General features: G+C 54.3%; 155 protein-coding genes, 6 tRNA genes, 1 other RNA gene and 1 CRISPR repeat array (1 of these 163 cut by a window edge). Of the genes, 122 read left to right on the plus strand and 40 right to left on the minus strand.

The genetic code is table 11. From position 1 onward, the window contains the following. From AC1EKE_RS01705 to AC1EKE_RS01775, 15 genes are all read left to right on the plus strand, one after another. A protein-coding gene (locus AC1EKE_RS01705) for a V-type ATP synthase subunit B (protein ID WP_296161762.1) crosses the window boundary here: on the plus strand, window positions 1-799 show its 3' portion. It extends 557 nt beyond the left edge of the window; the window shows 799 of its 1,356 coding nt (coding positions 558-1,356); its start codon lies beyond the left edge, outside the window; it ends in the stop codon at window positions 797-799. Window positions 800-821: 22 nt separating this feature from the next. Next, a complete protein-coding gene (locus AC1EKE_RS01710) occupies window positions 822-1,466 on the plus strand; it encodes a V-type ATP synthase subunit D (protein ID WP_288965379.1) in 645 nt (214 codons plus the stop codon). A gap of 8 nt (window positions 1,467-1,474) precedes the next feature. Then, window positions 1,475-3,319: a V-type ATP synthase subunit I gene (locus tag AC1EKE_RS01715; protein WP_480307797.1), complete on the plus strand. Its 1,845-nt coding sequence runs from the start codon at window positions 1,475-1,477 to the stop codon at window positions 3,317-3,319. 49 nt (window positions 3,320-3,368) lie between these two features. Further along, window positions 3,369-3,818: an ATPase gene (locus tag AC1EKE_RS01720; protein WP_297126528.1), complete on the plus strand. Its 450-nt coding sequence runs from the start codon at window positions 3,369-3,371 to the stop codon at window positions 3,816-3,818. 691 nt (window positions 3,819-4,509) lie between these two features. After that, window positions 4,510-6,609, plus strand: coding sequence for a glycogen debranching enzyme N-terminal domain-containing protein (locus AC1EKE_RS01725; RefSeq protein WP_480307799.1), 2,100 nt, complete (start codon window positions 4,510-4,512; stop codon window positions 6,607-6,609). 28 nt (window positions 6,610-6,637) lie between these two features. Next, complete coding sequence (locus tag AC1EKE_RS01730; RefSeq protein WP_480307800.1) at window positions 6,638-7,900, plus strand: glycosyltransferase family 4 protein; 1,263 nt, start codon at window positions 6,638-6,640, stop codon at window positions 7,898-7,900. A 53-nt stretch (window positions 7,901-7,953) separates the two neighbouring features. Continuing rightward, window positions 7,954-9,288 (plus strand): glycoside hydrolase family 57 protein, encoded by a 1,335-nt coding sequence (locus tag AC1EKE_RS01735; protein ID WP_480307802.1) that lies wholly within the window; start codon window positions 7,954-7,956, stop codon window positions 9,286-9,288. Between the two features lie 18 nt (window positions 9,289-9,306). After that, window positions 9,307-10,347 (plus strand): branched-chain amino acid aminotransferase, encoded by a 1,041-nt coding sequence (locus AC1EKE_RS01740; protein WP_480307804.1) that lies wholly within the window; start codon window positions 9,307-9,309, stop codon window positions 10,345-10,347. Window positions 10,348-10,607: 260 nt separating this feature from the next. Then, window positions 10,608-11,438: an orotidine-5'-phosphate decarboxylase gene (gene pyrF, locus AC1EKE_RS01745; RefSeq protein WP_480307806.1), complete on the plus strand. Its 831-nt coding sequence runs from the start codon at window positions 10,608-10,610 to the stop codon at window positions 11,436-11,438. A 12-nt stretch (window positions 11,439-11,450) separates the two neighbouring features. Beyond that, window positions 11,451-12,527 carry a UDP-3-O-(3-hydroxymyristoyl)glucosamine N-acyltransferase gene (lpxD, locus tag AC1EKE_RS01750; protein ID WP_480307808.1) on the plus strand — a complete coding sequence of 359 codons (1,077 nt, stop codon included), beginning with the start codon at window positions 11,451-11,453 and terminating at the stop codon, window positions 12,525-12,527. A 5-nt stretch (window positions 12,528-12,532) separates the two neighbouring features. After that, window positions 12,533-13,927, plus strand: a complete 1,395-nt coding sequence (locus AC1EKE_RS01755; protein ID WP_480307809.1) for a bifunctional UDP-3-O-[3-hydroxymyristoyl] N-acetylglucosamine deacetylase/3-hydroxyacyl-ACP dehydratase — start codon at window positions 12,533-12,535, stop codon at window positions 13,925-13,927. 7 nt (window positions 13,928-13,934) lie between these two features. After that, window positions 13,935-14,726, plus strand: a complete 792-nt coding sequence (gene lpxA / locus AC1EKE_RS01760; protein WP_296163090.1) for an acyl-ACP--UDP-N-acetylglucosamine O-acyltransferase — start codon at window positions 13,935-13,937, stop codon at window positions 14,724-14,726. Window positions 14,727-14,736: 10 nt separating this feature from the next. Further along, window positions 14,737-15,360, plus strand: a complete 624-nt coding sequence (locus AC1EKE_RS01765) for a hypothetical protein (RefSeq protein ID WP_296163092.1) — start codon at window positions 14,737-14,739, stop codon at window positions 15,358-15,360. Next, complete coding sequence (gene miaA / locus AC1EKE_RS01770) at window positions 15,357-16,235, plus strand: tRNA (adenosine(37)-N6)-dimethylallyltransferase MiaA (RefSeq protein ID WP_480307811.1); 879 nt, start codon at window positions 15,357-15,359, stop codon at window positions 16,233-16,235. Before AC1EKE_RS01765 ends, miaA begins: the two co-directional genes overlap by 4 nt. 18 nt (window positions 16,236-16,253) lie before the next feature. After that, window positions 16,254-17,174 carry a dimethylarginine dimethylaminohydrolase family protein gene (locus AC1EKE_RS01775; protein ID WP_480307812.1) on the plus strand — a complete coding sequence of 307 codons (921 nt, stop codon included), beginning with the start codon at window positions 16,254-16,256 and terminating at the stop codon, window positions 17,172-17,174. A 10-nt stretch (window positions 17,175-17,184) separates the two neighbouring features. Here the strand turns inward: AC1EKE_RS01775 and AC1EKE_RS01780 are convergent, their stop codons facing one another. The 4 genes from AC1EKE_RS01780 to dapB are packed head-to-tail and all read right to left on the minus strand — an operon-like array spanning window position 17,185 to window position 21,233. Continuing rightward, window positions 17,185-18,471, minus strand: coding sequence for a M64 family metallopeptidase (locus tag AC1EKE_RS01780; RefSeq protein ID WP_480307813.1), 1,287 nt, complete (start codon window positions 18,469-18,471; stop codon window positions 17,185-17,187). After that, window positions 18,468-19,070, minus strand: a complete 603-nt coding sequence (locus tag AC1EKE_RS01785) for a WbqC family protein (protein WP_480307814.1) — start codon at window positions 19,068-19,070, stop codon at window positions 18,468-18,470. Before AC1EKE_RS01785 ends, AC1EKE_RS01780 begins: the two co-directional genes overlap by 4 nt. Before the next feature lie 11 nt (window positions 19,071-19,081). Continuing rightward, a complete protein-coding gene (lepB, locus tag AC1EKE_RS01790; protein WP_480307816.1) occupies window positions 19,082-20,500 on the minus strand; it encodes a signal peptidase I in 1,419 nt (472 codons plus the stop codon). Window position 20,501: 1 nt separating this feature from the next. After that, complete coding sequence (gene dapB / locus AC1EKE_RS01795) at window positions 20,502-21,233, minus strand: 4-hydroxy-tetrahydrodipicolinate reductase (protein ID WP_480307817.1); 732 nt, start codon at window positions 21,231-21,233, stop codon at window positions 20,502-20,504. Between the two features lie 684 nt (window positions 21,234-21,917). On the opposite strand from dapB, the gene AC1EKE_RS01800 reads away from it, so the two are divergent. From AC1EKE_RS01800 to AC1EKE_RS01820, 5 genes are all read left to right on the plus strand, one after another. Then, complete coding sequence (locus tag AC1EKE_RS01800) at window positions 21,918-22,637, plus strand: cytidylate kinase-like family protein (RefSeq protein WP_480307819.1); 720 nt, start codon at window positions 21,918-21,920, stop codon at window positions 22,635-22,637. 17 nt (window positions 22,638-22,654) lie between these two features. Then, window positions 22,655-24,805: an ATP-dependent Clp protease ATP-binding subunit gene (locus AC1EKE_RS01805; protein ID WP_480307820.1), complete on the plus strand. Its 2,151-nt coding sequence runs from the start codon at window positions 22,655-22,657 to the stop codon at window positions 24,803-24,805. Between the two features lie 148 nt (window positions 24,806-24,953). Then, complete coding sequence (tsaD, locus tag AC1EKE_RS01810) at window positions 24,954-25,994, plus strand: tRNA (adenosine(37)-N6)-threonylcarbamoyltransferase complex transferase subunit TsaD (RefSeq protein ID WP_480307821.1); 1,041 nt, start codon at window positions 24,954-24,956, stop codon at window positions 25,992-25,994. 14 nt (window positions 25,995-26,008) lie between these two features. After that, on the plus strand, window positions 26,009-26,539 hold the full coding sequence (locus AC1EKE_RS01815) for a CinA family protein (protein WP_297126507.1): 531 nt from the start codon (window positions 26,009-26,011) through the stop codon (window positions 26,537-26,539). After that, the gene (locus tag AC1EKE_RS01820; RefSeq protein WP_480307823.1) at window positions 26,536-28,074 is read left to right on the plus strand and encodes a RecQ family ATP-dependent DNA helicase; all 1,539 of its coding nucleotides are present in this window, start codon (window positions 26,536-26,538) and stop codon (window positions 28,072-28,074) included. The genes AC1EKE_RS01815 and AC1EKE_RS01820 overlap by 4 nt, the downstream gene beginning before the upstream one ends. A gap of 100 nt (window positions 28,075-28,174) precedes the next feature. Here the strand turns inward: AC1EKE_RS01820 and xseB are convergent, their stop codons facing one another. The 7 genes from xseB to AC1EKE_RS01855 form a co-directional block, all read right to left on the minus strand. Continuing rightward, window positions 28,175-28,411: an exodeoxyribonuclease VII small subunit gene (gene xseB / locus AC1EKE_RS01825; protein WP_297126501.1), complete on the minus strand. Its 237-nt coding sequence runs from the start codon at window positions 28,409-28,411 to the stop codon at window positions 28,175-28,177. Between the two features lie 5 nt (window positions 28,412-28,416). Beyond that, a complete protein-coding gene (gene xseA, locus AC1EKE_RS01830) occupies window positions 28,417-29,862 on the minus strand; it encodes an exodeoxyribonuclease VII large subunit (protein ID WP_480307826.1) in 1,446 nt (481 codons plus the stop codon). Window positions 29,863-29,875: 13 nt separating this feature from the next. Next, a complete protein-coding gene (rdgB, locus tag AC1EKE_RS01835) occupies window positions 29,876-30,472 on the minus strand; it encodes an RdgB/HAM1 family non-canonical purine NTP pyrophosphatase (protein ID WP_480307828.1) in 597 nt (198 codons plus the stop codon). 1 nt (window position 30,473) lies between these two features. Next, window positions 30,474-31,436 carry a YitT family protein gene (locus AC1EKE_RS01840; RefSeq protein ID WP_480307829.1) on the minus strand — a complete coding sequence of 321 codons (963 nt, stop codon included), beginning with the start codon at window positions 31,434-31,436 and terminating at the stop codon, window positions 30,474-30,476. 40 nt (window positions 31,437-31,476) lie between these two features. Beyond that, window positions 31,477-34,266: a leucine--tRNA ligase gene (gene leuS, locus AC1EKE_RS01845; RefSeq protein ID WP_480307830.1), complete on the minus strand. Its 2,790-nt coding sequence runs from the start codon at window positions 34,264-34,266 to the stop codon at window positions 31,477-31,479. Between the two features lie 421 nt (window positions 34,267-34,687). Further along, the gene (locus AC1EKE_RS01850) at window positions 34,688-35,602 is read right to left on the minus strand and encodes a dihydroorotate dehydrogenase (protein WP_480307832.1); all 915 of its coding nucleotides are present in this window, start codon (window positions 35,600-35,602) and stop codon (window positions 34,688-34,690) included. Window positions 35,603-35,607: 5 nt separating this feature from the next. Continuing rightward, entirely contained in the window at window positions 35,608-36,369 is a 762-nt protein-coding gene (locus AC1EKE_RS01855; RefSeq protein ID WP_480307834.1) for a dihydroorotate dehydrogenase electron transfer subunit, read from the minus strand. Window positions 36,370-36,953: 584 nt separating this feature from the next. Between AC1EKE_RS01855 and AC1EKE_RS01860 the strand changes: the two genes are divergently transcribed. From AC1EKE_RS01860 to AC1EKE_RS01890, 7 genes are all read left to right on the plus strand, one after another. Beyond that, window positions 36,954-37,439, plus strand: a complete 486-nt coding sequence (locus AC1EKE_RS01860) for a helix-turn-helix transcriptional regulator (RefSeq protein ID WP_480307836.1) — start codon at window positions 36,954-36,956, stop codon at window positions 37,437-37,439. 229 nt (window positions 37,440-37,668) lie between these two features. Beyond that, entirely contained in the window at window positions 37,669-38,682 is a 1,014-nt protein-coding gene (locus tag AC1EKE_RS01865) for a beta-ketoacyl-ACP synthase III (RefSeq protein ID WP_480307838.1), read from the plus strand. Between the two features lie 11 nt (window positions 38,683-38,693). Then, complete coding sequence (gene era / locus AC1EKE_RS01870; RefSeq protein WP_480307840.1) at window positions 38,694-39,596, plus strand: GTPase Era; 903 nt, start codon at window positions 38,694-38,696, stop codon at window positions 39,594-39,596. Between the two features lie 44 nt (window positions 39,597-39,640). Then, window positions 39,641-40,963, plus strand: coding sequence for a ribosome biogenesis GTPase Der (der, locus tag AC1EKE_RS01875; RefSeq protein WP_296161212.1), 1,323 nt, complete (start codon window positions 39,641-39,643; stop codon window positions 40,961-40,963). Between the two features lie 6 nt (window positions 40,964-40,969). After that, window positions 40,970-41,608, plus strand: a complete 639-nt coding sequence (locus AC1EKE_RS01880; RefSeq protein WP_480307842.1) for a TetR/AcrR family transcriptional regulator — start codon at window positions 40,970-40,972, stop codon at window positions 41,606-41,608. A 13-nt stretch (window positions 41,609-41,621) separates the two neighbouring features. After that, window positions 41,622-42,371: a 3-oxoacyl-[acyl-carrier-protein] reductase gene (fabG, locus tag AC1EKE_RS01885; protein WP_480307844.1), complete on the plus strand. Its 750-nt coding sequence runs from the start codon at window positions 41,622-41,624 to the stop codon at window positions 42,369-42,371. Between the two features lie 4 nt (window positions 42,372-42,375). Beyond that, window positions 42,376-43,053, plus strand: coding sequence for an RluA family pseudouridine synthase (locus AC1EKE_RS01890; RefSeq protein ID WP_480307846.1), 678 nt, complete (start codon window positions 42,376-42,378; stop codon window positions 43,051-43,053). 59 nt (window positions 43,054-43,112) lie between these two features. Here the strand turns inward: AC1EKE_RS01890 and AC1EKE_RS01895 are convergent, their stop codons facing one another. After that, window positions 43,113-45,197 carry a S9 family peptidase gene (locus AC1EKE_RS01895; protein WP_480307848.1) on the minus strand — a complete coding sequence of 695 codons (2,085 nt, stop codon included), beginning with the start codon at window positions 45,195-45,197 and terminating at the stop codon, window positions 43,113-43,115. A gap of 170 nt (window positions 45,198-45,367) precedes the next feature. On the opposite strand from AC1EKE_RS01895, the gene AC1EKE_RS01900 reads away from it, so the two are divergent. The 22 genes from AC1EKE_RS01900 (at window position 45,368) to AC1EKE_RS02005 (ending at window position 70,194) form a co-directional block, all read left to right on the plus strand. Then, window positions 45,368-45,931: a transposase gene (locus tag AC1EKE_RS01900; protein ID WP_480307850.1), complete on the plus strand. Its 564-nt coding sequence runs from the start codon at window positions 45,368-45,370 to the stop codon at window positions 45,929-45,931. Between the two features lie 8 nt (window positions 45,932-45,939). Further along, complete coding sequence (locus AC1EKE_RS01905) at window positions 45,940-46,944, plus strand: IS3 family transposase (RefSeq protein ID WP_480307852.1); 1,005 nt, start codon at window positions 45,940-45,942, stop codon at window positions 46,942-46,944. A 538-nt stretch (window positions 46,945-47,482) separates the two neighbouring features. Then, window positions 47,483-47,803, plus strand: a complete 321-nt coding sequence (locus AC1EKE_RS01910) for an FtsB family cell division protein (protein ID WP_480307853.1) — start codon at window positions 47,483-47,485, stop codon at window positions 47,801-47,803. Further along, entirely contained in the window at window positions 47,803-48,183 is a 381-nt protein-coding gene (locus tag AC1EKE_RS01915; protein ID WP_480307855.1) for a hypothetical protein, read from the plus strand. The genes AC1EKE_RS01910 and AC1EKE_RS01915 overlap by 1 nt, the downstream gene beginning before the upstream one ends. Further along, window positions 48,180-48,962 carry a polyprenol monophosphomannose synthase gene (locus tag AC1EKE_RS01920; RefSeq protein WP_480307857.1) on the plus strand — a complete coding sequence of 261 codons (783 nt, stop codon included), beginning with the start codon at window positions 48,180-48,182 and terminating at the stop codon, window positions 48,960-48,962. Before AC1EKE_RS01915 ends, AC1EKE_RS01920 begins: the two co-directional genes overlap by 4 nt. Then, window positions 48,922-50,301, plus strand: coding sequence for a dihydroorotase (locus tag AC1EKE_RS01925; RefSeq protein WP_480307859.1), 1,380 nt, complete (start codon window positions 48,922-48,924; stop codon window positions 50,299-50,301). The genes AC1EKE_RS01920 and AC1EKE_RS01925 overlap by 41 nt, the downstream gene beginning before the upstream one ends. Continuing rightward, entirely contained in the window at window positions 50,298-52,538 is a 2,241-nt protein-coding gene (locus AC1EKE_RS01930) for a putative porin (protein WP_480307861.1), read from the plus strand. The genes AC1EKE_RS01925 and AC1EKE_RS01930 overlap by 4 nt, the downstream gene beginning before the upstream one ends. A 9-nt stretch (window positions 52,539-52,547) precedes the next feature. Continuing rightward, window positions 52,548-53,345: a type 2 periplasmic-binding domain-containing protein gene (locus tag AC1EKE_RS01935; protein WP_480307863.1), complete on the plus strand. Its 798-nt coding sequence runs from the start codon at window positions 52,548-52,550 to the stop codon at window positions 53,343-53,345. Window positions 53,346-53,364: 19 nt separating this feature from the next. Then, window positions 53,365-54,636, plus strand: a complete 1,272-nt coding sequence (locus AC1EKE_RS01940) for a DEAD/DEAH box helicase (RefSeq protein ID WP_480307865.1) — start codon at window positions 53,365-53,367, stop codon at window positions 54,634-54,636. Window positions 54,637-54,642: 6 nt separating this feature from the next. Beyond that, window positions 54,643-55,656, plus strand: coding sequence for a DHH family phosphoesterase (locus tag AC1EKE_RS01945; protein ID WP_296162864.1), 1,014 nt, complete (start codon window positions 54,643-54,645; stop codon window positions 55,654-55,656). Beyond that, window positions 55,656-56,726, plus strand: a complete 1,071-nt coding sequence (locus tag AC1EKE_RS01950) for a chorismate mutase (RefSeq protein ID WP_480307867.1) — start codon at window positions 55,656-55,658, stop codon at window positions 56,724-56,726. Before AC1EKE_RS01945 ends, AC1EKE_RS01950 begins: the two co-directional genes overlap by 1 nt. Beyond that, window positions 56,701-57,078, plus strand: coding sequence for a dihydroneopterin aldolase (gene folB / locus AC1EKE_RS01955; RefSeq protein WP_297126437.1), 378 nt, complete (start codon window positions 56,701-56,703; stop codon window positions 57,076-57,078). Before AC1EKE_RS01950 ends, folB begins: the two co-directional genes overlap by 26 nt. A 2-nt stretch (window positions 57,079-57,080) precedes the next feature. Further along, window positions 57,081-58,064, plus strand: coding sequence for a glycosyltransferase (locus AC1EKE_RS01960; protein WP_480307869.1), 984 nt, complete (start codon window positions 57,081-57,083; stop codon window positions 58,062-58,064). 14 nt (window positions 58,065-58,078) lie between these two features. Further along, window positions 58,079-59,197: a DNA replication/repair protein RecF gene (gene recF, locus AC1EKE_RS01965; protein WP_480307871.1), complete on the plus strand. Its 1,119-nt coding sequence runs from the start codon at window positions 58,079-58,081 to the stop codon at window positions 59,195-59,197. A gap of 7 nt (window positions 59,198-59,204) precedes the next feature. After that, window positions 59,205-59,531: a hypothetical protein gene (locus tag AC1EKE_RS01970; protein WP_480307873.1), complete on the plus strand. Its 327-nt coding sequence runs from the start codon at window positions 59,205-59,207 to the stop codon at window positions 59,529-59,531. A 271-nt stretch (window positions 59,532-59,802) separates the two neighbouring features. Further along, complete coding sequence (locus AC1EKE_RS01975; protein WP_480307874.1) at window positions 59,803-60,696, plus strand: DMT family transporter; 894 nt, start codon at window positions 59,803-59,805, stop codon at window positions 60,694-60,696. 59 nt (window positions 60,697-60,755) lie between these two features. Then, window positions 60,756-63,713, plus strand: coding sequence for a putative LPS assembly protein LptD (locus tag AC1EKE_RS01980; protein WP_480307876.1), 2,958 nt, complete (start codon window positions 60,756-60,758; stop codon window positions 63,711-63,713). Window positions 63,714-63,943: 230 nt separating this feature from the next. Further along, window positions 63,944-65,989 carry a DNA primase gene (gene dnaG / locus AC1EKE_RS01985; protein ID WP_480307878.1) on the plus strand — a complete coding sequence of 682 codons (2,046 nt, stop codon included), beginning with the start codon at window positions 63,944-63,946 and terminating at the stop codon, window positions 65,987-65,989. A gap of 17 nt (window positions 65,990-66,006) precedes the next feature. Continuing rightward, window positions 66,007-66,990, plus strand: a complete 984-nt coding sequence (locus tag AC1EKE_RS01990) for an ABC transporter ATP-binding protein (RefSeq protein ID WP_297126417.1) — start codon at window positions 66,007-66,009, stop codon at window positions 66,988-66,990. Continuing rightward, entirely contained in the window at window positions 66,983-68,305 is a 1,323-nt protein-coding gene (locus AC1EKE_RS01995; protein ID WP_480307880.1) for an ABC transporter permease, read from the plus strand. Before AC1EKE_RS01990 ends, AC1EKE_RS01995 begins: the two co-directional genes overlap by 8 nt. A gap of 323 nt (window positions 68,306-68,628) precedes the next feature. Continuing rightward, the gene (gene dnaA, locus AC1EKE_RS02000) at window positions 68,629-70,041 is read left to right on the plus strand and encodes a chromosomal replication initiator protein DnaA (RefSeq protein ID WP_297126412.1); all 1,413 of its coding nucleotides are present in this window, start codon (window positions 68,629-68,631) and stop codon (window positions 70,039-70,041) included. Between the two features lie 80 nt (window positions 70,042-70,121). After that, window positions 70,122-70,194 (plus strand) — tRNA-Gly (locus AC1EKE_RS02005). A gap of 103 nt (window positions 70,195-70,297) precedes the next feature. Here the strand turns inward: AC1EKE_RS02005 and tilS are convergent. From tilS to mltG, 4 genes are all read right to left on the minus strand, one after another. Further along, entirely contained in the window at window positions 70,298-71,545 is a 1,248-nt protein-coding gene (tilS, locus tag AC1EKE_RS02010) for a tRNA lysidine(34) synthetase TilS (protein WP_480307881.1), read from the minus strand. Window positions 71,546-71,614: 69 nt separating this feature from the next. Next, window positions 71,615-72,397, minus strand: a complete 783-nt coding sequence (locus AC1EKE_RS02015; protein ID WP_480307883.1) for a zinc ribbon domain-containing protein — start codon at window positions 72,395-72,397, stop codon at window positions 71,615-71,617. Then, window positions 72,384-73,499, minus strand: a complete 1,116-nt coding sequence (locus AC1EKE_RS02020; RefSeq protein WP_480307885.1) for a Nif3-like dinuclear metal center hexameric protein — start codon at window positions 73,497-73,499, stop codon at window positions 72,384-72,386. The genes AC1EKE_RS02015 and AC1EKE_RS02020 overlap by 14 nt, the downstream gene beginning before the upstream one ends. A 12-nt stretch (window positions 73,500-73,511) precedes the next feature. Beyond that, window positions 73,512-74,549 carry an endolytic transglycosylase MltG gene (gene mltG / locus AC1EKE_RS02025; RefSeq protein WP_480307886.1) on the minus strand — a complete coding sequence of 346 codons (1,038 nt, stop codon included), beginning with the start codon at window positions 74,547-74,549 and terminating at the stop codon, window positions 73,512-73,514. 68 nt (window positions 74,550-74,617) lie between these two features. On the opposite strand from mltG, the gene AC1EKE_RS02030 reads away from it, so the two are divergent. Continuing rightward, window positions 74,618-74,689: transfer RNA gene (locus tag AC1EKE_RS02030), tRNA-Arg, on the plus strand. A gap of 249 nt (window positions 74,690-74,938) precedes the next feature. Here AC1EKE_RS02030 and ssrA read toward each other — a convergent pair. After that, window positions 74,939-75,337: a transfer-messenger RNA gene (gene ssrA, locus AC1EKE_RS02035) on the minus strand. A 166-nt stretch (window positions 75,338-75,503) separates the two neighbouring features. Here ssrA and pheS point away from each other — a divergent pair. The 3 genes from pheS to AC1EKE_RS02050 are packed head-to-tail and all read left to right on the plus strand — an operon-like array spanning window position 75,504 to window position 77,897. After that, window positions 75,504-76,535, plus strand: coding sequence for a phenylalanine--tRNA ligase subunit alpha (gene pheS / locus AC1EKE_RS02040; RefSeq protein ID WP_296163584.1), 1,032 nt, complete (start codon window positions 75,504-75,506; stop codon window positions 76,533-76,535). Then, window positions 76,535-77,200: an endonuclease III gene (nth, locus tag AC1EKE_RS02045; protein ID WP_296163587.1), complete on the plus strand. Its 666-nt coding sequence runs from the start codon at window positions 76,535-76,537 to the stop codon at window positions 77,198-77,200. The genes pheS and nth overlap by 1 nt, the downstream gene beginning before the upstream one ends. Before the next feature lie 28 nt (window positions 77,201-77,228). After that, the gene (locus tag AC1EKE_RS02050; RefSeq protein ID WP_480307889.1) at window positions 77,229-77,897 is read left to right on the plus strand and encodes a carbohydrate-binding family 9-like protein; all 669 of its coding nucleotides are present in this window, start codon (window positions 77,229-77,231) and stop codon (window positions 77,895-77,897) included. Between the two features lie 80 nt (window positions 77,898-77,977). Here the strand turns inward: AC1EKE_RS02050 and AC1EKE_RS02055 are convergent. Continuing rightward, window positions 77,978-78,064, minus strand: a tRNA-Ser gene (locus AC1EKE_RS02055). A gap of 527 nt (window positions 78,065-78,591) precedes the next feature. Between AC1EKE_RS02055 and AC1EKE_RS02060 the strand changes: the two genes are divergently transcribed. The 7 genes from AC1EKE_RS02060 to hutH all read left to right on the plus strand — a co-directional run bounded on the left by AC1EKE_RS02060 (window position 78,592) and on the right by hutH (window position 85,522). Beyond that, a tRNA-Leu gene (locus tag AC1EKE_RS02060) sits at window positions 78,592-78,678 on the plus strand. A gap of 21 nt (window positions 78,679-78,699) precedes the next feature. Beyond that, window positions 78,700-78,783: transfer RNA gene (locus AC1EKE_RS02065), tRNA-Leu, on the plus strand. A gap of 236 nt (window positions 78,784-79,019) precedes the next feature. Further along, on the plus strand, window positions 79,020-81,026 hold the full coding sequence (locus AC1EKE_RS02070; protein ID WP_297126394.1) for a urocanate hydratase: 2,007 nt from the start codon (window positions 79,020-79,022) through the stop codon (window positions 81,024-81,026). Between the two features lie 49 nt (window positions 81,027-81,075). Next, window positions 81,076-82,053 carry a glutamate formimidoyltransferase gene (gene ftcD / locus AC1EKE_RS02075; RefSeq protein ID WP_296165407.1) on the plus strand — a complete coding sequence of 326 codons (978 nt, stop codon included), beginning with the start codon at window positions 81,076-81,078 and terminating at the stop codon, window positions 82,051-82,053. 4 nt (window positions 82,054-82,057) lie between these two features. Continuing rightward, window positions 82,058-83,320, plus strand: a complete 1,263-nt coding sequence (hutI, locus tag AC1EKE_RS02080) for an imidazolonepropionase (RefSeq protein ID WP_480307891.1) — start codon at window positions 82,058-82,060, stop codon at window positions 83,318-83,320. Between the two features lie 15 nt (window positions 83,321-83,335). Further along, window positions 83,336-83,962 (plus strand): cyclodeaminase/cyclohydrolase family protein, encoded by a 627-nt coding sequence (locus AC1EKE_RS02085; protein ID WP_296164940.1) that lies wholly within the window; start codon window positions 83,336-83,338, stop codon window positions 83,960-83,962. Between the two features lie 15 nt (window positions 83,963-83,977). Continuing rightward, entirely contained in the window at window positions 83,978-85,522 is a 1,545-nt protein-coding gene (gene hutH, locus AC1EKE_RS02090) for a histidine ammonia-lyase (RefSeq protein ID WP_480307893.1), read from the plus strand. Window positions 85,523-85,697: 175 nt separating this feature from the next. On the opposite strand, the gene AC1EKE_RS02095 is transcribed toward hutH, so the two are convergent. Both AC1EKE_RS02095 and AC1EKE_RS02100 read right to left on the minus strand, forming a co-directional pair. After that, window positions 85,698-88,295, minus strand: coding sequence for a hypothetical protein (locus tag AC1EKE_RS02095; RefSeq protein ID WP_480307895.1), 2,598 nt, complete (start codon window positions 88,293-88,295; stop codon window positions 85,698-85,700). Next, window positions 88,295-89,206, minus strand: a complete 912-nt coding sequence (locus tag AC1EKE_RS02100; protein WP_480307897.1) for a GLPGLI family protein — start codon at window positions 89,204-89,206, stop codon at window positions 88,295-88,297. Before AC1EKE_RS02100 ends, AC1EKE_RS02095 begins: the two co-directional genes overlap by 1 nt. A 263-nt stretch (window positions 89,207-89,469) precedes the next feature. Here AC1EKE_RS02100 and AC1EKE_RS02105 point away from each other — a divergent pair, with 263 nt between their 5' ends. Genes AC1EKE_RS02105 through ribH form a run of 6 tightly spaced genes read left to right on the plus strand, consistent with a single transcriptional unit; the run spans window position 89,470 to window position 96,978 of the window. Continuing rightward, window positions 89,470-90,846 (plus strand): dipeptidase, encoded by a 1,377-nt coding sequence (locus AC1EKE_RS02105; RefSeq protein WP_480307899.1) that lies wholly within the window; start codon window positions 89,470-89,472, stop codon window positions 90,844-90,846. A gap of 3 nt (window positions 90,847-90,849) precedes the next feature. After that, complete coding sequence (locus AC1EKE_RS02110) at window positions 90,850-92,139, plus strand: amidohydrolase (RefSeq protein WP_480307901.1); 1,290 nt, start codon at window positions 90,850-90,852, stop codon at window positions 92,137-92,139. An 18-nt stretch (window positions 92,140-92,157) separates the two neighbouring features. After that, window positions 92,158-92,979 (plus strand): purine nucleoside phosphorylase I, inosine and guanosine-specific, encoded by an 822-nt coding sequence (locus AC1EKE_RS02115; protein ID WP_480307903.1) that lies wholly within the window; start codon window positions 92,158-92,160, stop codon window positions 92,977-92,979. Continuing rightward, window positions 92,972-95,212, plus strand: a complete 2,241-nt coding sequence (locus AC1EKE_RS02120) for a GH92 family glycosyl hydrolase (protein WP_480307905.1) — start codon at window positions 92,972-92,974, stop codon at window positions 95,210-95,212. The genes AC1EKE_RS02115 and AC1EKE_RS02120 overlap by 8 nt, the downstream gene beginning before the upstream one ends. A 3-nt stretch (window positions 95,213-95,215) precedes the next feature. Beyond that, complete coding sequence (locus tag AC1EKE_RS02125) at window positions 95,216-96,469, plus strand: ABC transporter permease (protein WP_480307906.1); 1,254 nt, start codon at window positions 95,216-95,218, stop codon at window positions 96,467-96,469. A 23-nt stretch (window positions 96,470-96,492) separates the two neighbouring features. Then, the gene (gene ribH, locus AC1EKE_RS02130) at window positions 96,493-96,978 is read left to right on the plus strand and encodes a 6,7-dimethyl-8-ribityllumazine synthase (RefSeq protein WP_480307908.1); all 486 of its coding nucleotides are present in this window, start codon (window positions 96,493-96,495) and stop codon (window positions 96,976-96,978) included. A 53-nt stretch (window positions 96,979-97,031) separates the two neighbouring features. On the opposite strand, the gene AC1EKE_RS02135 is transcribed toward ribH, so the two are convergent. Genes AC1EKE_RS02135 through AC1EKE_RS02155 form a run of 5 tightly spaced genes read right to left on the minus strand, consistent with a single transcriptional unit; the run spans window position 97,032 to window position 102,457 of the window. Further along, the gene (locus AC1EKE_RS02135; RefSeq protein ID WP_296158694.1) at window positions 97,032-97,562 is read right to left on the minus strand and encodes a chromate transporter; all 531 of its coding nucleotides are present in this window, start codon (window positions 97,560-97,562) and stop codon (window positions 97,032-97,034) included. Continuing rightward, the gene (locus AC1EKE_RS02140; protein WP_480307910.1) at window positions 97,559-98,167 is read right to left on the minus strand and encodes a chromate transporter; all 609 of its coding nucleotides are present in this window, start codon (window positions 98,165-98,167) and stop codon (window positions 97,559-97,561) included. The genes AC1EKE_RS02135 and AC1EKE_RS02140 overlap by 4 nt, the downstream gene beginning before the upstream one ends. Window positions 98,168-98,173: 6 nt before the next feature. Then, window positions 98,174-99,325: a lactonase family protein gene (locus AC1EKE_RS02145; protein WP_480307912.1), complete on the minus strand. Its 1,152-nt coding sequence runs from the start codon at window positions 99,323-99,325 to the stop codon at window positions 98,174-98,176. A gap of 16 nt (window positions 99,326-99,341) precedes the next feature. Continuing rightward, on the minus strand, window positions 99,342-100,262 hold the full coding sequence (gene lipA, locus AC1EKE_RS02150; RefSeq protein ID WP_480308000.1) for a lipoyl synthase: 921 nt from the start codon (window positions 100,260-100,262) through the stop codon (window positions 99,342-99,344). Continuing rightward, window positions 100,262-102,457, minus strand: a complete 2,196-nt coding sequence (locus AC1EKE_RS02155; RefSeq protein ID WP_480307914.1) for a S9 family peptidase — start codon at window positions 102,455-102,457, stop codon at window positions 100,262-100,264. The genes lipA and AC1EKE_RS02155 overlap by 1 nt, the downstream gene beginning before the upstream one ends. A 332-nt stretch (window positions 102,458-102,789) precedes the next feature. On the opposite strand from AC1EKE_RS02155, the gene AC1EKE_RS02160 reads away from it, so the two are divergent. After that, window positions 102,790-104,778 (plus strand): fimbrillin family protein, encoded by a 1,989-nt coding sequence (locus tag AC1EKE_RS02160; RefSeq protein ID WP_480307916.1) that lies wholly within the window; start codon window positions 102,790-102,792, stop codon window positions 104,776-104,778. An 81-nt stretch (window positions 104,779-104,859) separates the two neighbouring features. On the opposite strand, the gene AC1EKE_RS02165 is transcribed toward AC1EKE_RS02160, so the two are convergent. From AC1EKE_RS02165 to AC1EKE_RS02185, 5 genes are read right to left on the minus strand one after another with little or no spacing between them, the layout of a single operon-like run. Then, window positions 104,860-105,834, minus strand: coding sequence for a ribonuclease Z (locus tag AC1EKE_RS02165; RefSeq protein ID WP_480307918.1), 975 nt, complete (start codon window positions 105,832-105,834; stop codon window positions 104,860-104,862). Further along, window positions 105,827-106,234 carry a MerR family transcriptional regulator gene (locus AC1EKE_RS02170; protein ID WP_480307920.1) on the minus strand — a complete coding sequence of 136 codons (408 nt, stop codon included), beginning with the start codon at window positions 106,232-106,234 and terminating at the stop codon, window positions 105,827-105,829. Before AC1EKE_RS02170 ends, AC1EKE_RS02165 begins: the two co-directional genes overlap by 8 nt. Before the next feature lie 6 nt (window positions 106,235-106,240). Beyond that, complete coding sequence (locus tag AC1EKE_RS02175; protein ID WP_480307922.1) at window positions 106,241-107,254, minus strand: FAD:protein FMN transferase; 1,014 nt, start codon at window positions 107,252-107,254, stop codon at window positions 106,241-106,243. Then, window positions 107,244-108,191, minus strand: a complete 948-nt coding sequence (locus AC1EKE_RS02180) for a glycosyltransferase family 2 protein (protein WP_480308002.1) — start codon at window positions 108,189-108,191, stop codon at window positions 107,244-107,246. The genes AC1EKE_RS02175 and AC1EKE_RS02180 overlap by 11 nt, the downstream gene beginning before the upstream one ends. Before the next feature lie 59 nt (window positions 108,192-108,250). Further along, window positions 108,251-108,787 (minus strand): hypothetical protein, encoded by a 537-nt coding sequence (locus tag AC1EKE_RS02185; RefSeq protein ID WP_480307924.1) that lies wholly within the window; start codon window positions 108,785-108,787, stop codon window positions 108,251-108,253. Window positions 108,788-109,288: 501 nt separating this feature from the next. Between AC1EKE_RS02185 and glmS the strand changes: the two genes are divergently transcribed. The 9 genes from glmS (at window position 109,289) to AC1EKE_RS02230 (ending at window position 118,218) form a co-directional block, all read left to right on the plus strand. Further along, window positions 109,289-109,735: a methylaspartate mutase subunit S gene (gene glmS / locus AC1EKE_RS02190; RefSeq protein WP_050560097.1), complete on the plus strand. Its 447-nt coding sequence runs from the start codon at window positions 109,289-109,291 to the stop codon at window positions 109,733-109,735. A gap of 60 nt (window positions 109,736-109,795) precedes the next feature. After that, window positions 109,796-111,199 carry a methylaspartate mutase accessory protein GlmL gene (gene glmL, locus AC1EKE_RS02195; RefSeq protein ID WP_296119999.1) on the plus strand — a complete coding sequence of 468 codons (1,404 nt, stop codon included), beginning with the start codon at window positions 109,796-109,798 and terminating at the stop codon, window positions 111,197-111,199. 73 nt (window positions 111,200-111,272) lie between these two features. Next, window positions 111,273-112,730, plus strand: coding sequence for a methylaspartate mutase subunit E (locus AC1EKE_RS02200; protein WP_480307926.1), 1,458 nt, complete (start codon window positions 111,273-111,275; stop codon window positions 112,728-112,730). 52 nt (window positions 112,731-112,782) lie between these two features. Beyond that, on the plus strand, window positions 112,783-114,024 hold the full coding sequence (locus tag AC1EKE_RS02205; protein WP_070464597.1) for a methylaspartate ammonia-lyase: 1,242 nt from the start codon (window positions 112,783-112,785) through the stop codon (window positions 114,022-114,024). Between the two features lie 34 nt (window positions 114,025-114,058). Continuing rightward, the gene (locus tag AC1EKE_RS02210) at window positions 114,059-115,444 is read left to right on the plus strand and encodes an acyclic terpene utilization AtuA family protein (protein ID WP_297126330.1); all 1,386 of its coding nucleotides are present in this window, start codon (window positions 114,059-114,061) and stop codon (window positions 115,442-115,444) included. A 9-nt stretch (window positions 115,445-115,453) separates the two neighbouring features. Continuing rightward, window positions 115,454-115,774, plus strand: coding sequence for a DUF4387 domain-containing protein (locus AC1EKE_RS02215; protein WP_296164424.1), 321 nt, complete (start codon window positions 115,454-115,456; stop codon window positions 115,772-115,774). Then, complete coding sequence (locus tag AC1EKE_RS02220) at window positions 115,767-116,759, plus strand: alanine-tRNA synthetase second additional domain-containing protein (RefSeq protein WP_297126329.1); 993 nt, start codon at window positions 115,767-115,769, stop codon at window positions 116,757-116,759. Before AC1EKE_RS02215 ends, AC1EKE_RS02220 begins: the two co-directional genes overlap by 8 nt. Window positions 116,760-116,776: 17 nt before the next feature. Next, window positions 116,777-117,619 carry a fumarate hydratase gene (locus AC1EKE_RS02225; protein WP_297126327.1) on the plus strand — a complete coding sequence of 281 codons (843 nt, stop codon included), beginning with the start codon at window positions 116,777-116,779 and terminating at the stop codon, window positions 117,617-117,619. 38 nt (window positions 117,620-117,657) lie between these two features. Then, entirely contained in the window at window positions 117,658-118,218 is a 561-nt protein-coding gene (locus AC1EKE_RS02230; protein ID WP_480307929.1) for a Fe-S-containing hydro-lyase, read from the plus strand. Window positions 118,219-118,404: 186 nt separating this feature from the next. Here AC1EKE_RS02230 and AC1EKE_RS02235 read toward each other — a convergent pair whose 3' ends face one another. Further along, window positions 118,405-118,899, minus strand: coding sequence for a hypothetical protein (locus AC1EKE_RS02235; protein WP_297126323.1), 495 nt, complete (start codon window positions 118,897-118,899; stop codon window positions 118,405-118,407). A gap of 398 nt (window positions 118,900-119,297) precedes the next feature. On the opposite strand from AC1EKE_RS02235, the gene AC1EKE_RS02240 reads away from it, so the two are divergent. The 7 genes from AC1EKE_RS02240 to AC1EKE_RS02270 all read left to right on the plus strand — a co-directional run bounded on the left by AC1EKE_RS02240 (window position 119,298) and on the right by AC1EKE_RS02270 (window position 128,758). Then, complete coding sequence (locus tag AC1EKE_RS02240) at window positions 119,298-119,570, plus strand: co-chaperone GroES (protein WP_070464627.1); 273 nt, start codon at window positions 119,298-119,300, stop codon at window positions 119,568-119,570. Between the two features lie 45 nt (window positions 119,571-119,615). Next, window positions 119,616-121,241: a chaperonin GroEL gene (groL, locus tag AC1EKE_RS02245; RefSeq protein WP_070464628.1), complete on the plus strand. Its 1,626-nt coding sequence runs from the start codon at window positions 119,616-119,618 to the stop codon at window positions 121,239-121,241. Between the two features lie 756 nt (window positions 121,242-121,997). Beyond that, complete coding sequence (pfkA, locus tag AC1EKE_RS02250; protein ID WP_296162730.1) at window positions 121,998-122,999, plus strand: 6-phosphofructokinase; 1,002 nt, start codon at window positions 121,998-122,000, stop codon at window positions 122,997-122,999. Between the two features lie 14 nt (window positions 123,000-123,013). Beyond that, window positions 123,014-124,312 (plus strand): Cof-type HAD-IIB family hydrolase, encoded by a 1,299-nt coding sequence (locus tag AC1EKE_RS02255; protein WP_480307931.1) that lies wholly within the window; start codon window positions 123,014-123,016, stop codon window positions 124,310-124,312. 195 nt (window positions 124,313-124,507) lie between these two features. After that, window positions 124,508-124,816 carry a LysO family transporter gene (locus AC1EKE_RS02260; protein ID WP_296162761.1) on the plus strand — a complete coding sequence of 103 codons (309 nt, stop codon included), beginning with the start codon at window positions 124,508-124,510 and terminating at the stop codon, window positions 124,814-124,816. Beyond that, a complete protein-coding gene (locus AC1EKE_RS02265) occupies window positions 124,813-125,433 on the plus strand; it encodes a LysO family transporter (RefSeq protein WP_480307933.1) in 621 nt (206 codons plus the stop codon). The genes AC1EKE_RS02260 and AC1EKE_RS02265 overlap by 4 nt, the downstream gene beginning before the upstream one ends. Before the next feature lie 58 nt (window positions 125,434-125,491). Then, the gene (locus AC1EKE_RS02270; protein WP_480308004.1) at window positions 125,492-128,758 is read left to right on the plus strand and encodes a S41 family peptidase; all 3,267 of its coding nucleotides are present in this window, start codon (window positions 125,492-125,494) and stop codon (window positions 128,756-128,758) included. A 111-nt stretch (window positions 128,759-128,869) separates the two neighbouring features. Here the strand turns inward: AC1EKE_RS02270 and AC1EKE_RS02275 are convergent. After that, window positions 128,870-128,942, minus strand: a tRNA-His gene (locus AC1EKE_RS02275). A gap of 373 nt (window positions 128,943-129,315) precedes the next feature. Here AC1EKE_RS02275 and AC1EKE_RS02280 point away from each other — a divergent pair. The 16 genes from AC1EKE_RS02280 to AC1EKE_RS02355 all read left to right on the plus strand — a co-directional run bounded on the left by AC1EKE_RS02280 (window position 129,316) and on the right by AC1EKE_RS02355 (window position 152,460). After that, window positions 129,316-129,585: an HU family DNA-binding protein gene (locus AC1EKE_RS02280; RefSeq protein WP_070464644.1), complete on the plus strand. Its 270-nt coding sequence runs from the start codon at window positions 129,316-129,318 to the stop codon at window positions 129,583-129,585. Between the two features lie 273 nt (window positions 129,586-129,858). Continuing rightward, entirely contained in the window at window positions 129,859-131,790 is a 1,932-nt protein-coding gene (dnaK, locus tag AC1EKE_RS02285) for a molecular chaperone DnaK (protein ID WP_297126314.1), read from the plus strand. A 295-nt stretch (window positions 131,791-132,085) separates the two neighbouring features. Further along, on the plus strand, window positions 132,086-132,868 hold the full coding sequence (gene trmB, locus AC1EKE_RS02290; protein WP_296165176.1) for a tRNA (guanosine(46)-N7)-methyltransferase TrmB: 783 nt from the start codon (window positions 132,086-132,088) through the stop codon (window positions 132,866-132,868). A 15-nt stretch (window positions 132,869-132,883) separates the two neighbouring features. Further along, entirely contained in the window at window positions 132,884-133,993 is a 1,110-nt protein-coding gene (locus AC1EKE_RS02295; RefSeq protein WP_480307936.1) for an Mrp/NBP35 family ATP-binding protein, read from the plus strand. A gap of 28 nt (window positions 133,994-134,021) precedes the next feature. Continuing rightward, window positions 134,022-135,464, plus strand: a complete 1,443-nt coding sequence (gene nhaA, locus AC1EKE_RS02300; RefSeq protein ID WP_480307937.1) for a Na+/H+ antiporter NhaA — start codon at window positions 134,022-134,024, stop codon at window positions 135,462-135,464. A 7-nt stretch (window positions 135,465-135,471) separates the two neighbouring features. Continuing rightward, the gene (locus tag AC1EKE_RS02305; protein ID WP_480307939.1) at window positions 135,472-137,022 is read left to right on the plus strand and encodes an SGNH/GDSL hydrolase family protein; all 1,551 of its coding nucleotides are present in this window, start codon (window positions 135,472-135,474) and stop codon (window positions 137,020-137,022) included. Window positions 137,023-137,027: 5 nt separating this feature from the next. Beyond that, entirely contained in the window at window positions 137,028-138,260 is a 1,233-nt protein-coding gene (locus AC1EKE_RS02310) for a GDSL-type esterase/lipase family protein (RefSeq protein ID WP_480307941.1), read from the plus strand. Between the two features lie 8 nt (window positions 138,261-138,268). After that, window positions 138,269-139,750, plus strand: coding sequence for an MBOAT family O-acyltransferase (locus tag AC1EKE_RS02315; protein WP_480307942.1), 1,482 nt, complete (start codon window positions 138,269-138,271; stop codon window positions 139,748-139,750). A 244-nt stretch (window positions 139,751-139,994) separates the two neighbouring features. After that, window positions 139,995-141,068: a 3-phosphoserine/phosphohydroxythreonine transaminase gene (serC, locus tag AC1EKE_RS02320; RefSeq protein WP_296159825.1), complete on the plus strand. Its 1,074-nt coding sequence runs from the start codon at window positions 139,995-139,997 to the stop codon at window positions 141,066-141,068. Window positions 141,069-141,090: 22 nt separating this feature from the next. Then, the gene (locus AC1EKE_RS02325) at window positions 141,091-142,029 is read left to right on the plus strand and encodes an NAD(P)-dependent oxidoreductase (protein WP_480307944.1); all 939 of its coding nucleotides are present in this window, start codon (window positions 141,091-141,093) and stop codon (window positions 142,027-142,029) included. 20 nt (window positions 142,030-142,049) lie between these two features. After that, window positions 142,050-143,306, plus strand: a complete 1,257-nt coding sequence (locus tag AC1EKE_RS02330; RefSeq protein ID WP_480307946.1) for a DUF1015 domain-containing protein — start codon at window positions 142,050-142,052, stop codon at window positions 143,304-143,306. A gap of 357 nt (window positions 143,307-143,663) precedes the next feature. Further along, window positions 143,664-145,097: an aspartate ammonia-lyase gene (locus tag AC1EKE_RS02335; protein WP_480307948.1), complete on the plus strand. Its 1,434-nt coding sequence runs from the start codon at window positions 143,664-143,666 to the stop codon at window positions 145,095-145,097. 264 nt (window positions 145,098-145,361) lie between these two features. Further along, window positions 145,362-147,095 carry a single-stranded-DNA-specific exonuclease RecJ gene (gene recJ, locus AC1EKE_RS02340; protein WP_480307949.1) on the plus strand — a complete coding sequence of 578 codons (1,734 nt, stop codon included), beginning with the start codon at window positions 145,362-145,364 and terminating at the stop codon, window positions 147,093-147,095. A gap of 15 nt (window positions 147,096-147,110) precedes the next feature. Continuing rightward, a complete protein-coding gene (locus AC1EKE_RS02345) occupies window positions 147,111-149,054 on the plus strand; it encodes a RecQ family ATP-dependent DNA helicase (protein WP_480307950.1) in 1,944 nt (647 codons plus the stop codon). Between the two features lie 28 nt (window positions 149,055-149,082). Further along, window positions 149,083-150,648 carry a fimbria major subunit gene (locus AC1EKE_RS02350; RefSeq protein ID WP_480307951.1) on the plus strand — a complete coding sequence of 522 codons (1,566 nt, stop codon included), beginning with the start codon at window positions 149,083-149,085 and terminating at the stop codon, window positions 150,646-150,648. Between the two features lie 144 nt (window positions 150,649-150,792). Then, entirely contained in the window at window positions 150,793-152,460 is a 1,668-nt protein-coding gene (locus AC1EKE_RS02355) for a dipeptidase (protein WP_480307953.1), read from the plus strand. 206 nt (window positions 152,461-152,666) lie between these two features. Here the strand turns inward: AC1EKE_RS02355 and tsf are convergent, their stop codons facing one another. The 4 genes from tsf to rplM form a co-directional block, all read right to left on the minus strand. After that, complete coding sequence (gene tsf, locus AC1EKE_RS02360; RefSeq protein WP_070464690.1) at window positions 152,667-153,491, minus strand: translation elongation factor Ts; 825 nt, start codon at window positions 153,489-153,491, stop codon at window positions 152,667-152,669. Between the two features lie 178 nt (window positions 153,492-153,669). Then, window positions 153,670-154,554: a 30S ribosomal protein S2 gene (gene rpsB, locus AC1EKE_RS02365; protein ID WP_297126279.1), complete on the minus strand. Its 885-nt coding sequence runs from the start codon at window positions 154,552-154,554 to the stop codon at window positions 153,670-153,672. Between the two features lie 120 nt (window positions 154,555-154,674). Continuing rightward, window positions 154,675-155,061: a 30S ribosomal protein S9 gene (gene rpsI, locus AC1EKE_RS02370; protein ID WP_070464696.1), complete on the minus strand. Its 387-nt coding sequence runs from the start codon at window positions 155,059-155,061 to the stop codon at window positions 154,675-154,677. Continuing rightward, complete coding sequence (gene rplM, locus AC1EKE_RS02375; RefSeq protein ID WP_480307956.1) at window positions 155,052-155,537, minus strand: 50S ribosomal protein L13; 486 nt, start codon at window positions 155,535-155,537, stop codon at window positions 155,052-155,054. Before rplM ends, rpsI begins: the two co-directional genes overlap by 10 nt. A gap of 321 nt (window positions 155,538-155,858) precedes the next feature. Here rplM and AC1EKE_RS02380 point away from each other — a divergent pair, with 321 nt between their 5' ends. The 13 genes from AC1EKE_RS02380 to bioD all read left to right on the plus strand — a co-directional run bounded on the left by AC1EKE_RS02380 (window position 155,859) and on the right by bioD (window position 173,263). Continuing rightward, a complete protein-coding gene (locus AC1EKE_RS02380) occupies window positions 155,859-157,904 on the plus strand; it encodes a M13 family metallopeptidase (RefSeq protein ID WP_480307957.1) in 2,046 nt (681 codons plus the stop codon). Window positions 157,905-158,132: 228 nt separating this feature from the next. Further along, window positions 158,133-160,415: a CRISPR-associated helicase Cas3' gene (gene cas3, locus AC1EKE_RS02385; RefSeq protein ID WP_480307959.1), complete on the plus strand. Its 2,283-nt coding sequence runs from the start codon at window positions 158,133-158,135 to the stop codon at window positions 160,413-160,415. 31 nt (window positions 160,416-160,446) lie between these two features. After that, window positions 160,447-161,148, plus strand: coding sequence for a type I-C CRISPR-associated protein Cas5c (cas5c, locus tag AC1EKE_RS02390; RefSeq protein WP_480307961.1), 702 nt, complete (start codon window positions 160,447-160,449; stop codon window positions 161,146-161,148). Beyond that, the gene (gene cas8c / locus AC1EKE_RS02395; protein WP_480307962.1) at window positions 161,145-162,998 is read left to right on the plus strand and encodes a type I-C CRISPR-associated protein Cas8c/Csd1; all 1,854 of its coding nucleotides are present in this window, start codon (window positions 161,145-161,147) and stop codon (window positions 162,996-162,998) included. Before cas5c ends, cas8c begins: the two co-directional genes overlap by 4 nt. Window positions 162,999-163,003: 5 nt before the next feature. Continuing rightward, a complete protein-coding gene (cas7c, locus tag AC1EKE_RS02400; protein ID WP_480307964.1) occupies window positions 163,004-163,906 on the plus strand; it encodes a type I-C CRISPR-associated protein Cas7/Csd2 in 903 nt (300 codons plus the stop codon). A 241-nt stretch (window positions 163,907-164,147) separates the two neighbouring features. Next, window positions 164,148-164,831 (plus strand): CRISPR-associated protein Cas4, encoded by a 684-nt coding sequence (gene cas4, locus AC1EKE_RS02405; RefSeq protein WP_480307966.1) that lies wholly within the window; start codon window positions 164,148-164,150, stop codon window positions 164,829-164,831. Further along, on the plus strand, window positions 164,828-165,856 hold the full coding sequence (gene cas1c / locus AC1EKE_RS02410) for a type I-C CRISPR-associated endonuclease Cas1c (RefSeq protein ID WP_480307968.1): 1,029 nt from the start codon (window positions 164,828-164,830) through the stop codon (window positions 165,854-165,856). The genes cas4 and cas1c overlap by 4 nt, the downstream gene beginning before the upstream one ends. Window positions 165,857-165,860: 4 nt before the next feature. Next, on the plus strand, window positions 165,861-166,151 hold the full coding sequence (cas2, locus tag AC1EKE_RS02415; protein WP_480307970.1) for a CRISPR-associated endonuclease Cas2: 291 nt from the start codon (window positions 165,861-165,863) through the stop codon (window positions 166,149-166,151). A 188-nt stretch (window positions 166,152-166,339) separates the two neighbouring features. Continuing rightward, window positions 166,340-168,357: a CRISPR direct-repeat array (repeat unit 32 nt; unit sequence GTCGCACCCCTCGCGGGTGCGTGAATTGAAAC). A 406-nt stretch (window positions 168,358-168,763) separates the two neighbouring features. Then, window positions 168,764-170,056, plus strand: a complete 1,293-nt coding sequence (gene bioA, locus AC1EKE_RS02420; RefSeq protein ID WP_480307972.1) for an adenosylmethionine--8-amino-7-oxononanoate transaminase — start codon at window positions 168,764-168,766, stop codon at window positions 170,054-170,056. After that, complete coding sequence (locus AC1EKE_RS02425) at window positions 170,053-171,186, plus strand: aminotransferase class I/II-fold pyridoxal phosphate-dependent enzyme (RefSeq protein WP_480307974.1); 1,134 nt, start codon at window positions 170,053-170,055, stop codon at window positions 171,184-171,186. Before bioA ends, AC1EKE_RS02425 begins: the two co-directional genes overlap by 4 nt. Continuing rightward, window positions 171,177-171,845, plus strand: a complete 669-nt coding sequence (locus AC1EKE_RS02430) for a pimeloyl-ACP methyl esterase BioG family protein (RefSeq protein ID WP_480307976.1) — start codon at window positions 171,177-171,179, stop codon at window positions 171,843-171,845. The genes AC1EKE_RS02425 and AC1EKE_RS02430 overlap by 10 nt, the downstream gene beginning before the upstream one ends. After that, complete coding sequence (locus AC1EKE_RS02435; protein ID WP_480307978.1) at window positions 171,821-172,603, plus strand: methyltransferase domain-containing protein; 783 nt, start codon at window positions 171,821-171,823, stop codon at window positions 172,601-172,603. Before AC1EKE_RS02430 ends, AC1EKE_RS02435 begins: the two co-directional genes overlap by 25 nt. A gap of 3 nt (window positions 172,604-172,606) precedes the next feature. After that, on the plus strand, window positions 172,607-173,263 hold the full coding sequence (bioD, locus tag AC1EKE_RS02440) for a dethiobiotin synthase (RefSeq protein WP_297126243.1): 657 nt from the start codon (window positions 172,607-172,609) through the stop codon (window positions 173,261-173,263). A gap of 21 nt (window positions 173,264-173,284) precedes the next feature. Here bioD and AC1EKE_RS02445 read toward each other — a convergent pair whose 3' ends face one another. Continuing rightward, the gene (locus AC1EKE_RS02445; RefSeq protein ID WP_480307979.1) at window positions 173,285-174,043 is read right to left on the minus strand and encodes an ADP-ribosylglycohydrolase family protein; all 759 of its coding nucleotides are present in this window, start codon (window positions 174,041-174,043) and stop codon (window positions 173,285-173,287) included. A 206-nt stretch (window positions 174,044-174,249) separates the two neighbouring features. Between AC1EKE_RS02445 and folP the strand changes: the two genes are divergently transcribed. The 10 genes from folP (at window position 174,250) to AC1EKE_RS02495 (ending at window position 188,052) form a co-directional block, all read left to right on the plus strand. Further along, window positions 174,250-175,137, plus strand: coding sequence for a dihydropteroate synthase (folP, locus tag AC1EKE_RS02450; protein WP_297126237.1), 888 nt, complete (start codon window positions 174,250-174,252; stop codon window positions 175,135-175,137). Between the two features lie 20 nt (window positions 175,138-175,157). After that, complete coding sequence (gene cdaA, locus AC1EKE_RS02455; RefSeq protein ID WP_296158653.1) at window positions 175,158-175,976, plus strand: diadenylate cyclase CdaA; 819 nt, start codon at window positions 175,158-175,160, stop codon at window positions 175,974-175,976. Between the two features lie 33 nt (window positions 175,977-176,009). Continuing rightward, window positions 176,010-176,624: a nitroreductase family protein gene (locus tag AC1EKE_RS02460; RefSeq protein ID WP_480307981.1), complete on the plus strand. Its 615-nt coding sequence runs from the start codon at window positions 176,010-176,012 to the stop codon at window positions 176,622-176,624. Between the two features lie 28 nt (window positions 176,625-176,652). Next, on the plus strand, window positions 176,653-179,082 hold the full coding sequence (locus AC1EKE_RS02465; RefSeq protein ID WP_480307982.1) for a DUF5686 family protein: 2,430 nt from the start codon (window positions 176,653-176,655) through the stop codon (window positions 179,080-179,082). A gap of 20 nt (window positions 179,083-179,102) precedes the next feature. Continuing rightward, entirely contained in the window at window positions 179,103-181,277 is a 2,175-nt protein-coding gene (locus AC1EKE_RS02470) for a TonB-dependent receptor (protein ID WP_480307984.1), read from the plus strand. 4 nt (window positions 181,278-181,281) lie between these two features. Beyond that, window positions 181,282-182,427: a hypothetical protein gene (locus AC1EKE_RS02475; protein WP_480307986.1), complete on the plus strand. Its 1,146-nt coding sequence runs from the start codon at window positions 181,282-181,284 to the stop codon at window positions 182,425-182,427. 194 nt (window positions 182,428-182,621) lie between these two features. Beyond that, on the plus strand, window positions 182,622-184,142 hold the full coding sequence (locus AC1EKE_RS02480; RefSeq protein ID WP_480307987.1) for a zinc-dependent metalloproteinase lipoprotein: 1,521 nt from the start codon (window positions 182,622-182,624) through the stop codon (window positions 184,140-184,142). Between the two features lie 4 nt (window positions 184,143-184,146). Continuing rightward, the gene (locus AC1EKE_RS02485; RefSeq protein ID WP_480307988.1) at window positions 184,147-185,517 is read left to right on the plus strand and encodes a hypothetical protein; all 1,371 of its coding nucleotides are present in this window, start codon (window positions 184,147-184,149) and stop codon (window positions 185,515-185,517) included. Between the two features lie 4 nt (window positions 185,518-185,521). Continuing rightward, window positions 185,522-187,444 (plus strand): hypothetical protein, encoded by a 1,923-nt coding sequence (locus AC1EKE_RS02490; protein ID WP_480307990.1) that lies wholly within the window; start codon window positions 185,522-185,524, stop codon window positions 187,442-187,444. A gap of 107 nt (window positions 187,445-187,551) precedes the next feature. Next, a complete protein-coding gene (locus AC1EKE_RS02495) occupies window positions 187,552-188,052 on the plus strand; it encodes a flavodoxin (RefSeq protein ID WP_296164377.1) in 501 nt (166 codons plus the stop codon). A 94-nt stretch (window positions 188,053-188,146) separates the two neighbouring features. On the opposite strand, the gene mscL is transcribed toward AC1EKE_RS02495, so the two are convergent. The 3 genes from mscL to lepA all read right to left on the minus strand — a co-directional run bounded on the left by mscL (window position 188,147) and on the right by lepA (window position 192,006). After that, a complete protein-coding gene (gene mscL, locus AC1EKE_RS02500; protein WP_480307992.1) occupies window positions 188,147-188,566 on the minus strand; it encodes a large-conductance mechanosensitive channel protein MscL in 420 nt (139 codons plus the stop codon). A gap of 66 nt (window positions 188,567-188,632) precedes the next feature. Next, window positions 188,633-190,195: a replicative DNA helicase gene (gene dnaB / locus AC1EKE_RS02505; RefSeq protein ID WP_480307993.1), complete on the minus strand. Its 1,563-nt coding sequence runs from the start codon at window positions 190,193-190,195 to the stop codon at window positions 188,633-188,635. A 20-nt stretch (window positions 190,196-190,215) separates the two neighbouring features. Next, window positions 190,216-192,006, minus strand: a complete 1,791-nt coding sequence (lepA, locus tag AC1EKE_RS02510) for a translation elongation factor 4 (RefSeq protein ID WP_480307995.1) — start codon at window positions 192,004-192,006, stop codon at window positions 190,216-190,218. Window positions 192,007-192,242: the final 236 nt, after the last annotated feature.

Genomic DNA, 192,242 nt, shown 5'->3' on the forward strand with positions numbered 1-192,242 from the left:
CAATACCTTTGCCGAGGCAGGAGCGCTCGATCGCATCGTCTCCTTTATCAATACCACCGAGGACTCGTCTATTGAGCGTGTGCTGATCCCTCATATGGCCCTCACAGCAGCAGAGTACTTTGCAGTGGAGAAGAATGAGAAGGTACTCGTCCTCCTGACGGATATGACCAACTATGCTGATGCGCTGGCTATCGTCTCCAATAAGATGGACCAGATCCCCTCCAAGGACTCTATGCCCGGCTCCCTCTATTCCGACCTAGCAAAGGTCTATGAGAAAGCAGCCCAATTCCCGTCTGGTGGCTCCATTACCATCATCGCTGTGACAACGCTGTCGGGGGGAGACATCACTCACGCAGTTCCGGATAACACCGGATACATTACAGAAGGGCAGCTCTATCTCCGTACCGACAGCACTATCGGCAAGGTCATCGTCGATCCCTTCCGCTCCCTATCACGACTGAAGCAGCAGGTGATCGGGAAGAAGACACGTGAAGATCACCCTCAAGTGATGAATGCCGGCGTCCGCCTCTTCGCTGATGCCTCCAATGCTCAGACGAAGCTGGAGAATGGATTTGACCTCACTGACTATGACGAGCGTACGCTCGACTTCGCCAAGGAGTACGCCAATGACCTCCTCGCCATTGACGTCAATATCAATACCACAGAGATGCTCGATACGGCATGGCGGCTCTTCGCTCGGCACTTCACCCCTGCTGAGGTGGCGATCAAGCAATCTCTTGTCGATAAGTACTGGCCACAGGATGTGGAGATGGTCGGTCACTCTCAGGAGGAGGCGTAATCCCGGTGAGTACGACTGAGGTATGGCTGTAAAATTTCAATACAACAAAACCTCTCTCCAGAGGCAGAAGAAGGATCTCCAGCTCCGAGAGCGAATCCTCCCTACGATCAAGAGTAAGGAGAGTGCACTTCGTCTCGAGGTGCGGCGGGTCAAGAAGGAGGTCGAGGATCTCGAGGCTCAGGTAGAGCAGAGCATCGAGAATTTCGACACCATGACTGCCCTCTGGAGTGAGTTTGATCCCTCTCTTGTCCGAGTGGAGGATGTCCATCTCGAGACACGCAAGGTGGCCGGCATCCCGGTACCAGTGCTGGGTGAGGTAGACTTTGAGGTTCGCCCTTTTAGTCTCCTTAATACCCCCTCCTGGTATATGGAGGGCACGCAGCTGATCAAGGATCTCGCCACCGTTGGCATCCAAGCAGAAGTCGGACGCCTGGAGCTGGACATCCTGCAACATGCCAGACGTAAGACGACGCAGAAGGTCAACCTCTTCGAGAAAGTTCAGATCCCCGGTCTCAAGGAGGCGATCCTGAAGATCAAGCGCTACCTCGAGGACGAAGAGTCGCTCTCCAAGGCGTCTCAAAAGATTATGCGCGCTCACCTCGATGAGGAGAAGGAGAAGCGTCGCAACGCCATGGAGGCAGAATCAGAAATGGAAGCAATAGTATGATAGAGACGATGAATAAGTACTCGTTCCTGGTTTTCGAGCCGGAGTACGAGGCGTTCCTACAGAAATTGCGCTCCTTAGGCGTGATCCATGTCCGACAGAATAAGGATCCAAACGAGCTCGACCGCATCAGAGAGGTAAAGGCTCGGCAGGACGAGCTGACCGATCTGCGTAAGAGCCTCGGCTTCCTCAAGGACCAGCATCCCCTGCAGAAGGAGCAGACTCCCGAGAGCATCCGGCACATAGACTTTCCTGAGGAGACCCTGACGGACTATGACACTTACTTAAGTCAGATCAGTGACCTTGACGCCCGTATCAGGGAGAAGTCGAGGATCCTCTCTGACCTCAAGTCCCAGGAGCATGAGCTCTCATACTGGGGCGACTTTGACCCGACGCTGATCTCTAAGCTTAGGGCCAAAGGGGTCAATATGACCTTCTGGACCGTCCTCTCTCAGAGGTACAATAAGGAGTGGGAGGAGCTCTACCACGCTCAGATCATTCAGACTGCCGGTCGCTCCACCTACTTCGTCACCATCACCTCTGAGGACGAGCCGGAGCCGGAGCTTGAGTTTGCCGAGCGGGTCCGTCTACCCGACCGATCCATTAGCTCTCTGAGGGTAGAGAGACAGAGTCTGGAGGAGGACCTAAGGCTCCTGACGGACTCAAAGCTCTACTTAGCACATCACGATCAGATACTCGATAAGCAAGAGGCCCGCCTCGCCGATACCTATCAGATGGACAATGCCTACTATCAGGCTGATCGCCTCTATGACGATCGCCTGATGGTGCTGGAGGGCTATGTCCCCGCCAAGCAGGATGCCGCCATGCAGGCAGCACTCTCAGAGGAGGGTATCGCCTACGTCCAGGAGGAAATTGTCTATGGGGAGGATGTGCCCATCAAGCTCTCCAATAGTCGCTTTGGCAGGGCCTTTGAGCCTCTGGTAAAGATGTTCTCCCTTCCTAATTACTGGGAGTTTGACCCGACACCCTTCATTGCGCCCTTCTTCATGCTCTTCTTTGGTATGTGCTCGGGAGATGCAGGATACGGGTTGGTAGTGCTGATACTGGCGACGATCTTTAAGCGCAAGGTGGGTGAGAGTGCCAAGATGTACCTAGAGCTCTTCCAGTGGCTCGGTGGAGCTGGCGTGGTGATGGGATTCCTTGCTGGCACCTTCTTCGGCATCTCACTCATCGAGGTCCCCTTCCTCAGTTCGATCAAGGACTTCTTCCTCTCGTCGGATAACCTGATGGTGATCTCCCTAGCGCTGGGACTCGTCCAGATCCTATTTGCGAAGTATGTGGCTGCCTTCAAGGTTAGGCACCAGAGCGGCACCCGCGCTTCGCTCGCCAGCTTCGCTTGGCCAACATTGGTGATCTTCATCGGGCTTGTGGTCGGGTTACCCGCCCTCAGCATTCAGCTGCCACAGTGGCTTGAGTACACCCTCTGGGGCGTTGTAGGGCTCTGCGTCTTAGCAGTCTTCTTCCTCAACTCTCCCGGCAAGAGCGTCTTTGTCAATCTTGGCAAAGGGCTGTGGGACACCTACAATACTGCCTCGGGGCTTCTGGGAGATACCCTATCCTATATCCGCCTCTTCGCCATCGGTCTGACGGGAGGTATCCTCGGTGGGGTCTTCAATACCCTCACGGAGACTGTTACCTCCTCTATGCCCATCTGGGCAGCGATACCGGTAGGACTGCTGATCCTCGCTTTTGGCCATGGGCTCAATTTCTGTCTTACTATGATCAGCTCGCTCGTCCATCCGGTCCGACTGACCTATGTAGAGTATTTCAATAACTCCGAGTACGAGGGAGGGGGGACACCTTACACTCCTATTGAGGAGAAAGTCTCCAAGTGATACATTATTCTTGACAAAACAATAACAAACTCAATAAGTAAATCAATTTATGTCTACTACACTTCTAATGGCCTACCTGGGTATCGCACTGATGGTCGGTCTCGCCGGTATCGGTAGCTGCTATGGTCTCTCCTTCTGCGGTATCACCGCTATCGGGGCGATGCGCAAGGATCCCTCCAAGATGGGTCAGTACATAGGTCTCTCAGCGCTTCCCTCCTCCCAGGGTCTCTATGGATTTGTGGGCTGGTACTTCGCCAGCCAGCATATCGCAGCAGATATGTCAGTACTCGCTGCCACTGCCATCCTGCTTTGCGGTCTGCTCCTCGGATCGGTAGGTCTCCTATCAGCTATGAAGCAGGGTAAGGTCCTTGCTCATGGTATTGCTGCCACCGCTGATGGTCACAATGTATTTGCCATCTCCATGGTCGAGGCGGTCTTCCCCGAGCTGTACGCGATCCTCGCGCTCCTCGTTACCCTCCTGACCATGTTCTCTCTTTGATAAGTAGAGCCTAATCAATTCTCAGTAAGGGATGTGTCCTGTAGCGGGATGCATCCCTTTTTTATCTACAAAAGGGTCCATAGAGGGTGGCATCCTGAATAGAGAGGAAACGAGATGGGACTCTCGGAACAATAGTCTCGTGGGATATACAGGTGGGGTGAGCTGTCAAGGGCCTCAGGTTCGTCCTTATCAAACACACCAAGTAGCCAAACTGCTTAGCACGGGCCTAGATCAGAGATCGCAGCTATTTTCCGACTCCGAGTGTCCGACATCATCGGATAGAGAAAATCCCCCCCTTAATCTAATACCGATATTAGAGAAGACTAATACCGATATTAGGCGTTACTAATATCGGTATTAGAGTTTTTCCAGAAACAGGGCTTTTAATGGCGGACGCCTTACATGGTAACTATGGGTAGAAAAACCACCATATCCCTATCTAAAATTATTGCGAGAGTGTGTGGAGTAGCTATCATGTATCCGATAAGAGAAGTAAGAGCCGAGTCTATTGATTGCCCAATAGCCGTTTGTCCCGTTATAAATAGCGAGGAAATCTAAATTGTTTGTATATTTGAAGGGAGGAGGGAGCAAGGCACCGATCACGTCCTAAGGAATCACAGATATGCTGGGGGAAGGAGGTACCTTACTGATATGCCGGATGTCAGACCACGTCACGAAAGTAGCAGAGTATATGAGTTATCAGAAGTTTGATCGTCGTATCATGACCAACTTGGGGACTGCGCTACCCCTCGAGCTTCTTCATGCCAATAGTCGTGGTGCTTACCACTGCTCATCGGTCGTGGGATGCAATACGCGTAAGTACCATGGGCTACTGGTGGTGCCGTCGGAGAGCGGTCCCGATCCCGATGTGCTCCTCTCATCTATGGACGAGACGGTGATCCAGCACGGGGCAGAGTTTCACCTCGCCGTGCATAAATATCATGACGGGACCCTGTGTCCAAACGGGCATAAGTATATCCGTGAATTCTCCGTTGAGGAGTGCCCCCGGACGATTTATCGCGTTGGTGGGGTAGTTCTCTCTAAGGAGATCGTCTTCTCGTCCAAGATCAATCAGCTCCTGATCCGCTACCGCCTCTTGGAGGCGCACTCTGAGACGACCCTGAGGCTCATGCCGATGCTAGCTTTCCGTACCGTGAGGGAGCTGACACATATCAATGACAAAATCGACTGGAGCTACACCAGCGAGGATCATGGGGTATCCCTTTGCCTCTATAAGGGGATGCCTCGTCTCTATATGCAGCTCTCCAAGTATGATGCGGTATGGCACCAGGAGCCGACATGGTATAGAGATTTCTTTTACGACAGAGAGGCGGAGCGGGGCAATGCATGCGTCGAGGACCTGCCAGTCCCTGGTTTCTTCTCCCTTAATATCCGCCGTGGTGAGGATATCATCCTATCTGCATCTGATCGCGCCATTGACCCGGAGACTCTAGAGGAGACGTTTGAGGAGGCCCTCCGGAGCTATGGTGTGGCCGATACCTTTGCTACTTGTCTCAGACGCTCAGCCCGGCAATTTTACTACGAGCCTCGACCGGGAAAGTCTTACCTCAAGGCTGGATACCCCTGGTATGGGGTCCGCCTGAGGGACGAGATGGTGGGGCTCACAGCGTGCAGCTTCGGTATCGGTGAGCCTGAGCTCTATCAAAAAGTAATGGACACGGCTCTGCCTGCGATCTGGTCTTATCTCGATGAGGGAGAGGAGGATTCGGTGATCGAGGACATCTGGCAGCCGGACAGCCTCCTCTGGGTAGCCAATGCGATCCAGGACTACTATCGATGGGCAGGTAAGGAGGAGACGAAAAAGAGATATGGTGCGACACTCAGACGAGCGATCCGCTACATCAGGGAGGGTCGTGTCCCCTTGCTGGAGATACGGCGAAATGGCCTGCTATACGCCGATCCGGGAGAGGATCGGCGGCCGATCACCTGGATGGGAACGATCATCGACGGGGCAGCAGTTGTGGATCGGCGTGGCTATATCGTGGAGTATAATGCTCTGTGGTATAATGCCCTCTGCTTCTATCGCTTCCTATATGACCTGCAAGAGGACGAGGAGGTGACGGAGCTGATCGATCAAGTACGCGAGAGCTTCATCCGGACCTTTGTCAATGAGCATGGCTACCTGCTCGACTACGTGGCTGATGGTCGTCCGCTCGACTGGAGCGTCCGTCCGAGTCAGATCATCGCTGTGGGACTAACGTACTCACCTATGTCTCGCAAGCTGCAGCGATCGGTCCTCGACTATGTGACCAAGGAGCTACTGACCCCTAAGGGGCTGCGCTCGCTCTCACCGGTCAGTCCACTCTACAAAGGCTACGCGGGGGGAAATCAGAGAGAGCGCTACTACGCATATGTACAGGGTGGTGCGTGGCCCTGGACCCTTTACTATTACCTCAGTGCGTATCTGAAGCTCTTCAAGCGGACCGGCCTCTTCTTCGTAGACCGAATGCTTATCCCCTTTGAGGAAGAGCTTAGCCTCAATGGCATCGGCACCATCTCGGAGATCTATGACGGGACTCCGCCCTACAGAGGGCGGAGTGACCTCTCCTTCATGATGAGCGTCTCGGCCATACTCCGCATCGTTAATCGTATGGTGGAGTACAAGAGTATCTGGGATGAGGAGGGAGACCTCTATGACTCCTTCCTCAGTATGACCTCTCACCACTCCTCCTCACCTGACCAAGGTCGTGGAGGCGCTGATGAGGAGGCAGCAGTGACGGAGGAGTCTGAGCGGGGAGATAAGGCTCTCGACACAGAGCGTAAGGAATAAGCACCATTAGCAAGACAGGAGTAATCGTATGAAAGCACTTATGCTTGGCTGGGAGTTTCCCCCTCACATCTCCGGAGGTCTCGGGACTGCTACCTATGGCATCACCAAGGGACTTTCCTCGCAGGAGGATATGGACATTACACTCATGCTGCCTGCACCATCCGGAGATGAGGACAGCTCGTATATGAGTATCATCGGAGCCAGCGAGGTGCCGATCGTCTATCAGGATCCCTCAAGAGAGTACCTCGAGGAGCGGATCGGTCGCGTTATGAGCCCGGAGATGTACTATCACTTGAGGGATCACATCTACGCAGACTTTAGGTACATGCTGACGGACGATATAGGGTGCATCCAATTCTCCGGAAAGTATGGGGACAACCTTATTGATGAGATCAATAACTACTCTATCGTAGCAGGTGTCGTTGCCCGTGCCGATCACTATGACCTTGTACACGCTCACGACTGGGTGACCTATCCTGCCGGGATTCACGCTAAGCAGATCCTCGGAGTACCACTCGTAATCCATGTACACGCCACAGACTTTGATCGAAGTCGTGGCAATGTCAATCCTACTGTCTATGCCATCGAGAAGGATGGTATGGACCATGCCGATCATATCATGTGTGTGAGCGAGCTGACCCGTCGGACAGTGATCGAGAAGTATCATCAGGATCCCGCCAAGGTGACCGCCGTGCACAACGCCGTGATCCCTCTCGAGGAGTCAATCCTCAATATCCCGGATAAGCGAGGTGTTAAGGATAAAGTGATAACCTTCCTCGGTCGACTGACAATGCAGAAGGGACCTGAGTACTTCGTGGAGGCGGCAGCACGTGTGCTTGCCAAGAAGAGAGATGTGCGTTTCGTGATGGCCGGGAGCGGTGATAAGATGGATGAGATGATCCGCCTGGTAGCGGAGAAGCGCATCTCGGACCGCTTCCACTTCACAGGCTTTATGAAGGGTCGTCAGGTGTATGAGGTGTACCATGCCAGCGATGTCTACGTGATGCCCTCTGTATCGGAGCCCTTTGGGATTACCCCTCTCGAGGCGATGCAGTGCGGTGTCCCCTGTATCATCTCTAAGCAGTCAGGATGCTCCGAGATACTCACCTACGCGATCAAGCTCGACTACTGGGATGTAGATGCTATGGCGGACGCGATGTACGCTCTCGTCACCTATCCTGCTCTTCACGATCTCCTCTCTCAGAGGGGTCTGGATGAGGTAGCCGGGATCACTTGGGATAAAGTGGCGCTCAAGATACGTGGTCTCTACGATCAGGTCCTTGGACGGTGATGTACCCCCTGATACCTTTTTTGAATAACCTGCCAGATAGATAAACTCTCACTATGGATAAGAAAAAACTCTGCCTCGTCTTTCAGCTGCATCAGCCTTTCCGCCTGAAGCGCTACCGATTTTTCGACATAGGTAATGACCACTACTACTTCGATGACTTTCTCAACGAGCAGTATATGAGGTCTGCTGCCGAGCGATCCTATTTGCCGGCTAATAAGATGATCTACGACCTGATCCAGGAGTCAAAGGGTAGGGTGAAGGTCGCTTTCGCTATCTCCGGAACTGCTTTGGATCAGATAGAGATGTACACGCCGGAGCTAATCGACAGCTTCCGTAAGCTCACTGAGACCGGATGCGTGGAGCTACTGGCAGAGCCTTACGCCCATAGTCTATCCTCTCTTGCACCGTCCAAGGCGGAGTTTAAGGGTCAGGTGGGGATGCATGTCACGGCTCTCAAGGCGATATTCAATTACGAGCCAAAGGTGCTACGCAACACCGAGCTCCTCTATGATGACGACATTGCTCTTGCAGTCTCGGAGATGGGATTCCACGGAATGCTTACCGAGGGTGCTAAGCATGTGCTGGGATGGAAGAGTCCCGACTTCGTCTACCAAAGTGCAGTAGTGCCTGAGCTTCATCTCCTGATGAGGCATGCCGCTCTGTCGGAGGACCTCTCTCGACGCTTCTGCGATCAGAGCTGGGACGAGTATCCGCTGACAGCCGACAAGTACGCCTCTTGGCTCGCTGATCGGGGCAAGGGGGAACAGGTGACCTACCTCGATATGAGCTACGATGTGCTTGGTAATCTATGTCCTGCCTCATCGGGGATCTTCGACTTCTTCCGAGCACTACCGGAGTACATCGAGCGAGCCGGGCTGGAGATGGCGACACCATCCGAGGTCTTTGCTCAGCTCCAGCCGGAGGATGAGATCAGCGTCCTGGACACCATCTCTTGGTCCGAGGAGGAGAAGACAACAAAGTCCTGGCTCGGCAACATCCTCCAGCAGGAGGCCTTCGGCAAACTGGTGGAGTGGACGGAGCGGACCCGTATGAGTGGCAATAGGCGAATCAAGCAAGACTGGGCCTACCTCCAGAGCAGCGACCACTTCCTCTACATGTCCACAGCTATGGAGAATAAGGACACAGGTCTCTATAGTCCATACGGCAGTCCCTACGACGCCTTTAATAACTATATGAATGTGCTGAGCGACTTCCATCTCCGGGTAGAGGAGGAGTACCCCAGCTCGATCGAGAATGAAGAGCTCAATGCACTCCTCAAGACGATCGAGAACCAGGGCGAGGAGATCACAGCACTACAGGAGGAGCTCCATAAGCTGAGAGCGGGAAAGCCAGTCAAGCGTACCGGTACCACCAAAAAAGCAAAGTAAGAGCAAGAGAGCTAAGCAATGCCACAAGAAGAGACCGACTGGGAGTCACTGACTTTCGGTTACTATCCTACGGACTATAACGTTCGGAGCTATTACTCTAGGGGGGTGTGGAGCAGGCCTGAGCTGTGTGCCGACCCAACGGTGGCGGTTCATCTCGCAGCCACGGGGCTTAATTATGGCCAGCAGGCCTTTGAGGGACTCAAGGCCTTTCGCTGTCAGGATGGTCGGGTTTGCTTATTCAGACCAGAGGAGAATGCTCGACGCCTACAGAGCTCTTGTGCCGGTATTATGATGCCAGAGGTACCGGAGGATCTTTTCTTAGAGGCATGCCAATTGGTTGTCAAGCATAATTGCCGCTTCGTGCCTCCGTACGGCTCAAGTGCTGCCCTCTACTTAAGACCTCTCGTGATAGGTATGGGACCTCATGTCGGTGTGAGCGAGAGCATCGAGTACCTCTTCTCGATCTATGCTTGCCCGGTGGGGCCATATTTCAAGCGTGGTGTCACCTCTGTCCCGGTAGTGATCCAGCGATCGTATGACCGGGCGGCTCCGCGAGGCACCGGGAGGTTTAAGGTGGGCGGCAACTACGCTGCCTCTTTCCGTGCGATGCATGATGCGTATGAGGATGGCTATAGAGGGGGATGCCTTTTCTTAGATCCTCAAGAGAAGAAGTTCATCGATGAGTGCGGATCGGCCAATTTCTTTGGAATAAGGGGGGGAACGTATATTACCCCTCGGTCCGAGTCGATCCTGGCCTCTGTGACCAACGATAGTCTAATGACTATCGCCAGCGATCTAGGCTTGTCGGTGGAGCGGCGTCCCATCCCTGTGGAGGAGCTTAGCACCCTTGATGAAGCTGCCGCCTGTGGCACTGCCGCTGTGATCTGTCCCATCAGCAAGATAGTCGACCTCGATACAGGTAGGATATACGACTATGGCGATGAGCCGGGCCCCGTCTGCCGTGAGCTCTACGACCACCTCACCGGCATACAATCCGGCAGACTTCCCGACCGTCACGGCTGGCTGACTGAGGTCGATCTGCAGCCCGGGGCAGAGTGAAATCCATCACCAAGATTATTTCAATGGCCCGTCTTTAACTCTGTACGGAATTGTCTTGACCTTATCGTAGTGCATCTCGCTTTGCATTCGCTTCATAGCTCTTTTCTGTGTCTCTGAATAGCCCCTCTATGTGGTCCGTACTACTTTACATCCAGTTACTGCAGATTTAGCCCAATCGGTGGTACTAGGGGACGAAAGCTGCGCAGCAGATTTGGGCAAAAATCATTACCTTTGCCCGAATGCAATACGGATACTGAGAAATGAATAAGCAGCAACTTATTGACCAGATCAGACGTAAGAAGTCCTTCCTCTGTGTCGGTCTGGATAGTGACTCCACTCTACTTCCTCCTCATCTCCCTCAGATTGCTGAGGGAGTCTTGACTTTCAATAAAGCGATCATCGATGCTACGGCAGACATTGTCGTGGCATATAAGCCCAATGAGGCATTCTATGAGCCATTAGGCGCTGAGGGCTTGGAGGTACTCGGGAAGACTATTGAGTATATTCATAATAAGTATCCTGAGATTTTGGTGATCCTCGATGCCAAGCGAGGGGATATCGGTAATACCTCGGCCCAGTATGCGCGAGCTGCCTTCGAGGAGCTGGGAGCGGATGCCGTCACCACTGCTCCCTATATGGGTCGAGACAGCATCTCTCCTTTCCTAGAGTATAAGGACCGCTGGACGGTGCTCCTTGCCCTTACATCCAATGCCGGCTCGGCAGACTTCCAGCACTTGAGATTGGAGGGTGGACGGCTGCTCTATCAGGCTGTCCTAGAGACCGCGACCTCGTGGGCCAGTGATGAGCAGCTGATGTTTGTCGCCGGGGCAACACAGGCGACGCTCTTCGGTCAGATCCGCGAGATCGCTCCTGAGTATTTCCTCCTCGTACCCGGTGTGGGTAAGCAGGGCGGATCACTCGAGGAGGTGTGCAGCTATGGCATGACTAGTGAGTGTGGTCTTATAGTAAACTCATCCCGCGGTATTATCTTTGCCTCCAAAGGGGAGGACTTTGCTGAGGCGGCGCGAGCAAAGAGTCTTGCCCTGCAGGCGGAGATGGAGTGCGAGCTTAGGAGGCATCACGTTATTTGAGAAGACAAGCTTATGAGATATACAGCTCAGGAGGTGGCCGACTTCCTTCATGGGGTGGTCGATGGAGACCCTAATGTGGAGCTTCATGACTTTGGCGGGATAGAGAATGGGAAGGCAGGGACACTGACTTTCCTCGCTAATCCTGCCTATGAGCATTACCTCTATACGACTAAGTGTAGTGCGGTGCTGGTGCAGGCTGACTATCAGCCGACCTCTGAAGTGAAGGCGACCCTGATCCGTGTAGCAGACCCTTATGACAGCTTGGCAAAGTTGTTGAGCGTGATCCGCGATGGGTCCGAGCCGGAGGCGGGGATCTCGCAATTTGCCATTGTGGATCCGTCTGCTGATGTGGATCCGACAGCTTCTGTGGGACCTTTTGTCTATATAGGTAGGAACAGTAAGGTGGGTCCCCGTACGATCGTCCGTGCTCAGGTATACATAGGTGAGGACTGCCTCGTGGGGGCGGACTGTAAGATCTATCAGCAGGTGACGATCAGCAACCGAACGATCGTCGGAGACCGATGCATCCTTCACTCGGGAGCGGTCTTAGGGGCAGATGGATTTGGATTTGCCCCCACTGCTGAGGGATGGGACAAGATCCCCCAGACCGGTAAGGTAATCCTTGAGGATGATGTGGAGATAGGGGCTAATGCCTGCATTGATCGTGCGGTCCTTGACGCAACGATCATACGGCGTGGGGTAAAGATCGACAACCTCGTCCAGATCGCCCATAATTGCGAGGTGAAGGAGCATACTGCTATTGCTGCTCAGTCCGGCGTTGCCGGCTCGACAACCATCGGCCAGTGGAATCGACTGGGGGGACAGGTGGGTATAGCCGGTCATCTTAAGACTGCCGATCGTGTGACCTTTGGGGCTAAGACAGGCATTATGGCGAGCATTGAGGAGGAGTGTAGCAGCTGGTTTGGCTACCCCGGGAGACCTTACGTCAAGGCGATGCGAAGCGCTGCTGTGGTCGATCGTCTTCCTCAGTTAGATAAGCAGATCTACGACCTCTCCAGGGAGGTGAAGCGCCTGAGAGAAGAGCTGGATAAGCTAAGAGAGATTAGTAAGACAAAAGACGGAGAGTGATCGAAATGGCGTACCAACACACCCTGGGAGGATCGTTTGAGCTGGAGGGTAAGGGCCTACACACCGGGCGGTATATCCACCTCAGAGCCTTGCCAGCGGAGGAGAATCACGGCATCCGTATCTGTAGGACCGACCTGCCGGGTAAGCCTATCTTGCCCGCCCTCGTCCGGTATGCCACTCAGTCCGATCGCTGCACAACGCTGAGAGATGGGGACTTCTCTGTCTGTACCATCGAGCATATGATGGCAGCGCTGTCGGCTATGGGGGTGGACAATTGCCTCATAGAGCTTGACGGACCTGAGGCACCGATCTTGGACGGAAGCGCTAAGCCTTACGTTGATAAGATCAGCGAAGTAGGTCTCGCGGAGCAGAGCGCTAAAGCAAGAGTCTACAAAGTGCAGCGTAAGATCGAGGTCTCTGATGAGACATCGGGTGCAAGGCTGACACTCCTTCCGGATGATACTTTCGCTGTTGATGCGCTGATCTCTTACGACTCTCCCATCCTGACTCATCAGTACGCGTCCTATGAGTTAGGGGATGACTTTGTTGGTGAGATAGCCCCGGCTAGGACTTTTGTCTTTGTGAGAGAGGTGCAGGCTCTGGTTGCTAACAATCTGATCAAAGGTGGGGATCTGGACAATGCTCTGGTGATCTACGACCGTCAGCTCGCTCAGGCCGATCTCGACAAGCTCTCAGATGAGCTTGGGGTGGATCATAGTGACGCCACTACGCTTGGTTACATCAGCCACAGACCACTCGCGTACCCAAATGAACCTGCGCGACACAAGCTCCTTGACGTGCTGGGAGATCTGGCACTTGCGGGCTGTCGGATCATGGGACGTGTGATTGCCACAAAGCCGGGTCACACCATCAATGGCAGGCTCTGTATGAAGCTCTTTGAGGAGATTGAGGGGGAGGAGTCCCTCCCCCCCGCTGTCGACCTAAGTGCAAAGCCACGACTCGACACCCGTGAGATTATGCGGATACTGCCTCACCGCTACCCGATGCTCATGGTGGATAGGATGTTAGATCTCACTGTCGATCAGGCTATAGGACTAAAGAATTACTCTGCAGGAGATCCTTTCTTCGCGGGACACTTCCCCAGTGAACCCATTGTCCCCGGAGTGCTACTCGTGGAGTCGATTGCTCAGATTGCTGGGCTCCTCGTACTCTACATAATGGATGAGCCAGGGCCACACTCGACCTACTTGGCACGCATTGAGAATGCCCGATTCAGACAAAAAGTAATGCCTGGGGATACGGTGATATATCGTGTCAAGCCTCTGGCACCCGTACGTCATGGATTTGCTCGAGTACGTGGTGTGGGCTACGTAGGGGACAATATCGTCTGCGAGGCAGAGGTGGTGGCCAAGGTGGTGGCTAATAACGAGGGTGAATGATAGGAAAATGACAGAAGAGAAGAATACATCTATCAGCCAGCTGGCACTTGTCAATGCCGGAGCGGTACTGGGAGAGGGTGTCCGGATCGATGCTTTTGCAATTGTCGAGGACAATGTGGAGATAGGTGCCGGGACGCATATCCATGCCGGGGCCATAGTCAGGTCTGGTGCCAGGATCGGCTGCCACTGTGAGATCCATCCCTACGCAGTGATCGCCGGGGTGCCTCAGGACCTGAAGTTTAGGGGCGAGGAAACGACCGCTTACATAGGTGATAGGACGGTGATTCGTGAGTATGTCACCGTGAGTCGTGGTACCGCCTCACGTGACAAGACCGTCATCGGTAGCGACTGCCTCATTATGGCCTATGCACATGTGGCACACGACTGCGTACTTGGAGATCACGTGATTATCGGTAACGCATCGCAGATCGCCGGTGAAGTGGAGATAGACGACTGGGCAATCCTAAGCGGTTCGGTCTTAGTACATCAGTTTACCCGCATCGGACGTCATAGTATGACGCAGGGAGGCAGTAAGGTGACTAAGGATATACCTCCCTATGCTGTAGTAGCACGTGAGCCGATTGCCTTCTGTGGGATCAATCTGGTCGGTCTCCGTCGGAGGGATTTTACTGAGGGCGAGATCAGCCTCATCGGCGATGCCTACCGCATCCTCTATGCTCAGGGACTTAATGTGAGCGATGCCTTAGAGGAGATTAAGTCGTCTCTGGATGACACCCCTGAGCGACGCAGAATACTGGACTTTATTCGTAACTCCAAGCGCGGAATAGTGAAGGGCTGAGGCTCTGAGTATGATCTATCGTTTTGTCATCGTTTCTCCGGAAGCTCGATCCTTCCGTCGAGACCTCAGGATCGGCAGTGAGGCCACCTTTGGCGATCTGCGCAACGCACTCTACGATGAGATCGGCTACTCTCCTGTGGAGCCAAGTCTGATCCATATTACTGACCATACTTGGAGTCAAAAGGTGACGATCTATGAGGTGGAGCCACCCCACAGCCGCTCTGATGAGGATGTGTTCCTTATGGAGCGCACGCGTCTCTCTGAGCTCCTTGACACTGAGCGACAGCGACTAATGCTATTCTATGACCCTGATCGGTCGAGGGCATTTTACATAGAGCTACGCGAGATCAGCTCCGGTAGTCTCCCTTCTTCCTATGTCCTTTCTCGATCAGAGGGAGAGCCGCCACTCCAGAGATTGCCGGAGGAGGTCAAGAAAAAGGAGGAGCCGAAGGTCAAGTCCGTCGACGCTGAGGTTGTCGAGACAGGAAAGAAGAAGCTGAATGAGGAGTCTACTCCCGATGAGTATGGGAGCGATGCCTTCGACAGCACAGAGATCGATCCTGAGGGCTTTGGCACCTCAGATGAGTCGGGGGAATTTGACAACGAGGTCCCCACTGAGGACTTTCCCCTTTGACGAAAGATAAGCGGCTGATCATCCTGACCGGACCTACCGGAGTGGGTAAGTCCGCTTATGCCGTAGAGCTGGCTCGTTCGCTCTCCATACCTATCATATCGGCTGACTCCAGGCAGCTCTACAGAGGGATGAGCATCGGGACCGATGCCCCCTCTCCTGAGGCTATGAGTGAGATCCGTCACTACTTCGTGACTACGCGTGAGGTCACCGAGCCCTACAATGCATACGACTACGCAGCAGATGCCCTCGCAGTCGTTGATGAGGTACTCACGACTCATGATACCGCTCTTGTCGTTGGCGGATCGATGATGTACATTCAGGCGCTCCTCTACCGGATGGATCCTATCCCTGAGCCGGATCCTGAGGTAAGGCGACAACTGTGGGAGTGCTTTGAGGCTCATGGGATCGGTCCCATCAAGTCCCGACTGGCGGAGGTGGACCCTCAGTACCTCGCCTCCGTGGATGGCAATAACCACAAGCGGATGATCCGTGCGCTTGAGGTCTGGCTTACCACCCACCGTCCCTTTTCCTCTTGGCACACCCATACTCCACGCATCTTTCCATACGAGCATGAGGTATGGGGTCTATTTCGTCCCCGTCCTATCCTCTATGAGAGGATCAATCGGCGGGTGGACCGGATGTTTCAGAGCGGGCTTGTCGAGGAGGTTCGTAGTCTACTCCCACATCGGGACTGCAATGCGCTTAATACCATCGGGTACAAGGAGGTGATCCAATATCTAGATGGCCAATGCTCGCTAGACGAAGCGATCCATAGGGTGAAGAAAAATAGCCGAGTGTACGCTAGGAAGCAGATCACATTCTTTGAAAAAATACCGGGCATCAGGCTGCTAAACTTGGAGGAGAAGGAGAATTAATCCTATATTTGCCTTACTATGATTGACTTAAAGATATTAGACGAAGTAGGAGAGCTGGATACGGTCGTGGCCGGTGTCGCCTTCCATAATGGTGAGCCTCCGGCACTGGAGGAAGCTTACGACGCCAAGACGTACCACACCATCCTTCACGACCAATATCCTCTGGATGAGGATCTCAATCGCGAAGTGGAGGCATTTGTCTCACTGATGGAGAGGGAGGGCGTGACTGTCTTGCGCCCCGGTCGACATAGGGGTATGCAACAGATCTTTGCTCGGGATGTGGGGTTTGTCATCGGAGATACGTTTGTCCGTGCCAATATCATTGCTGATAGAGAGCAGGAGATGAAGGCGTACGATGCGATCTGGTCTCAGATCGAGCCGCATAAGATAGTGACGGCACCCGATTACGTCTCAGTGGAGGGTGGCGATGTGACGCTACTTAGAGATGGACGGATACTCTTGGGATGCCACCTGACAACCGACTTCGACCGCTACAGCACCGCACGAACCAACAAGTATGCCATAGGCTTCCTCAAGGGTCTTTTCCCTGGACGAGAGATCATCCCACTGCAGTTGATCAAGGATGACCACGACCCCTATCGGGGCGTCTTGCACCTTGACTGTGCCTTCCAGCCGGTAGGGGAGGACTTGGCAATCATCTTCCCGGGTGCATTCCGCCACTACTCTGACTATGAGTTCCTTGTATCACTCTTCGGTCCGGAGAATGTCTTCTCCATTACACGTGAGGAGTTCTTCGAGATGAATACAAATATCTTCAGTCTCTCCCCGCGAAAGGTGATCATAGACAGCTCCTTCGCAAGACTGAAAGATTGGCTTGAAGCTCGAGGACTGGAAGTGCTGACGACTCCATACAGGGAGGTGAGCAAGCTGGGAGGCTTGCTCCGGTGCACTACTCAGCCCTTGGTCAGGCGGTACTGATCGGTGCTTGTTAGTCTGTGTAGAAGTCAATCACTTCGCGGATTGCCCTTTGGCAAACCGGGCAAAACTCAGGATTGGTATTGGTCCTCATACGACAGTCCTTAGAGGGTCTGTAGACACCCTTAAGGCTATAGCCGGCTCCTTCGTACACCCCCACGGGATAGTTGCACTCCTCTGGAGTCGGTATGGCGGACACCTCTGCGGGTAGCAGGTCGACCCACTTGGCACTAAATTCCTTCAGCGTAGTGATATTCTGCTCCCACGGCTCCACATCGGTCGGATACATCGGTATCTGCTCTGCCTCGTAAGCATACTCGTCCGCCAGTCCGGCAAAGCTGTGTCCAAACTCATGCGTCACCACTGGGACAAATGCCGGATGCTTGGTCATCGAGAGGTTGTACGAGTTGAGTATCCCACCTCCGCCATAGTGGGGCGTATTGACCAGTACGATGATATGCTCGTAGGGCGTACCGGCGAGGAGGTCGTGCAGCTTGCGGAGGTGCAGTGTCGTGAGGTAGCGCTCACTATAGAAGGTGTCAAAATGCGAGCCGAGCGCAGTGTCCCGCCAGATCCCCTTGGAGGGAATGGAAGCACCGCTCTCCGCTGAGGGAGAGCGAACCGCTATGATGGAGAAGCGATCACGCAAAGACTTGAAGGGCTCGTGCCCAAAGATTGACGCTACAGCCTTACGGGCGTCCGCCAAGTAATCCTCCATTTCATCCTCCGTATAGCCCTCAGCTACAAATGCTATATGGATCGCTCGGGAGCTGTCCTTGGGGGCTTGAAGAGTGGTGTAGGGCAGGATACCCTGGTTGCCGAGTGGGGTCATCAGAATATCGTGCGGGTCTATGCGCTGTGTCATAGAGGCAATGACAGCGTGACGGCTATTTCGGAGCTCGAGACTAACCTCCACCGGTTGCTTCGGCATAGGGATCAGAGAGACATTCTCAAAGGCTCTCCTGCCACTCTCCTGTGCTTGTGGGTAACTCAGCCACTCCTGAAAGAGCGACGAGAAAGGATGCTTGTAGATCACCCTCCCGGTGGCAAGGTCTCTGACTGTGATCGTGCCATTCCCCTTCATCGGCGTCTCGGCTAAGCGATGCCTCTTGCCATACCAGCCTGGAATCTTGTAGTAAGCCAGCAGGGAGATGTCTTGAGTACTGGCATTTCCGGAGAAGATATAGTCCAGGCGAAGGGTCTGGTCAATAAAGTAGTCTCCAAAGTCCTGGGCGATAAGGCGACAGGGCAGGAGAAGGAGTACAGTCAGCAGCAAAGCCGCTCGAGAGATCGTATTCATAATCTATTGAGATAAAGTCGGCCCTCCAGACCTAAGTGAAAGAGTAGGTCGAGTGCTGACAGGTTGGGTACAAATCCACTTTGATCCTCAAAGACCTGCCAGTACCTCGGTAGGACCGCCCTACCTTCACGCAGCTGAGAGGGTAGGGCGATGTCAGACCTGTGCTCTCCATCTCTCACCTCCTCAGATACTATCGGGGGTGTAGGGATACACCACTCTCCGAGGATAAAGGTGAGCCAATGCTGATTGAAGTCAATGAGCCTACCTCCCACCTCACAATGACAGAGAGAGATCACTTGATCCTCATAAAACTGCCAGTAGGGCGTGGAGCAGTACGAGGAGCGCAGTGCCTCCTCCAGCCGATGTCTCCAGTGATCGTGCTCGGCAAGATAGATCTCTGACGTGGGCGGAGAGGGATAGGCAAAGTGCTCCACCGGTATCGTAAAAGGTGTAGCACCCTGTGGGGTAAGGAAATAGGTCCGATTGCGGAGCGTCTGCTTCTGATACTGCTCACTCACATTGATCACCGCATTAGGATGATCCATCATCAGTTTGACCTGCAGGATTGCAGGAGCAAAGAGGGTGGGCAGAGAGAGCATACCACTTTTTCTTACTTCAGCACAGTTCCAAATCTCCGCCACCGGATCTTACCGTGGAGGAGATCCCTGTCCTTATCCAGCGATAGCCAGACGAAGAGTGGCTTACCAACGATGTGATCCTCAGGGACGAAGCCCCAAGCTCGGGAGTCGGCAGAGTTGTGCCTATTATCACCCATCATGAAGTAGTAGTCCATCTCAAAGGTGTAGGACGAGACCGGCTTACCGTCTATCAGTACACCCGATGTGGTCTTCTCTATCGTGTGATGCTCAAAGTTCCGGATGCACCGCTCGTAGAGAGCCAGATTTTCCGCTGTTAGGTGGATTGTCTCGCCCTTAGCCGGGATGTGGATCGGGCCATAGTTATCCCTCGTCCAGTCAAATAAGTCACTGAGAGGGTATGTCGTGAAGACTGACTGTCCGGGATCAGGCTCCACCTCGATATGGAGGACCCCGCTGTGTTTCTGCAGCATCTCCCGCATAGACTTGGTGAGGGGCAGATGGTAGATCAGCCCGAAGCCCTTAGTCATATCTCCGGTAAAGCCGAGCTGCTCATAGAGAGGATAGTAAGACTGGTCTAGCCCATCCAGTAGGGCGATATCGTCTCGAGCCACCCCCAGCTCATACAGCTCATCCTCCGACAGCATCGTGCCATCGGTCTGTACGAAGTAATTGAGCTGAGCGTGAGGCGGTGTATCAACCTCCTTCGCATTGATATAAAGGGCGTTGTGTCGCACCTCAAGATCATCTCCCGGAAGCCCCACGCAGCGCTTGACATAGTGATCTCTCATGTCCACGGGACGTGCGACCACCTTGCCAAACGTGCGCGGATCACTCCAGATCCGATCCCTCCCATAGAGGTGACAGAGGGTGTAGTAGTCAGGATTGGTCACCTTAAGTGGGACAGTGTCTCCGGCGGGGAAATTGAAGACTACCAGCTCATTTCGCTTAAGACGACCAAGACCGCTGATGCGCTTATAGGGGAGCTGAGGCTTATCGATGTAGGCTTTCTTCCCATTCCAGGGGAATTGGTTGTGCACCAAAGGAAAAGCGAGCGGGGTCATCGGTAATCTCGGTCCAAAACTCAGCTTAGAGACAAAGAGGTGATCGCCCACAAGGGAGGTCTTCTCAAGTGAGGAAGAGGGGATCTTGAAGTTTTGGAAGAAAAAGATATTGAGTACCTGTACCGCGATCAGGACGACAACGATGTCCTCTACGAGTCGCATCGTGCTGCGCAGAGTCTTACTCGAGGAGCTCTGCCACCACCGCCAGGGGATAATGTGGGTGATATAATTGTCAAAAATCAGCAGGGTAGGGACCACAAAGAGCCACACACTGCCCACCCAAATGGCAAATAAGAGTAGGGCGATCGCCCAAGCGCCAAACTTGATCCAATCCCGCTTGGGGACAGCCTTGAAGTCTATCTTTTTCATATCACTTATCGAAGTGCAGCATATCCTCCATGCCGTACCATCCCTTCTTACCTTGCAAAAACTCTGCAGCCATCACGGCCCCCATTGCAAAGCCCTCTCTCCCAAAGGCTTCATGCTCCAGCCTGATCACATCCTGAGGACTGCCAAAGGCTACTCGGTGGATGCCGGGCACCTCTCCCTCACGAAGAGAGTGTATAAGTATCTGGTCCTCAGCTATGGTAGGCTTCTCTGCATTGCCGAGATAGGCCTTTGCGTCTCTGTATCGATCCATCTCCGAGATAATGTCACCGGCAACAGTCAGGGCAGTGCCACTGGGGTAGTCGAGCTTATGGATGTGGTGTACCTCCTCCATCTGAACCTCTGAGTACTGGGAGAGATTATTTATCAGCTTAGCAGCCTCTCTCACTAAGTGACGGAAGAGGAAGACCCCGATGCTGAAGTTGGACGAGTAAAAGAAAGCCCCATCACGCTCTCTGACCTGCGCCCGGATCTCCTCCATACGATCGGTCCACCCGGTAGTACCACTGACTACGGGAAAGCCACTCGCGATCGCTCTACGAATATTACTATAAGCGCTGTCAGGAGTGGAGAAGTCGATGACGACATCAGTCTCGGAGGGGATAGATGCTTGATCGTCCTTGTCAATGCGTCCAACGATCTCGTGCCCCCGGCTATGGGCCACCTGCTCAATGGCATGACCCATACGTCCATATCCTATCAGAGTTATTTTCATTGCAACTATATATATGTGATTTGCTCGGTGTAAACTTCCGTAGCTGACAGAAGTGGTCACAAATGTAATCAATTATCAACATAGCCTCACATCTTGAGCAATTGAGCTCAGGGACTTTGCGGACCAGTCAAAAGCTTACTCGATCTGACGGTGTGCTAATATCGGTATTAGTGAATTCTTTTACCGATATTAGCCTTGTCTAATATCGGTATTAGTCGCGACTAATACCGATAAAAGAAATGACTATGGTTTGCGGGGAGTTTTGCTCTGTTTTCACGCCACCTCTTGATAGGTCACGACTGCGGTGACTCTACAGCACCTGCTCAGCATTATTTGCAGCAAAGGTGCTGTACAGATTTTGTTCAAACCTATTTTTAGCCATAATAGCGATTATGTTAAGTAGGCGGTTGGAAGGGTATATATGCTGAGTAAAAATAATCAATAATACCACCCTATCTTCACCGAGTCACCGAAGTCTCACCAGCTACCAGTCTTAAGATATTACACTCAGTTACGTAATACGTCTGCTCCCTGTATCTACGCACTCACAATCATCGTAAGGCATAAGAGCATACCTCACCTCCAATATGCCACAACTATGGTTGGTCTGGGTCGTTATAGCGATATGAAGGGGTTTGCTTAACTTTGTCCTAAGAGTATATAACTAATAGAAACTATTATGCCATGAAGGAGTCTGACAAAATCCACCAAGATGAGGAGCTTGCTCTACCGCGCGATAAATTTGCTATCTGCATCTCGAGGTCCCAGTGCAGTGGTGGCGTCACCTTTGCTCATCGACTGGGGGAAAAGCTTGGTGTGCCGGTCTACGAGGACAATATATTTGACTTAGCCGCTAAGGATCACAATATACGGAAGGATCTCTTTGTGCAGAATGAGGACAATACAGACTTCTCAGTCCCAATATTCTATGGTTCTGAGTACGCCTCATCGGGGTCTATGATCACCTACTCTGACAACTTTCTATCCAATAAGAATATCCACTCGATGCAGGCTGAGACGATACTCAGGCTGGCAAGAGTGAGCTCTGCCATATTCCTAGGGCACACAGCCGACTTTACTCTACGAAATCACCCCAACCTCTTGACTATCTACATATCTGAGCCGATGGAGATACGGGTCAAGAATCTCCAGCGGGATTATGAGGGAGTAAGCGAGGAAGAGGCCATTGACCGACTCCTTAAGCTGGATAAGAATAGACGGCAATACTACAATTACTACACCGGTAAGCGCTGGGGACGCTGTGAGAGCTACGACTTAGCCATCCAGCCCTCCTTCTTTGGCATAGATTATGCAACTACTTTAGTGATGGACGTACTTCGCTCCAAGGGGTTCCCACTCCAGGGTACTTCTATGGAGGACGCAAAGGAGGGTCCCAATCCATAACTAAGTAAGTTGCATAGATGTTAGATAAGCATATAATTGATCATAAGGAGATATATGGCGAGCTGGCTGAGACTCTGATAGCTGATCAGAGTGACTTTGACACGCTCTTTGACCAGCCCTCCTCTCACGATGGTGACGACTCCCCGGATGGGCCTGAGTCGAACGGAGATAAGGGTAAGGAGGGTAAGACTGAGACCCCGACACTAGATTCCTTCGGTACCTGGCTCAGTGACCAAGTGAAGAAAGGAAAGCTGGATCCTGTCTATGGGCGCGAGAAGGAGCTTCAGCGCATCACCCAGATCCTCGCCAGAAAAAAGAAGAATAACCCCCTACTCCTCGGTGAACCAGGCGTAGGCAAGACAGCTATCGTAGAGGCACTAGCACAGAGGATCGTAGCGGGTGAGGTCCCGCCCTACCTCCTCAATAAGCGGATCATATCATTAGATATGGCCTCCGTGGTTGCGGGATCGATGTATCGGGGGCAATTTGAGGAGCGGATGAAGAAGATCATCCACGAGCTTAAGGCCAATCCTGACATCATCCTCTACATAGACGAAATACATGCCCTCATGGGTAGTGGAAACTCGCAGGGAGGTATTGACGCTGCCAGTATGCTCAAGCCTGCGCTTGCTCGTGGCGAGGTCCGCTGCATCGGTGCCACAACGCTCGAGGAGTACCGCAAGAGCATAGAGAAAGATGGGGCAATGGATCGGCGATTCCAGAAAGTCATAGTGAATGCTCCCGATGAGGAGGAGACGCTACTGATCCTTAAGAAGCTCCAGCCGATCTATGAGAAGCATCACCACGTGACTTATACCGATAAGGCACTTGAGTCGGCAGTTCACCTGACGGAGCGCTACGTGACGGATCGTCAGTTCCCGGACAAAGCAATCGATGCCATGGATGAGGCGGGGGCTTACTCCTTCATCAAGAATCAGAAGCCGGTAGACCTGACACCCTATCAAGATAAGATCGATGAGATACGTAAGCTTAAGCTTCAGTATGTCAATCAGGGACGCTACGACCTTGCCTCACAAGCGCGAGATAAAGAGAAGCAGTACCACGAGGATCTCAAGGCGCTTAAGCGAAGCTTAGAGCGTGGAGACCTCATTGGGGACCCTACCCTCGTCGATACTCAAGAGGTGGAGTATGTGGTCTCCCTCGGCAGTGGTGTGCCGGTGCAGTCCTTCTCCGCCAATGACCTCGGTACTCTGGGCAAGCTGGAGAGTAAGCTTAAGTCTAAGGTGATCGGACAAGACCACGTCGTCCGGGACATCGCGACGGCCATCCAGCGTAATAAGGTGGGGCTACGGGACCCTGGCAAGCCGATCGGCTCATTCCTTTTCCTTGGGTCGTCCGGTGTGGGTAAGACTTACCTCTCTAAGATGCTCGCCAAAGAGCTCTTTGGCACTGAGGAGGCTATGATCCGCGTGGATATGAGCGAGTTTATGGAGAAGTACTCCGTATCACGCCTGATCGGTGCCCCACCCGGATACGTCGGCTACGACCAGGGCGGTGAACTGACGGTGAAAGTGAAGCGTCGCCCATACTCGGTCATCCTCTTCGACGAGATCGAGAAGGCTCACCCCGATGTGCAGAACCTTTTGCTACAGATCCTTGACGATGGTGTACTCACAGATAGTACCGGGGATAAGGTCAATTTCAAGAATACCATCATCATCATGACCTCGAATGTCGGTACCAGACAGTTGAGCGAATTTGGGACCGGTATAGGCTTTAAGGACTTATCTGTCGACAGTAGTGAGGCAGCGGATCAGGTGATCCGTAAGGCGCTTAATAAGCACTTTGCACCCGAATTCCTCAATCGTATCGACAAGATCGTAACCTTCAATCAGCTTAATAAGAAGGATATCCGCCGCATCACCGACCTCGAGCTGAGCAAGCTGGACAAGCGACTACAGGATATCAATATCCTGGTGGAGTACTCCGATGCGGCTCGTGACTTCGTGGCTGAGAAGGGCTTTGATCCCAAGCTGGGTGCTAGACCCCTCAAGCGCGCTATTGCTCAGTATATTGAGGAGATGATTACCGATGCCATCATCAGTGGTGAGGTCAGGCCCGGCGAGCACTACCTTCTCGACACGACAGGTAGAGGGAAGGATGTGAAGCTGAGGATCAGAGTCCCTGAGCCGACTCTTGTCTCCTGATAGCCACTTGTACGGAGAAGGACATCATAGAGCAATCTATGGTGTCCTTTGCTATTTCTGATACAGAGGATCATAGGTGAGATCACTATCAGCGATGCTAAGGTCCTACACAATTGAGTATCTTTGTAGGTGAGTAATCAAGTATTGTATGACACAGTTTTCTATAGATCCCGATAAGGTCATCATAGGCATCGAGTCCTCCTGTGATGACACCTCAGCAGCTGTGCTGAGGGGACAGACCTTGTTGTCCAACGTTATTGCCAGCCAGAAAGTGCACGAGCAATATGGTGGTGTCGTCCCCGAGCTCGCGAGTCGGGCTCACCTGCAGAATGTAGTCCCCGTCGTAAGCGAAGCCATCCGTCAGGCTGGGATCTCTCGGGATGACTTGGATGTGATTGCATATACGAGAGGTCCGGGACTACTTGGGTCACTCCTGGTCGGGGTCAACTTCGCCAAGGGGATGAGTCAGGCTCTGGGGATCCCGATGGTCGATGTCAACCACCTGCAGGGACATGTGATGGCGCACTTTGTACAGCAACCCGGGGAGGATCGACCGGTCCCGCACTTCCCCTTTCTCTGTCTCTTGGTGTCGGGAGGAAACTCTCAGATCATCCTGGTACATAGTCCGCTTGAGATGGAGATCATCGGCAAGACAATAGATGATGCTGCTGGGGAGGCCTTTGACAAGTGTGCCAAGGTGATGGGGCTGGGCTATCCCGGTGGACCTATTGTAGACAGACTAGCGAAGGAGGGGAACCCACATGCCTTCCACTTCGCTAAGCCTAGGATCAGTGGCTACGACTATAGCTTTAGTGGCTTGAAGACCTCTTTTCTCTATACACTGAGGGACAATCTCGAGAGAGATCCGGACTTTATTGATAAGAATAAGGAGGATCTCTGTGCCTCGCTACAGGAGACCGTGGTCGAGCTCCTTATGGAGAAGCTGGAGCGGGCTGCCAAGGATCTCAATATCGATCAGGTAGGCGTGGCAGGCGGTGTCTCTGCCAATAGTCGCTTAAGACGAGCGTTCGTAGACTATGGTGAGCGGAGCGGGAAGGCTGTCTTCATCCCCCCCTTCAGCTACACGACAGATAATGCCGCTATGATTGCTATGGCTGGAGCATGTCTCTATGCCGCCGGTCATCGTAGCGAGATGAGTGACGCCCCCTACTCAAGGATAACGATCTAATCATACTTGGACATATGGAGTACGACAAATCATTACACAAGTATCTGTCAGACTTAGGACACCTATCGGAGGAGGTCTCCGACCTTCTCCTCTCCATCGGGGCTCATCTCTCAGTCGCTGAGAGCTGTACCGGTGGTCTGATCGCTGCCACCCTTACAAGTATCAGCGGGGCCTCTGACTGGTTTGATACCGGGGTGACGACCTATACACGACATAGTAAGCAGCAGGTACTCGGACTCTTGGATCGGGAGATTCGGGATGGGCTGGTCTCGGAGGCGACAGCAATGGCGATGTGCGAGCACGTTGCAAAACTCTCCGGAGCTGCATTTTCGCTATCCACGACAGGTGTCGCCGGTCCGGCTGAGAGTGAGGGGTACAAGGCATGTGCCGCTTGGATTGCCGTCCACTCGCCTATGGGAACGGTCTCTCGCTGGCTCGAGCATGAGGATGAGGGACGTAATACCAACCGCGCTTACATCGCCCAGCAAGCGCTCTCTCTACTGCTCGAGGAATTACAGAAGTACGTCAAGATCCAGAAAGGATGACGCTTCAGGAGGCGCTGAAGAGGGCGTTTGGGTACGATGGCTTCAGACCCAATCAGGAAGAAGCCTGCCGAAACCTCCTCCTGGGTCGTGATCAGTTGGTCATTTTGCCCACAGGAGGCGGTAAGTCCATCTGCTACCAGCTTCCCGCCCTCCTGCGTGATGGATGCGCCATTGTGGTCTCGCCGCTCATTGCCCTGATGAGAGATCAGATCGATGCACTCAATCGTCGTCACATCCCCTCTGCCACCATCAATAGCTCTATGCCTGATGCTGCCCGGCGTCAGGTGCTTCTGCTTTTACTCAAGGGAAAGTTGAAGCTGCTCTACATCAGCCCTGAGACCTTGATGTCCCAGACCGGGGAGTACATCCTGCGGAGTGCTAAGATCTCATTCTTTGCCATTGACGAGGCACACTGCATCAGTCAGTGGGGACACGACTTCAGGCCTGAGTACTCGCAGCTCGGTTTTCTTAAGCAGAGATATCCCGATCACCCTATCATCGCACTCACTGCGACAGCGGATCCTGCAACCCGTAAGGACATAGTGAATAAGCTGCAGCTGGCTGATCCCCTCGAGATTGTTGGGGACTTTGATCGACCCAACATTCACATAACCGTACGAAGAGGGGTAAGGAAGAGGGAAAAGCTGAGGGAGATAGCAGACTTTATCGATGAGCATGGCTCACTCTCCAGTGGGATCATCTACTGCACCAAGCGGAAGGATACCGAGATGCTGTCCGACTACCTCAATGGTCAGAATATCCATGCACTCCCTTACCACGCATCGATGTCTCCCGAGTCTCGACTCATCGTACACCGAGCGTTCCTCTCCGGTCAGGTGCAGGTCGTCTGTGCTACAGTTGCCTTCGGTATGGGGATCGATAAGCCCGATGTCAGATGGGTGATCCACTACAGTATGCCCATGAATATAGAGCAGTACTATCAGGAGATCGGGCGTGTAGGAAGGGATGGTCAGCCGGCAGAGGCAGTGATGTACTACTCCTATGGTGACCTTAAGATCCTCGAGCTGCTTATGAAAGACTCCTCCAACGAGGATCTCAATAGAGCCAAGATGGAGTATATGAAGCGCTTCTGTGAGGCTACCGTATGCCGACGTAAGATCTTGCTCGGATATTTCGGGCAGGAGACAGCAGAGGTCTGCAACAATTGCGACATCTGTCTCTTACCACCGGAAGCAACCTTTGATGGTACGATATATGCTCAGAAGGTAATGAGTACTATCGTTAGGGCACAGGAGACGGTCACCATAGAGGATGTAGCAAATATCCTGATAGGATCGCAGCGGAGGGAGCTATGGGATAGAGGTCTCAGCAGGCTGACCACCTTTGGGATCGGAAGGGACGAGACCTGGCTGGCATGGCGAGAGTATGTATACCAAATGGCTCAGAATGGTCTCATCGCCATCGACTACAGTAAGGGCTGTAGCCTCACGATGACCAAGCTCGGCTGGGAAGTGCTACGGGGAGAGAGAACGCTGACGCTAACAAAGTTCACCCCCTATCGTAAGAAAGCGTGACACGACTTGCCCTCTGCTACAATGGTAGTATGGCAATCGGTGGTCATGCAGTCATTTCCACAGTGACCGATGATGGCCCTGTACAAGGGTGCTTAAGACCTTACTCCTTATCGGGAGTAGGATCCAAGTCGTCCAATATACGATCGACCTCTTTCCCTACCTGGGCAATTTTTGTCCGGCAATGTGTGATCAGTGCCACTGCATAGCGACTTTGGCTAAGTACCTCATCGATCGGCAGGTTACCCTCCTCCAAATGTGAGAGCACACGCTCCGTCTCAGCAATAGCCTCATCGTAGGTCAGAGCGTCTACTTTTTCCTTGATCTCTTCTTTAGTCATAGGTCTTATTGTGTCTTGTCCTTAAGTATGCGGGAGACTTGCCCCTCGATGGAGCCGTCGATCATCAGGATCTGAATGTCAGTATCGCTATCCACCTCTTCGACCGAGGAGAGCTGACGTCCTCCCTGCAGCACCGGCAGGAACCCCCGCCTCATAATCTTCTCTGGATTATAGAGCTCTGCTAGCTTGGCATAGTTGTCCAGTCGCTCCTGCTCCTGCGGGACAATCCTCGTCAGGATCGTGGATAGACGCTGGCGCCTGCTCTCAAGGCCGACGGACTGAGAGCCGACGTACAACCTACGATCATAGAGTAGCGCAGTAGCGCGCTTTGTGAGGGTCTCAACCCAATCACGAAGAGCATCCTGGTGACTATGCAGAGCATTGGTCAGTAGCCTCTCTGAGCGGCGCATACGATCGCTCTCTCGATGCTCGAGCGCGGACAGCACCTTCCCCAGTCGAGAGGGGTGATCGACCTGTAGCTGTTGCATTCGATGATAGCGATCGAGAAGCAGAGTACTCAAATGATCACCGGCATTGACGACCCTATTTACCTGATCCTCCAAGCGATGGATCAGAAACTCTGCAGCTGCCGTGGGCGTCTTGACAGAGGTATTGGCCACATGGTCAGCCACAGAGAAGTCACGCTCATGCCCGATAGCGGTAATGACCGGCAGACAGAAGTTCGCTATATACTCGCAGAGCCTATAGTCATCAAATGCGGACAGATCGATGGGACTGCCCCCACCTCTTAAGATCACCACAGCATCATACGACTCCGCATGATCATATATCCGATCCAAAGCACGTATCACTGTCTGAGTGGTGGTAGCGCCTTGCATCGTAGCTGCGTAGAGATCAAAGTGAAAGAGTCCGGCAAGATTGCTCTTCCGCATCTGATCACTGAAGTCACCCCACCCTGCAGCGGTCGCAGAGGAGATGACGGCTATCCGCTGTGTGAGTGTCGGGAGAGTACACTGCTCCTTATTGAGATCAATAATGCCATCCTTTCTTAGCCTCTCAATCGTCTCACGACGGATGCGCTCCAGATTGCCCAGAGTGTGATTAGGATCAATATCCAGGATATTGAGGGAGAAACCATACAGCTCATGAAAGGAGACACTCACAGTCATCAAGAGCTCCATTCCAGCACGCGGATAGTCCCCAGTCACGTCACAGAAGCGCTGCATCACCCGAGTAGCATTCCCTGCCCAGATAGTAGCTCGTGAGGAAGCAACTTTTCGCCCACTCGTATCCGACTCAGTCAGCTCTAGGTAGTAGTGTCCTGAGGAAGCATTAGAATTAATGCTCGCCACCTCAGCCACGATCCTATAGTATCCCTTGAAGCTCGCATCGAGAGCACGACGTACGCTGCCGAGCAACTCACTCAGCTTAAACGCCTTAACCTCCTCTTCGTCCTCAAAGAGACTGATCCTCGATGCTCCCACGCTCATAGGCAGATAGTGACTACAGTGACCTTAAGAAACGGATCAGTGCCTCTGTGGCTCTCCCTCTGTGGCTGATGCGATTCTTCTCCTCCTCACTCATCTCCGCAAAGGTACGATCAAAGCCCTCGGGACGGAAGACCGGGTCGTAGCCAAATCCACCCTCCCCCTGAGGCGATTTCGTAATCACTCCGCGGACCTCACCCTCGAAGCAGTGCTCCCGATCATCCAAGATCAGAGTGATGACCGTCCGGAAGACTGCGCTCCGGTCCGCTACTCCATCCAGCTCGTGGAGGAGCTTTCGAATGTTGTCGGCCGGACGGCACTCCGGGCCAGCATAGCGAGCTGTATAGACTCCTGGGCGACCATCAAGTGCCGACACCTCGAGACCAGTGTCATCAGCGAAGCAGTCCATATGGTGACGCTGATGACAGGTCTGAGCCTTGATCATAGAGTTCTCGCGGATCGTCGTTCCCGTCTCCTCTATCTCCTCATCATCGCCCATCTCATGGAGGGACACCACGTCATAAGGCAGTCCCTCAAGGAGGATGAGATCTCTTATTTCCTGAGTTTTGTGCTCATTGTGAGTCGCTAGGAGCAGCCGATGCCTCTCACTCATATTACTCTGGTGAGTCCTCACCATGACTCGTCGATGAAGTCACTTCTTCAAGTCCCTCTTTCTGTTTCTTCGTAGGCTTGACGTAGTTGACGTCAAAGCCCTCGCCATAGACTCCCCTTACAGGTGCCTCGGTGATGAAAGCTCGCTCGTCAATGTCCTTCACAATCCTCATGATCGTGGCTGTCTGAGCGCGTCGGGCGATGACCATCATCACCTTCATATCAGATCCGGAGAAAGCTCCTACACCCTTGAGCAGGGTCACACCGCGTCCTGCCTCCTTGATGATCAGCTGACTGATTTCATCGTACTTAGAGGAGATGATGAAGAACTGCACGCACTGACGGTAGCCATTGAGGAAGAAGTCGACCGAGAGATTGCAGGTGATGATCTGGATAAAGGAGTATACCAGCTTATCCGGATCCTGAAAGATAAACCATGAGAGTCCCACGGTGATCACATCGATCGCTAAGAGAGCACGGCCAATGGCCATATGCTTATACTTATTGATGATCGACGCGATAATATCGGTACCACCCGTCGAGCCACCCCTTGCGAAGATCATTGCAAGGCTGAATCCGATACCAATAGATCCGATGATCACAGCCATAGCCGGATCGTCGGGCAGCATCGGGGTATCAAAGAATTGTCCCGATGCCGGTATCGAAATACCGAGGACAATCACGCTAAATACAGTGCGGATGGAGAACTTCCATCCCAGTATGATCACCGACAGGATCACTAAGATACCATTGATGATATTGTAAGGCCAACCTACGTCGAAGGTCATACCGGCCTTATCACAGGCCCAAGTGATGACCGAAGCGATACCGGAGAGTCCACCCGAGGTGATCTCGTGCGAAAAGATAAACCCTCTCCAGAAGAAGGTGTACAGGAGCAGAGTAAGGAAGATCAGGATATAATCCTCTACCTCGCGCCAGATCTTAGCTGATTTGCTTATGCCCATGATTTATAAGTTAAATAAAACTATTCGTGAAAGCGTCCTTTTACTTTCCAAGGACAATATTGACAATCTTATGAGGTACCACTATGACCCTCTGAGGCTCTTTACCCTCAAGGTATCGCAGAGTGTCCTCAGACCGAAGCACCTCCTCCTCAATCTCTGCCTTACTCATCTCAGCAGGTAGATCCATAGTGAAGCGCACCTTACCATTGAAGGATATCGGATAGGTAATCGTGGACTCCTTGAGGAAGTCCTCATTTAGCTCCGGCCACTTGGCATCCACGACACTATCAGAGTGTCCCAGTGCATGCCACACCTCCTCAGCGAGGTGCGGAGCAAAGGGAGAGAGCATTACGATAAGGTCTTGGAGCAATGACATTGAGGTGCACTTTTGGCTGGCAAGGTCATTGGCACAGACCATCATAGCACTCACACATGTGTTGAAGGAGTAAGACTCAATGCCCTCGGTTACCTTCTTAAGAGCAGTGTGCAGGGACTTCAGAGAGTCCTTCGATGGTTTATCGTCCGTCACCTTCAGCGCCCCTTCGTCATCAAAGAAGAATCCATAGATGCGACGAAGGAAACGGAAGGCTCCATCGATTCCATTCGTATCCCAAGGCTTGGATTGCTCTATCGGGCCGAGGAACATCTCATAGACCCTCAGAGTATCAGCGCCATACTGCTCGATGATATCGTCCGGGTTGACCACATTGAGGTACGACTTGCTCATCTTCTCCACTGCACTACCGCAGATATAGGAGCCATCGTCCTCGAGGATAAAGTCTGCATCACTAAGCTCTCGCTGAGAGGCCTTGAAGGCATCTAGATCCAGTCGGTCATTATGGACGATCCCGACCGACACATGGATCGGCTGGACCTCATACGCATCTTTCTTACCCAGCGAGACGAAAGTATTGGTCCCAATGACACGATAGGCAAAGCTTGACTTTCCCTGGATCATACCTTGGTTGATCAGCTTACGGAAGGGTTCATCCTCGCAGACATAGCCGAGGTCGTAAAGGAACTTATTCCAGAAACGACTATAGATCAGGTGGCCGGTCGCATGCTCCGTTCCCCCCACATAGACATCCACACTTCTCCAATACTCATTAGCCTCCTTGCTGACAAGTGCCTGTCTATTGTGCGGATCCATATAGCGCAGGTAGTAGGCTGAGCTGCCGGCAAATCCGGGCATCGTGCACAGCTCAAGGGGGTAGCCCTCCTTAGTACACCAGTCCTTGGCCCGACCAAGAGGTGGTTCGCCTGACTCTGTGGGGAGATACTTATCCACCTCAGGGAGCTCCAGAGGAAGCTCCGACTCATCCAGAGTGTAGGGTATGCCGTCCTTGTAGTAGACGGGGATCGGCTCTCCCCAGTATCTCTGTCGGCTGAATATCGCATCCCTCAGTCGGTAATTGACACGCTTGCGACCAAGCTTGTGCTTGTCTACGTAGTCTCTCATCGCTCCGATCGCCTCATCGACACTCATCCCATCGAGGAAACCGGAGTGGATCATCGTCCCCTCGTGGCTATCGAGAGACTCATCCCAAGATGCCGGATCGCTCACCTCAGTGCCTTTCCCCTTGACCACTTGAATGATAGGGAGAGAGAAGTGCTTTGCGAAGGCAAAGTCTCTTGAGTCGTGAGCGGGTACTGCCATCACGGCGCCGGTACCATAGCCGATGAGCACATAGTCGCTGATCCAGATCGGGATCTCCTCGCCCGTTATCGGGTGGATGGCGTAGCTGCCGGAGAAGACTCCGGAGACCGAGTGGTCCATCATACGCTCCCTCTCGGACCGCCTCTTCGTCCGATCGAGATAGGCATCGACCGCCACCCTCTGCTCGTCCGTGGTCACCTCCTCCACCAGAGAACTCTCCGGAGCCAGCACCATAAAGGTCACCCCGTAGAGCGTATCGGCCCGAGTGGTGAAGACCGTAATCGACTCGTCACTATCCTTGAGGTGAAAAGTAATCTCAGCCCCCTCAGAGCGACCAATCCAATTGCGCTGGGTCTCCTTGATCGAGGGCGTCCAGTCTATATGGTCCAGCCCCGACAGAAGTCGCTCCGCATAAGCTGACACGCGAAGGCACCACTGCTTCATAACCTTCTGCTCCACAGGATGCCCACCGCGTACGGATAAGCCTTCGCTCACCTCATCATTAGCAAGCACAGTACCAAGGGCGGGACACCAATTGACCATCGTCTCACCTCTATAAGCGAGCCGGTAATTCATCAGCACCTCCTGTTGCTTCTTCTCATCCCATCCATTCCACTCGTCAGCGCTGAACGAGAGCTCCTCGGACCCCTCAGCACTCAGTCCCTCAGTTCCCCTCTTGGATAGGTGATCCACAAGCGTGGAGATCGGCTGTGCCTTATCCTCCTTAGTATCATAGTAGGAGTGAAACATCTGGATAAACGCCCACTGCGTCCACTTATAGTACTCCGGATCACAGGTCATTACCATTCGGCTCCAGTCGTAGGAGAAGCCTATATTGTCCAGCTGCTTCCTATACCGGTCTGTATTGATCTTGGTGGTGACGGCAGGATGCTGACCGGTCTGGATCGCATACTGCTCTGCCGGCAGACCATAGGCATCATATCCCATAGGGTGCAGGACATTGAAGCCGCAGAGCCGCTTGTACCTACTTAGTATGTCTGAGGCAATGTAGCCAAGCGGATGCCCCACATGGAGACCGGCTCCAGAGGGGTAAGGGAACATATCCAGGCAGTAAAACTTCCTCTTAGATGGCTCCTCCGTGACCTTGTATATATTGTGGTCTCGCCACCAGGCTTGCCACTTTTTCTCTATCTCTGTGAAATTGTAGGACATAAAGCTACTCTCTTGGTCTGTCAGACTATTCTATCGCGTGCAAAAATACCAAAAAATTGACAACTCTGCTTCACAGAATGACCGCTTTTCCGTGACAATCGCCTCAGTGTTCGCCGTCTCAAGCCTAAGCCTCACGGTCCAAGCAGAGGGAGCAATTTTAATCGGATCACTACAGACTGATTATCAATAGGCAACGGGTTACATTAGGTCTATAGCAAAACCAAGCGTACCTCCGTCAAATGAACCCTCAGTCTAATATCGGTATTAGCGAATTCTTTTACCGGTATTAGTCGTCACTAATACCGGTAAAAGAATCGAGTGTGTCCGTGCTCCCTCTCGTCCGTCACAAGCTATGGTATCTAATGGATGGACATAAGCTAAAAAAAAAGAGGTGTCCGCCCAGGTAAAAACGGAAGTCGTCTTAGTCGGTGACCAGCGCCCCAACCATTTCCGTAACGGACGAGAAGTGGTGTCGGGTCATATAGTCGTCGATCCCTGCTATCACACCGAGAGGAGCCAGAGGATCGACGAAATTCTGAGTGCCGATCTGAACTGCCGAGGCACCACATAGGATGAACTCGATCGCATCCCTCCAGTCGCAGATCCCACCAATACCTATCAGCGGCACATCGACGACCTGAGACACCTGCCATACCATCCTTAGTGCCACAGGCTTGACTGCAGGACCAGAGAGACCACCGGTGATGGTGGAGATCTTTGGTCTCCTATGCTCCGCATCGACTGCCATAGCCATAATGGTATTGATCAGCGATAGTGCATCAGCGCCCTCGTCTACAGCAGCCTGAGCAATGTCGGTTATGCTGGTCACATTGGGCGTAAGCTTGACGATAAGCGCCTTATCGAAGACCTTCCGCACCGCCTTTACGATCTCGGCAGTGCCCTCACAAGAGACCCCATAGAGCATACCCCCATCCCTCACGTTTGGACAAGAGATATTCAGCTCGATCGCATGTACCAGATCGAGATCATTAAGAGCCTCTGCCACCTGTACGTAGGAGGCTATCGTGGAGCCGCTTACGTTGGGGATGATCTCGGTCCCGAGCCGATTGGCCTCAGGATAGATGTGATCAATCCAATAGTCGAGCCCCTTATTTTGCAGCCCGACAGCATTGATCATCCCTGAGGGGGTCTCCGCCATTCGAGGCTTTGGATTTCCCTGACGAGGCTCCAGCGTCACCGCTTTTGCAAAGATCCCACCCAGCTGAGAGACATCGTACACCTGATTCATCAGCACACCATCACCAAAGGTTCCGGAGGCTGTAGTGACAGGATTTTTCAGCACGAGACTGCCTATCTTAGTCGTTAAGTCGTTCATCTGCTTCATTGCCACAATAGATCCTCGATATTAAATACTGGTCCCTCCGTACAGACGCACACATTACCACGCACCGTTGGCTCTACACAGCAGAGACAGATCCCGATGCCGCAGGCCATCATATTCTCCAGGGACACTTCGCAACGGATCTTATTCCTACGGGCGATATCTGCAACCGCCTTCATCATAGGAGTGGGACCACAGCAGTATATATCAGAAAATGTCCTCTTGCCCCAGACAGTGTGCTCAGTCACGAAGCCTTGCTCGCCAAGGCTCCCATCCTCAGTAGTGATGAGAAGCTCGCCCACTTCCTCAAAGGGGGTGAGATCGGGAAAGGCACTGTCAGCGCGAGCTCCGAGGAGAAAAGTCGGCTCGTATCCTTGACTGAGTAGGTGGCGACCCATCGTCAGGAGAGGTGCAATGCCCACTCCGCCACCTACTAATAGAGGACTCTCTCCGATAGGAGCGCTGAAGTGATTACCGAGGGGTCCAAGCACTTCCACACTCGTCCCTATGGGAGCGTCTCTTAAGTAGCGTGTCGCTTTACCGGCCACTTGGATAAGTAGATCCAAGTGATCCTCACCCCCTCCGTAGATAGAGATAGGACGTCTCAGTAGCACCTCCGGTGCATGGATGCGTAGCTGCACGAATTGTCCAGGAGCAAAGGGAGGCACCTTCACTGCCCTGTCAATAGGCTCCACGCGTATGCCATAGAGCGTATCGCTGAAGTGTCGTATGTCGCACACGGACATACTAAGGTCTTTCATCTGTCGCATATATTTCACAATGCCCCCCCACTCGTCTTCTATGATCCCTATTCAAGGTTCATCTTATACTCCCAAATTTACGATTATTACCTTATCTCTCCACACTCCCGCTATAGAAATCACCCGGATATCCACATAAGTAAACTAATATATACATGCATACAAACAACTGCACCTATACATTTAGATATTTGGTCTGGACAGATCTCAATATCGGGCGATCGAATGCATGTGATCGTGGAACAGTTGGATCCCTAATATCAACAGAGAACAGTCGCATGCTCTTGTGACGCATAACTATGAATACCATTAAATTACAGATGAATGTTTAGAATTAATTTAGCCTACACGAATTACGCAGCCATCGGAGTGACTATGCTGCATGTTTCTATGAAGTATAGAATCTTGAAAACCATTAATTTAATCACATAACCATTGACACTATTTTAAGTGACTGCACACATACATTGATGCTTGTGATCGTTAATCCACCCATACAAGTGGGATTGTATCGATATTTACATATATATTTGCATAGTGGACGTGGATATATATGACCCCGGACGTAAGCTATACATTTATATATGGATATAAGGGACAGAATTAAGCTAATGATAGAGACCGAGGGAGTCACCCAAGCCGCCTTCGCAGAGTCTACCGGCATCAATACATCGACGCTGAATCACGTACTTACAGGGAGAAATAATCCCAGTATGGAGGTAATCACGAAGATACTCAGCACGTACCCCCAGTACGAGTCCGACTGGCTCATACATGGCAATGGCGCTATGTGGACTGAGGCCTATAGTGAGGAGCGAGCGAGGAGCTCCACGATCCCCCTTTTTCCAGGTGTTACAGTAGCGACGGACTCCACTACAGGACCAACTTCCGAGACCCAGACGGGCTCTGAAAAAGCACCTACTGAGAGAAGGAGGAGTCTTCCTTCACTCGGTCCTTTTGCGAAGGTGTCTGTCAGGCGGGTACAGAGGGTCATCATCTACTATGACGACAATACCTACGAGACACTCTACCCCTCACGCCCAGGCGATCTCCCGATCGACCCTCAGTGACGCTATCGCTGGATGCTCTTTGCAAAGCTAAGTACGACAGTGAGCGTCTTTTGATCGATTCTTGTCCTCTATACATACTCATCGGGACGTGGTGTGGGGAAGCAAATTGCACACTCATCAGATAAGATGAGAAATTTGTACCTTTGGCGTTGTAAAGGGGAAGGTTTTGCCATTTGCACACTTGTGCCTTTCTCTTCCTACGGCACAGACGTACACACTATAGCATTATATGACAAAGCACCTCAGAGCTGCTATTACTGCCATTGGACACTATCTGCCCAAGGATGTATTGACCAATGACGACATTGCCATGATGGTCGACACCTCGGACGAGTGGATCACGACGCGGGTCGGCATCCATCAGCGTCACATACTGAGAGACCGGACCGAGGGAGCCTCTGTGCTGGGCGTAGAGGCAATTCGCGACTTGGTGAGACGCCACCCAATGGATCTATCGACGATAGATATGGTGATCTGCTCAACCAACTCGCCAGACTACATCTTCCCATCAACTGCATCCATCATAGCTGCCGAGGCGGGGATCCCGGATGGCGTGCCTTGCTACGACTTTCAGGCTGCATGTAGCGGATTTATCTTCGGGTTGCAGATTGCTCGAGGCTTAGTCGAGAGTGGGCTGTATCGTAAGATCCTTCTGGTGACAGCAGAGAAGAATAGCTACTTTGCCAACCCCTCTGATCGCTCGACCCTCCCCCTCTTCGGCGATGGTGGTGCAGCGACACTTATCGAGCCAACGGAGGACGAGGTGGGGGTGATAGACGTCCTGATCGGGAATAAGAATATCGGTCACCGCGATGACTTGATCATCCCTGCAGGAGGCTCCGCCCGACCCGCCTCGCATGAGACGATTGAGAATGGGGAGCACTTCATCAAGATGAATGGGAGAGTGATCTTCAAGTGCGCTGTCTCGACTATGGGTGAGACGTCGCAGGAGGTACTCGTGCGAAATGGTCTCACCAAGGATCAAGTGGCATGGGTGGTTCCTCACCAAGCCAATCTCAGGATTATGAGTGCTGTAGCTGAGCGCCTTGAGCTGCCGATGGATCGACTGTTAGTCAATATCGGGCACTGTGGCAACACCTCATCCTCATCTATACCCATTGTACTCAGTGAGTGTGAGAAGCAGATACGAAGAGGAGATAATATAGTAATGACCGCCTTTGGCGCTGGTCTCACCTATGGAACGGCCTTACTTAAGTGGGCTTACGACACACCGGAGGTGTAAGAGTGATAGAGATGGATAAGATAGAAAACTTCAAGAGCGGCTTCGTCAACATCGTTGGCAATCCCAATGTCGGCAAGTCTACCCTAATGAATCAGCTGGTAGGGGACCGACTCAGCATCATCACCAATAAGTCGCAGACGACGAGGCACCGCATTATCGGCATCGTCAATAGCGATCGTATGCAGATCGTCTATAGTGACACTCCGGGGGTGCTTAAGCCCAAGTATCGTATGCAGGAGGATATGCTCTCCTTCTCACGCAGTGCCCTTGAGGATGCCGATATCCTTCTTTATGTCACTGATACCATTGAGCAGGCGGACAAGAATGCGGACTTCGTCGCTCAAGTGGCTAAGCTTGACATCCCCGTCCTCGTCCTGATCAATAAGGCGGATCTTATGAGTCAGGATGAGCTGGCAGCACTTATAGAGAGCTGGAGAGACAGGCTTCCCAATGCCACTGAGATCCTCCCTCTCGCTGCTCTGCATGGGGCCGGTATCCCTTATCTCAAGGAGCGCATCCCCGAGCTGCTCCCAGTGGCGCCCCCTTACTTTGACGAGGACGCACTGACGGACCGACCGGCGCGCTTTTTTGTCTCGGAAATTATCCGCGAAAAGATCTTCCTCTACTACAGGGAGGAGGTTCCCTACTCCTGCGAGGTTGCGATAGAGTCCTTCAAGGAGTCCGATGACCTGATACGCATCACAGGGACAATCTTTGTCGAGCGAGAGTCCCAGAAGGGGATCATCATCGGCAAGGGTGGCATAGCGCTTAAGAAAGTCTCTACCCTTGCTCGGCGCGACTTAGAGAGGTTCTTCGGGAAGAAGATCTTCCTCCGCCTCGAAGTGGGGGTCTCCGATGACTGGCGCAACAGCGATCGGGCACTCCGATCCTTCGGTTACGAGTCCAAGAGCTGAGTAACCTATTTCACTACCGATAACACAATAGACAGATACACCCTATGGCCAATAGCAAACTGGTAGCACTTGTCGGCCGACCCAATGTCGGCAAGTCCACCCTCTTCAATCGCCTCACCGAGTCCCGGACAGCGATCGTCTCCGACACCCCCGGCACTACCCGAGACCGTCAGTATGGTCGCTGCGAGTGGCAGGGGCGCTCCTTCAGCATAGTCGACACTGGTGGCTGGGTCGGTCAGAGTGATGAGACCTTTGAGTCCGCCATCAATAAGCAGGTAGAGATGGGTCTTGCAGAGGCTGATCTGATCGTCTTCCTCGTCGATGTGAAGGAGGGACTCACTCCACTGGATATGGAGATTGCGAATATGCTTCGTCGCACAGACAAGCCACTTATGGTAGTGGCAAACAAGGCTGACAACTTTACTATGGATGCCTACGCTGCGGAGTTTTACGCCCTCTCACTCGGGGACCCCTACCCAATCTCTGCCACCAATGGCGCCGGCACGGGTGACTTCCTCGACGCCCTGGTCTCGATGCTTCCGGAAGATAGCGTCGAGGAGGAGAAGGTACCGGATATGCTTCGTCTCGCCATCGTTGGCCGTCCCAATGCCGGTAAGTCCACCTTAGTTAATACACTATTGGATGAGGATCGCCACATTGTGACCGATGTCTCCGGCACCACGAGGGACTCCATCTACACTCATTATGATCGCTTTGGACACAACCTCCTCCTCGTGGACACCGCTGGTGTGAGGGAGAAGAGGAAGGTGAGCGAGGACATCGAGTACTACTCGGTACTCCGTAGCATCACAGCGATAGAGAATTCTGACGTCTGCGTCCTGATGCTTGACGCCACCCAAGGCATTGAGGCCGTGGATGTCAATGTCTACTCCATCGTCCGGAAGAATAACAAGGGACTCATCGTCTGTGTCAATAAGTGGGACCTGATCGAGGAGAAAGGGAAGGAAGTAATGGAGACCTACAAGGCAGCCATCTGCGCCCGACTGGCTCCATTCACCGACTTCCCGATCCTTTTCATCTCCGCCCTGACGAGGCAAAGGGTACTTAAGATCCTTGACCTCGCTGAGGAGATCTATGCCAAGCGGAAGACCCGCATCTCCACCGGTCAGCTCAATAAGGTACTCCTCCCTATCATAGGCGCCACCCCGCCCCCAATGATCAAGGGAAAGATGATCAAGATCAAGTACATCACCATGCTACCCGGTGTTACTGTCCCGAGCTTTGTCTTCTTCTGCAACCTGCCACAGTGGATCAAAGAGCCTTACAAGCGCTTCCTTGAGAATAAGATACGGGCCAACTGGGACTTCAGTGGCACCCCGATCAACATCTTCTTCCGAGAGAAGTGACCAACAATGGCTGAGGTAAAGAAACGGAAACGTCGTACAGCAACGGCGGAGCGGACTCGACAGCACTTCGTCAAGGTAGCTCGAGACCTTTTCGCCTCGCTGGGATTCCGTGACACGACGATGAATGGCATCGCCAAGAGTGCCGGCAAGAGTCGTCGAACCCTTTACACTTACTTCAGCACCAAGGAGGACATTTACTTAGAGGTGATCAAGGAGGAGTTTGACTTCCTCTACAGCGAGCTGGAGAAGTTTGTCAATCTGCCCGTCCCCACACCGGAGAAACTTATGCGCTACATAGGTCGCCGTGAGGAGATGATCAATAACGTAGTGATGTGGAATGGGACACTGGAGGCTGAGTTCTTCAATGACATAGCCACCCTCGAGCGGGCCAGAGTGCGCTTTGATGTACTCGAGCGACGCCTCATCCGCCAGATGCTTCAGGAAGGGATAGTCGGGGGCTACTTTCGCCCCACCCTTGACCCGACCCGCACCACGATGCTCCTGCACGCCTGCCTTAAGGGGCTCGAGGTACCCTACATCCGGGGACAGCTGGGACGCTCACGCGAGTCGCTCATGCGCACCTACTTCATCGTCTACGACCTTATCCTCAAGGGGATAGGTAATGAGACAGAGGACAAAGAATAATCCAATACACGATATGACTACTACTCAGACTCACAAGACCGCCATCGTCACCGGTGGGAGCCGTGGCATCGGTCGCGCCATCTGTCTCGAGCTCGCCTCGAGAGGCGTCCAAATAGCCTTCTGTGGCAGATCTCTCAATGCCAATACTACCTCTCTCGAGGAGCAGCTCCGTGGAATGGGTGTGGAGGCCAAGGCCTACGCTCTTGATGCTGCAGACCACGAGGCAGCCAAGGTCTTTGTCGCTGACGTGCTCAGGGACTTCGGCACCATTGATTACTTAGTCAACAATGCCGGTATCACTCGCGATGGACTCCTGATGCGCATGGACGAGGAGCAGTGGGACAGCGTTATCGGTGCAAATCTGAAGAGTGTCTTCAATGTCACCTCTGCCCTACTCCCCACTATGATCCGCGCTCGCAGCGGATCCATCGTCAGCCTCTCATCGGTTGTAGGTCTCCATGGCAACGCTGGTCAGACCAATTACTCTGCCTCCAAGGCCGGGATCATCGGCTTTACGAAGTCTCTCGCTAAGGAGGTGGGCAGTCGCGGCATCCGTGTGAATGCGGTCGCTCCCGGATTTATCCTGACTGATATGACCTCTCAGCTAAGCGAGGAGCAGACGAAGTCGTGGACCGCAGAGATCCCTCTCCGTCGTGCAGGCACGCCTGAGGATGTCGCCCGAGCAGTCGTTTTCCTCCTCTCTGATGATGCCTCCTACATCACCGGACAGGTGCTGCAGGTCTGTGGCGGTATGGCACTCTGATCCTATGGAGGTACTCTACGAGGACAACCACCTGCTCGCTGTCTCCAAGGCTCCCGGTGAGATCGTACAAGGGGACCGTACCGGGGATGAACCACTTGTAGAGACCTGCAAAGCCTATATAAAGGAGAAGTACAGTAAGCCCGGAGCTGTCTTCCTCGGGGTGGCACACCGACTTGACCGACCGGTGAGCGGGGTGGTACTCTTTGCTCGCACCAGCAAGGCACTCACCCGACTCAATGACGCCTTTCGCCGTAGGGACGACCTTGAGAAGGTCTACCTCGCCCTTGTCGAGGGACGCCCGGAGCGTCCTGTTGCCACTCTGACCCACCATCTCCTTCGCAATAGGGATCAAAATAAGAGCTACCCAGTCCGCAAGGGGACGAAGGAGGCGAAGGAGGCGGTGCTGGATTATCGAGTGGTGGCTCAGTCTACCGAAGGGCAGACGCTACTGGAGATCCACCTCCACACCGGACGGCATCACCAGATCCGTGCCCAGCTGGCAGCCATAGGCTGCCCGATCGTCGGTGATGTCAAGTATGGCGCCTCTCACCCCCTCCCAGATGCGTCCATAGCTCTCCACGCCCGCTCACTCACGCTGATCCACCCGGTCCGACGGGAGCCGATCACCTTCACTGCCCCACTTCCCTCCACCCCCGTCTGGGATCCTGTCCGAGACCTATAATACAAGAGAGGCTGTCCGAGATGATCGGGCAGCCTCTCTTTTGCTTTGTAGGGCTCGTGTTACTTCTTATTGAGCCACTTATTCATCCAGTCGATCCAGGTGCGATAGAAGAGGACGCTATTCTGCGGCTTCAGGATCCAGTGGCTCTCGTCGGGGAAGTAAAGCATACGAGAGGGGATGCCTCGCAGCTGAGCAGCGTTGAAGGCCTGCATACCCTGAGAGTAGAGGATGCGGAAGTCATACCCACCGGCGATGCAGAGGATCGGCGTGTCCCACTTGTCGACAAAATGGTGGGGTGAGAAGGAGTAAGAGTTGCGTACCCGCTCTTTATCTTTCTCCCAGAAGGGACCACCGAGGTCCCAGTTGGTAAACCAGAGCTCCTCTGTCTCCAGGTATTGTGCATCGAGATTGAACATCCCGGCATGGGCAGCGAACGCCTTGAAGCGTCCCTCATGGTGCCCGGCGAGATAGTAGACAGAGAATCCTCCATAGCTGGCACCGGTGGCACCGAGCCGATCCTTATCCACATAGGGCAGTGTGGCAGCGTAGTCGATCGCGGAGAGATAGTCCTTGATATTCTGACCACCATAGTCACCGGAGATCTGCTCCGTCCACTCCTTACCATTACCGATGGTGCCGCGACGATTAGGCGCTACCATGATGAAACCAGCGGAGGCAAAGGTGCGGAAGTTCCAGCGGTAGCTCCAAAATTGTGTCACCGGGCTCTGTGGACCTCCCTCGCAGAAGAGGACGGTGGGATACTTCTTACTGGGGTCAAAGTTGGGCGGCAGGATGAACCAAGTGATCATATCCTTGCCATCGGTCGTCTTAACGATGTGACGCTGTACAGTCACATTGGGATAGTCAGCAAGGAAGGCATCATTGTCAGGGGTCAGCTTCGTCGCCTCCCCCCTTGCTACATCGTAAGCAAAGGCGGAGGTCGGCTCAGCCATCGACTGTATGGTGAGGAGCATCTCCTTACCCTCGCCTGCGAAACCCGTCACATCGGCGAGATCGTACTTTGTCATCTGCTCAGCCTTCCCGGTCTCGATATTGATGCTAAAGAGATTGGACGTGCCGTGATCCGGGGTGACGAAGCGGAGCTTCTTACCACAAGAGCACCAGCCCAGCTGCTGTGGGTAGTACTCATAGTCCTTGGAGACAAAGGTCTTCTTCCCGCTCTTCATATCCATCACGAAGATCCTCGGGAGGTCCGACTCACAGCCGTCATGCTCCATACTGAGCCACGCGAGCTTAGTCCCGTCGGGAGAGAAGGTGGGATTGGTATCGTAGCCCATCATCCCCTCAGTCAGGTTGGTCGTCTTGCCACTCTGGAGGTCAAAGAGATAAATATCCGTATTGGTCGAGACAGCGTATTCCTTGCCCACCTTCTTACGGCACGAGTAGGCGATCTGCTTGCTGTCCTTGGTCCAGCTCAGCTGCTCTGTACCGCCAAAGGGCTTGGTCGGCAACTCAAAGAGCTCGCCCTCATTGAGGATTGAGCGAAGCTCCTTGGACACCTTGCCATCGGTGCCTACCGTGGCGATGAAGGACTGAGGCACGGAGACATTCCACTCATCCCAGTGCTTGTACATCAAGTCGTCGTAGATATGCCCGGTCTGCTTCCCGAGATCAGGGTTCTCCTCCTTGGAGATCTCCGGGAGCATCACCTCGCGGATGACGACCACCTTCTTCCGATCGGGAGAGTAAAGGAAGTCGATCACATCGAAGTCATAGTCCGACACCATGCGGAGGTTACTGCCGTCTAAGTTGCAGAGAGCGATCTGAGCTTTATCGCCCTTTGTAGAGACAAAAGCAATCGTCTGATCATCGAGGAAAACCGGAGAGTGACCGGCATTCTTGCCGAGGATGGCTCGTCCGCTACCAGGCTTACCAGTCTCACCGACCATGATCTCGGAGTAGAAGTTATTCTGCTCGAGCTGAGCCATAGAGCGGGTGTAGATGAAGTGCTTCCCGTCCGGAGAGAGTTGGATGCCCCCGATGCGATAAAGCTTGTGCATCGCCTCAGCGGTGAAGACTTTACCCTCGCCGGCGGTCTCACTTGCCGTTGTTGCGCTCACCGGAGAGCATAGCATAAGTGCTCCGGTCGCTGCAAGGGTCATAAGGGATAAGAATTTTGACATGTGTACGTGTTATGATTAAAAAGGTATTTGTGCTTCGTACTTCACAATTGCGAAAGTACACAATTATTACGACACCTCCCGACCATAGCGGTCAGAAAAATTAGTCAGAGAGAGCGACGAATGGGGCATATACCCCTCATAGGAGCGGACAGATAGACACTAAAAGCAGCATGGATGACTTATTCCGGCACTACAAAGCGCCTGCGATAGTCCTCGAGGCCTATCACCACCATCCGGCTCCTGATCAGAGACCGGACATACTCTTTTTGTCTACCGACAGATGTGGTGTCCTAGAAAAGTACACACATAGAGGAGCAGAAATGAACAACAAGAAAGAAGCGAAAAAGTCGGGAGAGACCTCTCGGAAGAGCCAAAAAACGGGTCTGAAACAGAGGAGCTACGACGAGAAGTTTAAATTAAAAGTCATGCGCGAAATGGTATGTACGGGCGAGACTCTTGCGTCACTAAGTAAGCGTCACGATGTGCCGATTACAACGATATCCCGCTGGATCAGTACCTTTGGGGTCACAACCCCAAAACAAATCAGAGAGCAGGTTATGAGTAAGAATATCAGCGATATCGAGCGCAAGCTTATCGAGAAAGAGCGTGAGTGTGAAGAGCTTAAAGTAAGACTTCGAGAGGCACAAATTGAGTGCGAGATCAAAAAAGCGTCCTTGGACTACCTGTCTTCCAAGTACCACATTGATCTAAAAAAAAAGAACGATTTAGACTAGTGGGTGAGATGAAAGATAAGAACATCAGTGGTCGCTCAATCGGTGTAAGCAAGTGTTGCAAATACCTCTGCGTCAGCAGAAAAGGCTACTACAATAGAGTGAGGGCTCAGGCTGCTCGTCTCTCCACCGAGGGCTACGATGAGTCCACCAAGGCGAGCGCAGTACTCTACTTTTGCAGACGACAGCGAGAGCAGCTGCCAAGGGCGGGTGTGACCGTACTCCACAAGCTGTCAAATGAATACTTCCGTGACATCTTCACCGTAGGGCGAGACTGGCTGTCCAAACTCCTGGATGCCAACAATATGCTCTTGAGAGAGGCCAAGAAGAAGCGCCCCCCTCGGACGACAAGAGGGGTTGTGAATCATGGCTTTGAGGATCATGTCAATACGATCCCAAAGTACATCGCCCCTGACAATTGCCGTCTCTTGGTCTCCGACATCACCTACGTAAAGACATTAGAAGGCTTTGTCTATCTGTCACTTACGATGGATGCCTACAGCAGGATCATCACCGGATTTGACCTCCGCAAAACCCTCTCGACAGAAGGGCCCCTCAATGCTCTAAAGCAATCCATACTCTTCTTTACAAAGCACGGATATCCACTTGAGGGACTGATCTTCCACAGCGACCGCGGATGTCAGTATATCTCAAAGGAAATGACCGAGTTAGAGGCGAAGTACGGTATCATAACCAGCGTGACCCAGACCGGAGATCCTCTCCACAATGCCATGGCAGAGCGGCTGAATGGAACACTGAAGAACGACTTCTTGTACGACACCGAAAAACTTGATTTTGAGCATACTAAGTCAGCAGTAAAGACGAGTGTTATGACCTACAATACAGCTCGTCCTCATCGGGCAATAGGGATGAAAACGCCTATGCAAATGCTACTGCCCGACTACCCTAATCCCCTATTGTCCAATGGGAAGGAGGCGGGAGAGGCCCCTCACCCCCAAAGAGGGGGTGGGGGTGGGGCCTTTCCCGCCTCCAACGGAGAAGTCCTGCGACCATAAAGGACTTGCAAAATAAGTGTGTACTCATTAGCAATAAATGGGTATATTTGTATACGAGTTGACACCTAACCCCTTCCGGGTGTGTACACTCTCAGGTCTTAATCCAATGACCGGTATACAGTCCTAGTAATATTCAGTCAACTGTGTACTTTTTCCAGGAATCGCATAAGATGTTAGAAAAATCGCCCCGACTGCAGGCTCAATTCTTTTACCGATATTAGTCTTGTCTAATACCGGTATTAGTCTTCTCTAATATCGGTATTAGATAGACGCCTCCATGGGCGGTTAGGATGGACGATTGACTCGGGCTTTTTCGCTCCGCATAGATTGCATCCCTGTAGGCAATCATCAGGTCGGAAAGAAGTGTGGACTTATAATATGCGTACCTACTCATCAAGATCCACCCCCTATGAGCACACGACTGCTTTCTGCAATATTGCTTCTCCATCCACCAGAGGCGGATTATTTGCTACCTTTGTAGTCAGATAGTAGTAACGTTCGACTAACTCTTCATCGGCTCTTTATATAGACTTCCATTATGTCAGCTAAGGGATATTGGCATAGGGTGAAAGACTTCTTCTACAACGTCAATCCACTCTTCCTGATGACCGGACTACTTGCCGTTATGCTTGTGGTCCCTGGTCAGCATAGTATTTGGTCTCAGATCAAGACCTCCCGACAGCTCAAGGAGAAGCAGGAGGAGTATCAGTACTACAAGGATGAGATCAAGAAGTCTCAGAGACACCTTGATGAGATCAAGTACAAGCGTGATATGCTCGAGAAGTATGCGAGAGAGCGCTATCTAATGAAGGAGGAGGACGAAGATCTCTACTTGCTCACAGACCCGGACAAGAAGTAATGACAGACCTACAGAGTGGTGGTCAGAAGAGACCACACATGACCATCAGGAGCACTCTCTACCCGACAGGCTTGATAGCCTGCGCCCTCGGGGCCATTCTCCATATCTGGCTTCCCCAGGTGGGCGGATGGACCCTCTTTGCAGGCGGGCTCTTGATCATCATCAGCCATATTTCCGATGCCCGTCGGGTGAGTACTCTCGGGGTACGTGCCAAGCGACTGATGCGGATGAACTTCCTCGGTGCTGCTATGTACATGATTGCCGGGGGCTCTGCTGTAGAGGGCAGGAGTATGTGGATCCTCTTCTTCGTGATCGGTACGGTCTTCGTTGCCTACACTTTTTTTGCCCTCAGTCACACAGAAAAGGAAAATAAACTATGACGCGACAGCTTGTCATCATACCTACCTATAATGAGATAGAGAATATCCGTGCCATCATGGCCGCTGTGCTGGAGCTGAGCGATCCCTCCTTTGACATCCTTGTCGTGGACGACGGTTCGCCCGACGGCACCGGTGCCGAGGTGACCAAGATCGCTGAGGAGCTACCGGGACGGGTCTTCCTGCTCAGTCGCAGTGGCAAGCAGGGGCTGGGGACTGCCTATATTGCTGGATTCAAGTGGGCTCTCGAGCACGAGTACGACTACATCTTGGAGATGGATGCTGACTTTAGCCACGATCCCAAGTCTCTACCCAAGCTCTACGAGGCGTGTCACAGTGGCGGAGCTGACGTGGCGGTGGGGTCGAGATACCTGACCGGTATCAATGTGGTCAATTGGCCTCTTGGTCGCGTGCTGATGAGCTACTTTGCCTCCCTCTACGTCCGTACGATCACGGGGATGAAGGTCTATGACGCCACGGCAGGCTTTGTCTGCTACCGAGCCGAGGTGCTTCGGACGATCGACCTGGATAAGATCCACTTCAAGGGGTACGCCTTCCAGATCGAGATGAAGTACACAGCGACGCTCTGTGACTTCAGGATACAGGAGGTGCCGATTATCTTTGTGAATAGGCGACTGGGAGTCAGCAAGATGAGCTCAGGTATCTTTGGCGAAGCTTTCTTCGGTGTGCTTAAGATGCGTTACTGGTCACTCACCCACAAGATACCCAAGACAACAGGATATGAGAAGAGACGAGAAGAGACTACTGATCCACGACGCTGAGATCGTCAATGAGGGCGAGTCATTCCGTGGCTCGATCCTGATCACCGGGGAGCGTATCACGGAGATCATCCGCGACGAGGAGCCCCTACCCTCAGCTGATGAGGTCCTCGAGGCAGAGGGACTGCTCTGCCTACCGGGGGTGATCGATATGCATGTCCACTTCCGGGAGCCGGGGCTGACCGCCAAGGGCTCGATCACCTCGGAGAGTGGCGCTGCCCTGCTGGGAGGAGTCACCTCCTATGCCGAGATGCCCAATACCCTCCCTCAGACCACCACACTTGAGACGTGGGAGGACAAGATGAGACGCGCTGAGGAGGAGTCGATGGGGAATTATTCCTTTATGTTCGGCGCTACGAATGAGAATGTCGACCTGCTCTCAAGGCTTGATCTGAAGCACACCCCAGGGGTAAAGGTCTTTATGGGCTCCAGCACCGGCAATATGCTGGTCGACTCTCCGGAGACGCTCCGTCGGATCTTTACGGAGTGTCCCACACTGATCTGCATCCATAGTGAGGATGAGGAGATCATCCGGGCCAATAAGGCGAAGTATACTGCACTGTACGGAGATGATCCGGAGGTAAAGTTTCATCCCCTTATCAGGAGTCGAGAGGCGTGCTATGAGTGCAGCAGACGAGCAGTCGCCATGGCGGAGGAGACAGGGGCAAGACTTCACATTCTCCACCTATCCACGGAGGACGAGCTGTCACTGCTGAAGCCTCGCACAGCAGAGGGATTTAGCAGCAAGAGGATCACCGGGGAGGTCTGCGTGCACTACCTCTGGTTTACCGATAAGGACTACGAGCGACTTGGGGCAAGGGTAAAGTGGAATCCCGCCATCAAGACTGAGCGCGACCGAGATGCTCTGAGAGCTGCCATCAATAGTGACCTTGTCGATGTCGTTTCGACAGACCACTCGCCCCACCTGCCGGAAGAGAAGGTGGGTGGTGCACTCGGAGCAAAGAGCGGAGGACCGCTGGTGCAGTTTTCCCTCCCCCTCATGCTGGAGCTGGTCCGTGAGGGGATATTTCCGATCGAGCGGGTAGTGGAGTATATGGCACACAATCCCGCCCTACTCTACGGCATCGAGGAGCGAGGATTTATCCGTAAGGGCTACTACGCTGACTTGGTGCTGGTAGACCCTCATAAGAGTACTACCGTGACAAAGGAGGTGATCCGAAGCAAGTGTGGCTGGAGTCCCTTTGAGGGAGAGACCTTCCGTAGCAGCGTCGTCGGGACGATACTTAATGGAGCTCCTGTAGTGCGAGGAGGAGTGCTCGATGAGGCACTTGCTCTCCGTTCGAAGAGAGCTCTCACCTTTGGCAATCGACTTCCGAGATGAGCAGGAGTGGCCTTTTTCCTATCCTTGCTACCTGCTGCCTTATGCTCCTCGGTGGAGGAAGGGCACTGGGACAGATCGACATCGACAAGCAACTTCGGGATCGTATCATCGCCCCCGACTCGCTACTCAATGACGACACCGATGCCGATCGGCACGGGACGCTCGAGAGCTACTACCTGACCGGTCGCACGGGAGACCTGCGACCGGCTCCCATTGATACCCTCAAGCTCAATTCCTTCAGGCGAGAGCACATCGAGGGCAGGAGCGTCGCGGAGAGCTACTTAGGCACCTATGCAGGTCCCTATCAGTCCAAGGTCTACTTTGACCAGCCGATCGACCAGTGGGGAGACTTTTACTACCTGGCGCCCTACTTCCACCTTCTCAGGAGAGGGACTATGGCGAGGTACTTTGACACCAAGGTACCCTACACCTACCTTAGCGTGCAGAAGCTGGGCGGATCCAACGAGCTTGAGCAGCTCCTACATGCCCTCTTTACCACAAACCTGGGTCCCAATGTCAATCTCGGCGGGGAAGCAGAGATTGACAAGGCCAATGGCGTGTACAATAATACTGCCTCGCAAGCGCTCACCTATCGAATCTTTGGCTCCTACACCAAGGGGCGGTATGAGCTCTTTGCCGAGGTGGGGAATACCAACGTCATCAACCAGGAGAATGGCGGTATCACCGATATGAGGTATATCTCCAATGTGGAGGAGATAGCGGGCGGACGACGCACGCTGCTACCTCGCGACATCCCGACCCGATATAAGTCCACCTGGAACTCCGCCTCCTATGGTCGCGGACGGCTTCACCACAGGTATCGCCTCGGACGCTACCGAGAGTACGATAAGGATGGGAAGTTGGTCGCCCCCCCCAAGACTCCACTAAAGGACGAAGTAGCCAAGCAGGACTCACTACCAGCAGCACCGGTAGTGGCTACTGAGCCCGACTCCCTTGCAGCACCGACAGGAGCACCTAAGGAGCAGAAGATACTTAGGAGGAGTGCGCCACCGAAGGATAAGGGAGACGAAGACAACAACGAGGAGAAAGACGAAGTAGTGAAGAAGGTCTTCGTCCCCGTCACCTCGATCTTCCATGACCTGACGATAGAGCGAGGCAGCCACGAGTTTGTCTCTCAGGATCCTGCCTTGCTTGATCGATTTAAGGAGAAATTCATTCCCAAGCAGGAGGGGATGAAGTACTATCCTTACGACCGCTTCAGCAGCGCTACCATATCGAATACCGTGGGCGTAGAGCTGATGGAGGGCTTCCATAAGTGGGCGAAGATGGGCATCAGCGCTTTTGCCTCCTTTGACTACCAGATCAATAAGCAGCCACTCATCCTGCCTGAGGATGCTGAGCGACTGGATCTCCCTTACGAAGAGCAGGGGTCCAAGCTACACTCCACCCTCGTCGGTGGGAGGATCAAGAGCGACTCCTTCAAGCACCTGAAGTGGTATGTGCAGGGACAGGTAGGTGTCGAGGGCTATCGCGCCGGTGAGATCGATGTGAGGGGTAACGTGGATCTGAGGATGAAGCTCTTTAAGAGGGACGTGATCCTGAGTGGGAATGGACTTTTCCTCAATACGGTGCCACCCTACTTCTTGGAGCACTTCAAGAGTACATTCCACGCCTGGGATAGAGACCTAAAGAATACTCAGCGGCTGAGACTCGGAGCTGACCTTACTATCCCTGCGACAGAGTCTCATCTCTTTGTACGTGCGGAGACGATCCAGCATCCCTATCAGGTCGACTCTGTGTCCTATCAGCCGATCCAGCATGAGGGCAACGTCAGAGTGATCAGTGCTGGCTTTGACCAAGCAGTGAGGTGGAGGTTTGTCAATCTTGAGACCTCCTTCGTCTGGCAGAGTAGTAGCGACAGCTACGTGATCCCGATGCCGGAGTTTGCAGCGTATGCCAATCTCTACTTCAGCGGACTCATCGCCAAGGTGATGACCCTGCAGGTGGGTGTGGATGCCAAGTGGCACAGCAGCTATACGGCACCCTACTATGAGCCTACGACACAGATGTTTACCCCTCAGGATAAGATCCTTATCGGTGGGGACGCTCCTATGATGACAGCGTATGCCAATTTTCATCTCAAGCGAGCACGCGTCTTCGTGAGATACTACAATGTCGGCTCGCAGATATTTAAACCTAACCACTTCACTATGCCCTACTACCCCACTTACCCACCTCAGGTGCAGTTTGGTGTAGTTGTGGACCTAAAGAATTGATACCCGAGTATGAAGGTCAGTAGATCCTATGCATCCTTGATTGGGGCACTCGTGGTGATCCTTGGGGTACTCCTTTTTATCGTACTTCGCCGAGGCACTTCCCAGCGAGAGACTCTTGGTCCGATAGAGAGGATGGCACAAGTCCCCACAGGAGATAGTCTTCATCCACTACGGATAGCGGTGGTAATGGAGCCGGGGCTCTTTGAGATCGATGATAAGGGGGAGATCTCCGGAAGCTTGCCTGCGGTAGCAGACAGGCTGCTGACCGGCATAAGCTATATATGGGTGCCGGTATCTGAGAAGAGCCTTGGGACAGACTTGCTGAGGGAGAAGAGGGTCGATATACTAGCCACTCAGCAAGCCTCCACAGATCTATCGGAGAGCTCCGACCTCCTCACGACAGACCCCATCAGTAGCTCGCACTATGCACTGATGAGTCTGCAGGACAGTCTCTCCTGGGGTGATGTACTGAGTGGTCCCAGTCCCGTGGAGGTCTACTACTCTGCTGAGGACAAGGAGGTGCGCCTGATCCTCCAAAACCTCCACGACATCTCCTATACGGCCATCCGACCAAGCGAGATCAATCTGCCGCCTCTCGAGATGATGCTGGAGATGGTAAAGGGGAAGATCTACTTCGCAGTGGTGAAGCATAACCTCGCCAAAGAGATGGCTGAGCGCTTTCCACAGATCCGAGTGGTTACTGACATATCGCTGGAGGCACCCCAGGTATGGCTCATCAGGTCTGATGCAGAGAGCCTGAGAGACACCCTCAATCAGAGGATCCGCAAGACAGATACGACAGAATAATAGTACGTAAGATAGAAATATGACCAAGCAAGAGTCACAGATAGACTCCTTTTATGACTTTGGTCTCCACCCTGATGTTGAGGATGCGGTGGAGACAATGAACTATGGCAAGCCCTCTCCGGTACAGGCAGCAACGATTCCCCTAATTATGGACGGCGAGGATATCATCGCCTGTGCCCAGACCGGTACCGGCAAGACTGCTGCCTATCTACTCCCGGTCCTAAGCGAATTAGCCTACGGGGATTACCCAAAGGATCACGTCAATTGCGTCATTATGGCGCCGACGAGAGAGCTGGCGCAGCAGATCGACCGTCAGATCGATGGCTTTGCCTATTACGTCAAGGTCAATGCTCAGCCGATCTACGGAGGTACCGACGGCATAGAGTACGAGCAGCAACGCAGAGCGCTGGCCAAGGGTGCCGACATTATCGTAGCCACCCCCGGGCGCCTGCTGTCCCATATTGATATGAACTCAGTCGACCTCTCTCAGGTGAGTTTCTTCATCCTGGATGAGGCAGACCGGATGCTGGATATGGGCTTCTCGGAGGATATACTCAAGATCCAGTCCCTCTTGCCAAAGAAAGGCGTGCAGACCGTGATGTTCTCTGCCACCATGCCGGAGCAGATCCGAACCTTTGCCCGCAAGATTATGCGTCGGCCAAAGGAGGTCAATATCGCTATCTCGCGTCCCCCTGAGAGCATCAGCCAGTCCGCTTTCGTTGTGTCCGATGACGATAAGCTGTCGCTACTGGTATCGCTACTCAATGAGCAGCGACCGGAGAGGTGCATCGTCTTCCTCGCAGCTAAGAAGAGGGTCAAGGAGGCTGCTCGTATGTTGCGTATGCAAGGGCACTCGGTCGAGCAGATGCACTCCGACTTGAGCCAGGAGGAGCGCAATGAGGTGATGCACCGCTTCCGAAATGGACATGCCAGCGTCATCGTGGCTACCGATATCCTCTCACGCGGCATCGACATCGATAATATCGAGCTGATCATCAACTTCGACGTGCCTTCCGACCCGGAGGACTATGTCCACCGCATTGGTCGCACATCGCGCGGAGACAACCTGGGTGGCTCAGCAGTCACCTTTGTATCCCCGAGGGATAAGGACTCATTTGCCAGGATCGAGAAATTCCTCGGCTACAAGCTGCAGCGACCGGACTTCCCGGCAGACTTTAAGCCCGGCAAGCCACGCTCCTCAGAGGATAGAGGAAAGGGTCGCTCCGGTAGACGAGGAGGATCCTCTCGTGGTAGAGGTGGGAGAAGACCCGGTAACCGATCTAAGAAATAAGACCAAATGAAGATAGACTTTGCTAAAGAAGACCTTGCCAAGCTACAGGACTTCCTCTCCGTACCACGCCGTATCACACTCTTGGGACACGTCTCACCGGATGGTGACGCTGTAGGCTCCACACTCGGCTTTGCCTCACTTCTTCGAACCTTAGGACACTCCGCCACGGTTGTCTACCCGACGGCTTACTCGGAAAGCTTTGCCTTCCTGCCCGGGGCATCGGAGGCACTGATTGCTAAGGATAAGCCCGAGGAGGCTCTCCAGGCAATACGTGAGGCGGAGGGGCTCTTCTGCCTTGACTTCAATGAGACAAAGAGGGTCGAGCAACTGACCGCCCCGCTGGAGGAGTCAGAGGCGCTTAAGCTTCTGATCGATCACCATCCCTACCCCTCCGACTTTGCAGACCTCTCTTTCTCCTATCCCGACAGATCCTCCACTTGCCTGATTGTCTATGAGCTGATCCGTGCGATGGAATGGAGAGACCTGCTGTCCACGGAAGCAGCCACAGCTATATATACCGGTATGATGACTGATACGGGGAACTTTGCCTACAACTCTGAGGACCCCGAGATCTATCAGGTCATCTCAGAGCTGCTCGAGCTGGGGGTGCGAAAGGATGCCGTCTACGACGCAATCAATAGGAGCTTTACCATCGATAAGCTGCGCCTCACAGCGCACTTGATGGCTGACAAGATCACCTTTTTCCCTCAGTTCAAGACTGCCATCATCACCCTAAGTATGGCAGATAAGGGAAAGTACAATTACCAGACCGGTGACGTAGAGGGATTGGTGAATGATCCCCTCGCAGCTAAGGACATCGAATTCTCAATCCTGATCCATGAGATGCCGAAGTACACCAAGATCTCTATGCGAAGCAAGGGGAGCTTTGCCGTAAATGAATTTGCCACCAAGTTCTTCAACGGCGGTGGGCATACCAATGCGGCAGGAGCTGAAGTCTGCGACACCCTATCCAATACCTATAAGCTGGTCGAGACAGCAGTACGAATACTCCATCCCTGATGATCCCTTCGCTCTTCCCCGGGGAGATATGGCCTGAGGGCGATCTCCCGATCATCGCTGGTCCCTGCAGTATCGAGTCTCAGGAGCAGATCTATGAGACCATGCGCCGACTCAAGGAGTGTGGGATCGGGGTGGTCCGTGCCGGCGCTTGGAAGCCCCGGACACGACCGGGTGCCTTCGAGGGTGTCGGGGAGATCGGACTACGCTGGATGCGCGAGGCTGCTGACGAGTTGGGGCTCAAAGTGGGGACTGAGGTTTGCCTACCGGAGCATGCACGGATAGCACTCAGGTACAAGTGTGACTTCGTCTGGCTCGGTGCCCGCACTACAGGATCCCCCTTCGTGGTGGAGGAGATAGCAAAGGTCCTCGATGGTAGTGATCTGACCATACTGGTCAAGAATCCCATAGCGCCAGACTTCCAGCTGTGGCAGGGGGCGATCGAGCGACTACAGCGCCATCACCTGATAAGGATAGGACTGATCCTGAGAGGATTCACCACTGTGGCGGGTGGACTCCTCCGTAATGATCCCTTGTGGGAGGCGGTAGATGACTTTAAGTCTCACAATCCGGAGCTCCCGATCCTCTGTGACCCCAGCCACATCACTGGAGACCGTCGTCTACTGAGAGAGATCGTCGAGGAGGCGCAGCGTAGAGACTACGATGGGCTCTTTATCGAGAGTCACTACCACCCGGAGACGGCCCTGACAGATGCAGCTCAGCAGATCATCCCGGAGGAGATAAGCACTCTCCTTCACGGCGAGTCCACCCATGGTGACTGCGCCCTTACCGCCTACAGGGAGCAGGTAGATAAGGTCGACAGTGACCTCATACATCTCCTCTCTTTGAGATCCGAATTGACCACAGAGATAGGTGCGTGGAAGGCAACTCATCACCTCACGCCCCTACAGTCAGCACGGCTTGAGAGTATGATCCATCACCACAGGCGTCAGGCAGAGCTCTACGGGATCTCGCCTGATCTGGTGGAGGATCTCTTCCGCAGCATCCACGACTACTCACTCACCGATCAGATCAAGCGACTAAAGAATGAAAATCACTCAGACAAGGATTGATCTCACTAATCTCCTCTTCCGTGCCGGTCATGGTGTGGAGGAGAGGGAAAAAGTGGCAGGTAATACCTACAGCGTCTCCCTCTCTGTCTGGCCTACAGAGCACTCCGCCATGATGAGTGACAACGTGGGAGAGACGATCAGCTACGCTGATCTCTACGATCTAGTACGACGTGTGATGACTGAGGAGCGTCCCTCTGACCTCTTAGAGCATGTGGCCTATAGGATCCTGCAGGAGCTGGAGACAGCGTCACTCTCAATCAATCGGGCCTCCGTCTCGATCACCAAGGTCCAGCCCCCGATCAAGGGTTTCCGTGGGGATGGAGCGACCTTCTCTGCCGAAGCGACCTTCTGACAATGCCTCGCGTCTCCATTATCATCCCGGTATACAATACTTCTCGATTTCTCGAGGAGTGCATCAGGAGTGTCGTGCATCAGAACTTCACTGACTGGCACGCCATCCTCGTCGACGATGGCTCCACCGATGGTAGCGGGACGATCTGCGACCAATTCGCAGCGAACGATCCTCGGATAGAGGTGCTGCACCAGCCCAATCAGGGGCTGAGCGTTGCGCGAAATAATGGTCTGGCAAGAGCTCAGGGGGAGTTTGTCCTCTTCTTAGACAGCGACGACTTCTGGCTACGGCAGGATACGCTCACCACGCTTCTTGACGCTATGGATAGCCATTCGAAGTGCGACTTTATCGGGTTCAATTGGGTCTACTATTTCTCAAAGGAAAGGCAGAGACGCTGGAGAGACTTCGGCAACTACGTCCCGGAGGTAGTCAGTGGCGAGGAGGCGCTGAGGAGCATCCTCCGGTCAGGAGACACCCCCATGAGTGCCTGCATCAAGATTCTCCGCCGAGACTTCCTCATCAAGAGTGAGCTATCCTTCATCCCGGGGATCACCTCAGAGGACATCCCGTGGTTTATGCGCCTTCTCTGTCATGCAGAGGGCAGTCTTTTCCTCCACGACTACCTCTATGGCTACCGGCAGGAGGTGGACGGCTCGATCACAAGGGAGTACTCCCCGAGACGCTTCCACGACCTAGTCTTCATCATCGAGGACGGGCTTCAGCTCGCTGACAGCCAACCTTCGCCTGGGATGAGAGAGGCACTCCTCTCCTTCTACGCTACAGAGTACTGCATCCTGCTCAGCCATATGGATGTACTCACTAAGGAGGAAAGGCAGAGCATAGAGCCCTGGATGCGGGAGCACCAGTACCTCCTAAGTTATAACCAAAGCCCAAAGGTGCGACTCGCTAACAGAGCTTGGCGACTCACCGGACTGAAGGGTCTCGAGCTGCTCCTTCGTCTCCGAAATACGCTGATCCGTCAGTAATAGCACATCACGAGATGATCCTGAAACACCTTTCGCTCACCAACTTCAAGAATATCGAGAGCTGCGACCTGACCTTCTCCGATAAGCTCAATTGCATCATCGGCAATAACGGCATGGGGAAGACAAACCTCATGGACAGCATCTACTACCTCTCCTTCACCAAGTCGCACCTCCATGTGCCTGACCAGATGGTGATCCGGAAGGGTGAGACCTACGCCATCCTCCAAGGCGGCTACCGAGTGGGTGAGGACGAGGTGGCGATCAATATCGGTATCACCACGGAGAAGCCCAAAGTGATCAAGCGAAATAGGAAGCGATACGACCGCATCACCGATCACATAGGGCAGCTACCGGTCGTCATGATCGCTCCCTCCGACATAGACCTGATACGAGGCGGCAGCGTGGAGCGGCGAAAGTTTATGAACCAGCTCATCGCCCAGGAGTCCAATCCCTACCTCACGTCAGTGATGCACTACGACAGGCTCCTCGGGCAACGTAATGCTCTCCTAAAGAATAAAGGCTTCCTCGACCTCCCTACCCTCAATATCCTAGACCACCAGATGGCTGGTGAGGCTGAGACAATCGTCAGGCACAGAGCCGACTGGACTGAGCGGATGAAGCCTATCTTCCTCTCCTACTACAGCTACATCACGGAGTCAAGGGATATGGTGGACATCCGGTATCAGCCCTCACTCGCGACAGATCACCTGCCCTTAGCCGAGGACTTTATGGAGGCTTGGCAGTCGACCCGACAGGCGGATCTCTACATGGGCTATACCACTGTCGGTCCGCACAAGGACGACCTGGAAATGCTCCTGGAGGAGACACTGATCCGGAAGATCGGCTCCCAGGGTCAGTGCAAGAGCTATATGATCGCACTCAAGTTTGCACAGTTCAAGATCCTCTCGACACTCTACCCCAATAATAGTCCGATCCTGCTACTGGACGATGTCTTCGACAAGCTTGACGAGGAGCGAGTCGATAGGATCGTCCACCTCGTGGCCGGGGAGGACTTTGGGCAGATCTTTATGACCGATACCAATAGGAAATACCTAGATCAGATCATCGCCCAGCTACCGGACACAGAGTATACCATCGTCCGGGTGGAGGACGGGGTCTCTACAGTACTCTGAGAGGGTTATGCGCATCTATAGGTCGGAGACACTGGGTAAGATACTGCAGGAGATGAGAGAGGGGAATAAGCCCTCCCTCTTCACAGACCTTGAGCGACATCGGGCATTCCTCGAGCAGTGGCAATCTCTGCCGGGGATCAGGCTGCGACGGATCCGACCTGTCTTTACCTTTGACGAGAGCAAGTCCACCTTAGTCATCCACTGCTCCTCCAGTGTAGCACTTAATCTCCTCCGCCGAGAGCGCCCCACCATAGAGCAGCACCTCAGACCGCTGATGAATCGGTACAAGCTTGACACCCTCTCGATAGTACTCCAGGACAGCGGCCAACAGTAACGAGAGACAATCTATACAAGTCTCTATTACTCAGACCATAGCTGATCACTGGGGTGGGACAAGCAAGGCTCAGGGGAGGATGGAGTAGCGCCCCATCCCTCTAGCGTATTTCTTTTACCGATATTAGTGACGACTAATACCGATAAAAGGATTCTCTAATACCGGTAAAAGGTTGCGTGCTGACTCTGATGCGATTGCCCAATAACGACTGACCCATGGGCGCTCTTTGTAGCGGAAATGAGCTACCTTTGCGACCAAATCAGCATATCGAATGACAGAGATCGCAAAGAAAAGACATCAGACAGCAGAGGGCTACACTGCCGCCCTTCTCTCAGCTTTTACATTCGGACTCATCCCTCTCTTCAGCGTCCCGCTCCTCGCAGATGGGATGCCCACCTCCACGGTCCTTATGTACCGCTTCCTCTTTGCCACCTTGGCGATGAGCATATACGTTTTGGTCCGTAAGTCCTCCCTCCGCATCACGAGGAAGCAATTTGTCAGGCTCCTTTTCCTCAGTTTCCTTTACTTTGCCACGGCACACCTGCTCCTCACCGGATACGAGTACATCTCCTCCGGTATGGCCACGGTTCTACACTTCACCTATCCTATATTCGTCGCCCTCCTTATGCTGCTGATCTTCCGTGTCCGGCTCAGCAAGAGAGGCATGATGGCGATCATGGCAGCTGTGGCCGGGGTCTCTCTCGTCAGTGGGGTCACCTCCTCAGAGCCCATCAATCCCGAGGGACCTGCTCTGGTAATCACAAGTGGATTCCTATACGCCGTCTACATCATCACGGTCAATAAGAGTGTGGCCCGGACGCTGAGCCACGAGGCGCTGACCTTCTACATCCTACTGATCACCACTGTCTTCCTATCCCTCTACTGCATTGCGGACGACAAGATGGTGCTACCTGCCTCGGCGATGGACTGGACCAACTTAGTGCTGCTGGGTGTCCTATCCACCACGATCTCCAATATCACGCTGGTCAAGGCAATAGATCTCATAGGTTCCACACCGACTGCAGTGATGGGTGCGCTGGAGCCTATGACGGCAGTCATGGTCGGGGTGATTGCCTTTGGCGAAGTGCTGACACCTATCCGCATCCTCGGGATACTGATGATCCTCGTGGCAGTGGTGCTCCTGACCACAGATAAGAGCAAGTAAAATAGTACCTTTGCCCGAAGCTGTCACCGAAGGGATGACTGGCTCACTATTAGGACTGCATGAAGGCTAACGGTCACCACTTTCTCTCCTATCCCTACCGCACGTGGATCACACTGTTGATCCTCGTGGGGTTTCTCGTCACCGGGTGCGGTGTCCATCGGCGGAGCATCACCGCTGAGGAGGTGGCAAAGGTGGCAGCAGCAAGGGACTCCCTCCCGGCAAGGGAAGAGACCCCCACAGTAGTCACAGACTCCCTACCGACAGGCTCAGTAGAGACGGTAAAAGCACTGAGAGACAGCCTCGACCAAAGTATAGCAACATCCGACTCACTCTCGAGGGAGGGGCGTAGAGCGGAGCCAGGGGATAGCATCCCTGCGGATAGCCTTCGGAAGGATAGTATCGTGCCGGACAGTCTACTGAGTGAGCTCAAGGCTCCGATGGACTTCACCTCCAATGACTCCATTGCGATCTACCCCAAGCGCAATATCGTGCGTATGTACGGTGAGGGGACGATCAACTATGGAGACAATAAGATCACGGGAGACTTTATGGAGATGAAGACCGACTCGGGGACTATCTTCTCCACCTACATCGACTATCCCGACTCCCTCAAGAAAGAGCGTCACTACGCCAAGATCACCACAGGTCAGGACGAGTACGAGGCGAAGTCAATGCGCTACAATGTCAAGACTCAGCGTGGCTACATCACTGACGTAATCACGAAGCAAGGCGAAGGCTATGTCGTGGCGCAGAAGACCAAGCGTATGGAGAACTCTGACCTCTATATGAAGGACGGCAAATACTCCACCTGTGAGAACCACGAGCATCCCCACTACTACATCGCCATGACGGAGGCTAAGGTCCGCCCCGCCAAGGATCTGGTCTCCGGACCGGTCTATCTCGTAGTGGCTGACGTGCCACTGCCGATAGGCTTGCCCTTCGCTTTCTTCCCCTTCACTACGAAGCGATCATCCGGACTCCTGATGCCCACCTACGGAGAGGAGGGCGACAGAGGATTTTACCTCCGCAATGGGGGCTACTACCTGGCACTCAATGATCATGTAGACCTCGAGGTGACCGGAGATCTCTATACCAAGGGCTCCTGGGGGCTCACAGGACGCTCTACCTATCGTCGGCGCTACCGGCACAGCGGGTCCGTCAACGCCTCCTACCTCAAGACGAAGCGCGGAGACCGCATCGCCGGCGATTACTCCGAGAGTACCGACTTCCGCATCGCCTGGTCCCACCAGCAAGATCCTAAGGCTGATCCCTACAGGACCTTCTCTGCCAACGTCAATTTCTCCACCTCTTCCTACAACCACAACGACCTCAACGCGCTCTATAATCAGGCGATGATGGGTCAGAATACCAAGAGCTCCTCGATCAGCTTCTCGAGACGTTTCCCCAATAGCCCCTGGTCCATCACCGGATCGGTGGACATCACACAGCGCTCCCAGGATAGTACGGTAGCTGTGACGCTACCCAACCTCTCTTGGTCGGCAAGCAGGATCTTCCCCTTTAAGCGAAAAAAAGCTGTCGGTAAGGAGAGATGGTACGAGAAGATCTCTCTCTCCTACTCCGGTCAGTTGCGAAACTCAATCACCACGAAGGAGAATCGACTCTTTAGGACCAACCTCATCAAGGACTGGCGCAATGGCGTGAGCCACTCCATCCCTGTGAGTGCCTCCTTCGACCTCTTTAATTATTTTAAGGTAACCCCCTCTGTAAGCTACAACGAGCGATGGTACAGCTCCCGGGTGACTCGCGCTTACGATCCCGAGAAGAACGATATCATTCCCGTGGACACCACCTATGGCTTCAATCGAGTGTACGACTTCCGTGCCTCGCTCGCCCTCTCGACGACCATCTACGGATTCTTTAAGCCCATGTCATGGGTCCCTTGGGCCGGAAAAAATGTGGAGATGATTCGCCACCGTATGGAGCCCTCGATCTCACTCAATTACCAGCCTGACTTCGCCGACCCAAGGTTTGGCTACTGGGAGCATCTGCAATACATCAGTAGGGACGGACGTCAGCTGGATAAGTGGTATAGTCCCTACGATGGACAGCTATTTGGTGTCCCCGGCAGAGGCAAAAGCGGTAGCGTTAGCCTCTCCGTAAGCAATAATGTCGAGGCAAAGTTGGCTGCGAAGAGCGATAGTGTCAAGGCGCGAAAGATCAGTCTGATAGACAATCTCTCCTTCTCCACCTCCTACAACTTTGCCGCCGACTCCTTCCGATGGAGTGACTTCCAAGCCAATATATCCCTCCGTTTTACCAAGGACTTTACGCTGAGGCTGGGTGGCTCCTTTGACCCCTACATCTGGGACTACTACGAGTATGACGGAAAGATAGTACCCTACCGTGTCGACAAGCTACGCATCACCGCTGGGAAGGGGATCGGCTGGTTTAGAGGCACCTCGACAAGCTTCTCCTACAACCTTAACCCAAAGACCCTCAGTGAGCTGCTTGCCAAGGTGGGGCTGAGGCGCAAGGACGAGAAGGATGAGGGTGATGACACAGCCAATCCTCCCGGCACCGAGCAGCGACCACGCGGAGGATCCGGCAACTCTCCGGATGGCGGTGGCGGAGGCTCCCTCTTCTCCTCCGGACAGAGCGATCTCGAGTACGATCCATACGGGTACAGCAAGAATGTGATTGACTGGAATCTGGGCTTCAACTATAGTCTCACGATGGGTCAGGGTCCTTTTGATCCTCGGATCCGGGAATTCACCTACAAGTTCTCTCAGGATCTTAGCTTCAATGGCAGCCTGAGCGTGACGAAGAATTGGCACTTCAACTTCTCCGCCAACTATAATTTCCAGCTCAATAAGATCACCAATATGTCGTGCAACCTGCAGCGTGACCTCCACTGCTGGTCAATGCGTGCCAGCTTCATCCCGGTGGGACCCTACAAGTCATACAACTTCTCCATTGCAGTCGATGCCTCTCTCCTCCAGGACCTGAAGTATCAAGAGAGCAGCCATCCCCAGCGGACCAATCCATGGTACTACTGATCCATCGAGACAGCGTAGCCTGCACTCACTTTCCCCACACAAGAGCGGGTCTGACATCTTCTGTCGGACCCGCTCTTAGTTGTATCTAAGCCCTGCTAGGGCACTGTCAAGACTTAGATGAGCAACCTTAGAAGTTTTCTCATCAGGAAAGGATAAATAGTTGTACTAAGCTATACCTTTTTCCACGCTCTAAGTCGGTAAATGTGTACCTTTACGTCCGAGATTTTCGTATGATAGATCGCAATACCATTGACCGCATCATGGACCGCGCCGACATCGTCGACGTGGTGGGGGACTTCGTGGCACTGAAGAAGCATGGCAAGGACTACATCGGGTTGTGCCCTTTCCACGACGACTCAAGACCCTCCTTTAACGTCTCCACGAGCAAAAACATCTGTAAGTGCTTTGCTTGTGGCGTGGGAGGAACACCTGTCTCATTCTTAGAGAAATACCTGCACCTTACCTTCCCCGATGCCATCAAGTATCTTGGGAAGAAGTATGGCATCCCTGTCGTCGAGACACAACTCTCTGCCGAGGAGCAGGAGGCGCGCACGGAGCGGGACAAGCTGCTATCTGCCAATGCCTTTGCGAGAGATGCCTTCACCAACGAACTCCATAACGGCAACGAGGGGCGACTCGTAGGGCTAAAGTACTTCCGCGACCGAGAGCTGAGTGATGAGACCATCAAGCAATTTGAGCTCGGATACTCACCGAGAGACCGCCACTTCCTCTACTCACTCGCAAAGGAGAAAGGCGTCTCTCCTGATACCTTGGAGCAGGTCGGGCTACTCTTCCGGACCGGTGACGGACAGTACATCGACCGATACCGCGATCGTGTCATCTACCCCATCCACTCGATTAGCGGCTCGATCGTAGGCTTTGGGGGCAGGATCTTGGTCAAGAAGGAGAATACGGGGAAGTACATCAATTCGCCCGCCTCCTCGATCTACGACAAGAGCCGTGAGCTCTATGGGCTCTACTTTGCCAAGCAGGCGATCGCTAAGAAGGACAAGTGCATCGTCGTGGAGGGCTATATGGATGTGCTGTCAATGCATCAGCGAGGGATAACCAATGTGGTCGCTAGCTCCGGGACCGCCCTCACGACGCAGCAAGTGCAGAAGATCAAGCGCTTTACCTCCAATCTCACCTTTATCTTCGACTCCGATGCCGCCGGCATCAAGGCGGCCATGAGGGGACTGGACGTGGGGCTGGAGCGCGGGATGAGTCTCCATACGGTGCTGCTACCCGAGGGCGAGGATCCGGACTCCTTCGCTAAGACCCATACAGCAGAGGAAATCGAGCTGTACATCAACGAGCATGAGGAGGATAGCCTGCGCTTCAATGCCCGAGTCCTCTCGGAGCAAAATGGGACTGATACCCCTCAGGGCATAGCGGATACCGTGGCGGTCATTGCTGAGTCGATGGCACATATCCAGGATAAGCTCATACTAGATATCTACGTCAAGGATATGGCACCTCGCCTAGGTGTCGAGCCGGAGCACCTACTGGAGCGGATCCAAAAGCTGCAGCAGCAACAGAGGAATACCACCCGGCGGGAGTGGCAAAACACACAGCGCCGCCAGGAGCAACAGAAGCGAGAAGAGGAGGAGGCAGGTCCTTCCATCACTTCCGGTTCCTCAGAGTCCAAGGGTCAATCAAACCCGACTGACGAGAGGCTCAATCCCTTTGAGATCACGCTTCTGGGCGAGATCATGAAGAATGGGCTTATGGAGATACCCGACTACGAGATAGAGCCCGGGAGACATGGCTGTAGCCTGATCCAGGTGGTACAGAAGGAAACGAAGGACCTGCGGGAGAATGGCACCCTGACCACACACTTCTGCACCATACTCGATGAGGTGGAGCGACTATATGAGGAGGAGCCCAATCCCGACATTACCAAGTACCTCTCCTGGCACGAGGATCCGGTAATCCTGCACACGGTGGCAGATATGCTGATGAATGAGGAGGAGCTGAGCGAGATGCACTCCACCTACGTCAGCGAGGCCTCCACACCGACAGAGGTGGTCAGCCGGGTCATGAGGACAATACTGAGCTACAAGTACGACTTTGTCCTTAGGCAGATCTCGGACCTGCTGCAGCAACTTCAGTCTATCCCCACAGATCATCAGGATAGTGGTGATGAGCTGGATGAGAAGTCAAGGGAGCTGCTCTCTGAGCTGGCGAACCTAAACCAGATGAAAGTAGATATGAGTCGGATGCTGGGGGATCGTATACTTACTCCGACACTTAAGCTACAACCACGACAACATTAGAAATAACGCATATATAGATGGAAAACTACTTACTTGAGGCGAGAGATATCGTCAAGGATTTCTCCGCACATCGAGCTCTCGATCACGCAAGTCTGAGGGTCGAGCGTGGTAAGATCCATGGTCTCCTTGGACCTAATGGCGCTGGGAAGACTACCCTTATCCGCGTCCTTACCCGCCTCACCGTGCCGGACGAAGGTGAGATCACCTTTGCAGGACATCCCTTCACCAGCAAAGACCTGAGGCATATCGGTTATCTTCCGGAGGAGCGCGGTCTTTACCCCAAGATGAAGGTGGGCAAGCAGGCTCTCTACTTTGCTCAGCTCAAGGGACTGGAGCGTAAGGAGGCCGAGAGGAGACTTCGCGAGTGGTTTGAGCGACTGGACATCATCGACTGGTGGGACAAGAAAGTGGGAGAGTTGAGTAAGGGAATGGCTCAAAAGGTGCAATTTATCTGCACCATTATCCACCAGCCGGACTTGCTGATATTTGACGAGCCGTTTAGCGGATTTGACCCGATCAATGCGGAGATCCTGAAGCGGGAGATGCTTCGCTTGAGAGATGAGGGTCACTCTATCATCTTCTCCACCCACGATATGTACAGCGTGGAGGAGCTGTGCGACAACATCACACTCATCAACCACTCTCACGTGGTCCTCGATGGAGACATCCATGAGGTGCGTAACGACTATAGGGGAAATCTCTATCGGATCGTCTACGACTCCGAGATTGAGCTCCCCGAGGAGGTAAAGGAGAAATTTGTCTTCCGCACCGATGAGACCAACCTGTATGGTCAGCACACACTGGTGCTTGAGAATACCCCGGGGATGAGCTCACGAGAGCTACTGGCGACCTTTGGACCCATTGGGGAGGTAGTGAGCTACGAGGAGATCATCCCGAGTATGAATGATATATTCATTGATGTGGTCAAGAAGAGCGGTGCCCCGACAGAGCTGCAGAGTATTACGGACAAGCAAAGAGAGATCGAAGAGAGCCATGAATAATTTCCTCATCGTACTCCAGAAGGAGTATATGACCATCGTAGGGAAAAAGTCATTCATCATCATGACCTTCCTCACCCCAGTCCTGATGATCCTCCTAGGAGCTGTGCCGGCACTACTCGGAGTCTTCGCAAAGGATACCAGCGACAAGGAGGTGATCATCGTGGACCAGACCGGCAAATACTATGATGCCATTAAGGATGGCGAGGCGGAGGGCTTCCACTTTATGGATGGCTCTGCCGACATCTCGGAGTACAAGAGTCAGGCACTCTCCTCTGACAGCCTCTACGCTGTCGTGGTCATCACGAAGGATTTGCTCGAGGACCCCCGAGCCATCACGATCTACTCCACCGCTACGATCCCTCCGGCACTGCAGGATAATCTATCCAAGACGCTCTCAAGAGAATTGCAGCAGGAGAAGATCGCATCCTACCAGATCCCGGAGCTGGACAAGATCATAGCTGACTCCAAGGTCTCAGTCAATATATCGACCGTACAGTGGAGTGCTGACGGGGAGGAGGTGGCAGCCTCAGCTACAGTGGGGATGATCACGGGACAGATTTTCAATTTCGCCCTCTACTTCTTTGTCATCATGTACGGATCGATGGTGATGGAGAGCGTGCGGGTAGAGAAGAAGAATAGGATCATGGAGATCCTTGCCACAAGCGTCAAGCCTACCACCCTACTCTGGGCAAAGATCGTGGGCATCGGGCTCGTTGGGATCACTCAGCTACTGATGTGGGGACTCTTCTTCGTCATCGTCTTCGTAGCTCTGCAGTCGCTTCTGCTGAGCTCGGTGACCTTTGATATGAACCAATTCAAGGACGCTGTCATGGCTGCACAGGAGGGGGGCTACGATGCTGAGCTGGCTGGTAGTCTGGAGGCACTCGCGAATATCAATTACGGGCAGATCATCATCTGCTTCCTCTGCTACTTCATCACCTCCTACGTGTCCTTCGCTGCGCTCTACGCAGCCTCAGGGGCTGTCACGGACGCTGAGGAAGGAGTCAATCAGATCACCCTTCCGATCACCATCCTTCTTGTCTTCGGATTTATCTTCGGCTTCTACTCGGCAGAGAATCCAAATACCAACATCTCCCTCATCACCTCCTTCATCCCCTTCATGGCACCTAATGTCATGATGGTGCGATTGCCCTTCAATCCACCTGCTTGGCAGGTATGGCTATCGATATCAATTATGATCGCCTTTACTTGTTTCTTCGTGTGGTTTGCGGCCAAGATCTTCCGCGTAGGGATGCTGATGTACGGCAAGAAACCAACTATGAAAGAGCTTTGGCGCTGGATCAAGTATGAGTAATAGCTCGTACGTTAACCTGCATTAACTATTGACACTCCCTCTCTTTAGGTAGCTAACAACCAAACGCTTACCATCGTAATGGGAATGTAACACCTTACATTAGAGAGTACTACGCCTAAGAGGTTGAGACCTATGGGGATCGGAATAAGCAAGAGAAAAGGACTTTTTTTGTTTCAGTAGGTTTCATAACCTTTGCATTGCAAGGCATCCAAATAAGGCCTTCTCTCCATTGGAGCCAATGGGAGGAGTCCTTATTTTTAGCCCAGGATCTATCTAATCTCCCGGACAGAGTTGCATCAAGGTCGGAGAAATTTTAGAGTATCATGATTAGCAGTACACTTATCAATGCTTGGGATCACTTCCTAAGTAATGTCAGGACCAGTCTTCACTCACCTCAGGACTACCACATGTGGTTTGAGCCAATCAAGCCTATTAAGTGGGAGGACGGGGTGCTGACGGTACGTGTACCATCTCGCGACTACTACTCACGGATCGAGTCTCAGTACCTCGAGGTACTCAAGGAGTCCCTCGGGATCGCCTTTGGTGACAATGTGAAGCTCAATTATCAGATCCCTGACGAGACCCTTCGACGGACACTGGAGAGTATGCCTCGGCAGAGCCTGAGAGGGACAGACATCACTACGATCCAAGACATCGAGCCATCGACCGATCTGTCTCAGGCTGCTCCTGATGCTCAGAGTGCACCCTTCCAGACGCACTTGGACATCAGGATGAAGTTTGACAACTTCTATGAGAGTCTCTGCAATCGGCTCGCCTACACTGCCGCTAGGTCGATCATCAAGAAGCCTGGAAATAATGCCTTCAACCCCCTCTTTATCCATGGCGCATCCGGTGTCGGCAAGACGCACATCATGCACGCCATAGGTAATCAGCTGGTGGCGGATAATCCCTCTATGAGAGTGATCTACATACCGGCTCAGACGTTTATGCGTCAGTATGTCTATGCGACGATAAAGGCAAAGCAGCCGGAGCTCTTCTTTGACTACTACCACAATATTGATGTGCTACTGATGGACGATATCCAGGAGATCGCCAGCGCTAGCAGCACACAGAATGCCTTTTTCCAGATCTTCAATAACCTAAAGCTTCTCGGCAAGCAGATCATCATCACCTGCGATCGTCCGCCAGTGGAGCTCAAGGGATTTGAGGACCGACTCTACACTAGACTAAAGTGGGGGCTTACCGTGGAGATAGAGCGCCCTGACGTACGGCTAAGGAGGATGATCCTGCAGTCTAAGGTCAAGGAAGCCGGCGTTACTCTGTCCAATGATGTCTTTGACTTCATCGTGGAGCACGCTAAGGACAACGTGCGAGACATTGAGGGCTCGCTGACATCGCTTATGGCGTACTCGCTCTATAATGATGTACCCCTTGACATCCACTTGGCCCATCGCGTTATGTCGCAGACAGTGGGCATACAGGAGCACAAGGCAGATCTCAGCGAGATCATCGACACCACCTGCCAATTCTATGGAGTCTCTCAGGAGGACATTGAGAGCAAGCGTCGCAAGCGTGCGATTGCCCTCGCTAGACAGACAGTCATGTATCTCTGCAAGGAGTATACCGAGACCCCACTTAAGGTAATCGGCCAGACTTTAGGCAATAGGCACCACTCCACCGTGATCTATGGCTACAATACCATACGAGATCTTATGCAGAGTGACCAGAAAGTGGCGAAGGATGTGAAGGAGCTCGCTACGATGCTTGGCTTCTAAAAACTCAAAGAGGATCTTGCAGATATCGCATAATTGTCCTACCTTTGCAGAGCAATGAACCCAAGAAGGGATTGCTAAATGCGGAAATAGCTCAGTTGGTAGAGCGCAACCTTGCCAAGGTTGAGGTCGCGAGTTCGAGCCTCGTTTTCCGCTCAGGTTTTGAGGAGAGTAAGAGCCATCTTACCCTCCTCTTTTCTTTTGCCCTAACGTAAGGATTGTGAGTCGAATGTAGTATTTCCGTAGGAAGTGAGACCTATTACTTGGCCCCCCTTACCAGCAGATGAGCAAAGTAGCCGGCCCCCTCTACCGGGGTAATGCGGAAAGGCTGATCACCTCTGTGACGACAGAGTACAAGCTTCACCTGATCGGACTCATCCACCAACATGGGACAGAGCGGCCGATAGGACGATGGGATGCCACACTCCTTGAGAAACTGAAAGACAGACTTATGCCCCCTGCTCATACCCGGCAACACAAAAGTATCAGAAGGACGAGCAGTACGAATGTAATCACCCTCCTCAAGTGGCTGGACAAATGCAATCCTAAGGATCTGAGACCAGACCATCTCTGCCCTAGCCTGCTCTGCAGAGACTGTAGGGAGTATCACCCTGTAGAGCCTCTTCCTAAAGAGCTCGTACCGATCACCTGACACAGTCTCAAATAGCGCCCCACCCTCTGTCGTAGGCGAGAGGATATCGTTCACCTGAGTTACGGTGAGATCCATATCGCTCATAATCCGGTAGAGTGCAAAGGGATCTCCACTTAAGTCCAGGCACCCACAGTCTTCATCCCAGAGGGCCAACATAGTTTGCGCCACCTGTCGACCTAGATACTCTTGCTCCTCTCGGAGATGAGACATAGTTTGGATGACACCGGAGGTAAAGGAAGGGTTTATCTCTTGAAACAATGGTATCAGCTTATGCCGAATGAGATTTCTCGTGATAGAGGGGTCCTCATTGGTGGAGTCCTCCACATGGGGCAACTGTTGCTCTGAGAGATAGTGAAGTATCTCGTCGTGCGTTACAGACAGCAGCGGACGCCAGATCCCAGTCCGTTTATCCAGAGTCCGCATCCCGCAGAGACCTCTTCCACCGGTACCTCTCGCAAGATTAAGAAGGAGCGTTTCCACCTGATCTCCAGCGTGATGAGCCACAGCGATGGCAGCAGCATCGTAGCTGTCCACGAGGTCTCTAAACCAGGCGTACCTCAGTTCCCGAGCAGCCATCTCCATAGAGAGTCTCTGCTCACGAGCGTATCCGATGGTATCGAATGATCGGACCACGAGCTTGGCCTTAGGATAGCGCTCGCGGCATAGCTCTCGCACAAAGGCCTCGTCTCTATCACTCTCGCCCCCCCGTAGGTGGAAATTGACATGCGCAGCCACAGCTACGTAGCCAGCCTTGTAGAGCAAATCCATCAGGCAGACCGAGTCCGCCCCTCCACTCAGGCCGACAATGATTGTCGACCCTTTCGGAAACGTATGACCTTCGAGACTTAGCGACATAACATAGCAGAGAGTGCCTCAGGGCTCTAAAGCTCTGAAGCACTCCTAAAACATCAGTGGGTCACCCTATTACTGCAGATCAATCTCACGCGCTGACTCCTCCGCCAGCTCAGGATCGACCAAGACACGACCGCAATACTCACAGGCGGTGATCTTCTTACGAGACTGGATATCAATGATCCTCTGTGGGGGGATCTTATTGAAGCAGCCCTTGCAGGCACCTCGATCGATCGTCACGACAGCCAGACCATTGCGGTAAGAGTCACGGGTCCTATGGAATGCACGGAGCAAGCGTTCATCGATCTTAGCCTCCAGCTCCTTAGTCTCATCGTGTAGCTTATCCTCCTGCTCCTTAGTCTCAGAGATGATGGTGTCGAGCTCGGTCCTCTTGAGCTCCAGATCCTTCTCTCGATCCTGAGTCTCTTGGCTCAGCTCTTGCATAGCCTCCTCCAGCCGGGCGATACGCTCCTTGGCGATACGGGTATCCTTCTCGAATCCTTGGATCTCGAGATTCTGATACTCTATCTCCTTGACCAAGAGGTCATACTCTCTATTATTGCTGATATTATGGAGCTGCTCATTGTACTTCTTGATCAGTTCATTGGAGTTAGTCGTACTCTCCTTATACTCACCGATCAAGCGATTGAGCTCGGCGATCTCATCCTGATCCTTCTGGTAGCGAGTATGGCGTCCCTCGATCTCGTCCTCAAGGTCACGTACCTCCTCAGGCAGCTCACCACGGATGATACGGATGCGATCGATCTCACTGGTAACCAGCTGCAGCTTATACAGCGCCTTGAGCTTATCCTGTACGGAGAGCTCCTCTAGATCTTTTGAATTATTTTTTACCATTACTTCTCTCGAGATAATTTACCGGATTTGCACTATTTACAGAGTAGTGGAGTGCAAATGTACCTATTTTCTCTGACAAGATCTCCCCTAATATATTCTGTGTCATCAGCTCTGACTCGTAGTGACCATAGGTCGCTAAGACTGTATAGTCAGTTGTGTCATAGAAGTCGTTGTACTTCGCCTCTCCGGTTAAAAAGAGCTCAGCACCCATACTGCCAGCTTTCTGATAAAGGAAGGCGCCGGAGCCACTGCAAAAAGCTATCCTCCGCACAGCTCTGCCATCGTATCTACTATGACAGACCTGCTCCACCGGCTGAAAAGCCGACATCTTATCAATGATCTCCTCCAGTGTCATCGGCTGAGGGAGATCCCCGATTATGCCTGAGCCAAGCTCTGACGAGCGGTAGCTGACCGGTAACACATCGATCGCTGGCTCCTCGTAAGGATGGGCTTTCCTCAGGGCAGATAGCACGGGTCCCAGCCGACCCTTATCGACCAAAACAGAGATGCAGCTCTCCGGCTCCACATGACTACGGCAGGGAGTCCCACAGTGCGGATGGGCCTCTGCAGAAGGGGTAAAGCGTCCTTCACCTTCGACAGAAAAGCTACACCCACTATACTCACCCTGCCTACCTGCTCCCGCCTCTGAGAGAGCAGCTCTTATGACATCTGCATACTGACGAGGGGCGTAGGTGACCACCTTGCAGTAGAAGTCCGGCTTAGGATCTAAGACCATCACCTCACGGAGACTCATCTTGGATGCCCAGTAGGCATTGGGTCCCAGTGGGCTATTGTCTAAGCAGGTATGAGAGCTATAGATGACGAGATCGTGCTTGAGAGCAAAAGCGACGCACCGCTCTATATATGTCTCGGTCGTGATGCGCCTTAGGCTGTGGAAGAGCAACGGATGATGGGTAAAGACCGCATTGCACCCCAGCTCAACTGCCTCACGCAGCACCTCTTCCGTAATATCTATCGCCAGCAATACTCCCCTACACTCCTGATCAGGATCACCCAGCTGGAGTCCGGAGTTATCGTACGACTCCTGCAAGCTCACTGGCACTTGCGTCTCAAGATAAGAGATCAATTCGGATACTTTCATATGGACAGTGGATCAATGAATGTTTCGCTCATTAAGGGCTGTGGCATAGGCCCTCGCATTTCGCATATGCTCAGTGTAAGAGGCTGCGAAATTGTGATACCCGCTAAAGTCTTCCTTGGCACACATATAGATGTAGTCGTGCTTGGCGGGAGAGAGTACCGCATCGATGGCGTCTGCCGATGGGATGCGGATAGGACCAGGCGGGAGTCCCTTGTACAAGTAGGTATTGTAGGGCGACACAACCTCCAGATGCTTATGTAGCACTCGCCTGATCGACCGATCCCCGATCGCAAAGAGAACCGTAGGGTCAGACTGCAGAGGGATCCCTCGCTTAAGCCTATTGAGGTAGAGCCCCGCTATGACCGGGTACTCATCTCTCTTAGCACTCTCTTCATTGATGATCGACGCCAGCGTAGTCACCTCCATAGGCGTCATCTCAAGCGCCGAAGCCTTGGCGAGACGCTCCTCGCTCCAGAAAGCCTTGCTCTCTCGAGCCAGTCGACGGACGATAGACCTTGCCGAGTCCGTCCAGTAGACCTCGTAGGTATTGGGGATAAGGTGAAAGGCAAGTGTGGAGTCCTGTATATCCAAGGAGTCCAGCAGAGCCCTATCGGTCATCGCTGCCGCTATAGCTGCGCTATCACACATCAACTGATCCGACAGACGTCTCCACAGCTGCCCCACCTCGCGAGTGGTGGTAAAAGTGATCCTAACCGGTGATTGAAGCCCCCTCGCCACCATCCGATAAAGCCCAAGGGTCATCTCGTTAGGCCGTACCCGGTAATGACCTGCGCGAGGCTTATCCCCGAGCAAACCGATAAGGGCAAGATCTCTCTCATGCCTCACGGAGGTGGTCTCCCCGAGCCTGCTTGCGACCGCCCCCCAATCATCGCCGGGATAGACGTAAAGCGAGATAGGCGCGCCTCCATCCACATTGTAAGAAGTCATCCCGGTGATACGATAGAAGCACCAGGAGAGAGCAGCTAAGATGCAGATGATCAGGATGGTGATCCATATCCACACCCGCTTAGAGACCTTACTATGATTCATTTCGGAAAAGAAATCTATAGGGAATACCCCTTTTTATCGTACCTTTGCACGCAAAGATAAGCAAAATAGGCCCTGTAGTTCAACGGATAGAACGGAAGTTTCCTAAACTTTAAATGGGAGTTCGATTCTCCCCGGGGTCACTCAGCTGATGCCACTTGGGCTGCAATGGGCGAGTGACGAGGCAGCAACCATTCATCCTTCAGACATACATTCCTCTGATCCTGATTCACTCAGGACCAGAGGAATGCTTATTAAGTCACCCCCACTAATGCTCCTCTTCTGTCAAAGTAATAGCCCACAGGCATATCCGACAGAGTGCAACCCCCGGTATTATTTGGACGCATAAAAGCCCGCTCATACAGGCGTAACCTTGTATGAGCGGGCTTTAGTGGTGGAGATGGAGGGATTCGAACCCTCGTCCAAACATGGAACCAAACTGCTTTCTACACGTTTAGCTCTGATCGGATTTTCGACGCGGGAGGAAGGACAGAGCAACCGACTCCAACGCTTAGTCTCTTAAATGTCGTTGTCGATGAGAGACGCACCGACAACCCTTCCCGATACTTCAGCACCACCTGATCAAGCCACCTCGGGATCACGGGCCTTGGGTGATGTCTCGCCGCGAGCAATTGCTCAAGCGAAAAAGCAGTAAACCCTAAGGCTTACGCTGCGAGAGCGTAGTTATTTTCGCCAGTTAAAAAGTTTGCTACCCGAGTTAGAGTGCCGGATAACCTACACTACGTGCTTACACAGGTCGACTCTACATGCTGTCAAATCCTGTCATCCCCTCTGGAATATATGTTTACAAAGGTACGACATCTGCTCTAATCCTGCAAGGTATCGTCCTGTAGCCTTAGTTATTCTAATATTTATAGGTAATTTTGCTACTGAATCGTTATTAATGAGGGTATCGGTCCTAAATACGATAGAGCTCACCCTCAATTGACAGAACGTATGTTACAAGATAAGATCAAGCAGCTGAGGGAGGAGATCCAAGCCCTGCCTCAGCCTACAACGGAGGAAGAGTATGAGTCCCTCCGACTCAAGTATATCAGTCGTAAGGGAGCCCTCAACGAGGTGATCTCAGACTTCAAGTCCGTACCCAAGGAGGACAAGCGTGAGATCGGCATCCTGATTAATGAGCTGAAGCAGGTCACGGAGGAGAAGTTTCAGACCTTCCGGGCATCTCTCGATCAGGCGAGCGAGTCGTCCAGGCTCTTAGACCTCGACCTATCGCGCTCAGCTGCCCAGATACCCACAGGAGGTCGCCACCCGCTCAATCTCGTTCGCGATGAGATCATCCGGATCTTCGGTCACCTCGGATTCAGTATCGCTGTAGGGCCCGAGGTGGAGGACGACTGGCACGTCTTTGAGGCACTCAATTTCCCTCCCGATCACCCGGCACGTGACATGCAGGACACATTCTTTGTCAGCCACGACCCACAGGTCCTACTAAGGACTCATACATCGTCCGTACAGACACGAGTAATGGGTGAGCAGGAGCCACCTATCCGCATCATCTGCCCGGGCAGAGTGTACCGCAACGAGGCGGTATCAGCGCGGGCGCACTGCTTCTTCCACCAAGTGGAGGCGCTCTATATTGATGAGCACGTGACCTTTACTGACCTGCGTAAGGTTCTTCTCCATTTCGCCCACGAGATGTTTGGACCCGAGACGCAGATCCGCTTGAGACCCTCCTACTTCCCCTTTACGGAGCCGAGTGCGGAGATGGATATATCGTGCAACCTCTGTGGGGGCAAGGGTTGCTCCTTCTGCAAGCACACCGGCTGGGTAGAGATCCTCGGATGCGGTATGGTCCACCCCAATGTCCTCGAAGCCTGTGGGATAGACTCACATCGCTACACCGGCTTTGCCCTCGGGATGGGCATTGAGCGGATCACCAACCTGAAGTACACCGTCGACGACCTGAGACTCTTCTCTGAGAACGACCTGCGATTCCTCCGCCAATTCCAGAGCGAGAAGTGATGACGATCAAGGAGCGAGTAGATGGAGTGATTGAGCGATTTGAGACAGCCAATCCTCACCCACAAACGGCACTGCACTACGGCACACCATACCAGTTTTTGGTCGCGGTGCTGCTCTCTGCTCAGTGCACCGATGAGCGGATCAATATGGTCACACCCGCTCTCTTTGCCGCCTACCCTACGCCCCTTGAGATGTCCCGAGCGTCAGAGGAGGAGATCCTAAGCTATATCCGGAGCGTCACCTACCCCAATAGCAAGGCACGCTACCTCAAGCAGTCCGCAGAGTCGATCGTGCAGGAATACAGTGGCGAAGTACCCGAGACGCTGAGGGAGCTGATGAGTCTCCAGGGGGTTGGGCGGAAGACTGCCAATGTCTACCTCTCCGTAATCATCGGAGAGCCAAGGATTGGCGTTGACACCCACGTCTATCGTGTCTCCAGACGCATTGGGCTGGTCCCACAGACAGCCAATAACGTACTCAAGGTGGAGGAGTCGCTTATGCGTCGCATCCCGAGGGAGTACTGGAATCGCATCCACCACTGGCTCATCCTCCACGGGCGACAGATCTGCTTTGCGCGCAGCCCTCACTGCCCGACCTGCCCTATCTCTGACTACTGCCGACACTACGCACGCCATTATGGTAGCGATGGTGTAGAGAAAAAATAGATCGTCATCCCATATCACACTTCTCCTCATGACACCCGACACACCTATTATCCCTTTCCTACCCGTCTTGGACGCCTTAGACCTCACCTCCAACGAAGTGCTTATGGAGGAGAAGGCGCTTAGGCTGCCCATTATGACCAATAATTGGCCTGCACAGTACGGGTATATGCCCTTGACCTGCGTCGATCTCGCCTACACCGACACTGGGCTTTACCTAAGGTTTTACAGCCGAGGGCGTGGGCTCAAGGCTACCATCTCAGAGGATGGGGGGAGGGTCCACTTGGACAGCTGTGTGGAGGCTTTCCTCCGGATGCCGGGTGAGGATCGGTACTACAATTTCGAGTTCAATTGCATCGGGGCTTGCGATGCCTCACATCGTCTCAGTCGGGAGGAGAGCGAGCCACTGACCCCCGAGGATTACTTGGAGATCAGGCGAGCTGCCAGCGAGCGTAGGGACACAGTCTTTGAGCAGAGACAGGGGATCCAGAGCTTCTGGGTCTCTGTCAAGATCAGCTGGCGCATCCTCGGGCTCATCCGTAGCTCACAGATCCCCGACCACTTGGAGGGCAACTTCTACAAGTGTGGGGATGAGACGGTGATCCCTCACTTCGCATCGTGGCAACCGATCCACAGTCCTGAGCCGGACTTCCACCGGCCTGAGTCTTTTGCGCGCCTTGACCTAGCACCACGCGACTGAGAGGCAAATAGATACAATAAAAAAGGTCTCCATCGGACATCCGATGGAGACCTTTTTCTGTACCTAATCAGGTACTCTTGCGGAAGCGACGAGATTCGAACTCGTGAAACGATTACTCGTTTGGCAGTTTAGCAAACTGCTGGTTTCAGCCACTCACCCACACTTCCGGGTTCGTAAGTCGAAGTTTGAAATCAATAAAGAGGAAACCTCCTCCTCTGACCTAACTGAGTGCAAAGATAGGGAAAATACCTTTCAGTGGCAAGAGCCACCCTAGCATATCGTCAAGAATAAGGCAAATTGGATCGTGCATAGTAAAGGCTGGCTCTTGCTATACATCGTCTCGTAATATAATGTGTCATGGCACCCAATCTGCAGTAGAAACAGAGCCGGGATGAAGCCAAGCACTAATACCGATATTAGAGAAGTCTAATACCGATATTAGCGATCACTAATATCGGTATTAGAGATAATCCAAAGCAAGCGAATATGAGAGTAAGTTTGCATTCATTTTTTCTCAGGGGTTAATGCTTGGTTTATAGCGTAATGCAAATCACTGGATGAGTGAATGCGGATTTTGGGGTAAACAGGTATTGGATAAAACGGAAAGTCTTCTTACCTTTGCATTCACAAAACGGAAAGGACAGGGTCGGAAGGCAGGCCCGTCGGTCTGACGAAAGCCGATAGTGCTACACTCGCCCAAGTGGCGGAATTGGTAGACGCGCTAGTTTCAGGTACTAGTGATAGCAATGTCGTGCAGGTTCGATTCCTGTCTTGGGCACCAAGTTCGGTGTCAGACCATAATGCGCAGGTGGCGGAATTGGTAGACGCGCTACTTTGAGGGGGTAGTCCACGTATGTGGGTGAGAGTTCGACTCTCTTCCTGCGCACTCTTTTGTTAAAGACAGTTTAGTTAAGAGAAAGGCATATCTTACTCGGAAGAGTAGGATATGCCTTTCTCTTATATATGGTCTTATCCAATAGTTCCTGTTCGCAGAGTCACGATAAAACATAGTGACTGCGTGAGATGGCAAAAAGCAGCCGGGAAGGTACTCAAAGAGGGAAAATATGGTTATATTTGAGCCGCTAACAAGCTAATCTTACACCACTATTCCTTATCAATCTAATGGATAGCAACAATATGTTTGAGGAGGCGCTCTGCCCTGGTGGAGAGCTGCCCGTATACCCGAAGTTTGAGTCCGGGATCCGCCGTGCACCCGATAGAGGCTGCCGACTGACAAAGCACCAGAAAGAAGTGGCTCTCCGGAATGCCCTCCGTTACATCCCAAAGAAGTTCCATAAGGAGCTCGCTCCTGAGTTCCTCAAGGAGCTGGAGGAGAGAGGTCGCATCTACGGATATCGCTTCCGCCCGACCGGTAACCTCTCTGCCAAGGCGATCGACGACTACGAGGGTAAGTGTCTTGCCGGCAAGGGACTTCAGGTGATGATCGACAATAACCTCTGCTTCGACATCGCTCTCTACCCTTATGAGCTGGTTACCTACGGTGAGATGGGTCAGGTCTTCCAAAATTGGATGCAGTACCGCATCGTCATGCACTATCTCCAGCACCTGACTAAGCGCCAGACCCTCGTGCTTCACAGTGGTCACCCGCTGGGAGTCTTTGAGAGCCGTGAGGACGCTCCCCGCGTCATCGAGACCAGCTCTATGATGATCGGCGAGTACAATAACCAGGACGACTGGGAGGTAGCTGCCGAAATGGGTGTCGCCAACTATGGTCAGATGACTGCCGGAGGCTGGATGTACATCGGTCCGCAGGGGATCGTCCACGGCACTTTCAATACCCTGCTCAATGCCGGTCGTCTGAAGCTCGGCATCCCGGAGGAGGGTAACCTCGCCGGACGCCTCTTCGTCTCCTCGGGTCTTGGCGGTATGAGTGGTGCTCAGCCCAAGGCGGCTGACATCGCCGGTGCCGTCTCCATCGTAGCGGAGGTAGATGCCTCTCGTATCGGTCAGCGCCTAGAGCAGGGCTGGGTACAGATGGTTGCGGAGACCAAGGAGGAGGCCTTTGAGATGGCGGCTGAGGGTATGAAGAGCAAGAAGCCCACCTCCATCGCCTACCACGGCAACATCGTCGACCTGCTGGAGTATGCGGTCGTGAAGAATATCCATATCGACCTCCTCTCCGACCAGACCAGCTGCCACGCTGTCTATATCGGTGGCTACTGTCCGGTGACACTTGACTTCGATAAGCGTACCGAGATGCTCGAGAAGGATCGGGAGGAATTCAAGCGCGCTGTCGACCTCACGCTGAAGCGTCACTTCGAGGCGATCAAGACGCTCGTATCAAGAGGTACCTACTTCTTTGACTACGGCAACTCCTTTATGAAGGCGGTCTTTGACGCCGGTGTCAAGGAGATCTCCAAGAATGGAGTAGACGACAAGGAAGGCTTTATCTGGCCATCCTACGTGGAGGACATTATGGGCCCGTTGCTCTTCGACTTTGGCTACGGTCCATTCCGCTGGGTCTGCCTGAGTGGCAAGCCGGAGGATCTGAGAGCAACTGACCATGCAGCTATGGAGTGCATTGACCCCAACAGACGCTATCAGGATATGGACAACTATGTCTGGATCCGTGATGCGGAGAAGAATGGACTTGTCGTCGGTACACAGGCACGTATCCTCTACCAGGACTGCGAAGGTCGGGTGCGGATCGCTCTGAAATTCAATGAAATGGTTCGTGAGGGTAAGATCGGGCCCGTCATGCTGGGTCGTGACCACCACGATGTGAGCGGTACTGACTCACCCTTCCGCGAAACCTCCAATATCTACGATGGAAGCAACGTCATGGCTGATATGGCTGTCAATTGCTTTGCCGGAAACTGCGCTCGTGGTATGAGTATGGTAACTCTCCACAATGGTGGAGGCGTCGGCATCGGTAAGTCAGTCAATGGTGGCTTCAGCCTCCTCCTCGATGGCTCCGAGCAGACCGATCAGATCATCAAGTCTGCGATGACCTGGGATGTGATCAATGGTGTAGCTCGTCGCTCGTGGGCACGTAATGACAATGCCATGAGCACAGCGAAGGAGTTCAATGAGTCCCACTCCGACTACTACCACATCACGATGCCCGAGCTGGTGGATGATCAGCTCATCAATGACCTGATTAAGTGAGGGTCCACCTTTTACAAAGAAACAATTAAGAACAAGCTATATACTTACAATGAAAAAGATAATGGAGTGTGTCCCCAACTTTAGCGAGGGACGCAATATGGAGGTGATGGAGGCTATCCTCGAGCCCTTTAAGCACACTGAGGGGATGACCCTCCTCGACTGGAGTCATGATGAGGATCACAATCGTATGGTCGTGACGCTTGTCGGTGAGCCCGAGGCACTCAAGACCTCAGTCATCGAGGCTGTCAAGATCGCAGTCAAGAAGATCGACCTCAATCACCACACCGGTCAGCACCCCCGTATGGGAGCTGTCGATGTGATCCCCTTTGTCCCTGTCAAGGGCGTGACTCAGGAGGAGGCTATCGAGCTCTCCAAGGAGGTCGGTAAGATCATCGGTGAGGAGATCGGGATCCCAGTATTCCTCTATGAAGACTCCGCCACTACTCCTGAGCGGCAGAACCTTGCCAAGATCCGTAAGGGACAATTTGAGGGCATGAAGGAGAAGATCCACGAGCCTGAGTGGCACCCGGACTTTGGTCCGTCAGACATTCACCCCACTGCAGGCGTCGTGGCTGTGGGTGCTCGTATGTTCCTGGTTGCCTATAATGTCAATCTTGACGATCCAAATGTCGAGCATGCTACCGCCATCGCTAAGCGAGTCCGTCACATCGGTGGAGGACTACACTTCTGCAAGGGTATGGGTGTCGACCTGACAGAGCGTCATCAGTCACAGGTATCGATGAACCTGACGAACTATAAGAAGACGGCTATCTATCGCGCTCATGAGATGGTTCGCATGGAGGCGAAGCGCTATGGTGCCAAGATCGTCGGCTCCGAGATCATCGGAATGATCCCTGAGGAGGCACTCCGAGAGACCCTCGCCTACTACCTCCATAAGGAGGAGATCGCTGAGGGCGAGATGGACCTCGAGGATATGGCAAAGCAGGCTGTGGACTTCCTCCAGGTGGAGAACTTCCAGATGGATCAGGTACTCGAGTATAAGCTCGCTAAGCAGCAAGGAAAGTAAGCCGATGATGGGGAAGAACAAGAGGAGGGGAGATCTCCTTATCGAAAATATCGGTGAGCTGGTCACCGTCGCTGGCACTACTCGGAGGGGTAGAGAGGCGATGCGAGACATTAGGGTGCTATCCGGACCGGCCTCAGTACTGATCCGCGATGGTAAGATCGTCTATGCAGGTTCCTCTGCCGACTGTCCCACTGTGGAGTCAGGAGTGGAACGAGTCGATGCTAAGGGGCATAGTGTCCTGCCCGGACTCGTGGACTCACATACCCACTTAGTCTTCGGAGGCTTCCGTGAGGATGAGTTTCAGTGGCGTCTCGCGGGCGAGAGCTACATGAGCATTATGGAGAAGGGGGGTGGCATCGCAGCCACCACCACGGCTACTCGAGAGGCTTCTGCAGAGGAGCTGACTGAGGCGGCAATGCTTCACCTGCGCTCTATGCTCCGCATGGGTGTCACCACGATGGAGGCGAAGAGTGGCTATGGTCTCGATAAGGAGACAGAGCTCCGACAGCTCGAGGTGGCCAAGAGGCTGGATGAGATGCAGCCGATCGATGTCATCAGCACCTACCTCGGGGCACACGACATTGCTCCCGAGTATCAGGGTGACCCGGATGGGTATATCGACTTCATCATACGAGAGATGCTCCCACTCGTAAAGGAGAGGGGGCTGGCTCGTAATGTGGACATCTTCACTGAGAAGAATGTCTTCGACCTCGAGCAGTCCCGTCGACTGCTGACAGCGGCACGGGATATGGGCTTTGCCACTAAGATGCATGCGGACGAGATCTATCCTCTCGGAGGCGCTGGCTTGGCGGCTGATCTCGGTTGCCTCTCAGCAGACCACCTCCTCAAGATCTCCGATAAGGACATCGACAAGATGGCGAAGAGTCATACCGTGTCTACGCTACTGCCGCTGACCGCTTTCTCTCTTATGGACGACTATGCTCCTGCACGCAAGATGATTGATGCAGGCTGTGCTGTCGCTCTTGCCTCGGATCTCAATCCCGGTAGCTGCTTCTCCTGCTCTATACCGCTGATGATCGCCCTCGCAACCATCTACATGCATATGAGTGTCGAGGAGGCGATCACAGCCCTGACCATCAATGCAGCGACCGCTCTGGGACTGCAGGATGAGATCGGGTCAATTGAGGAGGGCAAGGCAGGCGATGTAGTGATCCTACGCTACCCCTCATACAAGTTCCTATCCTATCACTTTGGGATGAATATCGTGGAGACCACTGTCAAGGGTGGGATCCCTTACCACAACTAACCGACTACATTTATAATGAAACTAATAGATATGACCGTTGCCGGCTTCATCGATGAGCTGGCGAGTGACTCTCCCGCACCCGGTGGAGGCAGTGTCTCAGCCCTCAATGGCGCCATCGCTGCTGCTCTCACCTCTATGGTAGGCAACCTCACCATAGGCAAGAAGAAGTATGCCGATGTTGAGGAGGAGATGCGCGAGATCGTCTCTCGCGTCTCTGAGATACAGAAGGAGCTACTCGAGGCTGTCGACAAGGATAGCGATGCCTTCAATGTCGTCTTTGCAGCCTTCAAGTGGCCCAAGGAGACCGAGGAGGAGAAGGAAGCACGCTCCGCTGAGATCCAGCGAGGCACTAAGATCGCTGCCGACGTGCCGATGAGGGTTGCCGAGAAAGCCGCTGAGCTGATGCCTCTGATCGAGAAGGTGATCATGAAGGGGAATCAAAACTCTATCACGGATGCCTGCTGCGCCATGATGGCCTGCCGCTATGCGGTGATCGGTGCACTCCTCAACGTCCGTATCAACCTCGGATCGATCAAGGATGAGACTTTTGTCAAGGAGCATGCCGACCGCGCTGCTGAGCTTGAGAGAAAGGTCAACGAGACAGAGCAGAAGATCCTGGCTCACGTCTATCAGAATCTCTAACCACACCACAACTTTATGAAACTAAAATCAGTCCCCTACTGCACCAAGGAGCATCTCACCTACTCAGTCGGTGAGAAGGACATCACCATTGAGGAGATCGAGCAACTCATCACAGCCGAGTCCGTCGAGTACAAGCTCTCAGACGTTGCTAAGCAGCGTATACAGAAGTGTCGCGACTACCTGGATGAGAAGGTGAAGACCGCCGGACGTCCTCTCTACGGAATCACCACCGGTTTTGGATCACTCTGCAACATCAGCATCCCATCCGATGACCTGACCGCTCTACAGGAGAATCTCGTGAAGAGTCACTCCTGCAGCTACGGGGAGGAGGTGCCACTTCCGATCGTGAAGATCATGCTACTCCTCAAGGCACACGCCCTCTCGCTGGGAAATAGTGGTGTCCAGGTGGCTACGGTCCAGTGCATCATCGATATGCTCAATCACGACATCACCCCGATCGTCTACGATAAGGGCTCCCTCGGTGCCTCGGGCGACTTGGCACCTCTCGCCAAGCTCTTCCTCCCGCTGATCGGTGAGGGAGAGGTGTACTACAAGGGTGAGAAGGTCTGCTCACACAAGGCCTTTGAGGACGCTGGCATCAAGACCATCACGCTCAAGAGCAAGGAGGGTCTGGCACTGCTCAATGGCACTCAGTTTATGAGCTCCCATGCCGTGTATGCCCTCATAATGTGTCGTCGCGCCCTCTATGCATCCACAGCGATCGGTGCGGTGTCACTTGAGGCTTTCGATGGCCTACAGGCGCCATTCATCCCTCAGCTCCATGAGGTTCGTCCTCATCCCGGACAGGCAGAGGTGTCTCGCCAGATGCGGACGCTCCTTGAGGAGAGCGCCCTCCAGCAGAAGGCAAAGCCGCAGGTACAGGACCCCTACTCTTTCCGTTGCATTCCGCAGGTACACGGAGCTTCGTGGGACTCCTTCACCTATGTCTCTGAGGTGATCACACGTGAGATCAACTCCGTCACCGACAACCCCACGATCTTCCCTGATGACGATCTCATCGTCAGCGGTGGCAACTTCCATGGTCAGCCTATCGCCCTCGTGATGGACTTCTTGGCAGTCGCTATGGCAGAGCTTGGCAATATCTCTGAGCGCCGTACCGCCCAGTTAATCCTTGGGCTAAAGGGTCTGCCGGAGTTCTTGGTGGCCAATCCGGGTCTCAACTCAGGCTTTATGATCCCTCAGTACGCTGCTGCTGCTATGGTCAGCCGCAATAAGATGTACTGCTTTGCTGCCTCCTCCGACAGCATCGTCAGCTCCAATGGTCAGGAGGATCACGTCTCGATGGGTGCCAATGCTGCCACGAAGATGCTTCCTCTCTTGGACAACCTCTACGCTATCCTTGGCATCGAGCTGCTGAATGCTGCTCAGGCTCTACAGCTCGAGGGCAATCAGGAGAAGACCTCGCCGAGGCTGCAGAAGCTCTTCCAAGCTTTCCGAAAGGATGTGCCCTTCATCGAGAACGATGTGGTTATGTGCCCAATCATCGACAAGAGCGCCTCTTTCGTCTACAGCTACTGCTTCGCAGAGCTCCAGAAGTAATATCTGCCCTCATTAGCTGAGGTTTTTTGACAAAGATCCTTGGTCCCTTATCTTGGGACCAAGGATCTTTTTTAATTGGCTACTAATCCTTTTCTTCTGTATGGACTTCTTCCACAAGTCGGTGAAGAAGGTTGCTTAGCGCTCAGGAGGTCTACTACACCTGTATGTCCGCATGTCAGAGGGAGAGCTGCAGAGATAGGAGGATGGTCCTCGGACGGAGGTCGTACCGGTAGGCGTACCTATTCACGGTGTCGAAGGTGAGGTAGCGGTAGGACTGGTGGTTGAGTAGGTTGAGCACCCGGAGATCGACCGAGAGAGACTTCTGACGATAGGAGAGCGCGGTACTGAGCTGAGGGAAGGTCCGATCCGGTCCCTCAAATGCGGTGAATGTAGTGACTCGGCAGTTTGTCCTCCAGATCACCCCCCACAGTAGCGGCACACTCACACCGGCGCGATGGCTGTAGGAGACGACCGGCTGAGCGGAGGTGCCTCCGTAGCTCATCATCGTGCGACTTAGGTTGTACCCGTAGGAGAGCTCCAGTCCTCGGATCGGCGTGGTAGAGAGCTCCGGCGAGACATACATAGTGGTGGAGCTGTAGGGGAGGAGCACCTCATTTTGCATCACCCGATATTCAGCGCGGGAAACTCCGGTATAGAACCGAAGGGCAGTCTTATAGGCGTGGAAGCGCTTCGTCACCGTGAGGTCGCTATTGTAGAGGTGCGAGGTGTTATCCGTCTGCAGCGCACCGGTGCCGATCATGTCCTCCCCTATCGTCTGAGTCGCGAGGGTATTGCTCCGGATCCGGGTGTAGCCCCCGCTGAGCCGGACAAACCACATCCTCATCGGCTGGCTGAAGCGGTAGTCCCCCGTCACACTGATCATAGAGCTCTCTGAGAGTGTCCCCGAACCGGTGGTGGTCTCCGTCAGTCCGGTACGGATCGGAGCGGAGAGGAAGGAGGCAGCACCACCATAGCCGCTGCTGTAATTGGCGCCAAGGCTGACCTCGGAAAAGGGACTCAAAGCAAAGTCTGCCGAAAGAGAGGGGTTAATGGTAAAGAGCGGACGAGAGAGCTTGATAGGTCGGTCCCCGCTATTGCGCAGCGAGAGGTAGTCACCCGAGAGTGCCAGCTTGGCATTTAAAACGCAGCGAAGTCCACGCGGACGAGTATAAGTGTAGCCGGTTGACAGCCCGAGGGAGGTGGTGCTCACATCGAGGTCATTTAGTGCGGTGCGCTCGGCACCCTCCCGCTCCTGACAGGTCTCCACATGGTCTCCAGAGTAGGTCAGCCCAAAGGTGCCGAAGAGCCTATGCGCCCCCCTTGTCTCACTGAGCGTATAGGTAGCTCCAGCACCGACGGATCCCCCCTGGGCATATTGTCGGAGCGAGACCTCATCGGCTGAGCCAATACCCAGCCACTGATCCGGAATCGTCACTAGACTCACCCGCCCCTCCACTCGGTGGTTTTGGGTCCCGCGACGGCGGCTGTAGGCGATCTCATCGAGGAGAGATAGACCGCGAGACTGCTTTTGCACAAAGTGGGATCCGCCCCCGCCGAGCAGGGTTGGCAGTTGATCATCAGAAACCTTTCCGTCAAGGACAAAGCTATTACTGAGGTAGTATCCCTCCTGATTGTCCCGATACTCGATCTCCACGCCCGGCAGATGGACGAGAGCAGTTGGATTGCTCTCCTCACTGATCACTGTCCCGTCAGCGAAGCGCCTCTCTATCGCATACCCATAGCCGGTAGAGCTGCGACCATAGCGTGCCTGCACACGGAGCTGCCTATCATCTGATAGGGCACGGAGGACCGATCCGGATACGGAGAGGTCAAGGGGACTGATGTAGAGCTCCCGATCGATCGGCGGCGCAGATGCAGAGGCCTCGCCAATCACCCGCTCCGCAAGAGCGGTAGGCGAGTCTCCTCTCACGATTAGGTTGAGTGCATCATCGCGAGCACGCTCCGTCTGATTGCCTCCAGATAGCAGTGCCATATACTGCATAGAGTGGGCGAAGAGCATCGACGAGAGCGAGCCGTCGTACCGCACCCTACCCCCATAGCCGATCGCCCCATTCCCCGACCAGATGGGGCGGCTCTTCGCATCCTTCTCGAGTCGGACATTCAACGCCACGTCATTCGTCGGCACGTCCTTATCTATCTTCCGATCCTGATGGTGCCTCATCACATCCACTGAGGCTACCTTCTTGGCATCCAAGTTTCGTGTCGCCTTGTGGTACTGTCCGCCGAGGAGATCCATTCCCTCGATATAGAAGTGGCTGATCGCCTTACCGAGATAGCTGATCTGTCCCTTGGGATCCACCTCCACCCCCGGCAAACGCTTGATCGCATCCTCCAGGGTGTAGTCCCCTGCTTCCGTAAAGGAGCGGAGGAGATAGGTGAGCGTATCCGACCGCTCAATGATCGGGTAGGCCTCCACCGTCACCTCCTGCAACTGTGAGACACGCGGAGAGAGACGGAGCGTCACCTCGTGTCGATCGGGTGTCAGCGAGATGCTATCCGTCTCGTACGAGAGATGACTGAGAGAGAGCGTCATCCTCGGGTAACTGCGATCGGATGTGAGGGTGAAATTACCCCCCTTGCGAGTAAAGGCAAAAGCGAGGATCTGCCCCTCGTGGCTCAGCGTCACTCGGGCACCCACCACCGCCTCGCTCTCACTACCGGTCACTCGACCGGAGAGCTTATATTCCTGAGCAAGAAGCGAGAGAGGGCAAAGGAGAAGTAGGAGCGAGAGGAAGTAGCGACGGAGTCTCATCACTTCAGCTCCAGTGGCTGGGTCTTGGAGACAAGGGGTCGAAGTGTAAAGCCATTGATCATAACGACTCTCTGTCCATCGTCATTACTCCTGACAGTCATCTCGGTGATGCCGTCCATAGGGATCTCAGTCTGACGCGACTTTGCCTTGATGAAATCCTGACGGTTAGTCCGGATCGCCATGGAGCGGTCCGGCTCCGGTAGCGGAGTTGTTGCCTTAGCAAAGCGAACCGCCGTGAAGTGATGCATTCCCTCGGTATCCTCTGCCTCGAGGATCAGACCGGGCAATCCGTGGAGTTTCCATGGACCAAAGGCCGAGGGGATCCCGGGAGCGTACCGCACAACCCAGGTCCGTCCGCCATAGCTACCCGTGGCGGTCTTGCAGCTATAGCCACACACCTCCTTAGTCTCCTCTGAGAGGGTCCAGTCGATCGACATCATCGGCTCGGTGTAGGTGTAGTAGGAGAGTGGGATCGTCTCCATAAGTGTCATCTCTCCACGCCCCAGATCCATAGTGACACAGGGGTCGAAGTAGAAGAGATTGTCCACCGCTGCCATCTGCAGACTCTGCAGGAGACTGTCCGGACGGGTAGTCTCAGCCATCAGGGAGTCCACGCGATAAGCGGTATAGTCTCGACAGTAGCTACGCTGGTCTCCCATCCGGAGCATCACCAGCGTGGAGAGCTTCTGAGGGAGACTCTCGTTATGCTGCTCCTGAGCACTCATAATGGCTACCATAACATCCATCCCGCTCTCCCCATCCTCAGAGGAAGTCATCGGACCGCTATAGTGATACCGGTAGAGACACTCATACTGGTCCGACGGGCTCTGAGCGAAGAGACGGGGCGAGACGGTCAGCAGCGGGAGCACTGAGATAGAAAGCAGAAGCGTACGTAAGTGGGAAGGGATCATAATCTTGTCTAATTGGTGGTTGATATGTGTCACAAAATTAGCACATTTTCTCACATAATCGGGAGGAGATTACCTAATATTCCGGGACAAATATTTGTGAGGAAAGGAGGAAAAGGGTAAATTTGAAGACAGGTGCGGCGGAGAGCGACGGTCGATGACCCATTATGTCGCTACTCCTTGGAGATCCCATAGCACCTACACTTATATATAGACACCCCTCGGCTGTGCTACGATCTCCCGAGCCGAGTACAACGTAAACCACTATGGCCACTAATCCGGAAATCAAGAAGTTTGTCGAGGAGCATAAGGATGCCTTCCTTGAGGATCTATTCTCACTCATCCGCATCCCCTCCGTCAGCTCACAGTCATCCCACAAGGAGGATATGGTACGCTGCGCCGAGCGCTGGAGCGAGATCCTCAAGAGCATCGGCATGGATCGCGCAGAGATCCTGCCGACGGGAGGACACCCTGCAGTCTTTGCAGAGAAGAAGTATAGCGAGGAGGCACCCACGGTACTCGTCTACGGACACTATGATGTGATGCCGGCAGAGCCGCTCGATGAGTGGAATCAGCCGGATCCCTTCGAGCCGGTAATCAAGGATGGTCTGATCGTAGCCCGTGGATCGGATGACTGCAAGGGACAGTCCTCCACACAGGTACAGGGACTGCGGACTGCCCTCGAGCTAGGTCTGGTGAAGTGCAACGTCAAGGTACTCCTCGAGGGAGAGGAGGAGATCGGATCGATCAATATGGAGAGCTTCCTGAAGAAGCATAAAGATCTCCTTGCCTGTGACGTCATCTTAGTCAGCGACACCGATATGGTAAGTAACGAGGTGCCATCGATCACTACCGGACTGAGAGGTATGTGCTACTGGGAGGTAGAGGTGAGTGGTCCGAGCCACGACCTCCACTCCGGTCACTATGGCGGTGCCGTCGCCAATCCGATCAATGAGCTGGGAAAGATCATCTCCAAGCTCCACGACGAGAAGGGCAAGGTGACGATCCCGGGATTCTACGACGACGTGATCGATATGACTGAGGAGGATCACAAGCAGGTAGCACAGATCCCCTACAACGACAAGTCCTACTCAGATGCGATCGGCGTGCCCGGCGTACAGGGCGAGGAGGGCTACGTCACCTATGAGCGCAATAGCTGGAGACCCGCCCTGGATGTCTGCGGCATCTACGGTGGATACACCGGTGAGGGCGCAAAGACGATCATCCCCGCCAAGGCGACCGCCAAGATCTCTACCCGACTTGTAGCCAATCAGGATAAGGATAATATCATTGCTGCCTTTGAGCCCTATATCAAGGAGCTCGCTCCGGATACCGTGCGTGTCAAGGTGACGAACCTGAGCGGTACTGATGCCTACAATTGCCCGACCGACCTGCCTGCCTACAAGGTTGCAGAGGATGCCTTCGAGGCAGTGTGGGGTAAGCGCCCCATCGCCTATCATAGTGGTGGTAGTATTGGCGTGGTGATCCTCTTTGAGCGGATCCTCCAGACGAAGACCATCCTTATGGGCTTTGGTCTTGGGTCTGACGGCATCCACTCACCGAATGAGAATTTCCCGTTGACCAACTTCTTCAACGGCATTGAGACAGTGGCGGAGTTTTACGCCCGTTTCGGTCACAAGTAATCTATGTCCTCACTACTGATCCAAAATGTACTCCTGCCCTCCGATGACCATCGGAGGGCAGATGTACTGATCGAGGGGAGTCGGATCTCCAAGATCGGCTCCGTCTCCCCGGCTGACTATCCGGAGGCTGACCTGATCGAGGGGGACGGGCTGGCTATCATACCGGGCTTCGTGAATGGTCACACCCACTCGGCGATGACCTTCTTCCGTGGCTATGGTGACGACCTCAACCTGATGGACTGGCTCAATAATATGATCTGGCCCGTGGAAGCTCACCTCACAGAGGAAGACATCTACTGGGGTGCCCGTGTGGCCACCCTCGAGATGATCAAGAGTGGCACCACCGCCTTCCTCGACATGTACACCCTACCCGAGGGAACGGCTCGTGCAGTGGAGGAAAGCGGCCTGCGAGCCAACCTCTCCTACACCCTCTTTGACCGATGGGATGAGGAGCGGGCGGCACTGGACCGGAAACGGCTGGAGGAGTACCTCAGGCTCTTCAGCACCTTCTCCGACAGGGTGCAGCTATCGGTCGGTCCTCACGCCATCTACACGGTATCGGCTGAGCAGCTCAAGTATGGATCTGACTTTGCCAAGGCCAATGGACTCCTCGTGCACCTCCACCTCTCGGAGACCTACACCGAGTGGCGCGATTGCTGCGAGAAGTACGGGACGACACCGGTTCGCTTCCTTGATCAGATCGGAGTGCTGTCGGACAACCTTGTATTGGCTCACGGACTATGGCTTGACAGCGAGGAGATCCGTATGCTGGCTGATCACGGCTGTAGCGTGGTGCATAATCCTGCCTCGAATATGAAGCTCGCCTCGGGGAGCCAATTTAGATACGAAGAGTTGCGCCGCCGGGGTGTCCGGGTGGGACTGGGGACGGATGGCGTCTCAAGCTCGAATAACCTTGATATGATCACGGCGATGAAGTGCGCCTCCTTTATGGGAAAGAGCTGGAGCGGAGACCCGACGGTGAATAAGGCGGGAGACCTCTTCGACAGCGCTACTCGCATTGGGGCGGAGATCCTTCGCTTGGAGAGTGGTCGCATTGAGGAGGGCTATCTTGCCGATGTCTGTCTTGTCGACCTCTCCCGACTTGACATGACGCCCACACACAGCTTGATCTCCAACCTCGTCTACGCTACCAATGGAGACGTCATCGACACGACGATCATCAACGGGAAGGTGCTGATGAGACACCGCATCATACCGGGAGAGAGAGAGATCAGGGAGCGCTTTGAGGAAGTGTCCAAGGAGCTCTTCCGTCGCAGCGGTGTAGCAGTATAATCATTTATTACTCAAGAGATGAATCTACAAGACTATCAGGCAGCCGCCGATTACCTCCGTCCACTGGTACCGGAGGGGACAAAAGTGGCGATTACGCTGGGAAGCGGGCTCGGGAAGCTCGCCGACCGCATAGAGAATGCTAAGGTAATCCCCTACAAGGATATCCCAAACTTCCCCGTCAGCACGGCGGTGGGACACAAGGGCAATCTGATCATAGGTACGCTGGACGGTGCTCCGGTGATCGCTATGCAGGGGCGCTTTCATTACTACGAGGGCTATCCGATGGATAAGGTCACCTTCCACGTGCGGGTCTTCCACCTCTTAAGCATTGAGTACCTCTTTGTGTCCAATGCTGCAGGCGGACTCAATACTTCATTCCATGTGGGCGACCTTATGGTCATCACAGATCACATCAATTGGCTACCCAATCCTCTGATCGGGCCCAATATTGATGCCTTTGGTCCCCGCTTCTCGGATATGACTCGCCCCTACGACCGCGGGCTGATCCACGAGGCTGAGAGACTCTCAGGTGAGCTGGGGATCTCACTCCAGAGAGGGGTCTATGTCGGCTGGACAGGTCCCTCCTACGAGACGCCTGCCGAGTGCCGTATGCTATCCCTCATCGGAGGGGACGCCATCGGTATGAGCACAGTACCGGAAGTAATCGTGGCCCGGCATTGTGGAATGCACGTTTTCGGGATGTCCTGCATCACCAACGAGTGCTTCAATAACGACCCCGAGTACGTTAATGATGAGAATGATGTGATCCGGGCAGCTGATGCAGCCTCGGACCGTATGACGAAGCTCTTCGGACGACTGATTGCCTCTATCTATGCATAAGAGTGTCGCGGTACTCGCTACCACCCTACTCTCCCTCCTTTGCGCTCTTGCCCACGGGCAGGAGCGCCTTGTGGAGTACGTGGATCCCTTCATCGGGACCACCAACTTTGGCACCACCAACCCCGGTGCCCGGTGCCCGTGGGGGATTATGTCTGTCACCCCCTTCAATGTCATGGGCTCGGACAGCAATACCTTTGACAAAGATAGTCGCTGGTGGAGTACACCATACGAGTGGACCAACTCCTTCCTCACCGGCTTTGCGCACGTCAATCTAAGTGGCGTGGGCTGCCCGGATATGAGCTCCCTCCTGCTGATGGCGACAACTGGACTGCTGGAGCCGGACTACCACAAGTATGGGACCGCCTACAGCAAGGAGCGTGCCGAGCCTGGGTACTATGCCGTCCGGCTCGATCGCTACGGCATCTCTGCCGAGCTTACCTCCACTCTTAGGACCGGAGTGAGCCGCTTCACCTTCCCTGCCGGGGAGAGTCACCTTCTGCTCAATCTCGGTGAAGGTCTGACGAATGAGTCGGGGGCTTTCCTTAGGCGAAAGAGCGAGACTGAGATCGAGGGGATGAAGCTGCTGGGGAACTTCTGCTACGATGTTCCCCAAGCGGTCTATCCGATCTACTTTGCCCTCCGTGTGTCCAAAACACCGAAGCAAACAGGCTGGTGGAAGCATCAGCGCCCGATGACTGCCGAGGCGGAGTGGGACCAACACGCCGGTAGGTATAAAGTCTACACGAAGTATGGGCGGGAGATTGCCGGAGACGACATAGGTGCTTACTTCACCTATGAGACAAGTGAGGGGGAGATGATCGAAGTCCGACTTGCCGTCTCTTTCGTCAGCACTGAGAACGCATGGCAAAATATGGAGACGGAGACGGCGAAACTCTCTTTTGCTCAACTTCGGGAGCGTGCCTCCTCAATCTGGGAGAGGGAGCTGAGTCACATCATCGTAGAGGGCGGTACTGAGGAGCAGCGAAGGGTCTTCTACACAGCGCTCTACCACACGATGATCCAGCCAAGCATCCTTCAGGATGTCAATGGTCAGTACCCGACTATGGAGAGCGACAGCGTGGGACAGACGGCACACGACCGGTATACTATCTTCTCTCTCTGGGACACCTACCGCAACGTCCATCAGCTGATGACCCTGGCATATCCGGAGCGGCAGCTCGATATGGTTCGGTCGATGATTGATATGTACCGCGAGGGGGGCTGGCTACCTCGCTGGGAGCTGATCGGTCGTGAGACGCTTACAATGGAGGGGGACCCCGCCATCCCGGTGATCGTCGACACGTGGCTCAAGGGGCTGAGAGGCTACGACATAGAGACCGCTTATGAGGCGATGCTTAAGTCTGCCACCCTGCCGAGTGTGGCAAATCTCCTGAGGAGTGACAACGATGACTACCTCCGACTCGGCTATGTGCCTCTGCGAGGGAAGTACGACAACTCTGTCTCCCATGCGCTCGAATACTACGTGGCGGACCATGCACTGAGCATCCTCGCTGACTCACTCGGGCACAAGGAGGAGGCGGAGCGCTTCTACAAGCAGAGTCTCGGCTACAGACACTACTTTGATCCGGAGACAAAGACGCTTCGACCTAAGTTACCCGACGGCTCTTTCCTATCGCCCTACGACCCTGAGCTGGGGAAGAACTTTGAGCCCAATCCCGGATTTCACGAAGGCTGCGCCTGGAATTACGCTTTCTTCGTCCCCCACGACATCCCCGGGCTAGTTCGTCTCCATGGCGGGCAAAAAGCCTTTGTCCGTCACCTGCAGAGCGTCTTTGACGATGGGCACTATGACCCCTCCAATGAGCCGGACATTGCCTATCCCTACCTCTTCACCTACTTCAGTGGCGAGGAGTGGAGGACACAGCACTTAGTTAGCGAATTGCTGGCGAAGCACTTCCACACGGCTCCGGACGGGATCCCGGGGAATGACGATACCGGGACGATGTCCGCTTGGGCAGTCTTCTCCATGATGGGTCTCTACCCCGATGTACCCGGTGTACCTGAGTATGCCCTGACGGCACCCACCTTTGACCGGATCACAATTCGGCTCGACCCGACTTGGTATGGCTCCGACCGCTTGGTGATTGAGGGGGCTCCTCGGGATGCGAAGAGCTATGTCAAGGGGATCCGCTTCAATGGCAAGCCTCTCAAGCGCCACAGGATCTCTCACGAGATGCTGAGACAGGGTGGCGTGCTGAGTTATGAGTACTAAGTTATGAGCTTGGAGCGAAGTATTGCGCGGAAATTCCTCTACAGCGAGAGTGAGAAGCCCCGGCTACGACCGGTGGTGAAGGTCTCAACCATAGGGATCGCCTTGGGGATCCTGCTGATCCTGATCTCTTTCTTCGTCATTGACGGCTTCAAGCAGGAGATACGGAGCAAGATTGATGGCTTTATCGGCAGTGTGAAGATCTCCAACCCCGACAATACATTCAATAGATACACTGTACCGCTGGATCTCCCAGAGGGACTGACCGACAGCCTGACGGCGATCGCCCGGAGCCATGACCCCAAGGCGGCTGTCTATACTTTTGCCGAAGAGATGAGCCTGATTAAGGTCGACTCCACCTTCCGTGCAGTCGCCTTCCACGGTGTGGACTCACTCTTTAATGCCGACTTCTTCGCAAAGTATATGGTGGAGGGAGAGATCCCGGGCTTTAGGGGTGAGTCGGATGAGGAGGTGCTGATGTCAACAACGCTGGCACGGCTTTTTGACCTTAAGGTGGGCGACCGTTGCCTCTCCTACTTTACGGACGGGGAGAGCTTCAAGGTACGACGTCTCACAGTGGCCGGACTATTCTACACCGGATTTGAGGAGTACGATCAAGCACTGCTGGTAGGCGATATTCGGCTGGTTCGGTCCGTCGCTGGCTTCAGCGACAACCAAGTGGGTGGTGTGCAGATCCACCTAACCGACCATAAGCAGGTGGGGACCGTCTTCGATCGTTGCTTTGACTACTTAGCGACCCGCAACGGGCAGTATCAGGAGCGATACACTATGTTCACCTCAGAGGAGCTCTACCCCGGGATCTTCAGCTGGCTCAGTCTCTTGGACGCAAATGTCTATATGATCCTTGCGCTTATGATCGTCGTCGCCGGCATCACGATGATCACCGGCATCATCGTCCTTGTGCTGGAGAAGGTGCGCGCCATAGCTCTCCTAAAGACGCTCGGTCAGTCGGATAGGTCGCTGAGGAGGGTCTTCCTCCACATATCTGCATTCGTGCTGGGGCGAGGGGTGCTGTGGGGTAATGCCCTTGCGCTGCTCCTTGCCGGCATACAAATGACCTGGAAGCCACTAAAGCTCGACCCCTCACAGTACTACACCGCCTATGTACCGATGGAGATCCGCTGGGAGACTCTCATCTTCACGAATCTCATCATCATCATTGCCATTCTGCTCCTGGTGCTGATCCCCACACGGGTAATCGGCAAGATCCACCCGGCGCAGGTCCTAAGATTTGAGTAAAACCAAAGAGTATATAAAATAAAATGTCTACAACCAATCTCAGCAACTACGACCCCACGACCATTCCCGACGCAACAGGTAAGCGAGTCGCTCTCGTCGTCTCGGAGTGGAATGATCAGGTCACCAATAGTATGGCACAGGGCGCGATCGACACGCTCAAGGAGTATGGCGTACAAGAGGAAGATATCCTCGTGGAGTATGTGCCCGGAAGCTTCGAGCTCATCTACGGCTGCAACCGAATGCTCCAGACAGAGGAGCTTGATGCGATCCTCGCAATCGGCTGCATTGTCCAGGGTGAGACGCCCCACTTCGACTACCTGAGTCAAGCGGTTGCCGTCAATCTCGGTAAACTCAATGCCGACACCATTGACGTGCCGATCATCTTCGGTGTCCTCACTACCAATACCATGGAGCAGGCGACTGACCGCTCCGGTGGCAAGCACGGCAATAAGGGCATCGAGGCAGCCGTCACTGCACTGAAGCTCATCGGTCGCTTTGGTAGCAAATAAGCACAGCGGTGAACTAAGAGAAAAGGCTTCTGCTGTTGCAGAAGCCTTTTCTCTTATATATAAATGAGATACCCCGCCAGCCCGGAGAGGATCATCAGCAGGATGGGATGGACCCACCGCTTGAGCATACAGACGAGGCAGGCGAGGAAGAGGACGATGCTCCAGACGTCAATGAAGTTGTCCGGGGTCATCAGGAGCAGAGCAGCTGAGGCGATGAGACCCGCCGTCACTGGTCTGATGCCGACAAAGAGTCCCTGTACATGCTTATTGTCGATGAAGCGCCTGTAGGCGCGACTGATGAGGAAGCAGAGGACAAAGGAGGGAAACATCACCGCTAGCGTGGCCGCAACTGAGCCGAGCACACTCCCCCCGGTGACGGTATAGCCAATATAAGTGGCGCTATTGATCCCGATCGGACCCGGTGTCACCTGCGAGATAGCTACGATGTCGGTGAATTCCTGCATCGTCAGCCAGTGGTAATGGTCCACCACCTCCTCCTGGATCAGTGGCAGCATGGCATACCCTCCACCGAAGCCAAGAAGACCAATCTTGAGGTAGACCCAGATAAGCTGTAGGTAGATCATCCCTTATTCGGCTCACCTGTGTGCCGTACCGACTTGCGCAGCACGACAGAGTAAAACCATCCCCCCAGTGCACCCACGATGATGACCACAACGGGGCTGACCCCACCGAGCCAGATCAGCAGCGCTGAGGTGATCGGGATCCAGAGCCAGTAGTAGGGAAGTCGAAGTCCCCGCCAGAGCTTCACCACCGGAGCCACGATCAGCGCGACCACCGCAGGGCGAATGCCATTAAAGATCGCATCAACAGTAGGGTTGTCTCGATAGGAGACGGCAAAGATGGCGATCGTCAGCATAATGAGGAAGCTCGGCAACGTCGTCGCAATACCTGCAAGTACCGCTCCTATCGGACCCGCTAGTCGCATGCCAATAAATATGGATATATTGACTGCAAAGACCCCAGGCAGCGACTGAGTCAGTGCCAGCAAGTCGATAAACTCCTCATCCTCGAGCCAGTGATACTTCTCCACCACCGTCTCGCGGATCATCTCGATCATCGCATATCCGCCACCGAAGGTAAAGCCACCGATGACAAAGAAAGAGCTACAGAGCCGCCAGAGGAGCCGAGCCCGGCTCTTCTCCTTCACCTCCTTGGTATCAGAGGGCATAAGGGATCAGTTGTCAAAGCTTTCCCAGAGGAGGAAAACCGGACGATCGGTTCGGATCGCCTTCTTCATCGGAGTTAGGTCTCCACTCCTTCGGTCCCGCTTATAGAAGCTCACCAGAGAGTCGTCCCTCTGAGCAACAGCGAGGTAGCGGTCGTCGGGGCTGATCGCGAAGTGACGAGGATGACGTCCAGTCGGAGTGGTCGAGAGGTAAGTGAGTCGCCCACTCTGCTTATCCACACGGAAGGCGATGATCGCATCTTGTCCTCCATCCCGATGGCTGGTGTAGAGGAAGCGACCATCGTGGCTGAGGGCAATGTGTCCCCCACTCTTCCCCGTGCGATGAGTGGATATGCGCTGGATCTCGGTCAGTACCCCATCTTCATTGCGGTAGACAAAGACCTGAGGAGTGAATTCGCAGACGACGTAGGCAAACTTATCGTTTTTGCTAAGGATGATGTGTCGGGGACCAGAGCCCTTGGGGAGCGTGATCTGATTGGCATCAAGGGTGATCGGTGGTGTATCGGTATGGATGCCGAAGTGCAGGATCTTGTCTAATCCAAGGTCAGTCGCAAAGAGCTGAGAGCCATCCGAGGTAAAGTAAGCCGAGTGGGGGTGAGAGACGCCCTTGTCCCCTATCTGAATATGCCAGTCCACCGGTGCCAGCATACCCTTGCTGTCGCTCTCCGTGAGACTGATACTCCCTCCTGCATAGTTGGCCGACACTACATAGGAGCCGTTGGTAGCCACATAGGTGGGTCCTTCTCCGATCGTGTAGGTCTTGCTGATGAGGCTCAGCTCACCGCTGCTGGGGTCGAGCCTGAAGGAGGAGAGCGTTGACTCGCGATCTGTCTCGTTGGTCACAAAGAGTGTGCGGCGATCCTTCCCGAGCACCATAAAGGAGGGCGATGCAGCAGAGACCGTACCGGTATGCTCCGTAGCCATAGTGATCGGGTGAAGGGTAAAGCTCTGTATCTCCCCCTCCTCAGGCGTGCTTCCGAGGGATCCGATCAGCATCACATAGTGGTGGTCCGTCACCTCAGTTGCAGTCTCATCCCCATACTCTTGGGTAGTCTGACGCAGTAGCCCGCAGCCGGTGGTGAGGAAGGTGGCAAGCGAAGCGACAAGGACAGGACGAAGTATCTTGGCGAAAGTATTCATATATATATCGATTGGACTATTTATCTTCTCCTTTCACCTGGGTGCGACGAGTAGCCAGATCCCTCAGGTCAAGGAAATTCTTAGCGGTATCAAATTGATCGGCGGCATGGTACGAGGAGCGGACCAGCGGCCCACTCTCCACATGCTTGAGACCGATCGCCCTACCCTCCTCGGCATAAGCCCGGAAGCGGTCGGGATGGATGTACTCCACGACTGGGATATGCTGGCGCGTGGGACGAAGGTACTGCCCGATGGTCATCGTCTGCACGCCTACATCAAAGCAGTCGCGCATCGTCTCCAGCACCTCCTCCTCTGTCTCACCGAGCCCAAGCATAATGCCGGTCTTGGCGATGAAGCCCTGCTCAGCTATGTGTCTCAGCACAGCAAGGCTACCATCGTAGGTCGCCCGGTAGCGGACGTGCGGGGTCAGGCGACGGACCGTTTCCACATTATGCCCCACTACATCGGGGCCTGCCTTGAGGACTGTGTCGACGGCGCTCATATCCCACCTGAAGTCCGGTATCAGTACCTCGATCTTCGTCTCCGGTGAGAGCCGACGGATGGCACGGATCGTCTCCGCCCAGTGTGTCGCTCCACTATCCTCCAGATCATCTCGGTCCACCGAGGTGATGACCGCATAGCGGAGCCCCATCTCACGGACACTCCGGGCCACAGACTCGGGCTCATCAGGGCTGAGTGCCGGTGGCTTACTCATATAGGCGGTAGCGCAGAAGCGACAGCGCCGGGTGCAGTAGTTTCCTCCTATCATAAAGGTGGCTGTACCGTGACTCCAGCACTCTGCCCGATTGGGGCACTTGCCACTGGCGCAGATCGTATGCAGTCCGCCCGCAGTGATGGTATGGGAGGTGTGGCTGTAGCTGTCGGTACTGCTGAGGTCGATCTTCAGCCAGGCCGGCTTACGAGGCTCGTCTCTCATCATGGACGGAGATAGGTGATGAAGTGATTGGTGATCTGGCGGTAAAGGTGGTTGCGGGTATTGCCACCATAGATCCCATGGTTCTTGTCCGGATAGACCAGCATTCGGAAGTCCTTGTCAGCCTCCACAAGGGCGGGGACGAGGTGCATCGTATTCTGGAAGTGGACGTTATCATCCGCTGTGCCGTGACAGATCAGCAGCGCGCCCTCCATCCCATTGATATAAGTTGCAACAGAGGTCTGCTCATAGCCCTTAGGGTTCTCCTGAGGGGTACGCATATACCGCTCAGTATATATGGTGTCATAGAGGCGCCAGTCATAGGGCGGAGCGACAGCAACACCGGCACGGAAGGTCCCCTTGCCACGCGCCATCGTCATCAGGACATTATACCCGCCAAAGCTCCAGCCAAAGATCCCGATCCGGTCGCCATCGACATAAGGCAGCTTGGCGAGTGCATGCGCTGCCTCTATCTGATCCTGACTCTCCAAGTAGCCCATACGGAGGTAGGTGCACTTCTCGAAGTCACTGCCTCGACCTCCTGTACCGCGCCCATCAATGCAGGCGACGACGAAGCCCTGGGTGGTGAGATATTCCTCCCAGCCAAAAGAGAAGTGATTGAGTGCGGACTGAGACCCGGGACCGCTGTACTGCGTCATCACGACCGGGTAGCGCACCCCCTCTCTGTAGTCTGTCGGGCGCATGATCCAGCCATTGAGCCGCTGTCCACTCTTCGTCTCGAGGGTGATAAACTCCCTCTTACCATAGCTCAGCCGGGAGATCCGCTGAGCAAGTGCGGCGTTGTCCTCCAGCACCCGAAGCTCCTTCCCGTCCTTGGTCCGGTGGATGGTGTAGCGAGGCACCTCGGTAGTGGAGGAGTGGCTCAGCAGGTAGTAGCTCATATCGTCGCTAAAGGTGACATCGCTCGACCCCGTATCAGGAGAGAGCAGGCGGGTGCGACCCTTGGCATCTCTCGCCACCACAACCCGATCCATCGGCGTGGGCGAAGCGAGCTGGTAGTACACCTCCCCTGAGGGAGAGACGCCATAGAGCTCCTCCACATCGGCATCCTCATCTGTCAGTTGCCCGACGAGATTGCCCTCAGGGGTATACTTGTAGACCCTCGGGCGACCGTCCCGCTCGCTGACGAGGTAGGCCGCTGTGGGCGTGATCTGCATCTGCAGCACCTCTGCATGCTCATCGATGTACTTGTCGTCCTTATCCTGCAGCCAGAGTCGGGCGATACGGCTGCCGGGGTTGACCCGATAGATGCGGAGGTCATTCTGATTTCTATTGAGGGTAAAGACATACAGCTGCTCGCCCTCAAAGCCAAGTCTCGGGATATAGAGCTCCTCCTCGCCCAGCTCCTTCTCCATGATCGGCACGTTGCGCCTATTGTCCACCTCGTAGAGCCAGAGGGAGACCTTCGAGTTTTGCTCGCCCGCCTTGGGATACTTATAGGCGTAGATAAAGGGGTAGTTGCCCTTGCCGTACATCGTCATGCCGATCATCTTCACGGCGCTCTCATCGGTCTTGGCGTAAGAGAGGTACTTACTGTCCGGGCTCCAGCTCAGCAGACTGGTCAGGTAAAGCTCCTCCTCGTAGACCCAGTCGGTGACCCCATTCATCACGTGATTGTACTTCCCGTCCGTCGTCACCCTCACCTCGGTGTCGTAGTCAAATTTCTTTATGTACAGGTCATTGTCTATCACGTAGGCGCACATCTTGCCATCGGGGGAGAAGGTGGGGATCCGCACCTGTCCCTTTGTCTCACTGAGCGGGGAGATCATATTGCGCCGCACATCGTAGTGGTACGCAGTGTAGGAGCGGCTCCGTCGGTAGATCGGTGTCGTCTCCCTGAGGATGATCATATGGAAGCCATTGTCGCTGATGATATAGTCGTCAAAGGTCTCAAAGGGGCACTCCCTCGCCTTAGCGGTGTCAAAGAGCACCGCCTCCTCCTTCCCCGTCGCATAGGAATAGCGCACCACCCGCTTGTGGTCCGGGCTGATCACCGTGTAGGAGCTGCCGGCACCGCAGAGCGAGCGGAAGCCACTACCAGCACTGCGAGGGTAGTAGCCCCCCTTATTGATGTTCTGCAGAGTAAGTTGGTCACCCTTCACTTGCGAAATGACCGGTGTAGTGCTTGCCACAAAGGCGCCAGCAACCGCGCCAAGTAGGATATGGGATAGCTTCATGAAAAAAACAATTCTTCGGTAAGCGGTTCGATTCATCTTGTCTCGCAAATATACCCTTTTCTCCTTTGACCGCGCCCGACTCAGCGCGGACGCATAAGAGCTTTACAGCAATCTATCAAATATCTCAAGGGGGCTGCCCCTCGAGCTCTCGGCAGGGTGCTCTCTCCATAAGTATCCTTGAGGATGTGTGTGCTACTGGTCCGTTTCGCACACATCAACCTAATGATAGAGCCATATGTTCATATGTAACAAGAGAGTAATAGGATTATGGTATCTTTGAGCAGAAAGGAAAAAAACAATAGACCCAATCACTAATCAATCAAAGCATTAAGATGAGAAAGACTTACACATCTGCGCTCTGCTCTATCGCCCTGATGGCACTGGCCCTCGCCGGCTGTCAGCAGGAGAGGGGGCTGGCGCCTGACCAGACACCACAGGACGGAGCCAAGGTGGCACAGTTCACCGCCGGTCCCGTCACCCGCGTGGTGAACGGGACCAGCTGGGAGGGGACCGAGATGATCGGTATCTCAAATGTCACCAAGGCTGAGGCCGCCACCACCAACGTCGCTTACAAGGCGACATCAGCAGGCAGCACCACCAACTTTGCCGACCAGGGGACAAAGCTCCTCCTCCCGAGCGACAATTCTCAGGTGACCTTTGCCGCCTACTATCCCTACGCAAGCACCATCTCCGAGGGCAAGGCATCCTACATCATCAGCAAGGGAAGCGATCAGCCGGTCCTCTTTGCCACCCAGAGTGGCACCGCCGCCAATCCTAAGCTCCCCTTCACCTTTAAGCACAAGCTCGCTCAGGTAAAGATCGTCCTCACTGCCGGGGAGGGTCTCAGTCTCAGTGACCTCTCCTCCGTACTCTACAAGGGCGGTGTGACTGACGTGAAGATGAATGTCCTCACCGGAGAGCTCACCACCGGCACTACAAAGGGCGACATCACCCTGATGAAGGAGGCAGAGGGCACCTTTAGCTCCTACATCGTACCTCAGGCTGTGGACAACACCTTTGCTTTCGTCATGACGCTGGGCGGCAAGACCTACACCCTCAGCATGGACAAAGTGAATAAGGCACCGACCAAGCTGGATAGCGGGTACGCCTACACCTTCAAGGCCAAGCTGACCAAGGACGGTAAGGTGGTCAATCCCGATGGCAGCTCCATCGGTGGTATCGAGGACGGCGGCACCGGAGACGGCGGCGACGTTACTCCGGACGATCCTTCGACCCCCGCTGCAGCACAGAAGCTTCCTTTTACCAACGACTTCAAGTCAGCGGCCGGCATTGCCCCCTTCACCGAAGTCAGCGTATCGGGCGAGCAGGCTTGGCGTATCGATGACAGCACATATAAGAATGGCGCTAAGATGTCCGGCTACGTAGGTGGCGCTAAGAATCCCAACGAGGACTGGCTCATCTCTCCCGCTCTCGACCTTAGTGGTGCTATGGCTCCCGAGCTTTTCATCAGCCATGCCATCAACCACGCCGGTGATATGACCTCCGAGCAGCAGGTGCTGATCTCTGACAACTACACTGCTGGAGACCCCTCTACTGCCACTTGGACACCACTCACTGTGACCTATCCCGCCGGGAACAACTGGTCCTACGAAGACTCTAAGACCGACCTGAAGACTTATGCAGGGAAGAAGAATATCCACATCGCTTTCAAGTACGTCAGCACGAGCACATCTGCTGCTGCCTGGCAGATTGCTAAGATGGAGGTGAAGGAGGCAACCAGCACTGAGGATCCTGGTACTGATCCCGGCACTGAGGATCCTGGCACCGATCCCGGTACTGAGCCGGAGCAGCCCACCACCGGCAACCCGCTCTTCCCTGGAGCTGACTTCGAGGACTTCGCTGCCTTCAAAGCCACGCTCAACACCTTCGGACTGAAGAAATACGCCACTCAGGCAGACGATCCCGACCAGGGCAAGGTGCTCCACATCAAGGGAACCCCGACTGATAACGATTACGTTTTCACTGTAGCTAATGTGGAGGTCAAGGCAGCCAACCCCACGAAGATTAGCTTTAAGCTCAAGGGATCTGCTCCCAGCAAAAGCCTGTCCCTAAACGTATACAGTGGCGGGAAGGCGTACAAGCCTTTTAACCTGGGAGATGTCACAGGTGACACAACCATCGGTGTAGCTGCTAACAACCAGTACGTCGGCTCCATCAATACCAACGGCAAGTGGATCACAATCACGCTTGATCTGACCGGAGTCAAAGTCAATACTTCAGGCAGTGGCAACCTCTTTGCCCTCAAGGTAGGCAAGGAAGTAGCCTGGGACGTTATGCTCGATGACTTCAAGATCGAGTAAGTAGACCTTATACCATACGACAAAGCGGTCGACAGCCTTCTGTGGCTGCCGACCGCTTTTGCTTTTACCCCCTATGCCCTACTACTCCTCTCGCAATTGCTCCAAGTCAAGGAGCTGCCCCTCGTGAGCGAGGAGGGAGCGGGGGAAGACCTCCTTCGCCTCCGCAAGGAGGATCGACTCCTCGGTCTCGGGCGTGTATCGGGAGGAGAAGTGACCGAGGAGGAGATGCCCCGCCCCGGCAAGCCTTGCCACCTCGGCCGCCTGACGGGCGGTGGAGTGACCACGTAGCTTTGCGAGTTCGCGCCATTCCTCACCGAGGGTCGCCTCATGGTAGAGCAAGTCGACCCCGCGGACATAGTCCGCCGTCGCCTCCCGGTAGATCGTGTCGGAGCAGTAGGCATAGCTGAGCGGGCGTCGACTCGGTGTGGTGACAGAGGCAGCCGGGACGATTGACCCATCCTCTCGGACGTAGTCACGCCCCTGCTTGAGGCTGCCGAAGTAGGCCATTGGGACCCCGGCCCGATCGGCCGCCTCCCGGTCGAGGTGCGGCAGTAGTGGTGCCTCGTCAAAGCGGTAGCCGATACAGGGGACGCGGTGCTTGAGCGGGAAGCAGGAGACAGTCACCGACCGATCCTCGTAGATCACCGTCCGCCCGGTGGGCGCACACTCGTGCACCTCGATGTCTGCATACCGTTCCTCCCCCTTCTTTCCGGTGAAGAAGCGAACCACCCGATCGACAAAGTCTGCCGTGCCCACCGGTCCGTAAATATGGATCGGGTGATCAAAGCTCATCAGCGACATCGTGCTGATCAGCCCCGGCAAACCGAGGCAGTGATCGCCATGCAGGTGGGTGATAAAGATGCGGTGCAGGCTCGCTATCGGCACACCGTAGCGCATCATCTGCAGCTGAGTCCCCTCAGCACAGTCGATGAGGAAGGCCTTATTGCCTCTCAGTCGCACCACCTGTGCAGAGGGGTTGTGTCTAAGTGAGGGCTTGGCCGCACCACAGCCCAGCACCTGGACATACATCCCGACGCCGATCTCTGCCTTACTCATCACGGGATACGCTCTCAGTGGTTCCACTCTCGTGACCGATGCCGTAGGTCTCCCCCACTCGGTCCCTCAGTGCGGTGAGTCGCTCGCGCACCTTCATCAGCCGCTCCCTCACCTCGAGGTCGATGTCTAAGTCAGGGTGGTCCAGCTGCTCTGCAGCGGCCTGCAGGGTCATCCCCCGCACCTCGACCAAGTAGTAGATCCGCTCGATAAGCTTAAGGTCATCGATGGAGTAGCGACGAGAGCCGCTCGGCATCCGTCGCGGGGAGAGGGAGGTTCCCTTCTCCCAGTATCGCAGGACATGCTCCTCGACCCCAAAGAAGGCAGCCGTCTCCTTGATCGTATAGAGTCGCCTCGGCAGGCTCTCTATGTTTTTCCGCTGTCCGCTCTTTTCTTTCCTCATGCTGACTTAGTGGAGGGGGAGGAGGTTCAGGCGATGGGTATAGGTGAGGTAGCCGGTGCCGGAGGGGTCAGCGTAGACAAAGAGAACACCCAGCTGGGGCTGTCCCTCGAGGATCTCCTTGGCACGCTCCAGCCCAACTGCCATAAAGGCGGTCGCCCAGGCGTCTGCCTCCATAGTAGTGGGGGCTACGACAGTCGCCTCGAGTATGTCGCTGTGGGCGGGACGTCCCGTGACGGCGTTGATGGTGTGGGCGACCTTCCGCCCCTCGATGACCTTATAGTTGCGGTAGTCGCCACTGGTGGCGACCCCCATTTTCTCACACATCTCGATCTTACCGAGGAGCTCATTGACGGTGGAGGTATTGTCCTCGATCGGCTTATTGATCCCAAGGCTCCAGCAGTCGCCCCGAGGATTGCGCCCATGGCAGGTCACCTCCCCACCGATCTCCACCATATAGTCCTCTACCCCGTAGTGCTCGAGCGTCCGAGCAACGAGGTCGACGACATATCCCTTGGAGAGCGAGGCAAGCCCCATAGAGAGCCGAGGATCGTCCTTGGTGATGCGGTGGGCAATGGTGTCGATGTGTATCTGTCGGTACCCGACAAAGCGGAGCACCGAGTCGACCTGCTCTTCGGTAGCCAGTCGGGTTACCCCCTTCTTGGTCCCGAAGCCCCATATGTCGAAGAGTGGTCCACCGGTGACATCATAGACGCCATCCGTTGCCTCGCTCACGACAGTTGCCTGCCTCAGAACCTCCTCCAGCATAGGATCCGTCCGGTCGGTGGTATTGGCATTGATCTGGGAGACGACGGAGGTGGGGTCAAAGTTATTGAGCACCGCATTGAAGGCATCCATCGTCGAGTCGATCTGTGCGGCCAGGGGCTTATCAGCGCGATAGGTGATGGCGTAGTAGGTGGTAAAGCGCTCTCCGGTCTCGCGGTAAAAGGTTCCCTCCCCACGATCACAACTAGTGAGGAGCAGGGAGAGAAGGAGGGCGAGGATAAGTAATTTAGATCTCATCACGTAGGGCATAGGAATTTCGTCCGGGACTTTGCCGGGCTATGAGCTCACCGAGAAATCCGGTAAGGAAGAGCAACACCCCCAGCACGATAGCCAGGAGGCAGAGGTAGAAGGCGGGCAGGTCAGTCACCAGTCGGGCGGGGATCCCATGGTAGAGGGAGTAGAGCTTGGACCCAAGGACACAGAGGAGAGCGATCAGCCCGAGGAAAAACATCACACTGCCCCAGAGGCCAAAGAAGTGCATCGGCTTGCGACCAAAAGTGCCCATAAACCAGAGGACCAAGAGGTCGAGGTAGCCATTGACAAATCGGCTCATGCCAAACTTAGTCTTCCCGTACTTGCGGGGTCGGTGATGCACCACCAGCTCACCGATCTTGCCGTACCCCGCCATCTTCGCCATATAGGGAAGGTAGCGGTGCATATCGTTGTAGACCTCTATGTGCTTCACCACCTCATTCTTGTAGCTCTTGAGTCCACAATTAAAGTCATGAAGCGGGATGCCGGAGAAGAAGCGCACGGTGGCATTGAAGAGCTTCGTGGGACCGGTCTTGGAGAGCGGGTCATACCGCTTCTTCTTCCACCCACTCACCACATCGTAGTCCTCCTCACGGATCATACGATAGAGCTCGGGGATCTCATCGGGGGAGTCCTGCAGGTCAGCGTCCATTGTGATGACGACAGCACCCGAGGCGCGCTCAAAGCCTGTCTGCAGCCCGGGAGACTTCCCGTAGTTGCGGGCAAAGCGGACCGCTCGGACGTGCGGGTCCTCCGCATGTAGTTGCTCGATAGTCTCCCAGGAGTCATCCGTACTCCCGTCATCGACGAAGATGATCTCATAGGTGATCCCCATCTCAGTAATGACACGGGAGATCCACCGGTGAAGCTCAGGGAGAGACTCCTGCTCATTGTAGAGCGGGATGACGATCGATAGGTCTATGGGGTAATTCTTCTCTTGAGACATATATATATGTAGTAGACAAGCAAAGTTACCGATAATCAGTCTCTACGGAGGAAGATCGAGGCAATAAAGATGTAGAGCGTCCCAAGCGTGAAGGAGAGCGAGATCACCCCTCTCGTCATCAGCGCGGGCGTGATCCCTTGGTAGGACTTCAGCAGCATCTCCCGATCGGCCTCACTGCCCATCATCTGCCCGGCAACGTCTATACTCCGGTCCATATAGGCGAGGAAAGTAGGATCGCGGAAGAGGTACGTGAAGACGAGCAGGTAAGCAAGCGTCGCGACGATAAGGGCAAAGAGGTAGATCACGCCCATCACTGTGACGCAGCGTGAGTAGGACAGGCGGTTACCAAATACGATCAGACGATACTTCCGAAGCTCCTGTGACAGTAAGACAGGGATGAGCACCAGCCCACCTGTAAGGAAGAGTGTAGAGAAGAGGGGTTGCCTGTAGAAGAGCATCCCGACCGCCTGAGCCACGAAGCCCATCCCGACGAGGAGCCCACTCCACATCATAGCCTGCAGGAAGCTCTGTGCGAAGCGCTTTTTCTGTGAGTCCTTGTTATCCTGATCCATAGGGTATCATCTGCGTTGTGAGAGACAAAGGTACCAATTATGTAGCAGGGCATCAGCGACCGTGTCGCTGGGCACAGGGAGGGGACGCATCAAGACCGGAGGTTAATTGCAGGACAGAAAAGAGGCACTCCCCTTTCGGGTGCCGCTGTAAAGCTCAAATCCGTCTCCGCTGATCTGGGATATTTCTTTTACCGATATTAGAGATCACTAATACCGATATTAGACTTCACTAATACCGGTAAAAGAATCCTCTAACATCGGTATTAGTGTGAGGCTTCATCCGAGCAGCTCTCCGTCGCCTCTTCGGAACCATCCGAGGGCATCCTATCCATCTCGGATGCGCCTGCACTGAAAAAGAAGTGGGCAATAACTTGCTAATCCATTTTTTATGGCTAAGTTTGCCCTATTGGAAGCCATAGAGAGGACCTTAACTAATTTCTTTAGGGCTATAATCTCCCTTATATGACTTCACCACATAACCTATAGCGGGTCATAACCATTATGGAATCAAAGAAAACTACGACTGGTAAAGCGAGTGATATTACCATCGTGATCGGTGTGATCGGTGCCGATGCCCATGCAGTGGGGAACAAAATTATCGATTATGCGCTTAATGACGCGGGCTACCACGTCATCAACCTCGGTGTGATGGTAAGCCAAGAGCAGTACATCGAAGCTGCCATCGAGACCAACGCCGATGCGATCCTTGTCTCGTCCATGTACGGACAGGGGGAGATCGACTGCCAGGGGCTGCGAGATAAGTGCAATGAGGCGGGTCTCAAGGGGATCCCTCTCTTTGCCGGTGGCAACTTGGTGGTAGGTAAGCAGAAGTTTGAGGACGTCCTTGAGCGGTTCAAGAAGATGGGCTTCGACTATGTCTACCCGCCGGGTACGCCGATCGAGACAACCATTGCGGACATCGACAAGACTTTCGGGATCAAGAGATAATCCTACTCGCCCCGACGATCCACCCATACACAAGTAGGATCGCCCTTTTGCGTCATCATCATGAGATATCTTACAGCAGACTTTGGTAGTACCTATACCAAGGTAACAGCCATCGACACAGACGTCCCTGAGATAGTGGGTACAGGCGCTGCCTTTACCACGATCGAGACGGATGTGATGGAGGGGCTCCACAATGCATTCAGAGAGTTAGAGAAAGAGATCGGCAAGGAGTGGACACCGGATAAATTCCTCTGCTGCAGCAGTGCGGCGGGAGGACTTAAGATGGTGGCCAGTGGCTTGGTCCCCGACCTCACCGCCAAGGCAGCACGTATGGCAGCAGCCAGTGCGGGTGCCAAGGTGATGAAGACCTACTCCTACGAGATCACCCACACCGAGGCAGAGGAGATCGAGCGACTCGATCCTGACCTCTTCCTCCTCTGCGGGGGTACCGATGGAGGCAACGTGGAGAATATCATCCACAATGCGGAGGTCATCGGTCGGATCCCGGGTCACTTCTCTACCGTCGTGGCGGGGAATAAAGCTGCTGAGGAAGAGGTGTCACGTATCCTCACAGAGGCAGGCAAGCCTTTTGTGATCACGGAGAACGTGATGCCCAACTTCAACTCCCTCAACATCGCTCCCGCCAAGAAGTGCATCATGCAGCTCTTCATTGATCGTATCATCGAGGCGAAGGGTCTCTCCAAGGCTCAGGAGCAAGCTGACAATGAGATCATCCCTACCCCTCTGGCTGTACTCAATGCCTGCAACCTGCTCAGTGACGGCACCAAGAACAGACGAGGGCTGGGAGAGCTCCTGGCCATCGATCTCGGCGGTGCCACTACCGATGTCTACTCGATAGGCGATGGCGAGCCTCATGAGGCCAACATCATGCATCAGGGTATCCCGGAGCCGTATAGCAAGCGTACCGTAGAGGGCGACCTCGGCATGCGGTATAGCCTCACGGCGCTCTCGGAGCAACTGGACCTTGATGCCGTGGCGGCTGAGGTGGGTCTCTCGGGCGACACGCTCAGAGACTGGGTCGCTCGATGTGATGCTGATAAATCCACTCGTGCGGCGACGGAGGATGAAATCCTCTGCGAGAAAGCCCTTGCCAAGGGAGCTGTGAGCCTGGCGACAGATCGCCATGTAGGACACACGCATAAGGTCTACTCCCCAATGGGAGAGTTCTTTACCATCAATGGCAAAGACCTGACCCTCACGGATCACGTCCTCGGTATCGGGGGGGCGCTGATACACAGCGCTGACCCTACGTTTATCTTGGACGGTGCGACATTCAACATATCCAACTACGACAAAGCCAAGCCACTGAAGCCTGACTTTTACCTCGACAGCCACTACATAATGGCGTCAATGGGTCTCCTGAGCGAGCAGATGCCTGACGTTGCTCTGGAGCTGATGCAGAAGGAGCTGGTCAAGGTCGGGACGAAGAAGAAAAAACAATAATCTCGAGGATGGACACTTAGCGAGTCAACCACCTCGAATACACCACGAAACTAACAGAGAACAACATATTATTATGGAGGTCAAAAACGTCAAAATCCCAATGGACGACTTCCTCAAAGAGCGTGAGGAAGTGCTGGCCTGCTGGCCCACGGGTAAGGATATCGACTTTGAGGAGGCGGTAAAGTACCAGCTCTCCATCCCTGAGGAGAAGCGCTTCGGAGCCAAGCTCTGGAAGGCTGACGAGGAAAAGAGGACGCTGATACAGCCTCGTGCCGGTGTCGCCCTCTACGATGAGCACATCAAGCTGCTACAGTACCTCGAGGATATGGGCGGAGCGGATCTTCTTCCCTCCACCATCGACAGCTACACCCGTCTCAATAGATACGAGGAGGCTGAGATCGGTATCAAGAAGAGTCAAGAGGCCGGCCGCTCTCTCCTGAACGGATTTCCAGCTGTCAACTATGGTGTCGACATCTGCCGCACCGTCACCGAGTCTGTCAAGAACCCGGTGCAGGTACGTCACGGAACCCCGGACGCAAGACTTCTGACGGAGATCGCCATCGCAGGTGGCTTCACCTCCTACGAGGGTGGAGGTATCTCCTACAACATCCCCTACTCCAAGGATCACCCCATCGACAAGGTCATCAAGTATTGGCAGTACACCGACCGTCTCTGCGGTCTCTATGCCGAGCGCGGAGTGGATATCAATCGTGAGCCTTTCGGCCCCCTTACCGGTACTCTGATCCCTGCATGTATCTCCAATGCCGTCGCCATCATCGAGGCACTCCTCGCTGCAGAGCAGGGTGTGAGCGACCTGACGGTGGGCTACGGTCAGTGCGGTAACCTGATCCAAGATGTCGCCGCTATCCGCGCGCTCAGGGAGCAGTGCCGCGAGTATCTGGAGATGTATGGCTACAATAAGGTGCACCTCACCACCGTCTTCCACCAGTGGATGGGAGGATTCCCGGAGGATGAGGCAAAGGCATTTGGCGTGATCAGCTGGGGATCTGCTACCGCTGCTCTTGCCAAGGCCACCAAGGTGATCGTTAAGACCCCCCATGAGGCTGTCGGCATCCCGACCAAGGAAGCCAACGCTGCAGGTCTCCGCGCCACTAAGCAGGTGATCTCTATGCTGAGAGACCAGGATCTGACTATGATCCCCGCTGTGGAGCAGGAGGCTGCGATCATCAAGAGGGAGGTCAAGGAGATCATGGACAAGGTCTTTGAGCTCGGTAATGGCGACCTAGGTGCAGGTGTCGTAAACGCATTTGCAGCCGGTGTGATTGACATCCCCTTCGCTCCCAATAAGTACAATGCCGGCAAGGTAATGCCTGCACGCGACAACGATGGGGCCATCCGCATCCTCGACTGTGGCAATATGCCCTTCTCTCAAGAGACGAAGGACTTCCATCGCCAGAAGCTGGAGGAGAGAGCCAAGTGTGAAAATCGCGAGGTGAGCTTCCAGATGGTTATCGATGATGTCTATGCGATCAGTAAGGGCTTCCTCGTTGGTCGTAAGAACCTCAAGTAATCGGATACAATCAATCCTATAATAAACAACTAAACTTCAATCCATTTCTTCTATGAAAATTAAGAAGGTAGTATGTGCCCCCGGTAAGACCGGCTTTTACTTCGATGACCAGCGTGCCATCAAGAAGGGTGCTGAGAATGACGGTAACTTCTATGTCGGTGACCCTGTAACTGAGGGCTTCACCGGTGTACGTCAGGCAGGAGAGTCCATCTCGGTACTCTTCGTGCTGGAGAATGGTGCCATCGCTCATGGCGACTGCGCTGCCGTACAGTACTCAGGAGCCGGAGGCCGTGATCCGCTCTTCCTCGCAAAGGACTTCATCCCTGTGATCATGAAGGAGATCGCTCCGCTCTATGAGGGTAAGGAGATCACCAACTTCCGCGAGATGGCTGATCTGGTCGACAAGCACACAGACGCCAATGGTAAGAAGTATCACACCGCCATCCGCTACGGCGTGACACAGGCATGCCTTGATGCTGTCGCTAAGGCAGAGGGCAAGCTGATGGCTCAGGTCATCGCTGACGAGTATCACACCACCCTGTCTGACGAGAGGATCCCAATCTTCGCACAGTCTGGTGACGATCGCTACAACAACGTCGACAAGATGATCATCAAGGAGGCTGATATCCTGCCTCACGGACTCTTCAATCACGTAGAGAAGAAGGTAGGTCTCAAGGGCGAGAAGCTGCTCGAGTATGTCAAGTGGCTGCGTAACCGCATCCTTGATAAGCGCACCCGCGAGGACTACATGCCGATCTTCCACATCGATGTATATGGTACCCTGGGTATCGTATTTAACAACGACTGGGAGAAGATCGCTGACTACATCGGCGAGCTGGCTGAGGCTGCTAAGCCCTTCCACCTCCGCATCGAGGGTCCGGTAGACGTAGAGGAGCGCGAGGCTCAGATCAAGGCTCTCGCCGCTATCCGCAAGTGCATGGACGACAAGGGTATGGACGCCGAGATCGTAGCTGACGAGTGGTGCAATACCTTTGAGGACATTGTTGACTTCTGCAAGGCTAAGGCCGGTCACATGGCTCAGATCAAGACTCCTGACCTCGGCGGTATCAACAACTCCATTGAGGCTGTCCTCTACTGCAAGGAGCACGGGATGGGCGCATACCTCGGCGGTACCTGCAACGAGACCAATCGCTCTGCTGAGTGCTGTGCTCACGTAGCTATGGCCACCTCCCCGTCCCAGACCCTGGCTAAGCCCGGTATGGGTGTTGATGAGGGCTATATGATCATGTTCAATGAGATGAGCCGCATCCTGGCACTCAAGGACGTCCTCTAATCAAAGAAGGAATTAAGCTAAAGCATTCGTTACCATGAAAGAATTCAGAGTACTCTCTCCGTCAGCGATCCTGGGCTATGGTTTCCCCAAGGAGTCGTTTGAGGAGGGCATGAAGCGTCACCCGGACGTGATTGCCTGCGATGCAGGGTCCAGCGACCCGGGTCCCTACTACCTCGGTGCCGGCATTTCCTTTACCGATGTCGCAGCTGTAAAGCGTGACCTCTCCATCATGATCCCTGCTGCCATCAAGGCAGGCATCCCGGTCATCGTCGGTACCTCCGGTGGATCAGGCGCTACACCTCACCTCGAGATCAATCGCCGCCTCGTCATGGAGATCGCTGAGGAGCATCATCTTAGCTTTAAGTATGCTGAGATCTCCGCAGAGTTTGACAAGGAGACGATCCACTACAACCTCAAGGAGGGTCGCATCAGCCCCCTCGGTCCCGTGCCGGAGCTGACGGACAAGGATATCGATGAGGCGGTGCACATCGTCGCCCAGATGGGTGAGGAGCCCTACATGGAGGCTCTCAAGGGCGGTGCTCAGGTGATTATGGCAGGTCGCTCCTACGACCCGGCTGTCTTCGCCAGTCTCGCTATCGCGAAAGGCTTCGACAAGGCACTCGCCCTCCATATGGGTAAGATCCTTGAGTGTGCAGCTATCTGCGCACTCCCCGGTAGCGGTAGTGACTGTATGTTTGGCTACCTCTACGAGGACCACTTCGAGGTCGAGACCCTCTCTCCGGCGCGCAAGTGCACGACACTCTCTGTCGCTGCTCACACGCTCTACGAGAAGTCCAATCCCTACCTCCTCCCCGGCCCGGGCGGACGTCTCAACCTGCACAATACAACCTTCAAGCAGGTGGCAGACAATCGTGTCGCCATCGCAGGAACGATCTTTGAGCCCACTGACGGCTACTTCATCAAGCTCGAGGGTGTCAAAAATACCGGCTACCGCACCATCGCATGCGCTGGCTGCTCTGACCCGATCCTGATCTCCAAGATCGATGAGGTAAAGGAGGATGTACGCGCCCGCGTCGAGGATAACTTCCGCGATATGGATATGGGTAACTTCTTCCTAGACTTCAAGATCTATGGTAGAGGCGCTGTGATGAGTATGTTCCCGAATATCAAGAACGCTACCGGTGAGGAACTCCTGATCATCATCGAGTGTGTCGCCAAGACACAGTCCATCGCTGATACGATCTGCAGCTTCGCTCGCAGTACGTTCCTCCACTTCGGCTATCCCGGACGTATCTCTACAGCCGGAAATCTTGCTTTCCCCTTCTCCCCGTCAGATGCCCATATGGGAGCGGTGTACGAATTTAACGTATACCACCTGATGAAGGTAGATGATCCGAAGCAGTACTTCCCTGTCACCTTCCATGATGTCAAGGACGGCAAATGCAGTGACTTTGATTAAGAGAAAGAGATGAAAACATATAAGCTTATCGACATGGCTGACGTGATCCGGAGCAAGAATTCGGGTCCGTACGAGCTGACGTTTGACGTTATCTTCAAGACGTTTGACGACTACAATTTCTTCAAGGAGCACGAGCCGATCACAGCTGCGTCCTTCTCCAAGCTCTATGGCATCAAGGAGGAAGACGTCTTCAATGTGATCTATTTTGATCCGGCTAAGGCGGTCAAGGTGACGATTAAGCGCCCGATCCCTAGCGGTGCCCTTGGTGAGGTAGACGTCTACGGCGCGCAGCAACACGCCCCTCTGGTCCACTTCACTTTTGATGCTTGAGGAGAGCACCAATAGCGTAAGACTTCACGCCACGCCCAAGCGAGTGCAGGAGTCCTGGGTAGAGACCCAGTACTTCGCCCCGCGTGGGCGTGAGCGTTTATTACAGCTTGGCGAGCGGATCAGCCAGCTGCATCTCAGCTTCACCGATCGTCTGATCGGCATCATCGGTGCTGCCGGCTCCGGTAAGTCATCCCTCATCCATGGGATGTTTCCCGGGCTGGAGCTCTCCAATGATGACGATGCGATCCTCACGCGGAAGATCATGCAATTCCGTAGTGGATTTGCCGACCTACACTCGGCGACCACCTTTCACCTGGATATGCGGTTTCAGCTCGCATTCACCCAGATGTATGAGATCGTCGACTTCGTCAACAAAGCCCTTGCCGCCAAGAAGCGGCTTGTCATCGAGCACTTTGACCTGCTCACCGACGCCCTCGGACGCAATGCCGACCTGCTGATAGCCATTGGTGAGCAGATCATCATTACGAGACCCTCTATCTTTGGTCCTGAGCCTCACACGCTCTCCCGGATGGTGGAGTCCTCGCTGATCTACCGTAAGATGGCGCACTCCGCAGAGGAGGTGACGACGCTCGCGCTTGCAGAGCTATTCAACCTCCATGAGGATCACTTCTACTCCGCCGATATTGCGAAGGGATATGTCCTGAAATTCAATGAGGATCCCAATCTCTCCAGGGAGGATCTATGCCGCCTAGAGCAGAGGATACTGGACCTTATCAGGGCAGATCTACCGATCAGCTATATCGACGAAGACCACATCAAGGTCGGTGAGAGGATACTCCCCTGCGAGGGCCCTCGCATCCACGTCCAGTCGACGGGTGAGATAAAGGACTTCTCGCTCCACCACTCGCTCATCTACGATGGACGATACGATGCCTGGTGCCTGGTAGGTCTGCTGGGAGCGACAGAGGAGGAGATGGAGAACCTCAATAACCGCAACGCCAGATACTTCTTAGGAGTCTCTTAACATAGATATATCAACTTATGAGAGAAATAAAAGCACAGAACATCACGGAGCTGGTCTCCCGACTCTGCATCGATGCCTGCTATAACTTGTCACCCGACATCTACAATGCGCTCAAGGATGCCAGCGAGCGGGAGAGCTCTCCCCTCGGTCGGGGCATCCTCAAGACCTTGGTCAAGAATGCGGACATCGCTCACGATAAGGAGAAGCCCATGTGCCAAGACACCGGGATGACGGTGGTATTCGTCCGTCTCGGGCAGGAGGTCCACGTCGTGGGGGGCAATCTCACCGATGCGATCAATGCCGGTGTGCGTGATGGCTATCAGAGAGGGTACCTCCGCAAGTCTGTGGTCAATGACCCGATCCTGCGAGAGAATACCGGGGACAATACCCCTGCCATCATCCACTACGACATCGTCCCGGGAGACAAGATCGAGATCACCGTCAGCCCCAAGGGCTTCGGCAGTGAGAATAAGAGCGACCTCCGTATGCTGCAGCCCAGCGACGGCGAGGAGGGTGTCAAGGACTACGTGATGGAGGTGGTCAAGCATGCCGGCCCCAACCCCTGCCCACCTACTATCGTCGGTGTAGGTATCGGTGGAAACTTCGAGGAGAGCGCACTCTACGCCAAGCGTGCCCTACTCCGTCCCGTAGGCGACCGCAACCCCAAGCCCCACCTCGCTGCTATCGAGGAGGAGCTCCTCAGCAGGATCAATGCCCTCGGCATCGGTCCCGCCGGGATGGGAGGAGACACCACCACGCTTGATGTCCACGTAGAGGCGGGTCCGACACACATCGCCGGACTGCCAGTGGCGGTCAATATCAGCTGCCACGCCACCCGTCACTCCGAGGGCAGTCTCTGATGCAATCATTCGACCAAGTAAGAAACGCACGACTTATTATGCATACAAGTGATACAGAGAAGCGTATCATCTCGGCACCCCTGACCGACGAGATCATCAAGACGCTCCACGCAGGGGAGATGGTCTACATTACCGGGACCATCTACACCGCTCGCGATGCTGCCCACAAGCGCCTTTGCGAGATGCTCAAGCGTGGCGAGGAGATGCCCTTCGACTTCGAGGGACAGATCGTCTACTACGCTGGTCCGGCTCCTGCCAAGCCCGGTGAGCCGATCGGCTCAGTAGGGCCCACCACAGCCGGACGTATGGATGCCTACACCCCCACCCTTGTGGAGCATGGACTAAGAGCCATGATCGGCAAGGGAGCCCGCAATCAGGCTGTTATCGATAGTCTGAAGAACCACTGCGGAGTCTACTTCGCAGCCATCGGAGGTGCAGCAGCTCTGATGTCTCTTTGTGTCAAGGACGCTGAGGTGATCGCCTTCGACGAGCTGGGCACGGAGGCTATCCGTAAGCTCCGTGTCGAGGAGCTGCCGGTGATCGTTGCTGTCGACTGCTATGGCGGCAATGTCTACGACCGGAGCAGCGAGAAGAAGTAAAAGGGAACCTTTTTGTTAAAAAGAAAGACCACCCTCAGGAGATTCATTCTCTCGGGGGTGGTCTCTATTGATGCAAATTAACTGATTGCTCAAAAACATGAGTCCGACAGACGGGAAGACAATAGTGTCACCCTGATTGCCAGCGAGGAGGTAAAACTGCTCATCCAGCAGAATGGAAGCAGGGAGTCATAAGACAGACACCCCATCAAGCCAGATGCGATCCGGGCTATAGACCTCACTCACCAGACCGGAAGAGAGCTTGAAGACCTGCGGTCCACGCCGCATAAGCTGCTTTCTTACGCTCCGACCCAGCTGTGAAGCTGCCAAGATCCTTGTCCCCATAGCCACATTATCTGCCTTTGCATATAGTAGGGCATCGTCGTCGCTGTCATCCAGACAGATCGAGTAGACCATTACCCCCCTTGCAAGTGATCGGTGTGAGAGCATCGCATTAATCGCTCTCGAAAGACCATCATCCGTCCGCCACGTCACAATGACTGCCGTCTCCGAACCACTGCCAAGGGCATTAAGTGTGTTATGGAAACCCTCCATTTCTCTTCCTGGAAAGCGCTCTCCCGGGGTGAGCCCAAAGTCAGGCTCTACGGGAGCCACCCTAGCGGACAGGCACAGTAGTGTCAGCAGCAGAGTAAGCCCTCCAAGTACGAAATTTCTGAATCTCATATCATAATGTTTAGTGAATAGATATCCTGAGTCGCCACATACCCTCACGGGCCGGCAATGCGATCAGGCGTCCGTGTCTCGGAACCTTTTTGAGAGGACAACCGCTGTTGTCCATCGCACTAAGCGACGCAAAGGTACGTGATTTATGGCATGCGACAAAATACTCATCCCTAAGTATCAGGGTTTTCCCGCTCCCAGAGGGGATAAACAAGGTGCGCCCCACCCTGCCGGCACCGAGGTACCATCAGCTCCGTCTCAGTAGGTGACTAATGACAGAGAAGGCACCAATGGAGCGTCATTTTGTCACCGGCAGACATGTCAGGCAGGACTTGGCACACTTTTCCCTAAGTCAATTGTGAAAGTAAAGACAATTTCAATCATTATTCAGCAACTCAATTATGAATATCAAACCGTTAGCAGATAGAGTCCTCATCGAGCCCGCAGAGGCAGAGAAGACTACTGCATCAGGCATCGTCATCCCTGACTCATCCGAGAAGAAGCCGGTCCGCGGCAAGGTTATCGCTGTAGGTGAAGGCACCAAGGATGAGAAAATGGTGCTTAAGGAGGGAGATCACGTCCTTTATGGCAAGTACGCAGGTACTGAGGTAGAGGACGGTGATACGAAGTACCTCATCATGCGCCAGAGCGATGTGCTCGGCATCATTGAGTAATCAATCGTCATAGAAACATCAAAAAGAATCAAATCACAACACTATATGGCTAAGCAAATCAAGTATAGCACTGAGGCAAGGACCCTCCTGAAGGATGGTGTCGACAAGCTCTCCGATGCGGTTAAGACGACTCTCGGACCGAAGGGACGCAACGTGATCCTTGATCGCAAGTTTGGTGCTCCTCACATCACTAAAGATGGTGTCTCCGTAGCCAAGGAGATCGAGCTGGAGGATCCGTACGAAAATATGGGTGCCCAGCTGGTCAAGGAGGTAGCCTCTAAGACCAATGACGATGCCGGAGACGGAACCACCACGGCCACCGTCCTCGCTCAGAGCATCATCAGCGTAGGACTTAAGAACGTCGCTGCCGGTGCTGCACCGCTGGAGATCAAAAGAGGCATTGACAAGGCTGTCAAGGTCATCGTCGAGGATCTTAAGAAACAGAGCGTGGAGGTAGGCACCGACCTGAAGAAGGTCGAGTACGTTGCCACCCTCTCTGCCAATGGCGACGAGGAGATCGGCAAGTTGATCGCTGAGGCCTTTGGTAAGGTCAAGAAGGAGGGCGTCATCACCGTCGAGGAGGCTAAGGGTATGGAGACCTACGTCGATGTCGTTGAGGGAATGCAATTCGACAAAGGCTACATTTCCCCTTACTTCGTGACCGACACGGACAAGATGCTGACGGAGTTTGACAACCCCTACATCCTGATCTACGACAAGAAGATCAGCAACATCAAGGATATCCTTCCCATCCTCGAGAAGGTGTCGCAGAGTGGTCGTCCGCTACTGATCATTGCTGAAGACGTTGAGAGCGAGGCACTCGCCACCCTCGTGGTGAATAAGCTCCGTGGCATCCTCCAGATCGCTGCTGTCAAGGCTCCCGGCTATGGTGACCGCCGTAAGCAGATGCTTGAGGATATCGCCATCCTTACCGGTGCCACTGTGGTGAGCGAGGAAGTCGGTCTCAAGCTCGAGAACGCTACCGCTGATATGCTCGGAAGTGCCGAGAAGATCAGCGTGGACAAGGACCATACCACCATCGTAGGTGGCAAGGGAGACAAGGATGCTCTCGCAAATCGTGTCAGCCAGCTCCGCAATCAGATCGAGGCTACCACCTCCGACTACGACCGTGAGAAGCTCCAGGAGCGTCTCGCAAAGCTCGCCGGTGGAGTAGCTGTCCTCTACGTCAGCGCCCCGAGTGAGGTGGAGATGAAGGAGAAGAAAGACCGCGTCGATGACGCCCTGAGCGCAACTCGAGCCGCCATTGAGGAGGGAACTGTCCCCGGCGGTGGTGTCGCCTACATCCGTGCTCAGAAGGCTCTCGAGGGTCTCAAGGGTGCCAATGACGATGAGCAGACAGGTATCGATATCATCTGCCGCGCTATAGAGGAGCCACTGCGCCAGATCGTCGCCAACGCCGGCAAGGAGGGTGCTGTAGTGGTACAGAAGGTCCGCGAGTCGGAGGGTGACTTTGGATACAATGCACGCGAGGATCGCTTCGAGAACCTCCGTGAGTCCGGTGTCATCGACCCGACCAAGGTATCACGTGTCGCCCTTGAGAATGCTGCCTCCATCGCAGGCATGTTCCTCACCACAGAGTGTGTGATCACCGACATCAAGGAGGATGAGCCTGCTATGAATCCTGCCGCAGGTATGCCTCAGGGGATGTAATATCGCCCTGACTGAGCCTAAGTCGGTTCAGTACAGATAAATCTGAAATGGCTGCCGACCCTCAGTGGTCGGCAGTCTTTTTTGTATCCTGTGGGTCCGAAAAGAGCAGACAAGGCACTTAAAGGGTATGGTATGAGCCGAATCAAAAAGTCTCCTGATTAACTTAACCTCAGCTCGAGCCCTGGGGTGACGCATTTGAGCGTTACAGCATAGAGCGGTCCCCTATGCCAAGTGCAGTCCTGCCGACCGGTTGGACTATCGATGATCCTACCTGCCAATCCTGCAGCGGTAGCGCTTCAGAGGGGTCATCGCTCTTTAGTCGTACCTTGAGACACGAGGTGGTGAGGACAGCGGAAAACGCAATCTTGGACAGGAAGAGACACGTAGAGACTCAGTGAGACAACTCCTCCCCGCGGGGGTACTATATTTGCACCGCTTAAGCTGTCGAATAAGTGAGATGATCGTTGCTGAGCATGGGTTGATGGGGGCAGTCTCTGCTTCTCCTGCTACGTGCATTCTACATCCTCTATCGGGCATCTTGAGCTGTAGGAGAAGACTCTGAGGAGCGCACTTCAATAGGCTGATGGTGCGAAGCGCGAGGACACTTCGTCTTCGCATCTTCAGAGTAAGCCGAATAGTTTTTTGTATCACTCACCACCACTCAAATGCGTCACCCCTAAGCTCGAGCCACAGAAAGACCACTTTATTGGCCACTTCTGATTACATTTGTCATAAGAATTATTTTATAGGAGTAATATGGACAATTCGATCACAGCCACAGGTAATATCAGGGCCATCGGGGTGCTTACCTCCGGAGGCGATGCACCGGGGATGAATCCCGCCATCCGTGCGGTAACGCGTACCGCCATCTACAATGGAATCAAGGTGTATGGTATCTACCAAGGGTACAAGGGGCTCATTGACGATGAGATCAAGGAGCTAGCTACTGAGGATGTCAGCAACATTATCCAGAGGGGAGGCACCTTCCTCAAGACCGCACGCTGCAAGGAATTTATGACCGATGAGGGGAGCCAGCTGGCATACGACAATCTTGTCAAGCACGGGATAGATGCCTTGGTGGTGATCGGTGGCGATGGCTCCCTGAGTGGCGCCCGGAAGTTTGCCAGTGACCACAATTACCCTATAGTAGGCATCCCCGGGACAATCGACAACGACCTCGGTGGGACCGATCAAACGATAGGCTACGCCACAGCCCTCAATACGATCATGGACGCAGTCGACAAGCTACGCGACACAGCCAGCTCGCACAACCGCCTCTTCATCGTAGAGGTGATGGGACGTGATGCGGGTTTTTTAGCACTCAATGGTGCCATCGCCAGCGGAGCCGAGGTAGCGGTGATACCGGAGTTTAAGAGCTCAATGGATCAGATGAACTGGATGGTCGAGAATGGGTTCCGGAAGACAAAGAACTCTGCCATCGTCCTCGTGGCCGAGAGTCCCGCCACCGGAGGCGCTCAGGCACTAATCGAGAGGATCCACGAGTCGCACCCTCAGTGGGAGGCTCGGGCTGTGATCCTTGGGCACATCCAGCGCGGTGGCAGTCCCGTCGCAGGCGACCGTATCTTAGCCAGTCGCTTAGGGGTCGCTGCTGTCGATGCACTCCTCGATGGACAGCGCAATATTATGGTCGGTATCCGAGACAATAGGGTCGTCTACATCCCATTCTCCAGTGCCATCAAGGGTGCCAAGACGATCAGCGAGGAGGACTACCGAGTGCTCAATATACTATCACTATAAATCTCACATAACCTATGCCAGCATCGGCCAAGACACCACGCATACTTAACCCCAAGTATAGCTCTACAAGAGATCCTCTGAAGTACCTCCTCTTTGCCGTCGACCTCGATGGTACGTTAGTGACGGACGACAAGCAGATCACCCCCGCTACAGCCAATGCCATCCGAGAAATCCTCGAGATGGGCATGACCGTCGCATTAGTGTCGGGGAGACCGACCTTTGGTTGCGAGCATATTGCGGATCAGCTCCAGCTTGCGAAGTATGGTGGGTATATTATCTCCTACAATGGTGCCAAGATCACCTCGTGCATCGACAACGATGTCCTCACCCGGTCGACCATCTCACGGGAGACGGTCGGAGAGCTCTACGACTTCCTCAAGGGGTACCCCGTGACGATGATGACCTACACCCGCCACGAGATCATCACCGAGGATGCTGACAGCCCCTATGTCCGCCAGGAGAGCCAGGTCGACAATGGGATGCCGATACGCCAGGTGCCCAACCTCAAAGAAGCACTTGTGAGAGACCCCTACAAGTGTGGCATCGCCGGCGACCCAGAGGTGATCGGCAAGCTAGCTATAGAGCTGCAGGAGCGATTTAGGGGAAAGCTTAATGCGATCCTCTCCGGTCCGACCTTCATCGAGGCGATGAGTCCCTACGTGGACAAGGGGAAGGCGCTCAGCTTCCTCATGTCCGAGATGGGGATCGAGCGAAGCCAGGTGATCGCCGTCGGTGATGCCAATAACGACATCCCGATGCTCCAGGCTGCCGGACTGGGAGTGGCGATGGCTAATGCCAATGAGATGGTCAAGCAGGTGGCCGACTACGTCACTACCTCCAATACGGAGGAGGGGATCCAGCACCTACTTAATAAATATGTATTGCATCCGGAGCAGTCCGCTGCGCATCCTGAGGTGGACTTCATCAATGCGATGCAGAAGGATACCCTCATGGAGACACTCGGGATGAAGTGCACTCTCCTCGAGGAGGGCTACGTGGAGTGTACGATGCCGGTCGACCGACGCACCTGCCAGCCTATGGGGATCCTCCATGGCGGTGCCTCCCTCGCTCTCGCTGAGACAATAGCCGGCTACGGGTCGGTCTACCTGCTGAGCCAGGATGAGACGATGGTGGGAATGCAGGTGAGTGGTAGCCACGTGCACTCAGCCCGGCTCGGCAATACACTGACGGCCAAGGCAAAGATCATCCACCGCGGACGCTCGACTCACCTCTGGGATGTGGAGATTTACACAGAGATGGGGACCCTTGTCTCCTCTGTCCGTGTACTCAATAGCATCCTGCACAAGCGGTAGTTTTTCGTTTCTTTTAGTACATTTGACCGTCGCAAAGGGTCTATGGCTCTTTGCAACCTTTGATTTAGAATAGCTCAGTCGCGTAGCTCTTAAGCACATCTACACATGCATCCTTAAGCGTGCCTTCGCCTCCCCCTCTCCCCGGGCTCGGAGATGGTGCCGCAAAAGGGTGCTACAAACTTTACTTGTAATGATATGGACACGATCATCATCGTTGCTTCATTTGCGGTCGGCATGCTCATCGGGGCACTGATCAACCGACGATCCAAGAGGCTCACAGTCCCCTCTTGGCTCTCCTCCGTCATTATCTGCATCCTTCTCTTCCTGCTTGGTATTGAGATTGGCAACGACCACGATGCGATCAATTCGCTCGGCCAGATCGGTATCTCAGCCCTCTTGCTCACTATTGGGGCAGTGGTCTGTAGCGTCCTGCTCGGATGGGGGATGTGGCGATTCATCGGGAAGTATATGGAAAAGAAAAATCAGCCATCACATAAGCAATGAAAGACAGTCTGATCATCTTTGCCTGCCTCATCGGCGGCGGACTTGTAGGATACTTTATGGGAGACAACGTCCCCGCGATCCTACTCGACTCACGGACCTCAATGTTTGTGATCTACATCCTCCTCTTCGTCATCGGGCTAAACTTAGGTACCGATATGGAGAAAGTGAAGCTTATGCTCAAGATGCCGTGGATCATCTGGACGCTTCCCGTCTTCACCTGCATCGGTAGCATCTGCGGAGCCGCCTTTATGACCCTATTTACTCCCAGCATCACTGGGCTGGAGGGTGCCGCCATTGGTGCTGGTCTCGGGTGGTACTCTCTCTCGAGTATCATCATCGGATCCTATGGTGCTGCCTCACTCGCGACCGTCGCCCTGATCTCAAATATTATACGAGAGGCGACCGCCCTCCTGATGGTCCCTCTCTTAGGAAAGAAGATCGGACCTATGGCGTCGATCTCTCTCTGCGGAGCCAACAGCGCTGACGTCTGTCTCCCTGTAGTGCAGAAGTCTGTAGGTGCCAGCTACACGATCCCCTCTATCTTCCACGGCATAGTAACAAATATCTTGGTGCCTGTGCTGGTGGGATTTTTCTGTGAGCTCATCTACGTGATCTGAGAAACGATCTGACTACTTTTATTTCATTCAATATTACTCCTAATTTATGGACAAAACCATGAAGCTGCTTGCAGTGTCCTTCCTGACACTGGCAGCCCCCCTCGCTGCCCTGGGACAGGCGGAGGATGCGGGATGGATCAGGAACACCGCCCTAAGCCCCGATGGAAAGGTAGTCGCCTTTACCTACCAAGGGGATATTTTCACCGTACCGGTGAGCGGTGGCATCGCCACACAGATTACGTCCAATCCTGCGTACGACACGGCCCCGGTCTGGAGCCCAGATGGACAGAGCATCGCCTTCTCGTCTGACCGGGAGTTCGGCACCTTCCACGTCTACCTCACCTCTCGTCAGGGCGGTCAGGCAAGGAAGCTGACCTACATCAATGGCAAGACACAAACGCCGGTCGCCTTCTTAGACAACGAGACCATCCTCTACGAGTGTGGCTATCGCACCACTAAGGAGTCGGGCATCTTCCCCGGTGGCTCCTTCTCTCAGGTCTACCGGATCAAGACCACAGGTGGGCGGCCACACCTCTTCTCTGCATTTACGATGAAGATGCCGTCGATCAATCGCACCGATGGACGGATCCTCTTTACCGACTTCAAGGGCTACGAGGATCCTCTAAGGAAGCATCACAAGTCTCCCGTCGCCAGAGATATATGGATGTGGACTCCGGATGGCAATATGGGCAAGTATGCCAAGATCACTGCCTTCGAGGGCGAGGATCGCAATGCCATCTGGCTCCCGGGCGAGGAGGCTTTCCTCTTCCTGAGTGAGCGGGATGGTAACTTCAATGTCTACCGTGCCACTCTCGCTGACCCGACCCGCCCGACCCAGCTGACCAACTTTAAGAAGCACCCGGTCCGCAACCTCTCAATGGACAATAGTGGCAACATCGCCTTCTCCTGGAATGGCCGGCTCTACTACATGCCCAAGGGCGGAGAGGCCAAGCAGCTTCCGGTGCAGGTAATTGCCGACAACAGCAAGCAGGAGAAACTCTATGTGGCCTACAGAAGCGGGGCTTCAGAAGCAAAGCTCTCTCCCAATGACAAGGAGTACGCCTTCATCGTCCATGGTGATGTCTACGTCGCCAATATTGAGTACGGCACCACGAAGCGGATCACCAATACTCCGGAGCAGGAGCGTGACCTGACCTTCAGCCCCGATGGGCGGACCCTCGTCTACTCCTCAGAGCGTGAGGATCAGTGGAATCTCTATCAGACCACCATCAAGCGCCCTGATGAAAAGACCTTTACCTACGCTACCGAGCTGGAGGAGAAGAAGCTAACCCACGAGAAGGAGGTGCCTGCCTTCCAGCCGGTCTTCAGCCCCGATGGCAAGAAGATCGCCTACCTAAGGGATCGTGCGGCAGTGTACTGTCTCGACCTTGCCAGCGGGAAGAGCACCGAGGTGCTTAATAAGAAGTACAACTACTCCTACTCCGATGGAGACCAGTGGTTTACCTGGAGTCCCGACTCTAGGTACATCCTGACCAACTTTATGGGCAATGGTGGCTGGAATAACGCCGATGTTGCTCTCGCCAAGGCGGATGGTACTGGTGAGCTGGTCAATCTCACCGAGACCGGATACAATGCCATCGGTGCACGCTTTGTCCTCGACGGAAAAGCCATCGCCTACTACTGTGACTACGCCGGCTACCGCAGCCACGGCTCCTGGGGCTCTCAGACGGACATCTACCTGATGTTCCTTGATCAGGACGCATACGACCGCTTCCTACTCGACAAGGAGGAGCGGGAGGTGCTCCTGAAGGACAAGGACGAGAAGAAGGAGAGTGCAGACAAGAGCGACAAGGACAAGAAGAAAAAGGGAAAGAAGGACAAGAAGAGCAAGGATGAGGACAAGGTAAAGCCTCTCGTCTTCGACTTCTCCAATCGAGATAAGCGTATCGTCCGCATCACCCGTACGAGTGGCTCTCAGTCTGACTTCGCCGTGACTCCGGAGGGAGACAAGTTCTACTACCTCGCCTCCTTCGACGGTACGACCAACCTTTACTGTCTCGACCTCGCAGAGAAGGAGACTAAGGAGATCGTCGGCGACACCGGCAGCGGCTCTCTGGAAATGAGCAAGGATGGGAAGACCCTCTACCTCTTTGGCTACAATGGCTTCAAGAAGATCGAGGGCAGGGACATCACTCCCCTCACCTACTCTGCACGCTTTGAGTACTCCCCAGCTAAGGAGCGGGCATACATCTACGACCATATGGTTCGCCAGGTGGAGAATAAGTTCTACGACGCTAATCTCCACGGTGTAGACTGGAGGGGCTACTCCGAAAGCTATCGTGAGATCCTGCCCTACATCAATAACAATTATGACTTCGCCGAGCTCTGCAGCGAGCTCCTCGGAGAGCTCAATGGCTCCCACACCGGTATGCGTTACTTCGGTGGTGCTTCCACCATTCGGACCGCTTCACTCGGACTCTTCTACGATGACAGCTACGAAGGCGAGGGAGCTAAGATCGCGGAGGTGATCGTGGGTGGTCCCTTCGACCGCGCCAAGTCGATTGCCAAGCCGGGCGTCATCGTCCTCAAGATCAATGGCACCACCATCTCCAAGGAACTCCCTATAGAGCATTATCTGAATGGTCTCACCGGACAGCGTACGGTCGTGACCCTCAGGGACGAGAGTGGCAAGGAAGTCGAGGAGTCTGTCGTCCCCATCTCACTCGGTAAGGAGTCCTCTCTCCTGTACGACCGCTGGGTAGACCGCCGGGCAGCTCTCACCGAGAAGTGGAGCAATGGTCGTGTCGGCTATGTCCACATCGAGGGAATGGACAGCGAGTCCTTCCGCCGGGTATTCAGCAAGATGCTGGGTAAGTACCGCGGCTGCGATGCGATCGTCGTGGACACACGTCACAATGGCGGTGGCTGGCTGCACAATGATGTAGCGATCCTGCTGAGCGGTAAGGAGTACGCACGCTTCCAGCCGAGAGGGCAGTACATCGGCTCAGAGCCCTTTATGCAGTGGTACAAGCCGTCCAATATGCTGGTGAGCGAGGACAACTACTCCGATGCATACGGGACCCCATGGACATACCAGACTCTGAAGCTCGGCAAGCTGGTCGGCACCCCCGTTGCCGGCACCATGACTGCCGTATGGTGGGAGACGCAGGTCAATGAAGATCTCGTCTTCGGTATCCCACAGGTGACGATGACCGGGACGGACAACCTACCCCGAGAGAATCGTGCCATCTATCCTGAGATCACAGTCTACAACTCCCCCGAAGACTTCCTCACCGACAATGACCTCCAGCTCAAGGCAGCCATCGATGACCTCATCCAGAGAGTAGACTCCGCCAAGAAGTAAGGAGCTACAGCGTAAAGCAGAGTGGCAGCGCCTCATTCCGAGACGCTGCCACTCTGTATTTTGTCAGAAGCAAAAAAAGAGACTCTACAAACGAATGTAAAGTCTCAGTAGGGTGCCCAAAGAGGTTCGAACTCTCGACATCTGGAACCACAATCCAGCGCTCTACCAACTGAGCTATGGGCACCATATCACCTCTGAAAGCCCTCCCAGAAGTGTAACGCAAAGGTACGACATAATTTCTAACCCTGCAATAGATCATACCACCCTCAGGGGGGTGCCTTAGCGGTCTATTTCAGGGCTTATCAGCAGACGGATATGCAGATAGTAAAGTCCGATATTGTCATCTTTATCACACAAAATGGCATAGTAGGACTGATAAATGGGACGAAAAAGCGATTTCGACGTCCTTTTTGTGATGATTTATATTGTATTTCAATAAAAGTTCCTACATTTGAGCATGTAGAAGGGATTTCACATTGAGTGCGTTAGCAGTCCGGCTCCCTACTACTTACATAAGCATCAATTTTTTACACGTTTTATAACCATATTACTTTACCATGAACAAGACCGAATTCATTGAGGCAGTTGCCCAGAAGGCTGAGCTCACCAAGGCTGATGCCAAGAAGGCTGTTAATGCTTTCTGCGACGTTATCGCAGAGGCTATGAAGAAGGACGAGAAGGTGACCATCATCGGCTTTGGTACATTCTCCACAAGCGAGCGTGCCGCTCGTACCGGTATCAACCCTCAGACTGGCAAGAAGATGCACATCGCTGCTCGCAAGTCTGTAAAGTTCAAGGCCGGCTCCGGACTCGACCTCAAGAAGTGATCCAGATCCCCTTGAGATAGTGGTGGGAAGTACTTCCCTCCATACTTAAGTTTATGGCGGGTGTCAGACCAAGTGGTCCGACACCCGCCATATCTTGTATCATACCTGCCTCAGAGGATTGCAAAACGCCTACCGACGTGACACATTGTACCGCCATCAGTAACTCGTAGACAGACTTGGCATAGGGTTTGTACATATGAGGGTGCAGACCTCTCACCGCGAGAGGACGATACTGACTAATAGACAACAAACTAATTTCATATACAAGATACAATGGGAAAGATTATCGGAATCGACTTAGGTACAACCAACTCCTGTGTGGCTGTACTCGAGAATAAGGAGCCCGTCGTGATTACAAATAGCGAGGGCAAAAGGACCACACCGAGCGTGGTCGCCTTTGTGGATGGTGGTGAGCGCAAGGTGGGAGACCCTGCCAAGCGTCAGGCAATCACCAATCCTCAAAACACAGTCTACTCTATCAAGCGCTTCATGGGTGAGAGATATTCCCAGATAGAGAAGGAGGCATCTCGTATGCCCTACAAGGTCGTGTCGAGTGGCAATGACCTGCCTCAGGTAGATATCAATGGTCAGATGTACACGCCTCAGGAGATCTCCGCTATGATCCTCCAGAAGATGAAGCAGACAGCGGAGGACTACCTTGGTGAGGCTGTGACAGAGGCGGTCATCACTGTACCCGCTTACTTCAGCGACTCTCAGCGCCAAGCGACCAAGGAGGCCGGTGAGATCGCCGGGCTCAACGTGCGTCGTATCGTCAATGAGCCTACTGCCGCTGCTCTCGCCTACGGTCTCGACAAGAGCAACAAGGATATGAATATTGCCGTCTTTGACTTGGGTGGCGGTACGTTCGATATCTCCATCCTTGAGCTGGGCGACGGGGTCTTCGAGGTGAAGAGTACCAATGGAGACACCCACCTCGGTGGTGACGACTTCGATCACGCCATCATGGACTGGCTGGCCGACGACTTCCTCAGCACTGAGAATGTCGATCTCCGCAAGGATCCGATGGCTCTGCAGCGCCTAAAGGACGCCGCAGAGAAGGCAAAGATCGAGCTCTCCAGCACCACCTCCACGGAGATCAACCTCCCCTACATTACCTCTGTGGATAATGTACCAAAGCACTTGGTGAAGACCCTGACAAGGGCTCAGTTTGAGCAGCTCTGCCACAACATCATCCAGCGATGCATCGAGCCGGTGAATAAGGCACTGGCAGACGCAGGCCTCTCTGCCTCAGACATTAATGATGTCATCCTCGTGGGTGGATCAACCCGTATCCCTGCTATCCAGGATCTGGTGAAGAAGCTCTTCAACCAAGAGCCCTCCAAGGGAGTCAACCCCGATGAGGTCGTCGCACTCGGTGCTGCTATCCAGGGTGGTGTACTCAGCGGAGATGTGAAGGATGTCCTCCTACTCGATGTCACCCCACTCTCTCTCGGTATCGAGACTATGGGCGGTGTGATGACGCGGCTGATCGATGCCAATACCACTATCCCGACCAAGAAGTCTCAGGTCTTCACCACCGCAGCTGACAACCAGCCCTCCGTAGAGATCCATGTGCTCCAGGGCGAGCGCCCAATGGCGAAGGACAATAAGTCGCTCGGAAAATTCAATCTTGATGGCATCCTCCCTGCCAAGCGTGGCGTGCCTCAGATCGAGGTGACCTTCGACATCGATGCCAATGGTATCGTCAACGTGTCTGCTCGCGACAAGGGGACCGGCAAGGAGCAGAAGATCCGCATCGAGGCCTCCAGTGGTCTCTCTCAGGAGGAGATCGATCGTATGAAGGCAGAGGCAGAGGCCAATGCCGACAACGATAAGAAGGAGAAGGAGAAGATCGATAAGCTCAATCAGGCCGATAGTGTAATCTTCCAGACTGAGAATCAGCTCAAGGATCTTGGTGACAAGATCCCTGCGGATGAGAAGTCCAAGATCGAGGCTTCACTCAGCAAGCTTAAGGAGGCGCACAAGGCTCAGGACATTGCCGGCATTGACTCAGCAATGGAGGAGTTGAATACAATCTTCCAGGGTCTCTCGGCTCAGATGTATGGCCAGCAGGGTGCTGATAGTCAGCAGGGTGCCTCGGGCGCTGGTCAGCAGGCCACCTCAGGCCCCACTGCCGGAGACAACTCATCCACGGACAACACCGGCGAGGGAGATGTCAAGGATGCTGACTTCGAGGAGGTGTGATAGTCAGCCTTTTCCCTTAGAGAGGGATCTGAGGTGATTTAACTTCAGCTCATCCCTTAAGTCAAAAGACCTACAGGTTTCCGCCTGTGGGTCTTTTTTTGTGTGATAACGAGAGGACAAATCTATTACCGATATTAGTCGCGTCTAATATCGGTAAAGCTGTGAGCTAATATCGGTATTAGATCGCGCTCTGAGGATTTCGGATCAGAAGTAAGTAAGGACCTGCCCTTTCTCTCAAGCTCAAGACCCGCTATTTTGGTACCTTTACACATTCGTAATTTGCCCTTAAAGGAGAATGAGCAAAAGCAAGCTTGAGAAATTTGCCGAGATCGACCGGCTGACCAACGTCCTGCAGTACCCCTTCGAGACACTTCGGAGGGAGGGGATGAACTTTCCCCACAAGGGGCATTGGTCTGATGAGGTCTTCCACAATGGTGCTCCCATCGTACTGGAGCTCGGCTGTGGTAGAGGTGAGTATACCGTAGAGCTCGGTCGGACCTATCGCGACCACAACTTCATCGGGATGGACATCAAGGGGAATCGTCTCTGGGCCGGAGCCAAGGCTGCGGACGAGGAGGGACTGGAGAATGTTCGCTTCCTAAGAGCTGAGATCGAGTTTTTGGACACTTTTTTTGCTCCGGGGGAGATATCTGAGATATGGCTTACCTTCCCCGACCCGCAGATGCGTAAGAGCAGGCGTCGACTTACCTCACCCCGATTTCTGACTATGTATCGTCAGATCCTGGCAGAGCCGTCAGTGCTTCACCTGAAGACCGACTCGCAGTTTCTCTTTAGCTACACCGAGGCCGTGGCTGAGGTCAATGGTCTGACAATCGATAAGCGAATGACAGACGTGGGTAGCGAGGCCACCGCTGACTCCCCTCTTCGGACGATCCAGACGTACTATGAGCAGCAGTGGATCGCTCGAGGGATCTCGATCAAGTACCTCCGACTGCTACTGGATCACCTACCGGATGAGCCTATCGAGCCGGAGGTAGAGATCGAGCAGGATAGCTATAGGAGCTTTGGTCGGTCCCGGAGGTCAGAGGTGGTGGGCAAAGGAAGCAAAGAAGAATAAATCGTAAGAATAGAGATGCCATATATCACACTATACCCGGCACTGATCCGGGAAGCACTTAAGGAGGTCCGATATCCTGGCGAGGAGTCGGATATCGTCTCCTCTGGAATGGTGGAAGACAATATCAGGATAGAGGAGAATAAGGTCTCCCTCTCGATCCGCTTCAAGAAAAGCCGCGACCCCTTCCACAAGAGTGTCCTGAGGGCAGCAGAGGCGGCGCTGAAGCGAGAGATCTCGCCCGACCTGGAGGTGGAGATCACTCCCCTATTCCCTGAGCCGACCCCCACTACCAACGAGGAGCCGCCCCTGCAGGGTGTCAAGAATATCATCGCTATCGCCTCCGGCAAGGGGGGTGTGGGAAAGAGCACAGTGACTACCAACCTAGCTGTGTCACTGGCTGCACTTGGGTATAGCGTGGGACTGCTGGATGCGGATATCTTCGGTCCCTCCATCCCCCGTATGCTTGGGGTGCAGGAGTATAGGCCTTGGCTCGATGAGGTGGACGGCAAGGAGCTGATCCACCCGGCAGAGGTCTATGGCGTCAAGGCACTCTCCATCGGACACTTTGTCGACTCCGACCAAGCACTCGCATGGCGCGGCTCAATGGCTTCCAATGCCCTCGGGCAACTGATCCGCGAGGGCAACTGGGGAGAGCTGGACTATCTCCTCATCGACCTGCCTCCCGGTACATCGGACATACAGCTGACACTGGTACAGACGCTTCCAATCACCGGGGCAGTCATCGTGACTACCCCACAGAGCGTAGCTACAGACGATGCGATCAAGGCGATCAACCTCTTCCGTCTGGATCAGGTGTCGGTACCGATCCTCGGTGTGGTGGAGAATATGTCGTGGTTTACCCCTGCTGAGCTACCGGATCATCGGTACCACATCTTCGGAGAGGGCGGTGGAGAGGCTCTGGCAGAGCTCACTGGCAGTACGCTGCTAGGACAGATCCCTCTTGTGCAGAGCGTACGAGAGGGAGGTGACGAGGGGAAGCCGGTTGCCCTCCGAGAGACGGTGTCGGGGCTCGCATTCCGCCACGTGGCAGAGCGGATGATCGGAGCAGTGGAGGAGCGCAATAAGCTACTCCCTCCCACTCATCAGGTAAAGGTCAATAAGTAACATCAAGATACTCTATATCAAGAACGAAATGACTAAACGCACTTCCTATAGGCGAAGCGATGGTAACTCGATGCTCGGCTTCCTCAAGGGGGTCAATCCCGCTGTCTATCTCTTCGGTGCCACTGTGCTGGCACTCATCTTAGCCAACTCACCATGGAGTGACTACTACTTCTCCTTCCTAACTACACCGATCAACCTCCAGATAGGAGACTGGCAGGTCTTTAGCCACCACGGGAGGACGATGAATATAGGGGAGTTTATCAACGACGCCCTGATGTGTTTCTTCTTCTTCTCTGTGGGACTGGAGATCAAGCACGAGATGGTGGGCGGATCACTATCGGACTTCAAGACAGCAAACCTACCGGTCCTTGCAGCTATCGGCGGTATGTTGGTACCGGTCGCCTGCTTCGCTCTCGTGGAGAGCGGCAACTCCACCGTGCTGAGAGGTGCCGCCATCCCGATGTCGACAGATATCGCCTTCTCCCTTGCTGCTCTCGGTCTACTCGGTAGCCGTGTCCCCACGACGCTGAAGGTATTCCTGATGGCTCTTGCCGTCGTGGACGATATCGGAGGGATCCTTGTCATTGCGATCTTCTACTCAGGGGGACTGGCTGTCTTCCCGCTGCTGATCGCCGCAGCACTGCTGATCTTCACCCGTTTCTGTGGTCAGAAAGGGGTGTACAGGCAGTGGTTTTACTACCTTATGTTCTTCCTCGTGTGGCTCTGCTTCCTCCATGGTGGGATACACACGACGATCGCCGGTGTCCTGCTTGCCTTCTGCGTGCCCTACGTCCCGATGGGTGTACCGAAGGATCTGATGGATCAGATCAATGTGGCAAGGCAACACTTCGACACCTACCCTGTGTCGCATAGCAAGAATAGGGTCTATATGTCTGCTCCTCAGCTCGACATACTCACTCAGATCCGCGACACCTCATCTAAGGTGGTGAGTCCGGTGCAGCGGATGAATGTCAATATCAGCCCCTTCGTGAATTATGTCGTGCTACCACTCTTCGCCTTCTCCAATGCCGGGATCGCCCTTGGCGATGTGCCTCTGAGCGACTTTGCAGGCGGTGTCCCCTTCGCAGTGATGCTGGGTCTCGTGGTCGGCAAGCCACTCGGTATTTTCCTCTTTACTTGGCTCTTCACAAAGCTTGGTGTGGTCAGCTTCCCTCCCGGTATGACTAAGCGAAACCTGCTGGGCGTGGGTATGTTTGCCGGGATCGGCTTTACCGTATCACTCTTTGTAGCGACTCTTGCATACCCCGCATCGCTCGGCGATATCGGTGTTGAGTACCTCAATGACGCCAAGCTCGGCATCCTGCTCGGTAGCTTGATCTCCGGGGTCATCGCTTACTACTACATGCGTACTGTCCTAAATAAGGAGGTAAAGGAGGGACGTGGTGCCGCCAGCCCGGAGTATCAGGCTTACCTCAGGGGCCAATCCAGTCATACCCTGGAAGAGAAGTGACTTATAGATGAGTAGAGGAGACCATCAGATACTCAAGTCCGTACTTCTCCTCCTCGCAGCTTCCGGACTTGCCTTTGGGGTAACACTTACCCTCAGAGAGCTCTTTCCCTCCATTGGGGTCAAGGTGTTCAACCCTCTGAGCGACCTCTTCCCCACACCGGGAGGAGAGGTGGCTCAGGGGGCTGATACACCCCTAGAGGACCCACTGCTGGCAGAGGCGATGAGGCGTGACAGCCTCGAGCGTGAGGAGGCCGAGGTGACAGCCGACACTCTGCAAGTGGACAGCGTTATGGAGCCGATCTCTGCCGGACTGCTCCCCGCGGGACTGATCGACTACTCGGATGGATCAGCACTCACTCGACTGAGAGAGACCCTCACGCAAGCGGGAGATCACCAGGTCAATGTAGCTTTCCTCGGGGACTCCTTCATCGAGGGAGATATATTAGTCGAGCACTTCCGCGAGGCTCTACAGGCACGCTATGGCGGTGGAGGAGTCGGCTACGTGCCGCTCACCTCCGTCACGGCACGCTTCAGACAGACGATCAAGCACCGCTTCTCAGGATCGTGGGAGGATGACAATGCCCTTAAGCACCCGCGTGGCAACCACTTCCTGATCACAGGATCTTACCAGCAGGCAGTCGGCGAGGCAGAGGTGATCTACGAGAATAGGCAACCGGTCGACCAAGCGACTCTCCTCTACACATCGGAGGATAGCCTGCTGATAAGCTCCACAGTGAATGGTGATGCACCCACGCAGATACTTCTTCCATCAACGGGAGGCAGGCTGCATAGTGTGAAAGTGGGACGACAGGTATCGTCGCTTCGTCTCGACTTTTCCAAGGCTGAGAGCAGCAGACTCTATGGTATCTGTATGGACGGAGACAGAGGCGTACGAGTGGATAATATGAGCCTGAGAGGCTCCTCTGGTCTACAGCTGGGTGCAGTCTCCCCAAGTCTCTCAGAGGACCTCCATCGCATCCGACCTTACCACTTGATCGTCCTCTCCTATGGACTCAACGTGGTAAGTCCCAAGGACGTCCATAATGACTATGGTTATTACTACAAGGGGATGGATCGGGTGCTCTCATGTCTCCATGATATCTATCCTGAGGCGATCTTCCTGATTATCTCTATTTCCGACCGAGGTCAGAAGTATGACGGCGAAGTCTACACACTTCCCGGCGTGCCACGAATGGTAGAGATACAGGAGCGATTAGCAAAGAAGTACCACGCCCTTTTCTTCAATACCTATGGCACCATACGATCGATGGGCGGGATACGGAGCTTTGTGTCGAAGGGCTGGGCGGCAAAGGACTATACGCACCTCAGCTCTGCAGGTGGTCGAGAGATCTCCAAGCGACTGGTACAAGACCTGGTGGAGATTCCCATTGATCAAGTGACTCGTCAGGTAGCTGAGGCTCCCCTAGAGGAATCACTCCTCCCGACAAAAGGCAAGGGAGCAAAGTGCGCAGAAGCCAAGAGTGACACCCTGAAGCAGCAGAGTAGCTCTCCGACCACATTTCCTCAAGAAGGCACAGCAAAGAAGGACTCCATCTGAAGTTTATGCGGTCTCACTACCCTATCCGCCTTTTCCTACTACTCCAGGCGATCGTTCCGTTGTTGCTCGGCTCAGGGGCATTGCTGAAGGCTCAACAGGAGTCTCAGCATGACCTCTACAGACAAGAGCGTGCAGTACGGGTGATAGCACCTCGTGGCTACCTTGATCCCATATGGCAGAGATGCTCGACACCTGGCGGAGATGATCATACCATCGTCCTGCACTTAGGCGACTCGCATGTACAGGCGGGCTTCTTCACGATGCCGATCAGGGAATACTTCGGCCGACAGTTTGGGCTCTCCGGACCGGGACTGATCGCCCCCTACCGGTTACTAGGGACCAACGAGCCCCACCATATGAGGCTGCAAGGAAGACGGGGCGGCTATGCGACCGATCAGATCACCCGCAGATCCTATGCAGGCGAAGGTCCCACAGGGATTGAGATGCGGTCTATCGTCTCCAGACCTCAGGAGGTGACTCTCTCCACGAGCGATGGGATCCGTTTTGACCGGGTAATCGTATTCCATAGTCCCAATGACAGAGCCTTCTCCCTCTCCGGAGACTGGTCCAACTCGCCTCGACGCCCATTCTCCCTCCTTACCGCAGGCTTCTGCGAGACGGATACCCTCGACCTTAAGCGCAGCGTCACATCTACTAAGCTGGTGATCCCGGCAGGAGCGACCTTTTATGGTGCGAGCCTAGAGAGTCGGGCTCCGGGCGTGACCGTGCATACTCTGGGACACAATGGGGCTACCTACCAGACCTACCTGAAGGATCACTTTACCAGCTCCTTGTCTAAGCTGAAGCCGGACCTGATCATCCTCTCCCTCGGTACCAACGATGCTATGGGGCGTGTCAACTCATCAGCGGTAAGGGCGTCTGTGAGAAGCCTTGTCGACCAATTGAGAAAAAGCTGTCCGGAGGCTAAAATCGTCCTATCCACTCCGGTCATGTGCTATGTCTCCCGCCGTCGAGGTCTGACCGCTTCTAATCCCAATGTCAAGCTGGTCTCACGCTCCATAGTAGAGGAGGCAAAGGCTCTGGGCGTTGGATACATCGATACATTCGAAATATTCGGCGGGGAGAGAGGAGCAGACAGATTAGTCTCCGAGGGGCTACTCCAGGGTGACCGGATCCACCTCACCACCGAGGGCTATAAATCCCTCGGAAACTCCATAGCCGATGCTCTCGCTAAGGACTATAAGCGCTACCTCGGCTCCCGCGTAATGATCAACTAACACATCCCATGTGGCAAAAAATCATAGGGTTACTGAGCTACGACCCGACCTCCCCACTTCTCTTCAATAGCGGTCTTTTCCTGGTCCTCTTCCTCCTTTTTGTCCCGGTATTCTATCTGCTCCGCAAGCGCCATCTCCCGAGGACGATCTGGGTGGTGCTCTTCTCCCTCTACTTCTACTATCTCTCCAGCGGAGTCTACTTTGTCCTCCTAATCCTCTTAGCGACGACAGACTTCATCATTGGTCGGCAGATAGCACGGAGCGAAAGCTGGTCGGGAAAGAAGTGCTGGCTGATCCTCAGCCTGCTCCTCGACCTCGGACTACTCTGCTACTTCAAGTACACGAATTTCCTCTACGACTCCTTTGCTCCACTCCTCGGAGCGACACCGGAGGGGCGTCACTTTGACATCTTTCTGCCTGTGGGTATCTCTTTCTTTACCTTTCAGTCCCTAAGCTATGTGATCGACATATATCGGGGAAAGATAGAGCCGCTCAGGCGATGGATTGACTACCTATTCTACATATCCTTCTTCCCGCAGCTGGTAGCCGGCCCGATTGTCCGAGCGGTCGACTTCATCCCGCAGATCCATAGGATCCCTAGGGTGAGTCGGGATGACTTCGGTCGAGGGCTGTTTCTGATCCTCTGTGGACTGCTTAAGAAAGGGGTGATTTCAGACTATATATCGCTAAACTTTGTCGACCGTGTCTTTGATCAGCCGTTACTCTACAGCGGGTTTGAGAACTTAATGGGTGTCTACGGCTATGCGCTGCAGATCTACTGCGACTTCTCCGGCTACTCCGACATCGCCATCGGACTGGCACTTTGGATGGGGTACCACTTCAATACCAACTTTGACTTCCCCTACAAGTCGGCCACGATCACAGAGTTTTGGCGACGCTGGCACATCTCTCTCTCCTCTTGGCTGAGGGACTACGTCTACATCTCGCTGGGAGGGAATAGGAAAGGGAAGATCCGTACCTACATCAACCTCCTCATCACCATGCTCCTTGGGGGGCTGTGGCACGGAGCCAATATCCGTTTCGTCCTCTGGGGCGCTATGCACGGAGTGGCGCTCGCGGTACACAAGTTTTTCATAGGACTCTTCCCCAGACTGGGTCGCACAGGAGAGGAGATGAGCCCGGTATGGCGGGTCGTCTCCGTGATCATCACCTTTCACTTCGTCTGCTTCACGTGGATCTTCTTCCGTATGGGGTCGATCAATGGTGTGTGGGATATGCTGACGATGATCACGCAGGAGTTCCACCCTGAGGTGATACCACAATTCTTTGCGGGATATCGGATGGTGACAGCTCTCATCGTCACTGGCTTCTTGCTTCACTTTTGCCCAGACAGGTGGCGGGCGTCGCTCCAGGGCAGTGTAGATAGGGCTCCCCTCTGGGCTCAGACACTACTCTTTGCAGCAGTATTAGTGATCCTCACGCAGTTCAGGAGCGCTGGGGTACAGCCCTTTATCTACTTCCAATTCTGACACTTCTGTAGCTGCAAAATTGCAGGTAAGAGTTAGCGGATTACATCAAGGGAAAAAGCTTCATACCTCACTCCTCGGGAAACGATCGCACAGGGATAAAACCCTTCTGTAATGAACAGAGAAGGCGAGTATGAAGAAAAATACCTACAAATCCGTGTTAACTTCAAAAATAATACATATCTTTGGACCATAAGAGTAACAAGAACAACATTCAATCACTTTTCAAAGCAACTTTACAATCGTCATGAAAAAGCACAATTTCACTGCAGGACCATGTATCCTGGATGAGGGTGTTATCAAGGAGGCCGCTCGTGCGGTACTCAATTACAACGGCACAGATCTCTCCCTGATCGAGATCTCCCACCGTAGCAAGACCTTCCAAGACACGCTCGCTGAGACCACAGCACTCTTCAAGGAGGTGCTTGAGATCCCTGACACACACACGGTCTTCTTCCTCGGCGGAGGTGCCAGCCTGCAGTTTTATGCTCACGCGGTCAATTTCCTGAAGAAAAAGGCTGCCTATGTCGATACCGGCAACTGGGCCCACAAGGCTATCGAGGAGGCTCAGGTAGTCGGCGATGCTGAGGTTGTCGCCAGCAGCCGTGATGCCAACTACACCTTCTACCCCGAGCTCCCGAAGCTCTCACCGGACGAGTACGACTACCTCCACTTTACCTCCAACAACACCATCTATGGTACGGAGCTGCGTGAGGATCCTGAGGTTGGTGTGCCACTGATCGCTGATATGTCCTCTGACATCTTCACCCGTCACATCGACTTCTCCAAGTACATCTGCATCTATGGTGGTGCACAGAAGAATATCGCCCCCGCCGGTGTCACCTTTGTGATCGTACGTAAGGACGCCCTCGGCAAGACCGGTCGCGCTATCCCGAAGATCCTCGACTACCAGACCCACGTTGATCACGCTGACTCCTACAACACGCCCCCTGTATTCCAGATCTACGTGATGCAGCAGACGCTCAAGTGGTTCAAGGAGATCGGTGGTCTCGATGAGCTTGAGAGAAGAGCTAAGGAGAGAGCAAAGGTGCTCTATGACGAGATCGACCGCTCTAAGGTCTTCCGTGGCGTAGCTAGGAAGGAGGATCGCTCTCTGATGAATGTAGACTTTGTCCTCGCTGACGAGTACAAGGACAAGGAGGCTGCATTCTTTGACTTCGCCAAGAAGAGAGGTATGGAGGGCATCAAGGGTCACCGCTCTATCGGTGGATGCCGCTGCTCTCTCTACAACGCACTACCCCTCTACAGCGTGGAGGCACTCGTTAAGTGCATGCAGGACTTTGAGAAGGAGATCCTCTAACTCACGATAGCCTGATATCACAATGACTAAGAAAGTATTAGTAGCTACAGAGAAGCCCTTCAACTCCGCTGCAGTACCACAGATCCGCAAGATCGTGGAGGATGCCGGCTACAAGCTCGAGGTGCTAGAGAAATACCAGAGCCAAGACGAGCTGCTGAAGGCAGTCGCTGACGCCAATGCCCTCATCGTCCGCAGTGACAAGATCACCAAGGAGGTGATCGACGCCGCCAAGGAGCTGGAGGTGATCGTCCGCGCCGGTGCCGGATACGACTCCATCGACACCCAGTATGCCAAGGAGAAGGGCGTGATCGTGGAGAACACTCCTGGACAGAACTCGAATGCTGTCGGAGAGCTCGTCTTCGGTCTGCTTGTATTCGCAGCACGCAATCGCTTCAATGGCAAGTCCGGGAGCGAGCTGATGGGCAAGAAGATCGGCTTCCACGCCTTTGGTCACACCGCCCGCTGCGCTGCTCGTATTGCACGCGGCTTCGGTATGGAGATATACTGCTTCGAGCCCTTCTTCGAGCAGAGCAAGGAGCGCTCCCCCAAAGAGTACGAGGATGTCACCAACTTCACCAACGTGGAGGATCTCTACAAGACCTGTGACATCGTCTCCCTGCACCTCCCCGCCACACCGGAGACCAAGGGATCCATCAACTATGATCTCGTGAAGAATATGCCCAAGGGCGGTGTCCTCCTCAACGCTGCGCGCAAGGAGATCATCGACGAGGCAGGACTTCTCAAGCTCCTGCAGGAGCGCGAGGACCTCAAGTATCTCACCGATATCATGCCCGACATGGATGCAGAGTATCGCGAGAAGCTGGGAGATCGATACTTCTCCACCCCCAAGAAGATGGGTGCTCAGACTGTCGAGGCCAATATCAATGCCGGCCTTGCTGCTGCCCATCAGATCGTTGCCCTCTTCAGCGAAGGTGAGGTAAAGTTCCAAGTCAATAAGTAACCACTACTATCCCCATAATAATGGCTACAGTAAAACCATTTAAGGGCTGGCGCCCTCCCAAGGACCTGGTCACCAAGGTCAGCTCACGTCCCTACGACGTCCTCGACACGGAGGAGGCTCGCAAGGAGTCCGAGGGCAATCCGATGTCCCTCTACCACATCATCCGCCCGGAGATCAATTTCCCCGCTGGTAAGGATGAGCACGACCCCGAGGTCTATACCGCGGCTCGTGAGCAGAAGGACAAGTTTGTCAAGGAAGGCTGGCTGGTACAGGATGAAAAGCCCTGCTACTACCTCTACGCTCAGACTATGGGCGACCGTACCCAGTACGGCTTTGTGGTAGGTGCCTACGTACACGACTACTTCAATAACGTCATCCGCAAGCATGAGCTCACGCTCAGGGCCAAGGAGGATGATCGTATGAAGCACGTCAATGTCCTCAATGCGAATATGGAGCCTGTCTTCCTCGCATTCCCAGACAATGCAGACCTGCAAGCGATCATCGACAAGTACCGCAAGACTGAGCCGGAGTACGACTTCGTCGCTCCTCCGGAGGACTTCCGCCACACCTTCTGGGTCATCAGCGATGACAGAGACATTGAGACCATCACGAGAGAGTTTGGTAAAATGCCTGCGCTCTATATTGCTGATGGCCACCACCGCTCTGCCGCTGCTGCTCGTGTGGGTAAGGAGAGGTCTGAGGTTAACCCCAATCACACCGGCAAGGAGGAGTACAATTACTTCATGGCAGTTGCCTTCCCCGCCAGCCACCTGCACGTCATGGACTACAATCGTGTAGTCAAGGACCTGAATGGACTGACGAAGGAGCAATTCATCAAGAAGCTGGAGGAGAACTTCGATGTAGAGTGTAAGGGAAAGGAGATCTACCACCCCAATAAGCTCCACAACTTCAGTATGTACCTTGATGGTCAGTGGTACTCCCTCACCGCCAAGCCCGGCACCTACGATGACAACGACCCTGTCGGCATCCTGGATGTGACGGTATCGAGTAACCTGATCCTCGAGGACATCCTCAAAATTGGTGACCTCCGGACCAGTAACCGCATCGACTTCGTCGGTGGGCTTCGCGGTCTCGAGGAGCTTCAGCGCCGTGTCGATAGTGGTGAGATGATCATGGCCCTGGCACTCTATCCTGTGACTATGGGACAGATCATGAAGATCGCTGACACCGGCAATATCATGCCCCCCAAGGCGACTTGGTTTGAGCCGAAGCTTCGCTCCGGTCTCATTGCCCACACCCTTGAGGACGAAAAGTAAGGGATGAGATAAGAGACCCTTATCTCTCCCGATAAAGAAGAAGAAGAGTGCCTGTGGTTGTATGACCGCAGGCACTCTTTTTTCTGTCCCATAGGGACCTCTAACCATAGGTCAAATGTCGCGCCAATCTAATACCGGTAAAAGAGACATCTAATACCGATATTAGTGGCGACTAATATCGGTATTAGAAATAACCATAGTCAAAGTCGACCATGGCAACCCTCGTCAGTAGCTTCTCTACCATCCTACCCATTGAAAAAACGGATCATCACAGTGTCACTATAGTCAACAATAATCTGTACATTTGTAGCATAATCAAATCACAACTAATCAATCCATAACAGCACAACTATTATTATGGGAAATCCCAAGATGCGTACAGAGAAAGACTTACTCGGTAGTATGCAGATCCCTTTGGATCACCTTTATGGTATTCAGACTCAGAGAGCGGCAGACAACTTCCAGTTCTCTCCCTACAAGCTCTCCACCTATCCTCGCTTCATCGAGGCTATGGCGATCACAAAGAAGGCAGCCGCGATGGCCAATCACGAGCTCAACGAGCTTCCTGAGGATGTCTTCAAGGCTATTTGTCGGGCATGTGATGAGATCCGCGAGGGCGAGCTGAGAGATCAGTTCTGCATCGATATGTTCCAGGGAGGAGCAGGGACCTCGGCTAATATGAATGCCAATGAGGTGATCGCCAATCGGGCACTTGAGATCCTTGGTTACGAGCACGGAGACTACAAGCACTGTGATCCCCACGACCACGTCAACCTCTCTCAGTCCACCAATGATGCTTACCCAACCTTCGCACACATCGGACTTTACCTCACATTCCTCGACCTTACACCCCACCTCGATGAGCTGATCAAGTCTCTGAGGAAGAAGGCAAAAGAATTCCGTGGGATGCTTAAGATCGGTCGTACCCAGCTCCAGGATGCCGTCCCGATGACCCATGAGCAGACCTTCAATGGCTTCGCCTCAATCCTTGAGGAAGAGATCCCCAATCTTGAGCACGCCGCCAAGCAATTCCTCGTACTCAATATGGGCTCCACAGCCATCGGCACCGGTATCTGCTCTCAGCCCGGCTATCGTGAGGCAGTGATCAAGGCCTTCCGCAAGATCACCGAGTGGGACATCAAGCCGACCAAGGATTACGTAGGCGCCACCTCCGACACCTCCCATATGGTAGGCTACTCCGCAGCCCTTAAGCGCCTAGCCGTCAAGCTCAGCAAGATCTCCAATGACCTGCGCCTCCTATCCAGTGGTCCCTTTGCCGGACTCGGGGATATCAGCCTTCCCGCTCGTCAGCCCGGCTCGTCCATCATGCCCGGTAAGGTCAATCCTGTCATCCCCGAGGTGATCACTCAGATCGCTATGAAGGTGATCGGAAACGACGTCTGCGTGACTATGGCAGGCGAGGCCGCACAGCTGGAGCTCAATGCTATGGAGCCTATTATGGTCCAGTGCTGCTTCGAGAGCTCTGATCTCCTGATGCGTGCTATGGACACCCTGCGGGAGCTCTGTATCGACGGCATCAAGGCCAATGCTGAGCACACCCGCAAGCAGGTATACGACAGTCTCTCCATCGTGACGGCTCTCAATCCCTACATCGGCTACGACAACTCGACCCTCCTCACACAGGAGGCTCAGGCATCCGGACGGAGTATTGTAGACCTCGTGCTCGAGAAGGGCATCCTCTCCAAGGAGCAGCTCGACGAGATCCTCGATCCTGACAATCTGACCCAGCCGGTAAGACTTGACATCAAGCCCCTCAAGAGTGTAGAGTAAGCCACCCCTACTGCCTTTTTGGCACAAAAAAACTCAAGCGACGCATCAGAGCATTCTCTGCTCTGGTGCGTCGCTCTCGTCCCCCTCTCTTTCACAGATGCTTGGTGATTTACGATCTTCCGGCAGGGAGCCAACCCTACGACCGGAACCTTACTGAAAAAGGACACTTGTAACCCATAAAGACTGATAATCCTCCACCTCCAGTCTCTGCGGTGGGGAGACTTATGCTAAAATAGGTATATTTGGGAAGAAATAAATAGACCCATGTATAACCACTGGAAAATTAATGAGCTAACTGACGAAGAGAAAAAGATCGCGTCCCTGCTGGCTCAGGAATATAAACTCCTCACCTCCATCACCTCACTTATGGTGCAGCGGGGAGTGAGGAGTGTCGATGAGGCGTCACACTTCCTTGAGCCAAGGATGAGCGAGCTGCATGACCCCTTCTTGATGAAGGATATGGATGCCGCTGTCCAGCGGATCAATCAGGCCATCGGCGATAAGGAGCGGATCCTTATCTATGGAGACTATGACGTCGATGGTACGACAGCTGTCGCCCTTGTCTATAAGTACCTGCGACAGATCACTCCCTCGCTGGAGTTCTACATCCCGGATCGCTACTCCGAGGGGAGTGGCATCTCAGATAAGGGGCTAGACTTTGCGAGGGAGAGGGACTGTACGCTCCTCATCACGCTCGACTGCGGGACCAAGGAGGTGGAGATGATCGATAAGGCCGCTGAGCTCGGTATAGACGTGATCGTCTGCGATCACCACCTACCCGGTCCGGTGCGACCTAATTGCATCGCTATGCTTAATCCTAAAGCCCCCGACTCCGGCTACCCGTTCAAGGAGCTGTCCGGATGTGGCGTGGGCTTCAAGCTAATGCAGGCCTTTGCTATGAGCAATAGGTCCGACAAGCGAGGACTGCATGACTTGGTGGACCTCGTGGCAGTCAGCTGCGCTGCCGACCTGGTGGAGCTGAAGGATGAAAATCGCATACTCGCTTACTATGGGCTCAAGAAGCTCAATAGACATCCCACTGTGGGACTAAAAGGGCTCATCAACGTGAGTGGTATCAGCAATCAGACGCTCGACATCTCCGACATCATCTTCAAGATCGGTCCGCGCATCAATGCCTCAGGACGCATCCAAAATGGTCGTGAGGCGGTAGAGCTTTTGCTCTCAAAGAACCCCAAAGATGCCCTTAAGCGCAGCGTGAACTTAGATAAGTACAATACGCAGCGTCGCGAGATCGATCAGTCGATCACTCAGGAGGCTAATGAGATCGTGGAGGGTTTTAAGGACATGGATCAGCACAAGGTGATCGTGGTCTACGACCCCTCCTGGCACAGTGGCGTGATAGGCATCGTCGCGAGCCGTCTCAGCGAAAAGTACAATCGGCCCACCATCGTCCTCTCAGACTCGGACAGCCAGACCATCTCCGGATCGGCTCGGAGTGTACGAGGCTTCAATATCTACTCTCTCATCGAACGGTGCGCTGATCTGCTGGACAACTTCGGAGGACACCCGTTTGCATCCGGCCTGACGATCAAGAAGAAAAATCTCCACCGCTTCATCAAGGAGGTGACCGAGATCGCTGACCGGGAGATCTCGCTGGATGACCTGACACCTGTGCTCACTATCGAGGAGGAGCTCAAGCTAAGAGAGATCACTCCAAAATTTAGGCGTCAGCTACTGAAGCTGGCCCCCTTTGGGCACGGCAATGAGCCACCTATCTTTGTCACCTATGGAGTGGTATGTGTCACCCCACCCCGTATCACAGGCTACCAGGGATCGCATCTGAAGCTCGTCCTCAGTATGCCCGATCAAATGCCTATCATGCAAGCGATGGCATACAATCAGGCGGATAAGCTGACGATGCTGCAGCAGGACACCACCTTTGACGTCGCCTACACCATTGACGAATATACCAGGCAGGGTCATCACAATATCCAGCTCAATATTAAGGACATCCGTCTCCACGCTGCAGATCTGTAGTCACTCGGACGACATATGCGCAGAGATTACAGCCAAGCCACCCCTCTCGAAGTACTAAGGGAGATATGGGGGTACTCCTCCTTTCGCCCAATGCAGGAAGAGGTGATCCGGTCCGTCCTTAGGGGAGACGATACCCTCGCCCTTATGCCCACGGGGGGAGGTAAGTCGATTACCTTCCAGGTGCCTGCCCTGATACTCGAGGGGATCACACTTGTGATCACCCCTCTCGTGGCTCTGATGCGAGATCAGGTCGAGAAGCTGAAGTCCCTTGGGATCAATGCCCAGGCACTCTACAGTGGGATGACTCGGGGAGAGACACTCGCCGTACTAGACAATATCGTCTACGCTGCTGACTACAAGATCCTCTATATTGCTCCCGAGCGGTTGCAAAATGAGCTTTTCCTACGCCGGCTAGGAGCGATGGACATATCTCTGATGGTGGTGGATGAGTGCCACTGCATCAGTCAGTGGGGCTATGACTTTCGCCCGGACTATATGACTATCGCCTCAGCAAGGAGCATCATCGGAGAGGATGTCCCGATGCTAGCTCTCACGGCGACAGCGCCTCCACGTGTAGTCGAGGATGTGATCCGAAGCTTGGAGTTTAGGCAGGGGTATAAGGTCTTCAGGAGGAGCTTCTACCGGGACAATCTCTCCTACGTCGTCCGCAGGACCTATGATAAGCCCCGCGAGCTGATCCATATCCTCTCGAGCGTAGAGGGATGTAGTCTTGTCTACGTGCGGACGAGGCGACAGGCGGAGCGCTTTGCACAGCTGCTGCAGGATGCGGGATTTAGCGCTGACTTTTTCCATGCGGGACTGGACCCATCGATCAAGCAACAGAGACAGCAAGCGTGGCAGAGTGAGGAGCTGAGGATAATGGTCTGCACGACCGCTTTTGGGATGGGCATCGACAAGGAAAATGTGCGCCTGGTGATCCACCCCATTTCACCATTTAGTCCTGAGAGCTACTACCAGGAGGCCGGGCGCGCCGGCCGAGATGGGAAACGCTCCTATGCGGTACTCCTCTACACCCCACTGGAGGACGAGGAGTATCTCTCTAAGCTCATCAAGTCCCACTACCCACCTCCGGAGACAGTCGTGCAGATATACAATTGGCTGGGAGACTACTTCCGGGTGGCAGTCGAGTCGGGGACTGGCTCCTACCATGAGCTACTGCCGTATGACTTTATCAAGAGGTACCACTGTCCACTATTTGTCCTCAGGGCGGCACTCAAGATCCTGACCCTCTCCGGCTACATTGAGCACCGGGAGGATTACCATATGGCAAGCCGTCTGATCTTCACGATCAATCGCAATGACCTCTACACATTCTTCTCTGATGATGAGGCGAAGTACGATGACCTGGTGGAGCTACTGCTGAGGAGTTACGAGGGGATCTTCACAGAGTATGCCTTCATCGATGAGTCAATGATCCAAACCAAGCTGGGACTGAGCCCGGAGCAACTCTACCGGATGCTGATCCAGATGCGGCGGTGGGGCGTGATCGAGTATATCCCCGGCAAGCGGTCTGACTATGTCGTCTACACGCAGCAGAGGCTTCCGTCGCCGGAAGTTAAGATACCCGCTTACATCTATGACCAGCAGCTGGGAGGGGAGGTAGATCGGCTCACCAAGATGATCGACTACATCAGGTGTGACGACTCCTGCAGGGTGAGGATATTGATGGAGTACTTCGGAGAGAAGGCTCCCCTACCCTGCGGCTACTGCGACTACTGCCTCTCTCACAAGACCAAGACCCTGACCTATCGCCTGATCCACGAAATCTCAGATACAATGCTGGATCACCCCGATGGCATCATGAGACAAGAGTTGCGTGAGAGCTTCCCCACAGTCACCGCCAAGCAGTGGGACTACACGCTCGACTTTCTCTCCTCTCAGGGCTACACGATCGATCAGACCGAGGGGAAAGTACGTCTCCACCTAACTACAGAATGACCACTCGCAATTACTTATATCATAACTAATGAAAGGACTAAAGAGTACCATCCTTGCATCACTGGCAGTGATGACATTGGCATGCAACCCAAGGCAGGAGATCAACGACCTCGACCTTGTCACATCTGGCAAGGGGGCAATCACCTTTGACCTCAGTCTCGCCTCCTACAACCATCCCCGGGCCATACTCCGGGCTGACGAGGAGATACTGAAGGACAAGGCGAAGCTAAATACGATAAATGGTCTAAGAATAGTTCTCTATAAGGACAATAACAAAGGAGAGCCGGGGGAGGTAGCTTACGCTTTTGACAAAGACGTCAACGCCTTCCGGGGCAAGCGGAAGGGGGCCGACCTCCTTAATCCTGACGATACGGCGGGGATATTTTCCATCACCGGCATCGATGGGATCGAGCCGGCCAATTACACCCTCTACTTCTTTGCCACCCCATCTAGGGCCTTGATACAAGCAACCCAGCCTGGCAAAGACTTCGCTGAGATCAAGCGTCCTCTGAAGATTGACTTTACCGACAAATTCGTCAAAGGAGCGGATATGGGCTTCCACACGGCACTATACAGCTCAGCATCCAACATCGACAGCCCGGTCAAGGTATCGGAGGAGGAGTTATTCAAGAGTGTTGCCTCCAGCCCTATTAAGCTCGGTAGCATCACGCTGAGGGCATTGGATGGCATAGCCATCGCCAAGCTTGACATCGACCAAGCGAAGCAAGCATCTTCAGGGATAATCATTGGAAAGGAACACTTCTTCTTTCCTGATGTACTCAATAAGTCCGTGATTCTCTTCCCCGAGCTCGACAAGGATGCGGAAAAGAATCTATCCATTCCGAAGGATGACAATTACGATGGGATGGAAGGCTGGACCGAGACACAGCTAGCAGAGGCTTTTCAGTACAATCCCATTAAAGGTGATGCACAAACAAGCACTTGGCTAAAAAATAAGGACGACATCACCGATCCAATCATCCTTCCGGAGAATACCACTGCACCAGACCAGCTTAGCAATCGTGTAGTGACCAGGCTTGTGGCGAGGCTCAACGTCATGCCCACAAGCCAGGAGGAGGGCTTTGCCATCGAAGACAATAGCAGCTGGTTCTCATACAAGGGGAAGAATTATTCGTGGACGATGTTCGCGGAAAAGTACGCAACTGCCGCAACGAAAAACAACAATGAGACAACGATCACTAAGGAGGAAAAGACCCTACTGGAGATAGGGCTGGCCATCAATAAGGCACTTAACAAGGGGAGCATAGAGCCCAAGTATGGCGATGAGCTACCTTCAGTACCTGCAAATGGCTACAACTCCAAGGATCTCAAGATCTACAAGTTTGGCTTTTCCTACTTCAGCATTCCGATCAGGCACTACAGCGATGAGGTCACCCAGTCACTAAAGACCATTGGCCGATATGGCGTAGTCAGGAATACCCTTTACCTCATCTCCATCACCTCGATAACCCGCATTGGTGCACCTACTTATGATAGTCTTCCCAAGGAGACAAACTATACAGCGGCAGTCACCTCGGACCTCTCCATAGACTTTGAGGATCGCAAGCTGATAAAGAACGAGGTAGACCTGTAAGTACGAGAGACTTGCCTATGGACTAAGGTCAGAAACTGGCGAGCCGGACCGACCTTGATCCTGCCGTAAAATGCAAGAAAATGGCTATATTGCGGTATCAAGTTCAATCATTTGTTCAATCATAAGGATTTCTCAAAGCAACCTATGAAAAAACTATTGCAGTGGGGTATGACTCTGAGCGCCGTGATCGCATCAGCGCTCCTGCTCCCTCAGAGCTCCCTAGCATGTACCAATCTCATCGTAGGCAAGAATGCCTCAGTCGATGGGAGCGTTATCGTCAGCTACGCAGCCGACAGCCACACCCTCTACGGCGAGCTCTATCACTGGGCTGCCCGTGACTGGGAGCCAGGGCATATGATGGATGTCTACGTATGGGACTCCGGCGAGTACAAGGGACAGATCCCTCAGGTCGCTCATACGTACAACGTCGTGGGCAATATGAACGAGCACCAAGTCTGCATCACCGAGACTACCTGGGGCGGACTGGAGCAGCTCGAGGGTACCGAGGGTCTCATCGACTATGGGAGCCTGATCTACATTGCCCTCCAGCGAGCCAAGAGCGCCCGCGAAGCTATCGACGTGATGACCGGTCTCGTACGTGACCACGGCTACTGCAGCACCGGTGAGACCTTCACCATTGCAGACAAGAACGAGGTGTGGCTCATGGAGATGATCGGTAAGGGCAAGGGCGAGAAGGGCGCTGTATGGGTAGCCACCCGCATACCCGATAACGCCATCACTGCGCATGCCAATCAGGCCCGGATCCAGAAGATCAACTTCAAGGACAAGGAGAACTGGCTTTACTCCAAGGACGTCATCTCCTTTGCCCGCCAGAAGGGGCTCTTCAAGGGTAAGGATGCAGACTTCTCCTTCCAGAAGGTCTACAATCCCTACACCTTCAGCGGACTTCGTGGCTGCGAGGCGAGAGTATGGTCATACTTCAATCGCTTCCACAAGGGTATGGAGCAGTACACCGACCTCGTGATGGGCTACAAGGCGGACGCTGAGCCTATGCCCCTCTACGTTGTGCCCGATCGCAAGCTCTCTGTCGCTGACGTGCAGAATATGATGCGCGATCACTACGAGGGTACGCCTATGGATATGACTAAGGATGCAGGCGCCACCTATGGCGTACCGTACCGCTGGAGACCGATGAACTTCAAGGTGGATGGTAAGGAGTACCTCAATGAGCGCGCCATCGCCACCCAGCAGACCGGCTTTGTCCTCGTGGCACAGCTGCGTAGCAACAAGCCTGATCTCATCGGACCGGTTCTCTGGTTCGGCTGCGACGATGCCAATACCACCGTTTTCTCACCTATGTACGGCTGCATCACAGAGTCGCCTCTCGCTTTCCGCGTTGGCAATGGCAGCATGACTGAGTTCTCATGGACCAGTGCCTTCTGGATCAATAACTGGGTCGCCAACATGTGCTACGGCAAGTATGACTACATGATCCGCGACATCCGTCCTGTACAGCAGGAGCTGGAGAAGGGATTCCTCGACAACCAGTCTGCTGTGGAGGCTCGAGCTCTTGAGATCGAGAAGAGCCAAGGCCGTGAGGCTGCTGTCGCCTACCTGACTCAGTACTCAGCCAAGTGTGCCAATGGTGCCACAGATCGCTACCGCGAGCTAGCTCAGTACCTCATCGTTAAGTATATCGATGGTAACGTCAAGAAGGAGAAGAATGGTCACTTCGAGACCGAGAATGGTATGATCGTCTTCCCCGACCAGCCCGGCTATAGCGAGAACTACTACAAGGCTATCGCTGAGGATAATCCGAAGCAGCTGATAGTCCCTGAGGGCTGCAAGTAACCCTATATCGTATAAACTACGTAGGGAGCGGTACTATATACAGTACCGCTCCCTACTCTTTTTGCAAGGACCGATCTGCTTAGGTCTTTTCCTCAAGACTATAACAACTAAGGGGGCTGTACCGCGGATATGCGATACAGCCCCCTTTAGCTACGCGAAAGAGACTACTCCGACATACGGAGAATGCCTCCTACTGGACGAAGCAATTAGTCCTTATTCAGATTGACGCGCTTGAAGTCAACAACAGTGAGCTCCTTATTCTCAGACTTGAGGATCTGCTCCACAGTCTTCTTACTATCGAGGATAGACTCCTGCATAAGGAGGCAATTCTCCTTGAAGTACTTATTGAGAGAGCCCTCAGCGATACGATCGAGGAGGTTCTCGGGCTTGCCCTGCTCACGAGCCTTGTCACGAGCGATCTCGAGCTCACGCTGTCTGATCTCCTCGGTCACCCCCTCCGGCATAATAGCGACAGGATTCATCGAGGCGATCTGCATACAGATCTCATTCGCCATCTTCTCAGAGGGCTCAATGTTAAATCCTGCAATGGCAGCCAGCATGTTTCCGGGGTGGATATAGCCATAGGTGTGAGGAGCCTCGATGAACTCGTAGTGACCGAGCTCTACCTTCTCTCCCGTCACACCAGACTGCTGAGTCACCTCAGCCTCTACCGTATGACCATTATCCATCGTCAGAGTGAGGAGCTCCTCAAGAGACTTCGGCTTATTCTTCATAGCGACATCAAGGATACCCTCAGTAACGCCACGGAAGCCATCGGTCGCAGAGACGAAGTCAGTCTCACACTTCAGAGCTACGATGGCAGCAAAGCCATCCTCGTACTTGGCGAGCACACAGCCCTGCTCTGCGGTGCGCTCAGAGCGCTTAGCAGCGATAGCCTGACCGCGCTTGCGGAGGATCTCGACAGCCTTGTCGTGATCACCCTCAGCCTCCTGGAGTGCCTTCTTGATATCAGCAAGACCTGCATTGGTAAGATCACGCAGTGCCTTGATGTCCTTCATCGATACAGCCATAGTTGTATGTATAGTTTAGTTATTATGATTATTAGCTTGTCTGAAACAAAAAAAGTAAGGTCCTCTTGCGTCCCCCTCTTATGTGATGGAAGCAAGAGGGCCTTAGTGTCATAAAGACCGATAGCAGTCTGCCATCGGTGGGCGTACCCTCACGGAGATTGGGTAGGTGATAGATGCTTTACTCCTCAGTCGAAGTCTCGCTCTCGTTATCACCCTCTATCTCATCGGGAGTAGCTTCAGTCTCCTGATCGCCACTCTCATCGCCCTCTTCCTTTGCACGGCGTACACCTGAGAAACGACGACGACGACGGCCACGGCCCTCGCCATTCTCATCCTCAGAGTCTCCATCCCTATCGGCATTATCCGTATTCTGGATCTTGCGCTCCTGAGAGCCCTCCTTGATAGCCTCACAGGCGGCAGCCACGATCAGCTCGATGCCATCGTGAGAGTCGTCATTGGCGGGGATCAGGAAGTCGATATCACGCGGGTTCGCATTGGTATCAGCGATAGCAAAGACAGGGATACCGAGCAGGTGAGCCTCCTTCACAGCAATATGCTCGCGCACAGAGTCAATGACAAAGATAGCGCTCGGAAGAGTCTTCATGGAGGCGATAGAGCCAAAGTTCTTCTCCAGCTTCTCGCGCTGACGATCGATCTGTAGCTTCTCACGCTTGGAGAGGTTGTCAAAGACACCATCCCCCTTCATCCTGTCGATACGATCCATCTTGGAGACCGTCTTACGGATGGTGGGGAAGTTGGTCAGCATACCACCTAGCCAACGCTCGGTGACGTAGGGGACGCCTGCCTCTCCGCAAAGCCTCGCTACCGACTCCTGAGCCGATCTCTTGGTAGCGACAAAGAGGACAGTCTTACCCTCCTGGGCAAACTTCTTGAGTGCCTCGCATGCCTCGTCGATCTTTGCTACAGTCTTGTGCAGATCGATGATATGGATGCCATTCTGCTCCATAAAGATGTATGGAGCCATTGCAGGATTCCACTTACGGGTAAGGTGACCGAAGTGTGCGCCTGCATCGAGCAATTGGTCAAATGTTATTTGTGACATATATCGTTTACTTTCTTCTTGATTATCTTAAGAGATCAGCCTGCGCAGTAGGGGGCCATACAGCCCCATCCCACAGGCTTGGATGCTAAACGTAGTCTTACAGCGAACTGCTCGATTAGGTTAACGCTTAGAGAACTGGAACTTACGACGAGCTCCGGGCTGACCGGGCTTCTTACGCTCAACGACACGATCGTCGCGAGTCATAAAGCCTGCAGCACGCAGAGCAGCCTTATCATCAGGATTGACCTTGACGAGAGCACGAGCGATACCGAGACGCGAAGCCTCACTCTGACCGGTCGTGCCACCGCCATTGACATTGATATTGATGTCGTAGCGATCCTCCACACCGAGGAGAGCCAGAGGCTGTCTCACGATGCGGATGAGGAAGGGATTGGGGAAAAAGTCCTCAAGAGCCTTCTTATTGATCATAATTTTCCCGCTGCCCTCCTTGAGATAGACACGGGCGACAGATGCTTTTCTTCTGCCGAGTGCATTGATTACTTCCATGCTATGCTATTTCTCTTACTTATAAGGTTGGGGAATTCGATCTTGCGGGGCTTCTGAGCAGCCTTGTCGTGCTCCTCACCTCCATAGATGTAGAGGTGATCGATCAGCGTCTTGCCGAGACGGTTCTTAGGCAGCATACCTGCGACCATACGACGGACGAGACGATCAGCACCGCCCTTCTCAAACTCTCTCTTAGGAGTAGAGAAACGCTGTCCACCCGGATAGCGGGTGTAGCGTACATAGACGCGGTCAGTCCACTTCTTACCGGTCATAATGGCCTTGTCAGCATTGATGACAACGACATTATCACCGCAATCAACGTGCGGAGTGAAGGAAGGCTTATGCTTCCCTCTGAGCAACTTAGCGATCTCGCTGCAGAGACGTCCGATAGGCAGTCCCGTGGCGTCTACAAGGAGCCACTCAGCCTCGACAGTTGCCTTATTTGCAGAAATGGTCTTATAACTTAAAGTATCCATTTACCAGTAACTTATTAGTATTGAGTTATATCCAGCGGTAGATGTCTCGCGAGTCCTCGCCTGTGAAAAATCATCTCTTTGCTAATCATGGTAGGCGTGCAGCCCCCCTCGAGGATAAGCAAGAGCTCTCGACATCCGTCCTCTTGATAATAATCGGCGTGCAAAGATAGCACTTTTCCACATCTCTTCCAATCAAAGTTGTATCTAATTATTAGGGATGAGAAAGGCCGAGCGGGGGTGGCAACAGTGGTATTACCTCCAAAGACAAAATTTCCTACCTTTGTCCAAAGAATAAAATCACTCAACAAATAACTACATTGTATGAAAAAAGGTATTGTACCGTCCGCTGTGGCGATGGCCCTTCTGGCTGTCAGCGCCATCGGCTGTGACGGAAACAAGAAGACCGAAGACACCGCGGCAGCCGACCAGGTGCCGGCTATCGACACGCTCGCCATGGACCGCACGGTCTCTCCGCGAGAGAATTTCTTCCTCTATGCCAATGGTGGCTGGATGAAGGCTCATCCGCTCACTCCCGAGTACTCTCGCTTTGGCGCTTTCGATGAGCTGTCTCTCAAGTCTGAGGTGGCTGCACACGAGATCATCGAGAGCCTGAAGGACGCCACAGAGGGCACGGATGAGGCCAAGGCGTACCTCCTCTACGCACTCAGCACCGACTCAGCTAAGCTGGAGTCCGATGGAGCCAAGCCGATCCTCGCTGACCTCGCAGAGATCGATGCTCTTGCCGACAAGGATGCGCTCGTTGACTACATGGCGAAGTCTGACAACCAGGGCGGTGGATCCTTCTTCAACACCTTTGTCGCTGCGGACGAGAAGAGCAGCGACGTCAATATCCTCAATCTCTATCAGGCGGGACTCGTGATGGGCGTCCCGGACTACTACTCTGATGAGGCCGCCTATAAGGGCAATCAGGAGGCCTACCGCACCTACTTTACCCGCGTCTTTGACCTCGTGGGGATGGAGGAGGCTTCGGCACAGGCTGATCGACTCTTTGGCTTAGAGAAAGGTCTCTCCAAGATCCTCTACACGATGGTGGAGCTGAGAGACAGCCAGCGGAATTACAATAAAATGTCTCTCGAGGACTTCTATGCTCAGCACACTTTCCCCTGGAAGCGCTACATCGATGGTCGCGAGGGTTACGAGTCGGTCAAGGAGCTGAATGTCGCACAGAAGGACTACTTCGATCGCTTCGACAAGTGGTTTGCTGCCACCTCACTGGAGGATCTGAAGCTTTTCCTCAAGGGACAGCTCATTGATGGTGCCAGCGATCTCCTCAGCAACGACTTCCGCGAGGCAGCCTTTGCACTCCACGGCAAGTCAATCGCCGGCAAGGAGGAGATGAAGCCCCTCTGGAAGCTGGGCGTCAACCGCGTGGACAACTGCCTCGGCGATGTGATCGGCAAGCAGTATGTCGCCAAGTACTTCCCCCCGGAGGCGAAGGAGCGTATGACAGAGCTGGTAAATAATCTGGTCTCGGCTCTCAGCTCTCGCATCGACAACCTCTCCTGGATGACCGCCGCAACTAAGGAAAAGGCGCAGGAGAAGCTGGGTGCCTTCACCGTCAAGATCGGCTACCCCGACAAGTGGCTCACCTTTGAGAAACTGAATACCAACAACGAGTCGCTCTATGCCTACAGCAAGGAAGTAGGCGCCTTCCTCACCCGTCGCAACACCGCCGACCTCGAGAAGCCTGTCGATCGCAACCGTTGGCTGATGAATGCTCATCAGGTGAATGCTTACTACAATCCGACAACCAACGAGATCTGCTTCCCCGCAGGGATCCTGCAGCCACCTTTCTTCAATCTCAATGCAGACGATGCGGTCAATTATGGCGCCATCGGCGTTGTGATTGGTCACGAGATGACCCACGGATTTGACGACCAAGGCTGCAACTACGACGCTAAGGGCAATATGGAGAATTGGTGGACGGAAGAGGATCGGAAGACCTTCGACGCTGCCACGCAGAAGCTCGCCGCTCAGTTTGATCGCGTAGAGGTAGCGCCCGGGCTGATGGCCAATGGTCAGATGACTCTCGGAGAGAACATCGCCGACCAGGGCGGACTCCTCGTTGCCTACGATGCTATGGTCAAGGCCACTGAGGGCAAGGAGTACCCGGAGATCGACGGGCTCAGCCGTGACCAGAGATTCTACCTCGGCTATGCCCGCGTATGGGGACAGAATATCCGTCCGGAGGAGATCATCCGTCGTACCAAGACGGATGTCCACAGCCTCGGAAAATTCCGCGTCAATCAGACTCTGAAGAACATCGACACCTTCTACACCGCATTCGGTATCCAGGAGGGAGACTCTATGTACATTGCTCCAGAGGAGCGTGTAGAGATCTGGTAAGTCGTCTCCCTATAGTAATTAAAGGAGCGAGAGGGTGTCACGCCGATGAGCGTGGCACCCTCTCGCTCCTAATGCCTGACACCATCACCATCCCATGTACCCACATCCGGGCAATTGAGATCATGTGAATAAAGCAGATAGAACCTGCAAATGAAATATGAGTAAGAAAATCCTTGCACACATCAAAAATAGTGGTAGATTTATCAAGTGACCTTTAATATGCTATAGATGGAAATACATTTAGCTCATATCCGGGAAGAGGAAAAGGGATGCTTTGCAGAGCAAAGCATTGAGGATCATTGCCTTAACGTGGCAAGGCTGGCACGAGAGCTGATCTACGAGGATGAGGACTCCTGTGGGCTGAAAGACTTAGCTTACAACGCCGGTCTACTTCACGACTTCGGAAAGTACCGACCGGACTTCCAGAGATACATCCTCGCTGCCTCCGGAGCTAACCAATCCGGCAAGGTACTCCCCAAGGCACCGCACGCCATAGTGGGTGCCATAGAGGCAAGGCGACTTTTTGACGACCCCATGATTGCAGAGACTCTTGCCTACTGCATCAGCGGGCATCATCGTGGACTCTACGATCATAATGAAATGGAGAGACGGCTACGCCACGGAGAGCACAAGAGGTGGTGCGATGCGTGTGAGAAGCTCACAAGCGTTGAGAATCTCGGGACGACCGATTGTGACGATGTGGACAAGCCTAACGATCTCCAGATGACGATCCGCATGCTCTTCTCCGCACTTGTGGACGCTGACCGGCTGGACACCGAGCGATTTATGACTCCGGATCTCAGTGCGGAGAGATTACGGATAAAGGGCAACTACGCTTCACTAATTACCCTCCGAGAGCGATTGAGAGCGAAGACAGAGAGCTTTAGGTCTGCCCCCGACACGCCTGTCAATCGGGCGCGAGCATACTTCTTAGAGAGTTGCCGGACCCACGGTGCAGAGAGTGATCCCGGCATCTACACCCTCTCGCTCCCCACCGGGGCGGGTAAGACCATCTCCTCCATGGCGTGGGCGCTTGAGATGGCGATCCGTAACCATCACGACCGGATCATCTACGTCATCCCCTACACCTCAATCATCACTCAGACAGCGATGGTCTTCAGAGAAATCTTTGGCGAAGAGAATATCCTGGAGCACCACTCCGAGGTCGTGGTGGAGCAGCAGACCGAGGATGATAATAGCGATGAGCAGATGTCCCGGCTGAAATTCCTCACTGAGAATTGGGATGCCCCCATCATCCTGACGACGAATGTCCAGTTTTTCGAGAGCCTCTTTGCCTCCAAGCCGGCCAAGTGTCGTAAGGTGCACAGCATCGCCAACTCTGTCATCGTTATGGATGAGGTGCAGGCTCTTCCGGAGGGCTTCCTGAGTCCCATACTCTCAGCCATAAGTACGCTCTCCGGGGCATTTCACTGCTCCATACTCTGCTGCAGTGCCACTCAGCCGGTATACGACGAGGACTTGTGTTCGCCCAATGATGGGGAAGACTACTACATCCCCCTTGACACCAAGGGCGATCTGGTGACGAGAGAGGCGAGGTACTTTGTCCCATTTGACCGTGTCGACTACCACTTGGAGCCTCAGACGGTGACTTCGCAGGAGCTGGCCGAGAGACTGGCTGCAGAGCACTCCGTCCTCTGCGTTGTCAATAGCCGAAAGGACGCCGGTCAAGTGTACCGCGCCCTTAGAGATATACCTAAGGTCAAGGCAGACGAGGTGATCCACCTCTCGCGATCAATGTGCTCTGCACACCTACGAAGGGCGATCGAGACAATCAAGGAGCGTATGAGAGAGGGGGAGCCGACTAAGGTCATCTCTACGCAACTCATTGAGGCAGGGGTTGACCTCGACTTCCCCTGCGTCTGGAGAGCCTATGCCGGACTCGGCTCGATCATACAGGCGGGCGGCCGGTGCAATCGTGAGGGAAAAATGGAGCAGCGCGGACAGGTTTTTGTCTTTAGCCTCACTGATGGCAGTAAGTCCTTTGGCAATATCGCCCGAGGCTGCAATGCAACCAAGATGCTGCTTCACAAGCTATCCAATAAAATAGCCGACCCGACCGATCCTGAGGTGATCGCCAAGTATTACCGCCTGTACTTTAGGGATATCCCAGACTTTGACACAGAGGGGATTGGAAAAGATCTGACAGACGACCCTGAGGACATTAATTTTGAGTCCGCGGCTGAGCGCTTCAAGCTCATCGATGACAAGGGGACCTTCCCTGTCATCGTTCCCTATATGGAGGAGGGCAAGGCGCTCGTGAGGAAGATCCGCAACCATGAGATCCTCTCACGGGAGGACTACCACCGGATGCAGGAGTACAGCGTCTCCCTCCGACAGGGAGACTACACCACCCTACTCGGCCACGGCAATATTGAGCAGATCCCGTGGGGCGAGGACTTCATCTCGGTCTTGGTGGACGACAACTGCTACGATAGTGTAGCCGGAGTAGTCATCTCCAACCACTGGGTTGAGGAAACACAGACCGCGTAAGAGAATAACACTAATCACAATATGACTATCTATGACAGAAAAACCAATGTCCAAGGAGTATTGCCTCGAGCTGAGTGGGGACTTCGCCTGCTTCACCCGCCCGGAGCTGAAGGTGGAGCGCGTCAGCTATGACGTGATCACCCCCTCGGCAGCACGCAATATCTTCCAAGCCATCCTCTGGAAGCCGGCCATACGCTGGGAGGTGAGCCGCATTGAAGTGCGGAAGCCGATCAGACACATCTCCGTCAAGCGCAACGAGGTGGGAGCGCTGGCACGCTCCGGTGGCAAGGAGATACTTATCGAGGAAGCCCGTCAGCAGAGGACCTCCTACATCCTCAGGGACGTAGAGTACAGGATCTTTGCGCGGCAGGTCTTCATCCCCGTCTCCGACCGCTCCGAGGAGGCGAGGCGAGACTTTGAGTCACGGAGCGAGGTCGAGAAGGAGTCCGAGTGCCCCGGCAAGTACCAGGGGATGTTTGAGCGACGTGCCTCCAGAGGGCAGTGCTTCTCGATGCCCTACTTAGGGTGCCGGGAGTTCAGCTGCCACTTCAGTTACATACCCGATGCCCCTCACAGCGAGGGCATTGATGAGACCAGGGATCTCGGGCTGATGCTGTATGACATGGACTTTGAGAGCAATCCGAAGAGCCCCGAGGCGATGTTTTTCCGCGCCAGGATGGATCACGGTGTGATCGAGGTCCCGAAATCCGATAGCGAAGAGATACTGCGATGATACTACAGTCACTATACGAGAGGGACAAAGCGCTGGGGGAGAAGCTGCCGGACGGCTTTGTCAAGAAAGAGATCCCCCTCATCATCGTAATCGACCCGGCTGGGAGCTTGGTGCTGGTAAAGGGACTTGAGGATGGGGTTAAGCAGCAAGGGGAGTCTCATGTTATCCCCACTCCCGTGACCAGGACCTCCGGTGTGTCTCCCAATCTCTTCTGGGATCACTACGGCTACGTGCTGGGTCTCGCCAAGAAAGAGAGCGAGAAAGAGTGCGCAAAGTCAAGGAGACAGATGGATGCCTTTGTGGAGCAAGTCAGGCAGTTTGCCGAGAAGTTTCCATCCAACCCGGTCTTCCAGGCGGTGAAAGCCTTCTACGATAAGGAGGAGTACCTCAAGATCACACAGGACGAAGATAAGGTAACTGCCATCACCAAGAAGCCGGGAGCAAACATGACCTTCCTCGTTTCCTTCCCCGGAGACAGTGACCGACTCGTCACCGATGAGCAGGATCTCAGGGACTACCAGAGTGCTCACTACTACGCTGGTCAGACTGATGGTGAGGAGGCTATCTGCCTGATCACGGGACGCAAGGGTCCCATCTCCAGGCTTCACCCGGGGATCAAGCTGAGCGGGATGCCACTCTCGCTCGTCAATTTTCAGGTCAATAGCGGATACGACTCCTACGGCAAGTCTCAGGCATACAATGCTCCTGTCTCACCGCAAGCCGCTGAGGGATACGCCAGTGCACTCAACGATCTGCTTGGTAAGGACAAGGACACCAATTACTTCCTCGCCGGCATCACCTATGTCTTCTGGACCAGCCATACAGACGAGGACAAGCTTGCCGGTGATTTCAAGTCTGTCACTTTTAGTCCGCCTTTGGCTCCTCTGGAGGGAGACGGCAAGAAGGGGAAGCCTACCAAGCGCAAGGGGAAAACTCCCTTACAGATTGACCGAGCGAAGTGCAAGAAGGTGCTGAGCACCCTTCGAGCCATTAGAGGAGATAAGAATGCACTACTACAGCGTGAGTCAGAGGAGCGCTTTTACCTCCTCGCCCTGGAGCCGGGGAGAGGTCGGATATCGGTCAAGCTCTTCGTTGAGGGGACGATACGGGAGATCTTTGCCCATACTCTCCAGCACCTCGAGGACCTCAAGATCTACGGGAGAGAGGTGAAGAGGATGGACGATGACCCTGCCATACCCTCTCTCTACGCACTCGTCGGGGCACTCATGCCCGCTGCGCTCAAGGCAGATAAGTGGCCCAAGCGCCCCATCGAGGCACTCGTCAGGAGCATCACCACCGGAGCGCCCTACCCGACGGACCTCTACACCTCCTGCCTACAGCGCATCAAGGCTGAGAGAAACGTCTCCGAGCTGCGTGCTGCCTACATCAAGGGCTACATCAACAGAGACTACCGGTACAAGCATCATACAGAAGAAAATATAATCACTATGTCACTCGACAAAAACCAAACCAACAAGGGATATCTCGCCGGACGGCTCTTCGCCGTACTCGAGTCTCTCCAGCAGATCGCCAATAGTAAGGCGACCATCACCGACAGCTACTTCGGCAACGCTATGACCTCTCCGGCAGCTGTCTTCCCATACCTCATCAGGCTCTCCATACACCACCAGAAGAAGGCGAAGCGGGATAATCCCAAGCTCTACAATAGCTGTGTCAAGCAGCTGGACGAGATCATGGCATTATTGGGCGGTGATGAGACCCCCTATCCCACGCACTTCACACTGGAGGAGCAGGGATACTTCAGCCTCGGCTACTACCAACAGAAGCAGTACCACTACTCATCCAAGGAAGAAAAAGAAGCAATAGATAATAACTCATCAGAAGACTAATCATTATGTCAACGAAAGAACCAGTAAAAAACAGGTACGACTTCGTCTACCTCTTTGACGTCACGGACGGCAACCCCAATGGTGACCCCGACACCGGCAACCTCCCTCGGATCGACATCGAGACCGGTCACGGGCTGGTCACCGACGTCTGCCTCAAGCGCAAGGTCCGTAACTATGTCCTCCTTGCCTCCGAGGAGCGTGAGGAGCTGAGAGACGGCACACACGACATCTTTGTGATGGAAAATGCGATCCTCAATGACGCCATCGCAGATGCGGTCAAGCAGGTAACCGAGGACAAGCAGACGAAGAACGCACAGGACCGGCAGAAGTCCCAGGAGATCATGTGCCGGAGATACTACGACATCCGCACCTTCGGCGCTGTCCTCACCACCGGAGCCAATGCCGGTCAGGTCCGTGGAGCGGTACAGATGACCTTCTCTCGGTCCATTGACCCCATCACCTCCAGCGAGCATACCATCACGCGCATGGCTGCTACCGACGCCAAGGAGGCTAAGACAAACGAAGCCGCAGATGATGGCGGTGGAAACCGGACCATGGGGCGTAAGGCGACGGTGCCTTACGGACTTTATCTCTGCCACGGCTTCGTCACCCCCGCTTTTGCTCAGAAGACAGGATTTACTGAGGACGACCTGGCACTCTTCTGGGAGGCACTCCACCGGATGTTTGATGTCGACCGCTCCTCGTCTCGCGGGCTGATGGGACCGAGAGGTCTCTACATCTTCCGTCACGAATCGAAGCTGGGCAATGCCTCGGCACAGGAGCTCTTCGACAGGATCAGGGTGGAGAGACAGACTGACCTCCCGAGGTCCTTCGCCGACTACAGAGTGACTATTGATGACAGCAATATGCCGGAGGGCATCACGCTGATCCGTGAGATAGATGCTTAGTAAAGCCCTCTTCACTAATTACTGACGACCAACTATGACACCCCCTGCACTCCCGTCTCCACTCACTCGAGGAAGGATCGTGCAGGGGGTATCTAATTTTTTCCGTTGGTCGGCTCAGACTAATATCGGTATAAGCGCCGACTAATACCGGTATTAGGAGATTCTTTTACCGATAAAAGATTTCTCTAATATCGGTAAAAGAATTGCCCCTCAGCCACAGTCCATTACTCTTGGTTCCCAAATGCACTCACCAACCTTCCTCTACTCCGACGAGGACTGTCTGATGATCTCCGCCATCCAGCACTATGTCTTCTGCCCCCGGCAGTGGCAACTGATCCATATGGAGATGGAGTGGCAGGACAATGACCTCACAGCCCTCGGGCAGATCCTTCATCATCGCGTGGACGACCCCGATCTGCCGCAGCAGAGAGGGGAGACGATCACCCTGAGGAGTGTACCTCTGGTCTCACATAGGCTAGGGCTATATGGAGTCTCCGACATCGTGGAGCTAACCCCGACCGAGGGGGAGACCTACCTTCGTCACCCTCGCTACCCAGGTCGATGGCAGGCGACACCTGTGGAGTACAAGAGAGGCCGACCCAAGCGACACAACGCAGACAAGCTGCAGCTCTGCGCTGAGGCCCTCTGCCTGGAGGAGATGTATGGCATCTCCATACCGATCGGCTACCTCTACTATGGAGAGACCAAGCATCGACTCGAGGTGCCACTCACTGAGACCCTGAGGTCGGAGCTGGTGGAGACGGTGAGGGAGATGCATCGTCTCACAGAGGTGGGAGGCACCGCTCCGCCTATCTATGACCAGAGGTGCCGACGATGCTCGCTCCACGATCTCTGCCTACCGGAGCTGTCACAGCGGACTGATGTACGCACCTACTACCGCACTCACCATATCCACCTCCCATGAGACCTCTCCTAAATACCCTTTACGTACTCACACCTGACGTCTATATCCGTAAGGATGGGCTCAATGTGGTGATCCTTAGGGAAGACAAGGAAACCTTCCGGATCCCGATTATGAATCTGGAGAGCATTGTCTGCTTCAATTATATGGGCGCCTCACCAGGGGTGATGAAGCTCTGTGTGGACAACCATGTAGCCCTCTCTTTCCTGACCCCTCACGGTCAGTTCATCGCCTCCATATCCGGACCGATAAGGGGGAATGTGCTGCTACGACGAACCCAGTATCGTGTGGCGGACGATGAGGGTAGCGCTGCGCACATAGCGTCTCGATTCATTGCCGGCAAGGTCTACAATGGTCGTGCGGCTCTGTCGCGCTTCTGCAGAGACCACAGGCCTGAGGGAGAGACGCTCGATGAGGTCCGTCGTGTCCTGCGTGAGCTGCGCAAGACCGTATCGGACCTTCCTCGACTGTCTTCCCGAGACTCGATCATGGGGGCGGAGGGCAATGCTGCACGACTATACTTTGGGGTCTTCCGTCATCTTATTCTAAATGACCGATTTACCTTTAGCGAGAGAAGCAAGCGACCGCCTAAGGATGAGGTGAATGCCCTGCTCTCCTTTTTCTACACCCTACTCGCCTCCGATGTGAGGAGTGCCCTCGAGACAGTAGGGCTGGATCCTTATGTGGGATTTCTCCATAGTGACAGACCTGGCAGACCTGCACTGGCGCTGGACCTGATGGAGGAGATGAGGGTCTACCTTGTGGACCGATTTGTCCTTTCCTTGATCAACAACCGACAGGTATCCCCTTGGGACTTTATCGTACAGGGGGAGAATGGGTATCTCCTCAAGGACGAGAAGCGAAAGGAACTGCTCACCGAGTGGCAGAAGCGTAAGCGGACAGAGATCACTCACCCCTACCTCGGAGAGAAGATGCCGATCGGTCTGCTGCCCTACATTCAGGCGACGCTCCTCGCCAGATATCTGCGAGGTGAGATCGATGATTACCCCGCCTTCCTCATGACCTAAGCCTATGTATATCCTTATCACATACGATGTCAGCACCACAGATGCTGCGGGACGGAGGAGACTGCGTCAAGTGGCAAAGACCTGCCAAGACTATGGTCAGAGGGTGCAAAACTCGGTCTTTGAGTGTCTGGTAGACCCGGCTCAGAAGGTCGTCCTGATAGAGAGGTTAGTCAGCATCATCGATGAGACACGGGATAGCCTGCGGATCTATCACCTTGGGAAGGACTACAAGGCCCACATAGAGAGCTATGGGAGGAAGACAAGTTACGAGGCGGAGGGAGAGCTGATCATATGACCTAAGGGCTGATCGTAAGCTGCGAGGGTGAAGCGATCAACTATTAGCGAGGCACTCGCAAGCGCTCATAGACATACGATTATAAGATTTTAGGTGCCAGAAGCACCGGACAGAAGGGATAATTTGAGTACCTTCGCTAAAGCAGGTCTGTAGAGGTAGCCCCACAGCCACCTCCCCATTCCTGCAGTGTCGCACCCCTCGCGGGTGCGTGAATTGAAACGACTGGCGATCGAGTGCCTCCCGACGGGCCCCCGAGTCGCACCCCTCGCGGGTGCGTGAATTGAAACGTCGACCCCGACGGTGAGGAGGTGGAGGAGGTGTCGTCGCACCCCTCGCGGGTGCGTGAATTGAAACGAGTGTGGAGCCGGGGTAATGATCAACGCCACGCAGTCGCACCCCTCGCGGGTGCGTGAATTGAAACCTGCGATCGAGCACAAGATAGATCTTAACATTAGGTCGCACCCCTCGCGGGTGCGTGAATTGAAACTCATGATCGGGTGCTGTACGAGAGCCTTGAGGAGGTCGCACCCCTCGCGGGTGCGTGAATTGAAACGCCAAAGCTGCAAGCGTCTTCAATATAGCTCAGAGTCGCACCCCTCGCGGGTGCGTGAATTGAAACCTAATTGTTATGGAGTCTGTAAACATCGACTTCCTGTCGCACCCCTCGCGGGTGCGTGAATTGAAACACGGACACACCCATATTTGGGTTGCACTTGACCCGTCGCACCCCTCGCGGGTGCGTGAATTGAAACAAAAATTAACTTTTGTGTAAGAATGACTGGGGGCGGTCGCACCCCTCGCGGGTGCGTGAATTGAAACTGCCCTACGAGCTGGGAGGAATGCCCGACCGCCGTCGCACCCCTCGCGGGTGCGTGAATTGAAACTGGTTGCCATTAAAATCCTGCCTGAGTTGGACGTGTCGCACCCCTCGCGGGTGCGTGAATTGAAACAACCGATTGGCTTACAAACAATTATACCCCCCTAGTCGCACCCCTCGCGGGTGCGTGAATTGAAACTTATAAGGGACCGCATGAAATAGTACGAGGGGAGTCGCACCCCTCGCGGGTGCGTGAATTGAAACGACTGAGATACCAACCACTTAATGTTATCCCTACGTCGCACCCCTCGCGGGTGCGTGAATTGAAACTCAACCTTGTGGAGCAACACGCCTGCAATACCTTGTCGCACCCCTCGCGGGTGCGTGAATTGAAACTTTCGCCCACGCCCTGACGTCAGCGCAGGGCTTACGTCGCACCCCTCGCGGGTGCGTGAATTGAAACAGCTGCTCTGTCTCCGATTGGCTGACCTCCCTTTGTCGCACCCCTCGCGGGTGCGTGAATTGAAACTCCTCCGAGACGGTGACCACCTCCGAGACGGTGCCGTCGCACCCCTCGCGGGTGCGTGAATTGAAACTGCAAGGAGCTAAAAAGCGTCCCGAGGACACTCTGTCGCACCCCTCGCGGGTGCGTGAATTGAAACGCGGATCTTGCCATTACCCTTGGAGTAGATGACGGTCGCACCCCTCGCGGGTGCGTGAATTGAAACCATTGTAGGCAAATCGGTAGTTTATTTGGTCATAGTCGCACCCCTCGCGGGTGCGTGAATTGAAACAGACAACTGCAATGGACAACAACAACCAATATAGGTCGCACCCCTCGCGGGTGCGTGAATTGAAACTCCATAAGCGAAATGGGCAAGTCAAGATGCGCTGTCGCACCCCTCGCGGGTGCGTGAATTGAAACGGCGCAGACCTGCCGACAAACCTCGGCTACGACTGTCGCACCCCTCGCGGGTGCGTGAATTGAAACCTATAAACTCTGATGTAGCCAGCCCGCACGTCCTGTCGCACCCCTCGCGGGTGCGTGAATTGAAACTTCTCCTCCTACTTCGACACCCTCTCTCGGGAGATGTCGCACCCCTCGCGGGTGCGTGAATTGAAACCACATCACGTACAAATGGGGGCTGAGGGATGGCGCGTCGCACCCCTCGCGGGTGCGTGAATTGAAACATCTCGAGGTCAGCACGTGCCCAAAAGACGGAGTGTCGCACCCCTCGCGGGTGCGTGAATTGAAACTCCGTGCCCACACGAATCCCTTTAGTGGCTGTTGGTCGCACCCCTCGCGGGTGCGTGAATTGAAACGCCTCCTCCACCTCCCGGTGCACCTCCCCGAGAGGTCGCACCCCTCGCGGGTGCGTGAATTGAAACTACATCGCTCTGCCCGTCTTGCTCTTGACTACCTGTCGAACCCCTCGCGGGTGCGAGGATTAGATTACACAGCAGGTCTTGATGTGCGGACAAAGGGGTAAAGAATTCGGTGGGTTCGTTGCCCCTTTTGGACGTAATTCGTGTGCCTTCCCTGAGATGGGTAACACCATTTCTCTTATGAAATACTCAGTAATTGTGCCAGCAAAACGGATACTCTAGAGAGCCTCTGAGGGTTTGAAACCCTCTTCTTACCTCACTCGATGCATCTGTCATAGGAGGGAGAAGGGGAGGGTCTTGAGGTCATCAAGTGGTCCCATGTGCACTTGGTCGGTGGGAAGAAGTCTGCTGACAATTGAGGGAGGGATTGGGTACCTTTGCTGCCACAATGCAAGGATCACAATATCTCATGACGACTGACGAACTACTGGAGTGGGACCGAACCCATCTCTGGCACCCCTACACCTCCACCACTCATCCCCAGCAGACCTATCCTGTCGCCTCAGCCAAGGGCTGTGTCATCACCCTTGAGGACGGCAGGGAGCTGATCGATGGGATGAGCTCATGGTGGTGTGCGATTCACGGGTACAGCCACCCTGTCCTCACGAGCGCCATCACGGAGCAGGCAGAGCACTTAGCTCACATAATGTTTGGGGGCTTCACACATCGCCCTGCTGTGGAGCTGGGGAAGTTGCTTGTCGAGAGGATCCTTCCCGAGGGCATGGACCGACTCTTCTACTCCGATAGTGGCTCCGTATCGGTCGAGGTGGCACTTAAGATGGCGATCCAGTACCAGCTGGCCCGAGGGCGGCGGGGGCACACCCACTTCGCTACCATAAGCAGGGGCTATCATGGGGATACTTGGCATGCGATGTCTGTCTGCGACCCGGTCACCAGTATGCACAGTCTCTTTAGTGGCACCCTGCCGGCTCATTACTTTGCCCCTCAGCCGAGATGCGCCTTTGGGACCGAATGGGATCCGGACGACCTCAGGCCGATGAGGGAGCTGGTCGCGGTGCATAGGGACGAGCTAGCTGGGATCATCGTGGAGCCAATCGTGCAGGGCGCAGGCGGCATGTACTTTTACCACCCCAAGTACCTCGAGGGGCTGAGGGCACTCTGTGATGAGTACGACCTGCTGCTGATCTTCGACGAGATAGCAACCGGATTCGGGAGGACTGGGGAGCTGCTGGCAACCTACTTCACCGATATCAAGCCCGATATCATTACGATCGGGAAGGCGATGACCGGAGGCTACATGACCCTCGCCTGTACGGTGACGACGCAAGAGATCGCAGACACCATTTGCAGTGGAGAGGCAGGCTGCTTCATGCACGGACCTACCTTTATGGCCAATCCTATGGCGTGCGCCGTGAGCAAGGCTTCCATCGAACTCCTCCTTAGCCAAGACTGGAGAGGGCGTGTGCGGTATATCGAGCAGAAGATGAGAGAGGGGCTCACCCCACTTCAGGAGCTGAGTGGTGTACGCGAGGTGCGCTGCTTAGGGGCGATCGGAGTGGTGGAGATGAAGGAGCCTGTGGATATGGAGCGGCTGATCCCTGACTTCGTGAGGGAAGGCATCTGGGTGAGACCTTTCGGAAGATTGGTTTACTTGGAGCCGCAGTTTATGGCGATCACAGACGACCAGCTTGATCGACTCATCGATGGTCTCTCTCACGTACTCAGAGCGTATGACAGATGATCGAGTATAGGGAGAAACTACAGAGGCTCATCGCCGGTGGCACATACAGAACACTTCCACACTTTGAGAGAGACGGAAAATACCTCGTGCTGGACGGAGAGAGGCTGCTCAACTTAAGCAGCAACGACTACCTCGGACTTCAGCAGATCCCCGACCTAGTCGTGGAATACAGAGAGGCACCCGAGTACTCCCCACTGATGAGCAGCGCCTCCTCTCGTCTGCTGACAGGCAATGACCCATCCTACGATGATCTTGAGCAGTACCTCTCGTCAGCCTATCAGGTCCCCTCAGCACTCGTGTGGACGAGCGGCTACGATGCCAATAGCGGTATCATCCCCACACTCGTCGATGGGGAAACGCTCTTCCTCGCCGACAGACAGATCCATGCCAGCATGGTGGAGGGGCTGAGACTATCTGGCTGTAGATTTTCCCGCTTCGATCACAACGACTTGTCCCGGCTGAGAAATTTATTGGAGAGAAACGAGGGTGAGTACCGCCACATCTGGGTCTTGGTAGAGAGCGTCTACAGTATGGACGGAGACGAAGCTCCACTTGAGGAGATCGTAGCACTGAAGCGAGACTTTCCCTCTATGTGTCTTTACGTCGACGAGGCACACTCAGTCGGCGTCCGAGGAGGTGGTCTGGGGATCTGCCGGGAGAAGGGGCTCGTCAGCGGAGTCGATGTAATGCTTGGTACTCTGGGGAAGGCACTCGGCTCAGTGGGCGCTTTTTCTCTACAGTCTGAGAGCCTAAGGGAGCTCCTCGTCTCACAGGCTCGACCTCTGATCTACACCACAGCCTTACCCCCAATAATGATCGGGTGGACCCTTTTTCTCCTAAGGAAAGTAAGAGAAATGGAGGATCGGCGTCAGCACCTGCAAGAGATGATCCGACGACTGGGAGGTCGGGTCGGACGTACACCTGAGAGTCAGATCATCAGCTTGGTCGTCCCCGGAGAGGAGCGGGTGGCAGAGGCGGCCGAGGACTTTAGGCGGCAGGGACTCTACGTACGACCGATCAGGAAGCCCACAGTACCGGCCGGGACAGAACGTCTCAGGCTATCGCTCACAAGCGCGATGAATGCCGAGGAGATCGATCACATAGCGGAGGTGATGAAGCGATGGATGTAGGGATTAGGCATCGGGGGACAGCATCGGGGACCGCCCTCCTCTACTTCAGTGGCTGGGGTGCTCCGCTGTCACTCATTGATAGAATGGAGCTACCCGCTGAGTGGACGCTCGTGTCAGTATCGGACTATAGCGGAGACGCTGTACAGTGGCCGGACCTGACACACTACAGCAGGCTCTACGTCGTCGCATGGAGTATGGGCGTGTGGGCAGCAGAGTACTATCGAGACTGCTACCCATCCCCGGAAAAAGCGATTGCCGTCTGTGGCACTCCTGCCCTGATCTCCGACCGCTATGGTATCAGGGAAGCAGACTACCGACAGATGGCATCGTCATTGGATGAAGAGATGTATCACCACTTCGTCCGTCAGATGTGTCTCTCCAGCAAGGAGACATCACACTTCCTCGCCCTGCCGGGTCACCGCGGGACTCTCGTCTACCGAGAAGAATTACAACGAGTAGAGAAGCTTGGAGGGTCTATTACAAGCTGCCGAGTGCCATGGACTAAGGCCCTCATCGGTGAGAGGGACCTGGTGATACCTCCTGCCGGACAGCGATTATTTTGGACGGAGAGAGGCATCGCGGTCACCACTTTACCATCAGCACCACACTTGGTCTTCGGAAACCACTTCAAGTCATGGAGAGACCTACTCAATTGCTAACCGCACAGAAGCAGAATATTGCCAACCACTTCTCCAGATGCATACCGACTTACGAGGCTGGTGGTGTGATACAGCGTAGCATAGCTGAGGAGCTAATTCAGATGCTTGAGCCGATAGAGTGCGGGACGGTACTGGAGATAGGCTGTGGGACGGGTCTACTCTCAGAGCTACTTCAAGCGAGGCTACCGCACTGCCACCTAGTCTGCAACGATCTCTCACCCGATATGGAGACTCCTCTGAGAGAGAAGGTGGCGGACAACGCTCTCTTCTTCCCCGGTGACGCTGAGGTCATAGACTGGCCGGGAGAGTGCGATGTGGTCGCCTCCGCTTCCTGCATCCAGTGGTGGGAGGATCCGCTCGCTTTCTTCCCCAAGGCTTATGAGGCCTTAGCAGATGGTGGACAGCTACTATTCAGCACTTTTTTACCTGGCAACCTGCAGGAGCTTACTGCAGTCAGCGGGGCTGGGCTTCGCTACCCGTCTCGTTATGAGATCGGGCGAGCTATGGAGGAAACAGGCTTCGAGGAGATCCGGCTGGTCGAGCAGCGCCGGACGCTCCACTTCCCCACCCTTATCCGACTACTGCGCCACCTGCGCGACACTGGCACCAATAGCCTCTCCTCTGGTGGTCTCTGGACGCCCCGACGAATAGTAGAGCTGGAGCGCTCCTATCGAAATAACTTACACTTGTCTCCTGGAGCCCCCTTACCCCTCACCTACGTGGGATTGAGAGGCTCGGGATGGCGAAAGAGAAAATAAGAAATGAAAGAATTACTTCCCCTCCACACCTACTTCGTCTCAGGCGTCGATACCGACGCTGGCAAGACAGTAGCCACCGGTTTCATCTCCAAAGCACTCCTTGATGATGGCGTCAGCGTGATTACTCAGAAGCTTATCCAGACAGGCAATCACGGCATCTCAGAGGACATCACGGTTCACCGTCAGATCGAGGGGAGGACTCTCCTGCCTGAGGATCTCGACGGGACTACCTGCTGCCTCATTTACTCCTATCCCTGTTCACCGCACATGGCGCTGGCGATAGACGGCAGGGAGCCGGAGTACGAGAAGGCTACGGCCAATACCCATCGTCTGGAGAAAGAGTATGACAAGGTGCTAATAGAGGGCGCGGGGGGGCTGATGGTTCCCCTCACCGAGGACTTCCTCAATATCGACTATATCTCCCAAGAGGGACTCCCCTGTATCCTAGTCGGGACGGCTAAGTTGGGAAGCATCAATCACATACTCCTGAGTATGGAAGCGCTCGCCCATAGAGACATCCCTACCCCGCTGCTGGTATATAATAAGGGGATCTCGACCGATGAGCGTATCACTGCGGAGACAGAGCGGTACCTCAGGGGCTACCTCCAAAAGCAGTACCCCGAGACCACACTCGTGGTACTGCCACCTCTGGACCTGTAGTCCCGGCACTACCCGGTGATCTTACTGCATATACTTGCTCCTGAAGTCCTCATAAACCAGACACATCTCATCAGGCAAGTAGGTGAGTGCCTTCTCGACCAAGTCGTCCGGCACACCATAGTAGGCTTCCGCCATCCCGCCGACAATTGCTGCCAACGTGTCGCTGTCACCCCCGTAGTGTATAGCGGAGCGTATGGCATCCTCATAGTCATTCGACCGAAGCAGTATCGTCAGTGCGAGAGGGACACACCCCTGGCACGTCTCATCGAAGACACCCGCTGCTGGCAGATTACTTTCATAGTCAGCTCCATACGAAGTGATTAGGAGCTCCTGGATCTTGTCCCACTCACCGCACCTCAGACGGAAGATCGCCTCGGCGATCACCTGAGCCCCCTTGATCCCCTCCGGATGATTGTGTGTAGGCTCAGCGCTACACTCAGCTTGGGCGCGGGTACTCTCTACGCTCTCAAATGCCCACCCCACCGGCGACACTCTCATCGCAGAGCCATTACCGTAGCTCCCATAGGGCTTGGGGGTATCCGAGAGGAGCCAGCCGAGGAAACGCCCTCCATATCCCCTCCCTGGGTATCGATGACACCACTCCAGTAGCGAGGTCTCATAGCTCTTACCGTGCAGGATCGCATCCGCCACCGCAATTGTGCAGACCGTATCGTCGGTAAAGGTCGTCCCTTCGCGGAATAGGTCAAGGTCGTAGTGCTCCATATCGTTGTCAAACTCATAGGATGAGCCAGCAACATCTCCAATAATCGCTCCTATCATAATACAAGGTGTTCCTTTATCCAAAAATACAATAAAAATCCTAATTTAGAAAATCCCTAACTATACGATCTCAGCATTTTTCAGCAAAGGACAGATAGGCGAATGTGCCTGATCTTGTGGAGCCGAGCGGAAAGAGTTAGATTTGCTCTGTGAGCGACACACGAGATCGCCCTATAGTCATACGTTAACTAGTAAACCTACATATCATGAAGTCCGATCAGCACTGCACACTACGTGTCAGGGGACAAGTCCTTGATCTCACTGAGGAGCCTGTCGTTATGGGCATCCTCAATCATACGCCAGACTCCTTCTATGCCGGGAGCCGCATCCAAGGGGAGGAAGCTGTCGAGGAGCGTATTGACAAGATCATCGCTGAGGGTGCCAAGATCATCGACGTGGGAGGCTACTCCTCCCGCCCCGATGCAGACGATGTCTCCCCTGAGGAGGAGTGGCGCCGACTGCGTGAGGTACTCACCGCCATCCGCCGTCACTACCCCGACGTGATCGTGAGCGTAGATACGTTCCGCGGAGAGGTGGCTCGCAGGTGTATCGAGGAGGGCGATGCCGATATCATCAACGATATATCCGGCGGTCTGATCGATCCGGAGATGCTCCAGACAGCGGCACAGCTTGACGTTCCCTATATCCTGATGCACATGAGGGGGACGCCCAAGACTATGCAGAAGCTGCTTCACTACGATGGTCGTGTCGCTGACGGGGCTATAGAGGAGCTCCTCGGTCAGCTGCAAAAAGCTCGGGAGCTGGGTATGAGGGATGAGAATATCATCCTGGACCCGGGATTTGGCTTCTCAAAGAATACGGAGCAAAACTGGGAGATGATGGCTGATCTCGACAAGTGGATCGACCTTGGCTACCCGCTCCTTGTGGGCATCAGCCGGAAGAGTATGATCTATAAGCTCTTTGGTCACACCCCCTTTGAGGCACTCAATGGTACCACCTTCCTCAATACCTACTCCCTCCTCCATGGCGCACACATTCTGCGGGTACATGATGTGCGGGAGTGCGTAGAGTGCGTCCGTATGTATCAGGAACTCCGCCGGCTCACCACCGAGGATGCCAAGCCGGTCGACTAAGTAGCATCCTATATACTATTATGGAGTGGCTGTCCTTTAATATCGTCGACGTACTCGACATACTTCTCTTTAGCGTCCTACTCTACTACCTCTTCAGGGCGCTCCGCAAGGGGGGCAATAGCACGCTCCTCGTGGGTATCATCACCTTTGTGATGATGTGGGTGCTCTTTTCCCGCATCCTCAGCATGCGTCTCATGGGGCGGATCATGGACTATATGATGGGGATGGGGCTGCTGGTGCTGGTGATCCTCTTTCAGGACGACATACGGCGCTTCCTCACTCTGCTGGGATCGACGAATAAGTGGCTCTCCCCGGAGAAGATCTTCCGGCAACGTAAGCGCGACCAGGCCAAGCAGCAAGAGGCCTCGTACATCGCGATGATGACCTTTGCCTGCCTCCGTATGGCAAAGAAAAAGGTGGGTGCGCTGATCGTCATCGAGAATAACGTCGACCTAACACCGATTGCACACACCGGTGAGCTGCTGAATGCGGACGTCAATTCGCGACTCCTTGAAAACATATTCTATGAGGGCTCTCCGCTCCACGATGGGGCAATGATCATCCGCGACCGGCGCATCCTTGCCGCAGCCTGCATCCTACCTGTCGCACACGGGAGTTCCCTACCAAAGGAGATGGGACTCCGCCACCGCTCCGGTCTAGGAGTAAGCCAGCAGTCTGATGCCCGGGTCATCATCGTCAGTGAGGAGCGCGGCGAGATCACCATAGCCTATCGCGGAGAGATCGTTCGCCAGGTAGACTCCGATGGGCTACGCCGCTTCCTCTCCTCAGACTTCTCCGATCTCTCCACCATCGGACCCATACTGGCCCCGACGGCGTGATAGTAGATTTGGTTAATAACGTCTTTGAAAAAAATGAAAGGATTTATACAGAGCAAGGAGCCTATCCTGACCCGACACTCTCAGTACGACCTCAATAGCTCCCTCCCGGCCGGGATAGAAAAGGTCGAGGAGCTGCTGGGGAGCATTCTCCTCACCACACCCTCAGCCTTCAATTCCCAACCAGTTCGCATGGTCCTCCTCACCGGTCCGGCACACCACCGCCACTGGGACTTGATCAAGTCCCTCCTGATAGATAAGATAGGCGAGGAAAAGTATGCCGATGGCACTGCGGATAAGATCCAAGGGTTTCGTAATGCTGCGGGGACGGTGCTTTTCTTTGACGACGAACTGGTGACCAAGTCGCTGCAGGAGCGCTTCCCCACCTATGCACACAACTTTCCCCTCTGGGCGGAGCAGGTGCAGGGCTCACACCAGTATGCTGCTTGGCTCGGACTAGTCGGACTAGGCTTCGGTGCTAATCTCCAGCACTACACCGGCCTCGATGACGATCGAGTGCGAGAGGATGCGGGAGTGCCTTCGGAGCACCGGTTCATCGCTGAGCTGGTCTTCGGTGGGATGAATAGCGACACCGGGGAGGAGAAAGAGAAAGAGCCCCTCTCGAAGACCCTTCGGGTGGTCTCCGAATAGACCGAGTCCGCCTGATACATAGTCCATCATGCAAAGGGGGACAGTCATAGTCCTTGTGGTGATGCTTATCGCCACGCTTGTGCCACCACTCCTCTCTGCGGGGACAGTGGCGGCGCACGGGGACTACCCCGCTTCGAGAGACAGCCTCCCCATCACAAAGCAGGACTCAGTGCCACTCTCATACACCATACCCAACATCACCATCGAGACCCCCCGTGGGAAGTACAGCAAGGAGGATAATCCGGCGATCACCCTCGTGCTGGATGCAATGGAGAGTGAGCGTAATAGGCGGGACAGCATTGACTACAGCTATCACCTCCGAGGGGCCGATCGGCTGACTCTCTCGCTTGCCAATTTTGATCTAAAAGCAAAGTGGCTCAATACGCTCTTCCCCTTTTTCCCCAAGTACGTCACTCGCTCCCGGCTCGATGGAAAGTGGGTGCTCCCCCTCTCCATAAGAGATCGGATCTCCGACTACGGATACAATACGGAGGACAAAAAGTGGCGGGAGGTGATCCGATACTCACGTCACACCGGGCTGGACCAGACCCTCGATGATGGGACGATGACCGTGGCAATCGAGGATCTCTTCCCCGAGGTGGATCTCTATGGCAAGGACGTCCGACTACTGCAGACGCACTTTGCCAGCCCCCTTAGCTCCGATGGACTAAGCCAGTATAAGTACTACCTCACCGATACGCTCATTATGCGTGGGCAGGTGGCGCAGACGGTCACCTTCTTCCCCTTCGTGCCGAGCGACCCCACCTTCCGAGGGCATCTCTACTTCACCGTCACGGATCCACCACGCTTACTGAGGAGCGAACTCATCGTCCCTCAGTCCACCAACCTCAATTTCGTCGATGCACTATCGATTACTCAGGAGTACGATCCCGCTCAGCCGGACAAGAGACAGGTGAGTGAGGAGACCCTCAGCCTCTCCTTCCGGCTCTACTGGCGCCTGCTCTCCCTCTATGTGGAGCAGACGAGACACTACGGTAGTCGAGAGGTGGTCACCCCGGGGACGCCGATAGCTCGATCAGACACTCTCCTCTTCACAGCACCTCAGGCCATCACTGACCTCTCATCCGACACCACGGCAGTTCGATACCGACCTGAGACGGAGCGGATGCTCGCCTCAGACCAAGGGCTCAAGGACTTCCTTGCTGAGGTCAAGGCGATCCCTATCTACCGCTTCCTCTTAGATGCAGCGGATATGATATCACTCGGGTACATCAGGACACGATACGACAGAGACAAACTCTTCGGAGGGAGCTACTTCGACATTGGTCCGATCACTAAGATGATAGGATTCAATGAGGTGGAGGGCAACCGCCTACGACTTGGGGGGAGGACAACGGGCTTTATCTCCCCACGCTTCTTCCTCGAGGGATACCTCGCCTATGGCTTAAGGGATCACGAGCTGAAGCACTCCCTATCCGTCATCTGGTCATTTCTCCCTAAGGGGTACTTTCGGGAGGAGTTTCCGAGGGACGAGCTGCAATTCTCTTATAGCCACGACCTCTTTACCCCTGGTCAGCTCTATGCGACCGACCCGCAGGATAATACCTACTACCACTTTGGCACCACCTATCTCACCAATCGTTCCTATAGGAATATCTGGCAGATACAGTACATCCACGACTACGGCTCCACGCTGTCGCTCCGTGTCTACCTGCAGCATGTGACCGATACTCCAGCTGAGCACGGCTTCCCGTACCTCAAGGTTCAGCGGGATGGAGACCTGCTACGCCAGTGGTCCATCACCGATGCCGCTGCCGGTGTGGAGGTTCGCTGGGCACCGGGAGAGCGCATCCGTCCCGGCTCGATGGAGCGCCACTCACCCTTCAGGGATCTGATCAAGCGGGAGTACCCGGTGCTCTTCCTCAAGCACGAGACTGCCGCGCGGGTCCTCGGGGGGGAGTACCTCAGGCACCGGACGGAGATCCGTCTGGAGCAGCGCCTGCCGATGGGCATCTGGGGTCGTATGGACTACCAAGTGACGGTGGGGAAGCTCTGGAATACAGTCCCCTTCCCCCTCCTCTACATACCACCGACCAATCGTGGCTTCACCCTGCACGACAATGCATTTAAGATCCTCTACCCGCTGGAGTATGTAGCAGACGAGTGGGCAACGCTCTTTGCGCAGTGGCATATGAGGGGGCTGATCCTGAATAGGATCCCCCTGCTGAATAAGCTAAGCCTAAGGGGTGTGTGGAGCATTAATTACCTCTACGGCAACACATCGAAGCTCAATCAGCAAGCCCATGCGACAGACATTTTCATCCTTCCCACGATAGCCACAGAGATGCGCCACCAGAGCTATGTGGAGCTCGGCTTCGGGCTGGAGAATATCCTGAAGCTGGGTCGCATCGATGTCTACCGCCGTCTGACCGCTCCGGGGGCCTACAGTCAGGGATCGCCCTGGGCGGTACGTGGCACACTCCGAGTCGACTTTTGACAAGACGAATACTTAGGGAAATGGAGCACGCTCTCTGCAGACTCATCGGCACTGTCCTCCTCTCTCTCGCACTTTCTCTAGCCCTTACGGCGCAGGAGGCGACTCGACTCAGTCTCTCCGCCACAGGAGGCATCATCGCCCCTCGGCTGCATCCTATGGGCGAGGTCAGCCTCCGGGGCAGTAACACCCTTTTTACCCCAAGGCTCCAAGTGGGCTACCACCTCACATACCAGGATGGTAAGCAGACCGATGACGAGATGAGGGCGAACTGGGCGGTAGGGTCGCCGGGGCGCTATATCGGGAACTATCAGCTGAGGCAGACTGTCAGCCGCCGAATGGGACTTAGTGCCGGGAGTACACTCCGCTGGGTCATCTCAGAGCGGGATCGTATCCACCTCAGTGGCACACTCAAGCTACAGGACACCTGGGATCAGCGATACCACCTCGGGATCAATAATATCGTCCCTCTGGAGGCTGAGGGTCATACCACTTACTCAGGAGAATTGGAGCGACTAACCCGAGCCGGAGGAGCTCTGTCGGGTCGATTCCCCAGCTGGGAGGGCGCGCGACTGAAGCAAAAAGTGACCGGTGCGCTGACTCTCTCCGGTGACCACCGACTGCCAAGCTCCACTGTGCATCTCTCTTGGTCGATCGACCATCAGCGCCATGAAGAGGACTGTCCCAATGAGCGGGTGGTTGCATATCACCTGCCGGATACTGAGATCAGGACGGAGATCGGAGAGGGGCACCTGCCACACCTATCGTATGACGAGATAAGCGAGAGGTCGTACGGCTTCCGCAAGATCAGTGAGAAAAGCACACACCTCTGGGAGAGGAGCTATGATGCAAAGGCAAAGCTTAATGCCGAAGTGTCAGGGGGGCAGCTCACCCTGCACCTCTCCGGTAGACGCCTGGAGGCCTCAGAGAGCGACACGTCAGATAAGGTCTATCCGCTGCTCGGTGCTCACTTCCCCACCTTCGCCTCGATGCCCAAGCGAGATCTCACTGATGCCTCCTACCTCGGCGGAAGAGGGGTACTCTACAGCCTCGGTCCCCTAGTCGACCACCGATATGTACACGACTTAGACACGTGGGATGAGCAGAGCTTCTCTCGCACCCCCAATACCCCCAGCTACCTCCCAGCCAGCTTTGACGTAGTGACGGAGCAGGCTGATGGTCTGATCGAGTGGCGACGAGACCTGCTCCCCGATCGGCTCTCCCTGACGCTCGGTAGCAGCATCAGGGGCTATCGACTTAGCTTTCTCTGTCACACGGTAGTAGAGAATAGAGCAGACGAGGATGTCTCCGGCTCCATTCACTACTTTGCTCTCCTGCCCTACCTCACCCTTGACTACAAGACCGAGAGCGGATGGCTCTCCTTTCTCTCCCTGTCCACCGAGCAGGTGTTGCCTTCCTACAGGGGGATGATCCCCTACAACAAGCACTCGAGTACCGATCACACCGTGGAGATGGGACGAAGGGGACTGCGACCCGAGTATCGGCTGTCAGCCAGCGCCGAGGTCCGCAGGGAGTGGGAGGGGAACCATCTCTCTGCCTCGCTTGACTGGATCGGATCACGGGACTACCTCTACAGATATGTGGACCCCGACTTCACTCAGGAAGACTTCAGTGAGGTGATCCCTCTGCAAAGGAGTGCTGTACCCACGGGTGGGCACTGGTCGCTGGAGACAATGGGTAATGCGCCCTTTGCTCAGGCTCTCGGGCTGACCATAGAGGCGAGCTACAGACTCAGCTGCCTCTCCTCGCCCCTGCTAAGGCCGATCGTCGTGAGGATGGAGTATCGACTGATCGGGTCGGACTCTTCGCCCGTGGAGACCCTGCAACATGCCCATAGAGCGCGGATCCCCCTGCCCGGCATCGGGCACCATCGCCTCAGTAGTGCCATAGACTACTCCACCGAGCTATGGGGGGTGACGATCACTGGCGACTACGCCTCAGATAGGTGCGTCAGTGTGGGTGAGAGTGCCCTCGATGATCTCTATGAGAGCTCATCCCTACGCCTGTCCGCGGAGGCTCACGCCAAGCTGTCTGCTCACTTCTCGTTCATTTTCCGTGGAGACAACCTACTGAATACCCCTACAAAGCTCTACCAAGGGTCCGGAGACTTCCTCTATCAGCTCGCCTACGAGGGACCGAGACTGACGTTAGGCTTTAGCTACACACTTCCCGACTGATCTTATGACTTACCATACACTTAGCCTGCTGATAGCAGTACTTATCCTCCTCGCCGGTTGCAAGATGGATCCGGACTACACTCTACCCGGGGGGGAGAGTGGCGAGACGATCCTCATCGGCGACATCACCGAGGACTTTGTATTAAGCACCGGGAGGTACCACCTTGAGGGGACAGTTCGAGTCCGAAGGGGCGCTACACTGACGATAGAGCGAGGGACGGTGATCGCCTCGATGCCGGGCTTCGATAAGTACATCCTCGTGGAGCAGGGGGCCAAGATACGGATCCTCGGTACGGCTGAGGAGCCGGTAGTCCTGTGTGCAGACAAGGGGCGCGACCTCCCCGGCTACTGGGGCGGACTGATCATCAATGGGAGAGCACCCATCTGCGGTGCTGCTCATCGGGTGGCGGAGGTCGATGAGGCGGAGCGCGACCAATACTATGGTGGAGACGACCCTCGCGATGACTCGGGCGAGATACACTACCTGATCATCGATAGCCCCGGTGCAAGCCTGACAGCTGACGTAGAGCATAATGGACTCACGCTCAATGGTGTCGGCTCCGGCACCAAGATCGACCATGTGGCGATCCTCAGCTCAGGAGATGACGGACTGGAGTGCTTCGGCGGGACGATATCCCCCCATACGATCCTTGTGAGAGGGGCTGAGGATGACCTGATCGATCTGACGGACGGCTACTGCGGCACCATCAGCCACCTCTATGGCATCTATAGCCCGGAGAGGAGGGAGAGAGGGGAGGAGAACCTCTGTCTCATAGAGGTGGACGGCAATCTGGATGGGCGCTATCCCAATGCCACTGGGAAGACCTCAGCCACGATTAAGGACTGCACGATGGAGGTGAGGGGTAAGGGACTGGACTATGGGGTCTTAGCTCGTCGCGGGGCGGCCATAGACCTGAGTAAGTGCGAGTTCCTCGGATCGGGCAGGGTGGGACAGCTACTACGCTGCGAGAGCGAGGAGGGTCGATCCACAATCAGCGGCTCCTACTCCAGCAGACTGACCGCCACCCGCCCCGACTCCAGGGAGGGCCTCACGGCTCAGGAGTCAGACCAGATCACCGGCTGCGACTCCAGCTTATTCGACTGGGTAGAGCGTTACTACCAGCGTACTGCAGCGACGCATCAGAAGTAAGTGCCCCCTGCCGGCACTGGGGTTTTTCTTTTACCGATATTAGTGTCGTCTAATACCGGTAAAAGACTCACCTAATATCGGTATTAGATTTATCCCACTTTTTCATCTGCTCGGGACGATGAAGCTGGCGCCCTGAAGAAAGAGCGTCTACTGAAAAATGGGTAACTTTAGCCCCGGAAATAAAGGCTTGATACATGACCTCAAAGCACCATATATATATATACCTCGCCATCATCCTCGGTGTAGTCACTGCCCTACTCTCCGGCTGTCACCCGTTCGATACGATCGGGCCGCTGAAGAGCAATAGGACGGACTTCCAAAATGTTGCTGCCGAGGGCGATACGCTGAAGGTGATCATCTCCTCTGACCGAAAGTTTGTCCCCGTCACAGAGACTGACTGGCTCTCGGTCAATCTCCCCGCCGGCAAGAGCCGTAATAAGGTGACCATCAATGTACGCCCCAATCTCTCCGACAAGGAGCGAGTCGGTGAGATAGCCTTTGTCATAGCTGAGGACGAGGAGGGAGAGAAGGACAGAGTGAGCATCAAGGTCCACCAGCTGGGTCGCGATCAGAGCTTTGCCATCGACAGCGTGATGTACGAGATCCCGCTGGTCTTCCACGTCATCACCAACCCCGAGGACATTGCCAAGAAAGATGCTCAGAATAACGACAACGATCCGAATAACAACTATACTAAGGTAAACGGGGAGTCCCTCCAGCGACTGGTCGAGCAGGTCAATCAGCTCTACTCCGGCAATCCACCAACCCCCAGGAGAGGAATGATGGGGAAGGAGTACAATAGGATCGGACTGACGAACTCCAGGATCCGTTTTGTCTTAGCCACAAAAGATCCGGATGGTCAGCGACTATCCCCATCAGGCATCACCTCACACGACATGACGGAGCGAGCTCTCGATCCGACTGCTGTGATGCAGGATAAGAAGGGTGGCATCTACCACTCGATGAGCTACCCGATCAGCAGGTATATCAACGTCTATGTCTTCCCCTTTAAGCCCGGTAAGGATGTGGGGCAGATCACTCTGGGGATCTCCCATATGCCTTATCTCGTCACGGAGCATAAGCTGGAGGGACTCGGCACCTTCGACAGAGCGATAAAGGGATTTGACAACTATAATCACTGCATTGTGCTGAATTATCAGCAGTTTGAAGACCGAGTCAAAAAGACTCAGTCGATCAGCAAGATCCACGAGTCACTCACACCGGCAGCGGTGACGCTTGCTCACGAGCTGGGACACTACCTCGGGCTGGGACATGTCTTTGCGGAGAAAAAGGCTGAGGGAGAGACGAGTGCCCTGCAGCTCACTGAGGAGTGCATAGACAGCGACTATGTCGAGGACACGCCCTCCTACAATAGGATCGCTTACAATAAGGTGATGAGTGAGCAGATCGCTGCCCTCGAGTCGAGCCAGGGCTCCACGCTGCAGTCCGTCCTCTCCACCCTCCTGACGAGAGACCTCTGCGATGGGAGATATAATCAGATCTCCTACAACCTTATGGACTATGAGGTATCCTACAACGACCGCTTTACACCGGGTCAAATATCCCGGATGAGACAGGTGCTCTACTACAGCCTCACTGTGCCGGGGGATAAGCTGGTCAGCTCGATGAGATCGGCTCTCAGGTCGGAGGAGGAGAGTGCCATCGGTCGTCCGGTGGCGGTGGAGTGCAAGGTCCATATACATACTAAGCCGTAATGTCATGAGACGAAGACGATCACGTGTGGTAGCACTCCTCCACGGGAGGCGAGACCTACTGCTATTCATCTTGGTGATGGTCCTACTGGGACTCTTCAGCCTCTACGGGCTGGGAAGCGCAACACCGAGGGAGGAGATAGTAGCCGGGCAGGTCGAGCAATTGTGTCGCTTGGACCGCGAGGAGGAGCTCACAGCTACCGATCTCCTGACACGGACTACCTCACCGATATATGAGGGCTCTGTACTTCTGATGCACAGGGTGATAGATACTGGTGACGAACCGATTTCGACTGCAGCCCTTCGGATACCGACCCTACTGGCGGCGATGCTGCTTGGGGTCTTTTTCTTCACCTTTGTCTGCAGAGACCGCAGCCGACCCATTGCTCGCCTGACGCTCTTCTTCCTCATTGCCACTCCATTCTTTCACTACTTCATCATCACTGGGGGACCAGCTATGTCGGGGGCTCTCTTTGGGACCCTTGCACTGATGGTATGCCACGATATGATGGCAAGTGGCAGGAAACATCCGGTAGGTCCCATACTGGTCTGTGGTGTACTCCTGGCTCTCACCGGTCTGTCGGTAGGGGTCGGAGGAGTAGTCATCCCATCACTCTCTATGCTCCTATGGGGTCTCCTCGGGAGCCGATCCGGGGTGAGGGGACGGCTGTGGATACCGATCGCATCAGTTGTCCTCGGCGTATTGCTCATAGCCCTTGCCGCGACTATTCCGGGTGAGTGCCACTGGCTGACGACTGAGTCAGGACGATGGTCCGGCCGTGGTCTATGGGGATGTCTCCTGACGCTGATACCCTGGGGCGTGGTGGTCCTGATGGAGGAGAAAAAGTCCTCGGAGATGAGGTACAGCCTGGGGCACCTATCTGCTGAGGGTCTGGCTCTACTGACGATCGTCTCAGCCCTTGTCTACAACCTCGCCTCCGGCACAAGCGATCCTGCGCCATCCCTTGTAGTAGCCCCCTTCGTCTGTCTCATTGCCGGTGAGGCCTTCCGCTCACTGCTGCGGTGCAAGCCCGGGCGGATCACCACATTCGCATATGTGATCAACATCCTGGGGCTGGTGCTGCTCGGGATACTGGTCTTTGTCCTCGTGGGGCCGAGTGATCCGGTCAGCGCCCTCATCTCTACCCTCAGCGGATCCGATGGGGCTATCGCTGTCGCTGCTATGCGTGAGGCAGTCAGGACACATATGGCTCTCTGCCTGCTCCTGATGGTGGGACCGGTGATAGCCGCCCTGACGATGGTCTATCAGCGTGTCAGAGGGAGCGAGACGAAGCAGGCATACTGCAGCATCTTGATGGTGATCCTGATCACCCTGGCGACTGACCTGCCTCTCTTGGCTCTCGTGGGATCGCTTTAGGTCCATGATCAGATCCAGGGGTAAGTCACTCTTCTCTTCTCTCCTCTTAGGTGCGGTACTCATCGCCACAGGAGGAGGCTGTCAGTCACACCGTCCTCCTCTCGGTGAGATAGTGATAGACACAGACCTGCCGGTGATCTCGGAGGAACCTCTTCGTATGGGGATCACTCTGGATGTCGGGTGTGGTGGGAAAGACCTCCTTACACCCAACCTCATCCCAAACGCAGGATTTGAGTTGGCACCACCTCTTCTGCACTGCAGCTACAACACATCCACCTCGACACTCATCACCCCCAACGGGTACGAGACCTTCTACCCCACCCCCACTTCTCTTTACGGCTGGGGAGGTCGAAGCGGGGAGGTAACTCTTAGCGAGGGAAGGACCTACTACAAGGAGTCCTCTCACTACCTGACCTTCCGTCCCAAGGACACTGACTCTGTCCCGTGCAGGATCATGAGCACCCTCTTCCCGCTGGAGGTTAAGGAGGGTGAGCGGTATAGTCTCAGCTGCTTTGTCAGCAGCGACTTGGCGGAGACAAGGCTCTCCATAGTGAGGGACACTATTTCTCCTGAGAAGGTCTCCACGGAAGCCTCCATACGGGGGGATGTCTACTGGAGCCGTAAGGATGTAGAGCTGCAGATCACCACCGCAACGGACTCCGCCTACCTGATGATAGAGTCTCGACCCATTCACCGCACAGATGAGGGGTCGGGCTATACTCAGCCGAGGGGCTATGTCTCCCTCGACGAACTATGGCTCACGAGGAAAGAGGCGCAGACCGATCCGGAGGTCCCGCTGCCAAATGCACTCATGAAGCTCCTGAGAGGGCTAGATCCCGACTTTGTGAGATTTCCCGGGGGCAGGACTGCGAATGGCTATTATCCTGGTAGCTACCCCACCCCCAACTATGGTCATCAGGATACTCTCTCGATTTGGACCTTAGGGGGAACAGAGTACACCGCGGACTTCGGGATCTCTAAGCTCATCAAGGTGTCAGAGCTGCTCAATGCCCGCCCTATGGTCATTGCCAATGCGGGGATCACTGATCCCTCCGCCACACCGAGATACGAGGATGTTGCAGAGATAGACGTGAGGACGAAGTATCTCTCGCGCTTAGCGATGAATCCTAAGCTCTTAGTCCAGATCGGCTATGGGCTCACTTCGGAGGAGTATAAGCGACGCTTCAAGCTCTTTGCAGCTAGTATCGGTCAGGATAACTTGGTCTCAGCCGGACCACTGGTCGACTCCACTACTCACTACAGCGACTACCCCTTTGACTTAGCACTCACGGCAATCAAGGACCCGCACTTGATCAACCTCATCCCGGAGGCGAATAGGAAGCTACAGACCAAGCGGCAACAGATGATGATCGGCGAGGCCACCTTCGCTGATCCGGAATCGCTTGCCGTCTTTCTGCCACCCCTTGCACAGCGAGCCGCTTTCCTAATAGAGTCGGAGAGGTACACCCCTCTTCTTGAGGGAGTCGGTATCGCGCCACTGCTATCAGCTGACCCCTCTGATCATCCTCTCATACTGGTCCGAGGGGCGCAATACTGTGCGACCTCGCTGTACGACTTTGTGTCGCTATTTCAGCGAACCAGAGGGGATAAGGTACTCGAGATCACAGGGTACGATGACGTCTGCCTCTCCCTGACCTCTGACAAGGAGCGAAAGCACTACTACCTCCGTGGCGTCAATCTCACGCGCCACCCACTCACCTATAGGGTAAGGGTCACAGGGAAGCGGCAAAGCGTCAAGAGAGTCAACGGGGTGCGCTTCACGCCGGAGCCTCCGACAACTACGACTGACCTGACACGCTACTACAGCTATGTACGCACGGAGGAGGAGTTCAGTCTACCCCTAAAGAAGGCCTTCGACCTTACTCTGGAGCCCTATCAGGTCGTTCTACTTGACTTCTCAGAATAATAGCCAGATTGTAGACAGGGCTAAATATTCGGGTCAGAGGATTGGCTATGTCAAAACTACTTTCTATATTTGTCCGAGTGTATTACTACTAGTTATAATCACCTTATATGAAAACTATCATTGTTTACGGTTCCTCTACCGGAACCACCAAAGACATCGCTGACCGCATCGCCGAGAAGTTTGGCGTCGCTGCTGATGACGTTCGTGACGCTGCTGACTTCGATGCAGAGGACGTAGCCAACTACGACCTGCTGATCTTCGGAAGCAGCACCTGGGACGACGGCGAGCTACAGGACGACTGGTCCGACCTGATCGGGGACATCGCTGACCAGGACCTCTCCGGCAAGAAGGTTGCCCTCTTCGGATGTGGCGATAGCGAGGGCTACGGAGATACCTTCTGCGATGCTGTGGGTATCCTCAAGGAAGAGCTCAGCGACAGCGGCTGCACCTTCGTAGGTGCGATCAGCAAGGATGGCTACGAGTACGAGGCCAGCCGTGCGGAGGAGGGTGGCAAGCTGGTAGGCTGCTGCCTGGACGAGGACAACCAGGATGACCTCACCGATGAGCGTATCGACCGCTGGGTAGAGGCTGTCAAGAGTGCCCTCTGATAGCTGATCCGTAGATCATTCCTCTATATTTAGCAAAGAGGCTGCGTGCTATTAAGCACGCAGCCTCTTTGCATTAGTCTGAGCCGGTAAGAGATTACTTCTTCTTCAGCTCATCACGTATCTCACGGAGGAGCTGGATATCCTCAGGCGTAGGTGCCGGCTCAGCAGGCTTCTCCTCCTCCTTCTTCTTGAAGCTATTGACAGCCTTGACGACTAAGAAGATCGCCCAAGCAATGATCAGGAAGTCTACCACCGTCTGGATAAACTGACCATACATAATGGCAGCCTCAGGCTTGACGATCTCTCCATCAGCTCCGATAACAGCGGGGCTGAGGACAACCTTCAGGTCAGAGAAATTCACCTTCCCGAGGAGCATACCGATGGGAGGCATCAGCACGTCATTCACAAAGGAGGAGACAATCTTTCCGAAGGCTCCACCGATGATAACACCGACAGCCATGTCAAGGACGTTACCACGCATGGCAAACTCCTTGAATTCTTTTATCATACTCATATCGTAATCTATGTTTTCGATTAAAAAATCTTGAATCTTAGTATTATTACCCATTCCAATCAGTCATTACATCGTAAACCCTCCTTGATCGTCAGAGAAACCACCTCCCGAGAGCGGGTCATCGACAGACGGACCGTTTATACTTGAGGAGAAGGTCGACTGGTAGTCGTCATTGATATTGCTATCCAGCGCAGAGGAGAAGCGGATGAGATCACCCTCAAAGCGAAGGTAGACATCCCCCACCCGACCATTACGGTGCTTGGCGATGATGATCTGCGCCAAGCCTCTCATATCCTTATTGTTCTCGTCTGTGAGTATGCCGTAATACTCAGGTCGGTGGATAAAGATGACCATATCCGCATCCTGCTCGATCGCACCCGACTCACGCAGATCCGAGAGCTGCGGTCGGCGTCCCTCCTTATTCCGCTTCTCCAGCTCGCGATTGAGCTGCGAAAGAGCAATGACAGTAATGCCGAGCTCTTTGGCAAGCTGCTTCAGCGAGCGAGAGATGGTGCTCACCTCTTGCTCACGATTGGCATTAGTCTTCAGCCCACTGGCTGTCATCAGCTGCAGGTAGTCGATGAAGATCACCCGCACGCCATACTTCCGCACCAGCCGGCGGACTCTGGACCGGAGGTCAAAGATCGAGATGCTCGCCGTATCGTCGATGATGATAGGCGCCTCCTCCATCGGTCCAAGGCCATAGAAGAGCGTATGCATCTGCTCATCCGTCAGGGTTCCTCTCTTGATGTCTTCATTGGGGATAGAGGTGTGCATCGAGATAAGACGCTTCGTGAGCTGATCCTCTCCCATCTCGAGGGAGAAGAATGCGACGGGCACCTTGTAGTCCAAGGCCATATTGAGAGCCATGGAGAGGGCAAAAGCGGTCTTACCCATCGCCGGACGGGCGGCAAGGATCACAAGGTCCGTCGGCTGCCAGCCAAAGGTGATCTCATCCAAGTCCCGGAATCCGGTATTCACACCGCTCATACCATCCTTCCTCTCTGCAGCGTTGCGGATCTCCTGCAGGGTATTAGGCAACAGCTCCTTGATGGTCTTCATCTCGTTGCTATTGATCCCCTGAGCAATATTGAAGAGCTCCTGCTCCGAGTCCTGCAGGAGATCCCCCACCCCGATCTCCTCGTCAAAGGAGTTTTGGATCACCCGGTTACCAAAGGAGATAAGGTTGCGCTGCACCATCTTATCGTAGAGGATGCGTGCGTGGTACGGTAGGTCGGCGGTACTATTGACGATCGAGGCGAGCGTCGCAATATAGCCCATTCCCCCGACAGAGCGGAGCGTGCCATTGAGCTTCAGCTTCTCCACTACCGTCTGCGTGTCTACAGGGCTATCCTCCAGCGTCAGCTGCTGGATAGCCTCGAAGATCATCGCATTCTTGGGATCGTAAAAGCAATCCTTCACCAAGACCTCATCGATCTGGGCAAAAGCCGACCGCTCAAGGATCAGAGCGCCAAGTACGGTACGCTCCAGCTCAAGGTTGTGTGGCGGCACACGACTGGCGAGGATGCGCGAGAGTCCCTCTCTCACAAAGGTCGAGTCCTGCGGTGTCGCCTCCGCTTGGGGCGGGACCGGTGCCGCTGGAGTGGCTGTTGTATCTTGATCAGACATAATTATATCTCCCATTTTTCTCAGTCCTCATCCAGCTTAAGCACAGTAAGGAAAGCCTTCTGTGGCACCTCCACCTTACCGATGCGCTTCATCCGTTTCTTCCCCTCCTTCTGCTTCTCGAGGAGCTTACGCTTACGGCTCACGTCACCACCATAGCACTTCGCAGTCACATCCTTGCGTAGCGCCTTGATCGTCTCTCGGGCGACCACCTTGGCACCGATAGCAGCCTGCACAGCGATATCGAATTGCTGCCTTGGGATCAGTGTCTTGAGTTTCTCACAGAACTTCCGTCCCATCGTCTGCGCATTACCTCGGAAGGTCAGCATACTGAGGGCATCGACCGGCTCACCATTGAGGAGAATGTCCACCCGCACGAGGTCTGAGGTGCGAAGGTCGGTGACGTGGTAGTCAAAGGAGGCATACCCGCTGGAGACACTCTTGAGTCGGTCGTAGAAGTCGATCACGATCTCCCCGAGGGGCATATCGAAGAGCAGCTCCATCCGGTTACCATAGAGGTAGTTTTGCTTGATGAGGATCCCCCGCTTAGCGAGGCAGAGCTCGATGATCGGGCCGATGTAGTCCATCGTCGTGATGATTGACGCCCGGATGTATGGCTCCTCGATATGGTCGATCTCTGCGGGATCGGGGAGACCGGAGGGGTTGTGTACCTCCATCACGTCCCCCTTACGGGTGTAGACCATATAGGAGACGTTGGGGACCGTGGTGATGACGGACATATTGTACTCTCGGTCGAGACGCTCCTGGACGATCTCCATATGGAGCAGACCGAGGAAACCGCACCGGAAGCCAAATCCCAAGGCTGCAGAGCTCTCGGGGGAGAAGGTCAGCGAGGCGTCGTTGAGCCTCAGTTTATCAAGCGAGGTCCTGAGGTTCTCATAGTCCTCCGGGGCTATCGGATAGACGCCGGCGAAGACCATCGGCTTCACCTCCTCAAAGCCCTTGATCGGTGCCTGCGCAGGACTTTCCACAGAGGTGATGGTGTCGCCCACTTTTACCTCACCCGAGTCCTTGATCCCAGAGATGATGTAGCCGACGTCTCCACACTTCACCTCCTGCTTGGGGACCATATCCATCTCCAGAGTACCCACCTCATCGGCATCGTACTCGGTATTGGTCTGCATAAATTTCACCCGCTCGCCGGCGTGAACCGATCCATTCACGACCTTATAGTAGGCGATAATCCCCCGGTAGGCATTGAATACGGAGTCAAAGATCAGCGCCTGTAGCGGAGCGTCCGGATCGCCCACGGGAGCGGGGACCTTCTCCACGATAGTATCGAGTATCTCCTTGACCCCGATGCCCGTTCGCCCACTAGCGAGGAGGATATCCTCTCGGTCACAGCCCAAGAGATCGATCACCTCATCCCCAGCGAGGTCGACATTGGCACTCTCGAGGTCAATCTTATTGAGCACCGGGATGATCGTCAGGTCATGCTCGATCGCCATGTAGAGATTGGAGATCGTCTGCGCCTGCACCCCCTGCGAGGCATCGACCACCAGCAGCGCCCCCTCGCAGGCAGCGATGGAGCGAGACACCTCGTACGAGAAGTCGACGTGTCCGGGGGTGTCGATGAGATTGAGTATATACTCCTCGCCCTGATACTCATACCGCATCTGTATCGCATGGCTCTTGATCGTGATGCCACGCTCACGCTCTAGATCCATATTGTCCAGCACTTGATCCTCAGAGCGATTGGAGACCGTATTGGTGTAGTCCAGCAGTCGGTCGGCAAGCGTACTCTTACCGTGATCGATGTGAGCAATGATGCAGAAGTTTCGTATATGTTTCATGTAAGGGTCTAATGTATATCAGCTACAAAGTTACCTAATTTCCGACTGGCTACAGATCGAACGAGACCGGGCTGGGGTGTCATCCGGCTAATTCGCATTTTGATGTGCTGGGAGGGGGAGGAAAAAGAGATTACCTTTGTTGAGGAGACAATAGATAAGGGACCAGACAGTAGTTTTAGCGTATGGAAACAGCAGAGATAAGGGAGTTGATATCGGCATTTGTTCCGGAGGAGATC

It is taken from the genome of Porphyromonas sp. C0041D3 (genome assembly GCF_056590575.1).

Bases quoted from the DNA above. Each gene is read 5' to 3' on its own strand.
- AC1EKE_RS01710 (WP_288965379.1), top strand. From the start codon at position 822: ATGGCTGTAAAATTTCAATACAACAAAACCTCTCTCCAGAGGCAGAAG.
- AC1EKE_RS01715 (WP_480307797.1), top strand. From the start codon at position 1,475: ATGAATAAGTACTCGTTCCTGGTTTTCGAGCCGGAGTACGAGGCGTTC.
- AC1EKE_RS01720 (WP_297126528.1), top strand. From the start codon at position 3,369: ATGTCTACTACACTTCTAATGGCCTACCTGGGTATCGCACTGATGGTC.
- AC1EKE_RS01725 (WP_480307799.1), top strand. From the start codon at position 4,510: ATGAGTTATCAGAAGTTTGATCGTCGTATCATGACCAACTTGGGGACT.
- AC1EKE_RS01730 (WP_480307800.1), top strand. From the start codon at position 6,638: ATGAAAGCACTTATGCTTGGCTGGGAGTTTCCCCCTCACATCTCCGGA.
- AC1EKE_RS01735 (WP_480307802.1), top strand. From the start codon at position 7,954: ATGGATAAGAAAAAACTCTGCCTCGTCTTTCAGCTGCATCAGCCTTTC.
- AC1EKE_RS01740 (WP_480307804.1), top strand. From the start codon at position 9,307: ATGCCACAAGAAGAGACCGACTGGGAGTCACTGACTTTCGGTTACTAT.
- pyrF (WP_480307806.1), top strand. From the start codon at position 10,608: ATGAATAAGCAGCAACTTATTGACCAGATCAGACGTAAGAAGTCCTTC.
- lpxD (WP_480307808.1), top strand. From the start codon at position 11,451: ATGAGATATACAGCTCAGGAGGTGGCCGACTTCCTTCATGGGGTGGTC.
- AC1EKE_RS01755 (WP_480307809.1), top strand. From the start codon at position 12,533: ATGGCGTACCAACACACCCTGGGAGGATCGTTTGAGCTGGAGGGTAAG.
- lpxA (WP_296163090.1), top strand. From the start codon at position 13,935: ATGACAGAAGAGAAGAATACATCTATCAGCCAGCTGGCACTTGTCAAT.
- AC1EKE_RS01765 (WP_296163092.1), top strand. From the start codon at position 14,737: ATGATCTATCGTTTTGTCATCGTTTCTCCGGAAGCTCGATCCTTCCGT.
- AC1EKE_RS01775 (WP_480307812.1), top strand. From the start codon at position 16,254: ATGATTGACTTAAAGATATTAGACGAAGTAGGAGAGCTGGATACGGTC.
- AC1EKE_RS01780 (WP_480307813.1), bottom strand. From the start codon at position 18,471: ATGAATACGATCTCTCGAGCGGCTTTGCTGCTGACTGTACTCCTTCTC.
- AC1EKE_RS01785 (WP_480307814.1), bottom strand. From the start codon at position 19,070: ATGCTCTCTCTGCCCACCCTCTTTGCTCCTGCAATCCTGCAGGTCAAA.
- lepB (WP_480307816.1), bottom strand. From the start codon at position 20,500: ATGAAAAAGATAGACTTCAAGGCTGTCCCCAAGCGGGATTGGATCAAG.
- dapB (WP_480307817.1), bottom strand. From the start codon at position 21,233: ATGAAAATAACTCTGATAGGATATGGACGTATGGGTCATGCCATTGAG.
- AC1EKE_RS01800 (WP_480307819.1), top strand. From the start codon at position 21,918: ATGAAGGAGTCTGACAAAATCCACCAAGATGAGGAGCTTGCTCTACCG.
- AC1EKE_RS01805 (WP_480307820.1), top strand. From the start codon at position 22,655: ATGTTAGATAAGCATATAATTGATCATAAGGAGATATATGGCGAGCTG.
- tsaD (WP_480307821.1), top strand. From the start codon at position 24,954: ATGACACAGTTTTCTATAGATCCCGATAAGGTCATCATAGGCATCGAG.
- AC1EKE_RS01815 (WP_297126507.1), top strand. From the start codon at position 26,009: ATGGAGTACGACAAATCATTACACAAGTATCTGTCAGACTTAGGACAC.
- AC1EKE_RS01820 (WP_480307823.1), top strand. From the start codon at position 26,536: ATGACGCTTCAGGAGGCGCTGAAGAGGGCGTTTGGGTACGATGGCTTC.
- xseB (WP_297126501.1), bottom strand. From the start codon at position 28,411: ATGACTAAAGAAGAGATCAAGGAAAAAGTAGACGCTCTGACCTACGAT.
- xseA (WP_480307826.1), bottom strand. From the start codon at position 29,862: ATGAGCGTGGGAGCATCGAGGATCAGTCTCTTTGAGGACGAAGAGGAG.
- rdgB (WP_480307828.1), bottom strand. From the start codon at position 30,472: ATGAGTGAGAGGCATCGGCTGCTCCTAGCGACTCACAATGAGCACAAA.
- AC1EKE_RS01840 (WP_480307829.1), bottom strand. From the start codon at position 31,436: ATGGGCATAAGCAAATCAGCTAAGATCTGGCGCGAGGTAGAGGATTAT.
- leuS (WP_480307830.1), bottom strand. From the start codon at position 34,266: ATGTCCTACAATTTCACAGAGATAGAGAAAAAGTGGCAAGCCTGGTGG.
- AC1EKE_RS01850 (WP_480307832.1), bottom strand. From the start codon at position 35,602: ATGAACGACTTAACGACTAAGATAGGCAGTCTCGTGCTGAAAAATCCT.
- AC1EKE_RS01855 (WP_480307834.1), bottom strand. From the start codon at position 36,369: ATGAAAGACCTTAGTATGTCCGTGTGCGACATACGACACTTCAGCGAT.
- AC1EKE_RS01860 (WP_480307836.1), top strand. From the start codon at position 36,954: ATGGATATAAGGGACAGAATTAAGCTAATGATAGAGACCGAGGGAGTC.
- AC1EKE_RS01865 (WP_480307838.1), top strand. From the start codon at position 37,669: ATGACAAAGCACCTCAGAGCTGCTATTACTGCCATTGGACACTATCTG.
- era (WP_480307840.1), top strand. From the start codon at position 38,694: ATGGATAAGATAGAAAACTTCAAGAGCGGCTTCGTCAACATCGTTGGC.
- der (WP_296161212.1), top strand. From the start codon at position 39,641: ATGGCCAATAGCAAACTGGTAGCACTTGTCGGCCGACCCAATGTCGGC.
- AC1EKE_RS01880 (WP_480307842.1), top strand. From the start codon at position 40,970: ATGGCTGAGGTAAAGAAACGGAAACGTCGTACAGCAACGGCGGAGCGG.
- fabG (WP_480307844.1), top strand. From the start codon at position 41,622: ATGACTACTACTCAGACTCACAAGACCGCCATCGTCACCGGTGGGAGC.
- AC1EKE_RS01890 (WP_480307846.1), top strand. From the start codon at position 42,376: ATGGAGGTACTCTACGAGGACAACCACCTGCTCGCTGTCTCCAAGGCT.
- AC1EKE_RS01895 (WP_480307848.1), bottom strand. From the start codon at position 45,197: ATGTCAAAATTCTTATCCCTTATGACCCTTGCAGCGACCGGAGCACTT.
- AC1EKE_RS01900 (WP_480307850.1), top strand. From the start codon at position 45,368: ATGGATGACTTATTCCGGCACTACAAAGCGCCTGCGATAGTCCTCGAG.
- AC1EKE_RS01905 (WP_480307852.1), top strand. From the start codon at position 45,940: ATGAAAGATAAGAACATCAGTGGTCGCTCAATCGGTGTAAGCAAGTGT.
- AC1EKE_RS01910 (WP_480307853.1), top strand. From the start codon at position 47,483: ATGTCAGCTAAGGGATATTGGCATAGGGTGAAAGACTTCTTCTACAAC.
- AC1EKE_RS01915 (WP_480307855.1), top strand. From the start codon at position 47,803: ATGACAGACCTACAGAGTGGTGGTCAGAAGAGACCACACATGACCATC.
- AC1EKE_RS01920 (WP_480307857.1), top strand. From the start codon at position 48,180: ATGACGCGACAGCTTGTCATCATACCTACCTATAATGAGATAGAGAAT.
- AC1EKE_RS01925 (WP_480307859.1), top strand. From the start codon at position 48,922: ATGAGAAGAGACGAGAAGAGACTACTGATCCACGACGCTGAGATCGTC.
- AC1EKE_RS01930 (WP_480307861.1), top strand. From the start codon at position 50,298: ATGAGCAGGAGTGGCCTTTTTCCTATCCTTGCTACCTGCTGCCTTATG.
- AC1EKE_RS01935 (WP_480307863.1), top strand. From the start codon at position 52,548: ATGAAGGTCAGTAGATCCTATGCATCCTTGATTGGGGCACTCGTGGTG.
- AC1EKE_RS01940 (WP_480307865.1), top strand. From the start codon at position 53,365: ATGACCAAGCAAGAGTCACAGATAGACTCCTTTTATGACTTTGGTCTC.
- AC1EKE_RS01945 (WP_296162864.1), top strand. From the start codon at position 54,643: ATGAAGATAGACTTTGCTAAAGAAGACCTTGCCAAGCTACAGGACTTC.
- AC1EKE_RS01950 (WP_480307867.1), top strand. From the start codon at position 55,656: ATGATCCCTTCGCTCTTCCCCGGGGAGATATGGCCTGAGGGCGATCTC.
- folB (WP_297126437.1), top strand. From the start codon at position 56,701: ATGAAAATCACTCAGACAAGGATTGATCTCACTAATCTCCTCTTCCGT.
- AC1EKE_RS01960 (WP_480307869.1), top strand. From the start codon at position 57,081: ATGCCTCGCGTCTCCATTATCATCCCGGTATACAATACTTCTCGATTT.
- recF (WP_480307871.1), top strand. From the start codon at position 58,079: ATGATCCTGAAACACCTTTCGCTCACCAACTTCAAGAATATCGAGAGC.
- AC1EKE_RS01970 (WP_480307873.1), top strand. From the start codon at position 59,205: ATGCGCATCTATAGGTCGGAGACACTGGGTAAGATACTGCAGGAGATG.
- AC1EKE_RS01975 (WP_480307874.1), top strand. From the start codon at position 59,803: ATGACAGAGATCGCAAAGAAAAGACATCAGACAGCAGAGGGCTACACT.
- AC1EKE_RS01980 (WP_480307876.1), top strand. From the start codon at position 60,756: ATGAAGGCTAACGGTCACCACTTTCTCTCCTATCCCTACCGCACGTGG.
- dnaG (WP_480307878.1), top strand. From the start codon at position 63,944: ATGATAGATCGCAATACCATTGACCGCATCATGGACCGCGCCGACATC.
- AC1EKE_RS01990 (WP_297126417.1), top strand. From the start codon at position 66,007: ATGGAAAACTACTTACTTGAGGCGAGAGATATCGTCAAGGATTTCTCC.
- AC1EKE_RS01995 (WP_480307880.1), top strand. From the start codon at position 66,983: ATGAATAATTTCCTCATCGTACTCCAGAAGGAGTATATGACCATCGTA.
- dnaA (WP_297126412.1), top strand. From the start codon at position 68,629: ATGATTAGCAGTACACTTATCAATGCTTGGGATCACTTCCTAAGTAAT.
- tilS (WP_480307881.1), bottom strand. From the start codon at position 71,545: ATGTCGCTAAGTCTCGAAGGTCATACGTTTCCGAAAGGGTCGACAATC.
- AC1EKE_RS02015 (WP_480307883.1), bottom strand. From the start codon at position 72,397: ATGGTAAAAAATAATTCAAAAGATCTAGAGGAGCTCTCCGTACAGGAT.
- AC1EKE_RS02020 (WP_480307885.1), bottom strand. From the start codon at position 73,499: ATGAAAGTATCCGAATTGATCTCTTATCTTGAGACGCAAGTGCCAGTG.
- mltG (WP_480307886.1), bottom strand. From the start codon at position 74,549: ATGAATCATAGTAAGGTCTCTAAGCGGGTGTGGATATGGATCACCATC.
- pheS (WP_296163584.1), top strand. From the start codon at position 75,504: ATGTTACAAGATAAGATCAAGCAGCTGAGGGAGGAGATCCAAGCCCTG.
- nth (WP_296163587.1), top strand. From the start codon at position 76,535: ATGACGATCAAGGAGCGAGTAGATGGAGTGATTGAGCGATTTGAGACA.
- AC1EKE_RS02050 (WP_480307889.1), top strand. From the start codon at position 77,229: ATGACACCCGACACACCTATTATCCCTTTCCTACCCGTCTTGGACGCC.
- AC1EKE_RS02070 (WP_297126394.1), top strand. From the start codon at position 79,020: ATGGATAGCAACAATATGTTTGAGGAGGCGCTCTGCCCTGGTGGAGAG.
- ftcD (WP_296165407.1), top strand. From the start codon at position 81,076: ATGAAAAAGATAATGGAGTGTGTCCCCAACTTTAGCGAGGGACGCAAT.
- hutI (WP_480307891.1), top strand. From the start codon at position 82,058: ATGATGGGGAAGAACAAGAGGAGGGGAGATCTCCTTATCGAAAATATC.
- AC1EKE_RS02085 (WP_296164940.1), top strand. From the start codon at position 83,336: ATGAAACTAATAGATATGACCGTTGCCGGCTTCATCGATGAGCTGGCG.
- hutH (WP_480307893.1), top strand. From the start codon at position 83,978: ATGAAACTAAAATCAGTCCCCTACTGCACCAAGGAGCATCTCACCTAC.
- AC1EKE_RS02095 (WP_480307895.1), bottom strand. From the start codon at position 88,295: ATGAGACTCCGTCGCTACTTCCTCTCGCTCCTACTTCTCCTTTGCCCT.
- AC1EKE_RS02100 (WP_480307897.1), bottom strand. From the start codon at position 89,206: ATGATCCCTTCCCACTTACGTACGCTTCTGCTTTCTATCTCAGTGCTC.
- AC1EKE_RS02105 (WP_480307899.1), top strand. From the start codon at position 89,470: ATGGCCACTAATCCGGAAATCAAGAAGTTTGTCGAGGAGCATAAGGAT.
- AC1EKE_RS02110 (WP_480307901.1), top strand. From the start codon at position 90,850: ATGTCCTCACTACTGATCCAAAATGTACTCCTGCCCTCCGATGACCAT.
- AC1EKE_RS02115 (WP_480307903.1), top strand. From the start codon at position 92,158: ATGAATCTACAAGACTATCAGGCAGCCGCCGATTACCTCCGTCCACTG.
- AC1EKE_RS02120 (WP_480307905.1), top strand. From the start codon at position 92,972: ATGCATAAGAGTGTCGCGGTACTCGCTACCACCCTACTCTCCCTCCTT.
- AC1EKE_RS02125 (WP_480307906.1), top strand. From the start codon at position 95,216: ATGAGCTTGGAGCGAAGTATTGCGCGGAAATTCCTCTACAGCGAGAGT.
- ribH (WP_480307908.1), top strand. From the start codon at position 96,493: ATGTCTACAACCAATCTCAGCAACTACGACCCCACGACCATTCCCGAC.
- AC1EKE_RS02135 (WP_296158694.1), bottom strand. From the start codon at position 97,562: ATGATCTACCTACAGCTTATCTGGGTCTACCTCAAGATTGGTCTTCTT.
- AC1EKE_RS02140 (WP_480307910.1), bottom strand. From the start codon at position 98,167: ATGCCCTCTGATACCAAGGAGGTGAAGGAGAAGAGCCGGGCTCGGCTC.
- AC1EKE_RS02145 (WP_480307912.1), bottom strand. From the start codon at position 99,325: ATGAATACTTTCGCCAAGATACTTCGTCCTGTCCTTGTCGCTTCGCTT.
- lipA (WP_480308000.1), bottom strand. From the start codon at position 100,262: ATGAGAGACGAGCCTCGTAAGCCGGCCTGGCTGAAGATCGACCTCAGC.
- AC1EKE_RS02155 (WP_480307914.1), bottom strand. From the start codon at position 102,457: ATGAAGCTATCCCATATCCTACTTGGCGCGGTTGCTGGCGCCTTTGTG.
- AC1EKE_RS02160 (WP_480307916.1), top strand. From the start codon at position 102,790: ATGAGAAAGACTTACACATCTGCGCTCTGCTCTATCGCCCTGATGGCA.
- AC1EKE_RS02165 (WP_480307918.1), bottom strand. From the start codon at position 105,834: ATGAGTAAGGCAGAGATCGGCGTCGGGATGTATGTCCAGGTGCTGGGC.
- AC1EKE_RS02170 (WP_480307920.1), bottom strand. From the start codon at position 106,234: ATGAGGAAAGAAAAGAGCGGACAGCGGAAAAACATAGAGAGCCTGCCG.
- AC1EKE_RS02175 (WP_480307922.1), bottom strand. From the start codon at position 107,254: ATGAGATCTAAATTACTTATCCTCGCCCTCCTTCTCTCCCTGCTCCTC.
- AC1EKE_RS02185 (WP_480307924.1), bottom strand. From the start codon at position 108,787: ATGGATCAGGATAACAAGGACTCACAGAAAAAGCGCTTCGCACAGAGC.
- glmS (WP_050560097.1), top strand. From the start codon at position 109,289: ATGGAATCAAAGAAAACTACGACTGGTAAAGCGAGTGATATTACCATC.
- glmL (WP_296119999.1), top strand. From the start codon at position 109,796: ATGAGATATCTTACAGCAGACTTTGGTAGTACCTATACCAAGGTAACA.
- AC1EKE_RS02200 (WP_480307926.1), top strand. From the start codon at position 111,273: ATGGAGGTCAAAAACGTCAAAATCCCAATGGACGACTTCCTCAAAGAG.
- AC1EKE_RS02205 (WP_070464597.1), top strand. From the start codon at position 112,783: ATGAAAATTAAGAAGGTAGTATGTGCCCCCGGTAAGACCGGCTTTTAC.
- AC1EKE_RS02210 (WP_297126330.1), top strand. From the start codon at position 114,059: ATGAAAGAATTCAGAGTACTCTCTCCGTCAGCGATCCTGGGCTATGGT.
- AC1EKE_RS02215 (WP_296164424.1), top strand. From the start codon at position 115,454: ATGAAAACATATAAGCTTATCGACATGGCTGACGTGATCCGGAGCAAG.
- AC1EKE_RS02220 (WP_297126329.1), top strand. From the start codon at position 115,767: ATGCTTGAGGAGAGCACCAATAGCGTAAGACTTCACGCCACGCCCAAG.
- AC1EKE_RS02225 (WP_297126327.1), top strand. From the start codon at position 116,777: ATGAGAGAAATAAAAGCACAGAACATCACGGAGCTGGTCTCCCGACTC.
- AC1EKE_RS02230 (WP_480307929.1), top strand. From the start codon at position 117,658: ATGCATACAAGTGATACAGAGAAGCGTATCATCTCGGCACCCCTGACC.
- AC1EKE_RS02235 (WP_297126323.1), bottom strand. From the start codon at position 118,899: ATGAGATTCAGAAATTTCGTACTTGGAGGGCTTACTCTGCTGCTGACA.
- AC1EKE_RS02240 (WP_070464627.1), top strand. From the start codon at position 119,298: ATGAATATCAAACCGTTAGCAGATAGAGTCCTCATCGAGCCCGCAGAG.
- groL (WP_070464628.1), top strand. From the start codon at position 119,616: ATGGCTAAGCAAATCAAGTATAGCACTGAGGCAAGGACCCTCCTGAAG.
- pfkA (WP_296162730.1), top strand. From the start codon at position 121,998: ATGGACAATTCGATCACAGCCACAGGTAATATCAGGGCCATCGGGGTG.
- AC1EKE_RS02255 (WP_480307931.1), top strand. From the start codon at position 123,014: ATGCCAGCATCGGCCAAGACACCACGCATACTTAACCCCAAGTATAGC.
- AC1EKE_RS02260 (WP_296162761.1), top strand. From the start codon at position 124,508: ATGGACACGATCATCATCGTTGCTTCATTTGCGGTCGGCATGCTCATC.
- AC1EKE_RS02265 (WP_480307933.1), top strand. From the start codon at position 124,813: ATGAAAGACAGTCTGATCATCTTTGCCTGCCTCATCGGCGGCGGACTT.
- AC1EKE_RS02270 (WP_480308004.1), top strand. From the start codon at position 125,492: ATGAAGCTGCTTGCAGTGTCCTTCCTGACACTGGCAGCCCCCCTCGCT.
- AC1EKE_RS02280 (WP_070464644.1), top strand. From the start codon at position 129,316: ATGAACAAGACCGAATTCATTGAGGCAGTTGCCCAGAAGGCTGAGCTC.
- dnaK (WP_297126314.1), top strand. From the start codon at position 129,859: ATGGGAAAGATTATCGGAATCGACTTAGGTACAACCAACTCCTGTGTG.
- trmB (WP_296165176.1), top strand. From the start codon at position 132,086: ATGAGCAAAAGCAAGCTTGAGAAATTTGCCGAGATCGACCGGCTGACC.
- AC1EKE_RS02295 (WP_480307936.1), top strand. From the start codon at position 132,884: ATGCCATATATCACACTATACCCGGCACTGATCCGGGAAGCACTTAAG.
- nhaA (WP_480307937.1), top strand. From the start codon at position 134,022: ATGACTAAACGCACTTCCTATAGGCGAAGCGATGGTAACTCGATGCTC.
- AC1EKE_RS02305 (WP_480307939.1), top strand. From the start codon at position 135,472: ATGAGTAGAGGAGACCATCAGATACTCAAGTCCGTACTTCTCCTCCTC.
- AC1EKE_RS02310 (WP_480307941.1), top strand. From the start codon at position 137,028: ATGCGGTCTCACTACCCTATCCGCCTTTTCCTACTACTCCAGGCGATC.
- AC1EKE_RS02315 (WP_480307942.1), top strand. From the start codon at position 138,269: ATGTGGCAAAAAATCATAGGGTTACTGAGCTACGACCCGACCTCCCCA.
- serC (WP_296159825.1), top strand. From the start codon at position 139,995: ATGAAAAAGCACAATTTCACTGCAGGACCATGTATCCTGGATGAGGGT.
- AC1EKE_RS02325 (WP_480307944.1), top strand. From the start codon at position 141,091: ATGACTAAGAAAGTATTAGTAGCTACAGAGAAGCCCTTCAACTCCGCT.
- AC1EKE_RS02330 (WP_480307946.1), top strand. From the start codon at position 142,050: ATGGCTACAGTAAAACCATTTAAGGGCTGGCGCCCTCCCAAGGACCTG.
- AC1EKE_RS02335 (WP_480307948.1), top strand. From the start codon at position 143,664: ATGGGAAATCCCAAGATGCGTACAGAGAAAGACTTACTCGGTAGTATG.
- recJ (WP_480307949.1), top strand. From the start codon at position 145,362: ATGTATAACCACTGGAAAATTAATGAGCTAACTGACGAAGAGAAAAAG.
- AC1EKE_RS02345 (WP_480307950.1), top strand. From the start codon at position 147,111: ATGCGCAGAGATTACAGCCAAGCCACCCCTCTCGAAGTACTAAGGGAG.
- AC1EKE_RS02350 (WP_480307951.1), top strand. From the start codon at position 149,083: ATGAAAGGACTAAAGAGTACCATCCTTGCATCACTGGCAGTGATGACA.
- AC1EKE_RS02355 (WP_480307953.1), top strand. From the start codon at position 150,793: ATGAAAAAACTATTGCAGTGGGGTATGACTCTGAGCGCCGTGATCGCA.
- tsf (WP_070464690.1), bottom strand. From the start codon at position 153,491: ATGGCTGTATCGATGAAGGACATCAAGGCACTGCGTGATCTTACCAAT.
- rpsB (WP_297126279.1), bottom strand. From the start codon at position 154,554: ATGTCACAAATAACATTTGACCAATTGCTCGATGCAGGCGCACACTTC.
- rpsI (WP_070464696.1), bottom strand. From the start codon at position 155,061: ATGGAAGTAATCAATGCACTCGGCAGAAGAAAAGCATCTGTCGCCCGT.
- rplM (WP_480307956.1), bottom strand. From the start codon at position 155,537: ATGGATACTTTAAGTTATAAGACCATTTCTGCAAATAAGGCAACTGTC.
- AC1EKE_RS02380 (WP_480307957.1), top strand. From the start codon at position 155,859: ATGAAAAAAGGTATTGTACCGTCCGCTGTGGCGATGGCCCTTCTGGCT.
- cas3 (WP_480307959.1), top strand. From the start codon at position 158,133: ATGGAAATACATTTAGCTCATATCCGGGAAGAGGAAAAGGGATGCTTT.
- cas5c (WP_480307961.1), top strand. From the start codon at position 160,447: ATGACAGAAAAACCAATGTCCAAGGAGTATTGCCTCGAGCTGAGTGGG.
- cas8c (WP_480307962.1), top strand. From the start codon at position 161,145: ATGATACTACAGTCACTATACGAGAGGGACAAAGCGCTGGGGGAGAAG.
- cas7c (WP_480307964.1), top strand. From the start codon at position 163,004: ATGTCAACGAAAGAACCAGTAAAAAACAGGTACGACTTCGTCTACCTC.
- cas4 (WP_480307966.1), top strand. From the start codon at position 164,148: ATGCACTCACCAACCTTCCTCTACTCCGACGAGGACTGTCTGATGATC.
- cas1c (WP_480307968.1), top strand. From the start codon at position 164,828: ATGAGACCTCTCCTAAATACCCTTTACGTACTCACACCTGACGTCTAT.
- cas2 (WP_480307970.1), top strand. From the start codon at position 165,861: ATGTATATCCTTATCACATACGATGTCAGCACCACAGATGCTGCGGGA.
- bioA (WP_480307972.1), top strand. From the start codon at position 168,764: ATGACGACTGACGAACTACTGGAGTGGGACCGAACCCATCTCTGGCAC.
- AC1EKE_RS02425 (WP_480307974.1), top strand. From the start codon at position 170,053: ATGATCGAGTATAGGGAGAAACTACAGAGGCTCATCGCCGGTGGCACA.
- AC1EKE_RS02430 (WP_480307976.1), top strand. From the start codon at position 171,177: ATGGATGTAGGGATTAGGCATCGGGGGACAGCATCGGGGACCGCCCTC.
- AC1EKE_RS02435 (WP_480307978.1), top strand. From the start codon at position 171,821: ATGGAGAGACCTACTCAATTGCTAACCGCACAGAAGCAGAATATTGCC.
- bioD (WP_297126243.1), top strand. From the start codon at position 172,607: ATGAAAGAATTACTTCCCCTCCACACCTACTTCGTCTCAGGCGTCGAT.
- AC1EKE_RS02445 (WP_480307979.1), bottom strand. From the start codon at position 174,043: ATGATAGGAGCGATTATTGGAGATGTTGCTGGCTCATCCTATGAGTTT.
- folP (WP_297126237.1), top strand. From the start codon at position 174,250: ATGAAGTCCGATCAGCACTGCACACTACGTGTCAGGGGACAAGTCCTT.
- cdaA (WP_296158653.1), top strand. From the start codon at position 175,158: ATGGAGTGGCTGTCCTTTAATATCGTCGACGTACTCGACATACTTCTC.
- AC1EKE_RS02460 (WP_480307981.1), top strand. From the start codon at position 176,010: ATGAAAGGATTTATACAGAGCAAGGAGCCTATCCTGACCCGACACTCT.
- AC1EKE_RS02465 (WP_480307982.1), top strand. From the start codon at position 176,653: ATGCAAAGGGGGACAGTCATAGTCCTTGTGGTGATGCTTATCGCCACG.
- AC1EKE_RS02470 (WP_480307984.1), top strand. From the start codon at position 179,103: ATGGAGCACGCTCTCTGCAGACTCATCGGCACTGTCCTCCTCTCTCTC.
- AC1EKE_RS02475 (WP_480307986.1), top strand. From the start codon at position 181,282: ATGACTTACCATACACTTAGCCTGCTGATAGCAGTACTTATCCTCCTC.
- AC1EKE_RS02480 (WP_480307987.1), top strand. From the start codon at position 182,622: ATGACCTCAAAGCACCATATATATATATACCTCGCCATCATCCTCGGT.
- AC1EKE_RS02485 (WP_480307988.1), top strand. From the start codon at position 184,147: ATGAGACGAAGACGATCACGTGTGGTAGCACTCCTCCACGGGAGGCGA.
- AC1EKE_RS02490 (WP_480307990.1), top strand. From the start codon at position 185,522: ATGATCAGATCCAGGGGTAAGTCACTCTTCTCTTCTCTCCTCTTAGGT.
- AC1EKE_RS02495 (WP_296164377.1), top strand. From the start codon at position 187,552: ATGAAAACTATCATTGTTTACGGTTCCTCTACCGGAACCACCAAAGAC.
- mscL (WP_480307992.1), bottom strand. From the start codon at position 188,566: ATGAGTATGATAAAAGAATTCAAGGAGTTTGCCATGCGTGGTAACGTC.
- dnaB (WP_480307993.1), bottom strand. From the start codon at position 190,195: ATGTCTGATCAAGATACAACAGCCACTCCAGCGGCACCGGTCCCGCCC.
- lepA (WP_480307995.1), bottom strand. From the start codon at position 192,006: ATGAAACATATACGAAACTTCTGCATCATTGCTCACATCGATCACGGT.